At 57.1% G+C, this 225,974-nt stretch carries 218 protein-coding genes, 4 tRNA genes and 1 pseudogene (2 of these 223 only partly in view); 110 read left to right on the forward strand and 113 right to left on the reverse strand.

Annotation, left to right across the window (positions count from 1 at the left end):
* The 10 genes from opgB to MOQ06_RS14800 all read left to right on the forward strand — a co-directional run.
* On the forward strand, window positions 1-380 hold the end of the coding sequence (gene opgB / locus MOQ06_RS14755) for a phosphatidylglycerol--membrane-oligosaccharide glycerophosphotransferase (RefSeq protein WP_242173717.1). It extends 1,912 nt beyond the left edge of the window; 380 of the gene's 2,292 nt are visible here — the last part of the coding sequence; its start codon lies beyond the left edge, outside the window; the stop codon is at window positions 378-380.
* A gap of 179 nt (window positions 381-559) precedes the next feature.
* Window positions 560-1,198 (forward strand): EAL domain-containing protein, encoded by a 639-nt coding sequence (locus MOQ06_RS14760; protein WP_242173721.1) that lies wholly within the window; start codon window positions 560-562, stop codon window positions 1,196-1,198.
* Window positions 1,195-1,737 (forward strand): LuxR C-terminal-related transcriptional regulator, encoded by a 543-nt coding sequence (locus tag MOQ06_RS14765; RefSeq protein WP_242173722.1) that lies wholly within the window; start codon window positions 1,195-1,197, stop codon window positions 1,735-1,737. Before MOQ06_RS14760 ends, MOQ06_RS14765 begins: the two co-directional genes overlap by 4 nt.
* A 32-nt stretch (window positions 1,738-1,769) precedes the next feature.
* Window positions 1,770-2,267, forward strand: a complete 498-nt coding sequence (locus MOQ06_RS14770) for a spore coat protein U domain-containing protein (protein WP_148422018.1) — start codon at window positions 1,770-1,772, stop codon at window positions 2,265-2,267.
* A 2-nt stretch (window positions 2,268-2,269) separates the two neighbouring features.
* A complete protein-coding gene (locus MOQ06_RS14775) occupies window positions 2,270-3,046 on the forward strand; it encodes a molecular chaperone (protein ID WP_242173724.1) in 777 nt (258 codons plus the stop codon).
* Window positions 2,967-5,258: a fimbria/pilus outer membrane usher protein gene (locus tag MOQ06_RS14780; protein WP_242173727.1), complete on the forward strand. Its 2,292-nt coding sequence runs from the start codon at window positions 2,967-2,969 to the stop codon at window positions 5,256-5,258. Before MOQ06_RS14775 ends, MOQ06_RS14780 begins: the two co-directional genes overlap by 80 nt.
* A complete protein-coding gene (locus tag MOQ06_RS14785) occupies window positions 5,249-6,205 on the forward strand; it encodes a spore coat U domain-containing protein (protein ID WP_242173729.1) in 957 nt (318 codons plus the stop codon). Before MOQ06_RS14780 ends, MOQ06_RS14785 begins: the two co-directional genes overlap by 10 nt.
* A 130-nt stretch (window positions 6,206-6,335) precedes the next feature.
* A complete protein-coding gene (locus MOQ06_RS14790; protein WP_242173731.1) occupies window positions 6,336-7,076 on the forward strand; it encodes a winged helix-turn-helix domain-containing protein in 741 nt (246 codons plus the stop codon).
* A 1-nt stretch (window position 7,077) separates the two neighbouring features.
* Entirely contained in the window at window positions 7,078-7,551 is a 474-nt protein-coding gene (locus MOQ06_RS14795; RefSeq protein WP_148422025.1) for a hypothetical protein, read from the forward strand.
* A 29-nt stretch (window positions 7,552-7,580) separates the two neighbouring features.
* Window positions 7,581-8,087: a GNAT family N-acetyltransferase gene (locus MOQ06_RS14800; RefSeq protein WP_242173732.1), complete on the forward strand. Its 507-nt coding sequence runs from the start codon at window positions 7,581-7,583 to the stop codon at window positions 8,085-8,087.
* A 93-nt stretch (window positions 8,088-8,180) separates the two neighbouring features.
* Here MOQ06_RS14800 and tsr read toward each other — a convergent pair whose 3' ends face one another.
* Both tsr and hpaR read right to left on the reverse strand, forming a co-directional pair.
* Window positions 8,181-9,845, reverse strand: a complete 1,665-nt coding sequence (gene tsr / locus MOQ06_RS14805) for a methyl-accepting chemotaxis protein (RefSeq protein ID WP_242173734.1) — start codon at window positions 9,843-9,845, stop codon at window positions 8,181-8,183.
* A gap of 84 nt (window positions 9,846-9,929) precedes the next feature.
* Window positions 9,930-10,370, reverse strand: coding sequence for a homoprotocatechuate degradation operon regulator HpaR (gene hpaR / locus MOQ06_RS14810; protein WP_148422030.1), 441 nt, complete (start codon window positions 10,368-10,370; stop codon window positions 9,930-9,932).
* Between the two features lie 268 nt (window positions 10,371-10,638).
* On the opposite strand from hpaR, the gene hpaG reads away from it, so the two are divergent.
* The 13 genes from hpaG (at window position 10,639) to yjiA (ending at window position 24,609) form a co-directional block, all read left to right on the forward strand.
* A complete protein-coding gene (hpaG, locus tag MOQ06_RS14815) occupies window positions 10,639-11,916 on the forward strand; it encodes a 4-hydroxyphenylacetate degradation bifunctional isomerase/decarboxylase (RefSeq protein WP_242173736.1) in 1,278 nt (425 codons plus the stop codon).
* A complete protein-coding gene (hpaE, locus tag MOQ06_RS14820; protein ID WP_242173739.1) occupies window positions 11,913-13,379 on the forward strand; it encodes a 5-carboxymethyl-2-hydroxymuconate semialdehyde dehydrogenase in 1,467 nt (488 codons plus the stop codon). The genes hpaG and hpaE overlap by 4 nt, the downstream gene beginning before the upstream one ends.
* Before the next feature lie 2 nt (window positions 13,380-13,381).
* Window positions 13,382-14,233 carry a 3,4-dihydroxyphenylacetate 2,3-dioxygenase gene (hpaD, locus tag MOQ06_RS14825; protein ID WP_176608785.1) on the forward strand — a complete coding sequence of 284 codons (852 nt, stop codon included), beginning with the start codon at window positions 13,382-13,384 and terminating at the stop codon, window positions 14,231-14,233.
* 9 nt (window positions 14,234-14,242) lie between these two features.
* Complete coding sequence (locus MOQ06_RS14830; protein WP_176608786.1) at window positions 14,243-14,623, forward strand: 5-carboxymethyl-2-hydroxymuconate Delta-isomerase; 381 nt, start codon at window positions 14,243-14,245, stop codon at window positions 14,621-14,623.
* A gap of 122 nt (window positions 14,624-14,745) precedes the next feature.
* Window positions 14,746-15,549: a 2-oxo-hept-4-ene-1,7-dioate hydratase gene (gene hpaH, locus MOQ06_RS14835; RefSeq protein ID WP_148422040.1), complete on the forward strand. Its 804-nt coding sequence runs from the start codon at window positions 14,746-14,748 to the stop codon at window positions 15,547-15,549.
* Window positions 15,550-15,558: 9 nt separating this feature from the next.
* Complete coding sequence (gene hpaI / locus MOQ06_RS14840; RefSeq protein ID WP_242173741.1) at window positions 15,559-16,353, forward strand: 4-hydroxy-2-oxoheptanedioate aldolase; 795 nt, start codon at window positions 15,559-15,561, stop codon at window positions 16,351-16,353.
* Window positions 16,354-16,374: 21 nt separating this feature from the next.
* Window positions 16,375-17,718 (forward strand): 4-hydroxyphenylacetate permease, encoded by a 1,344-nt coding sequence (hpaX, locus tag MOQ06_RS14845; RefSeq protein WP_242173744.1) that lies wholly within the window; start codon window positions 16,375-16,377, stop codon window positions 17,716-17,718.
* Window positions 17,690-18,616 carry a 4-hydroxyphenylacetate catabolism regulatory protein HpaA gene (hpaA, locus tag MOQ06_RS14850; RefSeq protein ID WP_193354793.1) on the forward strand — a complete coding sequence of 309 codons (927 nt, stop codon included), beginning with the start codon at window positions 17,690-17,692 and terminating at the stop codon, window positions 18,614-18,616. The genes hpaX and hpaA overlap by 29 nt, the downstream gene beginning before the upstream one ends.
* 184 nt (window positions 18,617-18,800) lie before the next feature.
* Window positions 18,801-20,363 (forward strand): 4-hydroxyphenylacetate 3-monooxygenase, oxygenase component, encoded by a 1,563-nt coding sequence (gene hpaB / locus MOQ06_RS14855; RefSeq protein ID WP_148422045.1) that lies wholly within the window; start codon window positions 18,801-18,803, stop codon window positions 20,361-20,363.
* 17 nt (window positions 20,364-20,380) lie between these two features.
* On the forward strand, window positions 20,381-20,890 hold the full coding sequence (locus tag MOQ06_RS14860) for a 4-hydroxyphenylacetate 3-monooxygenase reductase subunit (RefSeq protein WP_148422047.1): 510 nt from the start codon (window positions 20,381-20,383) through the stop codon (window positions 20,888-20,890).
* Between the two features lie 283 nt (window positions 20,891-21,173).
* Window positions 21,174-23,327 (forward strand): carbon starvation CstA family protein, encoded by a 2,154-nt coding sequence (locus tag MOQ06_RS14865; protein WP_148422049.1) that lies wholly within the window; start codon window positions 21,174-21,176, stop codon window positions 23,325-23,327.
* Between the two features lie 114 nt (window positions 23,328-23,441).
* Window positions 23,442-23,645, forward strand: a complete 204-nt coding sequence (locus MOQ06_RS14870) for a YbdD/YjiX family protein (RefSeq protein ID WP_003856610.1) — start codon at window positions 23,442-23,444, stop codon at window positions 23,643-23,645.
* Between the two features lie 10 nt (window positions 23,646-23,655).
* Entirely contained in the window at window positions 23,656-24,609 is a 954-nt protein-coding gene (gene yjiA, locus MOQ06_RS14875) for a GTPase (RefSeq protein ID WP_242173746.1), read from the forward strand.
* Between the two features lie 78 nt (window positions 24,610-24,687).
* Here the strand turns inward: yjiA and MOQ06_RS14880 are convergent, their stop codons facing one another.
* A complete protein-coding gene (locus MOQ06_RS14880) occupies window positions 24,688-26,046 on the reverse strand; it encodes an esterase-like activity of phytase family protein (RefSeq protein ID WP_242173748.1) in 1,359 nt (452 codons plus the stop codon).
* Window positions 26,047-26,457: 411 nt separating this feature from the next.
* Between MOQ06_RS14880 and MOQ06_RS14885 the strand changes: the two genes are divergently transcribed.
* Both MOQ06_RS14885 and MOQ06_RS14890 read left to right on the forward strand, forming a co-directional pair.
* Window positions 26,458-27,003 carry a YfaZ family outer membrane protein gene (locus tag MOQ06_RS14885; RefSeq protein WP_176608792.1) on the forward strand — a complete coding sequence of 182 codons (546 nt, stop codon included), beginning with the start codon at window positions 26,458-26,460 and terminating at the stop codon, window positions 27,001-27,003.
* Window positions 27,003-27,323 carry a hypothetical protein gene (locus MOQ06_RS14890; RefSeq protein WP_148422055.1) on the forward strand — a complete coding sequence of 107 codons (321 nt, stop codon included), beginning with the start codon at window positions 27,003-27,005 and terminating at the stop codon, window positions 27,321-27,323. The genes MOQ06_RS14885 and MOQ06_RS14890 overlap by 1 nt, the downstream gene beginning before the upstream one ends.
* Before the next feature lie 47 nt (window positions 27,324-27,370).
* Here the strand turns inward: MOQ06_RS14890 and MOQ06_RS14895 are convergent, their stop codons facing one another.
* Window positions 27,371-28,741: an NAD-dependent succinate-semialdehyde dehydrogenase gene (locus tag MOQ06_RS14895; RefSeq protein WP_242173750.1), complete on the reverse strand. Its 1,371-nt coding sequence runs from the start codon at window positions 28,739-28,741 to the stop codon at window positions 27,371-27,373.
* 138 nt (window positions 28,742-28,879) lie between these two features.
* On the opposite strand from MOQ06_RS14895, the gene MOQ06_RS14900 reads away from it, so the two are divergent.
* The 3 genes from MOQ06_RS14900 to MOQ06_RS14910 are packed head-to-tail and all read left to right on the forward strand — an operon-like array spanning window position 28,880 to window position 31,599.
* Window positions 28,880-29,632: an AraC family transcriptional regulator gene (locus tag MOQ06_RS14900; protein WP_242173752.1), complete on the forward strand. Its 753-nt coding sequence runs from the start codon at window positions 28,880-28,882 to the stop codon at window positions 29,630-29,632.
* A gap of 38 nt (window positions 29,633-29,670) precedes the next feature.
* The gene (locus tag MOQ06_RS14905) at window positions 29,671-30,324 is read left to right on the forward strand and encodes a LysE family translocator (RefSeq protein ID WP_242173754.1); all 654 of its coding nucleotides are present in this window, start codon (window positions 29,671-29,673) and stop codon (window positions 30,322-30,324) included.
* Between the two features lie 3 nt (window positions 30,325-30,327).
* A complete protein-coding gene (locus MOQ06_RS14910) occupies window positions 30,328-31,599 on the forward strand; it encodes a DUF445 domain-containing protein (protein WP_148422062.1) in 1,272 nt (423 codons plus the stop codon).
* Here the strand turns inward: MOQ06_RS14910 and MOQ06_RS14915 are convergent.
* From MOQ06_RS14915 to MOQ06_RS14945, 7 genes are all read right to left on the reverse strand, one after another.
* On the reverse strand, window positions 31,596-32,672 hold the full coding sequence (locus MOQ06_RS14915) for a DUF2955 domain-containing protein (RefSeq protein ID WP_148422064.1): 1,077 nt from the start codon (window positions 32,670-32,672) through the stop codon (window positions 31,596-31,598). The two genes, MOQ06_RS14910 and MOQ06_RS14915, sit on opposite strands and share 4 nt — an antisense overlap.
* Window positions 32,662-33,729, reverse strand: a complete 1,068-nt coding sequence (locus tag MOQ06_RS14920) for an HlyD family secretion protein (RefSeq protein WP_242174438.1) — start codon at window positions 33,727-33,729, stop codon at window positions 32,662-32,664. The genes MOQ06_RS14915 and MOQ06_RS14920 overlap by 11 nt, the downstream gene beginning before the upstream one ends.
* On the reverse strand, window positions 33,726-34,196 hold the full coding sequence (locus tag MOQ06_RS14925; RefSeq protein WP_148422068.1) for a MarR family transcriptional regulator: 471 nt from the start codon (window positions 34,194-34,196) through the stop codon (window positions 33,726-33,728). The genes MOQ06_RS14920 and MOQ06_RS14925 overlap by 4 nt, the downstream gene beginning before the upstream one ends.
* A 136-nt stretch (window positions 34,197-34,332) precedes the next feature.
* Window positions 34,333-35,028 carry a winged helix-turn-helix domain-containing protein gene (locus MOQ06_RS14930; protein WP_242173756.1) on the reverse strand — a complete coding sequence of 232 codons (696 nt, stop codon included), beginning with the start codon at window positions 35,026-35,028 and terminating at the stop codon, window positions 34,333-34,335.
* The gene (locus MOQ06_RS14935) at window positions 35,003-35,398 is read right to left on the reverse strand and encodes an amino acid-binding protein (RefSeq protein WP_242173758.1); all 396 of its coding nucleotides are present in this window, start codon (window positions 35,396-35,398) and stop codon (window positions 35,003-35,005) included. Before MOQ06_RS14935 ends, MOQ06_RS14930 begins: the two co-directional genes overlap by 26 nt.
* A complete protein-coding gene (locus tag MOQ06_RS14940) occupies window positions 35,391-35,714 on the reverse strand; it encodes an antibiotic biosynthesis monooxygenase (RefSeq protein ID WP_148422074.1) in 324 nt (107 codons plus the stop codon). Before MOQ06_RS14940 ends, MOQ06_RS14935 begins: the two co-directional genes overlap by 8 nt.
* Window positions 35,715-35,846: 132 nt before the next feature.
* Window positions 35,847-36,326, reverse strand: coding sequence for a carboxymuconolactone decarboxylase family protein (locus MOQ06_RS14945; RefSeq protein ID WP_176608798.1), 480 nt, complete (start codon window positions 36,324-36,326; stop codon window positions 35,847-35,849).
* A 102-nt stretch (window positions 36,327-36,428) separates the two neighbouring features.
* Between MOQ06_RS14945 and MOQ06_RS14950 the strand changes: the two genes are divergently transcribed.
* Together MOQ06_RS14950 and MOQ06_RS14955 are read left to right on the forward strand one after the other, a co-directional pair.
* The gene (locus MOQ06_RS14950) at window positions 36,429-37,817 is read left to right on the forward strand and encodes a PLP-dependent aminotransferase family protein (protein WP_242173761.1); all 1,389 of its coding nucleotides are present in this window, start codon (window positions 36,429-36,431) and stop codon (window positions 37,815-37,817) included.
* Window positions 37,818-37,898: 81 nt separating this feature from the next.
* A complete protein-coding gene (locus MOQ06_RS14955; protein WP_242173763.1) occupies window positions 37,899-38,153 on the forward strand; it encodes a DUF4282 domain-containing protein in 255 nt (84 codons plus the stop codon).
* 95 nt (window positions 38,154-38,248) lie between these two features.
* Here MOQ06_RS14955 and MOQ06_RS14960 read toward each other — a convergent pair whose 3' ends face one another.
* Window positions 38,249-38,410 (reverse strand): DUF1127 domain-containing protein, encoded by a 162-nt coding sequence (locus tag MOQ06_RS14960; protein ID WP_047052556.1) that lies wholly within the window; start codon window positions 38,408-38,410, stop codon window positions 38,249-38,251.
* A gap of 176 nt (window positions 38,411-38,586) precedes the next feature.
* On the opposite strand from MOQ06_RS14960, the gene MOQ06_RS14965 reads away from it, so the two are divergent.
* Window positions 38,587-40,002: a PLP-dependent aminotransferase family protein gene (locus MOQ06_RS14965; protein ID WP_148422078.1), complete on the forward strand. Its 1,416-nt coding sequence runs from the start codon at window positions 38,587-38,589 to the stop codon at window positions 40,000-40,002.
* Window positions 40,003-40,065: 63 nt separating this feature from the next.
* Here the strand turns inward: MOQ06_RS14965 and foxA are convergent, their stop codons facing one another.
* The 3 genes from foxA to MOQ06_RS14980 form a co-directional block, all read right to left on the reverse strand.
* Complete coding sequence (gene foxA / locus MOQ06_RS14970; RefSeq protein ID WP_242173765.1) at window positions 40,066-42,174, reverse strand: ferrioxamine B receptor FoxA; 2,109 nt, start codon at window positions 42,172-42,174, stop codon at window positions 40,066-40,068.
* Window positions 42,175-42,295: 121 nt separating this feature from the next.
* On the reverse strand, window positions 42,296-43,246 hold the full coding sequence (locus MOQ06_RS14975; RefSeq protein WP_242173766.1) for a helix-turn-helix transcriptional regulator: 951 nt from the start codon (window positions 43,244-43,246) through the stop codon (window positions 42,296-42,298).
* Between the two features lie 151 nt (window positions 43,247-43,397).
* Window positions 43,398-43,631, reverse strand: coding sequence for a DUF2171 domain-containing protein (locus MOQ06_RS14980; RefSeq protein ID WP_242173768.1), 234 nt, complete (start codon window positions 43,629-43,631; stop codon window positions 43,398-43,400).
* A 228-nt stretch (window positions 43,632-43,859) separates the two neighbouring features.
* Here MOQ06_RS14980 and MOQ06_RS14985 point away from each other — a divergent pair, with 228 nt between their 5' ends.
* Window positions 43,860-44,045 carry a DUF2767 family protein gene (locus tag MOQ06_RS14985; protein ID WP_148422086.1) on the forward strand — a complete coding sequence of 62 codons (186 nt, stop codon included), beginning with the start codon at window positions 43,860-43,862 and terminating at the stop codon, window positions 44,043-44,045.
* A gap of 38 nt (window positions 44,046-44,083) precedes the next feature.
* Here MOQ06_RS14985 and MOQ06_RS14990 read toward each other — a convergent pair whose 3' ends face one another.
* Together MOQ06_RS14990 and MOQ06_RS14995 are read right to left on the reverse strand one after the other, a co-directional pair.
* Window positions 44,084-45,205: a cupin domain-containing protein gene (locus MOQ06_RS14990; RefSeq protein WP_193354811.1), complete on the reverse strand. Its 1,122-nt coding sequence runs from the start codon at window positions 45,203-45,205 to the stop codon at window positions 44,084-44,086.
* A gap of 132 nt (window positions 45,206-45,337) precedes the next feature.
* On the reverse strand, window positions 45,338-45,940 hold the full coding sequence (locus tag MOQ06_RS14995; RefSeq protein WP_148422090.1) for an ATP-dependent Clp protease proteolytic subunit: 603 nt from the start codon (window positions 45,938-45,940) through the stop codon (window positions 45,338-45,340).
* Window positions 45,941-46,028: 88 nt separating this feature from the next.
* On the opposite strand from MOQ06_RS14995, the gene MOQ06_RS15000 reads away from it, so the two are divergent.
* Window positions 46,029-46,415, forward strand: coding sequence for a VOC family protein (locus MOQ06_RS15000; protein WP_242173770.1), 387 nt, complete (start codon window positions 46,029-46,031; stop codon window positions 46,413-46,415).
* 181 nt (window positions 46,416-46,596) lie between these two features.
* Window positions 46,597-47,214, forward strand: coding sequence for a response regulator (locus tag MOQ06_RS15005; protein ID WP_148422094.1), 618 nt, complete (start codon window positions 46,597-46,599; stop codon window positions 47,212-47,214).
* A gap of 3 nt (window positions 47,215-47,217) precedes the next feature.
* On the opposite strand, the gene MOQ06_RS15010 is transcribed toward MOQ06_RS15005, so the two are convergent.
* Genes MOQ06_RS15010 through MOQ06_RS15030 form a run of 5 tightly spaced genes read right to left on the reverse strand, consistent with a single transcriptional unit; the run spans window position 47,218 to window position 54,429 of the window.
* The gene (locus tag MOQ06_RS15010; RefSeq protein ID WP_242173772.1) at window positions 47,218-52,800 is read right to left on the reverse strand and encodes an ATP-binding protein; all 5,583 of its coding nucleotides are present in this window, start codon (window positions 52,798-52,800) and stop codon (window positions 47,218-47,220) included.
* A gap of 9 nt (window positions 52,801-52,809) precedes the next feature.
* Window positions 52,810-53,190 (reverse strand): response regulator, encoded by a 381-nt coding sequence (locus MOQ06_RS15015; protein ID WP_242173775.1) that lies wholly within the window; start codon window positions 53,188-53,190, stop codon window positions 52,810-52,812.
* Window positions 53,191-53,212: 22 nt separating this feature from the next.
* Window positions 53,213-53,473 (reverse strand): XapX domain-containing protein, encoded by a 261-nt coding sequence (locus tag MOQ06_RS15020; RefSeq protein WP_148422096.1) that lies wholly within the window; start codon window positions 53,471-53,473, stop codon window positions 53,213-53,215.
* Window positions 53,470-53,682, reverse strand: coding sequence for a DUF1427 family protein (locus MOQ06_RS15025; protein ID WP_242173777.1), 213 nt, complete (start codon window positions 53,680-53,682; stop codon window positions 53,470-53,472). The genes MOQ06_RS15020 and MOQ06_RS15025 overlap by 4 nt, the downstream gene beginning before the upstream one ends.
* 60 nt (window positions 53,683-53,742) lie before the next feature.
* Window positions 53,743-54,429 carry a hydrolase gene (locus MOQ06_RS15030; protein ID WP_148422098.1) on the reverse strand — a complete coding sequence of 229 codons (687 nt, stop codon included), beginning with the start codon at window positions 54,427-54,429 and terminating at the stop codon, window positions 53,743-53,745.
* A gap of 217 nt (window positions 54,430-54,646) precedes the next feature.
* Between MOQ06_RS15030 and MOQ06_RS15035 the strand changes: the two genes are divergently transcribed.
* The 5 genes from MOQ06_RS15035 (at window position 54,647) to MOQ06_RS15055 (ending at window position 60,760) form a co-directional block, all read left to right on the forward strand.
* Window positions 54,647-56,518: an amidohydrolase gene (locus MOQ06_RS15035; RefSeq protein ID WP_242173779.1), complete on the forward strand. Its 1,872-nt coding sequence runs from the start codon at window positions 54,647-54,649 to the stop codon at window positions 56,516-56,518.
* Window positions 56,518-56,925: a DoxX family protein gene (locus tag MOQ06_RS15040; RefSeq protein WP_242173781.1), complete on the forward strand. Its 408-nt coding sequence runs from the start codon at window positions 56,518-56,520 to the stop codon at window positions 56,923-56,925. The genes MOQ06_RS15035 and MOQ06_RS15040 overlap by 1 nt, the downstream gene beginning before the upstream one ends.
* Complete coding sequence (locus tag MOQ06_RS15045; RefSeq protein ID WP_242173783.1) at window positions 56,922-58,541, forward strand: MFS transporter; 1,620 nt, start codon at window positions 56,922-56,924, stop codon at window positions 58,539-58,541. Before MOQ06_RS15040 ends, MOQ06_RS15045 begins: the two co-directional genes overlap by 4 nt.
* A gap of 30 nt (window positions 58,542-58,571) precedes the next feature.
* Window positions 58,572-59,393 carry an alpha/beta hydrolase gene (locus MOQ06_RS15050; protein ID WP_242173784.1) on the forward strand — a complete coding sequence of 274 codons (822 nt, stop codon included), beginning with the start codon at window positions 58,572-58,574 and terminating at the stop codon, window positions 59,391-59,393.
* 125 nt (window positions 59,394-59,518) lie between these two features.
* Complete coding sequence (locus MOQ06_RS15055) at window positions 59,519-60,760, forward strand: hypothetical protein (RefSeq protein WP_242173786.1); 1,242 nt, start codon at window positions 59,519-59,521, stop codon at window positions 60,758-60,760.
* A 37-nt stretch (window positions 60,761-60,797) separates the two neighbouring features.
* Here MOQ06_RS15055 and MOQ06_RS15060 read toward each other — a convergent pair whose 3' ends face one another.
* Window positions 60,798-62,192 (reverse strand): MFS transporter, encoded by a 1,395-nt coding sequence (locus MOQ06_RS15060; protein WP_242173788.1) that lies wholly within the window; start codon window positions 62,190-62,192, stop codon window positions 60,798-60,800.
* Window positions 62,193-62,242: 50 nt separating this feature from the next.
* On the reverse strand, window positions 62,243-63,331 hold the full coding sequence (locus tag MOQ06_RS15065; protein ID WP_242173789.1) for a cellulase family glycosylhydrolase: 1,089 nt from the start codon (window positions 63,329-63,331) through the stop codon (window positions 62,243-62,245).
* A 185-nt stretch (window positions 63,332-63,516) separates the two neighbouring features.
* Between MOQ06_RS15065 and MOQ06_RS15070 the strand changes: the two genes are divergently transcribed.
* Entirely contained in the window at window positions 63,517-64,524 is a 1,008-nt protein-coding gene (locus tag MOQ06_RS15070) for a LacI family DNA-binding transcriptional regulator (RefSeq protein WP_242173793.1), read from the forward strand.
* On the opposite strand, the gene fosA is transcribed toward MOQ06_RS15070, so the two are convergent.
* Window positions 64,510-64,935, reverse strand: coding sequence for a FosA/FosA2 family fosfomycin resistance glutathione transferase (fosA, locus tag MOQ06_RS15075; RefSeq protein ID WP_242173794.1), 426 nt, complete (start codon window positions 64,933-64,935; stop codon window positions 64,510-64,512). The genes MOQ06_RS15070 and fosA overlap by 15 nt on opposite strands.
* A gap of 199 nt (window positions 64,936-65,134) precedes the next feature.
* On the opposite strand from fosA, the gene trpS reads away from it, so the two are divergent.
* The 4 genes from trpS to MOQ06_RS15095 all read left to right on the forward strand — a co-directional run bounded on the left by trpS (window position 65,135) and on the right by MOQ06_RS15095 (window position 68,866).
* Window positions 65,135-66,100 (forward strand): tryptophan--tRNA ligase, encoded by a 966-nt coding sequence (gene trpS / locus MOQ06_RS15080; protein WP_242173797.1) that lies wholly within the window; start codon window positions 65,135-65,137, stop codon window positions 66,098-66,100.
* Between the two features lie 199 nt (window positions 66,101-66,299).
* The gene (locus tag MOQ06_RS15085; RefSeq protein ID WP_073558044.1) at window positions 66,300-66,947 is read left to right on the forward strand and encodes a GNAT family N-acetyltransferase; all 648 of its coding nucleotides are present in this window, start codon (window positions 66,300-66,302) and stop codon (window positions 66,945-66,947) included.
* Window positions 66,937-67,785: an ImmA/IrrE family metallo-endopeptidase gene (locus MOQ06_RS15090; RefSeq protein WP_242173799.1), complete on the forward strand. Its 849-nt coding sequence runs from the start codon at window positions 66,937-66,939 to the stop codon at window positions 67,783-67,785. Before MOQ06_RS15085 ends, MOQ06_RS15090 begins: the two co-directional genes overlap by 11 nt.
* Complete coding sequence (locus tag MOQ06_RS15095; protein WP_242173801.1) at window positions 67,778-68,866, forward strand: beta family protein; 1,089 nt, start codon at window positions 67,778-67,780, stop codon at window positions 68,864-68,866. Before MOQ06_RS15090 ends, MOQ06_RS15095 begins: the two co-directional genes overlap by 8 nt.
* On the opposite strand, the gene MOQ06_RS15100 is transcribed toward MOQ06_RS15095, so the two are convergent.
* Window positions 68,849-69,412: a sce7726 family protein gene (locus MOQ06_RS15100; RefSeq protein WP_032330846.1), complete on the reverse strand. Its 564-nt coding sequence runs from the start codon at window positions 69,410-69,412 to the stop codon at window positions 68,849-68,851. The genes MOQ06_RS15095 and MOQ06_RS15100 overlap by 18 nt on opposite strands.
* Before the next feature lie 236 nt (window positions 69,413-69,648).
* Here MOQ06_RS15100 and MOQ06_RS15105 point away from each other — a divergent pair, with 236 nt between their 5' ends.
* From MOQ06_RS15105 to MOQ06_RS15115, 3 genes are all read left to right on the forward strand, one after another.
* Window positions 69,649-70,086 (forward strand): hypothetical protein, encoded by a 438-nt coding sequence (locus tag MOQ06_RS15105; protein WP_032330847.1) that lies wholly within the window; start codon window positions 69,649-69,651, stop codon window positions 70,084-70,086.
* Window positions 70,055-71,323, forward strand: a complete 1,269-nt coding sequence (locus tag MOQ06_RS15110) for a relaxase/mobilization nuclease domain-containing protein (RefSeq protein ID WP_044867136.1) — start codon at window positions 70,055-70,057, stop codon at window positions 71,321-71,323. Before MOQ06_RS15105 ends, MOQ06_RS15110 begins: the two co-directional genes overlap by 32 nt.
* Before the next feature lie 285 nt (window positions 71,324-71,608).
* Window positions 71,609-72,280 carry a hypothetical protein gene (locus tag MOQ06_RS15115; protein ID WP_065810552.1) on the forward strand — a complete coding sequence of 224 codons (672 nt, stop codon included), beginning with the start codon at window positions 71,609-71,611 and terminating at the stop codon, window positions 72,278-72,280.
* Window positions 72,281-72,597: 317 nt separating this feature from the next.
* Here MOQ06_RS15115 and MOQ06_RS15120 read toward each other — a convergent pair whose 3' ends face one another.
* Window positions 72,598-73,011, reverse strand: a complete 414-nt coding sequence (locus tag MOQ06_RS15120) for a hypothetical protein (RefSeq protein WP_032330850.1) — start codon at window positions 73,009-73,011, stop codon at window positions 72,598-72,600.
* Window positions 73,012-73,558: 547 nt separating this feature from the next.
* On the opposite strand from MOQ06_RS15120, the gene MOQ06_RS15125 reads away from it, so the two are divergent.
* Window positions 73,559-74,407 carry a replication initiation protein gene (locus MOQ06_RS15125; protein ID WP_032330851.1) on the forward strand — a complete coding sequence of 283 codons (849 nt, stop codon included), beginning with the start codon at window positions 73,559-73,561 and terminating at the stop codon, window positions 74,405-74,407.
* Window positions 74,404-74,658: a plasmid replication protein gene (locus MOQ06_RS15130; protein WP_073558047.1), complete on the forward strand. Its 255-nt coding sequence runs from the start codon at window positions 74,404-74,406 to the stop codon at window positions 74,656-74,658. Before MOQ06_RS15125 ends, MOQ06_RS15130 begins: the two co-directional genes overlap by 4 nt.
* A gap of 454 nt (window positions 74,659-75,112) precedes the next feature.
* On the opposite strand, the gene MOQ06_RS15135 is transcribed toward MOQ06_RS15130, so the two are convergent.
* The 7 genes from MOQ06_RS15135 to rraB all read right to left on the reverse strand — a co-directional run bounded on the left by MOQ06_RS15135 (window position 75,113) and on the right by rraB (window position 80,029).
* Entirely contained in the window at window positions 75,113-75,316 is a 204-nt protein-coding gene (locus MOQ06_RS15135; RefSeq protein WP_032330868.1) for an AlpA family transcriptional regulator, read from the reverse strand.
* A 120-nt stretch (window positions 75,317-75,436) separates the two neighbouring features.
* Complete coding sequence (locus tag MOQ06_RS15140; RefSeq protein WP_032330852.1) at window positions 75,437-76,306, reverse strand: DUF6387 family protein; 870 nt, start codon at window positions 76,304-76,306, stop codon at window positions 75,437-75,439.
* Window positions 76,307-76,417: 111 nt separating this feature from the next.
* The gene (locus tag MOQ06_RS15145) at window positions 76,418-77,665 is read right to left on the reverse strand and encodes an integrase arm-type DNA-binding domain-containing protein (RefSeq protein WP_032330853.1); all 1,248 of its coding nucleotides are present in this window, start codon (window positions 77,663-77,665) and stop codon (window positions 76,418-76,420) included.
* A 189-nt stretch (window positions 77,666-77,854) separates the two neighbouring features.
* Window positions 77,855-77,939: transfer RNA gene (locus MOQ06_RS15150), tRNA-Leu, on the reverse strand.
* 106 nt (window positions 77,940-78,045) lie between these two features.
* Window positions 78,046-78,768: a topoisomerase II gene (locus MOQ06_RS15155; protein WP_100165596.1), complete on the reverse strand. Its 723-nt coding sequence runs from the start codon at window positions 78,766-78,768 to the stop codon at window positions 78,046-78,048.
* Between the two features lie 30 nt (window positions 78,769-78,798).
* Window positions 78,799-79,557 carry a tRNA isopentenyl-2-thiomethyl-A-37 hydroxylase MiaE gene (gene miaE, locus MOQ06_RS15160; RefSeq protein ID WP_242173803.1) on the reverse strand — a complete coding sequence of 253 codons (759 nt, stop codon included), beginning with the start codon at window positions 79,555-79,557 and terminating at the stop codon, window positions 78,799-78,801.
* Between the two features lie 46 nt (window positions 79,558-79,603).
* Window positions 79,604-80,029 (reverse strand): ribonuclease E inhibitor RraB, encoded by a 426-nt coding sequence (rraB, locus tag MOQ06_RS15165; RefSeq protein ID WP_029739283.1) that lies wholly within the window; start codon window positions 80,027-80,029, stop codon window positions 79,604-79,606.
* Window positions 80,030-80,128: 99 nt separating this feature from the next.
* Between rraB and MOQ06_RS15170 the strand changes: the two genes are divergently transcribed.
* The 3 genes from MOQ06_RS15170 to xynR all read left to right on the forward strand — a co-directional run bounded on the left by MOQ06_RS15170 (window position 80,129) and on the right by xynR (window position 82,158).
* Window positions 80,129-80,224 (forward strand): hypothetical protein, encoded by a 96-nt coding sequence (locus MOQ06_RS15170; protein ID WP_242173804.1) that lies wholly within the window; start codon window positions 80,129-80,131, stop codon window positions 80,222-80,224.
* On the forward strand, window positions 80,194-81,198 hold the full coding sequence (gene argF / locus MOQ06_RS15175) for an ornithine carbamoyltransferase (protein ID WP_242173806.1): 1,005 nt from the start codon (window positions 80,194-80,196) through the stop codon (window positions 81,196-81,198). Before MOQ06_RS15170 ends, argF (MOQ06_RS15175) begins: the two co-directional genes overlap by 31 nt.
* A 201-nt stretch (window positions 81,199-81,399) precedes the next feature.
* Entirely contained in the window at window positions 81,400-82,158 is a 759-nt protein-coding gene (gene xynR / locus MOQ06_RS15180; protein WP_045330298.1) for a DNA-binding transcriptional repressor XynR, read from the forward strand.
* Between the two features lie 4 nt (window positions 82,159-82,162).
* Here xynR and MOQ06_RS15185 read toward each other — a convergent pair whose 3' ends face one another.
* The 5 genes from MOQ06_RS15185 to MOQ06_RS15205 all read right to left on the reverse strand — a co-directional run bounded on the left by MOQ06_RS15185 (window position 82,163) and on the right by MOQ06_RS15205 (window position 88,977).
* Entirely contained in the window at window positions 82,163-83,773 is a 1,611-nt protein-coding gene (locus MOQ06_RS15185; protein ID WP_242173808.1) for a glycoside hydrolase family 43 protein, read from the reverse strand.
* A gap of 11 nt (window positions 83,774-83,784) precedes the next feature.
* Window positions 83,785-85,167 carry an MFS transporter gene (locus MOQ06_RS15190; protein ID WP_242174439.1) on the reverse strand — a complete coding sequence of 461 codons (1,383 nt, stop codon included), beginning with the start codon at window positions 85,165-85,167 and terminating at the stop codon, window positions 83,785-83,787.
* Window positions 85,168-85,391: 224 nt separating this feature from the next.
* Entirely contained in the window at window positions 85,392-87,359 is a 1,968-nt protein-coding gene (gene yagF, locus MOQ06_RS15195; RefSeq protein ID WP_242173810.1) for a xylonate dehydratase YagF, read from the reverse strand.
* Window positions 87,360-87,373: 14 nt separating this feature from the next.
* The gene (yagE, locus tag MOQ06_RS15200; protein ID WP_242173813.1) at window positions 87,374-88,282 is read right to left on the reverse strand and encodes a 2-keto-3-deoxygluconate aldolase; all 909 of its coding nucleotides are present in this window, start codon (window positions 88,280-88,282) and stop codon (window positions 87,374-87,376) included.
* 242 nt (window positions 88,283-88,524) lie between these two features.
* The gene (locus MOQ06_RS15205) at window positions 88,525-88,977 is read right to left on the reverse strand and encodes a YhcH/YjgK/YiaL family protein (protein WP_242173815.1); all 453 of its coding nucleotides are present in this window, start codon (window positions 88,975-88,977) and stop codon (window positions 88,525-88,527) included.
* Window positions 88,978-89,651: 674 nt separating this feature from the next.
* Between MOQ06_RS15205 and arcA the strand changes: the two genes are divergently transcribed.
* The 5 genes from arcA (at window position 89,652) to MOQ06_RS15230 (ending at window position 94,951) form a co-directional block, all read left to right on the forward strand.
* Window positions 89,652-90,872: an arginine deiminase gene (gene arcA, locus MOQ06_RS15210; RefSeq protein WP_008501384.1), complete on the forward strand. Its 1,221-nt coding sequence runs from the start codon at window positions 89,652-89,654 to the stop codon at window positions 90,870-90,872.
* A gap of 10 nt (window positions 90,873-90,882) precedes the next feature.
* On the forward strand, window positions 90,883-91,794 hold the full coding sequence (arcC, locus tag MOQ06_RS15215; protein ID WP_242173817.1) for a carbamate kinase: 912 nt from the start codon (window positions 90,883-90,885) through the stop codon (window positions 91,792-91,794).
* A gap of 141 nt (window positions 91,795-91,935) precedes the next feature.
* Window positions 91,936-92,940 (forward strand): ornithine carbamoyltransferase, encoded by a 1,005-nt coding sequence (gene argF, locus MOQ06_RS15220; RefSeq protein WP_242173819.1) that lies wholly within the window; start codon window positions 91,936-91,938, stop codon window positions 92,938-92,940.
* A gap of 47 nt (window positions 92,941-92,987) precedes the next feature.
* Window positions 92,988-94,391 carry a YfcC family protein gene (locus tag MOQ06_RS15225; protein ID WP_193354848.1) on the forward strand — a complete coding sequence of 468 codons (1,404 nt, stop codon included), beginning with the start codon at window positions 92,988-92,990 and terminating at the stop codon, window positions 94,389-94,391.
* A gap of 80 nt (window positions 94,392-94,471) precedes the next feature.
* Entirely contained in the window at window positions 94,472-94,951 is a 480-nt protein-coding gene (locus tag MOQ06_RS15230) for an arginine repressor (RefSeq protein ID WP_042322591.1), read from the forward strand.
* Window positions 94,952-94,954: 3 nt separating this feature from the next.
* Here the strand turns inward: MOQ06_RS15230 and MOQ06_RS15235 are convergent.
* Window positions 94,955-95,072: pseudogene (locus tag MOQ06_RS15235) on the reverse strand (hypothetical protein).
* Between MOQ06_RS15235 and MOQ06_RS15240 the strand changes: the two are divergent.
* The 5 genes from MOQ06_RS15240 (at window position 95,052) to gbpA (ending at window position 98,647) form a co-directional block, all read left to right on the forward strand.
* Complete coding sequence (locus MOQ06_RS15240; RefSeq protein ID WP_176608854.1) at window positions 95,052-95,156, forward strand: pyrBI operon leader peptide; 105 nt, start codon at window positions 95,052-95,054, stop codon at window positions 95,154-95,156. The pseudogene MOQ06_RS15235 and the gene MOQ06_RS15240 overlap by 21 nt on opposite strands.
* 34 nt (window positions 95,157-95,190) lie before the next feature.
* A complete protein-coding gene (gene pyrB, locus MOQ06_RS15245) occupies window positions 95,191-96,123 on the forward strand; it encodes an aspartate carbamoyltransferase (RefSeq protein ID WP_242173821.1) in 933 nt (310 codons plus the stop codon).
* Between the two features lie 12 nt (window positions 96,124-96,135).
* Window positions 96,136-96,597: an aspartate carbamoyltransferase regulatory subunit gene (pyrI, locus tag MOQ06_RS15250; protein WP_014830457.1), complete on the forward strand. Its 462-nt coding sequence runs from the start codon at window positions 96,136-96,138 to the stop codon at window positions 96,595-96,597.
* A gap of 73 nt (window positions 96,598-96,670) precedes the next feature.
* Complete coding sequence (gene ridA, locus MOQ06_RS15255) at window positions 96,671-97,057, forward strand: 2-iminobutanoate/2-iminopropanoate deaminase (protein WP_003863373.1); 387 nt, start codon at window positions 96,671-96,673, stop codon at window positions 97,055-97,057.
* 138 nt (window positions 97,058-97,195) lie between these two features.
* Entirely contained in the window at window positions 97,196-98,647 is a 1,452-nt protein-coding gene (gene gbpA / locus MOQ06_RS15260) for an N-acetylglucosamine-binding protein GbpA (RefSeq protein ID WP_242173823.1), read from the forward strand.
* 228 nt (window positions 98,648-98,875) lie between these two features.
* Here gbpA and MOQ06_RS15265 read toward each other — a convergent pair whose 3' ends face one another.
* Both MOQ06_RS15265 and mgtA read right to left on the reverse strand, forming a co-directional pair.
* The gene (locus MOQ06_RS15265; protein ID WP_242173825.1) at window positions 98,876-101,260 is read right to left on the reverse strand and encodes a family 20 glycosylhydrolase; all 2,385 of its coding nucleotides are present in this window, start codon (window positions 101,258-101,260) and stop codon (window positions 98,876-98,878) included.
* Window positions 101,261-101,584: 324 nt separating this feature from the next.
* Window positions 101,585-104,293, reverse strand: coding sequence for a magnesium-translocating P-type ATPase (mgtA, locus tag MOQ06_RS15270; RefSeq protein WP_242173827.1), 2,709 nt, complete (start codon window positions 104,291-104,293; stop codon window positions 101,585-101,587).
* A gap of 387 nt (window positions 104,294-104,680) precedes the next feature.
* On the opposite strand from mgtA, the gene treR reads away from it, so the two are divergent.
* The 5 genes from treR (at window position 104,681) to nrdG (ending at window position 111,964) form a co-directional block, all read left to right on the forward strand.
* A complete protein-coding gene (treR, locus tag MOQ06_RS15275) occupies window positions 104,681-105,628 on the forward strand; it encodes a trehalose operon repressor TreR (protein ID WP_242173829.1) in 948 nt (315 codons plus the stop codon).
* Window positions 105,629-105,755: 127 nt separating this feature from the next.
* Window positions 105,756-107,174, forward strand: a complete 1,419-nt coding sequence (treB, locus tag MOQ06_RS15280) for a PTS trehalose transporter subunit IIBC (RefSeq protein ID WP_176611142.1) — start codon at window positions 105,756-105,758, stop codon at window positions 107,172-107,174.
* Window positions 107,175-107,225: 51 nt separating this feature from the next.
* Window positions 107,226-108,869: an alpha,alpha-phosphotrehalase gene (gene treC / locus MOQ06_RS15285; RefSeq protein ID WP_242173831.1), complete on the forward strand. Its 1,644-nt coding sequence runs from the start codon at window positions 107,226-107,228 to the stop codon at window positions 108,867-108,869.
* 373 nt (window positions 108,870-109,242) lie between these two features.
* A complete protein-coding gene (gene nrdD, locus MOQ06_RS15290) occupies window positions 109,243-111,381 on the forward strand; it encodes an anaerobic ribonucleoside-triphosphate reductase (RefSeq protein ID WP_242173833.1) in 2,139 nt (712 codons plus the stop codon).
* Between the two features lie 118 nt (window positions 111,382-111,499).
* Window positions 111,500-111,964 carry an anaerobic ribonucleoside-triphosphate reductase-activating protein gene (gene nrdG, locus MOQ06_RS15295; RefSeq protein ID WP_176608862.1) on the forward strand — a complete coding sequence of 155 codons (465 nt, stop codon included), beginning with the start codon at window positions 111,500-111,502 and terminating at the stop codon, window positions 111,962-111,964.
* Between the two features lie 32 nt (window positions 111,965-111,996).
* Here nrdG and MOQ06_RS15300 read toward each other — a convergent pair whose 3' ends face one another.
* The 12 genes from MOQ06_RS15300 to pmbA form a co-directional block, all read right to left on the reverse strand.
* A complete protein-coding gene (locus tag MOQ06_RS15300; protein WP_242173835.1) occupies window positions 111,997-113,907 on the reverse strand; it encodes a PRD domain-containing protein in 1,911 nt (636 codons plus the stop codon).
* Window positions 113,908-113,926: 19 nt separating this feature from the next.
* On the reverse strand, window positions 113,927-115,063 hold the full coding sequence (locus MOQ06_RS15305) for a lactonase family protein (protein WP_242173837.1): 1,137 nt from the start codon (window positions 115,061-115,063) through the stop codon (window positions 113,927-113,929).
* A 125-nt stretch (window positions 115,064-115,188) separates the two neighbouring features.
* A complete protein-coding gene (locus tag MOQ06_RS15310; RefSeq protein ID WP_176608865.1) occupies window positions 115,189-115,929 on the reverse strand; it encodes a KDGP aldolase family protein in 741 nt (246 codons plus the stop codon).
* Window positions 115,926-117,044 (reverse strand): DgaE family pyridoxal phosphate-dependent ammonia lyase, encoded by a 1,119-nt coding sequence (locus MOQ06_RS15315; RefSeq protein WP_242173839.1) that lies wholly within the window; start codon window positions 117,042-117,044, stop codon window positions 115,926-115,928. The genes MOQ06_RS15310 and MOQ06_RS15315 overlap by 4 nt, the downstream gene beginning before the upstream one ends.
* Entirely contained in the window at window positions 117,028-118,161 is a 1,134-nt protein-coding gene (locus tag MOQ06_RS15320; protein WP_242173841.1) for an amidohydrolase/deacetylase family metallohydrolase, read from the reverse strand. Before MOQ06_RS15320 ends, MOQ06_RS15315 begins: the two co-directional genes overlap by 17 nt.
* Before the next feature lie 42 nt (window positions 118,162-118,203).
* The gene (locus MOQ06_RS15325; RefSeq protein WP_003856081.1) at window positions 118,204-118,845 is read right to left on the reverse strand and encodes a DUF4310 family protein; all 642 of its coding nucleotides are present in this window, start codon (window positions 118,843-118,845) and stop codon (window positions 118,204-118,206) included.
* Between the two features lie 12 nt (window positions 118,846-118,857).
* Window positions 118,858-119,634, reverse strand: coding sequence for a DUF4311 domain-containing protein (locus MOQ06_RS15330; protein ID WP_006810337.1), 777 nt, complete (start codon window positions 119,632-119,634; stop codon window positions 118,858-118,860).
* A 22-nt stretch (window positions 119,635-119,656) separates the two neighbouring features.
* Window positions 119,657-119,956, reverse strand: coding sequence for a DUF4312 family protein (locus tag MOQ06_RS15335; protein ID WP_006810338.1), 300 nt, complete (start codon window positions 119,954-119,956; stop codon window positions 119,657-119,659).
* A gap of 2 nt (window positions 119,957-119,958) precedes the next feature.
* Window positions 119,959-120,321 (reverse strand): SFCGS family glycine-rich protein, encoded by a 363-nt coding sequence (locus MOQ06_RS15340; protein WP_006810339.1) that lies wholly within the window; start codon window positions 120,319-120,321, stop codon window positions 119,959-119,961.
* Between the two features lie 10 nt (window positions 120,322-120,331).
* Entirely contained in the window at window positions 120,332-120,670 is a 339-nt protein-coding gene (locus tag MOQ06_RS15345; protein ID WP_086527803.1) for a glycine dehydrogenase, read from the reverse strand.
* Between the two features lie 390 nt (window positions 120,671-121,060).
* Window positions 121,061-121,447, reverse strand: coding sequence for a cytochrome b562 (cybC, locus tag MOQ06_RS15350; RefSeq protein WP_148421948.1), 387 nt, complete (start codon window positions 121,445-121,447; stop codon window positions 121,061-121,063).
* 38 nt (window positions 121,448-121,485) lie between these two features.
* The gene (pmbA, locus tag MOQ06_RS15355; protein ID WP_148421946.1) at window positions 121,486-122,838 is read right to left on the reverse strand and encodes a metalloprotease PmbA; all 1,353 of its coding nucleotides are present in this window, start codon (window positions 122,836-122,838) and stop codon (window positions 121,486-121,488) included.
* 95 nt (window positions 122,839-122,933) lie between these two features.
* Between pmbA and yjgA the strand changes: the two genes are divergently transcribed.
* Window positions 122,934-123,485, forward strand: a complete 552-nt coding sequence (gene yjgA / locus MOQ06_RS15360; protein WP_148421944.1) for a ribosome biogenesis factor YjgA — start codon at window positions 122,934-122,936, stop codon at window positions 123,483-123,485.
* An 88-nt stretch (window positions 123,486-123,573) separates the two neighbouring features.
* Here yjgA and mpl read toward each other — a convergent pair whose 3' ends face one another.
* On the reverse strand, window positions 123,574-124,950 hold the full coding sequence (mpl, locus tag MOQ06_RS15365; RefSeq protein ID WP_148421942.1) for a UDP-N-acetylmuramate:L-alanyl-gamma-D-glutamyl-meso-diaminopimelate ligase: 1,377 nt from the start codon (window positions 124,948-124,950) through the stop codon (window positions 123,574-123,576).
* 179 nt (window positions 124,951-125,129) lie between these two features.
* Here mpl and fbp point away from each other — a divergent pair, with 179 nt between their 5' ends.
* Window positions 125,130-126,128 (forward strand): class 1 fructose-bisphosphatase, encoded by a 999-nt coding sequence (gene fbp / locus MOQ06_RS15370; protein WP_148421940.1) that lies wholly within the window; start codon window positions 125,130-125,132, stop codon window positions 126,126-126,128.
* A 38-nt stretch (window positions 126,129-126,166) separates the two neighbouring features.
* Here fbp and MOQ06_RS15375 read toward each other — a convergent pair whose 3' ends face one another.
* The 5 genes from MOQ06_RS15375 to ytfQ all read right to left on the reverse strand — a co-directional run bounded on the left by MOQ06_RS15375 (window position 126,167) and on the right by ytfQ (window position 132,437).
* Window positions 126,167-127,735 (reverse strand): methyl-accepting chemotaxis protein, encoded by a 1,569-nt coding sequence (locus tag MOQ06_RS15375; RefSeq protein WP_242173843.1) that lies wholly within the window; start codon window positions 127,733-127,735, stop codon window positions 126,167-126,169.
* Between the two features lie 84 nt (window positions 127,736-127,819).
* Entirely contained in the window at window positions 127,820-128,821 is a 1,002-nt protein-coding gene (yjfF, locus tag MOQ06_RS15380) for a galactofuranose ABC transporter, permease protein YjfF (protein WP_242173845.1), read from the reverse strand.
* Window positions 128,808-129,833 (reverse strand): galactofuranose ABC transporter, ATP-binding protein YtfT, encoded by a 1,026-nt coding sequence (gene ytfT, locus MOQ06_RS15385; RefSeq protein ID WP_242173847.1) that lies wholly within the window; start codon window positions 129,831-129,833, stop codon window positions 128,808-128,810. The genes yjfF and ytfT overlap by 14 nt, the downstream gene beginning before the upstream one ends.
* A 10-nt stretch (window positions 129,834-129,843) precedes the next feature.
* Window positions 129,844-131,346 carry a galactofuranose ABC transporter, ATP-binding protein YtfR gene (gene ytfR / locus MOQ06_RS15390; protein WP_148421933.1) on the reverse strand — a complete coding sequence of 501 codons (1,503 nt, stop codon included), beginning with the start codon at window positions 131,344-131,346 and terminating at the stop codon, window positions 129,844-129,846.
* A gap of 134 nt (window positions 131,347-131,480) precedes the next feature.
* A complete protein-coding gene (gene ytfQ / locus MOQ06_RS15395) occupies window positions 131,481-132,437 on the reverse strand; it encodes a galactofuranose ABC transporter substrate-binding protein YtfQ (RefSeq protein ID WP_148421931.1) in 957 nt (318 codons plus the stop codon).
* A gap of 309 nt (window positions 132,438-132,746) precedes the next feature.
* Between ytfQ and ppa the strand changes: the two genes are divergently transcribed.
* On the forward strand, window positions 132,747-133,277 hold the full coding sequence (ppa, locus tag MOQ06_RS15400) for an inorganic diphosphatase (RefSeq protein ID WP_006810347.1): 531 nt from the start codon (window positions 132,747-132,749) through the stop codon (window positions 133,275-133,277).
* Window positions 133,278-133,432: 155 nt separating this feature from the next.
* Here ppa and MOQ06_RS15405 read toward each other — a convergent pair whose 3' ends face one another.
* The 3 genes from MOQ06_RS15405 to tamA are packed head-to-tail and all read right to left on the reverse strand — an operon-like array spanning window position 133,433 to window position 139,286.
* On the reverse strand, window positions 133,433-133,777 hold the full coding sequence (locus MOQ06_RS15405) for a gamma-glutamylcyclotransferase (protein WP_148421929.1): 345 nt from the start codon (window positions 133,775-133,777) through the stop codon (window positions 133,433-133,435).
* Between the two features lie 2 nt (window positions 133,778-133,779).
* Window positions 133,780-137,556, reverse strand: a complete 3,777-nt coding sequence (gene tamB / locus MOQ06_RS15410; protein ID WP_242173848.1) for an autotransporter assembly complex protein TamB — start codon at window positions 137,554-137,556, stop codon at window positions 133,780-133,782.
* On the reverse strand, window positions 137,553-139,286 hold the full coding sequence (gene tamA, locus MOQ06_RS15415; protein WP_148421926.1) for an autotransporter assembly complex protein TamA: 1,734 nt from the start codon (window positions 139,284-139,286) through the stop codon (window positions 137,553-137,555). The genes tamB and tamA overlap by 4 nt, the downstream gene beginning before the upstream one ends.
* Before the next feature lie 224 nt (window positions 139,287-139,510).
* Here tamA and msrA point away from each other — a divergent pair, with 224 nt between their 5' ends.
* Window positions 139,511-140,152: a peptide-methionine (S)-S-oxide reductase MsrA gene (gene msrA / locus MOQ06_RS15420; protein ID WP_148421924.1), complete on the forward strand. Its 642-nt coding sequence runs from the start codon at window positions 139,511-139,513 to the stop codon at window positions 140,150-140,152.
* Here msrA and MOQ06_RS15425 read toward each other — a convergent pair whose 3' ends face one another.
* Complete coding sequence (locus MOQ06_RS15425) at window positions 140,153-141,211, reverse strand: LacI family DNA-binding transcriptional regulator (protein ID WP_148421923.1); 1,059 nt, start codon at window positions 141,209-141,211, stop codon at window positions 140,153-140,155. It lies immediately after the preceding gene.
* Between the two features lie 192 nt (window positions 141,212-141,403).
* Here MOQ06_RS15425 and MOQ06_RS15430 point away from each other — a divergent pair, with 192 nt between their 5' ends.
* The 6 genes from MOQ06_RS15430 to MOQ06_RS15455 all read left to right on the forward strand — a co-directional run bounded on the left by MOQ06_RS15430 (window position 141,404) and on the right by MOQ06_RS15455 (window position 149,000).
* The gene (locus MOQ06_RS15430; protein WP_242173852.1) at window positions 141,404-142,555 is read left to right on the forward strand and encodes a Gfo/Idh/MocA family oxidoreductase; all 1,152 of its coding nucleotides are present in this window, start codon (window positions 141,404-141,406) and stop codon (window positions 142,553-142,555) included.
* Between the two features lie 15 nt (window positions 142,556-142,570).
* On the forward strand, window positions 142,571-143,749 hold the full coding sequence (locus MOQ06_RS15435; protein ID WP_242173854.1) for a Gfo/Idh/MocA family oxidoreductase: 1,179 nt from the start codon (window positions 142,571-142,573) through the stop codon (window positions 143,747-143,749).
* A 2-nt stretch (window positions 143,750-143,751) separates the two neighbouring features.
* Window positions 143,752-144,819 carry a Gfo/Idh/MocA family oxidoreductase gene (locus MOQ06_RS15440; RefSeq protein ID WP_148421917.1) on the forward strand — a complete coding sequence of 356 codons (1,068 nt, stop codon included), beginning with the start codon at window positions 143,752-143,754 and terminating at the stop codon, window positions 144,817-144,819.
* A 9-nt stretch (window positions 144,820-144,828) separates the two neighbouring features.
* The gene (locus MOQ06_RS15445; protein WP_242173857.1) at window positions 144,829-145,881 is read left to right on the forward strand and encodes a Gfo/Idh/MocA family oxidoreductase; all 1,053 of its coding nucleotides are present in this window, start codon (window positions 144,829-144,831) and stop codon (window positions 145,879-145,881) included.
* A 39-nt stretch (window positions 145,882-145,920) separates the two neighbouring features.
* The gene (locus MOQ06_RS15450) at window positions 145,921-147,468 is read left to right on the forward strand and encodes an MFS transporter (RefSeq protein WP_242173858.1); all 1,548 of its coding nucleotides are present in this window, start codon (window positions 145,921-145,923) and stop codon (window positions 147,466-147,468) included.
* Window positions 147,469-147,662: 194 nt separating this feature from the next.
* On the forward strand, window positions 147,663-149,000 hold the full coding sequence (locus MOQ06_RS15455) for a hemolysin family protein (RefSeq protein ID WP_148421912.1): 1,338 nt from the start codon (window positions 147,663-147,665) through the stop codon (window positions 148,998-149,000).
* An 83-nt stretch (window positions 149,001-149,083) separates the two neighbouring features.
* Here the strand turns inward: MOQ06_RS15455 and MOQ06_RS15460 are convergent, their stop codons facing one another.
* Together MOQ06_RS15460 and MOQ06_RS15465 are read right to left on the reverse strand one after the other, a co-directional pair.
* On the reverse strand, window positions 149,084-149,494 hold the full coding sequence (locus tag MOQ06_RS15460) for a hypothetical protein (RefSeq protein WP_242173861.1): 411 nt from the start codon (window positions 149,492-149,494) through the stop codon (window positions 149,084-149,086).
* A 329-nt stretch (window positions 149,495-149,823) separates the two neighbouring features.
* Window positions 149,824-150,030 (reverse strand): DUF1107 domain-containing protein, encoded by a 207-nt coding sequence (locus tag MOQ06_RS15465; protein WP_003856054.1) that lies wholly within the window; start codon window positions 150,028-150,030, stop codon window positions 149,824-149,826.
* A 323-nt stretch (window positions 150,031-150,353) separates the two neighbouring features.
* Between MOQ06_RS15465 and MOQ06_RS15470 the strand changes: the two genes are divergently transcribed.
* Window positions 150,354-150,911 (forward strand): YtfJ family protein, encoded by a 558-nt coding sequence (locus MOQ06_RS15470; protein ID WP_176608883.1) that lies wholly within the window; start codon window positions 150,354-150,356, stop codon window positions 150,909-150,911.
* Here MOQ06_RS15470 and cysQ read toward each other — a convergent pair.
* On the reverse strand, window positions 150,905-151,645 hold the full coding sequence (gene cysQ / locus MOQ06_RS15475; protein WP_242173863.1) for a 3'(2'),5'-bisphosphate nucleotidase CysQ: 741 nt from the start codon (window positions 151,643-151,645) through the stop codon (window positions 150,905-150,907). The genes MOQ06_RS15470 and cysQ overlap by 7 nt on opposite strands.
* Before the next feature lie 190 nt (window positions 151,646-151,835).
* Between cysQ and MOQ06_RS15480 the strand changes: the two genes are divergently transcribed.
* Window positions 151,836-153,779, forward strand: a complete 1,944-nt coding sequence (locus MOQ06_RS15480; RefSeq protein ID WP_242173865.1) for a bifunctional 2',3'-cyclic-nucleotide 2'-phosphodiesterase/3'-nucleotidase — start codon at window positions 151,836-151,838, stop codon at window positions 153,777-153,779.
* 75 nt (window positions 153,780-153,854) lie between these two features.
* Here MOQ06_RS15480 and MOQ06_RS15485 read toward each other — a convergent pair whose 3' ends face one another.
* Window positions 153,855-154,235 carry a helix-turn-helix domain-containing protein gene (locus MOQ06_RS15485; RefSeq protein ID WP_242173866.1) on the reverse strand — a complete coding sequence of 127 codons (381 nt, stop codon included), beginning with the start codon at window positions 154,233-154,235 and terminating at the stop codon, window positions 153,855-153,857.
* 90 nt (window positions 154,236-154,325) lie between these two features.
* Here MOQ06_RS15485 and MOQ06_RS15490 point away from each other — a divergent pair, with 90 nt between their 5' ends.
* The 3 genes from MOQ06_RS15490 (at window position 154,326) to MOQ06_RS15500 (ending at window position 157,121) form a co-directional block, all read left to right on the forward strand.
* Window positions 154,326-155,174 carry an SDR family oxidoreductase gene (locus MOQ06_RS15490; protein WP_242173868.1) on the forward strand — a complete coding sequence of 283 codons (849 nt, stop codon included), beginning with the start codon at window positions 154,326-154,328 and terminating at the stop codon, window positions 155,172-155,174.
* An 81-nt stretch (window positions 155,175-155,255) separates the two neighbouring features.
* Entirely contained in the window at window positions 155,256-156,080 is an 825-nt protein-coding gene (locus MOQ06_RS15495; RefSeq protein ID WP_242173871.1) for an AraC family transcriptional regulator, read from the forward strand.
* A 75-nt stretch (window positions 156,081-156,155) separates the two neighbouring features.
* Window positions 156,156-157,121: a DMT family transporter gene (locus MOQ06_RS15500; protein ID WP_242173874.1), complete on the forward strand. Its 966-nt coding sequence runs from the start codon at window positions 156,156-156,158 to the stop codon at window positions 157,119-157,121.
* 38 nt (window positions 157,122-157,159) lie between these two features.
* Here the strand turns inward: MOQ06_RS15500 and MOQ06_RS15505 are convergent, their stop codons facing one another.
* Complete coding sequence (locus tag MOQ06_RS15505; protein ID WP_242173876.1) at window positions 157,160-158,809, reverse strand: methyl-accepting chemotaxis protein; 1,650 nt, start codon at window positions 158,807-158,809, stop codon at window positions 157,160-157,162.
* Between the two features lie 244 nt (window positions 158,810-159,053).
* Between MOQ06_RS15505 and ytfE the strand changes: the two genes are divergently transcribed.
* Complete coding sequence (gene ytfE / locus MOQ06_RS15510; RefSeq protein ID WP_176608889.1) at window positions 159,054-159,716, forward strand: iron-sulfur cluster repair protein YtfE; 663 nt, start codon at window positions 159,054-159,056, stop codon at window positions 159,714-159,716.
* Window positions 159,717-159,800: 84 nt separating this feature from the next.
* On the opposite strand, the gene cycA is transcribed toward ytfE, so the two are convergent.
* Window positions 159,801-161,210 (reverse strand): D-serine/D-alanine/glycine transporter, encoded by a 1,410-nt coding sequence (gene cycA / locus MOQ06_RS15515; RefSeq protein ID WP_148421891.1) that lies wholly within the window; start codon window positions 161,208-161,210, stop codon window positions 159,801-159,803.
* A gap of 314 nt (window positions 161,211-161,524) precedes the next feature.
* Complete coding sequence (fklB, locus tag MOQ06_RS15520) at window positions 161,525-162,145, reverse strand: FKBP-type peptidyl-prolyl cis-trans isomerase (protein WP_008502892.1); 621 nt, start codon at window positions 162,143-162,145, stop codon at window positions 161,525-161,527.
* Window positions 162,146-162,376: 231 nt separating this feature from the next.
* Between fklB and MOQ06_RS15525 the strand changes: the two genes are divergently transcribed.
* Window positions 162,377-163,015, forward strand: coding sequence for an OapA family protein (locus MOQ06_RS15525; protein WP_193354878.1), 639 nt, complete (start codon window positions 162,377-162,379; stop codon window positions 163,013-163,015).
* Between the two features lie 43 nt (window positions 163,016-163,058).
* Here MOQ06_RS15525 and MOQ06_RS15530 read toward each other — a convergent pair whose 3' ends face one another.
* The 5 genes from MOQ06_RS15530 to rpsF all read right to left on the reverse strand — a co-directional run bounded on the left by MOQ06_RS15530 (window position 163,059) and on the right by rpsF (window position 165,579).
* Window positions 163,059-163,988, reverse strand: a complete 930-nt coding sequence (locus tag MOQ06_RS15530) for a DMT family transporter (RefSeq protein WP_242173879.1) — start codon at window positions 163,986-163,988, stop codon at window positions 163,059-163,061.
* A 151-nt stretch (window positions 163,989-164,139) separates the two neighbouring features.
* Window positions 164,140-164,589, reverse strand: coding sequence for a 50S ribosomal protein L9 (rplI, locus tag MOQ06_RS15535; RefSeq protein ID WP_006810372.1), 450 nt, complete (start codon window positions 164,587-164,589; stop codon window positions 164,140-164,142).
* Between the two features lie 41 nt (window positions 164,590-164,630).
* Window positions 164,631-164,858 (reverse strand): 30S ribosomal protein S18, encoded by a 228-nt coding sequence (gene rpsR / locus MOQ06_RS15540; protein WP_000135199.1) that lies wholly within the window; start codon window positions 164,856-164,858, stop codon window positions 164,631-164,633.
* Between the two features lie 4 nt (window positions 164,859-164,862).
* A complete protein-coding gene (priB, locus tag MOQ06_RS15545; protein WP_003856035.1) occupies window positions 164,863-165,177 on the reverse strand; it encodes a primosomal replication protein N in 315 nt (104 codons plus the stop codon).
* Between the two features lie 6 nt (window positions 165,178-165,183).
* A complete protein-coding gene (gene rpsF, locus MOQ06_RS15550; protein WP_003856034.1) occupies window positions 165,184-165,579 on the reverse strand; it encodes a 30S ribosomal protein S6 in 396 nt (131 codons plus the stop codon).
* A 344-nt stretch (window positions 165,580-165,923) separates the two neighbouring features.
* Here rpsF and yjfY point away from each other — a divergent pair, with 344 nt between their 5' ends.
* Window positions 165,924-166,199, forward strand: a complete 276-nt coding sequence (gene yjfY, locus MOQ06_RS15555; protein WP_148421885.1) for a DUF1471 family protein YjfY — start codon at window positions 165,924-165,926, stop codon at window positions 166,197-166,199.
* A gap of 132 nt (window positions 166,200-166,331) precedes the next feature.
* On the opposite strand, the gene MOQ06_RS15560 is transcribed toward yjfY, so the two are convergent.
* The 6 genes from MOQ06_RS15560 to ulaA are packed head-to-tail and all read right to left on the reverse strand — an operon-like array spanning window position 166,332 to window position 170,740.
* Window positions 166,332-167,018 (reverse strand): L-ribulose-5-phosphate 4-epimerase, encoded by a 687-nt coding sequence (locus tag MOQ06_RS15560; RefSeq protein WP_242173881.1) that lies wholly within the window; start codon window positions 167,016-167,018, stop codon window positions 166,332-166,334.
* A complete protein-coding gene (locus MOQ06_RS15565) occupies window positions 167,011-167,871 on the reverse strand; it encodes an L-ribulose-5-phosphate 3-epimerase (RefSeq protein ID WP_148421883.1) in 861 nt (286 codons plus the stop codon). The genes MOQ06_RS15560 and MOQ06_RS15565 overlap by 8 nt, the downstream gene beginning before the upstream one ends.
* 9 nt (window positions 167,872-167,880) lie before the next feature.
* The gene (gene ulaD, locus MOQ06_RS15570) at window positions 167,881-168,531 is read right to left on the reverse strand and encodes a 3-keto-L-gulonate-6-phosphate decarboxylase UlaD (protein ID WP_028015985.1); all 651 of its coding nucleotides are present in this window, start codon (window positions 168,529-168,531) and stop codon (window positions 167,881-167,883) included.
* Window positions 168,532-168,544: 13 nt separating this feature from the next.
* Window positions 168,545-169,012: a PTS ascorbate transporter subunit IIA gene (gene ulaC / locus MOQ06_RS15575; protein ID WP_003856024.1), complete on the reverse strand. Its 468-nt coding sequence runs from the start codon at window positions 169,010-169,012 to the stop codon at window positions 168,545-168,547.
* 9 nt (window positions 169,013-169,021) lie between these two features.
* Complete coding sequence (ulaB, locus tag MOQ06_RS15580; RefSeq protein ID WP_003856022.1) at window positions 169,022-169,327, reverse strand: PTS ascorbate transporter subunit IIB; 306 nt, start codon at window positions 169,325-169,327, stop codon at window positions 169,022-169,024.
* A gap of 12 nt (window positions 169,328-169,339) precedes the next feature.
* Window positions 169,340-170,740, reverse strand: a complete 1,401-nt coding sequence (ulaA, locus tag MOQ06_RS15585; protein WP_242173883.1) for a PTS ascorbate transporter subunit IIC — start codon at window positions 170,738-170,740, stop codon at window positions 169,340-169,342.
* 360 nt (window positions 170,741-171,100) lie between these two features.
* Between ulaA and ulaG the strand changes: the two genes are divergently transcribed.
* Together ulaG and ulaR are read left to right on the forward strand one after the other, a co-directional pair.
* Window positions 171,101-172,165, forward strand: a complete 1,065-nt coding sequence (ulaG, locus tag MOQ06_RS15590; RefSeq protein WP_023299142.1) for an L-ascorbate 6-phosphate lactonase — start codon at window positions 171,101-171,103, stop codon at window positions 172,163-172,165.
* Between the two features lie 110 nt (window positions 172,166-172,275).
* Complete coding sequence (gene ulaR / locus MOQ06_RS15595) at window positions 172,276-173,031, forward strand: HTH-type transcriptional regulator UlaR (protein ID WP_148421879.1); 756 nt, start codon at window positions 172,276-172,278, stop codon at window positions 173,029-173,031.
* Here ulaR and yjfP read toward each other — a convergent pair.
* Entirely contained in the window at window positions 173,028-173,750 is a 723-nt protein-coding gene (gene yjfP, locus MOQ06_RS15600) for an esterase (protein WP_242173885.1), read from the reverse strand. The two genes, ulaR and yjfP, sit on opposite strands and share 4 nt — an antisense overlap.
* Before the next feature lie 137 nt (window positions 173,751-173,887).
* Between yjfP and bsmA the strand changes: the two genes are divergently transcribed.
* From bsmA to MOQ06_RS15615, 3 genes are all read left to right on the forward strand, one after another.
* Complete coding sequence (bsmA, locus tag MOQ06_RS15605; RefSeq protein ID WP_148421875.1) at window positions 173,888-174,217, forward strand: biofilm peroxide resistance protein BsmA; 330 nt, start codon at window positions 173,888-173,890, stop codon at window positions 174,215-174,217.
* Between the two features lie 148 nt (window positions 174,218-174,365).
* Entirely contained in the window at window positions 174,366-174,641 is a 276-nt protein-coding gene (gene yjfN / locus MOQ06_RS15610; RefSeq protein WP_148421873.1) for a DUF1471 family protease activator YjfN, read from the forward strand.
* A 171-nt stretch (window positions 174,642-174,812) separates the two neighbouring features.
* Window positions 174,813-176,744, forward strand: coding sequence for a methyl-accepting chemotaxis protein (locus tag MOQ06_RS15615; protein WP_242173886.1), 1,932 nt, complete (start codon window positions 174,813-174,815; stop codon window positions 176,742-176,744).
* Here MOQ06_RS15615 and MOQ06_RS15620 read toward each other — a convergent pair.
* On the reverse strand, window positions 176,741-178,363 hold the full coding sequence (locus tag MOQ06_RS15620) for an isovaleryl-CoA dehydrogenase (RefSeq protein ID WP_148421870.1): 1,623 nt from the start codon (window positions 178,361-178,363) through the stop codon (window positions 176,741-176,743). The two genes, MOQ06_RS15615 and MOQ06_RS15620, sit on opposite strands and share 4 nt — an antisense overlap.
* 195 nt (window positions 178,364-178,558) lie before the next feature.
* Here MOQ06_RS15620 and MOQ06_RS15625 point away from each other — a divergent pair, with 195 nt between their 5' ends.
* A complete protein-coding gene (locus MOQ06_RS15625) occupies window positions 178,559-179,833 on the forward strand; it encodes an MFS transporter (RefSeq protein WP_242173888.1) in 1,275 nt (424 codons plus the stop codon).
* Between the two features lie 62 nt (window positions 179,834-179,895).
* Here the strand turns inward: MOQ06_RS15625 and rlmB are convergent, their stop codons facing one another.
* The 14 genes from rlmB to nnr form a co-directional block, all read right to left on the reverse strand.
* Window positions 179,896-180,630 (reverse strand): 23S rRNA (guanosine(2251)-2'-O)-methyltransferase RlmB, encoded by a 735-nt coding sequence (gene rlmB, locus MOQ06_RS15630; RefSeq protein ID WP_148421866.1) that lies wholly within the window; start codon window positions 180,628-180,630, stop codon window positions 179,896-179,898.
* 65 nt (window positions 180,631-180,695) lie between these two features.
* Entirely contained in the window at window positions 180,696-183,137 is a 2,442-nt protein-coding gene (rnr, locus tag MOQ06_RS15635) for a ribonuclease R (protein ID WP_148421865.1), read from the reverse strand.
* A gap of 38 nt (window positions 183,138-183,175) precedes the next feature.
* On the reverse strand, window positions 183,176-183,601 hold the full coding sequence (gene nsrR, locus MOQ06_RS15640) for a nitric oxide-sensing transcriptional repressor NsrR (protein WP_014882230.1): 426 nt from the start codon (window positions 183,599-183,601) through the stop codon (window positions 183,176-183,178).
* Between the two features lie 201 nt (window positions 183,602-183,802).
* The gene (locus MOQ06_RS15645; protein ID WP_032628076.1) at window positions 183,803-185,101 is read right to left on the reverse strand and encodes an adenylosuccinate synthase; all 1,299 of its coding nucleotides are present in this window, start codon (window positions 185,099-185,101) and stop codon (window positions 183,803-183,805) included.
* 104 nt (window positions 185,102-185,205) lie between these two features.
* Window positions 185,206-185,403, reverse strand: coding sequence for a DUF2065 domain-containing protein (locus MOQ06_RS15650; RefSeq protein ID WP_003855996.1), 198 nt, complete (start codon window positions 185,401-185,403; stop codon window positions 185,206-185,208).
* Window positions 185,404-185,474: 71 nt separating this feature from the next.
* On the reverse strand, window positions 185,475-186,479 hold the full coding sequence (gene hflC / locus MOQ06_RS15655; RefSeq protein WP_148421863.1) for a protease modulator HflC: 1,005 nt from the start codon (window positions 186,477-186,479) through the stop codon (window positions 185,475-185,477).
* Between the two features lie 2 nt (window positions 186,480-186,481).
* The gene (gene hflK / locus MOQ06_RS15660) at window positions 186,482-187,741 is read right to left on the reverse strand and encodes an FtsH protease activity modulator HflK (protein WP_176608899.1); all 1,260 of its coding nucleotides are present in this window, start codon (window positions 187,739-187,741) and stop codon (window positions 186,482-186,484) included.
* A gap of 56 nt (window positions 187,742-187,797) precedes the next feature.
* Entirely contained in the window at window positions 187,798-189,078 is a 1,281-nt protein-coding gene (hflX, locus tag MOQ06_RS15665) for a ribosome rescue GTPase HflX (RefSeq protein ID WP_148421859.1), read from the reverse strand.
* Window positions 189,079-189,152: 74 nt separating this feature from the next.
* Window positions 189,153-189,464, reverse strand: a complete 312-nt coding sequence (hfq, locus tag MOQ06_RS15670) for an RNA chaperone Hfq (protein WP_148421858.1) — start codon at window positions 189,462-189,464, stop codon at window positions 189,153-189,155.
* 85 nt (window positions 189,465-189,549) lie between these two features.
* A complete protein-coding gene (gene miaA / locus MOQ06_RS15675; protein WP_148421857.1) occupies window positions 189,550-190,500 on the reverse strand; it encodes a tRNA (adenosine(37)-N6)-dimethylallyltransferase MiaA in 951 nt (316 codons plus the stop codon).
* Window positions 190,493-192,337, reverse strand: coding sequence for a DNA mismatch repair endonuclease MutL (gene mutL, locus MOQ06_RS15680; protein ID WP_242173890.1), 1,845 nt, complete (start codon window positions 192,335-192,337; stop codon window positions 190,493-190,495). The genes miaA and mutL overlap by 8 nt, the downstream gene beginning before the upstream one ends.
* A gap of 9 nt (window positions 192,338-192,346) precedes the next feature.
* Complete coding sequence (amiB, locus tag MOQ06_RS15685) at window positions 192,347-193,693, reverse strand: N-acetylmuramoyl-L-alanine amidase AmiB (RefSeq protein ID WP_242173892.1); 1,347 nt, start codon at window positions 193,691-193,693, stop codon at window positions 192,347-192,349.
* 16 nt (window positions 193,694-193,709) lie between these two features.
* A complete protein-coding gene (tsaE, locus tag MOQ06_RS15690) occupies window positions 193,710-194,171 on the reverse strand; it encodes a tRNA (adenosine(37)-N6)-threonylcarbamoyltransferase complex ATPase subunit type 1 TsaE (protein ID WP_003855970.1) in 462 nt (153 codons plus the stop codon).
* Complete coding sequence (gene nnr / locus MOQ06_RS15695; RefSeq protein ID WP_176608902.1) at window positions 194,164-195,687, reverse strand: bifunctional ADP-dependent NAD(P)H-hydrate dehydratase/NAD(P)H-hydrate epimerase; 1,524 nt, start codon at window positions 195,685-195,687, stop codon at window positions 194,164-194,166. Before nnr ends, tsaE begins: the two co-directional genes overlap by 8 nt.
* Here nnr and queG point away from each other — a divergent pair.
* Window positions 195,686-196,825 carry a tRNA epoxyqueuosine(34) reductase QueG gene (gene queG, locus MOQ06_RS15700; RefSeq protein ID WP_148421849.1) on the forward strand — a complete coding sequence of 380 codons (1,140 nt, stop codon included), beginning with the start codon at window positions 195,686-195,688 and terminating at the stop codon, window positions 196,823-196,825. The two genes, nnr and queG, sit on opposite strands and share 2 nt — an antisense overlap.
* 271 nt (window positions 196,826-197,096) lie before the next feature.
* Here the strand turns inward: queG and MOQ06_RS15705 are convergent.
* The 4 genes from MOQ06_RS15705 to orn all read right to left on the reverse strand — a co-directional run bounded on the left by MOQ06_RS15705 (window position 197,097) and on the right by orn (window position 198,156).
* Window positions 197,097-197,172 (reverse strand) — tRNA-Gly (locus tag MOQ06_RS15705).
* A gap of 45 nt (window positions 197,173-197,217) precedes the next feature.
* Window positions 197,218-197,293: transfer RNA gene (locus MOQ06_RS15710), tRNA-Gly, on the reverse strand.
* A 45-nt stretch (window positions 197,294-197,338) separates the two neighbouring features.
* A tRNA-Gly gene (locus MOQ06_RS15715) sits at window positions 197,339-197,414 on the reverse strand.
* Window positions 197,415-197,610: 196 nt separating this feature from the next.
* A complete protein-coding gene (gene orn / locus MOQ06_RS15720; RefSeq protein WP_013095280.1) occupies window positions 197,611-198,156 on the reverse strand; it encodes an oligoribonuclease in 546 nt (181 codons plus the stop codon).
* 107 nt (window positions 198,157-198,263) lie between these two features.
* Between orn and rsgA the strand changes: the two genes are divergently transcribed.
* From rsgA to mscM, 3 genes are all read left to right on the forward strand, one after another.
* Window positions 198,264-199,316, forward strand: coding sequence for a small ribosomal subunit biogenesis GTPase RsgA (gene rsgA / locus MOQ06_RS15725; RefSeq protein WP_242173897.1), 1,053 nt, complete (start codon window positions 198,264-198,266; stop codon window positions 199,314-199,316).
* 97 nt (window positions 199,317-199,413) lie between these two features.
* Window positions 199,414-200,382 (forward strand): archaetidylserine decarboxylase, encoded by a 969-nt coding sequence (gene asd / locus MOQ06_RS15730; RefSeq protein WP_148421846.1) that lies wholly within the window; start codon window positions 199,414-199,416, stop codon window positions 200,380-200,382.
* A 19-nt stretch (window positions 200,383-200,401) separates the two neighbouring features.
* Window positions 200,402-203,725, forward strand: a complete 3,324-nt coding sequence (mscM, locus tag MOQ06_RS15735; protein ID WP_176608905.1) for a miniconductance mechanosensitive channel MscM — start codon at window positions 200,402-200,404, stop codon at window positions 203,723-203,725.
* Between the two features lie 35 nt (window positions 203,726-203,760).
* Here mscM and yjeM read toward each other — a convergent pair whose 3' ends face one another.
* Window positions 203,761-205,263, reverse strand: a complete 1,503-nt coding sequence (gene yjeM / locus MOQ06_RS15740) for a glutamate/gamma-aminobutyrate family transporter YjeM (protein WP_242173899.1) — start codon at window positions 205,261-205,263, stop codon at window positions 203,761-203,763.
* 195 nt (window positions 205,264-205,458) lie between these two features.
* Window positions 205,459-206,436, reverse strand: a complete 978-nt coding sequence (gene epmA, locus MOQ06_RS15745) for an elongation factor P--(R)-beta-lysine ligase (protein WP_176608906.1) — start codon at window positions 206,434-206,436, stop codon at window positions 205,459-205,461.
* A 310-nt stretch (window positions 206,437-206,746) separates the two neighbouring features.
* On the opposite strand from epmA, the gene frdA reads away from it, so the two are divergent.
* The 4 genes from frdA to frdD are packed head-to-tail and all read left to right on the forward strand — an operon-like array spanning window position 206,747 to window position 210,040.
* On the forward strand, window positions 206,747-208,537 hold the full coding sequence (gene frdA / locus MOQ06_RS15750; protein WP_148421839.1) for a fumarate reductase (quinol) flavoprotein subunit: 1,791 nt from the start codon (window positions 206,747-206,749) through the stop codon (window positions 208,535-208,537).
* Complete coding sequence (gene frdB / locus MOQ06_RS15755; protein ID WP_148421837.1) at window positions 208,530-209,264, forward strand: fumarate reductase iron-sulfur protein; 735 nt, start codon at window positions 208,530-208,532, stop codon at window positions 209,262-209,264. Before frdA ends, frdB begins: the two co-directional genes overlap by 8 nt.
* 10 nt (window positions 209,265-209,274) lie before the next feature.
* Window positions 209,275-209,670 (forward strand): fumarate reductase subunit FrdC, encoded by a 396-nt coding sequence (frdC, locus tag MOQ06_RS15760; RefSeq protein WP_242174440.1) that lies wholly within the window; start codon window positions 209,275-209,277, stop codon window positions 209,668-209,670.
* Between the two features lie 10 nt (window positions 209,671-209,680).
* Entirely contained in the window at window positions 209,681-210,040 is a 360-nt protein-coding gene (gene frdD / locus MOQ06_RS15765; protein ID WP_148421835.1) for a fumarate reductase subunit FrdD, read from the forward strand.
* Window positions 210,041-210,069: 29 nt separating this feature from the next.
* On the opposite strand, the gene ampR is transcribed toward frdD, so the two are convergent.
* Window positions 210,070-210,945, reverse strand: coding sequence for a LysR family transcriptional regulator AmpR (gene ampR, locus MOQ06_RS15770; protein ID WP_176608907.1), 876 nt, complete (start codon window positions 210,943-210,945; stop codon window positions 210,070-210,072).
* Between the two features lie 132 nt (window positions 210,946-211,077).
* On the opposite strand from ampR, the gene blaACT reads away from it, so the two are divergent.
* Both blaACT and MOQ06_RS15780 read left to right on the forward strand, forming a co-directional pair.
* A complete protein-coding gene (blaACT, locus tag MOQ06_RS15775) occupies window positions 211,078-212,223 on the forward strand; it encodes an ACT family cephalosporin-hydrolyzing class C beta-lactamase (RefSeq protein ID WP_176608908.1) in 1,146 nt (381 codons plus the stop codon).
* A gap of 92 nt (window positions 212,224-212,315) precedes the next feature.
* The gene (locus tag MOQ06_RS15780) at window positions 212,316-212,846 is read left to right on the forward strand and encodes a lipocalin family protein (RefSeq protein WP_176608909.1); all 531 of its coding nucleotides are present in this window, start codon (window positions 212,316-212,318) and stop codon (window positions 212,844-212,846) included.
* Here MOQ06_RS15780 and sugE read toward each other — a convergent pair.
* Entirely contained in the window at window positions 212,843-213,160 is a 318-nt protein-coding gene (gene sugE, locus MOQ06_RS15785) for a quaternary ammonium compound efflux SMR transporter SugE (protein WP_063450951.1), read from the reverse strand. The genes MOQ06_RS15780 and sugE overlap by 4 nt on opposite strands.
* Before the next feature lie 262 nt (window positions 213,161-213,422).
* On the opposite strand from sugE, the gene MOQ06_RS15790 reads away from it, so the two are divergent.
* Entirely contained in the window at window positions 213,423-214,022 is a 600-nt protein-coding gene (locus MOQ06_RS15790; RefSeq protein ID WP_148421829.1) for a LuxR C-terminal-related transcriptional regulator, read from the forward strand.
* 37 nt (window positions 214,023-214,059) lie between these two features.
* Here MOQ06_RS15790 and ecnB read toward each other — a convergent pair whose 3' ends face one another.
* The 3 genes from ecnB to efp form a co-directional block, all read right to left on the reverse strand.
* Window positions 214,060-214,206 (reverse strand): lipoprotein toxin entericidin B, encoded by a 147-nt coding sequence (gene ecnB, locus MOQ06_RS15795; protein ID WP_003855942.1) that lies wholly within the window; start codon window positions 214,204-214,206, stop codon window positions 214,060-214,062.
* A 108-nt stretch (window positions 214,207-214,314) separates the two neighbouring features.
* Complete coding sequence (locus MOQ06_RS15800; protein ID WP_148421825.1) at window positions 214,315-214,446, reverse strand: entericidin A/B family lipoprotein; 132 nt, start codon at window positions 214,444-214,446, stop codon at window positions 214,315-214,317.
* A 57-nt stretch (window positions 214,447-214,503) separates the two neighbouring features.
* Window positions 214,504-215,070 (reverse strand): elongation factor P, encoded by a 567-nt coding sequence (efp, locus tag MOQ06_RS15805; RefSeq protein WP_003855940.1) that lies wholly within the window; start codon window positions 215,068-215,070, stop codon window positions 214,504-214,506.
* Between the two features lie 40 nt (window positions 215,071-215,110).
* Here efp and epmB point away from each other — a divergent pair, with 40 nt between their 5' ends.
* Window positions 215,111-216,139, forward strand: a complete 1,029-nt coding sequence (gene epmB, locus MOQ06_RS15810) for an EF-P beta-lysylation protein EpmB (RefSeq protein WP_242173901.1) — start codon at window positions 215,111-215,113, stop codon at window positions 216,137-216,139.
* A 40-nt stretch (window positions 216,140-216,179) separates the two neighbouring features.
* Here epmB and MOQ06_RS15815 read toward each other — a convergent pair whose 3' ends face one another.
* On the reverse strand, window positions 216,180-216,533 hold the full coding sequence (locus MOQ06_RS15815) for a DUF4156 domain-containing protein (RefSeq protein WP_003855938.1): 354 nt from the start codon (window positions 216,531-216,533) through the stop codon (window positions 216,180-216,182).
* Between the two features lie 233 nt (window positions 216,534-216,766).
* Between MOQ06_RS15815 and MOQ06_RS15820 the strand changes: the two genes are divergently transcribed.
* Window positions 216,767-217,414, forward strand: a complete 648-nt coding sequence (locus MOQ06_RS15820; protein ID WP_242173903.1) for a nucleoside recognition domain-containing protein — start codon at window positions 216,767-216,769, stop codon at window positions 217,412-217,414.
* Window positions 217,411-217,872, forward strand: coding sequence for a YjiG family protein (locus MOQ06_RS15825; protein ID WP_176608912.1), 462 nt, complete (start codon window positions 217,411-217,413; stop codon window positions 217,870-217,872). Before MOQ06_RS15820 ends, MOQ06_RS15825 begins: the two co-directional genes overlap by 4 nt.
* Before the next feature lie 141 nt (window positions 217,873-218,013).
* Here MOQ06_RS15825 and groL read toward each other — a convergent pair whose 3' ends face one another.
* Together groL and MOQ06_RS15835 are read right to left on the reverse strand one after the other, a co-directional pair.
* Window positions 218,014-219,660 (reverse strand): chaperonin GroEL, encoded by a 1,647-nt coding sequence (groL, locus tag MOQ06_RS15830; protein WP_015572446.1) that lies wholly within the window; start codon window positions 219,658-219,660, stop codon window positions 218,014-218,016.
* 39 nt (window positions 219,661-219,699) lie between these two features.
* On the reverse strand, window positions 219,700-219,993 hold the full coding sequence (locus MOQ06_RS15835; RefSeq protein ID WP_003855929.1) for a co-chaperone GroES: 294 nt from the start codon (window positions 219,991-219,993) through the stop codon (window positions 219,700-219,702).
* A gap of 178 nt (window positions 219,994-220,171) precedes the next feature.
* On the opposite strand from MOQ06_RS15835, the gene yjeH reads away from it, so the two are divergent.
* Window positions 220,172-221,410: an L-methionine/branched-chain amino acid transporter gene (gene yjeH, locus MOQ06_RS15840; protein WP_242173905.1), complete on the forward strand. Its 1,239-nt coding sequence runs from the start codon at window positions 220,172-220,174 to the stop codon at window positions 221,408-221,410.
* Window positions 221,411-221,452: 42 nt separating this feature from the next.
* Here yjeH and MOQ06_RS15845 read toward each other — a convergent pair whose 3' ends face one another.
* Window positions 221,453-221,917 carry an FxsA family protein gene (locus MOQ06_RS15845; protein ID WP_176608913.1) on the reverse strand — a complete coding sequence of 155 codons (465 nt, stop codon included), beginning with the start codon at window positions 221,915-221,917 and terminating at the stop codon, window positions 221,453-221,455.
* 335 nt (window positions 221,918-222,252) lie between these two features.
* Between MOQ06_RS15845 and aspA the strand changes: the two genes are divergently transcribed.
* The 4 genes from aspA to MOQ06_RS15865 form a co-directional block, all read left to right on the forward strand.
* A complete protein-coding gene (gene aspA, locus MOQ06_RS15850) occupies window positions 222,253-223,689 on the forward strand; it encodes an aspartate ammonia-lyase (protein ID WP_003855923.1) in 1,437 nt (478 codons plus the stop codon).
* A gap of 116 nt (window positions 223,690-223,805) precedes the next feature.
* Window positions 223,806-225,107 (forward strand): anaerobic C4-dicarboxylate transporter, encoded by a 1,302-nt coding sequence (locus tag MOQ06_RS15855; RefSeq protein ID WP_242173907.1) that lies wholly within the window; start codon window positions 223,806-223,808, stop codon window positions 225,105-225,107.
* Between the two features lie 113 nt (window positions 225,108-225,220).
* Entirely contained in the window at window positions 225,221-225,544 is a 324-nt protein-coding gene (cutA, locus tag MOQ06_RS15860; protein WP_059354422.1) for a divalent cation tolerance protein CutA, read from the forward strand.
* Window positions 225,520-225,974, forward strand: partial view of a protein-disulfide reductase DsbD gene (locus tag MOQ06_RS15865; protein WP_242173909.1) — the beginning only. Its footprint extends 1,237 nt past the window's final position; only the first 455 of its 1,692 coding nucleotides appear in the window; its start codon is at window positions 225,520-225,522; the stop codon falls past the right edge of the window. The genes cutA and MOQ06_RS15865 overlap by 25 nt, the downstream gene beginning before the upstream one ends.

Consider the following 225,974-nt stretch of genomic DNA (forward strand, 5'->3'; position numbering starts at 1 on the left):
AGGAGGTGAAGCAGTTCAGCGGTATTTCACGTCCTGAATCGTGGGGGCGCTGGTCCAACGCGCAGTTGGGCGATGAGGTGAAAATCGAATATAACGAGCCGCTGCCGGAGAAATTCGACCTGGTGATCACCGCCCGGGCATTTGGCCCTAACGCCAATAGGCCCGTACCGGTACGCGTGGGCGATCGGGAGCAGACGCTGACGCTTGGGAACGAGGTCAGCACTCACACGCTGCACTTCGAGAACCCCTCGCGCAGCAATACGCTGGTCATTGTGCCGCCAGACCCGCAGGCCACAAACGAAGGGAATATTCTCGGCCACTCTCCGCGCAGGCTGGGCATTGGCATGGTGGAGATCAAAATCGTCAGTAAAGCCGGCTAATGATGCAGCGCCCGGCCAAAAGCCGGGCGCTTATGAAAATAAATAATCCTATAAAAACCTTATAAATTAGCTAAAAGCACCATATTTAAGCCTTTTTATTTTATAAATATCCCGCCAAAGCCGTAATTCATAAAATATGCAGCTCCTTAATACACCGCGGGGAGTGACGCACTTTTATCATGCTAACCGGCTATAAGTTCGAATCCATCCGGGCGCTGCGCAGTGAAATAGTGATTGCGTGGGAGGTATTGTCCACGGCCAAGCCTCACGTCAATCTCGAAGACTACTTTTGCGCGATGCCCGCGACGCAGCGTAAAGCGCATTTCTTTGCGCAGCTTCGTCATGCCATGTTGCGCGAAGAAGGCAAAAAATATTATCTCAACGCGACATCGGATTTGCTGCTGGAAACGGACTTCCTCGACAGGCTGAAAGAAGAAACGCCCCGCCCGGAGAGGCTTGCTATCGAAGTTACCGATCTTCATCGCATCGTACAGCTTGATGACGACAAAAGCCGGGCCCTGCGGATATGCATCGCCACGCTGCATCAGCGGGGTATCGAAGTGTGGGCTGACGACGTCTGCGAAGATCTCATTCCGGCTCTGCTTGCCAGCCAGATCCGCTTCTGCGGCGTCAAAATTGACAAGCATACTTTCTGGAGCGGCCGCGTCGAGCAGGAAAAGTTTCTGCACCTCACCCGCCAGTGCAAGCGTCTCGCCAGTAAGGTGTTGATAGAGGGTATCGAAACCGCGGGTGATTTCGCGCTGGCCCGCGCCAGCGCGGCCGATTACGGCCAGGGCTACCTGTGGGGCAACTCATGACGCCCTGCATTATCAACGCGGGCTTTCGGGTCATCATCCTGAGCGAAAACGCGTATTTATGCCTTGGGCTCAGGTCGATTATCGCTACCGCCGTCGCCCCACGTCCCGAGATTTACTGGATTAACGACGTTAATCCCGAAGGGCTTCTGCACCTGCAGGAGCACCTCCTGAATACCCGCGCCGGGTCAGACTGGCTGGTCTTTACCGATGCGGCCCGCGTGGATGAGATTAACGCTTTCCTGCGCGGCGAGCGCGCCAGAGTGGTGGCGGACAATCTGACGCTTGCTCAGCTGAGCCGCTGCTTTAGCGACACGACATACTCTTTCGAAAACCTCGCCACGCTCACGTATCAGGAGATGCGGGTTTGCATGCTGTTTCACAAAGGATTCAGCCCGGTTCGTATCGCACAGGTCTTTGGTAAGTCACCTAAAACGATTTACACCCACAAGCGTAACGCGATGAACAAATTTTGCTGCCAGAACCTGGCGGAATTCCATCGAAAACTCTGCCTGCTGGACGCTCAGCTCTCGTCTCTGTAATTGCACCGTTAACCACGTTAGGAAATAAGATCATGAGAATTATCCCCACTGTTGTATGTTGTTCGGTTCTCCTGCTTCCTGCCGCTGCGATCGCAGCAGACAGCACCGCAAGCGCGACGATGCACGTCTCGCTCGAGGTGGTTAAATCCTGCACCCTCAACGCCAACGACCTTAACTTCTCGCGCCACGGTTCGGATGAAACCAGTGAAATACAGGCCAAAACCCAGGTCGATATCGTCTGTACCAACGGTACGCCGTTCACGCTCTCCGCGACCAGCAACGATAGCAGCGAAAACGGCACCTTCTGGCTGAAGCCGGATAACGGCGAAACGGGCGCCCAGAAAATTGCCTGGAAACTGTTTGCTGACGAGGGCAAACAGACGCAAATCACCGGCACTGACGGGCTCACCGATACCGGCAACGGCATGAAACAGGAAGAGACGCTGTACGGTGTTATTGATGCAGGCGCCCTGACGGCCGCGCAGGCGGGCACCTATAGCGACGATATCACCTTAAACCTGGTGTACTGATCGTGCGACGCTATCTTCCCTGCTTCATTATCTGGCTCATGATGCTGGCGCTGCTGTCACGCTACGCGCTGGCCGCCACGCTTCAGGTCGCCCCTGTAACGCTCGATCTCCAGAGCGGGCAAAGAGCAACGGCGGTTTACCTCACTAACAGCGGGAAATCGGCCATCCATGCGCAGATACGGGTGTACGAGTGGAGCCAGAAAAACGGTAAAGACGTCCTGGCCGCCACCGAGGAGGTGGTCAGCAGCCCGGCGATGACCTCGCTGGCGCCGGGCCAGCAGCAGCTGGTGCGTATTATCGTCATGCGCCCGGGCCTGAATGAACAGGAGCAAAGCTACCGGCTGGTCATCGATGAGCTGCCGGATGCAGCGGCCCGCGCGGCCAGCCCCAACGCGGTGCATTTCCTGCTGCGCTACTCAATTCCGGTCTTCATTGCCGGAAACCAGACAGCGCCCGTCAGCCGCGATGCCCTGAGCTGCGAACAGGCGGACACCCCGGCGACTATCCGCTGCTATAACGCCGGAAACAGCCATATTCGCCTTAGCCACCTTCAGGCCCTGACGGCCAGCGGGCAGGCTGTGGCCTCGATTAAAGGCCTGGCGGGCTACGTACTGCCGGGACAGACCACGCTTCTGACATTCAGGCACGCTCCACGCCATACGCTCAGCGCGCTACGCGCCTACATCAATGACGATCACAATGCCAGCCAGATACCTCTGCGCCCGCTTGCCGCTCGCGCTCCTGCTTTGGCTACCGCTCATGCTGTCAGCCCGGGCTGAATCCACCGCTGACACCGTGCAATGGCTGGCCATCACCGTGAACCACGCCCCGCGTGGCGAGCTGTGGGCCTGCCGGGTAGCGGGTGACGCGTTGTGGATTAGCCGCAGCGACATGCAAAAACTGGGGCTTCGCGCCCCGGATAACCACAACGAGTGGATTGAACTGACGTCCCTGCCGGATCTCAGGGTCAGCCTCGATTTACTTTCTCAGCAGGTGTCAATTACCGCTGGAGCAAAGGCGCTCGCGGGGCAGCAGCACCTGGCTTTCGGGAGGCCGCCCTCGCCGTACCGCTATCCTGAGGCACAGCCCATCAGCGCGCTGACGCTCGGCTACGCGCTCTATGCCAGCGAGTCAGAGGGGAAACGACAGCTTAACGCCCAGACCATGCTGACCGCCTCCGGAATGCTGCCCGGCACCTTCAGCAGCAGCTTTTCCAGCCATGCCGGAGAGGAAAACAGCGCGGGACGGCCCGCCCACACGCGTCTTGAAACCCGCTGGCAGCGGGACAACACGGACTCGCTCACCAGCCTGGCGCTGGGGGACAGTATCACTACCGGCACCCGCTGGAGCCGACAGGTACGCTTTGGCGGACTGCACTGGGCACGTAATTTTGAGCTGAATCCCCAGCTCAACACCGAACCGCGCAGCCGCTACAGCGACACGGCCGTCCTGCCCTCAACGGTCGATCTTTACATCGATGGGCTTAAGCAGAGCAGCCAGCGCGTAACGCCGGGGGATTTTCTGCTGGATACCCTGCCCTCTTTTACCGGCAGCGGGCAGGCGCAGGTGGTCATTACCGACATCAACGGCCAGCGGCGCACCGTCCAGCTCGATCTGTACGGCGCGCCGGGAATGCTGGCGGAAGGGCTGAGCAGTGGCTCACTGGATATCGGCTGGATGCGGCAAAACTACGCCCTGCGCTCCAATGACTATGCCGCCTCGCCTATGCTCGACGCCGGCTGGCGTTATGGCGTGAATAACCAGCTGACGATGGCGCTGCATACGGAACAGCAGCGAAAGCTGCGTAACGTGGGCGCCGGCGCGGACTGGCTGATCTCCCCGGCTACGGGCATCCTCAGCCCGCACATCGCCCTAAGCGACAGCCCCTACGGTAAGGGAATGCAGTGGGGTCTTGGCTGGCAGTGGAGCGGTAACGGGACGGGCATTTCCGCCAGCACCGTTCGTACCGATGCCGCGTTCGCCGATAACGCTCGCATGAGCGGTGCCGTCCCCGTCAGACGCAGCGATAGCGTCTGGGTAAGCCACGCCGTTCCCCACGTCGGTACGCTGGGTGCGGGCTGGGTTCAACAACATTTCCAGGGCAATACCCAGCGCTACCTCAACGCCTCCTGGACCGTCTCGCTGCCGGCCCATCTCTCCAGCACGCTGAGCTACACGCGCTCGTTTACGGACTCGTCGAGTAACGTTCAGCTTATGCTCTCCGTTCCGTTTGGCCATCATGACACGCTTTCCGCTCAGGCTAGCCGGGAGTCCCCGCGTATGGATTATCGCCATCAGCCAGACAATCAGGCTGGCGGCTGGTCCTGGCAGCTGGGACAGGGCTTTGGCAAAAATCGGGAAAGGTATGCAGACGTGGGCTACCTTGGCCGCGCCGGAGAGTGGCACGCCGGGCTGGAGCAGGGCGTTAACACAGGCAGCCAGTACGCCTCGGCCGAAGGCAGCGTAACGCTGCTGGACCACAGCCTGCACGCGCTGCGCTACAACCAGCAGGGGCTGGCGCTGGTCTCCACGCGCGGTATCGGCCACGTGCCGGTGATGCTGGAAAACCGCCGGGCAGGCGAAACCGATGAGCGCGGGTACCTTCTGCTGACCGACCTGCCCCGCTACCACAACAGTAAAGTCACCATCGATCCGCTGGATCTGCCCCCCGACGCGATCGCGCCCGTCACCGACATGTATGCCAGGCCGGGCAACGGCAGCGCGGTGAAAGTCGATTTTAACGTCCATTACGCCGTGACGGTTCAGGCCCGGCTGGTGGACGCGCGCGGCCGGCCGCTGCCGCTGGGCAGCGTCGTGTCAACGCCGCACGGCGCCACCATCGTGGGACGCGACGGGTTTATCTGGCTTGAAGATCCGCCCCTGCCCGGTGAGCTGGTGGTGAAAACCGGTGAGGGTGAGTGCCGGGTCACGCTTCCGGCCCCGCGCGCCGCGTCAACCGTAATGAATATTGGAGAACAGCCGTGTCATTAAAAGCGTCGTTACTGCTGCTGCCCGTGCTTTCCATGAAGGCGATGGCGGCGGCATGCTGGATAACCTCGCCCGCCGTCATCAACTTTGGCAATGTCGTGGCGGGCAACGCTGCCTCGACCAGCACCGAGGTAAAATTTAGCTGTCAGGCCGACAACTACGGCACGTCAGAGTATATCAACGTCTGCCTGAGCAGCATTGACGCCCCGCCCTTTCAGATGCTCTCGCTGGGCGACGGGGACGGTAAACAATATACCCTGCTGTTTCGCCTGCTTAACGGCATCGCGCGTGCCCAGGAGCTGGGTCCCGCCAGCAGCGGAAATCTCATCCAGCAGACCATCATGGCGCAAAGCAATGCCAGCGTCAGCGGCAGCTTTCCGCTTATCGCCACCCTTCCGGCGGGGCAGAGCCAGCTCCCCGCGACCCACTATTACAACTACAACATGAATCTGCGCATCGCCTGGCACAGCGCCACCCGCCGGGACGCCCTGCAAAGCTGTGCAGACGGCTCCGCGGAGGGGGAACAGGTGCAGGGCGGGAGCAATGCCCAGGCCGAAATCAGCGAAGGGTGCTACATAGAGCGCGTCACCCCGCTCAACTTCGGCACCTTAACCAGCGCCGCCACGCTGCGCCCGACGCGCTCCACGGCAACCCTCACCACGCGCTGTCCGGCCGGAACCGCATTCACGCTCGCCATGGGAAAAGGCAATCATGCCAGCGGCGATCGGCGGCAGCTTTGCAACGATGAGGGCCAGTGCCTGCGCTATACGCTCTGGCAGGATGCCGCGGCCACGCAAAGCTGGGGCGATCAAAGCAGCGGCGATGCGCTGCAGGTCACCAACCCCGCCGGCGGCACGCAGAACTTCACCGTTTACGGAGAAGTACCGGCCCAGCCCCTGAGCGGTACGGGTGAGTTTATTGACGACGTGATAATTACGCTGACTTATTAAACGACACAAAAAACCGTCTGGATCAATGTTATCGGTAACAATGGCGCTAAAATAACCAGCAGTTCCGCTTAGGAAGGCGTAATGCCTTCTCTTTTTTAATTAATTATCTCTGTCTGCATTACAACAAATTATGAAATACCTGCTCGCTGATGCCCTCGTTTACAACGACGAGGACGGTACCGTTACTCCCGTTAATGCGCCGGAAGAGGATGCGCAGCTCCTCACCTGTACGGCCAATACCATCCTGAAGCTGCTGGTAAAGCATCATGGTAACGTCATCGAACGGGAAACGTTTCTCCGTGAGGTCTGGGATAAGCGCGGGCTTCAGGGATCCAACAACTCGTTAAACCAGTACATCAGCATCCTGCGCAAAATGCTGGCCAGCCTGCTTCCCGACGTGCTGTTTATCGTTACGGTGCCTAAAACGGGCTTTATGCTCTGCGCGGACGTCACGGTAACGGCGCTGGAAGAGGAGGCCCCGGCGGCCGAAACGGCGAAACCCGCCTGGCGCATTCGGCCTGAACTGCTGTTCTGCGGCGCGCTCACGCTCGCTATCGTCGCGCTGTGCGTCTGGATAACGGCCGTCAAGCCAGAAGCCCCGCAGAGCGAAATCCATTTGCTCACCCATATTGGCGCGTGTCCGGTCTACACCTTTACGCCGCTGGCAGATGTGTTTCACGGGAGGGCGGTTGCGCTGGCGCAAACCCTTCAGCGAGACGGTCATTTGCCGTGCCTGAAAAATTCAATCTTCTACATGCACATTCAGAGAACGCTGTTCTACGGTCACGAAGGGCGGCTGGTGCTATCCCAATGCTCCCTTGCCCGGGGTAAAGCCAGCGCCTGCCGGACGCTTTTCTATTACGAGTGGTGATATGAGACAGAAAAAAGTTTGGCTAATACTGGTACTCAACCTGTTGCTTCTGGGCTCCGCGCTGGCGTGGTACTTTTACACGCCTCCGCTCTCGGTGGCCTGCGATGGAAACCTGACGTTCTCCGACAAACGTGACAGCCATGCCTTCACGTTTGACGGCGAGGTTATTATGCGTTTTCAACCCGATAAAACGGGCTACATTACGCTAAACGGTAACGTTGAGAACGCCCCCCAGAGCTGGGAAGTGTCTCGTCAGGAGATGTTTAAGTGGCGCCAGGTGGAGGGAGAACTGTATGAAATCGTCATTCAAAAAGTGGAGCGCTTTAGCCATGACGCCATGCCGCCGGGAGTATTTGAAAAGTATGTCGCCGGCCTGACGCTGGGGAAAAAAAGGCTCCTGACGATAGAGCGCACGCCCCAGGGCGCGCTGGTCATTAGCAATTTTTATTCGCCCGTGCTGATCTGCTCAGTGTAGCGTCGGCCGCTCAGGCTATACTTCCAGCCATGAACATTCGCATTCGCCCCACTTTTGTCAACGACGTTGCCGCCCTGCCCGCCATCGAGCGCGCGGCGGGCCGGCGTTTTCGCGACTATCCGGCGCTGGCCTGGCTGGCCGAAGGCGACGTTATTTCCGTTGAAGTGCACCTCGGTTACATCGCGCGCGGACTAAGCTGGCTGGCGCTGGCAGACGATCGTCCCGTGGGCTTTATCCTCGCAGAAGCCCATCCAACGTCGCTGTTTATTGAGGAACTCTCGGTCGATCTGGACTGGCAGGGAAAAGGGGCTGGACGCCAGCTCATCGCCCGCGCCGCCGCGCATGCCCGCAGCCTCGGCCTGCGTTCGCTGACGCTAACAACCTTTTGCGAGGTACCGTGGAATGCGCCATTTTATGCCCGGCTGGGCTTTGAAAGGGTGACGACGCTGACGCCGGAGCTGCGCCGGAAAAGGGAAGAAGAGACCGCGCACGGGTTAGCGTCAAACGACCGCTGCGCCATGCGCCTGCCTCTCTAATATCGCCCGGTAGCGCTGCGCTTACCGGGCCTGGAGCACACTCGAACCGCTGGCCGGGTCAGGCACAGCCGTTACCCGGCGAAACGCGCGGCGTCAGAACGTTTCCCAGTTATCGCCCGCGTCCGCGGTCGCCGGTTTACGCGCCGCTACCGGTGCCGCAACGCTTTTCGCGGAAGCGAACTCGCGCGCTTTCTGCTGCTCCTGCTGAATGCGGAACACCGCCACGGCCTGCGTCAGACGGCTCGCCTGCTCTTCCAGCGCCGCTGCCGCTGCAGCAGACTCCTCTACCAGCGAGGCGTTCTGCTGGGTCACGCGATCCATCTCCGCCACCGCCAGGCCGACCTGGTCGATACCGCGGCTCTGCTCGTCAGACGCAGAGGCAATCTCGCCCATAATGTCCGTCACGCGGGTGACCGCGTTCACGATTTCACCCATGGTTTCACCGGCGCTTTCCACCAGCGTAGAACCCACTTCGACACGGCCCACGGAGTCTTCAATCAGGCTCTTGATTTCACGGGCGGCCTGGGCGCTGCGCTGCGCCAGGTTACGCACTTCACCCGCAACAACCGCAAAGCCGCGGCCCTGCTCGCCCGCACGCGCCGCTTCTACCGCCGCGTTCAGCGCCAGGATGTTGGTCTGGAAGGCAATGCCGTCGATCACGCTGATAATATCGGCGATTTTCTGCGAGCTGCCGGCGATATCGCGCATGGTTTGCACCACGTTATCCACCACCTTCCCGCCTTTCTGCGCGGTTTCGGATGCGCTCAGCGCCAGGTTGCTCGCCTGACGGGCGTTCTCGGCGTTTTGCTTCACGGTCGCGGTCAGCTGCTCCATGCTGGCTGCGGTCTCTTCCAGCGACGCCGCCTGCTGCTCGGTACGGGAAGAGAGATCGTTATTGCCCATCGAGATTTCGCTCGCGCCGCTGTAAATGGCGTTCGCGCCGTTACGCACGTCGCCCACGGTGCGGACCAGCTCGCCCTGCATGTGGCGCAGGGAGTCGGCCAGCTCACCCATCTCGTTGGTGCCTTCCACGTCGATGCGCTTCACCAGGTCGCCGCTGGCGATATGGCGAATGCTGTCGATCAGACGGGTCATCGGAGAGATGAGCGCCTGACGAATGCCGAGCCAGACGGCTACAATCACCACCAGCACCGCAATCAGTACGCTAATCAGCACCCAGATAGCCTGGTGATAAGAGCTGTTGCTGTCTTCAACCGCAGTCTGATACAGCGCGTCGTTCTGCTGCAGATAGCTGACGTACTGCTTCTCAAAGCCATCCTGATAGCTCTGGGTCGGCTGGTCGAAGAACTCGTTGATTTTGCCGGCACCCAGCAGCTGGATCAGCTCAGCCAGCGCGCCGTGGTAGATATCGTAGTTACGTTTAATTTCAAGCGCCGCAGCGTCGCTCTGGCGCGGGTCGCGCGGCAGCGCTTCGTAATCCGCCCAGTTTTTTTCCGCCTGCTTCAGAGACGCGGAGGCAATCTGCATCAGCTCGGCGACGGTTGAGCCGCTGCCGATATTGTTCTGATCCATCATGTAGCGGATACCCGCGCGGTTCAGGGTATTACGGGTTTGCAGCAGCGCCACCCAGCTGCCGTTCAGGGTGGACTGCTGCTGGCGAATGGTTTGCAGGATGGTGAAATTCTCTTTGTCGTGCTTCAGGGCATTGAAGAAAAGACCACCGGACGTGAGTTGTAAAAGGCCAAATATCGCTAAAACCAGCATTAAGCTGGTGACAATCTTGATACGGTTTAACATGTTTTCGTTTTCCTCAGACAGATAACAGAATTTTCGGCCTGGTAAGGGAAAACTTTACGAAAATCATCCTGGAATTTAGGGTTTTTACTCTTCGTCCCGCGCGGCAATATGCCGGTTTCCGAGTTCAATAAACTCCTCCAGCAGCGCCGTCAGCTGCTTCATCTTCTCCGGCGTATACTCCGCCTCAATCTGCTGGTACGCCTCTTCCACCTGTGCCTGAGCACGCTGGTACAGCGCGTTACCCTCTCTGGTGAGCGACACGTACAGCTTGCGCTGGTCGTTCACCGGCTTTAAGCGCAGCACCAGGCCGTCGCGCTCCATGCGCGTCAGAATGCCGGTCAGGCTTGGGCGCAAAATGCAGGTGCGAAAGGCCAGGTCGTGAAAATCCATGGAGGGATGCTCGGCCAGCACGCGCACAATACGCCACTGCTGCTCGGTCAGGTTATGCCGCTTCACAATCGGGCGGAAGTAGCCCATCGCCGCTTCCCGCGCCTGCAGCAGCGCGATGGTTAATGAATCATGCATAGCCTTCCTCTCATATCATTAACAAGTAAACAATCCAAAAAAGACGTTTTTATAAACAACACGTTTTAACTCAAAAAGTCTAACAGAATCAGCGCTATTTTTTTAACACGTTAATTTTAATAGCTTTTAACCCTTATATGTAAATTTATTGTTATTCATATCACAAATTATTCACTTCTGATTGCGAAACGAACAGCAAAAGCATAAAACCAGATCATTAACATATTAATGAAATCCAAACCGGTCATCCGGCCAGAGGAGTATGTCAATGAAAGGTACCGTTTTTGCCGTGGCGCTAAACCACCGAAGCCAGCGAGAAGCCTGGGCTGACGCCTTTGAAAAAGCCCCCTACAACGCGCCGCCACAAACGGCGGTATGGTTTATCAAGCCGCACAACACCGCGATCCGCGCAGGCGAACCGATCCCCTTCCCGCAGGGCGAAACGGTGCTAAGCGGCGCGACGGTCGCGCTGGTGGTGGGTAAAACCGCCAGCAGGGTACGGGTGGAGGATGCCGCAGCGTACATCGCGGGATATGCGCTGGCCAACGAGGTGAGCCTGCCGGAAGAGAGCTTCTACCGCCCGGCCATCAAGGCCAAATGTCGGGACGGGTTTTGCCCGACTGGCGAGCTGGCTGCCGTCGGCAACGTCGATAACCTGACCATCGTCACCGAAATCAACGGCCGCGAAGCGGATCGCTGGAGCACCGCCGATCTGCACCGCGGCGCCGCCGAACTGCTGAGCGCCCTGAGCGAGTTTGCCACCCTGAACCCCGGGGATGCGATATTGCTCGGCACCCCGCAAAACCGCGTTGAGATCCGCCCGGGCGATCGGGTACGCATTCTGGCAGAAGGTTTCCCGCCGCTGGAAAACCCGGTGGTTGATGAACGCGACGTCGCCCTCGCGCAAAGCGCGCCCCCGCATCCCACGCTGTTTGCCCTCGGCCTGAACTATGCCGATCACGCCAGCGAGCTGGACTTCAGGCCGCCGACCGAGCCGCTGGTGTTTATCAAAGCGCCGAACACCTTCAACGGCGACAGCCAGACCTCGGTGCGCCCGAACGGCGTTGAATACATGCATTACGAAGCGGAGCTGGTGGTGGTCATCGGCAAAACCGCGCGCAAGGTCAGCGAAGCCGAGGCGATGGACTATGTTGCGGGCTATACGGTCTGCAACGACTACGCCATCCGCGACTACCTGGAAAACTACTACCGCCCGAACCTGCGGGTAAAAAGCCGCGACGGGCTGACGCCCATTTCCCCCAACATCGTGCCGAAAGCGGCGATCCCCGACCCGCACAGCCTCACCCTGCGCACCTTCGTCAACGGCGAGCTGCGTCAGGAAGGCACCACCGCAGATCTCATTTTCAGCATCCCGTACCTGATTGCGTACCTGAGCGATTTTATGACCCTGCAGCCGGGCGACATGATTGCCACCGGCACGCCGAAGGGGCTGTCCAACGTGGTACCGGGCGATGAGGTGGTGGTGGAAGTGGAGGGCGTGGGCCGCCTGATGAACCGCATTGTCAGCGAGGAGACAACAAAATGAAAAAGATTAACCACTGGATCAACGGTAAAAACGTCGCCGGAAGCGAGTACTTCCACACCACTAACCCGGCCTCCGGCGAGGTATTAGCGGAAGTGGCCTCCGGCGGTGAAGCCGAGGTTCATCAGGCCGTCGCCGCCGCCAAAGCGGCGTTCCCGAAATGGGCCAACCTGCCGATGAAGGAGCGCGCGCGCCTGATGCGTCGCCTGGGCGATCTGATTGACCAGAACGTGCCGGATATTGCCGCGATGGAAACCGCCGATACCGGCCTGCCGATCCACCAGACCAAAAACGTGCTGATCCCCCGCGCCTCGCACAACTTCGAGTTCTTCGCCGAGGTGTGCCAGCAGATGAACGGCAAAACCTACCCGGTCGACGACAAGATGCTTAACTACACCCTCGTGCAGCCGGTGGGCGTCTGCGCGCTGGTGTCGCCGTGGAACGTGCCGTTTATGACCGCCACCTGGAAGGTCGCCCCCTGCCTCGCGCTGGGCAATACCGCGGTGCTGAAGATGTCTGAACTCTCCCCGCTGACCGCCGACCGTCTGGGCGAGCTGGCGCTGGAGGCGGGCATTCCGGCGGGGGTGCTGAACGTGGTTCAGGGCTACGGCGCGACGGCTGGCGATGCGCTGGTGCGCCATCACGACGTGCGGGCCGTCTCCTTCACCGGGGGCACCGCCACCGGGCGCAACATCATGAAAAACGCCGGGCTGAAGAAATACTCCATGGAGCTGGGCGGCAAATCCCCGGTGCTGATTTTTGAGGATGCGGACATCGAGCGCGCGCTGGACGCCGCCCTGTTCACCATCTTCTCCATCAACGGCGAGCGCTGCACCGCGGGCTCGCGCATCTTCATCCAGCAGAGCATCTACCCGGAATTCGTGAAGCGCTTCGCCGAGCGCGCCAGCCGCCTGCGCGTGGGCGATCCGACCGATCCCAACACCCAGATTGGCGCGCTGATTAGCAAGCCACACTGGGAGAAAGTCTCCGGCTATATCCGCCTCGGCATTGAGGAGGGCGCGACCCTGCTGGCGGGCGGCCCGGACAAGCCGACCGATCTGCCCGCGCACCTGAAGGGGGGTAACTTCCTGCGACCAACCGTGCTGGCGGACGTCGACAACCGCATGCGCGTGGCGCAGGAGGAGATCTTCGGGCCGGTGGCCTGCCTGCTGCCGTTTAAGGACGAAGCGGAAGGCCTGCGCCTCGCCAACGACGTGGAGTACGGCCTGGCGTCGTACATCTGGACCCAGGACGTCAGCAAGGTGCTGCGCCTGGCGCGCAGCATCGAAGCGGGCATGGTGTTCGTGAATACCCAGAACGTGCGCGACCTGCGCCAGCCGTTCGGCGGCGTGAAGGCCTCCGGCACCGGGCGCGAAGGCGGCGAGTACAGCTTTGAAGTCTTCGCGGAGATGAAGAACGTCTGCATCTCCATGGGCGACCATCCGATTCCAAAATGGGGGATCTGACAATGGGCAAGTTAGCGTTAGCGGCGAAAATTACCCACGTACCGTCGATGTATCTTTCTGAACTGCCGGGAAAAAACCACGGCTGCCGCCAGTCGGCCATCGACGGGCATAAGGAAATTAGCAAGCGCTGCCGCGAGCTGGGCGTGGACACCATCATCGTGTTCGACACCCACTGGCTGGTGAACAGCGCCTATCACATCAACTGTGCGGACCATTTTTCAGGCGTCTATACCAGCAACGAGCTGCCGCACTTTATCCGCGACATGGCCTACGACTACGACGGCAACCCGGAGCTCGGCCAGCTGATCGCCGACGAGGCGGTAAAGCTTGGCGTGCGCGCCAAAGCGCACAACATTCCGAGCCTCAAGCTGGAGTACGGCACGCTGGTGCCGATGCGCTACATGAACGCGGATAAGCACTTCAGGGTGGTCTCCATCTCGGCGTTCTGCACGGTTCACGACTTCGCCGACAGCCGCAGGCTGGGCGAGGCCATCGTCAGCGCCATCAAAAAATATGACGGCACCGTGGCGGTGCTCGCCAGCGGCTCGCTGTCGCACCGCTTTATCGACGACCAGCGGGCGGAAGAAGGAATGAACAGCTACACCCGCGAGTTCGACCGCCAGATGGACGAGCGGGTAGTGAAGCTGTGGCGCGAGGGCCAGTTTAAGGAGTTTTGCAGCATGCTGCCGGAGTACGCCGACTACTGCTACGGCGAGGGCAACATGCACGACACGGTGATGCTGCTGGGCATGCTCGGCTGGGACAACTACGACGGCAAGGTGGAGTTCCTCACCGAGCTGTTCGCCAGCTCCGGCACCGGCCAGGTCAACGCCGTTTTCCCGCTGCCCGCATAAGGAGCCGCCATGCCGCACTTTATAGCCGAATGTACCGACAACATCCGCGAGCAGGCCGACCTGCCGGGGCTGTTCGCCAAAGTGAACGAGGCGCTGGCCGCCACCGGCATTTTCCCCATCGGCGGTATCCGCAGCCGCGCCCACTGGCTGGATACCTGGCAGATGGCCGACGGCAGGCACGATTACGCCTTTGTGCATATGACGCTAAAGATTGGTTCCGGGCGCAGCCTTGAGAGCCGGCAAGCGGTGGGTGAAATGCTGTTTACGCTGATCAAAGCGCATTTTGCCGACCTCATGGCCGCCCGCTATCTGGCGCTGTCGTTTGAGCTCGACGAACTGCACCCGACGCTCAATTACAAACAAAACAACGTGCACGCGCTGTTTACGTAACACCGTCCCCTCTCCCTTTGGGAGAGGGTTAGGGTGAGGGGATACCTCTGCGGCCCGATGCCCTCACCCCGTCCCTCTCCCACGGTGAGAGGGAGAAAACAAACATAAAACAGGATATCGCCATGCTCGATAAACACACCCATACCCTGATCGCCCACCGCCTGCATCAGGCGGAGCAGTCCCGGGAGCAGATCCGCGCGATCTCGCTGGAGTACCCGGAGATCACGATTGAAGACGCCTACGCCGTTCAGCGCGAATGGGTGAGCCTGAAGATCGCCGAAGGCCGCGTGCTGAAGGGCCACAAGATCGGCCTCACCTCGAAAGCGATGCAGGCCAGCTCGCAGATTAGCGAGCCGGACTACGGCGCGCTGCTGGACGACATGTTCTTCCACGACGGCAGCGACATCCCCGTCGATCGCTTTATCGTTCCGCGCATCGAGGTGGAGCTGGCGTTCGTGCTGGCCAAGCCGCTGCGCGGCCCGAACTGCACCATCTTCGACGTCTACAACGCCACGGATTACGTCATTCCCGCGCTGGAGCTGATCGACGCCCGCTGCCACAACGTCGACCCGGAAACCCGGCGCCCGCGCAAGGTGTTCGACACCATCTCCGATAACGCCGCCAACGCGGGGGTGATCCTCGGCGGCCGCCCGATTAAGCCCGACGAGCTGGATCTGCGCTGGATCTCCGCCCTGCTCTACCGCAACGGCGTGATCGAAGAGACCGGCGTCGCCGCGGGGGTGCTCAACCATCCGGCCAACGGCGTGGCGTGGCTGGCGAACAAGCTTGCGCCGTACGACGTGCAGCTTGAGCCGGGGCAGATCATCCTCGGCGGCTCCTTTACCCGCCCGGTGCCCGCCAGCAGAGGCGACACCTTCCACGTGGACTACGGCAATATGGGCTCCATCAGCTGCCGCTTTGTTTAGGAGAGGACCATGCAAAACGCATTCAAAGCGGCGCTGCAGGCAGGCCGCCCGCAAATCGGCTTATGGCTGGGGCTGACCAGCAGCTACAGCGCCGAGCTGCTGGCCGGAGCAGGCTTCGACTGGCTGCTGATTGACGGCGAGCACGCGCCGAACAGCGTGCAGACCGTCTTAACCCAGCTGCAGGCCATTGCCCCTTATCCGAGCCAGCCGGTGGTGCGCCCGTCGTGGAACGATCCGGTGCAGATCAAACAGCTGCTGGACGTGGGGGCGCAAACCCTGCTGGTGCCGATGGTGCAAAACGCTGAGGAGGCCCGTCTGGCGGTATGTTCCACGCGCTATCCGCCCGCGGGCATTCGCGGCGTCGGCAGCGCCCTGGCGCGGGCCTCGCGCTGGAACCGCATCCCTGACTATCTGCATCAGGCCAACGACGCCATGTGCGTGCTGGTGCAAATCGAAACCCGCGAGGCGCTGAAAAACCTGCCGCAGATCCTGGACGTGGACGGCGTCGACGGGGTGTTTATCGGCCCGGCGGATCTGAGCGCCGACATGGGCTATGCCGGTAATCCGCAGCACCCGGAAGTGCAGGCGGCCATTGAACAGGCGATCGCGCAGATCCTCGGCGCAGGGAAAGCGCCCGGGATCCTGATGGCCAACGAGCTGCTGGCCAAACGCTATCTCGAACTCGGCGCGCTGTTCGTTGCGGTCGGCGTGGATACCACCCTGCTCGCCCGCGGCGCGGAAGCGCTGGCAGCCCGCTTTACCGACGTCACCACAGCTGTTGATAACAATAAATCCGTCTACTAAACGTACGATGTGGAGCGCAACATGACGACCTCAACCCTGCAAAACAAAGCTGTTGAACATCGCGTTATAAATAAGCTGTTCCGTCGTTTAATCGTGTTTCTCTTTATCCTGTTTGTTTTTTCGTTTCTCGACCGCATCAACATCGGCTTTGCCGGGCTGACGATGGGCAAGGATCTGGGCCTCACCTCGACCATGTTTGGCCTGGCCGCGACGCTCTTTTACGTCACCTACGTGCTGTGCGGGATCCCGAGCAACATCATGCTGGCGAAGATCGGCGCGCGCCGCTGGATCGCCGGGATCATGGTGGTGTGGGGCATCGCCTCCACCTGTACCATGTTCGCCACCAGCCCGGAAACGCTTTACGTGCTGCGTATGCTGGTGGGCATTGCCGAAGCCGGTTTCCTGCCGGGGATCCTGGTCTACCTCACCTGGTGGTTCCCCGCGTATCACCGCGCCCGCGCCAACGCGCTGTTTATGATCGCCATGCCGGTGACCATGATGCTCGGCTCGATCCTCTCCGGGTACATCCTGGCGATGGACGGGCTGTGGAACCTGAAGGGCTGGCAGTGGCTGTTTCTGCTGGAAGGACTGCCGTCGGTAGTGCTCGGCGTGGTGACCTGGTTCTACCTCAACGACACGCCGGATCAGGCTACCTGGCTGGATGATGACGAAAAGCAGGCGCTGAAAACGATGATCGCCCGCGAGCAGGAAATGGCGATTGCGCACGCCGCCACACCGCGCTCGACGCTTCGCGAGGTACTGACGCCCGCCGTGCTGCTCTACACCCTGGCCTACTTCTGCCTGACCAACACGTTAAGCGCCATCAACATCTGGACGCCGCAGATCCTGCAAAGCTTCAACACCGGCAGCAGCAATATCACCATCGGCCTGCTGGCGGCGATCCCGCAGTTTTGCACCATCCTCGGGATGATCTGGTGGAGCCGCCGCTCCGACAGGCTGAAAGAGCGAAAAAAGCACACCATCCTGCCGTACCTGTTTGCGGCGGCAGGCTGGATGCTGGCCTCGGCGACCGATCACAGCCTGATCCAGCTGCTTGGCATCATCATGGCCTCAACCGGATCGTTTACCGCCATGGCGATATTCTGGACCACGCCGGATCGGGTTATCAGCCTGCAGTCACGCGCGGTAGCCCTGGCGGTGATCAACGCCATCGGTAACGTGGGTTCCGCCGTCAGCCCGTTGCTGATTGGGATCCTGCGCGACGCGACCGGCAGCTTCAGTTCAGGGCTGTGGTTCGTGGCCGGGCTGCTGCTGGTGGGCGCGCTGGTGCTGACGCGCATCCCGATGACGCAGCGGGATCAACAGAGGAACAATCATGTGCCAGAGCCCCATCGCCAACATTGATATCAGCAAGGAGTACGACGAAAGTCTGGGCACCGACGATGTGCACTATCAGTCGTTCGCCCGCATGGCGGCCTTTTTTGGCCGCGACATGCAGGCGCATCGTCACGACCAGTACTTCCAGATGCACTTTCTCGATACCGGGCAGATTGAGCTCCAGCTCGACGATCACCGCTACTCGGTGCAGGCGCCGCTGTTCGTCCTCACGCCGCCGTCGGTGCCGCACGCGTTTATCACCGAATCCGACAGCGACGGCCACGTTCTGACGGTGCAGGAAGATCTGATCTGGCCGCTGCTGGAGGTGCTCTACCCCGGCACGCGGGAAGCGTTCGGCCTGCCGGGGATTTGCCTCTCGATGGCCGACAAGCCTGACGAGCTGGCGGCGCTCAGGCACTACTGGCAGCTGATCGCGCGGGAATCAACCTCCCAGCTGCCGGGGCGCGAGCACACGCTGGTCCTGCTGGCGCAGGCGGTGTTTACCCTGCTGCTGCGCAACGCGAAGCTCGACGACCACGCGTCAGGCGGAATGCGCGGCGAGCTGAAGCTGTTCCAGCGCTTTAACCAGCTCATTGATACCCACTATCACCTGCACTGGACGGTGCCGGAATACGCCAGCGAACTGCACCTGACCGAATCTCGGCTGACGGACATCTGCCGCCGCTTCGCCAACCGCTCACCAAAACGGCTGATTTTCGACCGCCAGCTGCGGGAGGCCAGGCGCCTGCTGCTGTTTTCCGACAGCGCGGTCAGCGAAATTGCCTGGCAGCTGGGGTTTAAGGATCCGGCCTATTTCGCCCGTTTTTTCAATCGCCTGACCGGGTGCTCGCCAAGCGCGTATCGGGCGCAGAAAGTACCGGTTTCCCCTCACCCCGGCCCTCTCCCCAAGGGGGAGAGGGTGTAATTGTTCCCTCTCCCCTTTGGGGAGAGGGTTAGGGTGAGGGGACAACGATCACAAATCCCCTCACCACCCGAAAAGTACCCGCCGTTGTCCCAATCGTCCCTTCACGGTCCGCCCTTCTCACGCTTCAATTAAACAACAAAAACAAAACATAAATTTAACAACCATCTTCCGATACGAGGTCCCTATGAAGCCTGAAGAGTTCCGCGCCGATGCCAAACGTCCGTTAACCGGCGAAGAGTATTTAAAAAGCCTGCAGGACGGTCGCGAGATTTATATCTACGGCGAGCGCGTCAAAGACGTAACTACCCATCCGGCATTCCGCAACGCGGCGGCGTCCATCGCGCAGATGTACGACGCCCTGCACAAGCCGGACATGCAGGATACGCTCTGCTGGGGCACCGACACCGGCAGCGGCGGCTATACCCATAAGTTCTTCCGCGTGGCGAAAAGCGCCGACGACCTGCGCCAGCAGCGCGACGCCATCGCCGAGTGGTCGCGCCTGAGCTACGGCTGGATGGGCCGCACGCCGGACTATAAAGCCGCGTTCGGCTGCGCGCTCGGCGCTAACCCGGCCTTCTACGGCCAGTTCGAGCAGAACGCCCGCAGCTGGTACACCCGCATTCAGGAAACCGGCCTGTACTTTAACCACGCCATCGTCAACCCGCCTATCGACCGCCACAAGCCGGCGGACGAGGTGAAAGACGTTTACATCAAGCTCGAGAAAGAGACCGATGCCGGGATTATCGTCAGCGGCGCAAAAGTGGTGGCCACCAACTCCGCGCTGACCCACTACAACATGATCGGCTTCGGCTCCGCGCAGGTGATGGGTGAAAACCCGGACTTCGCGCTGATGTTCGTCGCGCCAATGGACGCCGAGGGCGTGAAGCTGATCTCCCGCGCCTCTTACGAGATGGTGGCAGGCGCCACCGGCTCCCCGTACGACTACCCGCTCTCCAGCCGCTTCGACGAGAACGACGCGATCCTGGTGATGGATCACGTGCTGATCCCATGGGAAAACGTGCTGATCTACCGTGATTTCGACCGCTGCCGCCGCTGGACGATGGAAGGCGGCTTCGCCCGCATGTACCCGCTTCAGGCCTGCGTGCGTCTGGCGGTGAAGCTCGACTTTATCACCGCCCTGCTGAAAAAATCGCTGGAGTGTACCGGCACCCTCGAGTTCCGCGGCGTGCAGGCGGATCTGGGCGAAGTGGTCGCCTGGCGCAACATGTTCTGGGCGCTGAGCGACTCCATGTGCTCCGAAGCCACGCCGTGGGTTAACGGCGCGTACCTGCCCGATCACGCGGCGCTGCAGACCTACCGCGTGATGGCGCCAATGGCCTACGCGAAGATTAAGAACATCATCGAACGCAACGTCACCTCCGGGCTGATCTACCTGCCGTCCAGCGCGCGGGATCTGAACAACCCGCAGATCGACCAGTACCTGGCGAAATACGTGCGCGGCTCCAACGGCATGGATCACGTCGAGCGCATCAAGATTTTGAAGCTGATGTGGGATGCCATCGGCAGCGAGTTTGGCGGCCGTCACGAGCTGTACGAAATCAACTACTCCGGGAGCCAGGACGAAATTCGCCTTCAGTGCCTGCGCCAGGCGCAGAGCTCGGGCAACATGGACAAGATGATGGCGATGGTCGACCGCTGCATGTCCGAGTACGACCAGCACGGCTGGACCGTACCGCACCTGCACAACAACACCGATATCAACATGCTGGATAAGCTGCTGAAATAACGCAGCGGGAGGTTTCAATGCAATCAGAAGAACGCCTGCGTTTTCGCGACGCGATGGCCAGCCTGTCGGCGGCGGTCAACGTCATTACCACCGAGGGTGAGGCCGGTCGCTGCGGCATTACCGCCACCGCCGTCTGTTCCGTTACGGACACGCCGCCGTCGCTGATGGTGTGCATCAACGCCAGCAGCGCCATGAATCCGGTCTTTCAGGGCAACGGCAAGCTGTGCGTTAACGTGCTGAACCACGAGCAGGAGATCATGGCCCGCCACTTTGCCGGGATGACGGGCATGGCAATGGAGGAGCGCTTTGCCCTCTCCTGCTGGCAGAAAGGCCCGCTGGCGCAGCCGGTACTGAAAGGGGCGCTGGCAAGCCTGGAAGGGGAGATAGCCCAGGTGCAAACTATCGGCACCCATCTGGTTTACCTCGTTGAAATTAAGAACATCATCCTCAGCGGCGAGGGGCACGGCCTGATCTACTTCAGGCGCCGTTTCCATCCGGTGATGCTGGAGATGGAAGCCGCGGTGTAATGCCGTTGCGCAAAAAACGCTGAGGTTCCGCGCGGGTGTGGGCGGCCACGCCCGTCAGCGCTGGATTATTCTTAGTGATCTCAATCACATATTTCCCTCCACTGAGGGTGAGCCCTGACCACTCGCCCTCGCTTTTGACCGCTCACGCATCGCTTTCAACCACTCACCCATTTACCGTCCTTTACGCGCGCGAGGATCTGGCACGATCGCTCCAGCATTAATCAATACCTCCTCACAACGAACCCTGACCCTTTTTTCTTTACATAAAAAACCAGGTCTTACTATGGATACTAAAAAACTACTGAAGCACGTGCCCTGGGCCTTACTCGGGATCCTCGGCGCTTTCTGTCTGGCGGTTGTCGCATTACGCCGGGGCGAGCACGTAAGCGCCCTGTGGATCGTGGTCGCGTCGGTTTCCGTCTACCTTGTGGCTTATCGCTACTACAGCTTATACATCGCGCAGAAGGTCATGAAGCTCGACCCGACGCGTGCCACCCCGGCGGTCATTAACAATGACGGCCTGAACTACGTGCCAACCAACCGCTACGTGCTGTTTGGCCACCACTTTGCCGCCATTGCAGGCGCTGGTCCGCTGGTCGGCCCGGTGCTGGCCGCGCAGATGGGCTACCTGCCGGGTACGCTCTGGCTGCTGGCGGGCGTGGTGCTGGCGGGGGCGGTGCAGGACTTTATGGTGCTGTTTATCTCCTCGCGCCGTAACGGCTCGTCGCTGGGTGAGATGATCAAAGAAGAGATGGGCCGCGTGCCGGGCACTATCGCCCTGTTTGGCTGCTTCCTGATTATGATCATCATCCTGGCGGTGCTGGCGTTAATCGTGGTGAAAGCGCTGGCCGAAAGCCCGTGGGGCGTCTTTACCGTCTGCTCTACCGTACCGATTGCGCTGTTCATGGGCATCTACATGCGCTTCCTGCGCCCTGGCCGCGTGGGCGAGGTGTCGGTTATCGGTATCGTGCTGCTGGTCGCCTCTATCTACTTCGGCGGCGTGATTGCGCACGACCCGTACTGGGGCCCGGCGCTGACCTTTAAGGACACCACCATCACCTTCGCGCTGATCGGTTACGCGTTCATCTCTGCCCTTCTGCCGGTGTGGCTGATTCTGGCACCGCGCGACTACCTGGCGACCTTCCTGAAAATCGGCGTAATCGTCGGGCTGGCAATCGGTATTGTGATCATCAACCCGGAGCTGAAAATGCCGGCGGTGACCCAGTACATTGACGGCACCGGCCCGCTGTGGAAAGGCGCCCTGTTCCCGTTCCTGTTTATTACTATCGCCTGCGGCGCCGTGTCTGGCTTCCACGCGCTGATCGCCTCCGGCACCACGCCGAAGCTGATGGCCAACGAAACCGACGCGCGCTTCATCGGTTACGGCGCGATGCTGATGGAGTCCTTCGTGGCGATCATGGCGCTGGTTGCGGCATCTATTATCGAGCCAGGCCTGTACTTCGCGATGAACACGCCGCCGGCGGGTCTGGGCATCACCATGCCAAACCTGCATGAAATGGGCGGCGAAAATACCGCAATGATTATGGCCCAGCTGAAAGAGGCCAGCGTACACGCGGCGGCGACCGTCAGCTCCTGGGGCTTTGTGATCTCGCCTGAGCAGATCATGCAGACCGCGAAAGACATCGGCGAACCGTCCGTGCTGAACCGCGCAGGTGGTGCACCGACGCTGGCGGTGGGTATCGCTCACGTGTTCCATAAAGTGCTGCCGTGGGCGGACATGGGCTTCTGGTACCACTTCGGTATTCTGTTCGAAGCGCTGTTCATCCTCACCGCGCTGGATGCCGGTACCCGCGCGGGCCGCTTCATGCTGCAGGACCTGCTGGGTAACTTCGTGCCGTTCCTGAAGAAAACCGACTCTCTGGTGGCGGGCGTTCTCGGTACGGCGGGCTGCGTCGGCCTGTGGGGCTACCTGCTGTATCAGGGCGTTGTTGACCCGCTCGGCGGCGTTAAGAGCCTGTGGCCGCTGTTCGGCATCTCTAACCAGATGCTGGCGGCAGTGGCGCTGGTGCTCGGTACCGTTGTGCTGGTGAAGATGAAGCGCACCAAATACATCTGGGTCACCGTGGTGCCTGCGCTGTGGTTGCTGCTCTGCACCACCTGGGCGCTGGGTCTGAAGCTGTTCAGCAGCAACCCGCAGCTGGAAGGCTTCTTCTACATGGCTAACCAGTACAAGGAGAAGATCGCCGCAGGCGGCGCGGATCTGACCGCGCAGCAGGTTGCCAACATGAACCATATCGTGGTGAACAACTACACCAACGCGGGCCTGAGCATTCTGTTCCTGGTAGTGGTGTACAGCATCATCTTCTACGGCATCAAAACCTGGATGAAGGTGCGTAACGCTGATGGTCGTACGGATAAAGAGACCCCGTACGTGCCGGTGCCGGAAGGCGGCGTGAAGACCTCTTCCCACCATTAATCTACTAATACCCCTCACCCCAGCCCTCTCCCCATAGGGGAGAGGGTGTAAAAGTTCCCTCTCCCCTATGGGGAGAGGGTTAGGGTGAGGGGCTTTTCCTGTCTGGAATCCACAATGTTTGGTAACTTAGGCGAAGCAAAAAAATACCTCGGTCAGGCGGCGAAAATGCTGATTGGCATTCCGGACTATGACAACTACGTTGAGCATATGAAGACCAACCATCCGGATAAGCCGTACATGACCTACACCGAATTCTTCCGCGAGCGTCAGGAAGCGCGCTACGGCGGAAGTGGAGAAGGCGGCGTCCGCTGCTGCTAAAGGAGAGACCATGACCCCGATTGCCGTTACCCTGCTGACCGGTTTTCTCGGCGCCGGTAAAACCACCCTGCTGCGCCACATTCTGAACAAGCAGCACGGCTTTAAAATCGCCGTCATTGAAAACGAGTTCGGCGAAGTCTCCGTTGACGACCAGCTGATTGGCGATCGCGCCACCCAGATCAAAACCCTGACCAACGGCTGCATCTGCTGCACCCGCTCCAGCGAGCTGGAAAACGCCCTGCTGGACCTGCTCGACAGCCGCGATCGCGGTGAAATCGACTTTGACCGTCTGGTGATCGAGTGCACCGGCATGGCCGACCCTGGCCCGATCGTTCAGACCTTTTTCTCCCACGATATTCTTTGCCAGCGCTACCTGCTGGACGGCGTCATCGCCCTGGTCGATGCGGTCCACGCCGACGAGCAGATGAACCAGTTCACCATCGCCCAGTCCCAGGTGGGCTACGCCGACCGCATCCTGCTGACCAAAACCGACGTGGCGGGCGACAGCGTTAAGCTGCGCGAGCGCCTGACGCGCATTAACTCCCGCGCGCCGATTTACACCGTGACGCACGGCGATATCGACCTGTCCAGGCTGTTCAACACTAACGGCTTTATGCTGGAAGAGAATATCACCGCGAAACCGCGCTTCCACTTTATGTCTGACAAGCAAAACGACGTGGCGTCGATCGTGGTGGAGCTGGACTATCCGGTAGATATCGGCGAAGTCTCCCGCGTGATGGAGAACCTGCTGCTGTCGTTTGCGGATAAGCTGCTGCGCTATAAGGGCATGCTGTGGATCGACGGCGAACCAAACCGCCTGCTGTTCCAGGGCGTGCAGCGCCTCTACAGCGCCGACTGGGACCGCCCGTGGGGCGAGGAAACGCCGCACAGCGTGATGGTGTTTATCGGAATCCAGCTGCCGGAAGAAGAAATTCGGGCGGCGTTTGCGGGGCTGAAGAAATAACCTCTCCGTTTAACTACGCGCTCCGAACAATCCCCTCTCCCTTTGGGAGAGGGTTAGGGTGAGGGGTAAGAGATAAACTTATTTCAACGCCTGCGGCAGCGTCACAATCCACAGCTCGCTGTCTGATTCCGGTTTCTTCAGCGGCTTCACGCTGAGCGTGGTTTCCACCGGTTTATCATCCAGCGTCAGTGCACCCTGCGCGTTCACCCGATAATCCTTAAGCTTTTTGCCCTCCACCGGGTTTTGCATCGCCACCTTCACGCCAAAGTCGTTATCGTTCGCCACCGCCAGCGTTTTACCGTCAATCAGCGCCAGCCCTTCGGCCTTTTCCTGCTGCCAGCCCAGCGCGCGCAGGTCGACCACCTGCGTTTTTTTAGCAAGCGTAATGCCGCGCTGCGCCAGCGTTTTCGCGTCATCAAACTCCGGGTACTCGCCCGGCCTGTCGAACGCCGTCAGGTCGCTCGCATTGCGCAAATCGACCCTGTAGATGAGGTTGCGCATCGCGTCGTTTTTATCTTCGCCCTGTTCAATCAGCAGGACAGAGTGGTCATCCAGCGCCACGATGTCGCCAATTTTGGCGTCGCTGTTCTTACCGTAAACTTCACTGTCGACGGGGTAGCCGTACATCGCGGTTTTGCCGGTCGCCGGATCGAAGCTCACCAGACGCGTAAACAGCGCCTGCTTTTTGCTCTTACCGTCGATATCCAGCGTGCTCTGCACGGCGGCGATAATACGCCCGTCCGGCATCCGGGTTAGCCCTTCAAAGCCCCGGTTGGCCTGACGCCATTTGATAACGTTGGGCAAACCGCCCGCAATGGATTTCTCCCCTTCTGCCGCCTGCGGGCCGTGGATCGCCAGAATTTTCCCCTTGCTGTCAACGTTGATCAGGAACGGGCCGTACTCGTCGCACAGCCAGTAACCGCCCTTCCCGTCCGGCGTGATGCCTTCCGTATCCAGCCCGCGGTTGTCGCCCTTGAGCACCTTTAAAGCGTCGCTGAACGCCACTTCATTGGTCGAGCCAATCACGCCGTTTTCCAGCGGCAGGCCGTTAATCTCGCCTTTATCATCATGCAGCGGGCGCGCATCCACGGCCTCCGCTTTGCCGTTTTGCACGCGAATCGTCATCAGCATCGGGGCGAAATCCGGCGTCACGAAGATCTTGGCGTCGTTTTTCCCCACCTTTGGCGAATCCGCATTGGGACCGCGATCGGTGACGGTCGCGAAGGTCAGGGTATCGCCCTGCCTGCCGGTGAACAGCAAGCCTGAGCCAATCCCCACCGGAAGCCCGTGCGGAAACGCGCCGGCAAACGCACCGCTGTATTTTACGTGCGAGCCGTCGGGAAAGCTGACGACGTAGCGCTCAGCGGTTGGCTGTGCCGCCAGGCCAGAGAAAGAGAGCGCACAGCCGATAAGCACAGAAATGATTTTTCTTTTCATATTGTTAGCATCCATAAAGTGAAGCCAACAACGTAATGAAGAAACGTGTCAGAAAAATGACATGGCGGGCGCACGGATCCGCCCGAAAGGGTGTATATCAATCACCAGAAATGTAAACCTCTGTCTTTATCTGTGACAGTTGAAATACTTTTGGAAATTATTAGAAACCCAATTAATTCACCCTGAATGACTATTTGCGCCTCGTTCATTCACCGTTTAGCCAGAAATATAAACTGTACCTAAACGCGAATTTATTGCGCATTGACGAGAGGCCAAACAAACATTCATGCAACATTTAAGATTCAATAAACATACATAATCAGCATAAAACCGCGATATGCATCACATTTGCAGTCATAAACATCGCTTGTTAAGGTGCCCTCAGATTAATTTGATGACGAGGGCATACTCATGAAAAAACTTAACGTTCTGATCCTTTCCGCACTGACCGCCGTATCGGGCTCCGCGCTGGCCATGGGCGGCAGCATCGAGCAGGGTAAAAACTTCACCAACCTGAACGTGGAAATGGGTAAATCCACCTCCGGTCTGTACACCGAAGGCAACTGGCTGAAAAACACCGATGACGGCACCCAGACCGGCGGCGTGGGCGCAGGCTACAACGTCGAAGTCGGCCCGGTGATGCTGAACGCTGGCGCGAAGGCTATCTACATCGGCCCGAAAAAAGGCGATAACGGCGTGGCGTTCCCAGTCGGCGGCGGCGTGAACGTTGCTCTGACCGACAGCATCCGCGTGTTTGGTGAAGGTTACGTTGCGCCGGACGGTCTGAACAACAGCGTGAAGAACTACGTTGAAGCCAACGGCGGCGTTAGCTGGACTCCGATCAAACCGGTAACGCTGAAGGTGGGCTACCGCCACGTGAGCGTTGACGGTAAAGACGGCCGTCCAAACCACACGCTGATCGACGGCGCCTACGTGGGCGGTGGAGTGAGTTTCTGATGAAACCCCGCATAGCCGCGCTTTGTGTTTTAAGCATCACGGTCATGCTTGCCGGTTGTGTCCAGTACAAATGGGTTAAGCCAGGCGTCAGTGATGCTGAGATGAATAAGAAGCTCACGGAATGCGAAGCGCAGGCGCTTATCGATCTGCCCCCGGATAACGTCGTGACCGGTTCAAGCTCGGAAAAAACGGACAAGAAGCATAAGAAAAAGGATGTTTCAACGAGCTACACGGTGGAAGACGCGAATGAATATCGCCGGGATACGCTCGTTGACAGCTGCATGTTCAAAAGCGGCTGGGACAAGATTGAAGTGCAATAAATTTCCTGAAAAAAACCTGCCGGATGGCAGGTTTTTTTATTACCGCGTTACTTGCGCACCACCACCAGCTTCTGGTTCACAAACTCTTTGATCCCCAGATCCGACAGCTCGCGTCCGTAGCCGGAACGCTTCACGCCGCCGAACGGCAGCTCGGGCGCGGTGTCGGTGAGCCAGTTGATGTAGACCATCCCCGTCTCAATGCGCGACGCCATCTTCTTCGCCCGCTCGATGTCCTGGCTGAATACCGCCCCGCCCAGACCGTAGTGGGAGTCGTTCGCCAGGGCGACCGCCTCGTCGTCATTTTTCACCACATAGATCTGCGCCACCGGGCCGAAGAACTCTTCGAAATACGCCGGGTTGTCGCGCGAGATGTGGGTCAGGATCGTTGGTTCGAAGAAGCTCCCGTCGCGCTGTACCGGCCTGCCGCCGTAGTGCAGCGTCGCCCCGTTTTTCAACGCTTCGTCGACCTGTTTGGTCAGCGTTTCAAGCGCGTCTTTAGACGATAGCGGCCCCAGCGTGGTGCTTTCATCCAGCGGATCGCCAATCTTCACCTGCTTAAACGCCTCGGTGAATTTGCTCAGGAACGCGTCGGCAATGTTTTCGTGCAGGATAAAGCGCTTCGCCGCGGTACAGACCTGTCCGGCATTGTTGAGCCGCGCGCTAACGCCTGTCTTGACGGCTTTCTCCAGGTCGGCATCGTCCAGCACCACGAACACGTCGTTACCGCCCAGTTCGAGGGTCGATTTTTTAATGTGCTTCGCCGCCTGCGCTGCCACCACGCTCCCTGCTTTTTCGGAACCCGTGAGCGCCGCCCCCTGTACGCGATCGTCGGCGATAATGTTCGCTACCTGCTCAGACGAGATAAACAGGTTGGTCCACGCCCCTTCCGGCGCGCCCGCTTCACGCACCAGCTGCGCAAAGGTCTCGGCACAGTGCGGTACGATGCTGGCGTGCTTGGCCAGAACCGGGTTACCCGCCGCCAGGTTTGGCGCCAGAACGCGCATCAGCTGGTAATACGGGAAGTTCCACGGCTCGACGGCCATCACCACACCGATGGGGTGATGCTCAACCCACGCTTCCCCGAGTTCGGACTGATACTTCACCGGGGCAAGGAACTGCTTCGCATTGTCGGCGTAATAGCGGGCGATTTGCGCGCACAGCTTCACTTCGCCACGGCTTTGTTCGATGAGCTTACCCATCTCCTGGCTGGCAATCTTCGCCAGATCCTCCGCGCGCTCGTCAATCAGATCGGCCAGCTTATGCAGCACCGGCAAACGCTGGCTTATATCGCCCTTCGCCCAGTCGGAGTGATAGAGCGCATCGGCTGCCTTCAGTGCCGCCTCAACGTCTGCATCAGTGTGGGAGGGATATTCTTTGACGAGCTGGTTAGTGGCAGGATTTACTGTCTGGTAAGCCATATCGAATCTCCTTGTTTTACCGCTTAGGGTTTTAAGCGTAGTCAAAATGACTGGCGATGGAGGTAAAGTTGGGTATATACGGAGGGTTCTTAGTGGGGCACGGGCATGGTATAAAAAACATACCCGACAGGAGCGCCTATGACCCATACCCGACACGTCCGCCAGAACTTTAACCGCATCCCGGGCCTTGAGCTGCGCAGCACGTGGCACAGCACCGTGGCGTATAAACGTCATTGTCACCCCCAGCTCTCAATTGGCGCGATAGTGGAAGGCCAGACCTGCTGCGTGTGTCATGACAGAGAGTACATCCTTCATCCCGGGGACCTCATTGCGATCCCGGCCTATGCGCCGCACAGCTGCAATCCCGTCGCCGGGCAACCGCGCAGCTACCATATGCTCTATATCGACACGGACTTTCCGCTGGCAGAACAGGTCATTCGCGACCGCACGCTATTTGCGCTTTACCTGAATGTTGTTGAGAACATGTCGGCTAATTCCCTGAACGCGCTGATTTCTGCCCTTCCGCGCTGCGCCAGCCGCACGGGTGAGCTACGTTCAACCAGCCAGCACGTTCAGCAGGCTTTGCTTTCCGACCTTGCCGCACCGCCCTCGCTTGATGACCTTGCCCAACGCTTCTCGCTCCGCAAGGAGACGCTGATCCGCACCTTCAGGCAGGACACCGGCCTGACGCCGGGCAGCTTTCTCAACATTTCCCGCGTGGAGTACGCCAAAGCGCGGCTGCGCGCCGGGGACGATATCGCCGACGTTGGCTATCAGAGCGGCTTTGCCGACCAGAGCCATTTCCACAAGACCTTCGTCAGCTATACCGCCGCCACGCCGCGCCAGTACGCCACGGGCCGATCAATATCAGACAATAATCAGGATAAGTAACATCGTAAGGTGGCCTCAGTTAATGCGACGAGGTCACTATGGAAACGTTCTTCCCTTCCGCTTTTCTCGCCCTGGCGCTGGCGCATTTTGTTGCCCTGCTAAGCCCGGGTCCCGATTTTTTCCTGCTGGTGGGCTACGCGGCGCGCTACCGGCTGCGCGGCAGCGCTGGACTGTGCTTCGGCATCGCCGCGGGAAACGGGTTGTATATCCTGCTGGTGATTATCGGCTGGAGCGCGCTGCGCCAGTTTACGTGGCTGTTTACCCTTATCGAGCTTTGCGGGGCGCTGTACCTGCTGTGGATCGGCTCGCACCTGGTACGCAGCCGCCCGCAAGCGCTGGCGCTGAATGAAACCCATCAGCGCTTTCCCTCGCTGCGCAAGCAGATCCTGCTGGGGCTCGGCTCGGCGCTGTTAAATCCAAAGAACGCCCTGTTCTATCTGGCGCTGATGACGGCGCTGTTGGGGCCGAACGTCACGCTGCTTCAGCAGTCGACCTGCGGCGTCTGGATGGTGATGGTGGTGCTGGCGTGGGATCTGGCGCTGGTGTCGCTGATGGGGCTACCCGCGGTGCAGCAGAAGCTCAGCCGCTCGCTGTGGCTGATTGAGCGCACGGCAGGGGTAGTGCTGATGGCGTTTGGCGGGTGGGTGCTGTGGCGGTTTTTGCACTTTCCCCCCGTCTCCCTCTATCCTTAACCCATGGAAAAAATAGCTGAACTCAAACGCGCCAAGCTGCTGGCGCTGTCGCTGCTGCTGATTGCCGTCGCGGCGTTTATCACCACCCTCTTCCTGCCGCAAACCTTCTGGGTGCGCGGCGTGAAGGCCATTGCCGAGGCGGCGATGGTCGGCGCGCTGGCGGACTGGTTCGCGGTTGTCGCGCTGTTTCGCCGGGTGCCCATTCCGTTTATCTCCCGCCATACGGCGATTATTCCGCGCAATAAGGACCGTATCGGCGATAACCTCGGCCAGTTCGTGCAGGAGAAGTTTCTCGACACGCAGTCCCTTGTTGCCCTTATCCGTCGCTATGAGCCCGCGCAGATGATTGGCACCTGGTTCAGCCAGCCCGATAACGCCCGGCGCGTGGGGCAGCATCTGGTGCAGGTGATGAGCGGTTTTCTGGAACTGACCGACGACGGTCGCATTCAGCGCCTGCTCAAGCGCGCGGTGCATAAGGCTATCGACAAGGTCGATTTAACCGAGACCAGCGCCGTCATGCTGGAGAGCATGACCAAAAACAACCGCCATCAGGTGCTGCTGGACGCCATCATTAACCGGCTGATTACCCTGATCCAGCGGGAAAGCACGCGGGAATTTATTTCCGACCAGATCGTCCACTGGCTTAAGACCGAGCATCCGCGCAAGGCGATGGTGCTGCCCACCGAGTGGCTGGGCGACCAGAGCGCCGAGATGGTGTCAAACGCGGTAAATACCCTGCTGGACGACATCAGCCACGATCGCACGCACCAGATCCGTCAGGCGTTCGACCGCGCCACCATCAGGCTCATCGACAATCTGAAAAACGATCCGGAGATGACGGCAAAAGCCGAAAACATTAAGCACTACCTGAAAAATGACGAGGCCTTTAACCGCTATCTGGGGGAGATGTGGGCCGACCTGCGCCAGTGGCTGAAAAATGACATGCAGAGCGACGACTCCCGCGTGAAGCAGCGCATCGCCAGCGCCGGGCTATGGTTTGGCGAAACGCTGACCAACGACGCCAGCCTGCGCGCGTCCCTGAACGAACATCTGGAGCAGGCCGCGCACCGCGTGGCGCCGGATTTCGCCGCGTTCCTGACGCGACATATCAGCGACACGGTGAAAAGCTGGGACGCCAAAGACATGTCGCGTCAGATTGAGCTCAACATCGGTAAAGATCTTCAGTTCATTCGCGTTAACGGCACCCTGGTGGGCGGGACGATCGGTCTGATCCTGTTTCTGCTCTCGCAGCTGCCCGCCGTGCTGGGGCATTAATCCGCTTTTGGCGGCGCGATAACGTAGCGCGTCGCCTCAAAGCGGTTGAGGATCAGGTGCACCAGAAAGACCATCGTCAGCGTGACCACCAGCGCGAAGGTGACGGAGGTGATGCGGTACAGATCGCTGAACACCAGGTCGCTGTCCGGGTGCATATTCTGCCCGAACATAATGCCGATGGTGGTAATACTGGCGAAGCCCACACCGGCACCCACCTTCTCCATCACGTGCAGACGCGCGCCAAAGGCCAGCCCAAGGCCAATCAGCGGCATCATCAGCAGCATGTGGCTGCTGTGATCGTACAGAATAAGCTGGACGACAAGGATATAAAGACACCCCAGCACCACGCCGACCACGCGCCAGATGGAGCTGATAACCGAGCCGCGATAGTGCATCGGGAACAGGATCAGAATGCCCGCCATCAGCGCCGACAGGGAATCGCTTAAATCGCTAATCTGAAACACCACGAAAATCAGCGTCGCCACGGTGCCGGAGAGCAGCGACTCGTGGCGCACGCGGGCGTCGTTTTTCTCGATCAGCGGCGGCGGCTTGCGCGGCTCCACGTCCGGCAGCAGGTAATTCATCAGCGCGCTCAGGCACACCGCCATCACGCTCGCTTCAATGTTGGAGAATAAAAGCGTGTGCCAGCTGGTCGTGGGATAGCTCATAAAGTTGAGCATCACGCTCTGGCACACCACGCCCATCGAACCGAACAGAAACAGCGGCCCCTTGCTCATAAAGCGAAACCGCATCACGTACAGGGCAAATACCACCAGCGTCATGATGACCGGCCACTGCGACAGATAGCCGATGATAAGCACCATCTCCACGCAGTTTAGCGAAGCGCTGAACACAAACTGCTTCGCTACGTGGCGGTTAAACACCGGCACCAGCGACAGCAGCATGATCGGATAAACCACAAAAAACACGCCGTAGCTGGTGTTGTAGAAGCTCGACACGCTGAGCGCAATCATCCCGGCAAAGACGATGCGCAGGGTCTGGCGAAAGTCGTTTGCCGTATAGACGATGTTGCCGTGCGGGGTAAAGACCCGCGCCAGAGTGCTAATAGACATAGTGAAGCAGGCTCACCAGATGAATTTGCATCCCGGAGAAGAAGCGCGCAAACGGCCCTTCGCTGTTGTAGAGCTGAACGGTGGCGCGCGCGCCGGTCGGCAGCGGCTTCGGTATGGCCTCGTCCAGCGCCACGTGAATGCGCATACGCTGAGCGTCACGCACCCAGCGGTTGGAGGTTTCCGGCTGTGACAGCTGGCCGTTAACGGCCTCCTGTCCGGCGAGGATCCCCGCGTCGCTGCTGGTGACGTGGGCGCGGAACACCTGCCCCGGGAAGGCGTCAAACACCACGGCGGCATCGGTGCCCTGGTGGGTATGGCGCAGGCTCTTCTCGCGGAAATCGGCCACGATATCCGTCTGCGTGTTCACCAGCGCCAGCGCGGCCGAGCCGGACGAGGCGTAAAAGCCGGGGCTTAACTGCAGGTTACTGACCGTACCGTCCGCCCCGGCGTAGACCTTCGTCCAGCCCAGATTCAGCTCCGCCTCCTCCAGCGCGTTGCGGTATTTTTGCAGCGTCACGTTGCGGTGCTCATCCCGCTCCCCGCGCTGAATGCGCAGGTTATGGATGTTGGCCTGAATCGCGCTGACGGACTGCTCGCTGCTCTGCCAGGCGGTGCGGACTTTGTCCAGATCCGCCTGCGAAACGTTCTGCATCGTGCTCAGCTTCCGGTAGCGGTCGAAGGTCACCTTATCGTTACGCGCCGTCAGCACGGCGGTTTTCAGGCTGGCCTGCGCGGCGGCAATCTGCGCGTCCAGCTGCTCGTTAGACAGGCGGGCCTGCTCCAGCGCGATGCGCGCCGCGTCGACCCTGTTGCGAAACGGCGTGTCGTCGAGCTCAAACAGCAGATCGCCTCTCTTCACCTGGCTGTTGTTATGGACATGGACCGCCGCCACATAGCCGGAGACGCGCGCCGACACCGGCGTCACCACGCGCATCACGGTAGAGTCCGGCGTCAGCGGGATCCAGATATCCGCGACGATAAAGTAGACAAACATCAGCAGGAAAGAGGCAATACTCACCCTTACCCAGCGGGCAAACTTTTGTTCAGGAGTCATTATTTTTCGGTCTTGTTATCTTCTTCGCGGATTGTCCGCAAATTGCAGGCGATTTGATTTAACGTGGCGCTGAAAATATCGATATGTTCCGGCGCGATGTTTTGCGATACGCGCGCCTGAAGCGTCTCGATCACCCGAGTAAGCCGTTGAAGAATGGCCTTTCCTTCGGGCGTCAGCGTCAGTAGCCGGATGCGCCTGTCGTATGGCGAGACGGTGCGCAGCAGGTAGCCCTGCTTTTCCAGCTGCGTCAGCGTGCGCATCAGCGGGGGCAGTTCAATACCCTGCACCTCCGCCAGCTCGCTGACCGAGACGTTATCCCCAAGCTGATGAAGCTGCATCATTACCGTCCAGCTCGACTGGGTTAACCCGGTGTCGAGAATGGCGTCGTCGATCACCGCGCGCCACTGGCGCACGATCATCGCCATCCGCATGCCCATCGGCCTGCGGCTAAACAGATCGTCTTCACTCATGGGGAGTCCCTCTCGTATTACCCCACCACGATAATAGTTATCAGGGTAAGTATCAAGAAACGAGAATCTAAAGCGCAGGAATTGCGAAAGGCTGGCTGCCTCTCCTGTGGGTGAGGGGATCGGGCCGCAATGGCGTTTAGCGGCTAAAGTACTTCCTGACGGCCGCCTTCCCTGCGCCCGTAACCACTACCTCCCTGTATCCCGCCACCCGCTGGATCCAGCCCTTGCTTTCCAGATGCATGAGCAGTGCCGCCCCCGCCTCTCCGCCCAGATGAAACCGCCGCTCGCTCCAGTCCAGGCAGGCGCAGCAGGCTTTCCGGCGCGGATGCGCGCTTAACGGAACGCCGAGCTTCAGGAACTGCTCCCGGCCATACAGCGTCAGCGCGGAGCCGTCCGCCTCAAGCCAGCCTTCCGCCTGCATGAACTCATAGATCTGCACCGCCACCGCTCCGGCAAGATGGTCGTAGCAGGTCCTGGCTTCACGCAGGGCTTTTGGCGCGGAGGTTTCCGGCGGCGTAATGCGGCTCCAGGAGAGCCCCATCATCTGCTCGACCAGCGCCGCCACGTCGTGCCCCGCCAGACGATAATAGCGATGCCGCCCCTGCGACAGGCAGGTAATCAGCCTCCCTTCCACCAGCCGGGCGAGGTGCCCGCTGGCGGTCGACGGCGCCACGTCGGCGGCAGCGCTCAGCTCCGTGGCGGTCCAGGCCCGTCCGTCCATCAGCGCGCAGAGCATCTTCACGCGCGACGGATCGGCCATGGCTGCCGCCACCGCGGCAATGGCCCGCTCCAGCGCCGCGCTGCCGTCAGGAGATAAGCTCGTCTTTAACATTCGTTGCCCAGGGTTCGGTGATCTCTGCGGCCAGCTTATCATCATCCGTCAGCAGAATAAGGTGATTCGCATGGTCGCTGTACTGGGTAAGCACAGACACGCCCCGTGCGGCCAGCGCGGCCGCCAGCTCGCCCAGCTCGCCGGGTCGCTCCTGCTTGAGTTTTCTGATTACCGGTTTACGTACGGCCAGCACGGTAAACCCACCCTCAGCCAGCACGCGGCGGGCTTTTTCACCATCCTCCACCAGAAAATGAGCATCGGTGCCGAATACGCCGCCGCCTTCCAGCCCCACGCCGTTGCGCCCCAGAAGTTGCCCAAAACGCGCCAGCTCGCCGGGAACAGCGTTAAACACGACATGAACGTCATACATCCGCGTGCCCTCCGGTTTCGGAGGCGTACTCCCGCGTGACCTGCGCCACCCGAATACGGTAGTACGCAAAAATCGACTCCCGCCCTTCGGCCTGTGCGGCCTGATGAAAAACATTCTGCTTCCAGCTGCGGACAGCCGCTTCATCACGCCACCAGGAGAGCGAGAGGATTTTGCCGTCGGTGGTCAGGCTCTGGAAACGTTCGATATCGATAAACCCGTCGATACCCGCCAGCAGCGGCTTGAGCTCAGCGGCCAGCTGCAGGTAACGCGCCTGATGGACGGGGTTGGCTTTGGCTTCGAAAAGGACTGCGATCATGGTTGTCTCTCCGTTGTGAGGTTACGAAGAGCATGCGGGAACAGAATGGCCGATGCTTCGGCAGGGAGCGAAATGTGGTGGCACGGCGCTTATCGGTCTACGGCAGGCCCGGTAAGCGCCGCGTTATTGTGATTATTCCAGGTTAGCCTTGTTCAGCCCGTAAGCCGCATCCAGCGAGCCGGGCGCCATGCGCGACGTAATGCCCAGACGGTTCCAGGCGTTGATCGCTGCGATGGCGAAGTTCAGCTCCGAAATCTCCACGTCCGAGAAGTGCTCCGCCACGCTGCGGTACAACGCGTCGCTCACCCCATGCACGCCAATCTGGGTCAGCGCTTCGGTGAAGGCCAGCGCGGCTTTCTCGCGGGCGCTGAACAGCGGGGATTCGCGCCAGGCCGCCAGATGGTACAGGCGCAGCTCGCGCTCGCCGGCGATTTTTGCCTCTTTCGAGTGCATGTCCAGGCAGAAGGTACAGCCGTTCAGCTGCGACACGCGAATGTCAATCAGGTGCTTCAGCGCCGGGTCGATGGAGGTTTTCGCCACCTCCATGCTCAGGGCGGAGAGGGCGTTGGCGAGGGCAGGTGTGGCTTTATGGTGGTTTACGCGGGTGCTCATTGTCTTTCCTCTGTATTGTGCGGTTTATGTCGCGCGATGATGCAAATCTACGCCGTTCATGACATAGTAAAAAGATACAAAAAGCGTGAAATGAGGTAGGACATGAAGCCAGGCTATCACGACATCTATGCCCGCTATCGCGACAACATCACGCGCGGCGTGCTGAAGCCCGGCGATAAGGTGCCTGCCATCCGCGTGCTGGCTGAGGAGCTGAAGGTGGCGCGCAAAACCGTCGAAACGGCCTATGCCATCCTGACGGGCGAAGGGTACCTGGTAAGCCAGGGCGCCCGCGGCACGCGGGTAAACCCGGATCTCCTGCTTCCGGCTACACCCGCTCCGGCGGAGCAGACCACCGGCACGCTCCCGGCATCGCTTATCAGCCAGCGCGAGCGGGCCGGCTTTCTGCGCCCCGGCATTCCCGCACTCGACAGCTTCCCGTACAAAAAATGGCTGCTTCTGGCGGGCCAGGCGACGCGCGCCATGCGTCAGGATGAAATGCTCAACCCGCCGGTGTCGGGCTGGTATCCGCTGCGCGAGGCGATCGCCCGCTATCTGAATATCTCCCGCGGGCTCTCCTGCACCGCCGACCAGGTGCTGATCACCAGCGGCTACAGCAGCAGCCTGCGCCTGATCCTCGACACGCTTGCGAGCCGCAGCGACAAGGTGGTATTTGAAGATCCGGGCTATTTTATGGGCCAGCAGCTGCTCAGGCGGATCGTGCCGCGTCTGCACACCGTGCCGGTCGATCGCAGCGGGATCGACACGGAATACCTGCTCCGTCACCATCGCGACGCCCGCTTTGCCATCGTCACCCCGTCGCACCAGAGCCCGCTGGCGGTAACGCTCTCCCTGCCGCGTAAACAGCAGCTGCTCGACTGGGCTTCGCAGAACGAGGCGTGGATTATTGAAGACGATTACGACGGGGAGTTTCACTACACCCGCAAGGTGCTGCCGTCGCTGAAAAGCCTCGACCGGCATGACCGGGTGATCTTTATGGGCACCTTCAGTAAAACCATTATGCCGTCGCTGCGCATGGGCTACGTGGTCATGCCCGCGCGCACCGTTAGCGCTTTTACCGACTGCGCGGAAATCACCACCAGCGGCCAGCCGGTACTGACGCAAAAGATCCTCACCGCGTTTCTCAACGAGGGGCATTTTTTCCGGCATCTTAAGAAGATGCGTGCCCTCTACCAGACCCGGCGCGACTGGATGATTGCCGCCCTGCGTGAGGTGTATGGCGACCTGTTCTTCACCGAACAAAACGACGGCGGGATGCACATTGTGGCGTTTCTCAGCACAGGAAGCCGTGACCGGGAGGTAGCGCGCTGCTGGCAGGCACACCAGCTGCAGGTGAACGCGCTGTCCGAGTGGTATTGCGGGTCCGGGAAGCGCTACGGGCTGGTAATGGGCTATAACAACGTGCGGTCGTATCAGGAGGCGGTTGAGCTACTGGAGAGGCCGAAACGGCAGACGCTTGAAATATTACTCTGAAATCAGATATCTGCCCAATTAGCACCGATTTAAAATATCGATATAATCTGATGGCTTTTTTACATTTCTAAGGAAAAGAAAATGAAATCAATTTTGGGATTTGATTATTTATTAACACCACGCGTGCTGGTCTTATTTTACTGGATCGCCATGCTGCTTATTTTTGCAGGCGGTGTGTATACCATGTTCAGCGACCATCTCATCACCGGCTTTATCGGTATGATATGCAGCCTGGTCGGATGCCGCGTGATGTTCGAACTGATTATGGTTGCGTTCAAGAACAACGAATATTTGCGCCGCATTGCTGAAAACACGTCGATAAAATCTGCCGAATAATCCGCTTGTTATATGCCGGGTGGCGGCTGCGCCTTACCCGGCCTACGGGATCGAGTAGGCCCGGTAAGCGTAGCGCCACCGGGCGATGACGCGGCTCATACATCATGCCGCGACAACCCAACGTCCTTGAGCTGCTCGTCGCTCATCTGGCTCAGAATGCGGCGGGTACGGTTGATGCGATACCAGTTACGCAGCGTTTTCGCTATCCAGACAAACGCGATAAACGGACGTTTTGAACGATTCTCGTAGAATTCCATCATGCTCTCCTCACTGTGCCAGTGAGGCTATCATCGTGCAAATCAGCCCGTGCAATACAGATTCAAAAACACCTTTTGTTTAACATACAGATCCGCTAAAACGGTATCTGCTTGCCGTTTGTAACGGCAATCTGTACTGGTTTATTAAACTGTATGGTAATAACAAAGGATACAGCATGACGCGCTACCAACATCTGGCCAATCTTCTGGCGGAACGCATCGAGCAAGGGCTGTACCGCAGCGGCGAACGTCTGCCGTCGGTGCGCGCGCTGAGCCAGGAGCACGGCGTAAGTATCAGCACCATACAGCAGGCCTATCACATCCTTGAAAACCTCCAGCTCATCACGCCCCGGCCGCGTTCCGGCTATTTTGTTTCAACACGGAAGGCTCAGCCACCCGTACCGGCGATGACGCGCCCGGTGCAGCGCCCCGTGGACGTTACCCAGTGGGATGAGGTGATGATGCTGCTGGACGCCCGCGCCGATAAAGAGATGATCTCCTTCGGCGGCGGCTCGCCGGACGTTAACCAGCCGAGCCTGAAGCCGCTCTGGCGCGAGATGAGCCGCATTGCGCAGCACAATCCGGGCGAGATGCTGAGCTATGACGTGCTCGACGGGCGCCTGGAGCTGCGCGAGCAGATCGCCCGCCTGATGCTGGACGGCGGCTCTACCGTGGCGGCAAACGAGATTGTGATCACCAACGGCTGCCACGGCGCGCTGTCTATCGCCCTGCTGTCGATCTGCAAGCCGGGAGATATCGTAGCGGTCGAGTCCCCGTCGTTTCACGGCACCATGCAGATGCTGCGCGGCTTCGACATCAAGGCGATTGAAATTCCTACCGATCCTGAAACCGGCATCAGCATCGAAGCCCTGGAGCTGGCGCTGGAGCAGTGGCCGATCAAGGCGGCGATCCTGGTGCCCAACTGCAACAACCCGCTCGGCTTTATCATGCCTGAAGCGCGGAAAAAGCAGGTGCTGGCGCTCGCCCAGCGGCACGATATTGTGATTGTGGAGGACGATATCTACGGCGAGCTGGCCGCAGAGTACCCGCGTCCGCGCACCATTCACTCCATGGATATCGACGGCCGCGTGATCCTGTGTAGCTCGTTTACCAAGACCGTGGCGCCGGGGCTGCGCGTCGGCTGGATTGTTCCGGGCCGTTATTACGACCGGGTGATGCACATGAAGTATGCCGCCGGCGGATTCAACGTGCCGGGTACGCAGATGGCGGTGGCGGCCTTTATTCGCGACGGGCATTACCATCGCCACGTGCGGCGTATGCGCCAGATTTATCAGCAAAATATGGAAACCTATACCTGCTGGGTGCGGCAATATTTTCCGGCAGAGATATGCGTCACGCGGCCTCAGGGAAGCTTCCTGCTTTGGGTCGAGCTGCCGGAGAAGGTAGATATGGTGTGCGTGAGCAAGCAGCTGTGCCGCCTGAAGATCCAGGCGGCGGCCGGGTCGCTGTTTTCCGCCTCCGGCAAGTACCGCAACTGCCTGCGCATCAACGTGGCGTTACCGCCTTCGGAAAAGCATCGCGAGGCGTTGAGGAAAATGGGGGAAGCGATTGTGATTGCGATGGAGGAGTAGCGCGGCCTGATGCCCTCACCCCGGCCCTCTCCCACGGGGAGAGGGCGAAAAGGGGCTAACGCCTCAGAACGTCCAGGAAACGCTGCCCACAATGCTGCGTTCTGCGCCAAAGTAGCAGTACGAAAGCGAGTTACACGCCGCCACGTAGCTTTTGTCCGTGAGGTTATTGACGTTCAGCTGCGCGCTCACGCCCTTCAGCCCCACCTTCGACAGATCGTAGCCCACCACCATATCCACCAGCGTATAGGACGGCAGCGTGTGGGTGTTCTGGCGATCGCTGGTAATACCGTTTACGTAGCGCACGCCGGAGCCGACGGTCAGGCCGTCCAGCGGACCGGTTTTAACGTCGTAGCTCAGCCAGGCGGAGGCCATATTGCGCGGGGCATAGACGGCGCGCTTGCCCTCCTCTTCCGGGCTGCTCTTCTTATAGCGAATATCGGTATACGTATACGCCGCCTGCACGCGCAGGCTGTCGGTTAGCTGGCCAATCGCCTCCAGCTCAACGCCTTCGGATTCGATTTCACCGATGGAACGATACGGATCGGTCGGCTCCTCTTTGGTGGCGATGTTCTTCTGGTTGATGCGGAACACCGAGGCACTGAACTGGCTGTTCATCCCCTCCGGCTCGTACTTGACGCCCGCTTCCCACTGCCTGCCCTTCATCGGATCAAGGATCTTACCCTGCTCGTCGGCAAAGCTGGTCGGCGTAAAGGCGGTAGAGTAGCTCACGTACGGCGCAACGCCGTTATCAAACAGATACAGCAGCGCCGCGCGGCTGCTGAAGTTGTTCTTGTCCAGATCGCTGCGGGTATGGTTGAAGTTGTCGATATTCGACACGCTCACCTGGTCGTACCGTCCGCCCAGCGTCAGGCGCCAGCGGTCAATGGACATCTGATCCTGAAGGTAGTACCCGGTCTGGCGCAGCTTGTGTTTTTCCCGGCTGTACTGGGTGATGTAGTCGGGCTTCGCGCCGTACGCCGGATGGAAGGCGTCGATCGGCGGGAAGCCGCCGTAGTAGCCCGTCACGTTGTTGGTGCGATCCTGATAATCCATGCCGATCAGCACCCGATGGTTCACCGCCCCGGTGTCGAAGCTGCCGTCCACCTGGTTATCCAGGGTGATGGCGTTCATCTTCTCGTCAGAGCCGGAGTAGCCCCGGTTCAGTTCGCTGTCGTTCAGCCAGCCCGCGGCATACACCTGATTCAGCTCCACTTTGGTATGCAGGTAGCGCAGCTTCTGGCGCACTGACCAGCCGCTATCGAACATATGCTCGAAGCTGTAGCCCACCATATTCTCGCGGCGATCGTATTTGTCGTAATCGTCTTCCCCTTCATAGAAGGTGTTGGCGATCTTCCTGCCATGGTGCGGCACGACGGTGCCTTCATACGGCAGACCGGAGTGGCTACCGCCTTCCGGATCCCGGTGCAGGTAGGCCATCAGATCCAGACGGGTGCTGTCGGTGATGCGCCAGGTCAGGCTCGGCATCAGCGCGTAACGCTCCTCCTTCAGCGGGTCGAACTGGGAATCGGCGTAGCGGGTCATGCCGCTGAGGCGCGCCGCCACGCGGTCGTTATCGTCCAGCGGGCCGGTGACGTCAAACATCGCCCCGCGCTGGTCGTTATTCCCGGCAAAGAGCTTGATCTCCCCGCCCGGATCGAACGACGGCTTACGGGAGGTCAGCGCCACGATCCCGCCGGGGGATGAACGGCCATACAGCACGGAGGCCGGGCCGCGGACCACCTCAACGTTTTCCAGGAACCACGGATCGACCACCAGCGAGCTGTGGGAATTGGTGTCCCCCATCATCTTCAGGCCGTCGAGGTAGATATTATCCAGGCTGCCGTCAGAGAAGCCGCGCAGCACGATGTAGTCGAAGCGGTTTGAGGCCCCAATCTGGTTGCTGTACACGCCCGGCGTATAGCTCACCGCCTGACGCACGCTGGTGGCCCCCTGCTCTTCAAACTGCTCGCGGGTGACGACAGAGACCGACTGCGGGGTTTCAATATCCGGCGTTTCAATTTTGGTGGCGGCAGACTGCATCTGCGAGGTGACCACAACGGTTTCGGTTTTTTGGGCATCCTGTGCCAGCAAAGGAAAAGCGACGCTACCGGTAACCCATCCCACCAGCAGTGCCAGACGCGACTTAGCAAACATGATCCTCTCCAAAGGCATTTCTTATTGTTAATAAGAATTATTACCTTTTTCATTCCGCAAACGGCTATGCGCGCCGCCAGGTTTCGTATGCGCGATGGCAAACCGCACGGATCGCGTTCGCAGGAACAGGAAAAATGGGTTAGCGCGGCTGGCGCACTTCGCCGGGAGAGACGCCGTAGCGGCGACGAAACGCGGTCGAGAAATTGGTGGCATGCTGGTAGCCGGACATCCACGCCGCCTGCTGCACGCTGTAGCCTTCAAGAAGGTAGCGGCGCGCCAGCGAAAGGCGGCAGTCGCGCAGGTAATCAAATACCGTACAGCCGTAGCGCTGACGAAACTTGCTGCGCAGGCTGCTCTGGCTCATTGCCGCTAGGGCGGCCAGTTCGGCAAGGGTGTGATTCAGTTCGGGCGACTGTTCCAGCATGCTCCGCACGCGTTCCAGACGCGCATGCTCTGGTCGGCACAGGCCATGCTGCTGGCGCTGGCTCAGGCCGTGTCCCAGCAGCTGATACATCAGCCCTTCCAGAAGCAGCCTCCGGGAGAGCGCACTTACCCCCTGCCGTTGCGCATGCTCAATGCCGGAAAGCACGTGGTCCGGAACCTGCCAGACAAACCCCGGAATCTTCTGGTTTTGCCATTCCAGAAGCAGCGACTCCAGCAGCCCTTCACGTCTGGCATCGGAAGGGTAGACGCCGAACGACAGCGTCTTCAGGGTGCAGTCGGCATCGTGTCGCGCGCCCATCACCTGCTCTTCGCTGAGGCGGGCGCTGAACGCCATCCCGGATCGCACCACGTATTCATCATCCCCGAGCGTGAGCGTGACGCATCCCTCCAGCACCACCAGCATATAGAGCGGGCTGCTGTGGCGGGAGGTGGTTTCGTAGGGCTGCAGTACGTGAACGTCGGAATGGGTCAGGGAAATCCCTGAGGAGAGCGTCATCTCCTCCACATCGCCGCGGAGCACCGGGCTGGTGGCCTGCGTCTCCTTGAGCTGCGGAAAATGGTAGTCGATACCGTAGCGCTCGCCAAATACCTGAAAATCCGCCACAAGGTAAAGGCGTTTCGCTGGGGTATTTGCATTCTGGCGCATCGTGAGGAGCCTGCATCGGATAAAAGACGAAGGGAAACAGTACCATTCATTTATCGTGGCGGCAATGCGGCGTTTTTTAATGCGGGTTTAATAGCACAAAGCCCCGGCCTGAGCCGGAGCCTGATAATATATTTTCAGGAAAGAAATATATTTATGCTTCCTGCCATTTAGCAAAGACCGCGTTATGGTCTTTGGTCAGAATAACTTTATTATCATCCACTTTGTCGACCCAGCCGAGCGGAATATAGTGATGCTTGCCGCCAGATTCAGGATCGCTTTTCGCAAGCTTAATGCGCTCGCCGTCCAGATGGTCCACAACGCCGACATGCGTACCGCAGCTGGCTACAACCTGGGTATGGTCCTTAATTGCGCTTTTATCTACCATGTTGATTCTCCTGTTTCGGTTATATGGCTGTTGCACGTCATTAACTGTAGCGTATAAAAATCTGCTTGCGGCCTGTATTAGCATTTTGAAACATCATTGACATAACCACTTATTCAGTATATTTAGCGATTCCTGTTTACGCCGTTCCTGATAAGAATTAGATGAATTATTTCCGGCTCGTTATTTCTCTTTCATAATTTAATTAACGCAAACCACGAGGAGGCATTTATGGCGATTCGTAATAATCGGGCAGAAATTTCACAGGCCCTTGGTGAAGCGGTATTAGATATTGTCCAAAAAGGGCATGAAGTGTCGCGGGAAAATCTGGCGCAGGCGATGAAAATCAAAGCCGAGAAAGAACGCGATGATGAACGGCTTCTGAACTACTGGAAAGCCTGCAATATGCTGGTCTGAACAACGCGGCGTTTAGCCAGGCTAAACGCCGCCCTTCGTTACTCGTCGAAGTACCAGTAGCCCTGGTTAATCAATCCGGTCAGCTCTTCCACAAACGCCGGATTATTCAGTGCGTCACCCAGCTCGGCCTGGCCCAGCTCGGTGTAGCGGCACAGCGCATCCGCGCCCTTCGCGTCCACCGTCTCCAGCTGCTCGCTGTTGATGAAGAAGCTGCCGTTGATGTTCAGCACGCGCAGGCCGCTCAGGCGAGACAGCGTTTCGCCGCCCTGCAGCGCATCCAGCACCTCTTCCGGCGCATACGGCGGTTCAGCGGCGGCGATATCCAGCTCGTGGCGCGGCGTGGAGACGAAGCTGCCAAACCATTTCGTGAAATCTTCGGTTTTGCCGATCGTGTCGATCATCATCTGGCGAATGCGATCCAGCTCGTACTGCTCCACGCGCCCGGGATGTTCGCGACAGGTCAGATCCGGATCGCTGTAGTGTTCCCCGCCCAGATCGTTTTCCAGCACGTAGTCGGCGAAGCTGCTAATCAGATCCCGGCCGTTTGGCCCGCGGAAGCCGACGGAGTAGTTGAGCGCGGTCTCATGGGTAAAGCCGTCGTGCGGGAATCCAGGTGGGATATAGAGGATATCGCCCGGCTCAAGATCTTCGTCGATGATCGGCTCGAACGGATCCACGTGCAGCAGCGCCGGATGCGGGCAGAACTGGCGCATCGGCAGCTTGTCGCCCACGCGCCAGCGGCGGCTGCCCATTCCCTGAATGATAAACACATCGTACTGATCGATATGCGGCCCTACGCCGCCGCCCGGGACGGAGAAGGAGATCATCAGGTCGTCCAGACGCCAGTCCGGCAGCACGCGGAACGGGCGTACCAGCTCCGCCGCAGGCATATGCCAGTGGTTCACCGCCTGCGCCAGCAGTGACCAGCCGGTCTCGCCGAGATGGTCAAAATGCTCAAACGGGCCGTTGCTCGCCTGCCACTTGCCGTTAGCATGGCTCACCAGGCGGCTATCCACTTCCGGCTCCATCGCCAGCCCAGCCAGCTCGTCCGGGGTAATCGGGTCGACAAAGTTCGGGAAGGCATTTTTCAGCACAACGGGTTGTTTTTGCCAGTATTTCTCGAGAAATTCCGGCCAGTTCAGGTTCAGTTGATACGCCATGGTCAGCACCAGTGAGAGGGGAAACAGGCGCGATTATAGGCAAGAAGGCAGAGGGGGAACTTGTCGTGGGTCAAACGCGGGCGCGTAGGTCAGGTAAGGCAACGCCCCACCCGACGCACGCGCGGGCTAAACTTAGTCCAGGTTCAGCTCGTCATAATGGGTAATCAGCTTGCCGACGATGCCGTAGTCCAGCGCTTCTGCCGGAGACATCCAGAAGTTGCGGTCGGTATCTTTTTTCACTTTTTCCAGCGGCTGGCCGGTAGCGTCAGCGATCAGCTTGTTCACGCGATCCAGCATGCGGATGATCTCACGCGCTTCGATCTCAATGTCCGACGCCTGGCCGCGCACGCCGCCCAGCGGCTGGTGGATCATAAAGCGGGTATTTGGCAGAGAGTAGCGATGCTCTTTTTTCGCCGCCAGGAAGATGGTGATCCCGGCGCTCGCCACCCAGCCGGTGCCAATCACGTGCACTTCCGGACGGATGAACTTGATGAAGTCGTGGATGGTATCGCCCGCTTCCACGTGGCCGCCCTGGCTGTTGATGTACAGCTTGATCGGATCGTTGCTCACGCTTTGCAGCAGGATCATCTGGGTGATGACCTTCTGCGCCAGCTCCTGGTTGATCTCACCGGAGATAACAATCGAACGGGACTCAAGCAGCTTTTGCTGTAGCGCGCCCGCGCCGTTTGACCCTTCTGCTTTTTCCTTGTCGCTTTCTTTCAGTGTGTAGTGCATTGTTATGTCCTCAGCATTTAGCGCTCAAAACCAGAGTGTAGCCTGTTTTACCGGTGAAAGTCCTCACAGACAAATAACGAGGGATCTTATGAATATTGCACACGTCGCTCTCTGGACCCGCAGCCTCGAGGCACAGGTTCAGTTCTGGGAAACGGTGTTTGGCGGCCGCAGCAATGAACGCTACGTCAGTCAAAACCGCCCGGGGTTTGAATCCCATTTTATTACGCTGGATAACGGGCCGACCATTGAGCTGATGACGCTGCCGGACCTGCCCGGCGCGCCGGCGCACCCGGAGTTCATCGGCTGGGCGCATATCGCCATTAACGTAGGCAGCAGGGCGCAGGTGGACAGCATGGCAGAGCGGGCGCAGGCAAACGGCACGCTGCTCAGCGCCCCGCGCATGACCGGTGACGGTTTTTATGAAGCGGTGATTGCCGATCCGGACGGCAACCGCATTGAGCTGGTCGGTGCATAAAATCAGCGTTTCGTTCCTTAACCGCCCCGCCATGGCTCGCTATACTTCATATGGTTATCATATTGTTAAATGATAATGATATTTAATGTGTTAAGATGAAAGTCAGCATAAACAGTCCCTTACGCAAACGTCGGGGGCTGTTTTTATTCTCGATGATTTACTGATCGCACCGGGGCGGTGAATGGAACACATTGTTTATGTGGTTGATGACGATGACACTGTCAGGCAGTCCGTGGTCGGGCTGCTGGAGTCAGCAGATTTACGCGCCCTTGGCTTCTCATCCGCAGAAGCCTTCCTGAACCATCCCTTTGAGGAGCTGCCCTCCTGCGTGATCCTGGACATGCAGATGCCGACAATCACCGGGTTTGACGTGGCGGACGCGCTGAAGGCCAGCGGGCGGGAAATACCGATTATCTTTCTCACCGGCCACGGCACCATTCCGATGTCCGTCCGGGCGATCAAAGGCGGGGCCTACGAGTTTCTCACCAAGCCCGTTGAGTCCGGCGCGCTGATTGATTCCATCGAATCCGCGCTCAGGCTGGCGGAACACAACGCCGTGCGCAACAAAGAGCATTTCGCCCTGAAGCAGCGGCACAGCTCCCTCACCCCGCGCGAACACGAGGTGCTGACGCTTGCGATTAGCGGCATGCTTAACAAGCAGATTGCCGCCGAGCTTGGCGTCAGTGAGATCACGGTTAAGGTCCATCGCCGCCGCGTGATGGAGAAGATGCAGGTGCGATCCGTCGCGGAGCTGGTCAGGGCCGTTGAGCGCCTGACCAAGGGACAGCCGACGGAGTAGCCGCTACGCCTCCTGCGCGGCAAGCGGCAGCGTAAAGGCAAACACGGTGCCGTGCGGCTCCCGCCGACGCGCGCTCAGCTTCCCGCAGTGGCGCTCAATGATGCTGGCGCTGATGGTCAGCCCCATCCCCATACCCTGCGCTTTGGTGGAATAGAACGAGTCAAAAATCTTCTCCAGCCGCTCAGGCTCTATGCCGCTGCCGGTATCGGCTATCTCCACCAGCACTCTCCCCTCCGCATTGCCGGTAGCGATGGCGATGGTGCAAGGCCGATCTTTCACTTCGGCCATCGCTTCTACCGCATTCATCACCAGGTTAAGCAGCACCTGCTGGATCTGCACGCTGTCGCCGGTGATAAAGCTGTCCTGCGCCTGCAAAAGGTAATCAACGCTTATGTGTCGCTGCTCAAGCTCGCTGCGCGACAGCGCGATGATATGGTGGATCAGGTAGTGCAGATCGATGCGCGAGAAGGTCGGATCCTGCTTGCGCGTCAGGGACTGGATGCTGCGGATGATCTCCCCCGCCCGCGCCCCTTCCGCGGCGATCTCCTCCAGCCCTTCGCGGACCTTATCCAGCCGGGCGGGCTCCCGGTTGAGCCAGCGCAGGCTCGCCCCGGCGTTCGAGACGATCGACATCAGCGGCTGGTTGATCTCGTGGGCGATGGAAGAGGTCAATTGCCCGACGGTGGTGGCCCGGGACACCCGTGCCAGATCCGCCTGCGCCACCCGCATCGCATCCTCCGCGGCGCGCTGGCTGGTGATGTCGGTGATGATGCCGTAATACTCGTTCACCTCGCTGCCCACGCCCACCGGATCGCCAATCCCGAGAATATAGCGGGTGGAACCGTCGGTACGCTTAACGCGAAACTCCGCCCGCATGGAGAGCCCGTCACGCACGCTTCCGGTGACGAGTGCGCTGATGCGGGCGTAGTCGTCCTCGTGAACGAAGGTTAAAAACTCCGCCATGGAGATCATTTTCTGCATCTCAGGCAGGCCGAGGATGCGGGCGTACTCCTCGGAGATAAACATCAGATCCTGCTCCAGCTCCCAGCGCCAGCTGCCGGTGTGGCTGATCTGCTCGCCCAGCATCAGCGAGGTCTGGCTGGATCGCAGCTCTTTCTCCACCCGTCGGCGCTGGATGTTTTCCGCCAGCAGCTCGGCGTACAGGCGCGCCGTCTCCAGCGAGACCGCCGCCTGCGCCCCCAGCAGGCTCACCACGCGGGAGTGCTCGGCGGTAAAGACCTCCGGCATGAGGCGATTTTCCAGGTAGAGCACGCCCACCAGCCGCGCCTGTTTGAACATCGGAACGCACATGACGGCCGCCCCCGAGGTCACCAGATAGGGATCCTGGCTGAAGGGGTGAAACTCCTCCGGCTTGCCGGTGCGGATCTCCTGCCCGGTGCGGATCACCGCCGCCAGCACCGACAGCGGCATATCGGTCGCCATCGGGGCTTCCTTCAGGATCCGCACCCGTACCCCCTCGGTGCTGGTCCAGGCGCTGGCCTCGATCTCCGGGATATGGTTGTCGCTCACGCGCAGCAGCAGGCCGCGCTGAGCACCGGCCCGTTCAAGCAGCAGCGTCATCAGGTTTTCAATCAGCCGCTCAAGGTTAATTTCTTCAGACAGCGCGCGCGACGCCTTGATCACGCTTTGCAGATCGCGGATCGTCTCATTCTGCGCAAACGCCACCGTGTCGTAGGCGCTGGCCTGCGCGGAGTTCAGCAGGTGCGGGAAATCCTGCTCAAGCTGACGCACTTTTGCCTGCGCCCCGGTGCGGCCCCAGGCGGCGATCGCCCCGCGGAAGTGGGCGTCCGAGGCGGTCGGATAGCCGCAGGCAAGGGCAAAGCGCCCTGCCAGCTCGTGGGCCAGCGCGTTCAGGGGGTTAAAGCCGCCTTCCCGCGAGAGGCGCACCGCCTTCTCATACTGCTCAAGCGCAATGCTGTTCATGCCGTCCAGGCGCACGATTTCGGCATAAATCAGCGCCTCTTTGTCGGCAAAGGTGCCCGGATTAATGCGCGCCCAGAGGGCGATTTTGTCGTAGTGGGCGTGAATGCTGCGGCGGTGATTTGCCGAGAAGGTCTCCGGCGTCAGCTGTCTGGAAAGCGACAGGGCGCTGTAGAGATGGTAATCCAGCAGGTGAATGTGCCCCGGCGCAGACCACGCGAACCAGCCCGCCTGCTCCAGCTCCGCCTGCGCGGCGGCATACTCCCCGCAGGTGAAGTGCGCCATGCCGCGATACAGCCAGTACCAGAACAGCATGGTCGAGGTATGCTCCGGGGCCTGCTCCGGCGAGGCGGGGAGCAGTGCTTCAGGCAGTACCTGTGACGCGCTCCAGGTGCCGATGGTTGGCGTGCGCAGAAACTCAACGTAGCCGCGCTGGAGCATAAAAATTGTTTCCACGTCCTGGAAGTGGGTTTTGCGCACAAACGCCAGGCCGCGATCGATGCTGGTCAGCACCCCGTCCAGGTGATCGCCCCGCGAGAGGAAGTTGATCACCTGGTGGCAGGCCGCAAAGCAGGCCACCGTCATGTCACCGTGGGTCACGGCGGCGGTAAAGCACGCCTTTGCACACTCGATGGTGAAGGACAGCGGCTGGGTCCAGACGCTGAGCTGGTCGAGCGGCAGCAGGGTTTTGGCTTCAAACGCATCGTAGCCGTGGCGATTGACCAGCTCGCGGGCCAGGGTGCCGTACTGGAACCCGAGGCGGTACTCGGCGTAGCGTTGACCAATCAACACCCCAAACCAGGCCATTGCCGTGGTGGAGGCGCCGGTAATGCCGTGGTCGAGGGTCAGGTGCATCATGCGGCAGAGCAGCAAAAAGTGCAGGCGTGGGCAGATAAAGCTGGCGCAAATGCTGGCGCTGTAGAGCAGGTTCATCACCGCTTCGGTTTGCGGGTTATCCATCTGCGAGAGCTGAACAAAAAGGTTTTGCGGCGCGTCGCCCGCGCGGTTGCAGAAGCGCTCCCAGGCCTCGTCACACTCGACGTCTTCCGGATAGTGGCTGATCTGGATGCCAAAAATCCCCAGCCAGCACAGCGCCGCCTCCAGCGCCAGGCGGCTGTCCGACTGTCTTATGTACACTTCCACCAGCAGGTTAGCCGCCAGCGCTTTTTCGGTCAGCCCGCCGGGGCAGCCGAGGATGGCGTCACACAGCTCGCGGGTTCGCGCCAGATGGCCGAGCGCAAATTCGCAGCCCGCCTCTTCGATATCGAGCATAAAATCTGACACTGCCCCGGCGTTGCCCAGCGCCCTGGCGGTCTGAATGTAGCTCAGCGCCGAAGGGTAATCGCCCGTGCGCTTCGCACGCCGCGCGGCCAGCAGGCTCAGCTCGCGGAACATCTGGCGCTGCGGCGCGGGCTGAATGCTGTCCAGGGCTGCCGTCACGTGGTGTACCGCGCGGAACAGGAGTTCGTTGCCCGCCGCCTGCCGCGCGGCCTCGGCCAGCAGGCTGGCGGTGGTCAGGTGCAGGTGACTTTTCTCACCCTGATCCAGCAGGGCGAAAGCGGCCTCCTGAACCCGATCGTGGGTGAAGGCGTACTCTTTTTCCGTCAGCACAATCAGCTGCGCTATCACCGCCGGGTGCAGGGCGTAACGAATTTCCGCGACCGACATCCCGACCACGCGGCACATCATTTCCAGCTCCCCCGTGCCGCCGAGACAGGCAATGCTGCCCAGCAGGCGACGCGTTTCGTCGGGCATCTCTTCGAGCTTTTCCAGCACCAGGGTAACGACGTTCTCGGTGTAATGCCGGGCGCGGATCGCCTGCAGATCGTACTGCCATTTATCCTGATACTTGTTGTGGACCACCAGCCCGTCATCAACAATGCGGCGGAAAAACTCATGCACGAACAGCGGGTTGCCGCCGGTTTTTTCGTGGATCAGCGTGGCGAGGTCGGTCGTCGCCGCGCTGCGGGTGCGAAACACCGTCGCCAGCCAGCGCGCCACCGCTTTAACCGAGAGCGCCTGCGGGACAATTTCCGTCGCGCGTTGCGCCGCCTCCGGCAGGCTCGCCAGCTGCTGCTGTAGCGCCGGGTCGGACAACGAATCAATATCGCGGTGCGCCGCCACCACCAGCAGCGGAATAACGCCGCAGTTCATCAGCAGGTGCTTCAGCGTATGCAGGCTGGCGGCGTCGCTCCACTGGAGATCGTCGAGCACCAGCACCAGCGGACAGCCCTGGGAGGCAAAGGTTTTGACCAGCACCAGCACCATATGGCTAAAGCGCGCCCGGGCATCAATGGAAAACGTATCCGCCGAAAAGCGGGGTTTACTCTCCAGCAGCAGGCCCAGCTCGGGCACCAGGCTGACCGCCAGCGCTTCATACCCCTCAAGGGCGCGCGAGAGGCGGATTTTCCACTTCGCCACCTCTTCAGCGGGCAGCCCGAGCAGGTGCAGCGTCAGGGTGCGAAACGCCGAGCTTAATACGCCGTAGGGCAACGTCGGCGAAAACTGATCGACCTTGCCCACCGCCAGCAGCACCCTGCGCTGCTGCAGCGTTTTTAGCGCCGTGGCGATGATGGAGGATTTACCGATCCCCGACGGCCCGCCGATCGTCACCAGCTCCGGCACAATGTTTTGCCCCACCCGCTCAAACGCGGCGATAACGTCGTTTGCCTGCGGATGCGCCGCAAACAGGGAGTCCGCCAGATGGATCGCCGGCGTCCGGTCCTGCTGGCCGGGCGCAAAGGCGACGATCTCGCCTTCGGAGGTTAACGTCGCCTGACAGCGTCGAAGATCGGCAATCAGCCCGTCGACCGTCTGGTAGCGGTTATCGGGATTCTTCTCCAGCAGCTTGAGGATGATGGTCGACAGCATGCCGGGCACGTCCGGGCGCATCACGGCGGGAGAAAGTGGCTCAGAGGCAATGTGGTAATGCGCCCAGTTGGTCTGCTCCTCCGCGGCCAGCTCAAACGGCAGGCGTCCGGTCAGCAGCTCATAAAGCACGATGCCCAGGCTGTAGAGATCGCTGCGGCAATCAACGGCGCGCCGGGTACGGGTGGTGTGCTCCGGAGACATATAGGCGGGCGTACCGCCCGAGACGGCCAGCCGGGTCTGGGAAAAAGCCCCGGAGATACTGCCTGAAAGGCCGAAGCTGCCCAGACGACAGCTGGAATCGTGATGAACGAAGATGGTGCCGGGTTTGATATCGCCGTGGATCAGGTTTTGCAGGTGCATCTGGCGCAGCGGCGCGCAGATCTGGATCGCCAGCTCGATAAACCGCGCGATCCCCGAGATCGCCCTACCCGCGCGTCGCGCCAGCAGCTCGAAGGAAAACGGGGCATACACCAGCGCGAAGCGCCCCCGGTACTGGGTGGAGGCCACGGCGCGGATGGCCCAGCCGTCCTGGAGAAGGTCTCGCAGCGCAAACTCATTTTTAAGCAGCCGGGTGGCCCGCTCTTCCTCTTCGTCGCTGACCGCGGTGGCAATGATAAAGGAGCCGCCAGAGTGAGGATGCCGCGCGTGCATCCAGGAGATCCCTCCCTCCTGCGCCAGCACGGTAAAAATGACATCTTCTTTAAGGACAAAAACCCGCCCTTCATGGAAATTTCCCTGGGCGGGCCAGAATGCAGGCAGCTCGTTTTCGTTCATCCGCGATCCTTATTGTCGGCGGGCCAGCTCCCGCTGAATATGATCCAGCAGAATATCGATGTTAATGGGCTTACGCAAAAATGCAGCGGCGCCCATATCAAGAGCGTACCGCTGCATATTTTCATCAGCATGACCGGAGATAAAGAGCACGGGGGGAGGCGGGGCGGCCAGCAGCCGCAGCTTTTCAAACAGCTCCAGGCCGCTCATGCCCCGCAGCTTGATATCGGCGATCACCAGCGACGCGCCGGACAGGGCGAACGGGTGGCTCAGAAACACCTCTGCCGAATCAAACGTATCGGTCGCATACCCTTCCGACTCCAGGAGGTTACTCAGCCCGCTGCGGACAGAACGTTCGTCATCGATGATGGCAATGCGCCACGGCAGCGTCATGCTGTTATTCCTCAGAAAATCATTAAACGTCGCGGTTTTCCTTCACGGGCGCGGAAGGCGCCGTGCCGCTGATTTTTGGCACACACTCGTGGCGAAACCAGGCGAGGGTCAGCGGTTCGCGACTCAGTACCCGACGCCCTACCGGGATCAGCTGTTCGCCGACCAGCATGCCAAACAGGCCAAGCAGGGCGACAACCGGCGGTGCCGGAGAATGGACGTTGAGCAGAGCGTAAAGTACCCCAGCCACCACACCGCACACCAGCGAAATTATCCAGGCCTTCATGACGACTCTCCTGCCGGATGGTGAACCACCGCCGGAACGCTCGCCATGCTGTCGCGGGCCAGCAGATGGCGCGTCGCCTGTTCACCCGCCAGCATCCCCAGCAGGCCAATCAGCGCCAGCGCGGGCGGCGCGGGGGAGCGTACCTTCAGCGCGGCATACATCAGGCCGATCAGCACGCCTGCCGCAAGGGATATCAACCCTGTACTCATAGAGAACTCCAGAAAGCAGTCAGTGGCAGGCCGGATGAGGGACCAGCCTGCCGCCGGGGCTTAGCGGGCCGGGACCGGCGCTAAGGTACGGTGCTCGCTCTTCTGGCGAGACGGAGATTTGTGCACCATGGTGTAAGCGTAATCAACGCCCATACCGTACGCGCCGGAGTGCTCGCGAACGATATCCATCACCGCGGTGTAGGTCTCTTTACGCGCCCAGTCGCGCTGCCACTCCAGCATCACCTGCTGCCAGGTCACCGGGATCACGCCCGCCTGGATCATGCGCTGCATCGCAAAGTCGTGAGCTTCTTTGGAGGTGCCGCCGGACGCGTCCGCCACCATATAAATTTCGTAGTCGCCTTCCAGCATCGCGCACAGGGCGAAGCTGTTGTTGCACACTTCGGTCCACAGGCCGGCAACCACCACCTTCTTCTTGCCGCTGGCCTTCAGCGCGTCGCGCACCTTCTGGTCGTCCCAGGAGTTCATGGAGGTACGCTCCAGGATATCCTGGCCCGGGAACACGTCCAGCAGCTCCGGGTAGGTGTTACCGGAGAAGCTTTCGGTCTCAACGGTGGTGATGATGGTCGGGATGTTGAACACTTTTGCCGCTTTCGCCAGCGCCACGGTATTGTTTTTCAGCACCTGACGGTCAATAGACTGCACGCCAAACGCCATCTGCGGCTGGTGGTCGATGAAAATAATCTGACAGTTCGCAGGGGTTAAAACTTCGAGCTTTGAAGTGGTCATAGCATTTTCCAGTGGTTAAGGGTGAAATCGCCGCGAGTGCCGCGCCGATAAAATCACCCCCATCCTGCGGTTTTCCGCCTCCGGGCGTAATTATCTCTTCGTATAGTTAACCTTAGGTATAGTTATACTTTGGTATACCTATCCTATTGTATAACTGGATCTTTGCCGAAACCGGTTCCCATAATCCTGACCATTCCCCTCTCAGTCAGGAGCAGTTATGGTTACCCTCGGTAAAGCCGATCTCATTCTGGTTAACGGCCAGTTTCACACCGTCGATCGCGAGAACCCTCTCGCCGAAGCCGTTGCCGTGCGCGACGGGAAATTTCTGGAAGTGGGTACCGTCGCCGAGGTGATGCAACACCACTGCGACGGCACCAAGGTGGTTGATTTGAAAGGCCACACCGCGATCCCCGGCCTGAACGACTCGCACCTGCACCTGATCCGCGGCGGGCTGAACTACAACCTCGAGCTGCGCTGGGAAGGCGTGCCGTCGCTGGCTGATGCCCTGCGCATGCTGAAAGAGCAGGCCCTGCGCACGCCGTCGCCCCAGTGGGTGCGCGTGGTGGGCGGCTGGAACGAGTTCCAGTTTGCCGAGCGCCGCATGCCGACTCTGGACGAGATCAACAACGCCGCGCCGGACACCCCGGTATTTATCCTGCACCTGTACGACCGCGCCCTGCTCAACCGCGCCGCGCTGAAGGTGGTCGGCTACACCAGGGACACGCCAAACCCGCCGGGCGGTGAGATCCAGCGCGACGCCAACGGCAACCCGACCGGGATGCTGATTGCCCGTCCGAACGCCATGATCCTCTACGCCACGCTGGCGAAAGGGCCGAAGCTGCCGCTGGAGCAGCAGGTCAACTCCACCCGCCAGTTCATGCGCGAGCTGAACCGACTGGGGCTGACCAGCGCCATCGACGCGGGCGGCGGCTTCCAGAACTACCCGGAAGATTACGAGGTGATTGCCGAGCTGCACGAGAAAAAGCAGATGACCATCCGCATCGCCTACAACCTGTTTACCCAGCGTCCGGGCCACGAGCTGGAAGACTTTGAAAAATGGACCGACATGCTCACGCCGGGCCAGGGAAGCGACTTCTTCCGCCACAACGGCGCGGGCGAGATGCTGGTCTTCTCCGCCGCTGATTTTGAAGACTTCCTCGAGCCGCGCCCGGATCTCGCGCCGGGCATGGAGGACGAGCTGGAGCGCGTGGTGCGCCATCTGGTGGAGCACCGCTGGCCGTTCCGCCTGCACGCCACCTATAACGAATCCATCAGCCGCATGCTGGACGTGTTCGAGAAGGTAAACCGCGACATTCCGTTCAACGGCCTGCACTGGTTCTTCGACCATGCGGAGACCGTCACCCAGGCCAACATCGACCGCATCAAAGAACTGGGCGGCGGCATTGCCGTCCAGCACCGCATGGCCTTCCAGGGCGAATACTTCGCCGAGCGCTACGGCATCGAAGCCACCCGCCACACGCCGCCGGTGGCGAAAATGCTCGAGACCGGCGTGCCGGTGGGCTTAGGGACGGACGCCACCCGCGTGGCGAGCTACAACCCGTGGACCGCGCTCTACTGGCTGGTCTCCGGCCGCACCGTCGGCGGGATGCAGATGTACGACCACAGCGCCCGTCTGGACCGCGATACCGCCCTGATGCTCTGGACCCAGGGCAGCGCGTGGTTCTCCAGCGAGCAGAACCAGAAGGGGCAGATCAAGGTCGGCCAGCTTGCCGATCTGGCGGTGCTGAGCAAAGACTACTTCCGCGTGCCGGAAGAGGAGATCAAGGGCATCGAGTCCGTCCTGACGGTGGTGAACGGCGATATCGTCTACGCCGCAGGAACCTTTGGCCCGCTGGCCCCGCCGGCCATTCCGGTCCTGCCCGAGTGGTCGCCGGTAGTGAAGGTACCGGGCCACTACCGCAGCGCGCCGCCGCAGGCCGCACGCGTCGGCTTGAGTGTGGTTCACCACTGCAGCGGCCCGTGCGGCGTGCACAGCCACCAGCACGATTTTGCCCGCACATCAGCAATGCCGGTGTCCGACGATAACGCTTTCTGGGGGGCGCTGGGCTGCAGCTGCTTTGCATTCTGATGAAAAACACCTTTACCCCGCCCCGGGTCGACCTGGGGCTGTTCTTCCTGCGCCTCGCCGGCAGCCTGCTGCTGCTGTACGTTCACGGCCTGCCGAAGGTGCTGCACTTCAGCGAAGAGCTGACGCGCATTGAGGATCCGTTCGGCTTCGGGCCGTATGCGAGCCTGATCCCGGCGATTGTCGCCGAGGTGATTTGCCCGCTGTTTATCATTGCGGGCGTCTACACCCGCCTGGCGTGCCTGCCGATTATCGCCGTGCTGCTGGTGGCGATGCTGGTGGTACACCCGAACTGGTCGATTGCCGAAGGGCAATTTGGCTGGCTGCTGCTGATTATCTTCACCACCCTCGCCCTCACCGGGCCGGGCCAGTGGCGCGTGCAGCGTAAGGCTGCGGAGAGGTTCGCATGACCCAGGTTAACGACGTTCGCGACGCCCACGTTGAGCCAGCGCCCGCACCGACGGTTTCCCCCTGGCAGCCGCTGAGCCAGCCGGTGTTCCGCATGCTGTGGATCGCCACGGTGGTCTCTAACGTCGGCTCATGGATGAGCGACGTCGGCGTCAACTGGAGCATGCTGACCCTGAGCGCCGATCCGCTGAATATCGCGCTGGTGCAGGCGGCCAGCAGCCTGCCGATGTTCCTCTTCGCCCTGCCCTCCGGGGTGATGGCGGACATCGTCGACCGGCGAAAATACCTGCTCTTCTCCCAGCTGTGGGTGTTCATCGCCGCCGCCGGGCTGACGGTGCTCTCCTTCACCGGACACGTTACCCCCACCGTTCTGCTGGTGGCGACGTTTCTGCTGAGCGTGGGCGCGGCGATGAGCTCGCCGCCGTTCCAGGCCGTGGTGCCCGACCTGGTGAGCAAGCCGGAGCTGGGCGCCGCCGTGGCGCTCAACTCGCTCGGGGTGAACATCAGCCGGGCGATTGGCCCCGCGCTGGGCGGTTTTCTGCTCTCGCTCGCCGGGCCGTGGATGGTGTTTGCCCTGAACGCGCTCTCCGTGGTTGGCGTAGCGTGGGTGCTGTGGCGCTGGCGTCCGGCGCCGTCCGTGCAGCGTCTGCCGCCGGAGCACTTCTTCTCGGCGGTGCGCTCCGGCATTCGCTACGTGCACGCCGCGCCGGTGCTGCGCAATGTGCTGGTGCGTACCGTGGCCTTCTTCGTTTTCGGCAGCGCGGGCTGGGCACTGCTGCCGCTGGTGGCGCGCCGCGAGCTGGGCTTAGGCCCCGCGGGCTACGGCGTGATGCTGGCCTGCATTGGCCTGGGGGCGATTGCCGGGGCGATCCTGCTGCCGCGCCTGCGCCAGCGGCTGAACGCCGACCGGCTGATGGTGGCCGCCAGCCTGACGTTTGCCCTCACCATGCTGGCGCTGGCGTTCGTGCGCCACTTCTGGCTGCTCAACCTGTTTGAGTTTTTCACCGGCTTCGCGTGGATTGCGGTGCTCTCCACCCTCAACCTCGGCGCGCAGCGCAGCGCCGCCCGCTGGGTGAAGGCCCGCGCGCTGGCGGTGTATCTGACGGTGTTCTTCGGCTCGATGACCGCAGGCAGCGCCATCTGGGGACAGATCGCTTCGCAGTTCGGCACCCCGACCTCGCTGGTGGTCGCCACGCTGGGGATGGCGCTGGCAAGCGCGACGGCGTTCCGCTGGAAGCTGGAGAAAGATCCTGATTTAAATCTCGACCTCAGCGGCCAGCCCCTGGACGGCGTGGAGATCGACCTGCCGAACGAGCGCGGCCCGGTGCTGGTGTCGCACGAGTACATCATCGACCCGCACAACGCGAAAGCGTTTTTGCAGGCGGTGCACGAGCTGCGCCGGGTGCGCCGCCGCGCCGGGGCGATGAGCTGGGCGGTGTACGAAGATATTGAGCGCCCAGGACTGTTTATCGAGACCTTCCTGATGGGCTCGTGGATTGAGCATCTGCGCCAGCAGGAACGCCACACCATGAATGACCTCCTGCTGCAGAGCCGCGTTCTGGCTTTTCATCAGGGCACAACATCACCGGCCATTCGCTACCTGGTTGCGCCGGTATAACCATAACCATCACCTGTACAGGAACACACTATGGCAACGTTTAAGGCACAAGACGGCACGCAGATTTACTACAAAGACTGTGGCGCGGGCAAACCGGTTCTCTTCAGCCACGGCTGGCCGCTGGACGGCGACATGTGGGACAGCCAGCTGAACTACCTGGCCGAGCGCGGCTTCCGCGCCATCGCCTTTGACCGTCGCGGCTTTGGCCGCTCGGATCAGCCGTGGAACGGCTACGACTACGACACCTTTGCGTCCGACATTAACGACCTGATTACCACTCTGGATCTGCAGGACGTGACGCTGGTGGGCTTCTCCATGGGCGGCGGCGACGTGACCCGCTACATCAACAACTACGGCAGCGCGCGCGTGGCCGGTCTGGCGCTGCTGGGCGCGGTGACGCCAATCTTCGGCAAATCCGACTCCTTCCCGCAGGGTGTGGATCAGAGCGTGTTCGACGGCATTCGCGACGGGCTGCGTAAAGATCGCGCCCAGTTCATCAGCGACTTCGCCACCCCGTTCTACGGCACCAACGCCGGGCAGACCGTCTCTGCCGGCGCGCTGACCCAGACGCTGAACATCGCCCTGCTGGCGTCCCTGAAGGGCACCATCGACTGCGTGACCGCCTTCGCCGAAACCGACTTCCGCCCGGATATGGCGAAAATCGACGTGCCAACGCTGGTTATTCACGGCAGCAACGACCAGATCGTGCCGTTTGAAAGCACCGGCAAGCTGGCGGCAGAGATGATCAAAAACGCCACGCTGAAGGTGTACGACAACGCGCCGCACGGCTTCGCGCTGACCCACCAGGATCAGCTCAACGAAGATCTGCTGGCGTTTGTGAAGTCGCTGTAATGTCCCGGGGCTGACGCCAGCAGGCGTCAGCCTGAATATGCGCTTCCCGGCATACTAAATTTGAGCGTAGAACTCCCTCTCCCTTGTGACTAGTATTCCTTCATTTCAAAGGGAGACTACATAAGATGAATATCCAGTTTCATAAGCGGCTAACCCGAAAGTTTATCTTCGCTATTTTAACATCCTCTTCATTTGTCACAGCCTGTACATTTAGCGTTATATGGTTCTATCTTGCGAATATTGACCGGCTTGATATTTTATACGATGCGTTGAGCGTGAGTAGCGCAGTAGGAATAATATTTGGATTTACCCTTGTATCACTAATTGGCTTCAGCCTTGTCATTTTTATCTCATCTTTCCTTGCTTACTTAATTTACACCGCACATGAGAAAGAGTTTGTTAAATACGAAGGTTTGACACATAGTTTTACCTCAGTCTGTTTTGGTAATAGCTTTGTGATGTGCGTTGTGCTTATCGGAGCGTTTTGCTTACAATTTTTTCTGGATATAAATGGTTTTATCGTTCTTGCCTTAGCGGTAGCCATAATACTGGCCGCATCGTATGGCTTATGCTACAAGCTTATGTTCAACGTTCAGTCATATAAGGATGTTGATAATACGCGTGATGTAAAATATTTGCAGAAAAACGCCGTCAGGAACTGGCTGCCTCTGTTATTGATTGCCCCTGCTTTTACACAAATCTTCCCACTCATTTTTATCGCGGGCCAGCTAGATTTTAACGAAGAAAGTAATACATTATTACAGGTTATCATTTTTCTTGCGCTCTCGGTCGCGATGATTATTGTGGGCATTTTCCCCGGGATGATCCTGATAAATGAGAAGAAAAACAAAAGTATATTGCAAATAATCATTTATACACTAATCATTATTCCTGTCAGCATGCTTGTCCTGACAATGATTTTCCGCCCCACCCCCAATATGATCATTAACATGACCATGAACCTTTCCGGCATAAGCGACTGGCGCACGCATCAATATTACATAGATACTCATACTCACCCGCCAGCGATGTTTGATGGTTTAACATGGAACACACGTTACTATAAAGATATCCCTTCGAGATTCTTTATCACCGGCGTAAACATTTTCTCGCTTGGAAATATTCAGCTTATTTGCCCTACACAAATCAATCATGCCAGATCGCTGAGCCTGAAAACTACGCCAGAGAATTTTGACGAATATGACCTTCGCATAAAACGATTAAAAAACACCGCTATGAAATGTATCCCGTTTAAGAAAGATGAGATACACCAATGGGATTCGCCTATAGCTGAGCCTGTTTATTTTCAGAAAATAAAATCTACCGGTGATAGCCTTTTATTAAAGTTGCTTCATGATATCAAGTAGCTTGTTAAGAAACGCCCGCAGCGCGGGCGCTACTTAATCAATTCACCGTAAGCGTAGGCTCATGCTTCTGCCCAGGCTGACCGCGTTGCACAACGCCTTGCTCGCGCTCCGCCAGCAGCCGACAAATCTCCGCGTGCTTCTCCTCGGTAAAGGTAAAGCGCGACATAAAGCCCATGCGGATCAGCGAGCCAATCGCCGGCAGCAGGCAGATCCCGAAGAACAGCCCCGACAGCACGCCTTCGCTCTGGATCTGAGCCTGCGGCACGTAGCCGATCATCGTCAGGAACACGCCGATGAGCCCGCCGCCCACCGCCACCGACATCTTGCCGGTAAAGGTCTGCCCGGAGAAGGTGATCGCCGCGCAGCGCTTGTGGGTGTGGTACTCCGCGTACTCGATGGTGTCGGCAATCATCGACGAGGTGAGGATGTTGGTCATCATCACGAACAGCGTGCTCAGGCCGAGCAGAATAAACAGCATCGTCACCTGCTGATACCCGATGAACCACATCACCACGCGCACCGCCACGTCCAGCCCGCAGAGGATCATAAACAGCTTCCGCTTCTGCATCCGGCGCGTCAGCATCGGGGCCACCAGGCACAGCACCGCCGCCACAATCCCCATCACGCCAATCGCCATCTGCAGGCTGCCGTCGCCGAGGTTGTTGATAAAGAAGTAGATATACAGCCCGCCCGCCACGTTGTGGAACACGCAGAAGAAGAACGACAGCAGGACAATAAACAGCGGCTTGTTCTGGCGCAGGTTGTGGAAGGTGTCGCGGATGGACACCTTTTCCGGGCTCGGCGGCACGCGCTCTTTGATCTGCATAAAGCCGTTGAGCATCAGCGGCAGGCCCACCAGCATCATCACCAGCGCCGCCATAAAGTAGCCTTTATCATTGCTGTACTGGGCGAAAAACGCCGCCAGCTTCGGGAAGAAGATGTTGGCGCAGGCGATCCCGGCGTTCACCCCGAGCATCGCCGCCGTCACCGCGCGGGTGCGCTGGCCGGAGTCGTTGGTCATCACCGACGACATCGACCAGAACGGGATATCGGAGATCGCGTACAGCGTCCCCCACAGGATATACGTCACCCCGGCATAGAGGATTTTGGTGGTCATGTCCGCTTCGATTTTATAGAACGACAGCAGCGTGACGCCGGTGATCAGCAGCGGCGCGATCAGCAAAAAGTGGCGAAACTTGCCGAACCGGCTGTTAATGGTGTCCATGATGCTGGCAAACAGCGGATCGTGAACCGCGTCCCACGCGCGGGCAATCAGGAAGATGGTGCTCGCCGCCAGCGCCGAAATCCCCAGCACGTCGGTGTAAAAATAGTTAATAAACGAACCCACTAAACCAAAGCTAAAACACTGACCTAATCCATAGCCAAAATAAGACCACAGCTCGCGAGACGGTATTTTCATTGTCGTTGCCATTGATATATGCCTGCCTGGTTGCCCGGCGGTTGGCCGCCGGGTCGATATTATTAGCCTTGCGCCTTCGGGGCGATCTTGCGCAGCTGCTGCATCAGGGCGATTTCACGGCGCGAGAACGGAATGCCGTTCTCCTCAAACACGTCGTGGAACCAGAGGCGGCAGTAGTCCGTGGACTCCTTCATCACCACCGGCCACGGCAGCCACGTCTGGGTTTTGCCGCGCACCAGCCCCCACTGGTACGGCGCGACCTTCGCCGCGTACATCAGCGGAAGCTGCTCCTCGATAGTGCTGCCCACGTGGCGCGCCAGCCATTCAGTGCAGAACAGCGGACGACCGAGCTGTTGCAGCTGCTGGATAATCGCCGTCATGCGCCCGGTGTGGGTGTAAGCGTGGAAGCTCACCACGTCCGAGAGCGCCAGTGCGGTCTGGTCCAGCGGATGCTGGAAGAACGTCTCGCCCCCCTCTTCCGGCGGCAGGCGCCACGCGCAGACGGTGAGCGGCTGGGTCGGGTCCTCTTCACGCACCCACTGGAACGCCAGCTTCATCAGTTCGTGAGCGCAGGTCTCCAGCTTCGCGTCGTACTGCACCTCCTGCGTGCCGGTCGCGAAAATGCCGCGGTTGCCCGGCTCGTTATAGAGATCCCACAGCAGCACGCGCTTATCGTCGCGGAACTGGCGGACAACGTCGCGGATGTAGCGTTCAATGTCTGCCCAGCAGTCGGGATCGCACACTTTATCGCGCCCCGGGCTCGCCGCCGCCTGGCTGTTGTGCTTGCCCGGAACCGGCGGCTTTTGCGGGCCGAGGTACGGCTCGTCGCCGGAGAAGCCGCAGTCGTCCATCAGGGTGAGCATGGTGCTGAACCCGTGACCGTAGGCAATGGTCAAAAACCGGTCGATGCGCGCCATCAGCCCGTCGCGGTCATGCTCCCAGACGATAAACGGCAGGTTGATGCGCAGGGTGTTGTAGCCCGCCTCCGCCGCCCAGCCCAGCTCGCGCTCGATGGTGACGGCGTCGAAGGTCTCTGCCTGCCAGATATCGGTCCAGTTCACCGCCGTCGACGGCAGATAGTTAAACCCGCACAGCCAGCCTTTTTGCTGATACCACGCCTGTGCCTGCTCCCTGCTCCACTGCTCTTTCATTACGCGTCCTCTCACTGATAATGTTTAGCTAATAAATATTAGTCGCGGGATAAATGCGCAAATCACGGCGCTCAGAAAAGCGACGGCCCTCACAAAGTTCACGCTTCGATGAATGAGAAACGTGATCGACGGCGCTAAAGCGTGCGGTTAGGGTATGATGCGAAATCGCGAAAGGGAGAGGACGGATGAAGCGAAAAACGAAAGTGACGATGAACGATATTGCGCGGGCGGCGGGCGTGTCGCAGGCGACGGTATCGCTGGTGCTTAACCAGTCCCGCAACATCAAGCTCAGCGACGACACCCGCCAGCGGGTGATTGGCGTCGCTACCGAGCTCGGCTACGACCGCCTCCCCGCCGTTCACGCCCCGCGCAACCAGGAAGAGATCGCCATGCTGGTCAGCTCCATGCAGAGCTTCGACCCGTTTATCGACGCCATCAGCCAGGCGCGGGAAGCGGCGTGGCGCAACGAGACGCTGCTCACCGTCTACGACTACGGCGACGATATCGAGCTGGCGCTGAACATCATCCGCCAGCTGGAGAAGCGCAACTGCATCGGGATTATTCTCGCGTCTCCGGTCACCACGCTGGTGGACATGACGGACTTCCAGGACTGCACCCGCATTCCGCTGGTGCTGCTTAACCAGCGCGACCCCGGCTCGCCGCTGCTGCCATCGTTTATCCCGGACGACTACGCCAACGCCTTCCAGGTGACTAAACACCTCATCGCCTGCGGGGCCACGCGCATCGCCCACATCACCGGCGAGAGCTGGATGGAGGCCTCGCGCCAGCGTCTGGCGGGCTACCAGGCGGCGCTGCAGCAGGCCGGACTCGCGTGCGAAGACGACCTGGTACGCCAGACCAACTGGCAGTTCAGCGAATCCTTTACCGCCACCACCTCCCTGCTGGAACTGGCCGAGCGCCCGGACGCCATCTTCTGCGCCAGCGACTGGCTGGCGATTGGCTGCTATCAGGCGCTGGCGGTAAACGGCGTGCGCATCCCCCAGGATATGCTGCTGGCGGGCTACGACGACCAGAAGATCTCCGAGCAGCTCACCCCGCCGCTGACCAGTATCCAGCTGCCCTACAGCGAGCTGGGACGGCTGGCGGTGGAATACCTGTGCAATCAGGAAGATGCCGCCACGCACGTGACGCTGGCGGGCAGGCTGAAGGTGCGCGCCTCAAGCCTCGTCTGAGGTAAACACCATGCCCGCATAGGGCTTCTCGCGACACGCCGCCAGCCGCGCGGCGAGGCTGCCCACGTGCAGCTCCAGCTTGTGACCGTCCGGATCGAGAAAATAGAACGACGCCCCCTCGCTTTTGTTCTGCTTCCAGACGGTGACGCCCGCCTGCTCAAGCCTGTGCGAGTACGGTTCAAAATCCGCTTCCGCGACGGTAAACGCGTAGTGGGTGTAGTCGCTCTCCTGCGGCGGCACGTACTTGCGCGCCTCGTCGTACGACAGGCAGACCCACAGATCGCCGCAGGTGAGATAGGCCCCGGTATTCCAGCGGGCGTGCAGCGCAAGCCCCAGCAGCTCGTGCCAGAAGGTGACGCTTTTTTGCAGGTCGCTGACCGCGAGGGTCAGGTGGTTGAGTGATTGCAGCATGACGTGCCCTTTTGTTTTTCGCGCCGGACGTGGTACGGTAAAGAGATGAACATAAACCACGCCGTGCTCACCGTAAACCGCTGGTGGCTGCCTTCTTAAAGGCGGCACGGAGTAGTTTTTCCCATTTTCAGATAGCCGCCGAAAGGCGGCTTTCTCACATCTAAGACCCCTTTCGGCATTACCACGTTAAGGAGTCTTTATGAACCCGCAAACTATCCTCACCGGCGATCGCCCAACCGGCCCGCTGCACCTCGGCCACTTCGTCGGATCGCTGCGCCAGCGCGTGGCGCTGCAGCAGACGCACAACCAGTTTGTGCTGATTGCCGACCTGCAGGGGCTGACCGACAACGGCAGCAACCCGCAAAAAATCCGCGACAACATCCCCGAAGTCCTGGCCGACTACCTCGCCGCGGGCATCGACCCACACCTGACCACGATCTGCCTGCAGTCCGCCCTGCCCGCCCTCGCCGAGCTGACGATGCTGTATATGAACATCGTCACCGTCGCCCGCGTGGAGCGTAACCCGACGGTGAAAAGCGAGATTGTGCAGAAAGGCTTTGCCCGCTCGCTGCCGGTCGGGTTTATGGCCTATCCCATCAGCCAGGCGGCGGACATCACCGCGTTTAAGGCCGAGTGCGTGCCCGTCGGCGACGACCAGCTGCCGATGATTGAGCAGACCAACGAGATTGTGCACAAGATGAACAGCCTGCTGCCCGCTCCGGTGCTGCGCCACTGTAAGGCGATGCTGAGCGACACCAGCCGCCTGCCCGGCATCGACGGCAGCGCCAAGATGTCGAAATCGCTGGGCAACACGCTGCACCTCTCGGCCAGCGAAGAGGCTATTCACCGTGCGGTCAGCGCCATGTACACCGACCCGAACCACCTGAAGGTGAGCGACCCGGGGCAGATTGAGGGGAACGTGGTGTTTACATATCTCGACGCGTTTCATCCGGACAAGGACAAAGTGGCGGCGATGAAGGCGCATTACCAGGCGGGCGGGCTGGGTGACCGCGCGTGCAAGAACGAGCTGGAGGGATGTTTGCAGGAACTGATTGCGCCGATGCGGGAGCGGAGAGCGATGTATATGCGTGACAAGGGCGAGCTGATGGCGATGCGAAGGCCGGACTCGAACATCGCAACTATCCTTATGATTTTTAGTGAATAAAGCATATTACATTAGCGAAGATACCATCATTCATACCAACAAAATTGGTTTGACTTACCAATTCTAATATGACCACATCATAACCAGATTAACAACCAGCTTCAAAACATAGCCTTCTATAGATCAAATAAGAAATTTGACCAGCAGAGCATTCTTAAAGACTATAAAGTTGTATTATTAGTCAAAATGAGCCGACACAATGGAAAGGGAGCTTATGGTCGTTGAAAATTTTTCAGGAAAATCAGTTGATTACCAAATTAACGTAGGGATTGACTATGCTAAAGTGGTTGACTTGCAGAGCAAATGGGGTGCCTATCGTGCTGATTTATTGTCAGCTCTAATTACTGCTAACCCCGGTATGGCCACTGATAACGAGTTAGCAAGGAAAATTCTGGCAGATAACAGCCTTTCTGATTGGCATTGGGACTGGTGCCGCAAGCTTTTGCAATGTAATGGTGATGATTATCAGTGGTTTTTTCTGCAAATAAACGACGCAGTTCAAGGTGTTTGTGTTCTTTACCATCCAAAAGAAAGTCGATTTGATAATAATAAAATTTTCTACGTGGATTATATTGCAACAGCATACTGGAATCGTCCTCGTCCTAACTTTACCCCTAAATATAGTGGAGTAGGCAAAGAGCTTATCCAACATACAATTAATTATGCCTGTTCAAACTGGGGGTATAGACCTGGTTTTTGCCTACATGCACTCCCAAGTGCAGAGGGTTTCTATAACCATCTTGGCATGACTGATTTTGGCGTCGACCATGAAAAAGAAAATCTCCGATTTTATGAGGCATCACAGGTTGTCGCATCAACTCTCGGAGGAATTTCAAATGCCGCATGAGAAAGATTTCTTTGTATCAAATCAGTTTAGTGAGTCTGATTTGGAAATTTTACTAAATTTCCAAAAGATAAAAAACAGCAAAAAAATAAAAGATATTATTTCCCGTAAACCAGAAATGGAAAACGAAAATCAATTCCTACTTGATGTAGCAAAAAATTTAACATTTAACAAAAATAAACTATTTAGAAAAAGAGATGATGCTAATTCTGAACTCATAAATTTATGGTTATCATTAATAGAAAAAAAGTCATTAAACACCTATTTAAAAGGAAATACAAAGGTCTTCACAGATCTGGATTTTGAAAATCTCGGAATAATTGCAAGTTTGAGCAGGGATGTACAATCTATTCATTATATTTCAAGAATCCTTAAAGAAGAATATGGTATTATTCTAATAATTGAAAAATCATTCAAAGGTATGAAGTTAGATGGCTGTACCTTTTGTTTACCAAATAAAACACCAGTCATAGGTCTAAGTTTAAGATATTCGAGATATGATTACTTTTGGTTTACATTAATGCATGAATTATCCCACATTGCTCTGCACTATGATAAATTAGATACGCCAATCCTCGATGATTTAGACATTGACACAGAAACAGACGTAGAGATTGAGGCTAACAGAGCCGCAGCTGATAGTCTGATACCCAGAGAAGCAAATAGAGCTGTCTTTCGGACATTTAATGAACCTGATAGTCTAATATCTGTCTGCGAAAGATTTAATATACACCCAATAATCGCTGCTGGTGCGGTAAGAAATAAACACAAAAATTATGTTATCTTCTCAAGTTTAGTCAATTCAATTGATGTCAGAAGGGAGCTTGGTTTGAATGAGTAAATATATCCCATTTTTAAAAGCAAAAAGCAACGAAACTCAAGCCCTCGAAGAGCTTTACAAAAAAGATGCTACAATCTTCACACAAATCACTCCATTCTTCGATATACCAAGAGAATCAAATAATCAAACAATGGAAAATGTCTTGAATAAAGCTCATTCTTTCAAAAAGAGATTGGATAATAAAGCTTTATTTAAAAACATGGAATTTTACATAGATAATTATGACCTGGATGATGAAATATTAATTGATGGAGTGGAGCAATACGAATATATACTGTCTCTTTTTCGTGATTACTTATATATTCCTGTGATCGGTATCAACCGATTAGAGAAACACAATAAAAGTGTTTACGATAGCCTATCAATTAACGGAGGAAAATTAGCCATAAGGTTAGTTGCTGAAGATATTGAGAGCTATAAAATAACAAAAATGCATCTCTTGAAGATGATGGCAATCATTAGAAATCTGAAAGTAGAACAATTGCACTTAATTATAGATCTACGATACATTCAGCCAACTGACATAAAGCGACTAACTGACATGGCTGAATACTTTATTGTAAATGTAAATAAAGACTTTCACTTTGATAAGTGTATTATATCAGCCTCTTCGATACCGGCTAATATTTCCTCATTACTTGAAACCTATCAAAGAAAATCGTTCACGAGAGCGGAGTGGAAAATTTGGGACACATTAGTTAACGAAAAGAAAATTGGTAATATTATATACGGGGATTATGGAATTGTTAGCCCTGATTATTCTGATATAGATTTAGATCCGAAGCTATTTAGAAAAGTTTCCGCACCAAAAGTATTTTATACGTATAAGAATAATATGTTTTGTGTTAGAGGTGGATCTTTCCAGAATGATGAGAGAGGAAATGGTCAATATTATGATATTGCCACAATAATCCATGACCAAAAATTCTTCAGGGCAACTACATTCTCATATGGGGAACAATATGTTTATGATAGAAGTAGTTATTCGCCTAAAAAACCAGATAAAGCAGGTAATCCCTCATCCTGGATTAAAGCCATGCTGACTTCACACATTAAGTTTGTTTTACACTGCATCCCTTAATTTTAGTCGATTAGATATGATGCTTTGTATAGTTTGCAAAGCATCACTTTTCTTAAGCGAACTACTAAGCATTTCGGCTATTTCCATCCTCGTGTGTGATCTTTTAACTGGTACAGAGGCTTCATTTGCTACCTTCAACATTTCGTCCTTCCATAACATCATGAAAGCATTTTCTTTTCTGAAGAAAATATTATCTTTAGCCCCCCTTATATATTTGAAAGTAATGTTATTATCTTTTAATTCTACTAATATGATTCCCCAGAAGGATGGGGAACGCTTTAATGCCCATGTTAAATGATTTTTTGTAGTTACAAGTGTAATTTTGTTGAAAGAAGTATTATAATAATTAGCTTGAGTAAGGATTCTTCCAATTGAATCAGTCTCTCCTTTAATCTCGTAGCAATGTAAATAACTATATGCTGCTACGACATCAGCTATTGCTCTTCCGTTCTCGATATGCAATTCTTCAATAATCCTTTCTGGCGCTGGTTTTTTAGCCAGTAAAAAATTTATTAATGCAGTGCGAATTTTATTATCATTGAGCATGTATACCTCCATCCCTCTTAGGATTCATTTTATATTAAAAAGAGATTTTGGTCAATATTGTTAAAGCAAGGGCTAACTCAACGAAGCGCTACGCTGCTTCATTGAGTTTCCCCTTGTTTTTTCGCCTTTCAGTTGAAAAAAGTTAAAATCAATATAATACATGTATATTGACATCTGACCATTTTATTATATAAATAAAATAATATTTTTATTTATATATTTAAAAAGGGGTTAATATGGTCAGTAATAATAATTTCAATAAGACCATTATAAATACGCGAGCTTCCTGTAGAAGCTCTTGCGAAACGAAGCTTTCACGCAAGCAAATTCGTAATCATTGCGTCAGTGTCAGGCTTAATGATAAAGAGCTGACGCTTCTAAATGAAAAACGTGGCCAGCATCGCAAAGGGGAATGGCTTCGTTTATCTTTTCTTAATGCGCTTCCTGGTGTTGTTCCAGCTATTAATATAAAAGCATGGAGATCTTTAGCTGACCTTTCACAGAAACTAAATAAAATTGTTGCCCACCTTGATAACAAAAGTACCGGAAGCCACCTGACAAAAACGGAACTATTTGCAGTGAAGCGACAAATTGCCGATCTTCGCTTACATCTCATCACCGCCGACTTGTGGGGAGACTCCGATGAAGGGAATGCAAAAGATCCGCAGAGGTAAGAATTTTATCGGGATCGTCCTCTATACGTTAAAACCAGATTCTCATCATAGGGTAGCTCCTGTCGTGATCGGGGGAAATATGGATGGGTGTGCAGCGAAAGATCTGATCACTGAATTCAATCTAACAAAAACGCTTCGCCCTGATGTGGATAAACCTGTTTGGCACAATTCGCTTCGTTTACCAAAGGACGAAGTGCTAACCGATGCTCAGTGGTCCGCTATAGCTGATGACTATATGAAGCGCATCGGCTTCTCGGAAACGCATCTCAGATGCTACGTGTTGCATGACGATGCGGTCGGTCAACACATCCACATTATCGCCAGCCGCATAGACCGTATTACAGGCAAACTCTATCTCGGAAAAAATGAAAACCTGATTAGTACACGCATTATCCAACAGCTTGAACACGACTATTCGCTACTAAGAACCAAAGGCCCTAAAACAAAAACCTCTTTAGCATTGCCCTGCCCTAAACTAAAACGAAAAAAAACACGAAATGAAGCGATGCAAGAGAAAAGGACAGGTGAACAATGCCCAAAAACCATCATCCAGAACGCTTTAGAGACGTTAGTTTCTAAAAGAGTATCGACCACTGAGTTTGTCCAACAGCTTTTTGAACAAAATATTAATGCATTACCCAATATCACATCTACAGGTAAAATGAATGGTTTCTCATTCGAATACGCCGGGATTGCTTTCAAAGCTTCGCAATTAGCTAAGTGTTATTCATGGTCGACCTTGCAGGGTAAACTCGATTATAGACCGGAACGCGATAACGGCTTTCTGTTTGACCTTAAAGCAACTATCACTAAAGCGAATGCAAACGAAATATTAAAGGAAAACGTTAAAAACTCCTTCGAAGCATTTATTATTGATAGGCATGCAGGTAGAGACGAAAGTGCTGTCGCTTATGTAGAAGAGAAGTGTTCCTCGGAAGCTTTAGCAGGGAGTAAGAAAGCGATAGCAACTATAGCCGTAAAAGAGATGCCTAATCAAAGCTACGAGGTCTCAGCATTCAGATGGATGGAAACCATCCCTTACCTTGATACGATTTATCGTCTGCTGAGACAACTTAAAATCCCAATTCTTAGACGCCCCGCAAAGCACCAAGTCATCACTGAAGCGATGAAGATAGAAATCCATCCCATCAATCCCAAAAACACTTTTGTGGAGCCTTTACTTGACGGCAATTTAGTGCCGCCAAGGCAACATTACCACCTTACATGTAGATTTTAGTAAGCAACATACCCCTAAAATTGATCGTTTATACCGATCGATAAAGATGGGTTGATAGCTATAATCTATCATTATTTGTTAATCGATCGGTACAAGTGATTTGAGTTTCCTGTAAACCTAGTCAAAATGTTAGTTCACACTGTAATGCTAACATTATGATTTTACTAGTCTATATCCTTTTCATTAATGCACCGGTACTGGAAATGGCAGACATTATTCCATCTTTGGAAGTGAACGATTTCATACATCATCGAATCTGATTTCATCTTAAACATAGGAATTTGTATGAGCAGCTCCATCACGAAACACTGCAATGAAGAAGTTAACATTGACCCGTTAAGTCGCCGGGAAACGAAAGCTGAGATGACAACACCTAAATTCGAGTTGTTCGGCGAAACCTACATGTTCGTTGAGACCTTTTCTGCTACTGTCATCAGTCCCCTCCCAATTACTGACCAAGTTTGGGTTAAAACCGATACGGGGGATGAGACACAGATTCCAGCCTTTGGTATCACATTTATAAAATCTCACAAAGTTTGTAAATACGAGCTTCGCCAGTATAGAGTTAATGGTTCATTTAGTGTCTTCAAAGATGCTCTCATTGTTAATGCAACCACTGGTGAATACGAAGTCAACTTAAATAGAAAGACAATTATTCTCCCTGCGTTTCTCACCGTACTTTTCCCTAACGCTTCGATGGCATTTTATTATAGGGCGATGCCTGTTCCTAAGTTTTTTTCCACCATATTTATCTTGCTTTGTTGCATTGCAGTTATTTCATTTTTTGTATTGCCATGGGGGTTTAAATCTGGATATGTTTTTGACGAACACAAATATATGTGGTTAACCTATTTTTCCTCACGACTTGGAAGCTTTACCTGCATTAAATGGATAAAGAGAAGAAGCCAAAGATTTGATAACGCACTCAGAAGCGTTATTAAGTCAATACAATTTTAAAATTAAAATCTTGAACGAGAAAATCACGAATAGAATATGTTAACATCCTTGTCGAATCTTACAGCCTGAGCCCTTCTGGCAGCAAAGATAAATGTTTATACTATAAGCATAACGGTCAGTCCCAGACAACGATATACATCCCTGTCATCGGTACTCCGTGGAAACAACGAAACAATCACGATTATGCTTAAAGGAGATAAAGTTGATTTCTAAATTGCTTGTGCTGAAGCAAGCTATGTAAGTTTTGGCATTTTTCATGTAGGCATCTGATAATAAGTTGAAAGCATTAAATTCAAATCACGGAAGTTTTCATATTGTTATAGACCATATTTTTTCCTTTTATTCTTTACTGATAAATCCCTTTTCATTGTAAAAGATTTGTACTTCTTTTTTTCCTGCACATAAATTTTTTCTGTCTGACTACCATTATCGACAATGAAATTAATAAGTAATGAACACGTTCTTCTCATTCTTACTTTATCAATTAAATTATTATCTAATTCATTAATATAATTGTAGTATGAAAATAATAGAAATGTTAAAACAACATCTTTATTTGAGAATGTCAGCCTTTCAATTTCTTGCTGGTACTTAATATAATACCCAGCACAAAACAGATACGACCTCTCGATCAATTGTTGTTCAGAAACTCCTGATTCGATAATTTTATCGACAAACTTATCGAGCAGTATCAAATATCTCTCCATAATATTAAATTTTGTATTCTGCATAATGCCACCATTAAATTTAACTATATCAATTTAAATACTTATATATGCTTTATTTAAATTGTCAACTAATAAACCATATCAACAAAATAAAATTTGCCACAGATATTAATTAGAAAAAACTTAACTTATACATTCTATATCTCCTATAGTTAAAAATATTGTTGTTATAAATTTAAAATATCTTCTTTGTATACAAAGGAAGTTGAAGTTTACAATACAAAATTTGACAAGGTCAGATTATTGAATTAATAATTAAATTAAAAGACCTGCGATCAATATTTAGTTTTTATCAGATAAAAAGCAATCATATTACAGTATGCAACTATGATTTATGATCCGCACTTAAAAAAGCGCTATCATCATTTATATTGTTATTGAAGCACTTCCCTTTTGTTATTATAACCCTACAAGAAACACCTAATATCTGATATGGCTTTTAGACACTTGACAAACTTTTAAAATCACTTATTAAATAATTATAAAAATAACACGCATCTCCTTTTTAGAAAAATACAATGAAATGGAGAACACAATAAGGAGATCAGAAATGTTAAATAACGAAAATATATATAATGTAGAAAAATACAAACTGCAAATTCAAAAATATGCTTTATGCTGTGATGATTTTAGAGATGGAGTATACAGAGCCCCTAAAGACAAAGCCCTTCTAAAGAAATATATTTGTTTTAATAACAAATCTTTTATTAACGGTTTGGTTTTTGATGTAGATCACAAATATGGAGCGGTCGCATGGGACTTAGTTGGTTTACCAATACCAAATACGATCATACAAAACATAAAAAATGGCCATGCTCATTTACTTTATGCTTTAAAAAGTCCGGTATTAAAAACAGACATGGCAAGAGATAAGCCTTTAAAGTTGGCCGCTATTGTTCAGAGTGGATTTACAGAAAGGTTAGATGCAGACAGAGCTTATGCTGATGTTTTAATGAAAAACCCTCTCAACATGCATGAATGGAGAACGACATGGACAAATACTTCAGCATATGATTTACAATACCTCTTAGATTTTATCCCAGACAAGATAAGAATTTCGAGTAAAAAGAAAAGTGTTATACATGGGCTGGGCCGCAACGTTAACTTGTTCGAAGATTTGAGAATTATTGCTTATAAAGAAGTATTAAGTTTTAAAAAGAGTAAAAACTATCGTTGTTTTTTTTATGATATGCTATCAAAAGCGACTTTACTTAATAATCATAGCAACCCTCATAATCCATTATCTCATGAAGAGACAAAACAAATTTGTAGCAGTATTTGTAAATGGACATGGCGTAATTTTTCAATTCAGAAATTTTCTACAATACAATCAATAAGAGCAAAGAAAACAAGAAAAACGCAAAAAAAATTAGAAATAGCATTGGAGACATTATCATGATAATTAATGGGAAATTAATTAAAGCAAAAGACTTAGCTAAGGCTGCAGGTGTATCTCGTTCAACAGTGATTAAATATTACGGCATTAGCCGTGAGAATTACGAAAGGGTAGCAACTGAAAGAAGGAAGCTTGCTTTTGAACTAAGAGCATCAGGTTTAAAATGGAAAGAAGTTGCTGAAGAAATGAACACGACAAAATATAGCGCAATTGCATATTATAGACGATATTTAGCATTAGAGAAAAACAAATAAAGCATATCATTTCTAATGTACAGCATACCAATATAATCTTTTATATCAAATATATAAGGAATAGACCATTTTGTTTTGAATCAAAAATCAGCATATATTCATCAACAATTTAATACCTGAATGCAAACGACTAAATATTCATAAGTAAAATCTAATGAAAACGGATTGCTCACTCTTATACATTACGGTGATCACCAAATTTAATATGTTAAGGAAATTGACATTTAAAGAAAGAACCACAATAACCATTTTTAAAATAAGAAAGGTATTTTCTTATTAATTAGTTAATATTTCGAATAACTATGCGTAATTGCTTCTAAATCGACCCTCTTTTATTAACCCATTGACTAAAATGGCTTCAATCTCATAAATTATATTAATAACCATAATCGTCTCTTAATTAACATCAATCCTCAGCTCTAACAATTTGTGTTCATATTTTTTTATTTATTTCCTAAGAAACTTTATTTCTCGAAGAATTAATCGTTTCATGAATCCAGTTATCTACTTCGCTTTCTACAAAGGCTACTGCACGAAGACCAATTTTTACTGGTTGAGGAAAACATCCCTTGCTGATAAGCCTATAGATCCACGCTTTACCAAATCCAGTTTTCTTCATGACTTCTGGTAAACGGATGAGACGAGCTTGATTTTCCATATGTATGTCCTCTGTTGTTTCTACAGGGATAGAATACAAATGAATTTCAAATGGATGAAGCGAGATTACGAACACCAGAGCCATCCTTGGCTCGAAACTATGAGTCTATGGAGATTCATATCACTCAGAGTCTGAGAGTTTCATAACATCCGAAACCCTCATTTCTTTAACGTGCTGATTTTTATTGATAAAAAAATTAAACTGCCTAAGAAAATCAGTTTCTACAGTTTTCATTGCAAAAGGGCGATCCGCATCCCTAATATGATATCCTTGGCGAATTGCCTTATCATCGTCTTCATCCGTGTAAAGCAATCGGGATAGTCTATCGTCTGACAGAAGTACTTTTTTTCTTTCTGACCATGCAAGCAAATCAAGCATGGGGATTATTCGATAGCTAATTAATTTTTTTATTGCCCCATAACCAAACCTGACTGCATCAAGTGGTGCAGGTTTAACGCCCTTTACTTTTCGCCATTGCGGTAATGATACTCGCAGGGCTTCGGCTATCTCATCATCGCTTCCACCCGCAAGATCGATTTCTAACATAATGGTAGTAGGAAATTGTTCAGGAATTACTTCGGATATGTATTCATTCTCAATAGTGGAATCAATTTTATATTGTTCTGTATTTGCTCTTATGAATAAAGCCTTTCTCATGCAAGCAAAACTGATATTTGCTATTCGATCAACAGTAGTAATAAAAAAGTATGGGGGTTGATATGATTTATTTTCGGAATCCATATAATTTAAGTGCTTCTCTTTGATAAGAAAAGGATCACCATCCAATATCTGCATATAGTTTTTCAATACCGTTTTCTGCATTCCTTCTTCTATTACTGGTTTGAAGAAATATGTTCTCGCCCATATTTCATGGTAAAGCATATTAATAGAAATGTTTTCAAACTCGCGATATTTGTCTAAATCAAACCACGTTTTCACTGCTTTAGTGTCTTCTGATGTCCAACTATTCATTTTTACCCAAGATTTCATTAATGCCACTCCGTTGTAAAAAGTCTTACTTCGTAATAGCACATAAATCGCAAATAAAAAAATGGCGTTTCAATTGGTTATTGAATACGCCATTATATTTATAAAAATCAGTTAGTTATCAAAATCAAATGGTGCAATTCTTCTCTTAGTTGTTTCATCAAGATAATCAGCCCACCACTGCAACATAAGCTTTCTCTCATCGAGGTGTTCTGCTTTATGAATGTAGGCAGCACGAACGGAGTTTCGCTCTTGGTGGCTCATCTGCCGTTCAACAGCATCCCTTGACCATTTTCCTGATTCGATTAAGGCACTACAAGCCATCGCCCTGAATCCATGCCCACATACCTCAACGGTTGTGTCATAACCCATCGACCTTAGTGCCTTGTTCACTGTGTTCTCGCTCATAGGTTTTCTGAAATCATGATCGCCAATGAATACAAGGTCGCATTCACCACTGATTTCTCTGATCGTTTTTAGAAGTTCTAAAGCCTGACGACTTAACGGCACGAGGTGTGGGGTCTTCATTTTTGAGCCTCGATGGGAATGTTTGACCCCTGGTAATGGCTCGCGTTCTCCAGGGATAGTCCACATCGCATTTTCAAAGTCGATCTCCGACCACCTTGCGAATCGGAGTTCACTGGAACGGATAAAAATGAGCAATGTCAGCTTCACAGCTAATTTAGTAAGTTTCCTACCTTTAAAGCTCTCGATGCGCTCTAAAAGCTCTGAGAACCTATCAAATGGTAATGCTGGCCTGTGGGTTCGTTTCGCAACAGCAATTGCTCCAGACATCTCTTGTGCTGGATTATAGTCAATTAAGCCATTCTGGACGGCATATCGCATTATTGCTGTGGTTCTTTGTTGCAGACGAGCAGCTACTTCTAGTCGTCCAGAAGCCGCAACAGTTTTGACTGGAACGAGAAGATCCTTAGTTTTAAGCTCGGCTATTTTTCTCTGTCCTATGGAAGAGAAAAGGTTGTCTTCAAGGCTCTTTAAAACCCTTTCACTATGAGAATCTGACCATTTTCTTTTACAGGCAGTATGCCAGTCCCTCGCAACAGCTTCGAATGTCAGGGCTTCGCTTTGCTCAATCTTATCTGCTTTTTTCTTCTCAGAAGGGTCGATACCATCAGATACCAACTTTTTGGCTTCATCTCGCTTCCTGCGGGCTTCACCAAGAGAGACCATTGGATAAACACCCAATGCTAAAACTTTCTGTTTACCCCCGAAACGGTACTGTAATCGCCAGTACTTCGAGCCGTTAGGATTGATCAGCAGGTGCATACCCTGCCCATCTGTGAGTTTGAAGGGTTTGTCGGAGGGCTTGGTAGTCCTAACTTTGATATCGGTGAGAGCCATCAGTTGATACCTCCAGTGTTGGTACCAAAATCAATCGAACCGGGAATACCATCAGTTATACCATCATCAGTTGGTATATGTTCAAGGAATTGAGTAGACGTGGACAGACTAAGAAAAGCCAGAAACCTGCTTAACTCACTGTTTTTATGGACTAAAGTAGACGTTAGTAGACTTGAAAAAAGCTTTGTATGGTGCCGAAGGCCGGACTCGAACCGGCACGTATTTCTACGGTTGATTTTGAATCAACTGCGTCTACCGATTTCGCCACTTCGGCACTGAAGGGGATGCGGAAACGTTGTGGATTATACCTGTCGCGCGCCGCCATGCAAGCGACGACGCGCTAAACCCGCGCTAAGTGCCCAAAAAACCAGCGCCCTTCGTCAGTCCAGCTCAGACACCGCCAGCCGAATCACCCTCGCCGCCTTCTGCTCCGGCAGCGCCAGCACCTTCGCCCACATCTCCTGCACCATATCGCAGGAGAGCTTCTCTTTGCCCGCCGCCTTCTCCGGCATCTGCAGCAGCTGGATGTCCTCACCGTACTTATCGGCAAGTGCCTTCATAATAGGCCGCACATCCTCGACAGCCGCCTCGCGTTCGGCCGGGGTCACGGTGTGGCGGTTTTTGCCGTAGGCCGCGCGCATCATGTCGGCGTCGGCCTGCATGCGCCGCGCCATCAGGTCTTTATCCAGCATGCGCATCGGGTTGATGCCGCCCTTCACCATCGGGTAGAGGAAGCGGAAGCAGGCGTCGTCGCTCACCTTCTGGATGGCGGCGGTCTGCTCCATGTTGATGGTCATGTAGTTCACCACGTTGGCGTCCGGGGCGTTCTGCAGGCGCGACATCTGCAGATGCAGGATCTGCGGCTGGATGGTGTCGATAATCTGCTGCTCCGGCTCGCCCGCCTTTTGCAGGGCGGCCATCTGGTCGAGGATACGCTGATGCAGCGCGGGCTCCTGCTCCTTAATCACCTGCCAGGCGGGCATCGCGTTGAGGGCATTATCCATCTGCCGTTCCGGGGCGCGCTGCCTGTCGAAAAACACCCAGAACGCCACGGCGGCAGCCGCAAAGACGACAATCACAATACGGGTCCACTTTTTATTCATCTCGCATCCTTATCCTTGAATTATGCCGGTTTACACCGGCACGCCGCTGTGGAAGCGAAACTCGTTGTCCGGTGTCGAGATAAGTGTGGCTTCAATTTCGCCAAAAAGCTTTATGCGCGGTGAGATATCGTCGTCGCTCACCTGCCGGGCCAGCGTCAGGTAGTCCTGATAGTGGCGCGCTTCCGAGCGCAGCAGCGAGAGATAGAACTTCTGCAGGTCGTTGTCGAGGAACGGGGCCAGCGCGGCGAAGCGTTCGCAGGAGCGGGCTTCGATGTAGGCGCCGCAGATGAGCTTGTCGATCAGCGTCAGCGGTTCGTGGGTGCGCACGTCCTTCAGCATCCCTTTGGCGTAGCGGCTGGCGGTGATTTTGACGTACGGAATGTCACGGGCCTGCATCGCCTCGCGTACCTGCCAGAAGTGGTGCAGCTCCTCTTTAATCAGCAGCACCATGCTGTCGATGAGCGCCTGGCCCCACGGGTCGTCGGTTTTGGGCATCACGCTTTTGCCAATCTGCCTGTGCAGGGCGATGAAGTCCGGCTCCGGGCCGTCGCGGAAGGTGAACAGTTCGTAGGGCTTGAGCCAGTCGAGCAGCGCGTCGGCACCGCTTTCGTCGGCGACGTATTTACGCACCAGCAGCAGCGCGGTCTGGGCGGCCTTGAGCTCGCACACCATGTGGTCGGTGAGCAGCAGCGGCAGGTTCGCCGGGTCGCGGGCTTCATCAATCCATGCTTGCGGGGTCGGGCACTGGAGGAAGTTGAGTACGGGGGCGAGTATCTGCGGGTAATCCATGGTTCTGCCTTGAAAAAGCGGTGGCGCGCGCCACCGCCTGAAACGCTTAGTGACGCACGCCGTCGTCGTCTTCGTCGACGTAATCTTCGTCGTCGCCTTCTTCGCCGTCTTCACCGTTCGGATCTTCGAAGTAGGTTCCCCAGCCGTCGTACTCCACCTCAAACTTCTCGGCCAGGTTCATCAGCTGTTCTACCTGCGCGTCGATCAGCTCCGCCTTCAGCGCGCCTTCGCTCAGGATGTCGCAGCAGATGACGGTGTCGCCCTCTTCCACTTCCAGCTCTTCCGGCTCGGTCACTTCGTAACCCAGCTTGAAGGCTTCTACCGCCAGTTTTTCCAGCGCGTCGAAATCATCCGCAGAGAAATGGTGCTCGATGGTGTACAGCGCGTCCGGATCGCTACCGTCTTCCAGCAGTTCTTCAATAATCAGACGCGTCTCTTCGCGTTGCTCTTCCAGGTGTTCCGGGTTTGCCATGGCTCAATCCTCTTTAAAGTGCGGCATATACTTCTATTTTCACACACGGACGGGTTTGCCTCCACCTTTGTTGGAAAGATTTGTGAAACGGGGTTGCAAATGAATAATTACACATATAAAGTGAATTTTAATTCAATAAGTGGCGTTCGCCATGTGAGGATAAAATGTCCGATTTGTACAAGAAACACTTTCTGAAATTGCTCGACTTTACCCCTGCACAGTTCACTTCTCTGCTGACCCTTGCCGCACAGCTCAAAGCCGATAAAAAAAATGGCAAGGAAGTACAAAAGCTTACCGGTAAAAACATCGCGCTCATCTTCGAAAAAGACTCAACCCGTACACGATGCTCTTTCGAAGTTGCCGCATTTGACCAGGGCGCACGCGTCACGTATTTAGGGCCGAGCGGCAGCCAGATTGGGCATAAAGAGTCAATTAAGGACACCGCGCGCGTGCTCGGGCGGATGTACGATGGCATTCAGTACCGCGGCCACGGTCAGGAAGTGGTGGAAACGCTGGCGCAGTACGCGGGCGTGCCGGTGTGGAACGGGCTGACCAACGAGTTCCACCCGACGCAGCTGCTGGCGGATCTGCTGACCATGCAGGAGTACCTGCCGGGCAAGGCGTTTAACGAGATGACGCTGGTCTACGCGGGCGACGCGCGCAACAACATGGGCAACTCGATGCTGGAAGCGGCGGCGCTGACCGGGCTGGATCTGCGCCTGGTGGCTCCGAAGGCCTGCTGGCCGGAAGAGAGCCTTGTGGCGGAGTGCGCTGCGCTGGCGGAAAAGCACGGCGGCAAAATTACCCTGACGGAAGACGTGGCGGCGGGCGTGAAGGGCGCGGACTTTATCTATACCGACGTCTGGGTGTCGATGGGCGAAGCCAAAGAGAAGTGGGCGGAGCGGATTGCGCTGCTGCGCGGGTATCAGGTGAACGCGCAGATGATGGCGCTTACCGGCAACCCGGACGTGAAGTTCCTGCACTGTCTGCCCGCGTTCCATGACGACCAGACTACCCTCGGCAAGCAGATGGCGAAAGAGTTCGATCTGCACGGCGGGATGGAAGTGACGGACGAGGTGTTTGAGTCAGCGGCGAGCATCGTGTTTGACCAGGCGGAAAACCGGATGCATACGATTAAGGCGGTGATGGTGGCGACGCTTGGGGAGTGATTGGGTCCTCTGCGGTCTGGTGCCCTCACCCCGGCCCTCTCCCGCGGGGAGAGGGGGAAAACACTAAAAAACGACAACAGGGTTGTCGTTTTTGCTTTTACCTCGCACGGGGAGAGGGAGCAAACCGGCTCTGCTTCATTGATTTTTCACCCTGAAAAAGGTACGTTTTCGCCTTAATTCCAGCGTGGACATGCCAGCATTATGCCGATTATTCAGTCTGTTGAACGTGCGTTGCAAATCCTCGACCTGTTCAACGAGCAGGCCACCGAGCTTAAGATCACCGACATCAGCAAACTGATGGGGCTGAGCAAGAGTACCCTCCACTCGCTGCTGAAAACCCTGCAGCTTCACGGCTATATCGATCAGAACCCGGAGAACGGCAAGTATCGCCTCGGCATGAAGTTGGTCGAGCGCGGTCATTTCGTCGTGGGCTCCATCGACATTCGCCAGAAGGCGAAAGGCTGGCTGACGGAGCTGTCCCGGCGGACCGGGCAGACCACCCATCTTGGGATCCTGGACGGGCGTGAAGGGGTTTATATCGAGAAGATCGAAGGCAAGCTGGCCGCCATCGCCTATTCGCGCATCGGCCGCCGCCTGCCGGTTCACGCCACCGCCATCGGCAAGGTGTTGATTGCCTGGCTGGGCGAGGCCGAGCTGAACGCCCTGCTTGAGGGCTATCAGTACACCACCTATACCCCTTCCACCCTCGCCTCTCGCGAAGCCTTAATGAGCGCCCTGGCGCAGACCCGCGAGCAGGGTTACGCTCTGGACAGCGAAGAGAACGAGCAGGGCGTGCGCTGCGTGGCGGTGCCGGTGTGGAACCATGAATCCCGCGTGATTGCCGCCCTGAGCCTGTCGACGCTGACCTCCCGCGTGGACGATGCAGAGCTGGCTAATTTCCGCGAGCAGCTTCAGCAGGCCGGGCTCCAGCTCTCACGCGCGCTGGGCTACCCGGCCTGAGCCGTCAGGCCGGCTCGTAGGTGAAGTAGTCGAAGTCCGCGTGGCAGCCGTCGCCGCTGATGTCCTCGCAGTGCAGCCCCACAAACGCGCCGGTGAAGAAGCCGCGCCCGCCGATGTAGTCGTCCGACAGCTTCCACGCCTCATACGTTACCGGCACGGCGTGCCACGTCTCGCCGTCGAACGAGTAGCTGTAGCGGTAGGCCAGCGTATCCACGTCCACCCGCAGCCAGATGCTCTCCGCACTCTCCGGCACCGGAATCGGCTGCTCGTGCAGCGGCCACGACGGCACGTTGTGGTCGAGCTGAATCACCTTGATGGTTCTCCCCTTCCCCTCCTCGTAGTCCACAAAGCAGTAGCTCCAGTTTTTACTGTTGTAGTAGCAGGTCAGCCCCGCGCTCTGCTGGAAGTGGACCGGTGAGAACTGCATCCGCGTTTCTGAGCGGAAGGCGAAGTGCTGCCAGCGGCGCGCCACGGTCGACTGGGTAAAGGTCGAGTTGAGCGAGTCGTTGCCGTAGAGCCGTAAATAGCCCGGCCGCGCGGTGAGCGAGCCGAGAGCGTCGTCGAACGGGATGCGCAGGGTCTGCAGTTCCGGGTCGAGCGAACTGGCGTCGAAATCGTCCCGCCAGATGCCCGGAACGGCTGCAGGCTGCTCCGCCACCTGCGGGCCTTTCACGGTCAGCTGCGCGTGCCTGCCGCCTTCCACGTACGGCCAGCCGTCGCGCCACTCAATGCGGGCGATGCCGGTCTCGCGCCCCAGCGGACAGTAGCCGCGCCCGCCGGAGGCCAGCAGCGGCACGCCGGGCAGGCGCAGCGGGCGGCTGGTGAGGTAGGCCATGTACCACTCTCCCGTATGAGTCTGCAGCAGCGAGCCGTGGCCGCTCTTCTGCAGCGGGTTCTCCGGCAGGTGCCAGCTGGTCATCATCGTCACCTCCGGGTGCAGCTCGTACGGCCCGTCGATGTTTTTTGAACGCAGCACCACGACGGCGTGCTCGTAGCTGGTGCCGCCCTCGGCGACCATCAGGTAGTACCATCCCGCGTGGCGGTACAGGTGCGCGCCTTCGGTGTAGCAGAGCGGCGTGCCGGTAAACAGGGTTTTGCGCTCGGGCGAGATGGTGCCGGTCTGCGGATCGAATTCCTGCATTACAATGGTGTTGTGCGGGTTGCTGTGGTGGCGCGGCCCCCACGGGCGGTAGAGGTAATACTTGCGGCCATCGTCGTCGTGGAACAGGGACGGGTCAAACCCGCCGTTGCCCATCGGGATCGGCTCGCTCCATGGCCCCTCGATGGACGGCGCGGTGACGAGGAAGTTGCGGCCGTTTTTCCACGGCGAGTCGACAATCTTCACGTCGGTGTAGAGCAGCCAGAATTTGCCGTCGGCGTAGCTCAGGCACGGCGCCCAGATGCCGCCGGAGTCCGGGTTGCCCTTCATGTCCAGCATCGACACGCGGTCCAGCGGGGTGCTGACCAGCGACCAGTTTTTCAGGTCGCGGGAGTGGTAGATGCGCACGCCGGGGAACCACTCGAAGGTCGAGGTGGCGATGTAGTAGTCCTCGCCCTGACGGCATAAAGACGGGTCCGGGTTGAAGCCGGTGAGTATTGGGTTGGTGATTTCCATATTGCCTCCGGTTAATGGGATGCGGCTGTCGCAGCGTCGGGAACGGCCTCGCCCTGCGCCGCGCGGTGCTTGATCAGCTGCTGGCTGATGGCCTCCACGCGGGCATCGGTGAGCTTATAGAACGACAGCATGATGAACATGCCCACGTAGAGCACCACCGGCACCACGCAGAACAGAATTTTGATGGTGGTCAGCACCTCAACCGGCTGCACGCTGCTGCTGGCGGAGTAGTTGACGTACGCCAGGATCCAGCCCACCACCGCCCCGCCAATCGCCAGGCCAATCTTCAGGCTGAACAGATAGGTGGAGAACACCAGCCCGTCGAGGCGTCGCCCGCTGCGGCTCTCCTCGTAATCCACCACGTCAGAGGCCATCAGCCACTGCAGCGGCGTGGTGGTGTTGAAGACGAACAGGAACAGGATGTTGAGGGCGAAAATCAGGGCGATATGCTCCGCCGGGGTGACGAAAATCAGCAGGCTGATCAGCGAGTAGGCGACGATGATCCACTTGAAGGCTTTTACCCGGTCAAAGCGGCCCAGCAAACGGGAGGAGCAGAGCGAGCCGAACATGGTGGCGAGGCTGCCGTAGAGTAAAAACTGGGTCGCCATCTCCGGGTGATCCATCACGTATTTGACGAAGTAGAGCGTCGCCCCGCCGCGTACCACGTTAGAGCAGGTCGCCATCATCTTGAACGCGCACATGATCCGCCATTGTCCGTTGCCCAGCAGCAGCTTAAGGTCTTTCGCCACCGACGAGCCCGGCTGCACCTCAAAGGTGTAGCGCTCTTTGGTGGTAAAGAAGCAGACGTAGAGCAGCACCACGCCGCTCAGGCCCAGCACGCACATGGCGCCGAAATAGCCCACCTGCTCGTTCCCTTTACCGATGATGCTGACCAGCGGCAGCGCGATGCCGCTAATGGCGAGCGAGCCCGCCGCCGCCAGGAAGAAACGCCACGACTGCAGGGCGTGACGCTCTTTCGGGTCGGCGGTAATGACGCCCGGCATGGCGCAGTACGGCACGTTAACGAAGGTGTAGACCAGGGTCAGCAGAATGTAGGTTACGCAGGCGTAGATGATTTTGCCCTGCGCAGAGAAATCCGGCGTGTAGAAGGTCAGCATGCAGACGATGCCAAACGGGATTGCCCCCCACAGCAGGAACGGGCGGAACTGGCCGTGCCGCGTGCGGGTGCGGTCCACCAGCAGCCCCATCAGCGGGTCGGTCACGGCGTCGAGCACGCGGGAGACCAAAAACAGCGTGCCCATAATGCCCGCCGACAGGCCAAACACGTCGGTATAAAAGTAGGCCAGCAGGAACATCGTGGCCTGCCAGACAAAGCCGCAGGCGGTGTCACCCAGCCCGTAGCCAATTTTATCTTTCATGGTTAATTGCATCATCATCGCACCTTTATTTTCGTATGCTGATTTCACAACATCGTGTTAATGGAGTGTAATGAGCTGTTCAATTAACCAGCAATGGTCATATCTTATTTCCGAATTACGATATTTTGCTTTTGTGACGCCACCGATATATCGCAACGCATTGTTTAAATTGATAAACTTAAGATACGCGAAAACCGTCCACGGGATATTTCCCGTAGACGGTATCGCTCAGAAAATAATTAAAGTCCGAGCGCTTTTTTACCGGCGTTAATTACCTCAATGATTTTATCGGTGTCATAAATACAGCCTTTCCAGGTGCCGCCGCTCACCGACTGCAGCGCCGCCCACAGCCGGGTATCGTCCGGCAAAAAGTCGTGGGCGTGCAGGTCCGGGTGCGTCTGCCTTACTGCCAGCTCGCGCGCGCCCTCTTCCGGCGTCAGCGGGTTGTCCGCGGTGCCAATAAAGTTGACGCTGCCCGTCAGGGTCAGGCGATCCACGGCAATCTCAATGATGTCGTTGTCGCGCAGCTTGCCAATCGGCCCGCCCGCCAGCGCTTCCGGGGAGACGTGGCCGAAGCAGGCGCCCGTCGACACGCCCGAGAAGCGCGCATCGGTGATTAACGACACCGTCTTGCCCCACGAGATATGCTTCAGCGCGGAGGTGAGCTGATAGGTCTCTTCCATGCCGGTGCCGGACGGTCCGCCGCCGATCACCACCATGATGTCGCCCTGCTTAATCTCTTCCCGCTTGATGGCCTTGATCGCCTGCGCTTCCGAGACAAACACCCGCACCCGACCGGTGTGGCGGTAAACGCCATCGTCACCCACCACCGACGGGTCGATGGCCGTGGCCTTGATCACCGATCCTTCCGGCGCGATGTTGCCCGTCGGGAAGCAGACCGTCGAGGTCAGCCCTCTCGCTTTTGCTTTCTCGGGCGGGAGGATCACGTCGTCCGGATCCACGCCGTCCTGCTCGCGCAGGCACTGGCGGAAGCGCGCCCGGCGCTCGGACGCCTGCCACCAGTCGAGGTTCTCGCCCACCGTCTGACCGGTGACGGTCATGGCATCCAGATGCAGCAGGCCGAGATCGCGCAGGTGGAGCATCACCTCCGGCACGCCGCCCGCGAGGAACGCGCGCACGGTCGGATGATAGTCCGGGCCGTTGGGCAGCACGCTCACCAGGCGCGGCACCCTGCGGTTGACGCGCGTCCAGTGCTCAACGTCCGGGATCGTGCAGCCCGCCGCGTGGGCGATGGCCGGGATGTGCAGCAGTAGATTGGTGGAGCCGCCGAACGCCGCGTGGATCGCCATCGCGTTTTCGATGGCTTTATCGGTGAGGATATCGCGCGTGGCGATGCCGCGGTTATCCAGCTCGCTCACCGCCCGCGCCGACTGGCGGGCGATCTCCAGCCACACCGCCTGCCCGGACGGCGCCAGCGCGGAGTGCGGCAGCGCCAGGCCCAGCGCCTCCGCCACCACCTGCGAGGTGCCCGCCGTGCCGAGGAACTGACACCCGCCGCCCGGCGACGCGCAGGCGCGACAGCCCAGCTCGGCGGCCTCCTGCAGGGAGAGTTCGTGGTTGGCGAAGCGCGCGCCGATGGTCTGCACCTTGCCCGCGTCTTCCCCCACGGTCGGCGGCAGCGTCGCCCCGCCCGGCACCAGAATGGTCGGCAGATCGTGCATCGCGGCCAGGGCAATCATGGTGGCGGGCAGCCCTTTATCGCAGGTCGCCACGCCGATCACCGCCCGGCGCGTCGGCAGGGAGCGGATCAGGCGGCGAAACACGATCGCCGCGTCGTTGCGGTACGGCAGGGAGTCGAACATGCCGTGCGTGCCCTGCGATCGCCCGTCGCACGGATCGCTGACGAAGGCCGCAAACGGGATCCCGCCGTTGCGGGTGATCTCCTTCGCCGCCGCCTGCATCTGCATGCCGATCTCCCAGTGCCCGGTGTGGTAGCCCAGCGCGACCGGGCGCCCGTCCCCGGCGCGGATGCCGCCCTGGGTGCCGATAATCAGCACCTCTTTGCCGGTCAGCCTGTTGGCGTCCCAGCCCATCCCGGCGTTCTGGGTCATGCCGAACAGGTTGCCGCTGGGGGATTCCATCAGCATCTGCGGGGTCAGCGGCAGCGCGCCCTGCGGCCCCGCCGCGTGGGTGATCACCGCATAAAACGCGTCGTCCTGCGGGGTGTAAATGTTCTCGATGGTCATGGTTATCGTCCGGCTCAGCAGAGCTTGAGCTGTTGCAGCAGGGTTTTCAGCTGCGCCTTACGCGGCTCGTCCAGCGCAGAGGCGGGCGGCAGCACGTGGGTAGAAACCGGGCGGCCGCAAAGCACTATCGCCTCTTTAATGACGTTCACAAACGGCGTATCCAGCTGATACATCTGCGGGATTTGCAGTAAGGTCTGATGATACTCAGCCGCTTTCGCCACGTCTTTATCCCGCCAGGCTTTCAGAAGATTCACCGACACCTGCGGGGCAAAGTTGCCGCTGGCCGAGATCGCCCCGTCGCCGCCGAGCAGCAGGGTATTAAACAGATGATCGTCGTAGCCGCACAGCACGGTGAAGTGCGGATGAGCGGCTTTGACGGTGTGGATCATGCTGCGCAGGTGGGCCACGGAGTCGATGGTGTCTTTAATGCCCACGATGTTGCTGCGCGAGTCGGCCAGGGTTTTGACCAGTGCCGGCGTCAGATCCTGCCCGGTCAGCGCCGGGAAGTTATAGAGCATCACCGGCAGCGTGACGCTGTCGGCCACCTGCTCGAAATAGCGGATCAGGTTCGCTTCAGACACCTTCCAGTAGTAGGGGTTAATCACCACGATGCCGTCGGCGCCCGCCTGCTGGGCGTGCTGGCTCAGCGCAATGGTTTCCCGGGCGTTGGTGCCGCCGGTGCCGATCAGCACCGGCACCCGACGATCGACATGATCGATAGCAAAGCGGGCAATGATTTTACGCTCTTCGGCGCTGAGCTGGGAGAACTCGCCGCCGCTGCCCAGGAAGAACAGGCCGTCAACGCCTGCCGCGATCAGATCGTCGATCAGCGCGGCGGTGCCCTGCTTATCGAGCTGGCCGTCGGCGGTAAAGATGGTGGAGACAGGGGGAATGATTCCCGTGAACAACGCGGACTGCGGCATGAGATCTCCTTGCTGAATCATTTTGTTCTACATTATAGAACAGCGTTCATTAATTTAACGATCATACTATGACGCAGAAAAAGCGCAGGTAAATGAGAGATGAGGAGGGAGTGCGGGAAGTTTAAGCTGGATCACATATTGCCCCTCACCCCGGCCCTCTCCCCAAAGGGGCGAGGGGGAAAAGATGGCTCGGTGCAGTCCCCTCTCCCCTTTGGGGAGAGGGTTAGGGTGAGGGGTAAGGGTTACTCCACCAGCATCTTAACAACCACTTTCCTGACCTTAGCAGGCGCCCCCACCGCGCACAGCGGCTTATGCACCTCGCCCGGCCAGAACACCACGAAATCCCCTTCGCTCAGCACCACGGTTTTCTCCTGCTCGCCTTCCGGCAGGAACGCAATGTCTTTGTCCGCCAGCCAGTCGGTGTCTGGGGTGCCGTGCGGCAACGTGCTGAACGTCATCCCTTCCTGACCTTTGAGCACAATCTGAATGTCCAGATAGCGCGCGTGGTACTCCGCGCGGCGCTCGGCAAACGGCTGGGTCATGTCTTCCGATACCAGATAAAACAGGCTGTTGCCGCTGATGTCGTGCTTGCCGATCGGCGTGGCGTCGGTGACGTGTGCCTTAACGTGCTCAATGGCCTGACGCAGCTCGTCCGGCAGCCAGGACTGAAGATGATGAATGTTGCCAATAATCATGGTTAAACCCTCAAAGTAAAACATCGTTTCATTTTTATCTTTTATACGAGGATTGTCTCGTTCACACCAGCCCTTTTTAGGTAAGTTTTGCGCGAGCGCATGTTTATCGGTAAATGTGTTAATCCTATGTTAATTACGCACCGGCATTTATGCAGCGGTTATGCATAACCTCATTCGGCGCGTTTTACATGCCCGGCATAATCAGCTGAAATACAACGTTAATTCACAAAACCTGCTGCTGCATCACACTTTATCACTTCGATTATTTCCTTTATAACTCCATATTTATTTATTGATTTTTCTTAAGTCAAAAATAGTTAACCGGCATTACTGCATAGCCATTCTTTAGACATGATTTTATCTTTTAAAATCAAACACATGACTAATCATTTCAAACTATTTAATTCTACAAAATAATAACAACCTCAAATAATGCCAGCGGATCCTGCTTAGCTATTCATCTGCCCGCAATATGAAATTAATCATTATCTGATGCGAATCATGCAAATGAAAACAAACCTCTTAATATCCGATTTCACGTGAGCAATATCACATTACGGATTATTTAACTGCCTAGTATAAATCACGAAATCAATTGAGCTTAGCCGCCATGCAATTAAATACATCACATGGCGCATGCCCTTTTTATTCTGAAAAAAGAAAAAGGAATAATTATGGAAAAGCATTACGTCGGTTCTGAAATAGGTCAATTGCGTAGCGTTATGCTACACCGCCCAAATTTAAGCCTGAAGCGCTTAACGCCATCAAACTGTCAGGAGCTGTTATTTGATGACGTGCTCTCGGTTGAGCGGGCGGGTGAGGAGCATGACATTTTCGCAAACACGCTGCGCGAGCAGGGTGTGGAAGTCCTGCTGTTGACCGACCTTCTGACACAAACCCTTGATATTGCTGAGGCGAAGGCCTGGCTGCTGGAGACGCAAATCTCCGACTACCGCCTCGGGCCAACCTTTGCCGGCGACGTCCGCGGCTGGCTGGCGGATATGCCGCACCGGGAACTGGCGCGCAGATTAAGCGGCGGATTAACCTACGGCGAAATTCCGGCAGCGATTAAAAATATGGTGGTGGATACCCACACGGCGAATGATTTTATTATGAAGCCGCTGCCGAACCATTTATTTACCCGCGATACCTCGTGCTGGATTTATAACGGCGTCTCCATTAACCCGATGGCCAAACCGGCCCGCCAGCGTGAAACGAATAACCTGCGGGCAATATATCGCTGGCACCCGGCGTTTGCCGACGGCGATTTTATTAAGTACTTCGGCGACGAGAATATTAATTACGACCACGCCACCCTGGAAGGCGGCGACGTATTAGTGATTGGCCGCGGCGCGGTATTAATTGGCATGTCTGAACGCACCACCCCGCAGGGCGTGGAGTTTCTCGCCAACAGCCTGTTCAAACACCGCCAGGCCGAGCGCGTGATTGCCGTTGAGCTACCGAAGCACCGCTCCTGCATGCACCTCGACACCGTGATGACCCACATCGACGTGGATACCTTCTCCGTCTATCCGGAAGTGGTGCGCAAGGACGCCCAGTGCTGGACGCTCACCCCGGACGGACGCGGCGGCCTGCTCCGCACCCAGGAAACCGACCTGCTGCACGCCATCGAGAAGGCGCTCGGCATTAATCAGGTGCGCCTGATCACCACCGGCGGCGACGCCTTTGAGGCCGAGCGCGAGCAGTGGAACGACGCCAACAACGTGCTGACCATCCGCCCGGGCGTAGTGATCGGCTACGAGCGCAACGTCTGGACCAACGAGAAGTACGACAAGGCGGGTATCACCGTGCTGCCCATCCCGGGCGACGAGCTGGGACGCGGGCGCGGCGGCGCGCGCTGCATGAGCTGCCCACTGGAACGAGACGGAATTTAAAGGAGCCATCATGGAACGAAAACCCACTCTGGTTGTGGCCCTGGGCGGCAACGCGCTGCTCAGGCGCGGCGAACCGCTGGAAGCCGACATCCAGCGTCAGAACATCGAGCTGGCCGCCCGCACCATCGCCGGGCTGACTGAGCAGTGGCGCGTGGTGCTGGTGCACGGCAACGGGCCGCAGGTCGGGCTGCTGGCGCTGCAGAACAGCGCCTACGACAGGGTCGCGCCATACCCGCTGGACGTTCTCGGCGCGGAAAGCCAGGGAATGATCGGCTACATGCTCCAGCAGGCACTGAAAAACAGCCTGCCCCAGCGCGAGGTGAGCGTGCTGCTCACCCAGGTGGAGGTGGACGCCGCCGACCCGGCCTTCAGCAACCCGACCAAATACATCGGCCCGGTGTACAGCGAAGCGCAGGCGAAAGCGCTGGCCGCGGAGAAAGGCTGGGTGTTTAAGGCCGACGGCGGCTACTTCCGCCGCGTGGTGCCCTCTCCGCAGCCGAAGCGCATCGTTGAGCGCGACGCCATCGCGGCGCTTATTCAGCGCGACCACCTGGTGATCTGCAACGGCGGCGGCGGCGTGCCGGTGGTGGAAAACGCCAACGGCTACCGCGGCATTGAGGCGGTAATCGACAAAGACCTCTCCGCCGCCCTGCTGGCGCGCCAGATTGAGGCGGATGCCCTGCTGATTTTGACCGATGCCGACGCGGTGTATCTCGACTGGGGTAAACCGACCCAGCGCCCGCTGGCGCAGGTCACGCCGGAGCTGCTCAGGGGCATGCAGTTCGACGCTGGCTCGATGGGGCCGAAGGTCGCCGCCTGCCGCGAGTTTGTTGAAGCCTGCAATGGGATAGCCGGGATCGGCGCGCTGGCCGACGGCGCGGAGATCCTCGCGGGCGAGAAAGGCACGTTGATTCGTAACTGAATAACTTCACACCTCGCCCCTCACCCCTGCCCTCTCCCCATAGGGGAGAGGGAGCAAACCATCCCCTCGCCCCTATGGGGAGAGGGTTAGGGTGAGGGGTAAGGAAAGGTCTTAGACATTAATTTTAAAAAGGATTCCCCCATGACCATTAACCTGAAAAACCGCAATTTCCTCAAGCTGCTGGACTACACCCCGGCAGAGATCCAGTACCTGATCGACCTCGCCATCGAGCTGAAGGCGGCCAAAAAAGCCGGGCGCGAGAAGCAAACCCTGGTCGGGAAAAACATCGCCCTGATCTTTGAAAAAACCTCTACCCGCACCCGCTGCGCCTTTGAAGTGGGCGCGTTTGACCAGGGCGCGCAGGTCACCTACCTCGGCCCAAGCGGATCGCAGATTGGCCATAAAGAGTCGATGAAAGACACCGCCCGCGTGCTGGGCAGGATGTACGACGGCATCGAATACCGCGGCTACGGGCAGGCCATCGTCGAAGAGCTGGGCGAATACGCGGGCGTGCCGGTGTGGAACGGCCTGACCGACGAGTTCCACCCCACCCAAATACTCGCCGACCTGATGACCATGCTGGAGCACGCGCCGGGCAAAGCCCTGCCGGAACTGAGCTTTGCCTATCTCGGCGACGCGCGAAACAACATGGGCAACTCGCTGATGGTCGGCGCGGCCAAAATGGGCATGGATATCCGCCTGGTGGCGCCGAAATCCTTCTGGCCGGAAGCGGGGCTGGTCGAGCAGTGCCGCGCCATCGCCAAAGAAACCGGCGCGCGTATCACCCTCACCGACGACGTGGAGGAAGGCGTTAAGGGAGCCGATTTCCTCTACACCGACGTGTGGGTCTCCATGGGCGAGCCGAAGGAAGCCTGGGCCGAGCGCGTCAGCCTGATGAAGCCGTATCAAATCAACGCGGACGTCATGAAGGCCACCGGCAACCCGAACGTCAAGTTCATGCACTGCCTGCCGGCGTTCCACAACGAGCACACCAAAGTGGGCCGTGAAATTGAGATGGCCTACGGCCTGAAGGGGCTGGAGGTGACGGAAGAGGTGTTCGAATCACCGAACTCCATCGTCTTCGACGAAGCGGAGAACCGCATGCATACCATTAAGGCGGTCATGGTGGCGACACTCGGCGACTAATCACCGCCCGGCGCGCCGCGGGGTGCGCCGGGTTTCAGGAGAACATCATGGGCAAGTTCAAGTTTCCCTCCGCTTACACCATCCTCTTTGTGCTGATTGCCGTGGTTGCCGCGCTGACGTGGATTGTTCCGGCGGGGCAATACCATATGGCAATGAACGAGGCGCTCGGCAAGGACGTGCCGGTTGCCGGCACCTACGCGCACGTGGCGGCGCACCCGCAGGGTCTGGTTTCGGTGCTGATGGCCCCGATTGCCGGGCTGTACGATCCGGAGTCCGGCCAGGCCGGGGCCATCGACGTGGCGCTGTTTATCCTGATCATCGGGGGATTTCTCGGGATCGTCACCAGAACCGGAGCGATTGACGCCGGGATCGAGCGCGTCACCACCCGGCTGCGCGGGCGCGAGGAGTGGATGATCCCGATCCTGATGGCGCTGTTTGCCGCAGGCGGCACGATCTACGGCATGGCCGAGGAGTCGCTGCCGTTCTACACCCTGCTGGTGCCGGTAATGCTGGCCGCCCGTTTTGATCCGGTTGTCGCCGCCTCCACCGTGCTGCTCGGCGCGGGGATCGGCACGCTCGGCTCCACCATCAACCCGTTCGCCACGGTGATCGCCGCCAACGCCGCCGGGATCCCCTTCACCAACGGGATCGCCCTGCGCGTGGCGCTGCTGGTCATCGGCTGGGTCATCTGCGTGGCGTGGGTGATGCGTTACGCCCGCAAGGTGCGCCAGGATCCGTCGCTGTCGATCGTTGCGGATAAGCAGGAGGAGAACCGCGCCCACTTCCTCGGCAACAGGGGCGAGCAGACGCTGGAATTTACCCCGGTTCGCAAAATCATCCTCGTGATTTTCGCCCTCGCCTTCGCGGTGATGATTTACGGCGTGGCGGTGCTGGGCTGGTGGATGGCGGAGATCTCCGCGGTGTTTCTCGCCAGCGCCATCATCGTGGGGCTTATCGCCCGCATGAGCGAAGAGGAGCTGACCTCAACCTTTATCAACGGCGCGCGAGATTTGCTGGGCGTCGCGCTGATTATCGGCATCGCGCGCGGTATCGTAGTGATCATGGATAAGGGCATGATTACCCACACCATTTTGCACAGCGCCGAGGGGCTGGTGACCGGGTTGTCGACGGTGGCGTTCATCAACGTGATGTACTGGCTGGAGGTGGTGCTGTCGTTTCTTGTGCCTTCTTCGTCCGGCCTGGCCGTTCTGACGATGCCGATCATGGCGCCCCTTGCCGATTTCGCTAACGTCAACCGCGACCTGGTGGTTACGGCTTACCAGTCGGCGTCCGGCATCGTTAACCTTGTCACTCCTACCTCTGCCGTTGTGATGGGCGGGCTGGCTATCGCCCGCGTGCCCTACGTGCGTTATCTGAAGTGGGTCGCGCCGCTGCTGGGGATATTAACGGTGGTGATTATGGTGGCGTTGAGCCTGGGTGCCTTGTTGTGATTTGCCGGATGGCGCTGCGCGTATCCGGCCTGCGGATCGGTGCGGTGCCACCGGTTATTTCGGGAACTGATATGGGAACTATGATGGATTACGAAGAGTACTCTCCCAAAGAGCAACTACAGCTAACGGTCTGCCAGCGTCTGATCGCGGAAAAGAGCTATCTCTCTCAGGAGGAGATCCGCCGCGACCTGCAGGAGCATGGTTTTGAGACCATCAGCCAGTCCACCGTTTCACGTCTGCTCAAGCTGCTTGGCGTCATAAAAATTCGCAATGCTAAAGGGCTAAAGATTTATTCGCTGAATCCACAGCTGCGCCCTGCCCCCGACGCGGCGCGCACCGTCTCGGAAATGGTGGTAAGCGTGGAGCACAATAGCGAATTTATTCTTATCCATACCGTGGCCGGATATGGCCGCGCGGTGGCGCGTATTCTGGATTATCACCAGTTACCGGAAATATTAGGCGTGGTGGCAGGAAGCAGTATTGTCTGGGTCGCCCCCCGGGTAGTGAAGCGCACCGCGCTGGTGCATAAGCAAATTAATTATTTACTCAGAACGCATTAATATTCAAAAAGAACCGTTTGCTTTGAGTAAAGCGTGCATTAAATCGCTTGATCCGAAAAGCGAGCTGCGTATAATGCCCGACAATTTGCCGGGAGGAAGCATGGTCAAGCGTGTACGACATAACGTCTTACCGCGTCTGAAATCAGACGCTGGCCTGCCGTTTTTCTTCCCGTTGCGTAATCTATTCCCAGAGCCCCTCATTTGAGGGGCTTTTTTTTGCCCGGCGTCAGGAGATAAACATGAATCCGCTTTATCAAAAACACATCATTTCCATAAACGACCTCAGCCGCGAAGAGCTGGAACTGGTTCTGGAAACCGCGGCAAAACTGAAGGCCAATCCGCAACCGGAGCTGCTGAAGCACAAGGTGATTGCGAGCTGCTTCTTCGAAGCCTCGACCCGCACCCGCCTCTCCTTTGAAACCTCCATGCACCGCCTGGGCGCGAGCGTGGTGGGCTTCTCGGACAGCAGCAACACGTCGCTGGGCAAAAAAGGCGAGACCCTGGCGGATACCATTTCAGTGATCGGCACCTACGTTGACGCGATTGTGATGCGCCACCCGCAGGAGGGCGCGGCGCGCCTGGCAACCGAATTTTCCGGCGGCATTCCGGTGCTGAACGCCGGTGACGGTGCCAACCAGCACCCGACCCAGACCCTGCTGGATCTGTTCACCATTCAGGAAACCCAGGGCTCGCTGGAGAACCTGAACATCGCCATGGTCGGCGACCTGAAGTATGGCCGCACCGTCCACTCCCTGACCCAGGCGCTGGCGAAATTTAACGGCAACCGCTTCTTCTTCATCGCCCCGGACGCGCTGGCGATGCCGCAGTACATTCTCGACATGCTGGACGAGAAAGGCATTCAGTGGAGCCTGCACGCCAGCATCGAAGAGGTGGTGGGTAACGTGGATATTCTCTACATGACCCGCGTGCAGAAAGAGCGTCTGGATCCGTCCGAATACGCCAACGTGAAGGCGCAGTTCGTGCTGCGCGCCAGCGACCTCGACGGCGCGCGCGACAACATGAAGGTGCTGCACCCGCTGCCGCGCATCGATGAGATCGCCACCGACGTGGACAAAACGCCGCACGCCTGGTACTTCCAGCAGGCCGGGAACGGCATCTTCGCCCGCCAGGCGTTACTGGCACTGGTTCTGAATCGCGAATTAGCTCTGTAAGGGGAAACGACCATGACACACGATAACAAACTCCAGGTTGAAGCCATCAAGCGCGGCACCGTGATTGACCACATCCCTGCGCAGGTGGGCTTTAAGCTGCTGACGCTGTTCAAGCTGACCGAAACCGACCAGCGCATCACCATCGGCCTGAACCTGCCGTCCGGTGAAATGGGCCGTAAGGACCTGATCAAAATCGAGAATACCTTCCTGACCGACGAGCAGGTCAATCAGCTGTCGCTGTACGCGCCGGACGCGACGGTTAACCGCATCGACGATTACGACGTGGTGGGCAAATCCCGTCCGAGCCTGCCGGAGCGCATTGAGAGCGTGCTGGTCTGCCCGAACAGCAACTGCATCAGCCACGCCGAGCCGGTTTCCTCCAGTTTTGCAGTGAAAAAACGCGCCGATGACATCGCGCTCAAATGCAAATACTGCGAAAAAGAGTTTTCTCATTATGTGGTGCTGGCCAACTAATTGAGGTTGGTAATGAAATCCCGGCTGTTATAATGGCCGGGAACATTCTTAACGCTGTAATTCTGGAGAAAAAATGAGCAAAGTACTCGCGACGGAAAATGCACCAGCGGCCATCGGCCCTTACGTTCAGGGCGTTGATCTGGGCAGCATGATCATCACTTCTGGCCAGATCCCGGTGAATCCAAAAACCGGTGAAGTGCCGGCAGACGTGGCGGCGCAGGCGCGTCAGTCGCTTGAAAACGTGCAGGCGATCGTTGAATCCGCCGGCCTGAAGGTGGGCGATATCGTCAAAACCACCGTTTTCGTAAAAGATCTGAACGATTTCGCCACCGTTAACGCTACCTACGAAGCGTTCTTCACCGAACATAACGCCACCTTCCCGGCGCGCTCCTGCGTGGAAGTCGCCCGTCTGCCAAAAGACGTGAAAATTGAAATTGAAGCGATCGCCGTACGTCGTTAATTCATTTCAATAAATAAAGGGTAGCTCAGGCTGCCCTTTATTATTTTGACTATTTTTACTCTCGACTTTCAATGACGCCATACGCGGTCCATTAATAAACTGCAGTTGCTTTGTTATCTTCTTTTAAATGGACTAAGAATGAAAATTTCAAAAATTGCGTTGGCGATCGCAACATTAACCGTCGCCTCTTCCGCACTCGCGCATGGATATATTGAATCACCCGCCAGCCGCGCTTATATGTGTAAGCTCGGTCAAAATATTGACTGCGGTTCCGTACAGTACGAACCGCAGAGCGTGGAGAAAGCCTCCGGTTTCCCGACAGGGGCGATGCCGCCTGACGGCCAGCTTGCCAGCGCGGGGATTGCCAATTACTCCCAGCTGGATAAGCAGAGCCTGAACGCATGGACGAAAAACCCTATAACCGCGGGCCCGCATGAGTTTGTCTGGTATCACACCGCGCCGCACAAAACCACCAACTGGCGTTATTACATTACCAAACAAAACTGGGATCCAAATAAGCCCCTGACCCGCGCTCAGTTTGAATTAACGCCGTTCTGTACCATTAATGGAAATGGCCAGGCGCCAACAATGCGTCAGGCGATGAAATGTAATGTGCCGTCACGTACCGGCTATCAGGTTATTTATGGCGTCTGGGAAATTGCGGATACGTCTAATAGTTTCTACCAGGCCATTGACGTTGATTTCGGTAACGGAGGCAACGTAACGCCGGATGAAAATACAGGTATCGAATCTGAGTGGAGCAAAACGCTCAGCGGCCAGATTGCGGGTAATAACCTGAACGTCGGCGATAAGATCATTGCCCGCTTCTTCGACGCGCACGGTGAAGTGACTTCCCTGCGCACCGAACTGACGATTGCCACTGCCGCTCAGGGTGATGCCAACCAGTGGTCTTACGATCTGGCGCAGAAAATTAACACCGCGCACGACGATATCCGCGTCGGGGTGAAGGATGAAGCGGGCGAAATTAGCCCGGTTCACGGCGCGAACAGCGTATTCGTCAAAGATGGCAGCACCCTGCAATCCGTTGCGATTTCATACGAAGAGCAGAAGGCGGACGTCAATGAAACCATCGCCGTTACCGACTTGCACTACAGCAAAATCGAGAACGGCAGCGCGACCGTGACCTTCCACGTGAATACCCACGGCAACGTCGATTTCGAAGCCCACGTCATGAACCATCACGGCGCGGAAAAAGGGTATCTGAAGCAGGAGATGAACAACGCCAATCAGGACGTCACCATGACGCTGACCGGCGTTGAAGCGGGTCACCACATGCTGAAGTACTATGCCACCAATAAAGACGGCACCCTGTTTGCGCAGGACGTACTGAACCTGATGCTGGAAAGCGATGCCGCGGCGGACACCGGCGGCCAGCACGACTTTATCTTCCCGGATAATATCGCGTCCTACAAAGCGGGTACCGTGGTGCTGCAGCCTAAAGACGGTAAGACCTACGAATGTAAGCCATTCCCGTACAGCGGCTACTGCGTGCAGTGGAGCAAGTATGCGACCCAGTTTGAGCCGGGCACAGGTTCACACTGGAAAGAGGCGTGGGTTCTTAAGCACTGAGTCGTCTGATCCCCTCACCCTAACCCTCTCCCCAAAGGGGAGAGGGAACCGATCGAGCCTTCTCTTCACGGTGAGAGGGGAACGATAGAGCCCTTACCCTCCCCCTCTCTCCACAGGTGAGAAGGGAACGATAGAGCCCTTACCCTCCCCCTCTCTCCACAGGTGAGAAGGGAACGATAGAGCCCCTCTCCCCTTTGGGGAGAGGGGTTGGGGTGAGGGGGTTCTTTATTACTGATTCCGCGTCGCTCTGAGCAGCGTCTCCAGCGGATACACCGCCGCAATCACTACCTCATCCTGAATCTTCGCCGCGTTATCCAGCTCGCTCTGAATCGACGCGATCTCCTTATCGTCCAGCGTCCCCTGACGCGCCACCAGATCGGTGAGCCTCAGGCCAATCGACGCCAGCCTGTCCACCTCCTGAATCACCGGCTTGATCGCCTTCAGCTGATAGCTGTTTTCGCTTAACGCCAGCGCGTCGCTGGTGTTGTTCTGCCAGCGGTTAAACACGTGGCGCAGGGCGTCGGCGCTTTCCGTGTCTTCGGCGTCGCTCACCAGACGGTCCGCCCATTTGCTCATCTGACGCACGGTGGCGCTTTCGGCGTTCAGCGCATCGGCGAGCCTGTTTAGCGGTTCAAACTGATGGTAGTTTCCGGCCTGGAACTTGAGGTGCTGGCGGGTGTAATACTGGGCCGGCTCAAGCGCCTGGGCGAGGATTTGCAGCGGCAGCGTATCGGCGTTATTGGCCAGGCGCGTGAACTGCACCTGCTGCTGGGTATGCTGTTGCAGCCCGACCGATACCGTCGACCAGCTGTCCATCGCCTGCAGGCGGGTATACATGTTGTCGACGTCGTTTACGTCCTTCGCCGACCATAGCCGCTCCGCCACCGCAAAGGCGCGCGGCCACAGGCGGATATCCAGCACCGGTGCGATCACGTTTTCCGCCCACAGCGCGGCTTCACCGCCGAGCAGGTTGGCCTCATTCGCCACGTCCGGCACCACCGGCGGGATGCCTTTTGGCACCTCGTTCAGACGCGTGCCGCTAATCGGGTAGCGGGCATTGCCCACCAGGAAATAGCCGCTCAGCTTATCGTTCTCAACGGAGACGACCGGGCGCGTTTCGCCCATCCAGGTGTCGACGGTAAACGTCACCTGGTTGTCATCGCGCCATTCGATATCCTGCACCGCGCGACGCGACTTCCCGGCAAAATCGATAAACCCGCGCCACCCCGACTCCCCTTTCACCAGCGTGAAGCTGCCCTCTACCGGCTTGCCCTTCAGCCGCGGCATGGAGAAGGCCCAGCTCTGAACGCTGTCGGTGTCGGCTATCACATCCACGCCGTTCAGCCCCTGCGGGACAATTTCATTGCGATAGTGATAGGCGGTGGACTGAGGCTGGTCGAGGTAGAAGCCCGTTGAGAGAATGCCCCTGTAGCCGTTCTGCGCCACCTGCCCCAGCGCGTCCTGCCCTTGCCAGGACTGGATCAGAATGCTTTTCGGCAGGTCAGGATGGTAGATCTCATCCCAGCCGACCATCTGCCGGTGATGCTTCTCGAGGATCGTCTCCAGCCTGCGGTTAAAGTGAGCCTGCAGCGCGTGGCTGTCCGCCAGCCTGTTATCGCGCATGAACTGCTGAATGGCCGGATTCGCTTTCCACTGGCTGTCGTCGACCTCATCGCCGCCGATGTGCAGATACGGATCCGGGAAGATCGCCGCCAGTTCGCTGACCATCGCGTCGGCAAAGGCGTAGGTTGCCGCTTTGGTGGGATCCAGCACCGGCTTCAGCACGCCCCAGTGGCGCTCCATTTCGTACGGTCCCGGCGCGCTCATCAGCTCCGGGTATGCCACGGCAATGGCCGAGGCGTGGCCCGGCATGTCGATCTCCGGCACCACGCGGATGCCGCGCACGGTAGCGTAACGCACCACCTCGCGCATCTGTTCCGGCGTGTAGAACAGCCCGTCGCTGGCAAGCTGGGTCAGCTTTGGATAGCGCGCTGAGCTGAAGCGCCAGCCCTGATCGTCGGTCAGATGCCAGTGCAGAACGTTAAGCTTGGCCGCGGCCATGCCGTCAATCTGGCGTTTGATATCCGGGAGCGGGATGAAGTGGCGCGCCGAATCAAGCAGCAGCCCGCGCCACGGGAAGCGCGGCGAATCCTCAATCGTGACCCACGGAATAGAGGTGTTTTCCGCGCCGTTCTGAATGAGCTGGAGCAGCGTTTCCATGGCGCGCAGCGCGCCGAAGCGGGTGTTGGCGGAGATAGTTACGCCACTGGCATCCACCGTCAGCCTGTAGCTTTCATCGCTGTCCGGCAGCGGCTGCGGCTTGACCTTTTTGACGATAGCGATGCGGATGGTTGGCTTTTCCGGCTTGTCGGCCTGCGGCTGCAGGGTCCAGCCGGTTTGCAGGGCGATGCGCTGGCGCAGGCGGTCCACCGCCTCACCCAGATCGTCGCCGCTGACGCTGACGGAAACGTTGTTGCTCAGCGCCAGCGCGCCCTGGGTTGTCGGGCGTTCGACCTTCGCAGGCCAGGGCATCAGGGGAAGATCGCCTGCCGGGGCGGCAAACGCGGAGGCGCCGAGCATTAGCCCGGCGGTTAAGAGACTGTACCGTAACATGAATGTTCCTTATCTGACGGGCCAAATATACCCGTCATACTTCAAGTTGCCTGTGCGTTGGCTGCACTCGTTCACCCCGGTCACTTACTTATGTAAGCTCCCGGGGATTCACTCCCTTGCCGCCTTCATGCAACTCGAATTATTTAGGGTATAAAGGCAAAACATTCTGTTAACATGCGCTCAATTTGTCGTCAAGCGAATGCGCCGACGGAGATCACAGGTTGTTGAATTTGGGAGAAAAGCCAGTCCCCTCACCCCGGCCCTCTCCCCAAAGGGGGGAGGGTGTAATCATCCCCCTCTCCCTTCTAGGGAGAGGGTAAGTTTTTACTGCCACCCGTACCGGCGCGCATAGAATCCTTTCACCAGCTGCGTCAGCACCATATAGCCCGCGAGGATCGCCACCAGCCACGGGAAGTAGCTCAGCGGCAGCGCCTGGAGCTGCAGATAGCTCGCAAGCGGTGAGAACGGCAGCGCGATCCCAAGCGCCATCACAACCCCGGTCATGATAATCAGCGGCCAGGCGGCACGGCTCTGGATGAACGGAATGCGGCGGGTGCGGATCATATGCACAATCAGCGTCTGCGACAGCAGCCCCACCACGAACCAGCCGGACTGGAACAGGGTCTGGTGTTCCGGAGTGTTGGCGTGGAACACAAACCACATCAGGCAGAAGGTCAGGATGTCGAAGATCGAGCTGATCGGGCCAAAGAACAGCATAAAGCGCCCCAGATCGGCGGGGTTCCAGCGCTGCGGCTTCTGGATCTGCTCGTCATCGACGTTATCAAACGGGATCGCCACCTGGGACACGTCGTACATCAGGTTCTGGATCAGCAGGTGCAGCGGCAGCATCGGCAGGAACGGCAGAAACGCGCTCGCCACCAGCACGCTGAAGACGTTACCGAAGTTGGAGCTGGCGGTCATCTTGATGTACTTGAGCATGTTGGCGAAGGTCCGACGCCCTTCGATCACGCCCTCCTCCAGCACCATCAGGCTCTTTTCCAGCAGGATGATGTCTGCCGCTTCACGGGCGATGTCCACCGCCCCGTCCACGGAAATACCGATATCCGCCGCACGCAGGGCGGGCGCGTCGTTGATGCCGTCGCCCATAAAGCCCACCACGTGCCCTTCCCGACGCAGCAGGGTGACGATGCGCTCTTTGTGCATCGGCGTCAGGCGGGCAAACAGCGTGGTGCGCAGGGCAAGCTGCGCCAGCTGGTCGTCTGAGAGCGATTCGATATCGCTTCCCACCACCACGTCGCCCGCGTCCAGCCCCACCTCGTGACACACTTTGGCGGCCACCAGCTCGCTGTCGCCGGTGAGGATTTTCACGGTGATACCGCTCGCCTTCAGCGCCTTCAGCGCGGGGGCGGTGGTCTCTTTCGGCGGATCGAGGAATGCGATGTAACCTTCGAGGATCAAATCGGATTCGTCGATACGCTGATAGTCACCTTCCCGCGCGGGCAGAAACTTGCTCGCCACCGCCACCACGCGCAGCCCCTGACGGTTCAGGTTATCGGTAACGCGTTTGATGCGGCGCAGCATGGTCTCGTCCAGCGGCACGATCTCCCCGTTATGGCGCACCTGCGTTGAAACGTTCAGGATCTCCTGCAACGCCCCTTTGCAGATCAGCTGATGCACGTCCGGCTGTTCGCTTACCACCACCGACATGCGGCGGCGCTCAAAGTCGAACGGGATCTCGTCGACTTTCTGCCAGCGGCCGGAGAGCATGCGGGCCGACTCTTCATCTACGCCTTCCAGCACCGCCACGTCGAGCAGGTTTTTCAGCCCGGTCTGGTAGTGGCTGTTCAGCCACGCGCTGTACAGCACGCGCTCGCTGGTCTTTCCGGCGATGTCGGTATGGTTCTCCAACACGATTTTGTCCTGGGTCAGCGTGCCGGTTTTATCGGTGCAGAGAATGTCCATCGCGCCAAAGTTCTGAATGGCGTCGAGGTGTTTGACGATCACCTTCTGTTTAGAGAGTTTAACCGCCCCGCGCGCCAGCGTAGAGGTGACAATCATCGGCAGCATTTCCGGCGTCAGGCCGACGGCCACGGAGAGCGCAAACAGCGCCGCTTCCCACCAGTCGCCTTTGGTGTAGCCGTTGATCAGCAGCACGATCGGCGTCATGACCATCATAAAGCGGATCAGCAGCATGCTGACGCGGCCAATGCCCTTCTGAAACGCGTTCGGCTCGCTCTCCTGCTCGCTGACGCGTCCGGCAAGCTGTCCAAACCAGGTATTGCCGCCGGTGGCGGTAACAATCGCCTGCGCGGTGCCGCTGACCACCGTGGTGCCCATAAAGCACAGGGTGTCGCACTCGAGCGGGTTCATCTGCTGCGGATCGCGGGAGCGCGCCACCTTCTCAACGGGCAGAGATTCCCCGGTGAGCGAAGCCTGCGCCACGAACAGATCGCGCGCCTGGATGATGCGCAAATCCGCCGGGATCATGTCCCCGGCCGCCAGCTTCACCAGATCGCCCGGCACCAGCTGGTCAATGGGCAGTTCAACCCAGGCGTTTTCGCCGAGTTCGTTAATCACGCGCGAGACCGTCGCGGTGTTGCTGACCATCGCCTTCAGGGCGTCCGCCGCTTTGGTGGAGCGCGCTTCCTGAATAAAGTTCAGCAGCGTGGAGATACCCACCATCAGGGCAATAACGCCGGCGGCGAACAGATCTTCGGTAGCGTAAGAGATGATGCCCAGCACCGTCAGCAGCAGGTTGAACGGGTTGCGGTAGCAGAGCCACAGGTGCACCCACCACGGAGAGGGCTTTTGCGCCGGGATCTGGTTGTCGCCGTGCACGGCGCGAATTTTTTCAACTTCGGACGCGTTCAGCCCTTCCGGGTGACCGCCAAAGGCGCGCCAGACTTCGTTTTCATCCATCGCCGCCACGTTAAGGCAGCGCTCGGTCAGGGAGGCGGGAATTGTCGCCCCCGCGATATTTTTGCCGTTTGGCAGCGGATCGCGCGCAATCAGGCGATGTGGCAGATGGCGGCTCAGCTGTGCAAACAGCTGCCGGGTGATATTTTTCAGCATAGTCATTCCCCCGCATCCGCAATGGCGGACGCAGTCTTTCCCGCAGGCATGGCAAAGCCGCACCTGTCAGGCACTTAAATTTTCAAGCAGGAACGTATGAACGTTGCTGCCTCACGCCGGTGAGACAGCAAAAGGCTGGCTTACCGGAAAGAAGGTTTTCTCCTGGTCAGGAGAGGTGTGGGATCGGGATCCATGTCGCCTCCGGTAAGTAAAAAGTAGGGTGTCGGCACGCAGTATAGCGATTTAACCATACCGTTTGTGTTTAATCGGGCGGTATTATAACGCCCTGCAAATAAACCAAACGTAAACCAGACTTTGCCCATGGCGAATTCGCAGGATAGCATTAGGCTCAACTGACTATTTTATCGTTGTTACAGGGAATACAGCATGCAGAACCGCCTTACGATTAAAGACATCGCGCGTTTAAGCGGCGTGGGGAAATCGACCGTCTCACGCGTGCTGAACAACGAAAGCGGCGTCAGCGAGCGTACGCGCGAGCGCGTTGAGGCGGTCATGAATCAGCACGGTTTCTCCCCTTCCCGCTCCGCGCGCGCCATGCGCGGGCAGAGCGATAAAGTGGTCGCCATTATCGTCTCGCGTCTGGATTCTCTCTCCGAAAACCTTGCCGTGCAGACCATGCTGCCCGCCTTTTACGAGCAGGGTTATGATCCGATCATGATGGAGAGCAAATTCTCGCCGCAGATGGTGGAGGAGCATCTCGGTATGCTTCAGCGACGCAACATTGATGGCGTGGTGCTGTTCGGCTTTACCGGCCTTAAAGAAGATGTCCTCAAGCCCTGGCAGCCTTCACTGGTGCTGCTGGCGCGCGACGCCAGCGGGTTTGCTTCTGTCTGTTACGATGACGAAGGGGCGATTGTGATCCTGATGCAGCGCCTGTATGAGCAGGGCCATCGCTATATCAGCTATCTCGGCGTGCCGCATGCCGACATCACGACCGGCAAGCGTCGTCATGAGGCGTACCTGGCGTTCTGTAAAAAACATAACCTGCCCGCCGTGGCCGCGCTGCCCGGGCTGGGCATGAAGCAGGGATATGAGCAGGTCGCCAGCGTGCTGACTCCGCAGACCACGGCCCTGGTGTGCGCCACGGATACCCTCGCCCTGGGTGCGAGCAAATATTTGCAGGAGCAGCGCATCGGGGAACTGCAGTTAGCGAGCGTGGGAAACACGCCGCTGATGAAGTTCTTACACCCCGAGATTATCAGCGTCGATCCGGGCTACGCTGAGTCAGGCAGGCAGGCGGCCGCGCAGCTGATAGAGCAGATCAACGGGCGGAGCGAACCGCGCCAGATCGTTATTCCTGCCCGTCTCTCATAACCTTCTTGAATAGTTTATTGTGATCTTCGCCCGATTTCGGGAACGTTCCCATTTTCGCCGTCGCGCTCAGGGAGTAGGCTTGCGTTCAGGTCATTCATCCCTTCACCATCTGTCATGAGGTTTCATGATGAGTAAAGTCAAACAAGCCGATATCGATCGGTTGATCGTCCTGGTAGGCGGCCGTGAAAACATTGCCACCGTCAGCCACTGCATTACCCGCCTGCGCTTCGTGCTGAACGATCCGGCTAAAGCTAACCCAAAAGCCATTGAAGAGCTTTCAATGGTCAAAGGCTGCTTCACCAACGCCGGGCAGTTCCAGGTGGTGATTGGTACCGAAGTGGGCGATTACTATCAGGCTCTGCTGGCGACGACCGGGCACGCTTCCGCCGACAAAGAGCAGGCGAAGAAGGCCGCGCGCCAGAATATGAAGTGGCACGAGCAGCTTATCTCCCACTTCGCGGAGATCTTCTTCCCGCTGCTGCCGGCGCTGATCAGCGGGGGCTTAATTTTAGGCTTCCGCAACGTCATCGGCGATGTGCCGATGAGCGACGGTAAAACCCTGGCGCAGATGTACCCGGCGCTGCAAAGCATCTATGACTTCCTGTGGCTGATTGGCGAAGCGATCTTCTTCTACCTGCCCGTCGGGATCTGCTGGTCAGCGGTGCGCAAGATGGGCGGAACGCCGATTCTTGGCATCGTGCTCGGCGTCACGCTGGTCTCTCCGCAGTTAATGAACGCTTACTTACTTGGGCAGCAGGTGCCTGAAGTGTGGAACTTCGGCCTGTTTACCATCGCCAAAGTGGGCTATCAGGCGCAGGTGATCCCCGCGCTGCTGGCCGGGCTGGCGCTGGGCTTTATTGAGACGCGCCTCAAGCGCATCGTGCCCGATTACCTCTATCTGGTGGTGGTGCCGGTCTGCTCGCTGATCCTGGCGGTATTTCTGGCGCACGCCTTTATCGGTCCGTTTGGCCGCATGATTGGCGACGGCGTGGCCTTCGCGGTGCGTCACCTGATGACCGGCAGCTTCGCGCCGGTTGGGGCCGCGCTGTTTGGCTTCCTATATGCCCCGCTGGTGATCACCGGCGTGCACCAGACGACGCTGGCGATCGATATGCAGATGATCCAGAGCCTGGGCGGCACGCCGGTCTGGCCGATTATCGCCCTGTCTAATATCGCGCAGGCCTCCGCGGTTACCGGCATCATCATCGTCAGCCGTAAGCACAACGAGCGTGAGATCTCCGTTCCGGCAGCTATCTCCGCTTACCTCGGCGTTACCGAACCGGCGATGTACGGTATCAACCTGAAATATCGCTTCCCGATGCTCTGCGCGATGATCGGCTCTGGCCTGGCGGGTTTGCTGTGCGGCCTGAACAGCGTGATGGCGAACGGGATTGGCGTGGGCGGCCTGCCGGGAATCCTCTCCATTCAGCCCGCGTTCTGGCAGGTGTTTGCGCTGGCAATGGCGGTGGCGATTATCGTCCCAATGGCGCTGACTACCGTGGTCTACCAGCGTAAGTTCCGTCAGGGCACGCTGCAGATTGTTTAATTCCCTCTTTCGGGGCGCAGTTGCGCCCCTTCGCATTTGCAGGAACGCACTATGAATACCCTTCCTCACTGGTGGCAAAACGGCGTCATCTATCAGATTTACCCAAAGAGTTTCCAGGACACCACCGGCAGCGGCACGGGCGATCTGCGCGGCGTGACGCAGCGCCTGGACTATCTGAAAACCCTCGGCATTGACGCCATCTGGCTGACGCCGTTTTATATCTCGCCGCAGGTGGATAACGGCTACGACGTGGCGAACTACATCGCCATCGACCCGACCTACGGCACGCTGGACGACTTTGACGAGCTGGTCGCCCAGGCGCACGCGCGAGGCATCCGCATCGTGCTGGATATGGTGTTTAACCATACGTCGACGCAGCACGCCTGGTTCCGCGAATCGCTGAACAAATCGAGCCCGTACCGCCAGTTCTATATCTGGCGCGACGGCACGCCGGACGAGCTTCCCAATAACTGGCGCTCCAAGTTTGGCGGCAACGCCTGGCGCTGGCACGCCGAAAGCGAGCAGTATTACCTGCACCTGTTCGCGCCGGAGCAGGCGGACCTCAACTGGGAAAACCCGGAGGTGCGCGCCGAACTGAAGAAGGTGTGCGAGTTCTGGGCCGATCGCGGCGTGGACGGTTTACGTCTCGACGTGATTAACCTGATTTCGAAAGATTGGTCCTTCCCGGACGATCCCTTCGGCGATGGTCGTCGCTTCTACACCGACGGGCCGCGCATCCATGAATTTCTTCAGGAGATGAGCCGCGACGTCTTTACCCCGCGTAACCTGATGACGGTAGGCGAGATGTCCTCCACCTCGCTGGAAAACTGCCAGCAGTACGCGTCTCTGGACGGGCGCGAGCTGTCGATGACCTTCAACTTCCACCACCTGAAGGTGGACTACCCCGGCGGCGAAAAATGGACAAAGGCGAAGCCGGACTTCGTGGCGCTAAAAACCCTCTTTAACCACTGGCAGCAGGGGATGCACAACAAGGCGTGGAACGCGCTGTTCTGGTGTAACCACGATCAGCCGCGCATCGTGTCGCGCTTTGGCGACGAAGGGGAACACCGCGTGGCGGCGGCGAAAATGCTCGGCATGGTGCTGCACGGCATGCAGGGCACGCCGTATATTTATCAGGGCGAAGAGCTGGGCATGACCAACCCGCACTTCAGCCGCATCACCGACTACCGCGACGTGGAAAGCCTGAACATGTTTGCCGAACTGCGCGCAAACGGCCGCGATGCGGAGGAATTGCTGGCGATTCTGGCGTGCAAATCCCGCGATAATGGCCGCACGCCGATGCAGTGGGACGCCTCGCACAACGCGGGCTTTACCGGGGGCGAGCCGTGGATTGGCGTTTGCGATAATTACGAGACGGTGAACGCCCGGGCCGCGCTGGACGACCCGGACTCGGTGTTTTACACCTATCAGTCGCTCATCAGGCTGCGCAAAACCCTGCCGGTGCTGACGTGGGGAGACTATGAAGATTTGCTCCCGACACACCCTTCCCTGTGGTGCTACCGCCGCCGGTGGCAGGGACAAACGCTGATAGTGGTGGCAAACCTGAGCGGCGCATCTCAGGAATGGCACGCAGACGCTCCGGGCGGCGAGGCGCGGATCGTGATGAGTAACTACCCTGCCCCCCATACGTCTTCGCTCCGTCCGTTTGAAGCCGTGTGGTGGTTACAGCAGTAATTTCCCCGTCGGGCGCCCGTCGCGCCCGGCTTATTTTGCTGTTTTTGTTGAATAATTAAGCAATATTTTGCCTCTGCGCATTTACAATCGCTCCAGCGCCCGCCGTTTGTACTCTCGTCTTTTTACTTTGTTCTGAATCAAAAAAATCGCAAACATGTTTGATGCAAATCACTATATGTAGCACTTAAAATGCATCCCGACCCAACATATTGTATCTATCGTCTACAATTCCAACAACAAGACGGCGCTTACGCTGGCCGGAATTGTGGATAACACGAACCGGGAACGCGGGAAGTCTTTGGCCTGCCGAGCAATAAGCCCGGTGAATACTTCCCCACCTCTGTGGATAACCTGTTTTTAAAATGGAGTGATCATGACACCGCATGTGATGAAACGTGATGGCTGTAAAGTGCCGTTTAAATCAGAGCGCATCAAAGAAGCCATTCTGCGTGCAGCTAAAGCAGCGGGAGTCGATGACGCAGATTACTGCGCCACCGTCGCAGAAGTCGTTAGCAGCCAGATGCATGAACGCAGCCAGGTGGATATCAACGAGATCCAGACTGCGGTAGAAAACCAGCTGATGTCTGGCCCCTACAAGCAGCTGGCGCGCGCCTACATTGAGTACCGTCACGACCGTGACGTCCAGCGCGAGAAGCGCGGTCGCCTGAACCAGGAGATCCGCGGCCTGGTGGAGCAGACCAACTCCTCGCTGCTTAATGAAAACGCCAACAAAGACAGCAAAGTAATCCCGACCCAGCGCGACCTGCTGGCCGGTATCGTCGCCAAGCACTATGCGCGCCAGCATCTGCTGCCGCGCGACGTGGTATCGGCGCACGAGCGCGGTGAAATCCACTACCACGATCTCGACTACTCGCCGTTCTTCCCGATGTTCAACTGCATGCTGATCGACCTGAAGGGCATGCTGACCCACGGTTTTAAAATGGGTAACGCCGAGATTGAACCGCCAAAATCCATCTCCACCGCGACGGCGGTCACGGCGCAGATCATCGCCCAGGTCGCGAGCCACATTTACGGCGGCACCACCATCAACCGCATCGATGAAGTGCTGGCCCCGTTCGTAACCGAGAGCTTCAACAAGCACCGTAAAACGGCGGAAGAGTGGCAGATCCCGGATGCCGACGGTTACGCCCGTTCCCGCACGGAGAAAGAGTGCTACGACGCCTTCCAGTCGCTGGAATACGAAGTGAACACGCTGCACACCGCCAACGGCCAGACGCCGTTTGTGACCTTTGGCTTTGGTCTCGGCACCAGCTGGGAGTCGCGCCTCATTCAGCAGTCCATCCTGCGCAACCGTATTTCAGGCCTGGGTAAAAACCGCAAAACTGCGGTGTTCCCGAAACTGGTCTTCGCCATCCGCGACGGGCTGAACCACAAGTTTGGCGATCCGAACTACGACATTAAACAGCTGGCGCTGGAGTGCGCGAGCAAGCGCATGTACCCGGACATTCTGAACTACGACCAGGTGGTGAAGGTCACCGGCTCGTTCAAAACGCCAATGGGCTGCCGCAGCTTCCTCGGCGTGTACGAAGATGAGAACGGCGAGCAGATCCACGACGGGCGCAACAACCTGGGCGTAATCAGCCTTAACCTGCCGCGCATCGCGCTGGAGGCGAAAGGTAATGAAGAGGCCTTCTGGACGCTGCTGGACGAGCGTTTACAGCTGGCGCGTAAGGCGCTGATGACCCGCATTGCGCGTCTCGAAGGGGTGAAAGCCCGCGTCGCGCCAATCCTTTATATGGAAGGGGCCTGCGGCGTGCGCCTGAAGGCGGACGATGACGTTGCTGAGATCTTCAAAAACGGCCGCGCGTCGATCTCGCTGGGCTATATCGGTATTCACGAAACCATTAACGCGCTGTTTGGCGTCAGGCACATTTACGACAGCGATACCCTGCGCGAGAAAGGCATCGCGATTGTGCAGCGCCTGCGTGATGCGGTGGACCAGTGGAAAGACGAAACCGGCTACGGTTTTAGCCTGTACAGTACGCCGAGCGAAAACCTGTGCGATCGCTTCTGCCGCCTGGACACCGCCGAGTTCGGGATTGTGGAAGGGGTGACCGACAAAGGGTACTACACCAACAGCTTCCACCTCGACGTAGAGAAGAAGGTGAACCCGTACGACAAGATCGACTTCGAAGCGGCCTACCCGCCGATCGCCAGCGGCGGCTTCATCTGCTACGGCGAGTACCCGAACATTCAGCACAACCTGAAGGCGCTGGAAGACGTGTGGGACTACAGCTACCAGCACGTGCCGTATTACGGGACCAACACGCCAATCGACGAATGCTACGAGTGCGGCTTTACCGGCGAGTTTGAGTGCACCAGCAAAGGCTTCACCTGCCCGAAATGCGGTAACCACGATGCGGCCCGCGTTTCCGTGACCCGCCGCGTGTGCGGCTATCTCGGCAGCCCGGACGCGCGTCCGTTTAACGCCGGCAAGCAGGAAGAGGTGAAGCGCCGCGTGAAGCATTTAGGGAATGGGCAGATCGGGTAAGTTTTTTGCCGGGTTCTCCCCCTCACCCCAACCCTCTCCCCAAAGGGGAGAGGGTGTAATCGTCCCCTTTGGGGAGAGGGTTAGGGTGAGGGTTAAGGCATCACATCAGGCCAACGCTATGAACTATCACCAGTACTACCCCGTCGACATCGTCAACGGCCCCGGCACCCGCTGCACGCTCTTTGTATCGGGCTGCATTCACGAGTGCCCCGGCTGCTACAACAAAAGCACCTGGCGCTTAAATTCCGGTATGCCGTTCACCGCTGAAATGGAAGACCGCATCATCAGCGACCTGAACGACACGCGCATCAAACGTCAGGGGATTTCGCTCTCCGGCGGCGACCCGCTGCATCCGCAAAACGTGCCGGATATTCTGAAGCTGGTGAAACGCATTCGCCGCGAATGCGCGGGAAAAGATATCTGGGTCTGGACGGGCTATAAGCTGGATGAACTGAATGCTGCTCAGAGGGAAGTGGTGGATCTGATTAACGTGCTGGTCGACGGCAAGTTCGTGCAGGATTTAAAAGATCCCATGCTTATCTGGCGAGGCAGCAGTAACCAGGTTGTGCATCATCTGCGTTAATTAATAGCGGATAGCCTCTATCCGCTTTTTTCTCAAAACCGGCTCAAACTCTCCACGGCCTCAGCCTTAAACGTCGCAAAATCCTCGCACTGGCACAGGCGCGCCATCGCGCGTTCACGCAGGAAGGTGACGAAGATGTCGTAAATGGCCATCGCCTCTTCATATTCACTCCTGCTAATCGCAAGCAGGAAAATCACATGGGCTGTTTCATCTCCCCACTGAATGCCCTGCGGCGCCAGCACCGTGTAGACCACCGTTTTTTGCGCCAGCAGGCCGAGGGAGTGCGGCAGCGCGATGCCGTCGCCAAGCATGGTGCTGACGATGGCCTCACGCTCGATGACCGAATCCAGAAATTCCGCCCCGACAAAGCCCTCGCGTTCGAGCTGCTCGCACAGTTCGCGGAACAGGGTTTGCTGGTCGACGGGCTTGTCGATAATGCGGAAATGGGCCGCGTCGAAGTATTTCTCCAGCATCCACGGGCGGGTTCTGTCCACCAGCACCAGCTTGCCGATCTGCTCCAGCTGATAGTCGGTCGGGAACGGAGCTATCGTCACCACCGGTTTGGATTTTTCGCTCACGCGGGCGGTGGAAATAACAAAGTCCTCGACGACGGTATCCGCCTGCTCGTACTCGCGCAGGGTGAGCGTCCGCGCGATCTCAATCTGCGGGTATTTACGCTGGAGCACCGCCTCGATCATCCGCACCATCGCGTTTCCGGCGTCGCACACCAGCAGCACCCGCGGCTGGCGCTGGTAGCCAATGTTGTAGTGACGCTCCAGCCCGACGCCGATGTGCAGCACCAGGAAGCCAATCTCGTTTTCGCTGATCGCGTACGGGGTATATTTCCCCCAGCTCGACACGGCCGCGAGGGTCATGTCCCACGCCATCGGATAGTGCTGCTTGATGTTATCCAGCAGCGGATTGGGGATCATGATTTGATACCGCACGCGGGTGATCATGGTTTTGATGTGCGTGAGCAGATCCGCGTGCAGCTGTTCGTCGCTGAGCAGGTTGTAGTTATAGTGGGTATTGATGTAGCGCAGGATGTAGTTGACCAGCGCCTCATCGTCGTCGGCGTTAATCGCGCTGGGGGCGATCTCCTGGATCTGCCGCGCCGCAATGTGCACGCACAGCCAGCTCTCTTCCGAAGGTGAAAGCGCTTTGTCCGCCAGCTGCTGGATGGACGCCGCGATAGCTTTCGCCGCCTCGCGCACGTTGTCCTCCACGTCTTCCGCATGAAATTCCGGCAGCGGGTAACCTTCGCTGATGCGCCGCACCGACACCGCGCAGTACAGGCGCAGGAACAGCTCGCCCTCGTCGGTCAGGCGAATGTGATGGCGGGTCAGCGCGTCGTGCAGTATGGGCACCATCTTTTCCGCCACGCCCGCGTTGAGCGCCACCTCGGTAACCAGCGGGTTCAGGCTGTCCTGCTGCGCCAGCTCCCACAGGAGGTCGGTCAGGCAGGCGCGGATCGCCATCTCGCGGCCAAACAGCTTCATGCCGTGGCGCGGGCGGGTTTCCAGCGTCAGGTTGTACCGGTGGAACCACTCGCGTACCTCCACCATGTCGCTCTGCAACGTGGCGCGGCTGACAAACCACTCGTCCGCCAGGTCCTCCAGCTTAAGGGAAAACGCCGAGGTCAGAAAACGCACCACCAGATAGTGCACGCGCTCCGGCCCGGTTCGCGGAATGCGCAGCGCGCGCGGGTGCGATGCCTGTAGCTGCTGGTAACGTTCAGCATCATCAATTTTAAGCTGATAGCCGTTACCGCGGCTCAGAACGAACTGCGCGCCGTGGCTCACCAGCAGCGCGTTCAGGGCGGTGATATCCGCCCGGACGGTTCGCGTGGAGACCGACAGCCGCTGCGCCAGCTCGTCCTGCGGCAGCGTCTCGTTTTGCAACAGATCGAAAAGTTGCGCTAAACGTTGGTTCGGAAATCGCACGTCGTCGTCCTCTTACTGCTCAGGGTGAAATAACCATCTGGGATGGGCTGCCGACCGGGGTGTAGTCTGGCTCAACGCTCAGCCTGCCGTCCTGCGCCACGCGGAAGCGGGTAATGTTGTCGCTGCGCTGGTTCATGACGTACAGCCAGCGCCCCTGCTTATCGAGCGTCAGGGTTCGCGGATAGTCACCGCGCGTCCAGACATCGTCCCGGTGCGTCAGCGTCCCCTCCGCCGTTACGGTAAAGTGCCCGATGCTGTTATGCAAACGGTTAGCGACATACAGCTGTTTACCATCGGCGCTTAACGCCAGCCCGGCGGCAAAGCTGGTACCCCTGTAACCGTCCGGCAGGGCTGAAACCGTTTTACCTTCTTTGAGCCTGCCGTTGCTGTCCAGCGCATAATGGGTGAGCGTAGAGGCTTCTTCGTTAATCAGCCACAGAGCGTCTCCCTTCGGCGTAAAGACAAAGTGGCGCGGCCCGGCACCTTTTGATGAGGCGCTGATAAACGGCGGATCGTTCGGCGTCAGCTTGCCGCTTCGATCGTCAAAGCGGTACTGGTAGATGCGATCCAGCCCCAGATCGGTAGAAAACACATACTTCCCGCTCGGATCGGCGGCGATCATGTGCGCATGTGGGCCGTTATGATCGCTGATGGCAAAGCTGCCCTCAACGGCAGCTTCCGGCTTCGCCGCCCCCGGTTCGCCCCGATCCTGATGCGTGTCCGTGGCCTCACCCAGGCTGCCGTCTGCGTTGACGGGCAGCACCGCGATCGATCCGCTGACGTAGTTCGCCACCAGCAGGTGCTGGCCGTTCGGCGTTAACGACAGGTACACCGGCCCCGCACCGCCGGAGGAGACCTGATTCAGCTCGCTCAGCTCGCCGTTATCGCCCACGCGCAGCGCCTGCACCACGCCCTGCTCCACCTCGCTTGCCAGATACAGCGTTTTGCCGTCGTGAGAGACGGTCAGCTGCGCCGCGTTCGGGAGCCTGCTCACCAGCGTTTTATCGCCGAGCGCGCCGGTGTTCGGGTCGACGGTAAAGCGGTACAGCCCCTCACCGTTGGGGTTATAGGTGCCGACCCAGGCGTACTGCGGCTGGGCGATAGCGGCAGTGGCAAGCAACGAGAGTGAAGCGACAAGCAGGTTTTGGGTGTGCATGGTGGCTCCTTTGGGGTTGTGCGGCGTGTTTCCCCTCACCCTAACCCTCTCCCCAAAGGGGAGTAGGGACGATTACACCCTCTCCCCTTTGGGGAGAGGGCTGGGGTGAGGGGTAAGGTTTTGTTTTACTTTACCAGCTTCTTCGTCATCGCAAGCAGCGTACGCACGTCTTCCGGACGCGTATCGCCGCTGTCTTTGTCGATAATCGAGCTGTAGATATGCGGAATGATTTTGCTCACGCCCGCGTCCAGCGCGATCTGCAGGATCGCCTCGAAGTTATCCAGATCGATTCCCCCGGTCGGCTCCAGCCAGAAGTCATGACGGGCGCAGGCTTCCGCCACCGCTTTGTACTCGTCGCGACACTTGAGGCCGCCCATCGGGAAGTATTTGATCGAGCTGCCGCCGAAATCCTTCAGCAGGGCAATCGCCGTTTCAACCGGCACAATGCCGTCCGGTGCCGCGCTGCTCAGCGGGCCGGTGGAGATTTTTACCATCCCGACGGTGCCGGTCGGTGAGACCAGACCGTTGACCACGGACTCATTCTGCCCCAGCAGCGCGCGGCTGGTGGCCACGCCGGTGAAAACCTGGTTAACGTGCTGCGGCTGAACCTGGCGGGAGATTTCGCTCACCATCGCCGACTGGTTCGGATCGCCCGCGCCCAGCCCTACGGAGAGCGCATTATCAATCAGCGCCGCGTACTCACGCATATCAGCGACCGCGCTCGCCACGTCCGGATAGTTTTTGGAGAGCACGCCCACCAGCACATGGCCTTCCGCCGCCTCGTAAATGGCGCTGGCGTTGGCTTTCGAGCCTGCCAGCACGTTCAGGCAGACGCGGTCACGGTAAAAATTGGGGGTCAGTTTCATGCTTTTTTCTCCTGTCCTAATACTTCGCTAATGCGGCGGTATACGATGTTCAGCTGGTCAGCGCTCACGCTGCGCACGTCCGCTTCGATGATCCCTTCGTTGGCCTTGTAGCCACGGAAGTAAATGGCGTATTCACCCTGCTTCAGCTGCGCGACAAGCTCGCCGGTGCCGACGCCGGTGGTCGCTTCGTCAAACTTAATCTCGGTGCGCGCAATGTCGCGACCGGCGCTGTCCCAGACCACGCGCGCCGTGACGCCGTTCAGGGTGTTGAGCGCGTCGATAAACGGCGTCATTTTTGCCACCATCTCTGCACCGCTCTCTTTGGTGGCCGTCAGGTAGTGTTCGATGGCGCAGGTCAGGCCGAGAATGCCCTCTTTGCCCACCTTCATGGCGCGGCCAATGCCCGCCGTCTGACGCTTCACCCATTCAACATATTGAGTTTTGCCGATCACCAGCCCGCTGGTTGGCCCTTCAATCGCCTTCGCGCCGCTGTAGATAACAAGAGAAGCGCCGGAGCAGTAGTACGCGTGCAGATCTTCTTCCGCTGCGGCATCGACGATCAGGGGGAGATCGTGCTTACGCGCCACGACCGCCGCCTGCTCAACGCTGAGCATGCTTTTCTGCACGCAGTGGTGCGATTTGATATAGAGGATCGCCGCGGTGCGCGGGGTGATCGCCGCCGCCAGCTGATCGGCAGAGCATTCGTTGGCGTAGCCTGCCTCCACCAGCCTGCCGCCGCCCAGCGCCACCATGGTGCCCACCGGCGCGCCGAAGTTCACGTTGTGGCCTTTCGGCAGCACGATCTCGTTGTTTTCAATCGGGGTGACGTGCAGGTTTTCCAACAGCCAGTCGCTGTCCTTCACCAGCACTGCCGCCACGGACTGGGCAATGCCCGCCGACGCGCAGGAGACCACCGTCGCGCCCTCCACGTCCAGCAGCTTCGCGATGTATTCGCCGGTTTTGTTAACCAGATCCTTCATCTCGAAGTAGTGATTCATGCCGTCCATCGCCGCCTGCACCACTTCCGGGCGCGGCGTGGAGACGCCCAGCGCCGTCATGCGGCCAGAGGTGTTAATAACCTGCTTTAAGTGGTACTTCTCATAAATCGAAGGCATGTTCCGTGCTCCCTTGTTCGGTCATGTAGCCCTTGCCCGCGCGGATCGCGGCAAGCGGCACCAGAATGTGTTCAGCCTGCAGGCTGTCGTTTTCAGCATCCGTCAGCACCGTCGGCTGGCGCTTAACGGTGAACAGCGTCAGGTCGGCGTCGAGGCCGGGCTCGATACGCCCTTTGCGCGTCAGGCGCAGGCCGTCGGCGGCGTTCGCGGTGACGCAGTCAATCACCTGCGGCAACGACATGCCGACGGCGAGGAATTTTGACATCACGCTCGAAAGCGAGCCGACCGGGCCGTTGATGCGGTTGCGGCAGTAGATATCCGAGCTGATGGTGTGCGGCAGAATGCCCATCGCGATGGCGCGTTTCGCCACTTCAAAGCTGAAGCTCGCCGTACCGTGGCCTACGTCCAGCCGCACACCGCGTTTCAGGGCGGAGGTAATGGAGGCGCGCAGCTCGCCGGAGGGCGTCAGAATGCGGTTTGGCTTGCCGTTGTAGCAGTGGGTAATGATGTCGCCGGAGCTTAACAGCTCGGCAATTTCGTCGAGGTTCGGCGGATTGTTGCCGATGTGCACCATTAGCGGCAGGTCGCCGTTCTCTTTCTGAATGGCCTTTGCGCGCTCCAGCGGGGTAATACCGTTTTCCCCCACCACGCTGCTGCTCATGCGCGCCTTCAGGCCGACGATAAAATCAGGGTGGCGCTTCACCGCCTGCTTCACGGCATCGGCATCAATATTCGCCATATTGGCCAGCTCGTTCTGGGCAATCAGCCCCACGCGGGAGATATTCAGCAGGGCAAACACCTCGGTTGAGGCTTTGCGGGTGATGTCATAGAAATCGTCCACGTCGTCGGCACCGGTACTGCCCGCGTCCACCACGGTGGTGACGCCGGTGGCAATGCCGACGCTGTCCGGCTCGTCGTGGTAAATGGGGGAGTTCGGGTAGCAGTGAACGTGGGAGTCAATCCAGCCCGCGCTGACGAACACGTTACCGTTAAGCTCAACCGTTTTGCGGGTGGGAGCGTCAATTTCGCCTGTCGCGGCGATCTTCCCGTCCTGAATGGCGATATCGGTCAGGGTATCGTCGGCAAGGCGCGCACGGCGCAGGAGTAAATCAAACATAAGGTTCTCCTGATAAATCGGGCGCCGGAGCGCCCGCGGGTATTAAAGGGCGACCGGGAACAGCCAGCCCAAAATCATTGCGCCGAGGATGGCGCCACCGGTGATCGGCTTCTGCCAGATGTAGAACAGCAGCGCCCCCACCAGGGAGCCGACGCCGATAGGAATGGAGGCCGTCATGGCGCTGAGGATAATCAGCGGACCGAGGAAGCGGCCGGAAGCGTTGCCCGCGCCCATCATCACGTCTGCACCGTAGGTAGAGTTACTCTGGTTGATGGTGAACTTACGCGCCAGGATGATGACGTAGCCAATCGCCAGGCCAATCACCAGGCCGGTAATCAGCGAGGCAATGAAGTTGGTCACCGGGAACATGATCCCCGCGCCCAGCAGCAGCGCCGGCACGCCGAGCCCCACGCCGGTCTGGATCGCCCCGCCGATGTCGAGGATCCCCACCAGCGAGCCTTCGATAATACGGGCGAACAGGAAGCTCGCGCCGAACGCGGCCACCGCGCCGTACACGCCGGTATCAATCCCCGCCTTCAGCATCGCCACGAAGGCCACTTCGTTAAACGCGCCGATGCCGTAGAGGTAGTACATGTGCGTCCCGGCAAACACGCCGGAGGAGAGCAGGCCAACGAAGATCGGGAACGACCAGTCGGCATACCAAAAACCTTTATTCTGTTCCATTGGAGGCTCCTGTTATTTACCGCTGAGCGAGTTGTGGATCATGTCGAGCCAGTTCGGCACCGTCAGATGGAAGGATTCGATCATCTTCATGTCGAAGCCGCGGAAGAAGCCGCTCAGCACGAAGAGCAGAACGATGGCCGCCATCATCACCTTAGTGACGTGGTTCCAGCCGCTCTCTTCCACGCCTTTACCGATCAGGATCCCCAGCACCAGGCCCGGTACGGCGTTACCCATAATCAGCTGCGCCGCGCCGCCGAAGATGGTGGCCCAGAAGCCCGATTTTTTACCCGCGTCGATGGCCGCCAGCCAGAAGATCACCGGCATTACGGTGTTCACCAGCAGGTTCGCCGCCGGCACCAGCACCTTCACGGCGGTGACCTGAAGCGCGGCCGGAACGGAGGAGGCGGTAAGGTTCAGGAAGGTCACGACAATCATGCCGATGATGCCGCAGGCAATCGCCATTTTGCGGGGATCGTGCAGCGTTTCGCCGACGTTACGGTTTTTGATCATCAGTGCGGCAGCACCCCAGTTTGGGATGATGCGGTGGTCAACGTCCTGTGTGAAGGCGCCAGCGGCCACGGAAGAGGCCCAGGCGTTAAAGAAGAAGCCTAACCCAAAGGAGAAGTGGGACGCCGGATCCCCTTCGCAGGAGTTCAGCTCCCCCAACGTACGAAACGCGCCCATACCCTGAGTGGTAGGCGCATGAAACATGCGTGCAGCCCCGGCTCCAACACCGACGCCAACCAGGCCGCCAATGATGAGCGATTTTATTAATATAATTAAGAACATCAGTCTGCCCTTTTATGAATAATCAGCGTTGCGTGACGAAGTCCACCTGGTCGAGATTGATGGCGGTCACGTTGACGGTCACATCCAGCTCCACGCTGTAGGTGCGTCTTTCCCGGCGCAAAAAGAAGAACAGAAAGGCTTCTTTTCGCACCGCTTCTTGCGCCTGAACGACCTGCACATCCTGTGGCTCAATACGCAGTAAGATATGCGGTGAGGCTTTCATCACCGCGGCCTGAACGTGGTTGAGCGCGTCGGCAAAGGCGCGCGCTTTGGCGTCGCCCTTCCCCTTCACCCTCACCGTGGTTGTGAACTGTTCTTTCATGCTTATGCGCCGTATTTCTTCTGCCACGCCTGCACCAGACGTTCGCCCAGCTCTTCTTTATCCATAAAGCCAAAGCCCAGCACGTTGCAGCCTTCGTTGATGGCGGTCACGCCCTCATCCACGGAACGCATGCCGTACTTGGCCTTGTAGCCGTATTTGGTCTGGGCGGTGATGGCGCCCGCGCCGCCGCTGCCGCAGAACGAGATACCGAAGGTGGCGTTTTCCGCCTTCATTACGTCACCCAGCTTCATGTCCGCGGCCATGCCCGGTACGACAACCGCGCGCCCACCGGCTTTCTCCACACCGGCAGCCACTTTCTGACCTTTGCCCAGGCGATCGCCAATCACGACTGTAATCTGTTCCATGTGTTGCTCCTTAAAGGTTGTCTTTCGCGACTTCGAAGTGAACGGAGAGCAGCCAGGCCTCTTCATCAGGAAGGTTGCCAAACTGCGCCACCACTTCACGGGCGAGCCGCATTGAATCGGGTGAAATTTCGTCGAACAGCTCTGCTTCAACCTCCGGCAGCGGCTCGCCGGTCACGGACCGGTGCGCCATTGCGCGAACGTGGGAGGTCAGCATCTGCTCCTGTACTGCATTGGGGATGATGTTGTGCCGGGCCAGCAGGGCATAAACCTGCTGTAGCATGGTGTTCGCGAGCTGTTCAGTCTGCACCGCCTGTTCCCCAACGTCGTTCATTACCGCTCCGTTAATCACTCGTCTTACCCCGTTAATGGCTCTGGAATAAAACTAACGTTGGGAGGGAAGGGTTTGTAGCGAGTTGTTTTCCACTTCAAAGTGGAAAGGCGAGCAGCGGCAGTGATCTGTGCCACATAAATGCGGTGAATCTGGATAAAACGCTGTATTTGCGTGATGAATATCACGCTATTACGCGGCAATGGACAGGTCAGCGAAGTGGAAAAGATTACGAGCCGACTCGTAGAAATGTGACGTGGATAAGGTTTTCTTATGGGGATCCGCTTTCGAAACGGCTCGCCTGAAGTGACCGCGCGGATGGAGTGTCGCTCCGGCAAGTAGGGAGCAAAGATGCGGGGGCGCTAACTGCGCCCCCGCATACGGGAAAGGACGTACAGCTCAGGCACCCAATTAACGATATTTTTTGTGATAGGTGTTGCGCGTGGTGGCAAACTGTTCCGCTGCCGCCTGGGCTTCCTTCACCTTGCCTTCGTTAGCCAGCTTCAGCGCACCGTCGATCTGGCCGACCAGCACGTCAAAACCGTGACGGTAGTCTTTCATCTCGGCGCTGTCCGCCGCTTTGCTTTCCAGCTTCGGCGGCGTCGCCTTTTGCGCGTCCAGCGCCGCTTCGCGCATTTTGGTCAGGGCGTCTTTCATGTCCGCCGCATTGTCCGTTTTCTGCACAACCTTCAGGTTTTCGCTGAGAATATCCATATTGTCTTCGAGATCGGCAGCAAACGCGGACGAGCCAAGAACCAGCGTTGAAGCCGCGACGATCGCTAACAGGTGTTTACGCATTGCTCACTTCCTTTTTTATTATTAACAAAACGCTATCTTTATTGACCCGCAATTTTCATTTCGGGCAGAAGAACTGAACCACACTGTATATTGCTGCGTGTTTCAATATCGTTACCGACCGTAACGATGTTGCGCCACATGTCCTTCAGGTTACCCGCGATGGTGATTTCGCTCACCGGATACTGAATTTCGCCGTTTTCCACCCAGAAGCCCGCCGCGCCGCGCGAGTAGTCGCCGGTGATGCCGCTTACGCCCTGCCCCATCAGCTCGGTCACCACCAGGCCGGTGCCCATCTCTTTCAGCATCTGCTCAAAGCTCAGGCCCTGACCGGCAATGCGCCAGTTGTGGATGCCGCCCGCGTGACCGGTGCTTTTCAGCCCCAGCTTGCGCGCGGAGTAGTTGGTCAGCAGCCACTGGGTCAGAATACCGTCTTTGATAATATCGCGACGTTCGGTGCGAACGCCTTCGCTGTCGAACGGCGTGGAGGCCAGCCCTTTCAGCAGGTGCGGATGCTCTTCGATGGTCAGCCATTCCGGCAGGATCTGCTTGCCCAGCGAGTCGAGCAGGAAGGTCGATTTACGGTAAACGGAGCCGCCCGCGATAGCGCCCACCAGATGGCCAAACAGGCCGGTCGCCACTTCGTTGGCAAAAATCACCGGGGCCTTCATGGTGGAAAGCTTACGCGGCGACAGGCGTGACAGCGTGCGTTCGGCACACTCTTTACCCACCCACTCCGGAGACTGCAAATCCCCCAGCGCGCGGCCGATGGTATAGGCGTAATCACGCTCCATGTCGCCGTTCTCTTCGGCGATCACGCAACTGGAAAGCGAGTGACGGGTAGAGCAGTAGCCCTGCAGCATGCCGTGGCTGTTGCCGAAGACTTTGATGCCGTAGTGGCTGTTGAAGCTGCCGCCTTCGGTATTGGTGATGCGTTTATCCGCCTGCAAAGACGCCTGTTCGGCGCGCGCGGCCAGCTCGATGGCTTCATCCGGGGTCACTTCCGCCGGGTGGAACAGATCGAGATCCGGCGCATCAAACGCCAGCAGCTCTTTATCGGCCACGCCAGCGTAAGGATCCGGGGAGGTGTAACGGGCGATATCCAGCGCCGCCTGCACCGTACGGGCGATGGCATCCGGGCTGAGATCGGTAGACGAGGCGCTGCCTTTGCGATTCTGGTGATAAACGGTGATCCCCAGCGCGCCATCGCTGTTAAATTCTACATTCTCCACTTCGCCATAGCGGGTGCTCACGCTAATGCCGGTGGTTTTGCTGACCGCCACTTCGGCGCCATCTGATTTACCTGAAGCGAGCGTCAGCGCGGTGGAGACGGCTTCTTCCAGGATCTTACGCTGCGCTTCAACTTGTGAGGTTACTTTCATCGCAAATGCCATACTGTAAGAGAGAGTTAAGTGAAGTCTAACAGAGAACCGTTTTTCAGTGCGCGTCTTAACTGGTAACATTAGCCTCTTTTTTTAAGGAGCCTGACATGACTAAGCAGCCCGAAGACTGGCTCGACGACGTTCCCGGTGATGACATCGAAGACGAAGATGATGAGATCATCTGGGTCAGTAAAAGTGAAATTAAACGTGACGCCGAAGAGTTAAAACAGCTTGGCGCAGAGATGGTCGATCTGGGTAAAAACGCGCTGGATAAGATCCCGCTCGACCAGGATCTGCGTGATGCCATTGAACTGGCACAGAAAATCAAGAAGGAAGGGCGTCGCCGCCAGCTTCAGCTTATCGGTAAACTGCTGCGTCAGCGCGACGTAGAGCCGATCCGTCAGGCGCTGGACAAGCTGAAAAACCGCCACAACCAGCAGGTTGCGCTGTTCCATAAGCTGGAGCAGATCCGCGATCGTCTGATTGAACAGGGCGATGACGCCGTACCTGAAGTGCTGAACCTGTGGCCGGATGCCGACCGCCAGCAGCTGCGTTCGCTTATCCGTAACGCGAAGAAAGAGAAAGAAGGGAATAAGCCGCCGAAGTCTGCGCGCCTGATTTTCCAGTATCTGCGCGAGCTGTCCGAGAACGGCGAATAATCTGTCCCCTCACCCAGCCCCTCTCCCCAAAGGGGAGAGGGGAATTGAACACCCTCTCACCAAAGGAGAGAGGGCTGGGGTGAGGGGCTTACTCTGCTACCGCTTCCGCTTTCTTCGCCAGACCGTCCAGCAGTTTCTGATGAATACCACCAAACCCGCCGTTGCTCATCACCAGAATGTGATCGCCAGGCTGTGCCGCTTTCACCACCATATCCGCTAATACATCCACGTCCGCACTCCAGTGTGCAGGCTGAATGCAGGCGTCGGCCACTTCAGCCACCTGCCACGGAATATGCTGCGGCTGCAGCAGGAAGACTTCGTCGGCACGCCCCAGGGACGGCGCGAGATCGTCCTTGCAGATACCCATTTTCATGGTGTTTGAACGCGGTTCCAGCACCGCCAGAATGCGCGCGGTGCCGCCAACCTTGCCGCGTAACGCCGCAAGCGTCGCCAGAATAGCGGTTGGGTGGTGCGCGAAATCGTCATACACCGTCACGCCGTGGGCTTCGCCGCGCAGCTCCAGACGGCGGCGGGCGTTGATAAACGTCCCCAGCGCATTGGCGGCATCCGCAGGCAGTACGCCCACATGACGCGCCGCAGCGATCGCCATCAGGCCGTTGTGCATGTTGTGCTCGCCCACCAGGCTCCACTTCACCTCACCCACTTTCTCACCGTCGAGCAGCACTTCCCACTCGGATGCATCCGCGTTGAGCTTTTTCGCCTGCCAGTGGCCTTGCTCGCCCACCAGCTCCTGCTCGCTCCAGCATCCCATTGCCATGGTCTGCTTCAGGTTGATGTCGTTCTCCGGCAGGATGATGCGCCCCTGACCCGGAACAATGCGCACCAGATGGTGGAACTGTTTCTGAATCGCCTTCAGGTCGTCAAAGATGTCAGCGTGATCGAACTCAAGGTTGTTGAGGATCAGCGTGCGCGGGCAGTAATGCACAAATTTGGAACGCTTGTCGAAGAATGCGCAGTCGTATTCGTCCGCTTCAATTACAAAGAACGGGCTGTCACCCAGACGCGCGGAGACGTCGAAATTCCCCGGCACGCCGCCGATCACAAAGCCCGGCTTGTAGCCGCAGGCTTCGAGGATCCAGGTTGCCATTCCGGCGGTAGTGGTTTTGCCGTGCGTACCGGCAACGGCGATAACCCAGCGGTCGCGCAGGACGAAATCATGCAGCCACTGCGGGCCAGACATGTACGGAATATTGCGTTCCAGCACCGCCTCAACGCATGGATTTCCACGGGTCATGGCGTTACCCACGATCACCAGATCCGGCTGCGGCTCCAGCTGGCTGGCGTCATATCCCTGAATCAGAGAGATACCCTGCTTCTCCAGCAGCGTGCTCATCGGCGGATACACATTGGCGTCCGAACCCGTCACTTCATGGCCCAGCGAGCGCGCCAGCATTGCCAGTCCGCCCATGAAAGTGCCACAAATCCCCAATATATGAATGCGCATACGTCACTATCCTTCTTCAATGTGGCGCACATTTTACCCGCATGTCAGCGGCTGTGAAACGCATTTCAGGTAAATCCGTATTTTGCTGGCGCGATTCACCTCTGCGCTAATATTTGAATGTTTGTTAAGATTGTTGGACATCAACCGCTTTACTCAACATAAGATGCAGGGAAAGTGTTATGAAAACGTTAGGTGAATTTATTGTCGAAAAGCAGCACGAGTTCTCTCATGCTACGGGTGAGCTCACTGCTTTGCTGTCGGCAATAAAGCTGGGCGCTAAGATCATCCACCGTGATATCAACAAGGCCGGTCTGGTCGATATCCTGGGTGCCAGCGGTGCCGAGAACGTTCAGGGTGAGGTTCAGCAGAAACTCGACCTGTTCGCCAATGAAAAACTAAAAGCAGCACTGCGCGCGCGCGACATCGTTGCGGGTATCGCCTCTGAAGAAGAAGATGAAATCGTCGTTTTCGAAGGGTGTGAACACGCAAAATACGTTGTTCTGATGGATCCCCTGGACGGCTCCTCCAACATCGACGTTAACGTTTCTGTCGGTACCATTTTCTCTATCTACCGCCGCGTCACGCCTGTTGGCACGCCGGTGACGGAAGAAGACTTCCTGCAACCGGGCAGCAATCAGGTCGCGGCCGGTTACGTGGTATATGGCTCGTCCACCATGCTGGTGTACACCACCGGCTGCGGCGTTCACGCCTTTACCTACGATCCGTCGCTGGGCGTCTTCTGTCTGAGCCAGGAGCGTATGCGCTTCCCGGAGAAGGGCAACACCTATTCCATCAACGAAGGCAACTACATCCGATTCCCGAACGGCGTGAAGAAATACATCAAATTCTGCCAGGAAGAAGATAAGGCTACCCAGCGCCCGTACACCTCCCGCTATATCGGCTCGCTGGTGGCGGATTTTCACCGTAACCTGCTGAAGGGCGGCATTTACCTTTACCCAAGCACCGCAAGCCACCCGGACGGGAAGCTGCGTCTGCTGTATGAATGCAACCCGATGGCGTTCCTGGCCGAACAGGCGGGCGGCAAGGCGAGCGACGGTAAAGAGCGTATTCTGGATATCGTGCCGGAAAGCCTGCACCAGCGCCGTTCGTTCTTCGTCGGCAATGACCATATGGTTGATGACGTAGAACGCATGATCCGCGAATACCCGGACGCGTAATACGCCAAAAGGGGAGCCGGGAAGGCTCCCCTTTTTCGTTATGCCGTTTGCGTCGTGAGTCTGAAGGAGGCCATGGCTTCCATCAGCTCGCGCGACTGCGCTTCCAGCGAGCGCGTGGCGGCGGTAGATTGCTGCACCAGCGCCGCGTTCTGCTGGGCGGTTTCATCCATCTGATTGACGGCAATATTCACCTGCTCAATACCCCGGCTCTGCTCCTGAGACGCGGTCGCAATTTCACGCATCAGCTTTGTCATTCGCAGCACTTCGGTGGCGATCTCGTCCATCGTCTCGCCGGCCTGCTGCGCCAGCTCGCTGCCTTCGTTCACGTGGTTCTGCGAATCGCTGATAAGCGAGCGGATCTCTTTTGCGGCGTCGGCGCTGCGGCTGGCGAGGTTACGCACTTCGCCCGCCACAACCGCGAAACCGCGCCCCTGCTCGCCCGCGCGCGCCGCTTCAACGGAGGCGTTCAGCGCCAGAATGTTGGTCTGGAACGCGATGCCGTCAATCACGCTCAGGATGTCGGCGATGCGCGCCGAGCTGCCGGAAATATCGCGCATCTTCTCAATCACGTAGCACACCATTTCACTGCCGCGATCGGCGGTATCGGATACCGACTTCGCCAGCTGGTGCGCCTGCCCGGCGTTGTCGGCGTTGAGTTTCACCGTGGCGGTGATCTCTTCCATGCTGGCGGCGGTCTGCTCCAGCGAGGTGGCGGTGGATTCCGTGCGTACGGCAAGATCCCGGTTTCCCGCCGTCAGCTCGCGGCTGCCGGTATCAATCTGCGAGCTGGCGTCGCGCACCCGCAGCACCGAGTCCATCAGCGACCGGCGCATCGCTTCGATCGCCGCGTTAAGGCGATTAAACTCCTGGCTCGCCGGGGCGTTCAGCGCGTGGGTTAAATCTCCGGCCGCTACGTGCTCCAGCTGGGCAATCGAGGCGGAAAGCGGCCTGAGCAGCATGTGGCGCAGCGCCAGCCAGGCCAGCACGATAATGCCCGCCGTCAGCAGCGCGGCGACAACGATCAGGATAAGCACCCGCGTTTTGCTCGCCTGAACGGCGTTCACTTCCGCTTTGCCGCGCGCCTCGCTCCACGCCTGGAACGCCTGCATGTCGTTATCAAACCGCTTCGCCACCGGGATCAGCTTATTTTCCAGCAGATCGTAATAGCTGTCCGCGCTTTGCTCGTTCAGGGCTTTCAGCATCGGGTCAATACCCTGCTGGTTATAGGCCGCCAGGCTCGCGGCCACGTTATCCAGCAGCGTTTGCCCCCGTTCATCCGCTACGCCACCGTCGATCGTACCCTTCAGCGTTTTCCGCGCCTGCGCCACTTCCTGATTAATGGTTTTGACCGCTTTTGCAGCATCGTCCAGCATGCCGATCTCCATCATGCGGACGGCCTGCCCCGCTTCGTTGCGCGCGCGCAGGATCAGGGTGTAGCCAGCGTTCAGCTGCACCATCTGTTCCCCCTGAAGGTGGTTGATGCGCTGGAGCGATGAGGAGCTTTGCGTGAGGGCATAAATGCCGATGCCGCTGACGGCCAGCAGCAGAAGGGTCATAACGGCCAGTAAAGAGAGCAAGCCGGTACGAATCGATAGCGTTTTAAGCATGATGTTATTTCCGGTAGCGAGATATTTCTGGGCATAAAGAAAGAGTATCGGCCGCTACCGGAATTTGTTTAGACTTTCAGCATGTTATCGCTCTGTTAGTGATGTGTTCACACGGGTAACAGGCGAGCTCTGGCGGTTCTCCCAGAGCACCGTCAGGCCGCGCTGGAGCGCGATAAAAATAAACAGCAGGATGCCGATGGCGATTTTAGTCCACCAGGAGCTGAGCGTGCCGTCGAAGTTAATGTAGGTCTGGATCAGCCCCTGGATCGCCACGCCAAACAGCGTGCCGAGCACCGTTCCCACCCCGCCGCTGAGCAGCGTGCCGCCAATAACCACCGAGGCAATCGCGTCCAGCTCGACGCCCACCCCCGCCAGCGCATAGCCCGCCTGGGTGTAGATCGAGAACACGATACCCGCCAGCGTCGCCAGCCCGGTCGAGAGCATGTAGATGCGGATGGTGGTGCTGCGCGTCGACACCCCCATCAGGTTCGCTGACGTAGCGCTGCCGCCGATGGCGTAAACCTGATTACCAAACCGGGTACGGCGGGCAAGCAAGATGCCGATTGCCACGACGCCCAGCATCAGCAGCCCCATCGCGCTCAGTCGACCGCCGCCGGGGATTTTCCACGCCAGGCTGGAGAGCGTGTCGTAGATAGGATGGTTAATCGGAATCGACTCCTCCGACACCAGATAACTTACGCCGCGCAGGAAGAACATCCCGGCGAGGGTGATGATAAACGCCGGGATTTTCAGCGCGTCGATTAAAAGCCCCATAAAGGCGCCGAACGCGCAGCCCATAGCCAGCACCAGCGGGAAGGCCAGCAGCGGCGAGATCCCCCAGTAGCCAATCGCTTTGGCAAGAAACACGCCGGTAAAGGCGATCACCGACCCGACGGAGAGATCGATCCCACCGGAGAGGATCACAAACGTCATGCCGACGGCGATAATCCCAAGAAACGCGTTATCGGTCAGAATGTTGCAAATCACCCGCGTTGAGGCAAAGCCCGGAAACTGGGTCAGGCAGTAAAGGTAGCCCAGCACGAACACGCCCAGCGTGATCGTTAACGGTAAATTACGTTTTATCATGACCGCGGAACCCCTTAATGAGAGTGATAAAGCGCGGCGACTGCACGATAAGTACAATAAGCACCACGACCGCCTTGACGACCTGATTAAGCTCCGGCTGGAACCCGGAGAGCAAAATCCCGGTGTTCATGCCCTGAATAATCAGCGCCCCCACCACCGAGAGCAGGAGGTTGAAACGACCGCCCATCAGCGACCCGCCGCCGATAACCACCGCGAGGATCGCGTCCAGCTCCAGCCAGAGTCCGGCGTTGTTGGCATCCGCCCCGCGAATATCTGCCGCCACGATCACCCCGGCAATTGCGGCACAGACGCCGCTCAGCACGTAGGTCAGCATCACCATCAGCCGTGTATTTACCCCGGCGTTTTTCGCGGCCCGGATGTTAATCCCGACCGCTTCGATGAACATGCCAAGCGCCGTTTTGCGGGTGAAAAGCCAGAACACCACCAGCGTCACGAGGGCGACGATCACCGGCGTCGGGAAGAACAGAAAATTACCGCTGCCGATCCACGCCAGGCCCGGAGAGTTAAAGGTGACGATCTGCCCGGAGGTGATAAGCTGCGCCACGCCGCGTCCGGCCACCATCAAAATCAACGTCGCGACAAACGGCTGGATCTTGAGAACCGCGACCAGAATGCCGTTCCACAGCCCGGCCAGTACTCCAGAGCCCAGCGCGGCGAGCAGGACTACCGGCAGGCTGTGCCCGGCGACGGTCATCGAGGCGGCGGTAGCGCCCGCTATCGCCATTACGGCGCCAACGGAAAGGTCAATGCCGCCGGTGGCAATTACCAGCGTCATCCCAATCGCCAGCAGCGCCACGGGCGCGGCACGGTTTAAGATGTCGACAGGGCTGCCAAACAGGCGGCCATCCTGCACGACGATCTGAAAGAAGTGCGGAGCCACCAGGCTATCCACCAGCAGCACCAGCAGCAGCGCCGCGATTTGCGGCGTGCCGGTCGGCCAGCTGAAGCGGCGCTTCGCTTCGCCGGTTTGCGAAAGAGAACGGGACATCACATGTGACTCCTTACGCCGCGATGGCATTCATGATCGCCGGAACGGACAGTTCATCCAGCGGGATCTCCGCCACCTGCCTGCGATCGCGCATGATGATGACGCGATCGGCATAGCCAACCAGCTCCTCCAGCTCCGACGAGATGACCAGCAGCGCCAGGCCGTCGGCGCACAGCGTTTCGATAAGCCGGATGATTTCGGCGTGCGCGCCCACGTCGATGCCGCGCGTTGGCTCGTCGAGGATCAGGAACTGCGGTTTGGTCAGCAGCCAGCGAGAAAGCAGCACCTTCTGCTGGTTGCCGCCCGACAAAAACTCGATGGGCTGCTCAGCGCTCGGGGTACGAATGCCGAGCTGTCGGATAAAGCGCTCGGCAATGGCGTTCTGCTCCTTACGCGGGATCGGCCGCAGCCAGCCGCGCTGGGCCTGCAGGGCCAGAATAATATTTTCGCGCACCGAGGCGGCCGCAATAATGCCGTCCGTTTTCCTGTCTTCCGGGCAGAAGCCCACTCCCAGACACGACGCCTTATGCGGCGAACGCAGCGTTTGCGGTTTGCCTTTGATCAGCGCCGTTCCGCTGTCGGCGGGTTTGATCCCGAAGATCACCTCGGCAGTTTCGGTGCGACCAGAGCCTAACAGCCCCGCCAGCCCCACAATTTCACCGGGGCGCACCTCCAGGTTAAACGGTGCGATAGTGCCTTTTTTGCCGTAGTCGTGAAACGCGGCGACCGGCTTTTCGCTCAGCAGCGTCCGGCCCGCACGCTGGAGCGCGTTGGCCTCCAGCTCCCGGCCCAGCATCATTTTAACCAGCTCAATCTGCGGCAGCTCGCGGGTTTCGCGGCAGCCAACAAAGCTGCCGTTGCGCAGCACCGTAATGCGATCGCTTACCTCGTAGACCTGATCGAGAAAATGGGTAACGAAAATCAGGCTCACGCCCTGATTGCGCAGCTGGCGCATCAGGGTAAAAAGCATTTCCACTTCCTGGGTATCGAGGCTGGCGGTGGGTTCATCAAGGATCAGCACTTTCGCCGAGAGATCGATGGCGCGGCAGATCGCGACGATCTGCTGCATCGCCACGGAAAAGCGGTTCAGCGGCTCGCGCACGTCGAGGGAGAAGCCGTAAGATTCCATCAGCTTCGCCGCGCGGGCTTCCATCTCCTTGCGGCGCAGCAGCCCAAAGCGCCTGGGCTCGCGGCCAATAAACAGGTTATCCGCCACCGACATGTTCGGCAGCAGGTTCACTTCCTGGTAGACCGTTCCGATCCCCAGCTGCTGCGCGTGGGCAGTATTTTTTGGCGAAATGGCGTTGCCTTCCAGCCAGATGGTGCCGCGATCGGCGTGATACACCCCGGTCAGGGCTTTGATCAGCGTCGATTTCCCCGCGCCGTTTTCGCCGAGCAACGCCATGATCTCCCCGCGCCGCAGGCTGAAATCAACGTTATCCAGCGCCTTAACGCCCGGGAAGAATTTACTCAGGCCCTCTGTGCGGAGGATTTCCTGGTGTTGTTCAGTGGTCATGGTTTCCCCCTCACCCTGACCCTCTCCCCGGAGGGGAGAGGGGATTGATCGTGCCAACTGTTAATATCCAGCTCCGCCCTGCCTTTCCCCCTCTCCCCTCCGGGGAGAGGGCTGGGGTGAGGGGGGGTCAGAGCTTAGTAGCCCATATTTTTCTTCTTCTCTAACTCTTCTTTCGCCGTATCCGGCAGGTAGAGCGTGGATTTGGTGACCGTCACTTTTTCAGGCATCGTGCCGTCTTTCTTGAATTTCTCCAGCGCATCGAATGCCGGGCCCGCCATGTTTGGCGTCAGCTCGACGCTGGCGTTCGCTTCACCGTCAATCATCGCTTTATAGATGTCCGGCACGCCGTCGATAGAGCCGGTGAGAATATCTTTGCCCGGCTTCAGGCCCGCTTCTTTGATGGCCTGGATAGCGCCGATGGCCATGTCGTCGTTGTGGGCGTAAACCATGCAGATGTTTTTGCCGTTATTTTCAGCTTTGATGAAGCTCTCCATAACCTCTTTGCCCTTGCTGCGGGTGAAGTCGCCGGACTGAGAGCGGACGATCTTAATATTTGGCGCGCTGGCGATAGCCTCCGCAAAGCCTTTCTTACGGTCGATAGCCACGCTCGCACCGACGGTACCCTGCAGCTCAACCACGTTACACGGCTTGCCATCCACCTGCTTCACCAGCCATTCACCAATCAGCTTGCCTTCGAGAACGTTATCGGCGGTGACGGTGGTCATATAGAGAGATTTGTCTTTTACGTCGATGGAACGGTCAAGCAGGAAGACTGGAATTTCAGCATCTTTGGCTTCCTTCAGAACCGGCTCCCAGCCCGTGGCGACAACCGGGGCGATAAAGATCGCATCCACGCCCTGGGCGATAAAGGAGCGTACCGCTTTAATCTGGTTCTCTTGCTTTTGCTGACCATCGGCGATTTTGAGCGTAATACCGCGTTTTTCAGCTTCACTTTTCGCCACGTTAGTTTCAGCGGCGCGCCAGCCGGATTCAGATCCGACCTGCGAAAATCCAACGGTTAACGGTGCGGCCATCGCCATAGACGACATGGCTGCCGAAACTGCTGTAACAAGAAGTAAGCGCTTCCACATATGAACGTCCTCGTAGGGTAGGTTATTGTTGGTTAAAAGATGTTCCGCGGTTGAACTATAGCCAATCGAATATGTTACGGATTGCGTTACATCACACTTCAGAAAAGTGAATAAAACGTTAATCACAAGTTTGTAATCGCTTTCATTTCAACATTTAAAATGCGGCTGAGTTTATGGATTATCCTGTCATGGAAACGGTCCGAAAAGTGACGGGAGGAGGGAGAGAAGACGAAAACAGGCGGAGACTTTCAGCGCCAGTTGGCTATAATACTTGCCACTTGTTTACCATCCATTTTAAAGGACACCGACATGAGCTTACTCAACGTCCCAGCGGGTAAAGAACTGCCAGAAGACATCTACGTGGTTATCGAAATCCCGGCCAACGCAGATCCAATCAAATACGAAATCGACAAAGACACCGGTGCGCTGTTCGTTGACCGTTTCATGTCTACCGCCATGTTCTATCCGTGCAACTACGGCTACATCAACCACACCCTGTCTCTGGACGGTGACCCGGTTGACGTACTGGTCCCAACGCCGTACCCACTGCAGCCAGGTTCCGTCATTCGCTGCCGCCCGGTTGGCGTGCTGAAAATGACCGACGAAGCGGGTGAAGATGCGAAGCTGGTTGCCGTACCGCACACCAAGCTGAGCAAAGAGTACGATCACATTAAAGATGTGAACGACCTGCCAGAGCTGCTGAAAGCGCAGATCGCCCACTTCTTCGAGCACTACAAAGACCTCGAAAAAGGCAAATGGGTTAAAGTTGAAGGTTGGGATAACGCAGAAGCTGCGAAAGCAGAAATCATCGCGTCTTTCGAACGCGCTGCTAAGAAGTAATTCGTACCGCTGATGCTAAGCCCCGCGCGTCGGGGCTTTTTTATGGCTGGCGCCTTAACTTCCTCTTCTTCACATGATAGCGGAAGAACATTACGCAACAGGCTGCGGGCCAGCGCACAAAAAACAACGCCACCTTACGGTGGCGTTGTCGTTTTTCAGTACTGGTCTCTGTCTAACCAGTTACCGCTTTCAATCAGCCTTAACCCGTCAACCGAACGCTGGTACACGTACATCCATGCACTGCCGTAAGGCGTCTGGATCAGCTGGCGAGCGTATTCACCGCCCCTGGTGCGCAAGGCATCAAGTTCGGCCAGCGTAGCATTATCAATACGATAAACTTCACCCTGTACCGTTCCGTTCCCCGGAACCGCGCCTGGATAGTGGCCCAGACTGTACAACTGGTAGTTTTCGATTGTGTAATTTCCCAGCAACTGGGCGTTGGTCATCCAGTGGCTGTTGCCTTGCTTGGTTCGTAAACTGCCGTAAACAAATATTCGCATTGCTAAAACTCAAACTGATAGAGCAGATCAAGTGCCTGGTCTACGCCGGACACTGCTTCCAGATATAGCTTAGGCATCAGGCGATAACGTAACGTGAGTGTAGCCAGCGAGTCAAAGATCCCCACGCCATATTTTACCTGCAGGCCCGGCAGAACATAGCCGCTGACCACTACCTGCGAAGAGTCACCCACGCCCTGAGTGTCCAGCGCCAGATTGCTTACGCCAAACGTCTCGCCGATTTTACCCACAACCTGACCACTTTGTGCAACCCCCAGACCCACTAACATTGACGTCATTGCCGCGCCATCGCCCTGCTGGCTATCCAGACCCTGACCGCGCAGCAGGTACGAGAGCGCTTCCTGTTGCGACATGGCCGGGTCTGAGAAGATTTCAGCCTTAGGTTCGTCGGCGGAGCCGGTAACGCGCACGCCCGCAATCACGTCATCTTCGGTGGCGTCCGGGTTACGAATCGCCTCGATGTTAAGGACCGGCTGATCCGGCGGACCGGAGAACAGCAGCTCGCCTTTACGCACAATCAAATCCTGGCCGTAGGCATGGAAGCGCCCTTCAGGAATATTGATTTGCCCGTTCAGGCCAAGCCCCTGCTGATCCTGCGCCACTTTCAGATCGCCCGTGAGCCTCGCCTTCAGCCCAAACGCGTCCAGACGCACGTTATTCCCCACGTGCACGATAAGATTACTATTGATCGGTATGCCGGCACTCTTCTGTTCAAGAGGTTTCAGATTTTCATCGAGCATCACTTCATCACTGGAGACGCCGACCGCGCTTTCCGGCACCTCGTGCACGACGATGCGCGCCCACGGCACGTCAACGCGGCCATCCAGCGTGAAGAGACTTGGCGTCGCCTCAAAGACCACGTCTGGCGACACGTCCAGCCGCACCATCGGCGGTACCGTGATGCGAACCCTGCTGCCCTTGGCCGCAATACGGGCGCGCCAGTTGTCGAGCTGGCTCCAGTCTGCGTCACCGCTCAGGTTAATTTGCCCCTGCTGCGTCAGCACTGAACCGCTGAGGGTTGAGCTCTGGCCGTTAAAGTTCATCGCAAGCTGGCTTGGCTGCATATCGAACGGCATAAAGTTACCGTCGATATCCACACCGTTTAACCGCATCTGGCCGAACAGCTGCGGGCTTTGCGCATCCCCCGCCAGGCGCAGGTTGGCGCTGAGCATGCCCGCCGCCTTTTCCCCGCGCGAGAAAATCGGGTTCACCATCGCCAGGTTGAAGTTGCGAATATTGACGTTGCCGCCAAGATTGCGTCGGCCCTGCGGATCGGTGATTTGCACCTGTCCGTCAAGCTGGCCGTTGTTGGTCAGGCGGATAAGCCATCCCAGCTCGGCGCGGTTGTTACGCAGGTCGGCATTCAGGTTCAGGGTGTCAAACGCCACGGGCAGCGGCGCGTCGTTGACCTCCTGCGTCACCTTCACGTTACGCCCGGAGAGCGTAACGCTACCCTGCGGCAGCCCCTCTTTGGTGGTGTCCCACGCCACGTCCGCTTTACCGCTAAAGACGCCGCTGGCCTGAGTGGTTTCCGGCATAAACGGTTTCAGCATCGCCAGGTCGAAACGGTTGAGGTTGATCTGCGCGCGCCCTTCCGCCCCCGCATCAATGGTCTGCGGCACGCACAGCTCGGCATTCGGGTTGGTCCAGCAGTGTGGCCCAATGCTGATCTTTTGCTCCGCATTGCGATAGTCCAGCGCGACAGAGCGTGACAGCACCAGCGGCCCTACCGGCGTGCTGAAGCGGGTGTTATCCAGCACGCCTTTCCAGCGCGTCGCTTCACGGTCAAAACTGCCTGCCAGGTGGAGCTGACCGGAGACCGGCTCGCCCTGCACGCGCAGCTGGAGATCGTGCTGCTTTTCGTTACCTTTGGCCGCCAGCGTCACCAGGCTGATGTTCACGTCAGGCTGGGAGATACGCTCCACGCGCAGGTCCAGGTTTCCGCCAATCTGATCGGTGGACTTCACGTCGCCGTCGACCCGCACGCGGGCGATGGAGAGCTCCTGCCAGCGCAGGTTATTGGCGGTGATGTCTGCCAGCAGCTGCGGCGCTTCAACCGTACCGCGAACCTTCACTAACCCCTTCGCCGTGCCGCCCAGCCCGGGCAGGGCGTTATCAAGATTCGGCGCGTCGATGGTGGCATCCAGATTCAGGTCTTTCACCCCCAGCTCGCCCTTAATGTCCGCCGTGTTGCGGCCGAGCGCCACGTGCAGGCCCGGGATCACCCACTGGAGATAGCTGTTGCCCTTAACCGAACCTTCGACCTTAACCTTGTTCTGCTTCACGTTGCCGGTGAGCCTGATCTCCGGCACGTCCATCTGCCAGGTGCCGCCGTACAGGCTGCCGCGGGTTTTGATCAGACCATCCAGTTTTGACGGCCAGTCCGGCACCTCTTTGGCGGTGTTGATGCCGGTCAGCTTCAGCTCGCCGCGCCAGCTGATCGCCTGCTGCCAGTCGAGCAGCGCGGTCAGCTCGGTTTTCCCTTCCAGCGCCGCTACGGTCAGCTTGTCGAGGTTAACCTGCAGCTCGTTGCCCTTCGCATCGAGGGTGATATTGGCGGGAGGTACCCCCTGCCCCTTCACTGCCGTACGGAACGACAGCGTGTAGTCGGTCATTTTGCCGCTTAGCTTCAGCTTCAGATCGTCGGCCTGGAACTGTTTTTCGCCGGTAAACGGCCAGTAAAGCTGCTTGCTGACGAGCTCAAGATTGAGCGGTAAACCGGCCTCCGCCAGCCGGGTTTGCCCCCGCAGCACCATATCCACCGGGCCGGAGAGGTTTACGCCGAACTCCAGCTTGTCGCGCAGCGCACCGCCAACCTTCACCTTCACCTTCTCGCCCTTCAGCGGATCGACGTTCAGGGCGCTGTTAAGCGTGATATCCACCGGCCAGCTGTCGCGCAGCAGCGCGTTGCCGGAGGCGTTCACCGAGCCCTGGTTAGTGTCGATATCCAGCGCGTCGAGCTTCATGTTGCCGTCGATGCTGCTGACCTTAAGCAGCATGTTATAGACCGTCAGATCGGTATCCCCGGTAAGACGCAGCTGCTCGCCCCTGAACGATTCGATATTGAGATTCAGCGGCAGATGCACGTCGGTCATCTCCGGCAGAACCGGTTTCGAGAAGAGCGCTTTCAGGGTTTCACCCAGCGGTTTTTCTTCCGGCTGCGGGTTCTGGATCTTCGGCTCAACGATCTCTTCCTGCGCAACGTCAGCGACCTTCGGCAGCGCAATCAGCAGCCCCTGCAGGGAGGTTGGCGTCAGGGTGAGGTTTTTCTCCTGCCAGCGCAGGCCGGAGGTAAAGTCCATCACGGACACCGTCGTATCGTCGATTTTGACATTGACGTTGTCCAGCGCCACCCGACTGAGCGCGATCGGGTACGGCGTGGAGAGATTAAGCGGGCCGCTATCCTCTTCCTCGACCGGCGCAGACTTTGGCATTTTCTCGGAATCTATCGCCACGTTAACGTCTTTTAACGACAGATCGTTTACGCACAATTGACTATCCCGCAGGCAGCCCAGCTTCACCGCCAGATGAAACTCACCGGCGTTTACCGCCACGCCGGGCTGTTCGTAACGGATATTTTTCAGCCGCAGATCGCGCCAGCCGCCCGTCACCTGACCGATTTCAAGCCCCGGCACCCAGCGGTTCGCGGCGTTAAACAGCAGGTGCAGGCCGGTGGTGGTGCCCACCAGAAACGCCACCGCACCAAGCAGCAATACGATAAAAATCAGCACTCCGAGGCTTATTTTCTTCCATAAACTCATAATTCAGGCCCCAGACCGATGTAAAACTGTAAACCGTGTTCGTCTTTGTCACCCACCGGAACGGCGAAATCGAGCTTGATCGGCCCGACCGGTGACTGCCAGCGCACGCCCACGCCCGCGCCGGTTTTGAAATCGCTGCGGCGGATGTCGTTCACCGCTTCACCACCGTCGACAAACATGGCGCCCCACCATTTGCCGCTGACGTTGTACTGGTACTCCAGCGAGCCGGTCGCCAGCTTAGATGCCCCGGTCAGCTGCCCTTTTTCGTTTTCAGGCGAGATCGATTTGTACTTATACCCGCGAATGCTGCGGTCGCCCCCGGCGAAGAAGCGCAGATCCGGCGGAACGCGCTCAAAGTCGCCGGTTTCAATCCAGCCGAGGTTGCCGCGAACCACGAAGCGGTGTTTGTCGTACAGGGTGCGGATCCAGACGTTCTGCGCCTGTACCACCGAGAAGTCCACGTCCGATCCCCAGGCCGTATTGGAATAATCAATGGAGTAGCGCTGCGAATCGCCCCAGGTTGGCATCAGGCCGCCGCGCGAGCGGGTACGGCTGATCATCACCCCCGGATAAAGCAGCATGGTGGTGTTGGTGACGTTTGCCTGGGTAAAGTGGTCGAGGCTCCAGCGCAGGTTGATGGCGCGCTGCCAGCCGCTGGAGAGATCCCAGAAGCGGGATACCGCAAGCGTCGTCGAGTCCTGCTCGGTATCGTTCAAATCGGTGCGCTTAAAGCCGCCCTGAAGCAGGTAATACTGCTCAAGCGGGTTTTTCAGCAGCGGCATTTTATAGCTGAAGTCCAGCTGCTGCTCGGGTGCCGAGAGGCTGACGCTGGTGGTCAGGCTGTGGCCGTAGGAGTTCATCCACGGCTTTCTCCACTGGGCTTTCACCCGTGGGCCGACATCCGTGGAGTAGCCGACACCCGTCTCAATGGTGTTCTCGGTGCGCGGAGAGACCACGCCATGCAGCGGTAAGACCTTCGTTTTACGGGACTTCTCAAACTCTGGCGCCACCACCACCGAGTTAAACCAGCCGGTGGCGGACAAACGGCGGTTAAGCTCGCCCAGATCGCTGGACTGGTAGTAGTCGCCCTTTTTGAACGGCACCAGGTTTTGCAGGTACTCTTCGCGGATCTGCGAGCCTTCGAAGGTTACGTCGCCAAACCGATAGCGCTCGCCGCTGTCGTAATCGATATCCCAGAACGCCTGACGCCGCTCCAGCGCGACGCCCAGCTGGCTTTTATTGAACTGGCTGTCGAAGTAGCCTTTGCGCAGCGAGACGCTGGTGAGCGACTTTTTAAAGCGGTCGTAATCACCGTGATTCAGGACGGTGCCCACTTTCGGGCGGGTGCTGAGCAGGTCGAGATAATCCCGATCCGTACGCGCACCGCCGCGCAGCACCACGTTTGTGCCGCCAATTAAAACGGGTTCGCCCGGCGAAACGCGGGCAATCAGCACCTGCCGCCCTTTGGCCGGCGGCGGGCGTAAATCGAAATCGATGGTGGGCTCGTAATACCCCAGCGCCTTTAGGCCCTCACGGATGGCGTCATCCACGCGCGCGCGAAAACGCCGGTCCGGCGTCACTTCGTCGCTCTGGATGGTGGAAAGCTGCGCACGCACGTTTTTTTCCAGCGCCCCGGATAGCCCCTCAACCTGCAAACGGACATTCGCCGCGCTGGCAATCCCGCTTGTCAGCATTAAACTGACCAAACATAACTGGCGGATCTTTGTCACGTTTTCTCCTGAATATCCCTGTTTCCACCCTGGAAGCAAATGCAGTGCCGCTCCGCGGCAAAATACGGCCTGGTGGCCAAAAACCCAAATAACGGGTTGAAAAAGGGTGTAACACCCAAATATTTCTTATGATTAAATCTAGACTCATTCATCGCATTTATTGTGTTCAATTAAACGCGTCGTGACAACCTTAACCGAAACAACGCCACCCGGGAGGCCCCACCGTGAGTTTATTCGATAAAAAGCATCTGGTATCACAGGCCGATGCGTTACCGGGACGCAACACCCCTATGCCCGTGGCAACATTACACGCCGTAAACAACCATTCAATGACAAACGTTCCTGATGGAATGGAGATCGCCCTGTTCGCCATGGGCTGCTTCTGGGGCGTGGAACGCCTCTTCTGGCAGCTGCCGGGCGTGTACAGCACCGCGGCGGGCTATACCGGAGGGTATACGCCTAACCCAACCTATCGCGAAGTCTGTTCCGGTGAGACCGGCCATGCCGAAGCGGTCCGCGTGGTGTATGACCCGGGCGTCATCAGCTATGAACAGCTGCTCCAGGTGTTCTGGGAAAACCATGACCCGGCGCAGGGCATGCGTCAGGGTAACGATCACGGCACCCAGTACCGCTCGGCCATCTATCCGCTCACCCCCGAGCAGGAGGCCGCCGCCCGTGCCAGCCTGACGCGCTTCCAGGAAGCGATGCAGGCAGCGGGTGATAAACGCCAGGTGACGACCGAAATCGCCACCGCGAAACCGTTCTACTATGCCGAGGACGACCACCAGCAGTATCTGCATAAAAATCCGTACGGCTACTGCGGCATCGGCGGCATCGGCGTTTGCCTGCCGCCGCAGCAGGCCTGACTACCGATCCAGCGCCACGCGAGCCGCGTGGCGCGTGGCGTTGCTCACCGAACCGTAATCCAGCACTTTCCCCTGCAACAGCAGGTTAAAGACCGGCGCCTGCGGCCGGTTGAGCCGCGTCTGCACCAAATGCACCGCCTCTATACCCAGCTCCCGGCAGGGCACCGCAATCCCCGTAATCGGCTTTTCCAGCCGGTTGGCTAAGTTCCATGCAAAATCGGTAGTGATAATGGAGATATCTTCCGGCACGCGCAGCCCGTGGCGCCGGAGTGCCCTGAGCACGCCCTCCGTCATGCTGGTGCTGTTGGGAAAAATCACCTCGGGCCACTGCGCTCTGTCGTGGCCTGACAGCCATGCGTCAAGCTCGCGTTCAGCCTCCTCCGCCGTAAACCACTCCGTGACCAGCAGGTCCCGCTGCGGCTCAAACGCCACGTGAAAATGCCGGTACGCCTCTTTTATGCCGTCCAGCCGCGCATAGAGCGTGTCCCGGCGCAAGCAGGTGATGGTCAGCACCCGCCGGTGCCCCTGCTCGAAGAGATACTGCATGGTGGTAAAGCCAATCGCGCGGTGATCGGGAGAAACGGAATCCAGCACCCGATCCCGGTCGACGGAATTAATTAATACGCAGGGTTTATTTAGCGTACTGGCCAGCTTAAATATGGTGGAATCATCCGTACCAATGATAATGATCGCGTTAATATTTTTATGGCTGGCTTTTTCCATAAATAATTTCACATCCGCATGCTGTTCCTCTAATCCGCAATAGCTGATCCAGACATTGTGCGGCGCGCTGGCCTCGGCAATACCTTTGGTCACTTCCAGATAAAAAATATCCCCGCGCCCCTGAAAGGTTCTTTCGGGAGCAAATACCGCGATGCCGTTAATTAAGAGCCGCCCGCTCGCCATCGATTCCAGCACGCCAAGCTCCCGCGCGGTGCGGACAATCGCCTCCCGGGCCCTGTCGCTGGTGTAAGACTTGCCGCTTAACACTCTGGAAACCGTGCTCACGGAATACCCCGTCAGGGAGGCGATCTCCTCCATTTTTAACCTGCCCGGCATAGTGTGACCTCGCTCTCAATCAGTTTTTGCAAATATTTGCAGAAACAGCGCATTGATTTTAAAACTAAATTTCAAAACGGTTAGAGTTTACTTATTGACCTTGCGAGTATTCTCACAAAAACACATTGTCGCTGCGGCTCGCCTTTCCTATTTTTCGGTCATCACGCTTTTTGGCTGAAATTAAGGTGAGACATGGAGAAGGTACGTTTTGGCATTATTGGTATAGGTAATATCGGTACGGTTCACGCGCGCTATTTACTGGCCGGTACCGTCAGCGACGCCTGCCTGACCGCGGTGTGCGATAACGCGGTGGATAAGCATCCCGCCATTCGTCAGCTGGTTGGCACCCTTCCGCTGTTCAGTGACGCGCAGGAGATGCTCCAGAGCGGGCTTATCGATGCGGTCATTGTCGCTACGCCGCATTACGACCATCCGCGCCTGTCGATGCTGGCGATGCGTCACGGCGTTCATACCCTGTGCGAGAAGCCGGCAGGCGTTTATACCGCGCAGGTGCAGGAGATGAACGCCTGCGCCCGCGAGTGCGACGTGGTGTTCGGCATCATGTATAACCAGCGGCCCAACCCGCTGTATCAGAAAGTGAAAGATCTGATCGACAGCGGCGAGCTGGGCGAGATCCGCCGCTCCAACTGGATCATCACCAACTGGTATCGCTCGCAAAGTTATTACAACTCCGGCGGCTGGCGCGCCACCTGGAAAGGCGAAGGCGGCGGCGTGCTGCTCAATCAGGATCCGCATCAGCTCGATCTGTGGCAGTGGCTGGTGGGCATGCCGGTTCGTCTGCGCGCGTTTTGCCAGTTCGGCAAACATCGCGATATCGAAGTGGAAGACGAGGTCACCGCCTATGCGGAGTACGCCAACGGCGCGACCGGCGTGTTCATTACCACCGTCGCGGAAACGCCGGGTACCAACCGCCTGGAGATCGTGGGCGATCGCGGCAAAGTCGTCGTTGAGGAAGGGAAACTGCGCTACTGGCGGCTGCGCGAATCGGAAACCGCGTTTAACGCCCGCTGGCAGAATGGCTTTGGCGAGCCGGAATGCTGGGAAGTCACCCTCCCCGTAGCCCCTGAATACAGCGAGCATCACGTTATCACCGCCAACTTCTGCGCCGCCGTGCTGCGCGGCGAACCGCTAATTGCGCCGGGTCTGGACGGCATTCGCGGCTTAACGCTCTCAAACGCTATGCACCTCTCGACCTGGACCGACGACTGGGTTGAACTGCCGCTGAATGAAAAACAGTATCTGCGCCTGCTTCAGCAGCGCATCAGCACCTCTGTAGATAAAGGGGCCGCCAGCATCACGCTGGACGCCTCGGGCAACTGGTAACGCCGGAGAAAATCGATGCTAAATGTCGCCATTGTGGGAACGGGCAACATTGCCCATAACCATATTCAGGGTTATTTGCAGTTTGGACAGCGCTGCCGGATTGTCGCGCTGGTTGATATCTACCCGGAGAAAGCGGAGGAGAAAAAAGCGCGCTACGGCCTGACGGAGGCACGCGTGTTCGCCAGCCATCAGCAGATGCTGGAAGAAACGGTCGCGCTGGACATCGTTGACGTCTGCACCCCGCCCTATGTTCATGCGCAAATCAGCATTGATGCGCTGCGTGCGGGCCGCCATGTGCTGTGTGAAAAACCGATGGCCGCCTCGCTGGAGGAGTGCGACGCGATGATCGCCGCACAGCAGGCCAGCGGAAAAATGCTCTCGGTTATTGCCCAGAACCGCTTCACCGATGCCTTCTGGCGCTTAAAAGCGGCGGTGGATTCCGGCCTCGCCGGGAAGATCTGCCATGCGCAGGTAGATTCGTTCTGGTGGCGCGGGCACTGCTACTACGACCTGTGGTGGCGCGGCACGTGGGAAAAAGAGGGGGGCGGCTGCACGCTTAACCACGCGGTGCACCACATTGACGCCATTCAGTGGATGCTCGGTTTTCCGTCTGAGGTGGTGGCGATGATGAGCAACGTGGCCCACGATAACGCCGAGGTGGAAGATCTTAGCGCCGCGATATTTAAATACCCCAGCGGCGCGCTCACGCAGCTTACGGCTTCGGTGGTGCACCACGGCGAAGATCAGAAAATCATTATTCAGGGCGATAAGGCGCGCATCTCCGCGCCGTGGCAGGCTTTTGCCAGCGTAAGCGCCGACAACGGGTTCCCGCAGGAGACCAGTGACGCTGAACGCGAAGCGCGGCTAAACGCCGTGTTTCAGGAGACACCCAGGCTCGCATGGACGCTCCACGCCGGGCAGATTAACGACCTGCTCCAGAGCATTGAGCGCGGCACGGCCCCGCTGGTGGACGGCGTGCAGGGTAAGCGCTCGCTGGAGCTGATAACCGCAATTTACAAGTCGGCCATCACCCGCAGTATCGTCGCCTTACCCATCCGCAGCGATGACCCGTTCTACCTGACCGGCGGCATTAATGCCCTCGCCCCCCGTTTTTATGAAAAATCCGCAAGCGTCACCAGCTTCAGCGAAGTGGGCGCTATCCCTCTGGGTAAAGATCTGGATCGAGGACTGTAACCATGAACAAGAATGACGGAATGAACTACGCGCCGGTCGGCAAACCGCAGCCGGTGGTACAGGCGGGTGAATTTGTGTTTGCCGCCGCCGCGCTCGACCACGGGCATATCTACGGCATGTGTAACGGCCTGATTGAAGCAGGCGCCACGCTGAAGTGGGTGTACGATCCCGACCCGGCCAACGTGGATAAATTCATCCAGCAGTACCCGCAGGCGAAAGTCGCGGAGTCGCTGGAGGTGATACTCAACGACGACGAGGTGCGTCTGGTCGCGGGTGCCGCCATCCCCTCCGAACGTTGCGCGCTGGGGCTGAAGGCAATGGCGGCGGGCAAAGACTACTTCACGGACAAAGCGCCGCTCACCACGCTGGAACAGCTGGCCGATGCCAAAGCGATGGTGGAGAAAACCGGGAGAAAATACGCGGTCTACTACAGCGAGCGCCTGCACGTGGAAAGCGCGGTCTTTGCCGGGCAGCTGGTGCAGCAGGGGGCGATTGGTCGCGTGGTGCAAACCCTTGGCACGGGGCCGCACCGGGAAGGCACGGGCCGACCGGCGTGGTTTTACGATCGTCGCTACTTTGGCGGCATCCTGTGCGATATCGGCAGCCACCAGATCGAGCAGTTCCTGTTTTTTACCGGCAACAGCGATGCCCGCGTGGTGGCCAGCCAGGTGCGCAACGTTAACCACCCGCAGCATCCGGCCTTCGAAGATTTTGGCGACGCCATGATTAAAGGGGCAAACGGCGCCAGCGGCTATTTCCGCTGCGACTGGTTCACCCCTGACGGGCTCTCCACCTGGGGCGATGGTCGCCTGACGCTGCTCGGTACCGACGGCTATATCGAGATCCGCAAGTATGTCGATCTTACCCGTGGCGAGCAGGATGTGGTCTACCTCGTCAATAAGGAGGGCGAGTTCCGCTATCCGGTCGCCGGGCAGGTCGGGTTCCCGTACTTTGGCGCCCTGATCCTCGACTGCCTGCACCGCACCGAAAATGCCATGACCCAGGCTCACGCGTTCAAGGCGGCCGAGCTGTGCGTGAAGGCGCAAATGCTCGCCAATGCGGCCGGGTAAGGGGGCGAGATGACACACCTCAACGCGGCGATTATCGGCGCCGGGGCCATTCACGGCTGCCACGTGAATGCCCTGAGGCAACTCCCCAACGTGGCCCTGCGCGCGCTGGCAGACACTGACAGCGTCAAAGGACTGACGCTGGCGATGAACTATCGGTGCCGCTTTTATCAGGATTACCGGGAAATGCTGCTGGATGAAAGTATCGATGTGGTGCATATCTGCACGCCCCACTTCGAACATAAAAATATGATTCTGGCGGCGCTGGCCGCCGGGAAGCATGTTTTTTGTGAAAAACCGGTGGGCATGAACAGCAGCGAGCTTGCGGACATTGCCGCCGCCGCCGCGCAGGCGCCCGGCAGGCTCGGCGTCTGCTACCAGAACCGGCTCAACCCTACCAGCCTGCGCATTCGCAAGGAGCTGGCGGAGGGCGGGCTGGGCAGGATGTTAAGTATCAAGGCCGTACTCACCTGGTCCCGCTCTGGCGCGTACTACACGGAAAGCCCGTGGCGTGGAAAGCTGGCAACGGAAGGCGGAAGCCTGCTGATCAACCAGGCGATCCATACTCTCGACCTGATGCAGTGGTTCGGCGGTGGCGTGACGCGGCTGAAGGGGGTGGTCGACTGCGGTGAGCTGGCCGACGTCACGGAAGGGGAAGACAGCGCGATGGCCACGCTGCACTTCGCCAACGGGGCCCGCGGCCTGTTTTATGCCAGCAACTGTCACACCGCGGACTCCCCCCTCTGGCTGGAGATCCGCTGCGAACGCGGCTCGCTGTTGCTAAACGACAACACCCTGTGGCGCATAACGCCCGACGAGCGGTTTCGTCTTGAAAGCGATGCTTCTCCCGACGGCACGGCGAAAAGTTACTGGGGATTAGGACACCAGCAGGCCATTCGCCGTTTTTATCACGCCATTCGTCACCCGGAGAATACGGATTTTATCGATATCCGTACCGCCGGAATATCACTCAGGCTCGTGGAGGCTTTTTATCGATCGTCTCAGCTAAGGCAATGGATTGATATTAATAATCAGAACGTCACGTGTAGTCCAGCAGTGAAATAAAAAAACAACCTCTACATCTACCCTACACTGGATATTATTATGGTTAAACCAACTGAACGCAGAGTGGGTTATGGCGTGGCGCTTGGCTACGGCATAACCGACCTCTTTGGCGGAGGCGCTTTCGCCATTATCGGCACCTGGCTGCTATTTTTTTATACCACCTACTGCGGATTATCCGTCGTAGAAGCGGGCTCAATATTTGCCATAGCCCGCGTCATTGATGCGTTATTAAGCCCGATAATGGGGTATATCACCGATAATTTCGGCGATACCTGGCTTGGGCGTAAATTTGGCCGTCGCCGCTTCTTCTTATTACTCAGCTCCCCGCTCATGTTCCTGTATGCCCTGCTGTGGCTGACGGATATGGGCTACTGGTATTACCTGGGCACCTACCTTTCTATCGAGCTGCTGTCGGCGATGGTGCTGGTGCCATGGGAGACCCTCGCCGCTGAAATGACCAACCGCTATGAAGAGCGCAGCCGCCTGTCCGGCGTACGTATGATCTGCTCCCAGCTGGGCGGTTTTCTTGCGGTGTCGGTCCCCGGCGTAATTATGCATTTTACCGGCAAGGATAATTCATTTACCTATACGCTGACCGGCCTGATATTTTCCTGCGTCTTTTGTATTGCGGTATTTATTACCTGGTACACCACCTGGGAAGCAAAAGACGTGCATCAGGAGTCGGACTTTAAGGTGGATACCCGGCGCAGCAGCGGAATAGGTAATCACCTGAAATATCTGGTTCTGGATCTCTTTTCGTCATTCCGTATTCGCGCGTTCCGCCTGCATATTCTGATATATATTTTTTCCTTCACCGCGATGGACGTATTTGGTTCAGTATTTACCTATTACGTAGTCTATTGCCTGAGCCAGGACGCGGCAGCGGTGTCCGGCTGGCTGAGTATTGCGGCGTTTGCCTCCGTGCCGGGCACGTACGGATTTATGCTGCTATTGAACAGGCTCAACATAACCCCTTCCGCCGCGCTGCGCCTCTCGTATGGCTGCATCTTTCTGGTGCTGGCGTTCCTGTTTACGGTCTATCTCACTGAAACACAGGTGCCGACGCTGCTGTTCTCCGCCGTCTTTATCCTGCTGGGAGCCGCCCGATCCGGCCTTTATTACATCCCGTGGAATATTTACAGCTTTATTCCGGATATCGACGAAATCGTCACGCAGCAGCGCCGGGAAGGCATTTTTGCCGGCGTGATGGTGCTGACGCGCAAAAGCACCGTCGCGATTGCCATCATGATTATCGGCCTGGTGTTGCAGGAGTCCGGCTTTGTGAAAGGCAGCGGCGCGCAGCCTGAAAGCGCCCTCGGGGCGATAATCGGCCTGATGATTTTTGCCACCGCCGCGCTGCTGGCCGTGAGCTTTTTCACTACCTACAAATTCAAGCTGACCCGTGAAACGCACAAGGTGCTGCTCAAGGAGATCGCCCGTCGGAAGCTGGGTGGCGATTACCGCGACTGTGACGCCAACACCCGCGTGGTCATAAAGCAGCTTACGGGCTACGAGTACGATCAGGTCTGGGGCGGCGAAGCTACCCGCCAGGCGGTGGGAGATGTTAGCTTAACCCCCGTAAAATAACGCCCTTGCGCCGGATCGGCCCTGTGCCGGTCCGGCTTTTTTTGTCGAAAACGTGACCTCTGGCAGATTTACATCTCTTTACGCTATACTACCGCTGAAATAATCGGCTCAACGCTACGAGCTGAGTTCAATGTGTCTTCACACGAATGGTATCAACTCCCCTTCTGAGGATCTGGCGTTACGCCGGATAAACTATGTTAAACAGTATTTTAGTAATACTTTGTCTCATTGCCGTCAGCGCATTTTTCTCGATATCTGAGATCTCGCTGGCCGCCTCCCGTAAAATCAAACTGAAGCTGCTTGCCGACGAGGGCAACATCAACGCATCACGCATTCTGAAAATGCAGGAAAATCCCGGCATGTTCTTTACCGTGGTGCAGATTGGCCTGAACGCGGTCGCCATTCTTGGCGGTATCGTGGGCGATGCAGCATTCTCCCCGGCGTTTTATAGCCTCTTCGTTAACTACATGTCAGCAGAGCTGGCCGAGCAGCTGAGCTTCATCCTCTCCTTCTCGCTGGTCACCGGTTTGTTCATTTTGTTCGCGGACCTGACCCCGAAACGCATCGGTATGATTGCGCCAGAAGCCGTGGCTTTGCGTATCATCAACCCGATGCGCTTCTGTCTGTACGTCTTCCGCCCGCTGGTGTGGTTCTTTAACGGCCTGGCAAACGTCATTTTCCGCATCTTCAAGCTGCCGATGGTGCGTAAGGACGACATCACCTCCGACGATATTTATGCGGTGGTGGAAGCCGGCGCGCTGGCCGGCGTGCTGCGCAAGCAGGAACACGAACTCATTGAGAACGTTTTCGAACTGGAATCCCGTACCGTTCCCTCTTCCATGACCGGCCGTGAAAACATCATCTGGTTCGATCTGCATGAAGATGAGCAGAGCCTGAAGACCAAGGTGGCGCAGCATCCGCACTCCAAGTTCCTGGTCTGTAACGAAGATATTGACCATATCATCGGCTATGTTGACTCCAAAGATCTGCTGAACCGCGTGCTGGCGAACCAGAGCCTGGCGCTGAACAGCGGCGTGCAGATCCGCAACACCCTGATTGTGCCGGATACCCTGACGCTCTCCGAAGCGCTGGAAAGTTTCAAAACCGCCGGGGAAGACTTTGCGGTGATCATGAATGAGTACGCGCTGGTGGTAGGTATTATTACCCTCAACGACGTCATGACGACGCTGATGGGCGACCTGGTCGGCCAGGGGCTGGAAGAGCAAATTGTGCAGCGTGACGAGAACTCATGGCTGATCGACGGCGGTACGCCGATTGAAGACGTGATGCGCGTGCTGGATATCGACGAGTTCCCGCAGTCCGGAAACTACGAGACCATCGGCGGCTTTATGATGTTTATGCTGCGTAAAATCCCAAAACGCACCGACTCGGTGAAGTTCTCAGGCTACAAGTTTGAAGTGGTGGATATCGATAACTACCGCATCGACCAGCTGCTGGTGACGCGTATTGACAGCAAACCGACCGTGCTGGTGCCGAAACTGCCGGACGCGGAAGAGAAGGTGTCGGCGTAATCTTTGAAGGGCAGCGATGAGCTGCCCTTTCTATTTAAAAACGTAAGCTGTCGTTTATTTAACCAACATGATTTTTTAAGTCATTAGAAGGGGGATGAGTTGAGATAAATAAAGACGGAGCCTGCCAGATTTTTAAATTTAAAAATATCCCCACTTACTTTAAGGAAGATAGATCTGTCTTCAATGCTAATCTTTACGCCGGGATCGGTGGTAACAAGAAAAGGTTCATAACCGTTTTTAATGTCTTCTAAAAAAACCTCATCGGTCTTCCGTGCTGAATAAACATAATATTTGTAAACGAAAGCAGTCGTCGCACCCGCGCTGCTTTCCGTAACGTAGAGCATAGACGTATCCGCTACGGTATGCCGATAAACTATTGTCTGTTCCAGGTAAAAATAGTCTCCAGACATGCGCCAAAGTCCATATCCTATAATAGCTAACATAGATAATACGAATATGTTCTTATTTTTAAAAACCTGATCACGATGCATCATATTTCCAGTCCTTTTCCATGCGCAACGGCTTCTCTTCTCAGCCAACAGTAAAAGATCGGCTATTTACTACACGCTTATAAAAGTAGAGGGATATTCTTTATGCCATGGATAATAAGACCAATAACGATCCAGGATTTTAATGTTTTATATCAATTTTTAAGTACTGAAAAAGATTTTAAGATTAACTTCATCAATTCACGGTTATACCCGTTGAGACCAATAACACCAGGTCAAAACTCCCGGCTTTAGGGTATGCCTCTCAACTGGCCCCACAAACATCAACGGCTCCCATCGGGAGCCGTCTTTTTAACTACTGCATAGCACGTTGGTTAAGCCATCTCAGTCTGCAGACGCATAACCTGGCGGTTGACTTCGGACATCACAGACAGGTGCTGTTTGTCCTTCACTTTCGGGATAAGGATTTTCCCCTTATCGAACTCAAAAGCGCCAACATCCTTGATGTACAACCGTCCACGGAACAGGATCTTCACGTACTTCGCCACCTGAAGCGGGTTGTAGCGTTGGAAAATTTTCATTCTTGTATCTCCTGCGAATCATACGCTCTTGCGGTGCCACAATCGGCCCGACTGTCCTGAGCGCAAATTTTGATGCCCAATGACTATAGACCAGAACCTCGTACTTACCCAGTGTGCATAAGTTTATTTACCGTTTGATTACAATTATTCAGAATAATCTTTGCAAACCGTGATGCAGAGCAGTATATGCCGTCGTTTTTGCATGGATATGTGCGTTCGCCCGCAAACTGGCATCGGGATTGCGGGAAAAGCCCATTGATCGCACTTATGATTAAAGCGCATGACCAAGTGGTCGGATCACCTGCTCACAATAAGGAAACACCATGACCCTACGTAACATCCTGGCAGCAGCTTGCCTGTTGCTGCCTCTGATGGCATCCGCACATAACATTGAAAAAGGACAACGCGTTCCGCCCGTCGGCATTGCTGACCGGGGAGAATTGATTCTCGACAATGATAAGTTTAGCTATAAAGCCTGGAATAGCGCGCAGCTCGCGGGCAAAGTGAGAGTTGTACAACATATTGCCGGTCGTACATCCGCAAAAGAGAAAAACGCGACACTCGTGGAGGCGATCAAGTCAGCAAAATTCCCTCACGACCGCTATCAGACCACCACCATCGTGAACACCGACGATGCCATTCCCGGCTCCGGGATGTTTGTGCGTTCAAGCCTGGAGAGCAATAAGAAGCTCTATCCGTGGTCGCAGTTTATTGTCGACAGCAACGGCGTGACGCGTAAGGCCTGGCAGCTGGAAGAAGAGAGTTCAGCGGTTATCGTGCTGGATAAAGAGGGCCGCGTAGCGTGGGTCAAAGACGGCGCGCTGACCCAGGATGAGGTGCAGCAGGTGGTTGCCCTGCTGCACAAGCTGCTGGCTCAGTAAAGTGATACCCGGAAGCCCGGGTTCAGGAATGACTCGCGCGGGGTGTAATCCAGCGGCTTGCCCTGCCAGTCATGCACATGCGCACCGGCCGCAGCGGCAACGGCATGGCCCGCTGCGGTATCCCAGACGTTCGTTGGCCCAAAACGGGGGTACAGCTGCGCCTGCCCTTCCGCCACCAGGCAGAACTTCAGCGACGAGCCAATCGACGTGGTCTGATGTTCACCCAGCTGCTGCAGGTACTCCTCCAGCTCGCTGTCGCTGTGCGAGCGGCTGATCACCACCAGCGGTGGACGCGCGTCGCGCACCTGAATCTGCTTACGTACCCCGCACTCTTCCTTCCAGGCCCTGCCTTCCGCCGCGCTGTACATCACCTTCATCACCGGTGCGTAAACCACGCCGAGCACCGCTTTCCCGTTTTCAATCAGGGCGATATTCACGGTAAATTCACCGTTACGCTTGATGAACTCTTTGGTGCCGTCGAGCGGATCCACCAGCCAGTAACGCTGCCAGTGCTGACGTTCGTCCCAGCTCTGGGGCGCTTCTTCGGAAAGGACCGGGATGTCCGGCGTCAGCGCCTGTAAGCCTTTCAGGATCACCGCATGCGCTGCGATATCCGCCGCCGTAACCGGAGAGTCGTCCGCCTTGCTGACAACGTCCATCGGCTGCGCACCGTCGTACACCTGCATGATGGCATCACCCGCATCCCGTGCGAGCTGACAAATCTTATCTAACATTCTCCACCTCTTCGTTAACGCAGTGGGCATAACTTATTGTTTTAGTTATATCGTAATGTGAACAATTCCGCTATCTGTGAAGCAATTCTGGTTTCAGGGGCCTTTTTTCTGGCAGCATTCACACTTCTGTAAGCAATAAAATATACATACATATTCTTTTGTGGCTTGGATCGAAAAAAGGACTCCTCAGATGATTAAGTTTAGCGCAACGCTCCTGGCAACGCTGATTGCGGCAGGCGTTCAGGCAGCGACGGTGGATCTCCGCATTCTGGAAACCACCGATCTGCACGGCAACATGATGGACTTCGATTACTACAAAGATACGCCAACCGAAAAATTCGGCCTGGTGCGCACGGCAAGCCTGATTAACGCCGCTCGCGGTGAGGTAAAAAACAGCGTGCTGGTGGACAACGGCGATTTGATTCAGGGCAGCCCGCTCGGCGATTACATGGCGGCGAAGGGGCTGAAGAAAGGTGAGATCCACCCGGTCTATAAGGCGATGAATACGCTGGACTATGCCGTCGGCAACCTGGGCAATCACGAATTTAATTACGGGCTAAAATACCTGCACGACGCGCTGGCAGGGGCTAAATTCCCGTACGTTAACGCCAATATCATCGACGTTAAAACCCAGAAGCCGCTGTTTACCCCTTATCTGATTAAAGAGACCGACGCCGTCGATCGGGACGGTAAAAAACAGACGCTGAAAATCGGCTATATCGGCTTTGTACCACCGCAGATCATGACGTGGGATAAAGCCAACCTCGACGGTAAAGTGACCGTAAACGATATTACCGAAACCGCGCGTAAGTACGTGCCGGAGATGCGCGCGAAAGGCGCAGACCTGGTGGTGGTTGTCGCCCACTCGGGCCTCTCCGCCGATCCGTATCAGGCGATGGCCGAAAACTCCGTTTACTACCTCAGCCAGGTGCCGGGCGTCGATGCGATCCTGTTCGGCCACGCCCACGCGGTCTTCCCGGGCAAAGATTTCTCCGGAATCAAAGGCGCAGACATCGAAAAAGGCACGCTCAACGGCGTACCGTCCGTGATGCCGGGCATGTGGGGCGATCATCTTGGCGTGGTGGATCTGGTGCTGAATAACGACGGCGGAAGCTGGAAAGTCACGCAGTCGAAAGCGCAAGCGCGTCCGATTTATGACGTCGCCGCGAAAAAATCCCTGGCCGCAGAAGATAAACCGCTGGTTGACGTGCTGAAGCACGATCACGACGCCACGCGTGAATTTGTCAGCAAGCCTATCGGTAAATCAGCCGACAACATGTACAGCTTCCTGGCGCTGGTGCAGGATGACCCGACCGTGCAGGTGGTAAACATGGCGCAGAAAGCCTACGCCGAACACTTTATTCAGGGCGACCCGGACCTGGCAAAACTGCCGGTGCTGTCTGCCGCCGCGCCGTTCAAGGTGGGCGGCCGCAAGAACGATCCGGCCAGCTACGTTGAGGTGGAAAAAGGCCAGCTGACCTTCCGCAACGCCGCCGACCTCTATCTTTATCCCAACACCCTCGTCGTGGTGAAGGCCACGGGGAAAGAGGTGAAGGAGTGGCTGGAGTGCTCCGCCGGGCAGTTTAACCAGATCGACCCGCACAGCAGCAAGCCGCAGTCGCTGATTAACTGGGACGGCTTCCGCACCTACAACTTCGACGTGATCGACGGCGTGGAGTATCAGATTGATGTAGCCCAGCCCGCCAGATATGACGGCGAGTGCCAGACGATAAACCCGCAGGCGGAGCGCATCAAAAACCTGACCTTCAACGGTAAGGCCATTGACCCGAATGCGACCTTCCTGGTGGTGACCAATAACTATCGCGCCTATGGCGGTAAGTTCGCCGGAACGGGCGACAGCCATATCGCCTTTGCGTCCCCGGATGAGAACCGCTCGGTGCTGGCGGCGTGGATCGGCGCAGAGTCTAAAAAAGCGGGTGAAATTCATCCGGCGGTGGATAACAACTGGCGTCTGGCGCCCATCCACAGCGACACAACGCTGGATATTCGCTTTGAGACCTCACCGTCCGATAAGGCAGCCGCGTTTATTCAGGATAAAGCCCAGTATCCGATGAAAAAGGTCGCGACGGATGACGTTGGCTTTGCGATTTATCAGGTCGATTTGAGCAGGTAAAAGCAAAACGGCAACGCACGTTGCCGTTTTTAACGTTTGTTCCCTCTCCCGCGGGAGAGGGTCAGGCTGAGGGCATCAGGCCGCGCGCTCGTCCCGGTTCGCCAGCACCTGCGGCGTATTCACCTCAATCCAGTCCGCCAGCGCGGCCACTTTCTCGCTTACCTCAACGCCCAGCGGCGTCAGGCTATACTCCACATGCGGCGGCACGACCGGATACGAGACGCGATCGACAAATCCGTCCTGCTCCAGCGCCTGAAGCGACTGGGCCAGCATCTTCTCGCTGACGCCGCCCATCTTGCGGCGCAAGTCGCTGAAGCGGTGCGTGCCCTCGCGTAATGCCACCAGGATCAGCACGCCCCAGCGGCTGGTTACGTGTTTGAGCACCTCCCGGGAGGGGCACTGTTCGGCAAAAAGATTCCCGTCACGCATTTGCTCGGTGAGCGTTGGTATCGTCATTTTAATACTTACCTTTTTGTGCGTACTTACTAAAAGTTAGTTATGGTGCTAGTGTGCCACAACACCAGACAAACACGAAGGAGATTCATCATGATCGCAATTACCGGCGCTACCGGCCAGCTTGGCAAACTCGTTATTGAACAGCTTCTGAAAACCGTTCCGGCCAGCCAGATTGTGGCTATCGTGCGTAACCCGGCGAAAGCCGACGCGTTGAGTCAGCAGGGGCTCGACGTGCGTCAGGCGGACTACACCGATGAAGCCGCCTTCACCACCGCGCTGAACGGCGTGGATAAACTGCTGCTCATCTCCTCCAGCGAAGTGGGCCAGCGCGCCGTACAGCATCAGAACGTGATTAACGCTGCCAAAGCGGCAGGCGTGAAGTTCATCGCCTACACCAGCCTGCTGCACGCGGATAACTCCCCGCTGGGCCTGCACGCAGAGCACGTTGAAACCGAAAATGCGCTGGCGGCCTCCGGCGTGCCTTATGCCCTGCTGCGCAACGGCTGGTATACCGAAAACTATCTGGCGAGCGCGCCGCCAGCCCTCGAGCACGGCGTGTTTATTGGCGCGGCGGGTGACGGCAAAATAGCCTCCGCGACCCGTGCGGATTACGCGGCGGCAGCGGCGAAAGTCATTTCTGAAGAGGGCCATGCAGGCAAGGTCTACGAGCTGGGGGGCGACCACGGCTGGACGCTGAGCGAGCTGGCGGCGGAACTGAGCAAGCAGAGCGGCAAGCCGGTGGCTTATCAGAACCTGAGCGAAGCGGATTTCGCCGCCGCGCTGAAGGGCGCAGGGCTGCCTGCCGGGCTGGCGGATATGCTGGCGGACTCCGACACGGGCGCGTCCAGAGGCGGCCTGTTTGACGACAGCCGTACCCTGAGCAGGCTGATTGGCCGTCCGACGACGCCGCTGGCGGAAAGCATCAAAGCCATTCTGTAATTGTTAAGAATCGGTTATTTTTTGTGGCATCCCCCTGGGTCATCTCTGATAATAAAGCGATGACCCACAAGGAGGCTCACCGTGCAAGGCGTACCGGAACAGTTTACTGATGAGAGAGACAGCGCGCGCTTTCGCCATCTGGCGCAGCTGCCCGGTCTTGAGCTTTATCATGCCCATATCTCTGACTACGCCTTCGAGCCTCATACCCATGAAGCCTTCGGCATCGGCACCATCGAAACCGGTGCCGAGCGCTTTCGCTATCGCGGGACCCAGCATCTCGCCGCTGAAAAATCCGTTGTCACCATGAACCCGGACGAGATCCACACCGGAGAGTCAGCAACCGAGGGCGGCTGGCGCTATCGGATGGTTTATCTCGAACCCGATCTGCTGGAGGAGGTCACCGGCCTGCGCCACTGGTGGTTTAGCGACGTAACCCGCCATGACCCGCTGCGCTCGCAGCAAATCGGCCAGCTGATTTACGGCCTGTGGCATACGGACGATCCGCTGGCACAGAAGGGGTTATTGCTGGATTTGATTCAGACTTTTCAGCCGCTGGCCCACCATGCGCCGGTCGTTAACGAAGGCGCGCACCGCTTCGAACGCGTTCGCGACTATCTGCACGATAACTATATGCGCTCGCTTACCCTGGACGAGCTGGCTAACGTCGTCTCGCTCAGCCCGTACCATTTTCAGCGTCAGTTCAAAGCCCATTTTCACGTTACCCCGCATCAGATGCTGATGGCCATTCGCCTGTGGCGCGCCAAAGCGTTCCTTACGCACGGCATGCCTGCCGCCGAAGTGGCCGCCGCAACGGGGCTGACCGATCAGTCGCACCTGACCCGCGCCTTTACCCGCCGCTACGGCATTACGCCCGTGCGCTACCAGAAGCAGGTTGCCAGGCGCTGATGCGCAATCTCATACAATACGCGCGCGCGTCCGCCTCCTACACTGGTTACAAAATAAATCACTGTGGATGAGAAGATGATTAGCGGCGTGTTGTATGCCCTGCTTGCGGGTTTAATGTGGGGGCTGATTTTCGTTGGCCCGCTGATTGTGCCGGAGTACCCGGCGATATTGCAGTCTACCGGACGCTATCTGGCGCTGGGGCTGATTGCAGTGCCGCTGGCGTGGCTGGGACGGGCGCGTTTGCGTCAGCTTGGTCGTCAGGACTGGATCACCGCGCTGGCGCTGACCATGACGGGTAATCTTATCTACTACGTCTTTCTGGCGAGCGCCATTCAGCGCACCGGCGCGCCGGTTTCCACCATGATTATCGGTACGCTGCCGGTCGTGATCCCGGTTTTCGCGAACCTGCTTTACAGCCAGCGTGACGGCAGGCTGGCGTGGTCAAAAATGGCGCCGGCGCTGGCCTGCACCGCTGTGGGGCTGGTGTGCGTTAATATCGCCGAGCTGCGCCACGGTCTGGAGGATTTCAGCTTGTGGCGCTACGGTTCGGGTATCCTGTTAGCGTTCATCTCGGTGGCGTGCTGGGCCTGGTATGCCCTGCGCAACGCGCGCTGGCTGCGGGAGAACCCGGACAAACACCCGATGATGTGGGCCACGGCGCAGGCGCTGGTGACGCTCCCCGTCTCGTTAGTGGGCTATGTCGGCGCGTGTATCTGGCTGGGCAGCCAGCAGCCGGCGTTTACCCTGCCCTTTGGGCCGCGCCCGTGGGTGTTCGTCGGGCTGATGGTCGCCATTGCCGTGCTGTGTTCATGGGTGGGCGCGCTGTGCTGGAACGTGGCCAGCCAGAAGCTGCCGACGGTGATCTTGGGGCCGCTGATTGTCTTCGAAACCCTGGCCGGGCTGCTCTATACCTTCCTGATGCGCCAGAGCGTGCCGCCGCTGTTAACGGCCTGCGGGATCGCGCTGCTGGTCCTTGGAGTGGTGATTGCGGTGAGAGCGAAGCCGGAAAAACCGAGGATCGTTCCGGCTTCGGAGACGTGATTCTTGCCGGGTGGCGCGAACGCCTACCCGGCACTGGGTTAAAACGTTTCCCAGTTCGCTTCAGACGCTGACGCTACGGGCTGTGCCCTGGCTGCAACGCTTTTCACCGGGGCTGCCTTCACCGCCTGGCTGCGGGTAATTTTAAATACCGCCACCGCTTCGTTAAGACGCGCCGCCTGGTCTTCCAGCGCTGCCGCCGCTGCCGCAGATTCCTCCACCAGCGAGGCGTTCTGCTGGGTGACGCGATCCATCTCCGCCACGGCCTGACCTACCTGGTCGATACCGCGGCTCTGCTCGTCGGACGCAGAAGCAATCTCGCCCATAATGTCCGTTACGCGCGTAACCGCACTGACGATTTCCGCCATCGTCGCGCCCGCCTCATTCACCAGCTGAGAGCCTGCGTTCACGCGCTCGCCAGAATCGTCGATCAGCGCTTTGATCTCTTTCGCCGCCTGAGCGCTGCGCTGGGCCAGGGTACGCACTTCGCCCGCAACCACCGCAAAGCCGCGGCCCTGTTCGCCCGCGCGCGCGGCTTCTACCGCCGCGTTCAGCGCCAGGATGTTGGTCTGGAAGGCAATACCGTCGATCACGTTGGTGATCTGCGCTATTTTGCTGGAGCTGGTGGCGATTTCATCCATTGTGCGCACCACGCCTTCCACCACGTTCCCACCCTTCTTCGCGGTGGAGGAGGCATCCAGCGCCAGGCGGGAAGCCTGACGCGCGTTATCGGCGTTTTGCTTCACGGTAGCGGTCAGCTGCTCCATGCTGGCGGCGGTTTCTTCCAGCGACGCGGCCTGCTGCTCGGTACGGGAAGAGAGATCGTTACTGCCGGCAGAAATTTCACCCGCGCCGGTGTAGATGGTGTCTGCGCCTTCACGCACCACGCCCACCGTGTTGGCCAGCGCGGTTTGCATCTCCTGGACGTTACGCGCCAGGATCGCCATTTCGTTTTTCCCCTCAGCCTGAACCGGCTGGGTTAAATCCCCTGCTGCAATGGCGCGGATGTGATTAATCACCTCTTCCAGCGGCAGCAGCAGCACGCGGCGCATCGCAACCCAGCTGGAAATAATCACCGCGATCACCAGCAGCATCACCGCAGAAAGGATCCACAGAATGCGCTTGTAGTCGCTTTCATTGTCCTTGATGCCTTTCGCGGTAAGCGCGGCCTGCGCCTCACGCCACTCGTGATAGACCTTCTGCATCGCTGTCTGTTTCTGCTCCGCATTTTGCTTGAACATATCTTCCAGATTACCCTGGCCCAGCAGGACGTTCATTTGCGTCAGCGTGGCGGAGTAAATGCGGTACTGTTCTTCCAGCCTGTCGGCCAGGCGCTCATCCAGCCCCGGGGTTTCCGGCAGCGCGTAGTACGTATCGTAGTGGGCCTGCGCGTCGGCCAGCAGGTTTTTCGTGGTATTCACCAGCTCGTTCAGCTGGCCGCCGTTAATTTGGGAAGCCATGCTGCTTTGCAGGCGCAGCATGCCGCGGTTCAGGGTGACGCGCGCCTGGTTCAGGCTAATCCATGCATCGGTAAACTCCGCCACGTTCTGGCTGGAAATCTGAGAAACGGTGAAGTTCTCTTTATCGTTATTGAGCGCGTTAATGAAAATGCCGGCGGAGATCAGTTGCATAATGCCGAGCACAAGCAGCACCGAAATCAGAAGAGTAATCACTTTTATACGTTTAAACATGCGTTGCCTTTTTATATGCAGGTTTGTCTGACGTGTATCTATCGGCACGCGCGGCGGGTTGTTTACTGTTTCTCCACCTTTAAAAACTTTCTAAAGCCCTTTTCTGCATTCAATCAGCAGCTTAAAAGCGCTCTTTTTTTTGTGAGCACCCTCTCATTTTTACCCTTGCCACTAAAGGGTTATAGTATCGGCTTAAAGATGCATTTAAAATGCATCTTATATTACTGATGATGAGGTAACGACTATGGCCTTCCGCGATCAACCCCTGGGCGAGCTGGCGCTCTCCATCCCTCGCGCTTCTGCGCTGTTCCGCAAATACGACATGGATTACTGCTGCGGCGGTAAGCAAACGCTGGCGCGCGCGGCGTCGCGTAAAGAGCTGGACGTGGAGGCTATCGAAGCGGAGCTGGCGCTGCTGGCCGAACAGCCTGTCGATAAAGACTGGCGCACCGCGCCGCTTGCTGAGATCATCGACCATATCATCGTGCGTTACCACGATCGTCACCGCGAACAGCTGCCGGAGCTAATTTTGCAGGCGACCAAAGTCGAGCGCGTTCACGCCGACAAACCCTCCGTACCGCGCGGTCTGGCAAAATACCTGACCATGCTGCACGAAGAACTTTCCAGCCACATGATGAAAGAAGAGCAGATCCTCTTCCCGATGATTAAACAGGGAATGGGTAGCCAGGCGATGGGGCCTATAAGCGTGATGGAAAGCGAGCATGATGACGCCGGCGAACTGCTGGAAGTGATCAAACACACCACCAATAACGTCACCCCGCCGCCAGAAGCGTGCACTACCTGGAAAGCGCTGTACAACGGCATTAACGAGACGATCGACGATCTGATGGAACACATCAGTCTTGAGAATAACGTTCTGTTCCCGCGTGCACTGGCCGGGGAATAAAAAAGGCCGCTGCGGCCTGATGCCCCCTCCCACGGGGAGAGGGAGCAAAAACTAAAAACGGCAACCGACGTTGCCGTTTTGCTTTTACCTTACGCCCGCCATACGTTTCTTACCGATAAACAGCCAGCCCAGCCCCAGCGCGATAAACCACAGCGGGGTGACGATCAGCGCCTGACGGGTATCTTCTTCCAGCGTCAGCAGCACCAGCACGAAGACGAAGAACGCCATGCATACCCAGCACATCAGCTTGCCCAGCGGCATCTTGTAGATCGACTTCTCATGCAGGTGTGGACGCTGTTTGCGGTACACCAGGTACGAGCACAGGATGATGGTCCAGACGAACATGAACAGGATCGCAGAGACCGTGGTAATCATGGTGAATGCGCCAATCACGCTCGGGTTGACGTAGAGCATCACCACGCCGCCCAGCAGGCAAATGCAGGAGAAGGTCAGCCCTTTCGCCGGCACCGCGCGTTTAGAGAGTTTGGCAAACGCGCTCGGGGCAACGCCTTCCTGCGCCAGGCCGAACAGCATGCGGCTGGTGGAGAACACGCCGCTGTTCGCCGATGAAGCCGCGGAGGTTAGCACCACAAAGTTAATCAGGCTCGCCGCCGCCGGCAGGCCGACCAGTACGAACAGCTCGACGAACGGGCTCTTGGTTGGCACTACCGAACTCCACGGCGTCACGGACATGATGATAATCAGCGCGAACACGTAGAACATGATGATACGCAGCGGAATGGAGTTGATCGCGCGCGGCAGGGATTTCTCCGGATCTTTGGTTTCCGCCGCCGTGGTACCGACCAGCTCAATGCCGACAAACGCGAATACCGCAATCTGGAAACCGGCAAAGAAGCCGCTAATGCCTTTCGGGAACCAGCCGCCGTCATTCCACAGATGGGCAAACGACGCCTGAACGCCGGTTGGCGACTGGAAGTGCGTCAGCACCATCACCAGCCCGACGACAATCAGCGCGATGATGGCGACAATTTTGATCATCGCGAACCAGAACTCCATTTCACCGAACATTTTAACGGTGGCGAGGTTGAGGCTCAGCAGCAGGACAATCACCGCCAGCGAGGCCACCCAGTCCGACAGGCCGGGGAACCAGAACTGTGCGTAAGCCGTAATGGCAACGACGTCCGCCATACCGGTAACGACCCAGCAGAACCAGTAGGTCCAGCCGGTAAAATAGCCCGCCCACGGGCCGAGCAGATCCGACGCGAAGTCGCTGAAGGATTTGTATTCGAGATTCGAGAGCAGCAGTTCGCCCATTGCGCGCATCACGAAAAAGAGCATAAAGCCGATGATCATATAAACGAAGATGATCGACGGCCCGGCAAGACTGATGGTTTTGCCCGAGCCCATAAACAGCCCGGTGCCGATGGCGCCCCCAATGGCAATAAGCTGAATGTGACGGTTTGTGAGATTACGCCGTAGCGACTGTTCAGATGTCGCCTCTTCTGCGGCGGCGACTTTGACCTGATCTACCATGTTATATTTTCCTGTTTATGCCTGTCTGTGTTGTTAAGGCTCTGTTGGCCTTTAAATACGCCAAATAAATGACGGTCCCTTTGTAAGGGCTTATCGATAGTAGGTAAGAATCGGCGGGATGAATACTATGAATTGAATATTATGTTAATAATATGTTGAAAGTGAGTGTCATATCACTCATACAGCGCGAAACAGCTCACAAAAATACACGCAACAGTTTCGTTTGCAACATAAAATGTTGATTCCGTCGTAACTATAGGTTTTATCGCTATTTTCCTCTCCCCGTGCGGAGAGAGGAAAATAAGAAAAGCCGATTACAGGATTTCCAGCAGCTCGACTTCAAACACCAGGGTGCTGAACGGCGGAATGGACGCGCCAGCGCCGCGCTCGCCGTAAGCCAGGTTATGAGGGATGGTCAGTTCCCATTTGGAGCCTACTGGCATCAGGGTTAATGCTTCGATCCAGCCAGCGATAACGCCGTTAACCGGGAACTCAGCCGGTTCGCCGCGCGCTACGGAGCTGTCGAACACGGTACCGTCAATCAGCTTACCGGTGTAGTGGACGCGAACGTGGTCGGTACGAGCCGGGATTGCGCCGTCACCCTGGTTGATCACGCGGAACTGCAGGCCAGACTCGGTGCTGTTCACGCCTTCACGCTCGCGGTTCTCTTCCAGATATTTCACGCCTTCTGCCGCCATCTCTTCGAAACGCGCGCGACGTACGGCGTCAGCACGTTCGTGGATTTCACGCAGCGCACGGTGCACAACGTCTACCGGCACGGCTGGCTGCTTGCCTTCCAGCGCATCAGCGATACCCGCCACCAGCGCTTCCGGTAACAGACCTTCCAGGCCGGATTCGCTCAGCTGCTGTCCTACCTGCAAGCCGATGCCGTAGCTTGCCTGCGCTTCGATAGTGTCAAAAGTCGGGGTGGTCATGGGTTTTCCTTCCATCACATTTAAAGTAGCGGGCAGCATATCAGCCATGCCCTTATGGGTAAAACTTTGTCTTAAGTAAAGGTGACAAACTGCGGCGAAACGGAAACAATAGTAGCCGTCAGGATTTTCCCGAATATATGTCACGAAAGCTGGCTTTGTTACGCCCATCAGGCAGTTAGCAAACTACACTTCTCAGGACAGGATAAAAAGACGCGGAGCAGGAGGAGAGCCATGCCCGGGCGATTTGAACTGAAACCTACCCTGGCGAAAATCTGGCATGCGCCGGATAACTTTCGCATCATGGACCCGCTGCCGCCTTTGCACCGCAGGGGCATTATCATTGGCGCGCTGCTGATCGTCATCGGCTTCCTGCTTCCTTCCGGCGGTGACAGCGGTGATACCGCGCCGGTTAGCCGGAATGCCGAGCTGGATATTCAGTCGCAAAGCCGGCCGCAGCCCGATTCACAGCCGATGCAGACGCAGCTGGTTACGCCATCTAACGATCCGGGCCAGGTTGCGCCAGTTGAGCCTGAGCCCGTTCAGGACGATCAGGAGCAGGCCGCCGCCCCTTCTGAACCGCAGGCTCAACAGCCTACCGGCATCGAGCAGCAGTGGCGCTCGTATCGCGTCGAGTCGGGGAAAACCCTTGCCCAACTGTTCCGCGACCATAATCTGCCCGCGACGGACGTGTATGCCATGGCGCAAGTCGAAGGGGCAGGCAAGCCGCTCAGCAACCTGCAAAATGGTCAGATGGTGCAGATCCGCCAGAATGCCAGCGGCGTGGTGACCGGGCTGACGATTGATACCGGGAACGGTCAGCAGGTGCTGTTTACCCGCCAGCCGGACGGCAGCTTTATCAGAGCACGGTAGTTTGCAGGCCGGGTAAGGCAAAGCCGTTACCCGGCGAAAATTCTCAGGCGTTCCGCTTATTTACCCACCATATCCCCGAACAGACCAGCACCAGCGCAATCGCGTATTTGATGTCCAGAATGTTTTCGCCGAGAAAAATGGCGGAGAGCACCGTCCCTGCCACAGGGATGACAAAGTTGAACGGGGCAATCATGCTTACGCGGTTCACCTTCAGCAGCGCGCTCCACAGGGCGAACGCCACCGATGAAAGCAGCGTCAGATAGCCCAGCACGGCGGCGGCCTTCATGCTGTGCACCTCCAGCGTCCCGCCCGTAGCATAGCCACCCGCAACCAGTGCCGCCCCGCCTATCCCCAGCTGCCAGCCGGTCATTACCGTCGGGTCAACGGTCTGGGAGATCCGCTTTCCGTAAAGCGTGGCGGCAGAGAGAATAAAGGCCGCCAGCACCACGAAACCGTCACCTTGCCAGACAAACTGGAAATCACTTAACCCGCTGTGGAAGTTTACCAGCATCACCCCGGCAAACCCGAGAATGCAGCCCAGCGTTTTGTTATAGCTGAGCTTGTCGTTGTGATAGATAAAGTGCGCCAGCAGCACGCTGAAGAAGGTGCCGGTGGCGTTCATGATGGAGCCATTCACGCCCGTCGTGTAGGCCAGGCCAATATAAAAGAAGGTGTACTGAACGGTGGTCTGGGTCAGCCCGAGGATCGTTAGCTGGCCAAACTGCGTGGGGGTGAGCCTGCCAATCGGTTTTCGCTGGGCCAGGGCAAACAGCAGCAGTAGCGCACCGGCAAACAGAAAACGGTATCCGGCAAACACCACCTTGGACGGGATATCATCGGTCGCGATCTGAAAGAGTTCGTAGCCACTTTTTATGGCCGGGTACGAGCTACCCCAAAGCAGACAGCAGAGCGTGGCGCAGGCATAGGCCACATTTCGACGGGCAAAGACGGGCGTGGGTAGAGCGGTGTCCATGACTAATCTCATAAATAAAATTGCGTTTCAATTTATTATCAGAGAATGCGTCAGGAATAGCGACCTTACAAGAGCAAAAGATGATGCAGGGTCACGCTAAAAAGCAAAACGCCGGCACAGGGCCGGCGCTTCGACGTGAGCAGAGTAAAAATTACTCAGCTACAACGTTAACAACCAGTTTAGCGAACACTTCGCTGTGAACCTGGAAGTCAACTTCGTGCTCACCAGTGGTACGCAGAACGCCGTTCGGCATGCGAACTTCGCTCTTAGCCACTTTAACGCCTGCTGCAGTTACTGCATCAGCGATATCGCGGGTACCGATGGAACCGAACAGTTTACCTTCGTCGCCAGCTTTAGACGCGATAGTAACGGTGCCCAGTGCGTTGATTGCTTCAGCGCGAGCGTTAGCAGCCGCCAGAACGTCAGCCAGTTTGGCTTCCAGTTCAGCACGACGTGCTTCGAAAAACTCTACGTTTTTCTTAGTAGCTGGAACAGCTTTACCCTGTGGTACCAGGAAGTTACGAGCGTAACCCGCTTTAACGTTTACCTGATCACCCAGGCTGCCCAGGTTTGCTACTTTATCAAGCAGAATAACTTGCATTACCTTATCCTCTTAAAGTCGTATTAATGGACCGTGCCCGATTACTGATGACGATCAGTGTACGGCAGCAGAGACAGGTAGCGAGCGCGTTTGATAGCGCGAGCCAGCTGACGCTGATATTTTGCACGAGTACCGGTGATACGGCTTGGGACAATCTTACCGCTTTCGGTGATGTAGTTTTTCAGCGTTGCGATATCTTTATAGTCGATCTCTTGAACGCCTTCCGCGGTGAAACGGCAGAACTTGCGACGACGGAAATAACGTGCCATATGGCTAGTCTCCAGAATCTATCAAATCAATCTGCTCGGCATGCAGAACCATTTTGCTCAGACCGTTCTTTGCCTTGTGGCAAGAAATGAACCCCTGAACGATTACTGCGCTACCGACCGTTAAACTGTGAGTAATGGCCTGGTTTTCGTGTCCGCTAATAATTACGGGCATTTGGCACCACGCCTGCCGGTGAAACCCGGCTTCCTCTTGCACAGAACGATGCTCAAGCACGAACTGGCAATGCGGAATTCCTGATGGACTGACCTTTCGAAGGGGGGTCCTGCACACGGTACCGGACAACACCAGACGGTTGGTCATCAGAAATTACTCTTCAGAATCCCCAGCATCAGAATCATCTGCGGTTTCGTTTGCGAAATCATCGCGACGTTCACGACGCTCGTCTTTCGCTTTAACCATCGGAGATGCTTCGGTAACTGCGTGCTTAGTACGCATAACCATGCTGCGGATAACGGCATCGTTGAAGCGGAAGGTAGTTTCCAGCTCATCGATCACTTCCTGCGGAGCTTCAACGTTCATCAGAACGTAGTGAGCTTTGTGCAGTTTGTTGATCGGGTAAGCCAGCTGACGGCGGCCCCAGTCTTCCAGACGGTGGATCGTGCCTTCTGCACCAGTGATGGCAGCAGAGTAACGCTCGATCATGCCCGGAACCTGTTCGCTCTGGTCAGGGTGGACCATAAAAACGATTTCGTAATGACGCATCGAATTGCTCCTTACGGATTATTCAGCCTCCTGTCTGGGTCAGCCGAGGCCCGGGGAGGCAAGGAACGTGTTAAAGGTCGGCTGAAAAATTGACGCGTCATAATACTTGCGCCCCCCGGGAAACTCAAGCTGATTGCACAAATAATTCGCACAAAGCGCGAAGCGGGTCTAAGTGGGTGATTTAAAATCGCTCATATCTGAAGTGCTGTTTTTTTGAACAACACCATCAGAAATGGTCACTCATCGCTGACAGAGAAGCGATTACACTTTAAGCAAAGACCATATAAACCGGGAAGGAGAGCAGCAACCGTATTACCGCAGCATGCAGTCGTGGAGCGCAAATCATGAAAAACATCGCAATCGCCATTATGGCTGCGCTTTTGCTCAGTGCAAACGCGATGGCAGCCATCAGGATAGACAGCCAGCAGGCCAGAAACATGGATGATGTGCAGAGCTTAGGCGTAATTTACATCAATCATAACTTCGCCACCGAAAGTGAAGCAGATCGGGCGCTTAATGAAGAAACCGACGCCCGGGGCGCAAAATACTATCACGTCATGCTGACGCGTGAGCCCGGCAGCAACGGTAATATGCACGCCAGTGCAGATATTTACCAATAACGCTTTATCGCCAGCACCAGGAAAGCCAACGAGACAGAGCAACAACCAACCAGCACCCTGCACGGGGGCTTTTTTATGAATGGCTCCGGAATACCACCGGTTACAGCTGTTTCGGTATTCCAGAGCGCATATTTACTTCTGCCCGTAATAGGCATTCGGGCCGTGCTTACGCATGAAATGCTTGTTCATCAGATAATCATCAATGCCCTGAAGCTGTGGGTTAATGCCGCGGGCAATCCACGCCATTCTTGCCACCTCTTCCATCACCACCGCGTTATGCACGGCGTCGTGCGCATCCTTACCCCAGGAGAACGGACCGTGCTGGTACACCACAATACCCGGCGTATGCAGCGGTTCCGTCTCCCCCAGCGTTTCGATAATCACCCTGCCGGTGTTGAGCTCGTACTCGCCTTCTACCTCAGCCTGCGTTAGTGCTCGCGTGCACGGAATGTCTCCGAAGAAGTAGTCCGCGTGCGTCGTGCCCAGCGCCGGGATGGCCAGGCCAGCCTGCGCCCAGGCCGTGGCGTGCGTAGAATGCGTGTGCACGATACCGCCCAGCGACGGATAACGCTGGTAGAGCGCCAGATGGGTAGCCGTATCCGAAGAAGGACGCCATTTACCCTCAACCACGTTTCCTTCGAGGTCAACCACCACCATATCGTCTGCTTTCATGGCGTCATATGCCACGCCGCTCGGCTTAATCACCACCAGCCCCTGCTCGCGATCGATGGCGCTCACGTTGCCCCAGGTGAACGTCACCAGACCATAGCGAGGAAGATCCATATTGGCCTCAAAGACCTGCTGCTTCAGCTTACGCATGTTCCGCCTCCAGTAAGCCCGCCCGCGCCATGCGCTCGCGCACCCAGTCCCGGGCTTTCGCCACTTCCGCCGCCGGATCGTCCGAGGTTTCGCTCCACATCTCAATCAGATAGGGCCCGCAATAACCTGTCTGTTTGAGCGTCTCAAAGCAACGTTCGAAATCCACTACCCCGGTGCCGAACGGCACATTTTTAAACACGCCGGGACGGGTATCTTTGACGTGCACCGCCACGATATGCCCGACGCCCGCCTGTAGCTCCATCTGCACGTCGTTATCCCATGCCGACAGGTTGCCGATATCCGGATAGAGCTGGAACCACGGGTTATTCAGATAGTGCGCGTAGCCCAGCGCCTTGCTGATGGAGTTCATCAACGGGTAGTCCATGATCTCCATTGCCAGCGTCACCTGCGCGCGGCTTGCCATGTCGACGCTCTCTTTCAGGCCGTCACGAAAACGACGCCGCGTTTCGTCGTTGGCCTCCTGATAGTAAACATCGTAACCCGCCAGCTGGATCACGCGGATGCCGACATCCTGCGCAAAGCGGATAGCTTTCCGCATGATCTCCAGCCCCTGCGCGCGCACGGCATCATCTTCGCTGCCGAGAGGAAAGCGGCGGTGAGCGCTCAGGCACATGGACGGCACGCGCACGCCGGTCTCGGCAATGGCGCTCACCAGCGCCAGACGCTGTTCGCGGCTCCAGTCCAGGCGCGAAAGGCGCTCGTCCGTCTCATCCACGGACATTTCGACAAAATCAAAGCCCAGCCGCTTCGCCAGCTGTAGCCGCTCCAGCCAGCACTCCCCCGCCGGGAGTGCCTTTTCATAGATGCCAAGCGGGACCTGTTTTGACAACATACCCGCTCCTTAGCCCCAAAGCTGAGCGATCGAGCGTTTGAACTGGCGCGCCGCTTCCACCGGAGACGCCGCGTCGCGAATGCTACGACCGGCAATAAAGACGTGAATTGGAATACCCTTGAACAGCGGCAGATCTTCCAGCGCCAGGCCACCGGTTACGGTCACCTTGAAGCCCATATCGGCCAGGCGTTTGATCGCGCTGATATCGGCTTCGCCCCACGCCACGCCGGCGGCCTGCGCATCACGGCTGCGGTGATAAACCACCTGCTGGATGCCCGCTTCGCGCCACTCCTGCGCCTGCTCCCAGGTCCAGAAACCGGTCAGTTCAATCTGCACGTCGCCGTTGAACTCTTTGGCCACGTCCAGCGCGCCTTTGGCCGTGTTGATATCCGCGCAGCAGATGACGGTGACCCAGTCGGCGTTGGCTTCAAAACACATGCGTGAGAGAATTTTGCCCGCATCGGCGATTTTGGCATCCGCCAGCACGATTTTGTGCGGATAGAGCGCTTTCAGGTCGCGAACCGCGCGAACGCCCTCGCCCACGCACAGAATGGTGCCCACTTCGATAATATCCACCTCTTCCGCAATCAGGCGGGTGGTTTCGTAGGCGTGAGACAGAGTCTGGTTATCCAGCGCGACCTGCAACATTGGTAATGACATTTTCAATTCCCTCTTAAACTGCCGCCGCAGTGGCGTTATCAATTAAATCCAGCACGTCCTGCGCGGTACGGCAGGCGCGTAAACGGTCAAAATTAGCTTCATCATCAAACAGGTTAACGATCTGCATGATGCCCACCTCCTGGTGGGTATTGGCATCAACGGCCGCCATGGTGATCAGGATGTCGACCGGGTCGTTATCTTCGTGGTTGAACACCAGCGGGGTTTTCAGCGTCACCAGCGCAAAGCCGGTTTTCTTGACGCCCTCTTCCGGACGGCCATGCGGCATTGCGAGGCCCGGGGCAATCACAAAGTACGGGCCGTGCTGCGCCACGCCATCCAGAATGGCCTGGTAATAACGCGGCTCGACAACGTCCGCCTTGACCAGCAGATCCACGCTCAGCTTCACCGCTTCCTGCCAGGTGCTGGCTTCGGCCTGTAGAAGAATGGAGTTATTCTCTGCCAGCGAATCACGCAGCTTCATGTGTCGCCCTCACTTCACGTCTTGTGGGAAGTGTTCTTTGATCACTTCCAGCAGTTTTGGCCCGAAATCCGCAGGCGACAGCATATTGCGCACGCCTACCACATATTTGTTGCCCGACACGCTGATCTCACCGGCAATGTGAGTTGAAGCGATAATGATGTCCGCGCCGTTCAGTTCACTTTTGTATTCACCCACTGCGCAGCTGTTCACCGTGTGGTCAATGTTTGACTGGGTTAAAAACTGATCCACTTTCATTTTCATGATCATGGAGCTTCCTTGCCCATTGCCACACACAGCCAGGATACGTACGGTCATAATCGAAACTCCTTAATGAGCAGAAACTTCTGCTGTTTGTTTTTCCGAATCTTCTTCAGCCCGCAGCGAACGGCCAGCGAAGAACATATAAGTCAGTGCAATCAGGATGATGACGGTCATAAAGGCCAGCCCGACGGAGGCAAAGCCCTGCATCATTGGCGGTGCCAGAATTGACCAGTCCGCCATGCCCATCCAGGCGCTCATACCGGTGAGCTTGACCGCCCACACGCAACCAAAGATTTCAACCATGCCCATGACCAGGCAGATCTTGAGCGCAGCGCGCCAGCCGCCGAAGTGGTTAGCAAACACGCCGATAGTGGCGTTGGAGAAGAACATCGGGATAAAGCCTGGAATAATCAGGATGGAGGAGCCGCAGCCCACCAGGATGCCAACTGCAATCAGCTGGCCAATGGTGCCCCACATGAACCCCCACACGACGGCGTTTGGCGCAAAGCTATAGATAGCCGCACAGTCAATCGCCAGCACCGCGCCAGGGATCAGGCGCTGAGAGATACCGTTGAACGCTTCAGACAGCTCGGCGACGAACATACGCACGCCCTGAGTGATGATGAAAATAGCCACGGCAAAGGAGAAACCGGTTTGCAGGATATAGACCGTCCAGTGGGTTTTACCCGCCATCGCCTGCACCACGTCAATGCCGAAGGAGAGGAGAATGGCCCCGAAGAAGATAGTCATTACAATCGCCGTTGAGACGATGTTGTCGTGGAAGATGTTCAGCCAGCCCGGCAGCTTGAGGTCTTCAACGCTCTCCTCTTTTTTGCCCAGATACGGCGCTACTTTATAAGCTATCCAGGAGGCGAACTGCTGCTGGTGACCGATGGAGAAGCCGCAGCCGTCAGTGACCTCCTGCGTTGGCTTGTACATCATGTTGGAGGTAATGCCCCAGTAAAGTGAGACCAGCACAGCGGTGCAGATAACCGTGGTCCACATTGGGTAGCCAAAGATATAGAGCGAAACCGCAATCAGCCCCGCCTGCTGGAACATGATGTGCCCGGTGAGCATGATGGTGCGAATACCGGTGATGCGCCGCAGGAGCACATAAATAATGTTCAGCGCCAGCGCCAGCAGTACCGCATATCCAACCCAGCTGTACGCATCCCCCATGCGATCGATAGTGGCCATCATGGACGCGTAGGTATCAGAGATGGCGCCGTTAATGCCGTACACCTCCGACATTTTGGCAACCACCGGCTTAAAGGTGCTGGTCAGAATGCCAGACCCCGCCTGCAGCAGCATAAAACCAATGATGGTTTTGATGGTGCCTTTGATAATCACGCTGACGCTTTTGCGCAGCAGGATGTACCCCAGGCACGTCACGATACCCAGCAACAGCGGGGCGTTGGTCATTACCTGATTAAAGAAAACGGTAAAGACGTTGTAGAGGATCTCCATAACTCTCTCCAGAAAATGAGAACACGCGAGGCAATCCCTGCGTGGTTGGTGCCTTCACTCTATTAATCACAAATAATCACCACAAGATTGCATTTGATTATTTGTGACGTATCACGCAATTTATTTCCCTGGTATCAGTAATGATTTTCACTACCGATTGAAAAATATTAATTAATTCTTAAAATTCAGCATATTAATGATACTTAGAGGTTATCTTAACAATGCTAAGACGTTTTTTCCGTGATGCAGCGAGGGGAGTTTTCCGCAAGATAGTCATTGCAAACCGATTAAAACAGTGTCAGCATTAATCATAACACGTCATTATATGATTACTTTTGATTAAAAGCAGGAGCTAAACCGATGAGTAAAGTGAAAACCATCACCCGTGAGTCATGGATTCTGAGCACCTTTCCGGAGTGGGGTAGCTGGCTGAACGAAGAGATTGAGCAGGAACAGGTTGCTCCCGGCACGTTTGCAATGTGGTGGCTGGGCTGCACCGGTATCTGGCTGAAATCTGAAGGCGGCGCCAATATTTGCGTCGATTTCTGGTGCGGCACCGGTAAACAGAGCCACGGCAATCCGCTGATGAAAAAAGGCCACCAGATGCAGCGCATGGCCGGCGTGGAAAAACTTCAGCCGAACCTGCGTACCACGCCGTTTGTTCTTGATCCCTTTGCCATTCGCCAGATCGATGCCGTTCTTTCTACCCACGATCATAACGATCACATTGATGTGAACGTGGCGGCAGCGGTAATGCAAAACTGCGCTGACGACGTGCCGTTTATCGGGCCGCAGACGTGCGTGGATTTATGGATTGGCTGGGGAGTGCCAAAAGAGCGCTGCATCGTGATGAAACCGGGCGACGTGGTCAAAATCAAAGACGTTGAAATTCATGCGCTGGATGCCTTCGACCGCACCGCGCTGATTACCCTGCCCGCCGACCAGAAAGCCGCAGGCGTACTGCCAGACGGCATGGACGAGCGTGCGGTGAACTACCTGTTCAAAACCCCTGGCGGTTCCCTGTATCACAGCGGCGACTCTCATTACTCCAACTATTACGCGAAGCACGGTAACGAGCATCAGATTGACGTGGCGCTCGGCTCTTACGGTGAAAACCCGCGCGGTATTACCGACAAAATGACCAGCGCGGATATGCTGCGCATGGCGGAAGCGCTGAATACCAAGGTGGTGATCCCGTTCCACCACGATATCTGGTCGAATTTCCAGGCCGATCCGCAAGAGATCCGCGTTCTGTGGGAGATGAAAAAAGATCGCCTCAAGTATGGCTTCAAGCCGTTTATCTGGCAGGTTGGCGGCAAGTTCACCTGGCCGCTGGACAAAGATAATCTTGAGTACCACTACCCGCGTGGCTTCGATGATTGCTTTACTATTGAGCCAGATCTGCCGTTCAAGTCCTTCCTCTGATTGTGAAGCCAAATCGCCAGACCCTGTGTCTGGCGATGTCGTATTTCTTTTAGTAATTTCACGCTATTTCAAATATCATCTTTTCAAATCAATTCTTATCGGAATAGCTCATGACGGAAGCGCAACGGCATCAAATTTTACTGGAACTCCTGGCGCAAACCGGGTTTATCACCGTCGAGAAAGTGATCGAACGTTTAGGGATCTCCCCCGCCACCGCGCGGCGGGACATCAACAAGCTGGATGAAAGCGGCAAGCTGAAAAAAGTCCGCAACGGCGCAGAGGCCATTAGCCAGCAGCGTCCACGCTGGACGCCGATGAACATCCACCAGGCGCAGAATCACGATGAAAAGGTGCGGATTGCCCGGGCAGCGTCACAGCTGGTGAACCCCGGTGAAAGCGTCGTGATCAACTGTGGCTCAACGGCATTTCTGCTGGGTCGGGAGATGTGCGGCAAGCCGGTGCAAATCATTACCAACTATCTGCCGCTGGCCAATTATCTCATTGACCAGGAACATGAAAGCGTGGTGATCATGGGTGGCCAGTACAACAAGAGCCAGTCCATTACCCTCAGCCCGCAGGACAGTGAAAACAGCCTCTACGCCGGGCACTGGATGTTTACCAGCGGCAAGGGGCTGACCGCAGAAGGTCTCTATAAGACGGATATGCTCACCGCCATGGCGGAACAAAATATGCTTAACGTGGTGGGCAAGCTGGTGGTGCTGGTGGACAGCAGCAAGGTCGGTGAGCGCGCCGGGATGCTTTTCAGCCGCGCCGAGCAAATCAGCATGGTGATCACCGGCAAAAACGCCAACCCTGATATCCTCAGCAAGCTTGAGGATCAGGGCGTTAAGGTGCTTCGCGTCTAAAGATGCTGGCGGAAAAATGCGACGGTCGCATCCAGCGCCGCGGGCGTAATGCGGTGCCGGACGCCGGCTCCCCACAGGCAGGTCAGATTGCCATCCAGCCCTTCGCGCTGTAGCGCCTGCTGCAGACGGAACGTCTCGCCGGGCGGGACCACGTCGTCGGCATCGCCATGCCACAGCAGCAGCGGGCGATCGGCCAGCTGCGGGAGCGCATGGCTGACGTCCCACTCGGATAGCAAAGCCTCAATCTCCTGAGGCCCCTGCGGCGGGAACAGCGTCTTTACCAGTGAGGTAAAATAGCCCGACCCCATCAGGCACGCCACGGACGTCACTTCAGGATGTCGGGCCATGATCCCCAGCGCCGTCATTCCGCCCATCGATGCGCCCGCTACCGCCAGCCGTTTCCCCTCCACCAGCCCGCCCGACAGGAGCGCGTCGCGCAGCCCGGCAAACTCGGTCAAGCTGCCGTGCAGCGTTTGCCAGAACAGCCCCTGCCGCGCCTGTTCATCACCCGTAAAGCGGGCGCCATGATTTGGCGCATCGGGCATGACCACACGAAAACCGGCCTGCGCCAGCGCTACGGCAAAATAGCTGTAGACCAGCTTAGAGGAGAGAAAGCCGTGATAAAAAACCACCGTCGGCAACGGTTGTTCAGCTTTACCTGTCGGAAATGCATGAATGATTTCATGGTCACCAAGGCGCCGGGTTTCAATTTCAATCATTGTCGATCCTGAACTGATGAATGATTCATAATGTTGAGAGCTGGATTACGGTTTCGCGATATTTTCATTCGAAATCTACGCCCCAGATAACACTTCGGGAACATTCCCCCAAAACTAAATTCGCAGACAACTACACTATGGCTATCAGGAAAAGAGACAGGTTTATGCGCAGGCTTACCGCTTTATTGCTGGTCTCACTGCTTAGCGGATGTTCCGTACTGCAGGGTACGCCAGAACCGGCTCCACCGGTTACCGATCGTCCTCAGGAAATTCGTCGTAACCAGACGGAAGGATTACAACGTCTGGGTTCCGTCTCCGCGATGGTTCGCGGTTCCCCGGATGATGCAGAAGACGCAATCGAAGCACAGGCCGTCGCCGCAAAAGCAGATTATTACGTCATCACGATGATTGATGAAACCATTATTACGGGACAGTGGTACGCACAGGGGATTTTGTACCGCAGGTAAGCATCATCATTTAAACGACTTTTACACTGCTTTGCGTCCGTAGACATTTTCCTGTCCACAATAAACTCCATGCCAGCAACAATGGAAATGAGTTTATTCGCGAAGGATTGCCCGGCGGATACCGGAGACACGTGAAAAGGAGCTGACGATGAAACGAACCCTTGCCTTAACGACGTTATTACTTTCAGCAGGCCTGCTGAGCACCACGGCGCAGTCAGCCGAATTTGCCAGCGCTGATTGTGTCACTGGCCTGAACGAAATTGGTCAGATCTCCGTGACGAATATTACGGGGAGCCCGCAGGACGTTGAACGTGTCGTGGCCCTGAAGGCGGACGAACAGGGCGCCTCCTGGTATCGCATCGTCCAGATGCAGGAAGACCGCCATATTAACCACTGGCGGGTCCAGGCCATTCTTTATGCATAACTTCCTCCCGATAAAAGCCACTTAATTTTAGTGGCTTTTCGTATTTGCAAATTTTTTATCCTCTCTGAAACCAAATAAAAACAACAATGTAACATCCAGTTACATTAAAGTGATAAACGTTCGCTTCGCTCTGCCGTTGAACAGCCATACCTTTTCAATGATGAGCAATTTATGATCACTTTCTTCCACCGGGCGGGCCTGGGCACGAAGCTATCGCTGCTGACAGGCGCGGGTGTCGCCACGCTTTTTTTGCTGTTCACCTTTCTTCTCAGCCACAAAGCCAGCCAGCAGCTCGAAGATTTAGCGGTTGAAGACCTGCACAATCAGTCTACCGGCATGGTGGATATGGTGCAGATGTTCAACACCAGCCTGAGCGAAGAGGTCGAAAGCTATACTCGCCTGTTCACCACCTTTTTGCCGCAGCCGCTGAATAGCGACGGCAGCCAGAGCCGGACCATCAACGGGCTTACCGTTCCCCTGCTCAAAGGTGGGGAAACGGAACTACACGAGAACAATACGCTTTCTGATGACTTCCTGAGCCGTACGGGGGCCATTTCGACGCTGTTTGTCCGCAGCGGTAATGACTTTATCCGCGTGGCGACGTCGCTGCGCAAAGAGAATGGGGAACGCGCGATCGGAACCGTGCTCGACGCCACCGGCCCGGCGTTCGCGGCGGTAACCAAAGGGGAAGTCTATCGTGGGCTGGCGCTGCTGTTCGGTAAGCGCTACATCACGCAGTACCAGCCCGTTAAGGATCCGCAAGGCCAGGTTATCGGGATTATCTTTGTCGGCGTGGACATCACCCATTCGTGGAACGTCATGCGCGAGAAAATCCTGAACCGTCGTCTGGGCGAGAGCGGTCGCTTCTTTGTACTGGACCGCAGCAATGGCAAAACGCGCGGACAGTACCTGTTCCACGCCACCGAAGAGGGTAAGCTGCCGAACTGGGACGCCGCCACACAGCAGCAGCTTCTGGGTGATAAACCCGGCACGCTGGAACGCGTGAGCGCGGATGGCCGTACGCTAAAAGTCGCCTATACGCCGCTGCCGGGCTGGAACTGGACCATCGTGGGTGAAGTGGATAAAGCCGTGCTGCTTTCAAGCGTGGCGACCCTGCGCGATCGCTTCCTGCTGGCGGGCGTGGCGCTGTCTGCACTCTTCGCGGGCCTGTTCGTTCTCATCATTCGCCGGATGCTGACCCGCCCGCTGCGCGGGGTAATCGATCTTGCGCGCCAGTATGCCGCAGGCGATCTTCGCGCCAGCCTGCCGGTAACGCGTCAGGATGAGGTCGGCCAGCTGGTTGACGCCATTAACGGCATCGGGGATGGCCTGCAAAAAATTGTGCTGCAGGTTCGCGAGGCCGCCGGCGAGATCCATCAGGGCACTAACGCGCTGGCCTCAGACACTGGCGAGATTTCTGAGCAAATCAACAAGCAGGCCAGCAGCGTTGAGGAAACGTCTGCCAGCATGGAGCAATTAGCCGCGACCGTGCAGCAAAACGCCGCCAACATGGAGCAAACGCAGCAGCTGGTGGGAGAAACTTCGCGGGCTGTACACCACGGCGGAGAGACGGTAACGCACGCCGTATCAACCATGGATGATATTCGCGACGCATCGAAACGTATCGAAGACATCACCCGCGTGATTGAGTCCATCGCTTTCCAGACCAATATTCTGGCACTCAATGCGGCGGTTGAGGCGGCGCGGGCAGGCGAACACGGCAAGGGCTTTGCCGTGGTGGCGCAGGAGGTGCGTGCCCTGGCGGCGCGCAGCGCCAATGCGGTGAAGGAGATTGAGCAGCTGATTGGCGACACGCTGAACAAGGTGAGCGAAGGCCATGCGCTGTCTGAACAGACGCGCCTGGCGATGGACTCGATCATTGTCCATATCGATAACATCAGCCAGCTCGTTACCGAGATCAACCACGCGTCCCGCGAGCAGTCTGCGGGGATTGGCCAGGTGAATCTGGCGATGACGCACATCGGGGAGGCCTCGCACATTAACGCCGATCGCATCTCACGCAGCGAGCAGACGGCGCAAACGCTGCGCGAGAAGGGCTCCCACCTGACCAGGCTGGTAAGCCTGTTCCAGCTGAAGGGTTAACCGACTCTGCCCGTGGCGCGCAGCAGCAGGTCATTTTGCACCTGCTCGCTCAACAGCGTTCCGCCCCGGGCATCCAGCATCATGCGGCACCACGCCTGCGCCACGGGCGGCGATGCGTGCCGCAGCATCTGACTTCCGGCGCCGAGTAAAAAGAGCTGCTGGACGATCTCCCTGCCCTGCGCCTCCTGCGGTTTACGCAGCTTCTGCTGCAGCTGCCGCCAGCTGCGATCGAAGTGTCTGTCCTGGCCTTTCACCTGCGCAAAATCGTCGGTGAGCAGCTCGAGAATGCCCGGCTGCTTCGCCAGCACGCGCAGGACGTCCAGACACATAATATTGCCTGAACCTTCCCAGATGCTGTTAACCGGCATTTCACGGTACAGCCGCGGCAGCTCGCTCTCTTCGCAATAGCCTGCGCCGCCCAGCACCTCCATCGCTTCCGCCACAAAGGGGATACCCGCTTTGCAGACGCTGTATTTAGCCGCCGGAGTAAAAAGCCGTGCCCATGCGGCTTCCTGCGCGTTTTCACGTTTGTCCCACGCGCGGGCCAGGCGGAACAGCAGCGCCGTGTGTCCCTCCAGCACCAGCGCCATACGGCCTAGCACCTCGCGCATCAGCGGCTGATCGACAAGGTTTTTACCGAAGGTCTGGCGCTGATGGGCATGATAAAGCGCCACCGAGAGCGCCCGGCGCATCAGTCCGTGGCTGCCCAGCGCGCAGTCAAAGCGCGTCAGCCCGCCCATCTTCAGGATTTGCCGGACGCCTTCGCCCTCTTCGCCCAGCAGCCAGCCGGAAGCATCAAGGAACTCCGCTTCACTGCTGGCGTTCGAGCGGTTGCCGAGCTTATCCTTCAGACGCTCCAGGCGAACGGCATTACGCTGGCCGTCAGGCAGGAAACGCGGGACAAAAAAGCAGGATAAACCGCCTTTCGCCTGCGCCAGCACCAGGTGCGCATCGCTCTGCGGCACGGAGAAAAACCATTTGTGGCCCACCAGCCGGTAACTGCCATCGCTGCATTTTTCTGCTTTGGTGGTATTGCTGAGAACGTCCGATCCGCCCTGCTTTTCCGTCATCCCCATACCTATCAGCAGGCCGCGCTTTTGGGCGCCCGGCGCAAGATGGGGATCGTAGCGATCGCTCATCAGCGGCGTAAGCCAGTCATGAAAGGGCGCGGGCAGCGACTGCTGCAACAGCGGCGTGGCGGCAAAGGTCATGGTCACCGGGCATAACGTCCCGGCCTCCACCTGAGCATGAAGCACGAAGCGCGCGGCCCTGGCGACGAAAGATCCTTTTCGCGCCGCCTCCTCCCACGCCAGGTTGTGGACCCGGTTAGCGCAAAGCCCCTGCATCAGAAGATGCCATGCCGGATGAAAGCGAACGTCATCCAGCCGCTCTCCCGTAGCGTCATAACGCAGCAGCTCCGGCGGGTTAACGTTCGCCAGCCTGCCCAGCTCCAGCGACTCCGCCGTGCCCAGCTGCTGTCCGATGCTGGCAAGAAGTTCCATATCCCATTCAGCCCCTTCGCGCGCAACCGCATCGCGCAGGGCGCAGTCAGAGAGAAAAAGGTTACTGTTCGAAAGCGGCGCGGGTTGATTAAAAACGGTATGCGTCTGCCAGTGCATGCTGTCTCCCTCCTTTCATTGGCAATTAGCGTAAGTATGGACAGGGCGCGTGAACGCTGCATGGGAGGGGGGTCACACGATGGCGATCGCACTGATATCATTCGTGAATTAGCTCACAGAACATAAGAATAAACTATTTCATTACTCCGCTTATGTTGAATAATTTATTCTTAACCCGTCGTTGTGAGGATCGTTATGCAACAGGATGCGCACAAGCGTGCATTAATTGCAGGCTCCATTGGTAACTTCATCGAGTGGTATGAATTTGCGGTGTACGGTTTTCTGGCAACCGTTATTGCGAAAAATTTCTTCCAGCTTGAAGGGGAAGCGGGACTGACGAGCCTGATCCTCACCTGGGCCTCGTTCGCCATCGCCTTCTTCTTCCGCCCACTGGGGGCGGTGGTGTTTGGCCGCACTGGCGACCGGATCGGCCGTAAACCGACGCTGATTATCGTGCTGGTGCTGATGACGCTCGCCACCGCCGCCATCGGTATTGTGCCGGTCTACGCCAGCATCGGGATTGCCGCGCCGCTGATCGTTACGCTGCTGCGTATTCTGCAAGGTCTGTTCGCGGGCGGTGAGTATGGCGGTGCGGTTTCGTTGATGACGGAATTCGCTCCGCGCGGCAAGCGCGGCCTTTACGGCGCATGGCAATCCTTCACCGTAGCGCTCGGGCTGTTAGCGGGCGCAGGCATTGTCGCTTTGCTTTCCGCCCTCCTCACACCCGAAGCCCTGCACGACTGGGGCTGGCGGATCCCGTTCTTCCTGGCGCTGCCGATGGGTGCGGTCGCGCTATGGCTGCGGGTGAGCATGGAAGAGACGCCAAGCTTCGTGCAGCAGCAGGAAAAACCGGTTATTGCACGGGCCAGCACCGCCGCCACCTTCCAAACCATCCTGATGGGTATTGGTCGCGTTATGGTCTGGTCTGCGGCGGGGTATACCTATCTGGTGATTATGCCGACCTATCTGCAATCGGCGCTGCACACCGGGTTTAACCAGGCGCTGCTGATTGCGGTGATTTCTAATGTTGGCTTTGCGCTCACCATCATTCCGTCGGGAATGCTCAGCGACAAAATCGGGCGGCGTACGGTAATGGTTATCGCCACGGTGCTGCTGCTGATCCTCGCCCTGCCGCTGCTGAAAATACTGCAGGCGGAGTCCAGCACGCTGGCGGTCAAAGCGATTGTGGTGTTGATTGCGGGAGGTCTGGTGGGAATGCTGGCAGGCCCGGGGCCGGCAATGCTGTCTGAAATGTTCCCGACGCGCGTGCGCTATACCGGGCTGGGGCTGGCCTATTCCCTGTCGAACGCGATCTTCTCGGGCTGTGCGGGGCTAATTATTACCGGGCTGATTAAAGAGACGGGGAATCTGGATATTCCGGCGTATTACGTAATGGCAACGGCGGTGGTGAGCATTTTCGCGCTGATGACGTTGAGGAAGGATGACCATTTGCGGTCGCTGGAGGAGTGAGGTTATCACCGTCTGGTGCCCTCACTCCGGCCCTCTCCCACAGGGAGAGGGAGAAGGGCTGTTTATGCTCCGCGCTGGCGCACCGCTTCAAACAGGCAGATGCCCGTCGCAACGGAAACGTTCAGGGACGACACGCTGCCCGCCATCGGGATGCTGATTAGCTCGTCGCAGTGCTCGCGCGTCAGACGGCGCATACCTTCGCCTTCAGCACCCATCACCAGCGCCAGACGGCCGGTCATTTTGCTCTGATACAGGGTGTGATCCGCTTCACCGGCGGTGCCGACGATCCAGATGTTCTCTTCCTGCAACAGACGCATGGTGCGCGCCAGGTTGGTGACGCGGATCAGCGGCACGTTTTCCGCCGCGCCGCAGGCTACTTTTTTAGCGGTCGCATTCAGCTGTGCGGAGCGATCTTTCGGCACAATCACCGCATGCACCCCTGCCGCATCCGCGCTACGCAGGCACGCGCCAAGGTTATGGGGATCGGTTACGCCATCGAGGATCAGGAAGAACGGGTTCTCCAGCCCGGCGATCAGATCCGGCAGATCGTTTTCCTGATACTGACGACCCGGCTTCACGCGCGCGATGATGCCCTGGTGCACCGCGCCTTCGCTTTTCTCATCCAGATACTGGCGGTTCGCCAGCTGGATCACCACGCCCTGCGCTTCCAGCGCGTGGATCAGCGGCATCAGACGCTTATCTTCACGCCCTTTCAGAATAAATACTTCCTGAAAACGCTCTGGTGCGCGCTCCAGCAGGGCCTGCACCGCGTGGATGCCGTAAATCATTTCACTCATTGATGGTTCTCGTAATAAATATTTCCCCTCTCCCCTGGGGGAGAGGGTCAGGTTGAGGGGAGGATTTACTCCGCCTGCTGTTTCTTCGCCGCGCGCTTCGCTTTGGTCGCGGCCGCTATTTTTTGGGTCTTAGTCGACGGTTTTTTCGCTTTACGGGCATCTTTCTTCGCCGCCTTTGGCTTCTGCTTCTTCTCGCCACGGAAGGCGCTGTCCGGCTCAAAGTTCACGCGCTTACCCGCCTGACGGCGCTTGCCGCCCGCTTTGCCGTTGCCGCCTTTCTTCGCCTTTTCGCGCTCGGTTTTGCCGACGTTACGCGGCGCACGCTCGCTGGAGATGAGGCTGAAGTCGATTTTACGGTCGTCCATATTGACGGCTTCGACCTTCACTTCCACACGATCGCCCAGACGGTAGGTCTGGCCGCCAGATTCGCCGATCAGGCGCTGGCCAACCTGGTCAAAGCGGTAGTAATCATTATCAAGGCTGGAAACGTGCACCAGGCCGTCGATAAACAGCTCATCCAGACGCACGAAGAAACCAAAGCCGGTGACGCTGGCAATCACGCCCTTAAAGACGTTACCTACCTGATCCAGCATAAAGTCACACTTCAGCCAGTCCGCCACGTCGCGCGTGGCTTCATCGGCACGGCGCTCGGTCATGGAACAGTGCTGGCCCAGCTGCAGCATCTCTTCCACGGAGTAGTGATACCCCCCGGTTTCGGTCGTGTTGCCTTTGTGGCCCTGCTCATGCGCCAGCAGATACTTGATCGCACGGTGCAGCGACAGATCCGGATAACGGCGGATCGGCGAGGTAAAGTGCGCGTAAGACTGTAGCGCCAGACCAAAGTGACCGCGGTTTTCCGGATCGTAAATCGCCTGCTTCATGGAGCGCAACAGCATGGTTTGCAGCATTTCCGCGTCAGGACGATCGCTGATGGACTCCAGCAGCTCGGCGTAATCGCGTGGCTCAGGCTTATTACCGCCCGGCAGTTCCAGACCGAGCTCGGCCAGTACGGAGCGGAACGAGGTAACGGCTTCCGTGGTCGGCTTATCGTGAATACGGAACAGCGCAGGCTCTTTGGCTTTCTCAACGAAACGTGCCGCCGAGATGTTCGCCAGGATCATACACTCTTCAATCAGCTTGTGGGCATCGTTACGCTGGGTCTGTTCGATACGCTCGATGCGACGCTCGGCATTGAAGATAAACTTCGCCTCTTCGCTCTCAAACGAGATCCCACCGCGCTCTTCGCGCGCCTGATCCAGCGTTTTGTAGAGGTTATGCAGCTCTTCAATATGTTTGACCAGCGGCGCGTACTGTTCGCGCAGGTCACGGTCGCCCTGCAGCATATGCCAGACCTTGGTGTAGGTCAGGCGCGCATGGGAACTCATGACCGCTTCGTAGAACTTGTATCCGGTCAGGCGTCCCTTGCTGGAGATGGTCATTTCACAAACCATACACAGGCGATCAACCTGCGGGTTCAGGGAACACAGACCGTTGGAAAGCACTTCCGGCAGCATCGGCACAACCTGAGACGGGAAGTAAACCGACGTGCCGCGGCTGCGCGCTTCGTTATCCAGCGGCGTATGCGGGCGAACGTAGTAGCTCACGTCAGCGATGGCCACCCACAGGCGCCAGCCGCCACCGCGTTTTTTCTCGCAGTACACGGCGTCATCAAAGTCGCGGGCGTCTTCACCATCAATGGTGACCAGCGGCAGATCGCGTAAATCCACGCGGCCTGCTTTGGACTCTTCCGGCACTTCTTCACGCAGGTTTTCGATCTGGTCTTCCACCGCTTTCGGCCAGACGTACGGAATTTCATGGGTGCGCAGCGCCATATCAACGGCCATGCCGGTGCCCATGTTATCGCCCAGCACTTCGACGATTTTACCTACCGCTTTGGTACGCCGTGTCGGGCGCTGGGTAAGTTCAACCACCACCACAAAGCCCATACGCGCGCCCATCACCTCTTCAGGCGGGATCAGGATGTCGAAGCTCAGACGGCTGTCGTCCGGCACCACAAAGCCTACGCCCGCATCGGTAAAGTAGCGGCCCACAATCTGGCTGGTTTTCGGCACCAGCACGCGGACCACGCGCGCTTCACGGCGGCCCTTACGGTCTGCACCCAGCGGCTGCGCCAGGATCTGGTCGCCGTGGATACACATTTTCATCTGTTCGGATGAGAGGTACAGATCGTCCTTACGGCCTTCCACACGCAGGAAGCCAAAGCCATCGCGGTGACCAATAACGGTGCCTTTCAGCAGGTCGAGGCGTTCCGGCAGCGCGTAGCACTGGCGACGGGTAAAGACCAGCTGCCCGTCGCGCTCCATGGCGCGCAGGCGGCGGCGAAGGGCTTCAATTTGCTCTTCACCTTCAATGTTTAATTCAGCGGCAAGTTCTTCACGATTGGCGGGTTTTTCGCGTTTTGTTAAGTGTTCAATGATGAACTCGCGGCTGGGGATAGGATTCGCGTATTTTTCTGCTTCGCGTTCCTGGAAAGGATCTTGTGACATGTCGGTTCCTCCGTTGTCAGCTCCGGTGGAAATTTTCTTCATTCCACCAGCAATAATTTATAAAGCGGTTGATTCTCTTCAACCAAATCGGCCAGCGTGTAGTTATCCAGTTCCTTGAGAAAACTTTGCACGGCCTTTGAAAGCGCCTGTTTCAGGCGACAGGCGGGCGTAATATGGCAGAACTCGCTGCTACAGTTCACCAGAGATAGCGGCTCCAGCTCACGTACCACATCGCCGATACGAATACTCTGTGCCGGTTTACCGAGACGGATCCCTCCATTCTTCCCGCGGACGGCAGCAACGTATCCGGCACGACTAAGTTGATTGATTATTTTGACCATATGATTACGGGATACACCGTACACCTCTGTGACTTCAGAGATACTGGTCATCTTCCCATCGGGTAACGACGCCATGTAAATCAGCGCGCGTAAGCCGTAATCGGTGAAACTTGTTAACTGCACATCAACCTCAGGAAAAAGGGAAAACGCGGTTAAACCGCAGAGATATTCATTAATGATGATAAACCAGCCAGATAGGTAGCGGCTAATTTATTTGAACTGAAAGGGGGAAGGAGAACGAAAAAGCCGGATGCGCGTTGCATATCCGGCCTGAGACAGTTTTTTCAGGCCCGGCAAGCGCAGCGCCGCCGGGCGAAACCATCATTATGCGTCAAACGGGTCGCGCAGGATCATCGTTTCAGTACGATCCGGGCCGGTGGAAATAATATCGATCGGCACTTCGGTCAGTTCTTCAATACGCTTAATGTAATCCAGCGCGGCTTTTGGCAGGCCACTACGCTCTTTCACGCCGAAGGTGGTCTCAGACCAACCCGGCATGGTTTCGTAGATTGGCTCGATGCCTTCCCAGTCGTCAGCAGCCAGCGGAGTGGTGGTCACTTCACGGCCATCCGGCATACGGTAGCCTACGCAGATTTTCACTTCTTTCAGGCCGTCCAGCACGTCCAGCTTGGTCAGGCAGAAGCCAGACAGAGAGTTGATCTGCACTGCGCGACGCACGGCAACGGCGTCCAGCCAGCCGGTACGACGACGACGACCGGTGGTCGCGCCAAATTCGTTACCCTGCTTGCACAGGAACTCGCCGGTTTCATCAAACAGCTCGGTCGGGAATGGACCTGCACCCACGCGAGTGGAGTAAGCTTTGATGATACCCAGAACGTAATCCACATAACGTGGGCCCAGGCCAGAGCCGGTTGCCACGCCACCGGCGGTGGTGTTAGAGGAGGTTACGTACGGATAGGTACCGTGGTCGATGTCCAGCAGCGTACCCTGCGCACCTTCAAACATGACGAAATCGCCACGCTTGCGCGCCTGGTCCAGCAGATCGGACACATCAACAACCATACCGGTCAGAATGTCTGCGATCGCCATGACGTCATCCAGCACTTTCTGGTAGTCAACAGCGTCAGCTTTGTAGAAGTTCACCAGCTGGAAGTTGTGATATTCCATCACTTCTTTCAGTTTTTCAGCGAAGGTGGCTTTGTCGAACAGATCGCCCACGCGCAGACCGCGGCGTGCAACTTTATCTTCGTAAGCCGGACCGATACCGCGACCGGTGGTGCCGATAGCTTTCGCGCCACGCGCCTTTTCACGCGCAACGTCCAGCGCCACGTGATAATCCAGGATCAGCGGGCAGGCTTCGGAGAGCAGCAGACGCTCACGAACAGGGATACCACGGTCTTCCAGACCTTTCATCTCTTTCATCAGCGCAGCTGGAGACAGCACAACGCCGTTACCGATGATGCTGGTGACGTTTTCGCGAAGAATGCCTGATGGAATAAGATGGAGGACGGTTTTTTCACCGTTGATTACGAGAGTATGGCCTGCGTTGTGACCGCCCTGGTAGCGTACAACATATTTAGCCCGTTCAGTCAGAAGATCGACAATCTTCCCTTTACCTTCGTCACCCCATTGGGTGCCCAGTACGACGACGTTGTTACCCATTTTTTTCAAAATCACCGTTTGCTTAAAAATGGATTCTACCATCGCTTTTTCAGATATACAGCACTTTTTGACCCTAAAATATGCCAGTTACGGTTAGTTTTTGATCAGCCAATCGTTTTCCTCAACATGTAGTAGATAACGATACCGGCAACCACAAGACCGCCGCCGAAACGACGCAAAATATTGTCCGGCAGCTGGCTCATTGTTGCGATCATTCGACGCCACGCGCGGGGATAAAGCATCGGGCCGAGACCTTCCAGCACCAGAACCAAGGCCAGAGCGAGCCAGATCGTTGAATTCATTTTTCATCCTTATAAAAGAAAACCACCGCTCCTGACGAAGCGGTGGTTTGAATACTCAAACGAGACTGAGTTTATCGCGTTGCGTTGGATGGCGTCTTCATATAACGGAAGAAATCGCTGTCCGGGCTGAGCACCATCACATCCTGGTTGCTCTTGAAGCTATTCTCATAAGCTCGCAGGCTACGGATAAAGGCGTAGAAGTCAGGATCCTGGCTGAAAGCATCAGCAAACAGTTTCGCCGCTTCGGCATCACCTTCACCGCGCAGGATACGGCCCTGACGCTCAGATTCCGCCAGCGTCTTGGTCACTTCATAGTCCGCTGCCGCGCGCAGTTTTTCCGCTTCTTCCTGACCCTGTGAACGGTGACGACGGGCTACTGCCTCACGCTCAGCGCGCATACGGTTGTAGATAGCCTCAGACACTTCCGCCGGCAGGTTGATCTGCTTGATACGCACGTCGACCACTTCAATACCCAGCGCCGCCATACTGTTCGGGTTGATCACCGGCACTTTACCGTTGGTTTCAGCCTGAACGCGTTCAGCCGCTTTAGCAATCGCATCATCCGCTGCTGGCGTTTCCACTTCGTCTTCCGTGCCCGCGGTACCGGAGTTCAGCGCATCGCGCACTTCCAGCGTCAGTCGGCCACGGGAGTCGGTCACAATGTCTTTCACATCCAGACGACCAATCTCGGAACGCAGACGGTCAGAGAACTTACGTTTCAGCAGAACTTCCGCCTGAGAAACGTCGCCGCCGCCTGTTGCCAGGAAGTAGCGGCTGAAATCGCTGATACGCCATTTAATATAGGAATCAACGATCAGGTCTTTCTTCTCTTTAGTCACAAAACGGTCGGCCTGGTTATCCATGGTCTGGATACGCGCGTCGAGCGTTTTAACAGACTGAATGAAAGGCACCTTGAAGTGCAGGCCCGGCTCGTAAATCACCGGACGCTTGTCGCCGTCACGCACGACGCTGCTGAACTGGAACTTGATCCCACGCTCGCCCTCTTTCACCACAAAGATCGAGGTATAAAGCACGACAAGTACGATGACGACGATCGCAATAACTGACTTACGCATCCTTATTCCCCCTGACGCTGGTAGTCGTTACGCTGCGCGTTAGCACGGCGTTGGTCCATAATGTCACCATCGTTCGAAGAAGGCGTTGTGTTCGCGCTGGCGCTGCCAGACGAGGCTGGCGGCAGACGCAGCAGGTTGTTCGCACCGCTGTTATCTTTCGCGGCTGGCGCAGAACCGCCTTTCAGCATCTGATCCAGCGGCAGAACCATCAGGTTTCCGCCCTTGCTGTCGTTAACCAGCACTTTGCGGGTATGGCTCAGCACTTTTTCCATGGTCTCGATATAGAGACGCTCGCGAGTGATTTCCGGAGCCGCTTTATATTCCGGCAGGATACGCGCGAAGCGAGCCACTTCACCCTGCGCTTCCAGGATGGTCTGGGTCTTATACGCACGCGCCTCTTCCAGAATACGCTGCGCCTGACCGTTAGCACGCGGCTGAACTTCGTTGGTGTACGCTTCCGCTTCACGGATGTACTGCTGTTCGTTTTCACGCGCAGCAATCGCATCGTCAAACGCGGCCTTCACCTCTTCCGGCGGACGAGCAGCCTGGAAGTTGACGTCCAGCAGGGTGATACCCATGTTGTACGGACGGATGGTCTCTTCCAGCTCGCGCTGGGTATCGCTACGAATAACGGTACGACCTTCGGTCAGGATACGGTCCATGGTGTATTTACCGATCACGCCACGCAGGGCACTGTCGGTCGCCTGACGCAGGCTGTCATCCGCACTGGTCACGCTAAACAGATAACGCTCAGGATCCGTCACGCGGTACTGCACGTTCATCTCAACGCGCACCACGTTTTCGTCAGACGTCAGCATCACGCCGGAGGCCGCCAGTTCGCGAACGGACTCCACGTTCACCGCGGTCACGTTGTCAATGAAGGTCGGCTTCCAGTTCAGGCCCGGCTCAACCAGATGGCTGAACTTACCAAAACGGGTTACCACGCCGCGCTCTGCTTCTTTAATGGTGTAGAACCCGCTGGCTGCCCAGATGATTACCACCGCAGCGGCCACAATGCCGACTACGCGGCCACCCATAGGCGGGCGCGAACTCTGAGTGGAATTGCCACCCGAGCCAGAACCTTTTCCTCCGCCGAGGCCACCAAGCTTTTTGCTTAGCTTGCGGAAGATATCATCCAGATCCGGTGGCCCCTGCTCGCGACCACCTTTGTTGCCATTTCCCCCAGAGTTGCCGCCTTGATTATTGCTGCTTCCCCACGGGTCGCGGTCTTGTCCGTTATTACCGGGCTGATTCCACGCCATGTATATGCTCCATATTTGTTATGCAAGGGCGAATTATTCAGGCTTCCCCTTTCTGATCAGACGATATAGTCCGCCAGCGCAGGTTCTTGTTTACAGAGGCGACGCCAGTCAACGATCGGCATACGCACCTGCATCCCCACGCTGCCGTCATCCTCCATCCACTCTTTTTCTATCGCCTGAAGCTGATAAAACCGGCTGCGCAGCCTGCCTTCCTGTGGCGGCAGTCGCAGCGTGTGCTGAGCTACCTCACCGGAAAGACGTTCTGTCAAAGCCTGGAAAAGCAGTGGCACACCAATCCCGGACTGCGCAGACAGCCAGACCCGAATTGGTTTGTTCTCTTCATCTCGGTCGATACGCGGTTCGAAATCGTCCAGCATATCGATCTTGTTCATTACCAACAGCGTGGGAATGTCGTGGGCGTCGATCTCTTCGAGCACCACATTCACCGCGTCGATGTTTTCCTGCACGCGTACGTCTGCTGCATCAATCACGTGCAGCAGCAGGGTTGCCTGACGCGTCTCCTGCAACGTCGCTTTAAACGCCGCGACGAGATCGTGCGGCAGATGGCGGATAAACCCTACGGTATCCGCCAGCACCGTTTCACCGACGTCAGCTACGTCAATCCGGCGCAGCGTGGGGTCCAGGGTCGCAAACAGCTGGTCTGCGGCATAAACCCGGGCCTCGGTTATCTGGTTAAACAGGGTAGATTTACCGGCGTTGGTATAGCCCACCAGCGACACCGTCGGGATGTCCGCTTTGGTTCGCGCACGACGCCCCTGCTCGCGCTGTTTCTCTACACGTTCCAGACGTGAAAGGATCTGGGTAATACGGCCACGCAGCAAACGGCGGTCGGTTTCGAGCTGGGTTTCACCCGGGCCGCGCAAACCAATCCCGCCTTTTTGTCTTTCAAGGTGTGTCCAGCCACGCACCAGACGCGTCGCCAGATGGCGCAGCTGCGCCAGCTCAACCTGCAGTTTACCCTCGTGGGTACGCGCACGCTGAGCAAAAATATCTAAGATCAATCCCGTGCGATCGATAACACGGCATTCGCAGAGAGCTTCCAGGTTACGTTCCTGAGCCGGAGACAGCGCATGATCAAACAGCACAACGGATGCGCCGGTTGCTTTTACGGCATCCGCAATTTCTACTGCTTTACCTTCACCAACAAAATACTTCGGGTGCGGCGCTTTACGGCTACCGGTAATCACCTGCATTGCTTCGACACCGGCGGAAGAGACCAGAGATTCAAACTCCTGGAGGTCTTCCATATCTTTGTCTTGCGAAAAATAGATGTGTACCAGCACCGCCTGCTCACCGGCGTCATAACGGTCAAACAAGCGTAAACCTCTCTAAAAAGATCAGCGGGGAACGCAGGATCCCTGGCTCCCCGTGTGGATAACAGTACGAAACCTTATTCGGTCTCGTCGCTGTCCTGCGCAGGAGAAGAAGAACCCTGCGCGTTGCTGCCATGATGGTAGTTACTACCAGTGCCGCCGCCAGCGTTATTGCTGTGATGAGATACCGGACGGGACGGAACAACAGTAGAAATAGCGTGCTTATAGACCATCTGACTGACCGTGTTTTTCAACAGGATCACGAACTGATCGAAAGACTCAATCTGACCTTGCAGCTTAATACCATTCACCAAATAAATAGAAACTGGAACACGTTCCCGACGCAATGCGTTCAGGAACGGATCTTGTAAAGATTGCCCCTTAGCCATTCTATCTTTTCCTTATATGCTTGTTTTGTACTTAGAACCTTGCGATTCTGAAAAATTGCGCACGATACGCCTCAATTGTACACATTCAGTGAGCGATATCACCAATAACCTCAATCACTTCGTTTAACGCCTGTTGCGGTTTTTCGCTGTCTAACCAGTGAACTCCCTCCCAACCGCGCAACCAGGTGATCTGGCGCTTCGCTAACTGTCTCGTGGCGCAAACACCTCTATAAACCATTTCATCGTATGAAATCTCGCCTTCAAGATACGACCACATCTGGCGGTATCCCACACAACGAACGGAAGGCATGTCCGTATGCAAATCTCCACGGGCAAAAAGCGCCCGCACTTCTGCTTCAAAATCTGAAGCCAACATCTGATGAAAACGCTGCTCAATTCGTTGATGGAGCAGTTCACGGCTCGCCGGGGCGATGGCGAACTGATGCACCTGATACGGCAGAGCGTCTCCTGACGTTTGCGTCAGTTCCGTTAAAGTTTTACCCGAAATGAAAAAAACTTCCAGTGCCCGGGAAAGCCTTTGCGGATCGTTTGGATGGATCCGCGCTGCGGCAACCGGGTCAATCTCTTCCAGTTGCTTGTGCAAAACGTCCCAACCCTGCTCTGCCGCCTGCTGCTCAATCTTTGCCCTCACTTCAGGATCTGCCGATGGCAGAGGCGATAACCCCTCCAGCAGCGCCTTAAAGTAGAGCATGGTTCCGCCAACCAACAGCGGTATACGTCCCGCGGCGGTAATCTCGGCCATCTCGGCTAACGCATCGCGGCGAAAATCTGCCGCGGAATAAGCCTGCGCCGGGTCGAGAATATCCAGCAAACGGTGCGGTGCCGCACGCAGTTCCTCTGCGCCGGGCTTCGCCGTGCCGATGTCCATCCCTCGGTAAATGAGGGCAGAATCGACGCTAATCAACTCTACTGGCAAAACTTTACGTAGCTCAATGGCTAACGCCGTTTTGCCGGAGGCCGTTGGGCCCATTAAAAAAATTGCCTTTGGCAGGCTCGCCTTACTTACGTCATTCATGTTTCAGGGCGGTCATCGCCTTTTGTAAATCAACAGGTTGTAACAAACCCCCTGGCGGCGCTTTCACCAGCTGCGGGCAGAGACGTTCCACCTCCGCCAGCACGGTAATCGCCTGCGCCATACTCCACGGCGAATGTTCGCTGGCCAGACGGCGGGCGATCCACTGCGCGGTATCGGCGGCATCAAACGTCGTTTGCTGCGCCAGGTAGCCTATCAGTTCAGGAATCAAGTTTTGTAAATTTTGTTGGCGTAAGGGTAAAGGCACTGCGCGAATTGTCACATGCTGCGCGTCCAGTACGATTTCGATGCCCATTTCGGCCAGCTGCGCCTGTACCTGCTGCAAAACCCTTGTTTCTTCCGGGGATATTTTCAGGCGAACGGGGATCAGCAGCGGCTGCGCGCAGGCAGCATTCACGCCGGGCGTTAGCTGCGCCTGCTTGAGCCAGCGCTCCGCTACGGTAAGGGCCAGCAACATCAGCTTACCCTCGCGTTCAAGCAGGGCCACGTCAGGCGCGACGATGGTCAGCACCCGGCCAAAGCTCTGGCTATGCCCATCCAGAGAGGGTGTTGAAACCGTGATGTGCTCTTTATGCTCTACCGACGGCGTATCCAGCAGTTTGCGGTACAGCGCTCCCTGCTGCTTTTGATAGCCCGGCTGGGCGTTGGGATAGTTCGCCCCGGTCGGTCGTGGAGCGTTGCCCGTCGGGGCTAAGCGCGGCGCAGACGGCTCGCGCACCGCCGCCGGTTCGGCAAAGTGATTCCGTCCGGCCGCCACGCGGTTTTCCGGAAGCGGACGCGGCTCGGGTTGTTCCTTTGCCAGCGGCAGCTCTTGCGTGGCCTGCTGCTGCAATACAGCGGCCACGCCCTGATAGATAAAATCATGCACCAGACGCGACTGGTGGAAACGCACCTCATGCTTGGCTGGATGCACGTTAACGTCAACCTGATGCGGGTCAATTTCCAGATAGAGCACAAAGGCGGGCTGCTGATCGGCGCCGAGCTTATCCTCGCAGGCCTGCCGAATAGCGTGGTTTATCAGGCGGTCACGCATCATGCGGCCGTTAACGTAGCAATACTGGATCTCAGCAAATGCGGCGCTGCTCGCGTTCGGATCGGCAACCCAGCCGCGCAGGGCCAGATCGCCATGCTGCCACTCAATAGCCAGCGCTTTTTCCAGAAACGGCGTGCCGCAGATGGCCCCCAGCCGACGCTCCTTTTGCCCGCCTTCCGCCACCGCGCGATACTGGCGCATCACCTTGCCGTTATGGCTGAGGTTAATGGTGACGTCAAAACGCGCCAGCGCGATGCGGCGGATGATCTCGTCGATATGTCCGAATTCAGTCTTTTCGGTTCGCATAAACTTGCGGCGAGCGGGCGTGTTGTAGAAGAGATCCAGCACCTCCAGCGTGGTGCCTACCGGATGCGCCGCAGGCTTGACCGTGACGTCCATATCGCGCCCTTCGGCGTAGGCCTGCCAGGCTTCCTGCTGTTCCGCCGTGCGGGAAGTAAGGGTCAGGCGGGAAACGGAGCTGATACTGGCCAGCGCTTCGCCGCGAAACCCCAGGCTGATAATCGCTTCCAGATCGTCCAGCGAGGCAATTTTGCTGGTGGCATGACGCGCCAGCGCCAGCGCCAGCTCGTCTTTTTTAATGCCGCAGCCGTTGTCGCGAATGCGGATGAGCTTTGCGCCCCCGCGTTCAATATCGATATCAATGCGGGTTGCCCCCGCATCGAGGCTGTTTTCCACCAGCTCTTTCACTACCGACGCAGGGCGTTCCACCACCTCACCGGCGGCGATTTGGTTCGCGAGCTGCGGCGGTAGAACCTGAATCGGCATGAATTCTCCTTAATTAGTCGCGGTCATCTCACCCGGCAGCGCTGCACTGGCCGTCTGGGCTGCACCGCCCTGTGGTGCAGACTGAAGCGGATGCGCCTCAAAGTATTTACGCAGGCCGTTATAAATCGCTTCGGCAATTTGCTGCTGATAGCTGTCGCTTCCCAGTAGACGCTCTTCACCGTGATTGCTGATAAAGCCGGTCTCTACCAGAATCGACGGAATATCCGGCGAGCGCAGCACGCCGAGGCTCGCATGCTCCGGACGACGCTTGTGCAGCGATCCAACGCTTTGCAGCTGATTGAGTACGTTAGTGGCGACATCATACCCGACGCGCTGAGAATGACCGAACTGTAAATCCAGCACTGCCTGGCTGAGATACGGATCGGCCTGGCTGTTTGCCAGCACATCGCCTGCCCCGCCTAACAGTTCCGACTGCTTCTCATGCTCTTCAAGCCAGTTGGCCATTTCGCTGTTGGCGCGACGGTTGGACAGCACCCACACGGACGCACCGGTGGCGCTACGGTTCGGCGCAGCGTCCGCATGAATCGAGACCAGGAAGTTAGCGTTCTGTTTGCGCGCCACGTCCGAGCGTCCCATCACGGAGATAAAGTAGTCCCCGTCGCGGGTTAACACGCCTTTAAACATCGGATCGTCATTCAGAAGCGCCCGCAGCTTGCGGGCAATGGCAATGGTGACATTTTTCTCACGCGTGCCGCCCGGGCCAATCGCGCCGGGATCTTGCCCGCCGTGTCCGGCGTCAATGGCGATAATCACCTTATCGCCGCTAGCTGGCGTACGTCGCGCGCTGGCCGCCGGACGCGTCACCGTGTTGCTGCTGGTCACGGCGGTAAGACGGTCATTTTGTGATTTAAACGGATTACGGGCAGGCTCAGACGGTCGTGAGGTATACACCGGTGCCTCTACGCGCTTTGCCACAACGGGTGCAGGCGGTGGCGGTGGCGGTGGCGGCACGTCGGCATTGATGGTGAAGACCACCGTATAATTCGCGCCGTTTTGCTGCTTAACCGCCTTCGTTTTGCCTTTTTCGGTGAGGTCAACCACCAGGCGCAGAGACTGGGCATCCTTCGGAGTACCCGAACGGATGCTTTTCACCAGATTATTACCGCTGAACTGTAGCGGCAGCCCCTGGATCACCCCGGACTGTTTAATATCGAGCGCCACGCTGCGGCTGTCGATTTGTGAAAAAGCATATTCAGGATCGCCCATAAAGCTGAACGTAATGCGGGCCTGGCTATCGCCATTCGACACCTGAATATCCGAGAGGCTTGCCGCCCCGGCCTGCGCGCACAGCAGTACCGTGGCAGCCAACACCCAACTTTTAACGCGATTAATCATCCCGTTATCCCTACGCTCAACCGGCTAAACGCGCCAGTAAGGAACAGCCTGATGAGGAAACCGCACTGATGCGCGCCTCACGCCCTTGTGCCTGGTAATCTAAGTGAATTTCGACATCCGGGTCAGGCAGCACACCCGCACCTTGTTGCGGCCACTCCACCAGGCAGATGGCGTCGTTGGCAAAGTAATCGCGGATCCCCATAAATTCCAGCTCCTCCGGATCCGCAAGACGATATAAATCAAAGTGGTACACCATGATATTTTCAAGCGTGTACGGTTCTACCAGCGTGTAGGTCGGGCTTTTTACGTTCCCGTTATGGCCTAACGCCTGCAAAAAACCGCGGCTGAAGGTTGTTTTACCCGCGCCTAAATCGCCATACAGATAAATGACGGTCGCCCCCTGACAGGCCTGCGCCACGCGCTTGCCGAGATCTAAAGTGGCTTGTTCATCAGGTAAAGGAATCGCTCGATTAGTCATTTTCTACGTCAATCACATCCGGGTTAACAACACGCCGCAGCGTGCAAAAAAGATCGGTGGCCAGCATACCGCGCGTGCCATAACGGGCAGCCAGCCCGTCAGCCGCCGCACCGTGGGCCACGCAGCCAGCACAGGCTGCATCATAAAGGGGAAGTTTCTGTCCGAGCAATGCGCCAATGATGCCGGAGAGCACATCGCCCATGCCGCCGCTCGCCATGCCTGCATTACCGGCATCAATAATGCCCACGGCGTCATCGCTGGCGATGACGGTTCCCGCCCCTTTCAAAACGGCAACACCTCCGTAACGTTTTACCAGACGTTGGGCAGAAAGTAAGCGATCGCTTTCAATTTCTGCCACGCTACAGTTAAGCAGCCGCGCGGCTTCGCCGGGGTGTGGCGTCAGAATGCGATTGTGACGCTTATCCGGATTTATTGCCAGAAGGTTAAGCGCGTCGGCGTCCCACAGCATCGGTTTACGAAAGTTCTCGACTTTTTGCAGGGCCTGTTTACCCCAGCTTTGTTGCCCGAGCCCGGGGCCAATTACCACCACATCCGCCCATTCGAGGCTCTCCTCCAGCGACTGCGGGGTAAGCTCGTGGACCATCAGTTCCGGACGCGCGGTAACGATCGGCGCAATGTTTTCGCTGCGGGTGAGCACGCGCACTAAACCGGCACCGCTGCGCAGGGCCGCTTCTCCGGCCATGCGAATCGCGCCTGCGGTACCGCTATCGCCACCAATTATCACCAGCCGGCCATGGTCGCCCTTATGGGACGTGGGCCGGCGCGGCGGCAGCCACCGTGCAAGCTGAGAGGCATCAAAGCGGGAAAGCTGGGTTTCCTGCCCCGCCAGCCAGTTTTCCAGCCCCAGCGCGTTGTGGTGCAGGATACCCACCACGTCCCGCGCCTTGCCGGTAAGCAGGCCCGGCTTCAGGGCGATAAAGGTCACGGTATGCGCGGCCTCGATCGCCGCTCCCGGCGTCGCGCCGGTTTGCGCCATCAGGCCGGAGGGAATATCCAGCGCAATCGCCGGAGCGGGATGCGCGTTGGCGCGCGCAATCAGGGCGGCGACGTTATCGCGAGGGGCGCGCATCAGTCCCGTTCCCAGCAGCCCGTCAACAATCACGTCCACGTCATCGGGCCAGGCGATATCAGGCGCGTGAATAACGCCCCCGGCGTTCAGCCAGGCTTCTCTCGCCGTACCGGCTTCTTCCGGCAGCGGTTTATCACTCTCCAGCGCCAGCAGGGTGACGCGCAGCCCCGCCGCCACCGCCAGACGAGCCACGACATAGCCGTCGCCACCGTTATTGCCGTGCCCGCACAATATCAGGTAATGCGAAGCATCCGGGTAGGCCATGCGCGCAACGTTGAACGCCGCCTCGCCCGCGCGCTGCATCAGTTCATAAAGGGTGATGCCCAGGCTGTCTGCGGCCTCTTTTTCGGCGCGTCGGAGGTCATCCGCATGCCAGATGGAATGTGGTATACTTGCGGGGTTTTTCTTCACAGTATGGTCCGTCATGTCACAGCCCCTCGATCTCAATGAATTAGCGCAAAAAATAAAACAGTGGGGTGCTGAACTGGGCTTCCAGAAGGTCGGTATCACCGACACCGATCTCTCTGCCAGCGAGCCTAAGCTACAGGCATGGCTGGATAAACAATATCACGGCGAAATGGAGTGGATGGCGCGTCACGGCATGATGCGTGCCCGCCCTCACGAGCTTTTGCCGGGTACGTTACGCGTCATTAGCGTACGCATGAACTATCTTCCCGCCAGTGCGGCCTTTGCGCGTACGCTAAAAAATCCCTCTCTGGGCTACGTCAGCCGTTACGCTCTGGGGCGTGATTACCATAAGCTTCTGCGCAACCGCCTAAAAAAGCTCGGGGAAACCATTCAGCAGCACTGTGTTTCGCTGAATTTTAGACCCTTTGTTGATTCTGCGCCTATTCTGGAACGTCCAATTGCTGAAAAAGCCGGGCTTGGCTGGACAGGTAAGCACTCACTTATCTTAAGCCGCGACGCGGGCTCGTTCTTTTTCCTGGGCGAGCTGCTGATTGATTTACCGCTGCCGGTAGACGGCCCGGTGGAAGAAGGCTGTGGGCGCTGCGTGGCCTGTATGACCATCTGCCCAACGGGCGCTATCGTTGAGCCGTATACCGTTGATGCGCGTCGCTGTATCTCCTACCTCACGATCGAACTGGAAGGGGCTATTCCGGAGGAATTCCGCCCGCTTATCGGCAACCGCATCTACGGCTGTGATGACTGCCAGCTGATCTGTCCGTGGAACCGCTATTCACAGCTGACGGACGAAGAAGATTTTAGCCCGCGCAAGGCGTTACATGCTCCGCCGTTAATCGAGCTGTTTGCCTGGACCGAAGCCTGGTTCCTGAAAGTGACGGAAGGTTCCGCCATTCGTCGTATCGGCCATCTGCGCTGGCTGCGAAATGTGGCCGTCGCGCTGGGCAATGCCCCGTGGGATGAAGCGAATATTCAGGCGCTCGAAAGCCGAAGAGGTGAGCACCCACTTCTCGATGAACACATAGAATGGGCGATTGCGCAGCAAATCGAGAAGCGAAATGCCTGCGTGGTCGAGGTGCAGTTACCGAAAAAACAGCGTCTGGTCAGGGTCATTGAAAAAGGGCTTCCGCGGGATGCGTGATATATTCACAGCCTGTGAATAAAAATAAGAACGCAGGCGCCATCAGGCTTAGCAAACAGGTCAAGTGATCTCAATAACATTTTGACATGAAATTTTATTAATATAATTCATGCGGTTAGGAGAATTTCATTCACCCTGCTAACTTTTTGAACGGTTCTGGTTAAGCGACTTTTCTGTGGATAACTCTGTTTACAAGAGTATTTCAGATACAACGAAAGATGTCCCCAACGACGAAACTCGCTGTGGATGATTTTGATAAGAAGTAAAAATTTGGAGCGGGAAACGAGACTCGAACTCGCGACCCCGACCTTGGCAAGGTCGTGCTCTACCAACTGAGCTATTCCCGCTTGGGTGTTCTGAAGCTGTGCGTATCTTGCGATACTTTCAAATTTTGGAGCGGGAAACGAGACTCGAACTCGCGACCCCGACCTTGGCAAGGTCGTGCTCTACCAACTGAGCTATTCCCGCTTGGGTGTTCTGGTGCTGGCGTATCTTGCGATACTTTTCAAATTTTGGAGCGGGAAACGAGACTCGAACTCGCGACCCCGACCTTGGCAAGGTCGTGCTCTACCAACTGAGCTATTCCCGCAAATCTGTACTGCTTTTGTTGCTGTCGTAACGTGTAATTCTCTGTCGTTACGGGAGGCGCATTATACGAGAAATCCGTTTAGCTGCAACCCCCCTCAAAGCGATTTTTTCGAAATTAAGTTCAAGTGCTTATTTAATCGGCAAGCTGAACAATTTAACGACAAAAACCCGGCCGCGCAAGGCGCCGGATCGCAAAATCACAGCTTAATAAAGTTTTCGCGGTAGTACGCCAGCTCCGCCACAGACTCGCGGATGTCGTCCATTGCCTGGTGCGTCCCCTGCTTTTTGAAGCCGTCGAGAATTTCCGGTTTCCAGCGGCGGGCCAGCTCTTTCAGGGTGCTCACGTCCAGATAGCGGTAGTGGAAGTAGGACTCCAGCTCCGGCATGTACTTAAACAGGAAACGACGATCCTGGCCAATGCTGTTGCCGCAGATAGGCGATTTTCCTGCGGGCACCCACTGCTTAAGAAATTCAAGCGTCGCCAGCTCCGCTTCGCGGTCGCCCATGGTGCTGGCCTTCACGCGCTCCACCAGCCCGCTGCCGGTATGGGTACGCACGTTCCACTCATCCATCAGCGCAAGCTGGTCATCAGACTGATGCACCGCAATCGTTGGGCCTTCCGCCAGAATATTGAGGTTAGCATCGGTGACCAGCGTGGCGATCTCAATAATGCGATCGCGCTCGGGATCCAGCCCGGTCATCTCCAGATCGATCCAAATCAGGTTATTTTCGTCCGCGCTCATGTTATTTTCCACCCTTCTCGCATAACCGGCAGTAGCAGGTTAACTAGTATTAATTAGAGTGTATCATAGAGGTTTTGCCCGCTACGGGCGACCAGGAGCCAGCGCGATTGAGTAAAAATAAACTCTCCAAAGGGCAGCAGCGCCGCGTGAACGCCAATCACCAGCGCCGTCTTAAAACCACTACGGAGAAGCCCGATTACGACGACAACCTGTTTGGCGAAGCGACAGAAGGCGTTGTGATTAGCCGCTTCGGTATGCACGCCGATGTCGAATCCGCCGACGGGAACATCCACCGCTGCAATATCCGTCGCACCATCCGTTCACTGGTTACCGGTGACCGCGTGGTCTGGCGTCCAGGCAAAGCGGCAGCGGAAGGGGTAACGGTTAAAGGCATTGTTGAGGCCGTACATGAACGCACGTCGGTCCTTACCCGCCCCGATTTCTATGACGGCGTGAAGCCTATTGCCGCCAATATCAACCAGATTGTGATCGTTTCGGCGATTTTGCCCGAGCTTTCGTTCAATATTATCGACCGTTACCTGGTGGCCTGCGAAACCTTGCAGGTTGAGCCGCTTATCGTCCTGAATAAAATCGATCTGCTGGATGACGAGGCCATGGCCTTTGTGAATGAGCAGATGGATATCTACCGCCATATCGGTTATCGCGTACTGATGGTTTCCAGCCGCACCAAAGATGGCCTGAAGCCGCTGGAAGATGCGCTGACGGACCGCATCAGCATCTTTGCAGGGCAATCCGGCGTAGGTAAATCGAGCCTGCTTAACAACCTGCTTGGCCTGCAGCAGGAGATCCTCACTAACGATGTGTCGGACGTCTCCGGCCTAGGCCAGCACACGACCACCGCCTCACGCCTCTACCACTTCCCGCACGGCGGCGACGTGATTGACTCTCCGGGCGTGCGTGAGTTTGGTCTCTGGCATCTTGAGCCGGAACAAATCTTCAACGGATTTGTCGAATTCCATGACTATTTAGGCGCTTGCAAATATCGCGACTGTAAACATGACAACGATCCGGGCTGCGCAATTCGCGAAGCGGTAGAGAACGGTGAAATTGCGGAAACCCGTTTCGAAAATTACCACCGTATTCTCGAAAGCATGGACCAGGTAAAAACGCGTAAAAACTTTTCTGATTCTGATAACTGACAACTAAGCTAAGCGTCGCTAAAATCGTCCCCTTTTTTCAGGTTCCGGCGGCGTGCTGCCGGATCAGGAACGACAAAACAATGGCCTGGAGGCTACCTTGTTAAACTCATTTAAACTTTCGCTTCAATACATTCTGCCGAAACTGTGGCTCACTCGCCTGGCGGGCTGGGGCGCGAGCAAACGAGCGGGCTGGCTGACCAAACTGGTCATCGATCTGTTTGTGAAATACTACAAGGTCGACATGAAGGAAGCGCAGAAGCCGGATACGGCCAGCTACCGCACGTTTAACGAATTTTTCGTGCGCCCACTGCGCGACGAAGTGCGCCCGCTGAATACCGACCCTAACGTGCTGGTCATGCCTGCGGATGGGGTGATCAGCCAGCTTGGTAAAATTGAAGACGACAAAATTTTGCAGGCGAAAGGCCATAACTACAGCCTCGAAGCGCTGCTGGCCGGGAACTACCTGATGGCGGACCTGTTCCGCAACGGTACGTTCGCCACCACCTATCTCTCCCCGCGCGACTACCACCGCGTTCATATGCCGTGTAACGGTATCCTGCGCGAAATGATCTACGTGCCGGGCGATCTGTTCTCCGTAAACCACCTGACGGCGCAAAACGTCCCTAACCTGTTTGCCCGTAACGAGCGCGTCATCTGCCTGTTCGATACTGAATTTGGCCCAATGGCGCAGATTCTGGTGGGTGCGACCATTGTAGGCAGCATCGAAACCGTCTGGGCTGGCACCATCACCCCGCCGCGCGAAGGCGTGATCAAGCGCTGGACGTGGCCTGCCGGTGAAGAAGAAGGCTCCGTTGCCCTGCTGAAAGGCCAGGAGATGGGCCGCTTCAAGCTGGGCTCAACGGTGATTAACCTGTTCGCACCGGGCAAAGTTAACCTGGTTGATGAGCTTAAGAGCCTGTCAGTGACCAAACTCGGCCAGCCTCTGGCAATCTCTACCGAAACCTTCGTGACGCCGGATGCAGAGCCTGCGCCACTGTCTGAAGAAGAGATCAAAGCCGAACACGACGCCAGCCCGCTGGTTGACGACAAAAAAGACGAAGGCTAACAACAGAAGGATCGCTGACGTGCGCCCGATTATCGTATTACTGATGGCCTGGTGCCTCAGCATGGGGGCGTACGCAGCGACGGCCCCCGACGCCAAACAGATAGCCCAGGAGCTGGAGCAGGCAAAGGCGGCGAAACCCGCTCAGCCGGAGGCCGTTGAGTCGCTCCAGTCTGCACTGAACGCGCTTGAGGAGCGGAAAGGCTCCCTCGAGCGCGCGCAGCAGTATCAGCAGGTTATCGACAATTTCCCTAAACTCTCACAGACCCTGCGTTCGCAGTTAACTAACCTGCGCGATGAGCCACGCGAAGTCCCGGCAGGCATGACCTCCGAGGCGCTGAACCAGGAGATCCTCCAGGTCAGCAGCCAGCTTCTGGAAAAAAGCCGCCAGGCGCAGCAGGAGCAGGAGCGGGCGCGTGAAATTGCCGACTCGCTCAGCCAGCTTCCGCAGCAGCAGACCGATGCCCGCCGTCAGCTGAACGAGGTGGAACGCCGTCTCGGAGCGCAGACAGGCAGCACGCCGCAAAACCAGGCGCAAAATCTTGGCCTACAGGCGGAATCCGCCAGACTCAAAGCGCTGGTCGATGAGCTTGAGCTGGCGCAGCTTTCCGCTAATAACCGCCAGGAGCTGTCGCGTATGCGCTCCGAGCTGGCGCAAAAGCAGAGCGAGCAGCTTGACGCGTATCTCCAGGCCCTGAGAAATCACCTCAACAGCCAGCGTCAGCGTGAAGCTGAACGTGCGCTGGAGAGCACCGAGCTGCTGGCCGAAAACAGCGCAAACCTGCCCGCCGGCATTGTCGATCAGTTTAAGGTTAACCGCGAGCTTTCCGCCGCGCTGAATCAGCAGGCGCAGCGTATGGATTTGGTCGCCTCGCAGCAGCGTCAGGCCACTAATCAGACGCTCCAGGTTCGTCAGGCACTCAACACGCTGCGCGAGCAGTCCCAGTGGCTTGGCGCGTCGAACCTGCTGGGCGAGGCGTTACGCGCCCAGGTTGCTCGCCTGCCGGAGATGCCGAAACCGCAGCAGCTTGATACCGAAATGGCGCAGCTGCGCGTTCAGCGCCTGCACTATGAAGATCTTCTCAACAAGCAGCCGCAAATCCGCCAGATCCGTCAGGCCGACGGAAAGCCGCTCACCGGCGAGCAGAGCCGTATTCTGGAAGCGCAGCTGCGCACCCAGCGTGAGCTGCTGAACTCTCTGCTACAGGGTGGCGATACGCTGATCCTGGAGCTGACAAAGCTGAAAGTTTCCAATAGCCAGCTGGAGGACGCGCTGAAAGAGGTGAACGAGGCGACGCACCGTTATCTCTTCTGGACGTCTGACGTGCGGCCGATGACCTTCGCCTGGCCGATTGAAATCGTGCAGGATCTGCGCCGCCTCATTTCGCTCGACACCTTTAGCCAGCTGGGCCTCGCCAGCGTGATGATGATTACCAGCAAGGAGACCATCTTCCCGCTGCTGGGGGCATTGATTCTGGTGGGCTTCAGCATATATTCCCGTCGCCATTTTACCCGTTTCCTTGAGCGCTCCAGCGCCCGGGTGGGGAAAGTGACCCAGGACCACTTCTGGCTGACGCTGCGCACGGTGTTCTGGTCGATTCTTGTCGCGTCTCCGCTGCCGGTGCTATGGATGACGCTCGGATACGGCCTGCGTGAAGCCTGGCCTTACCCGCTCGCCGTCGCGATTGGTGATGGCGTGACCGCCACCGTGCCGCTGCTGTGGGTCGTGATGATTTGCGCCACGTTCGCGCGGCCAAACGGTCTGTTTATCGCCCACTTTGGCTGGCCGCGAAACCGCGTTGCGCGGGCGATGCGCTACTACCTGATGAGTATCGGGCTGATTGTGCCGCTGATTATGGCGCTGATCATGTTCGATAACCTTAATGACCGGGAGTTCTCCGGATCGCTGGGGCGCCTGTGCTTCATGCTGATCTGCGGGGCGCTAGCGGTGGTGACGCTCAGCCTGAAGCGCGCCGGGATCCCGCTCTATCTCGATAAGTCCGGCACTGGCGATAACATGTTTAACCGTCTGCTGTGGAACCTGCTGCTCGGCGCGCCGCTGGCGGCGATGCTGGCGGCGGCCGTCGGTTACCTTGCCACGGCGCAGGCGCTGCTCGCCCGTCTGGAAACGTCGGTTGCGATCTGGTTCCTGCTGCTGGTGGTGTACCACGTTATCCGCCGCGGCATGCTGATCCAGCGGCGTCGGCTGGCCTTTGACCGTGCCAAACACCGTCGTGCGGAAATCCTGGCCCAGCGCGCGCGCGGCGAAGAAGAGCCGAACCACGTTAACAGTACCGAGGGGGCGACGGACGCAGATGAAGTCGAACTGGATCTGGATGCCATCAGCACCCAGTCCCTGCGGCTGGTGCGCTCCATTCTCATGCTGGTCGCCCTGCTGTCGGTTATCTTCCTGTGGTCGGAAATCCACTCCGCGTTTGGCTTCCTGGAGAACATCTCTTTATGGGATGTAACCTCTACGGTGCAGGGAGTGGAAAGCCTTGAGCCAATCACCTTAGGCGCCGTGTTGATTGCGATTCTGGTGCTGATCATCACCACGCAGCTGATACGTAACTTCCCGGCCCTGCTGGAGCTGGCGCTGTTGCAACATCTGGATTTAACCCCCGGCACGGGCTATGCGATCACCACCATCACCAAATACTTAATCATGCTGTTTGGTGGGCTGGTTGGCTTCTCGATGATTGGGATCGAATGGTCAAAGCTGCAATGGCTGGTCGCCGCCCTGACCGTAGGCCTCGGCTTCGGTTTGCAGGAGATCTTTGCCAACTTCGTCTCCGGCCTGATCATTCTGTTTGAAAAGCCGATTCGCATTGGCGATACGGTGACTATTCGCGATTTAACCGGCAGCGTCACCAAGATCAACACCCGCGCCACCACCATCAGCGACTGGGACCGGAAAGAGATCATCGTGCCGAACAAGGCGTTCATCACCGAGCAGTTTATCAACTGGTCGCTGTCTGACTCCGTTACGCGCGTGGTGCTGACCGTACCGGCACCATCGGATGCCAACAGCGAAGAGGTAACCCAGATCCTCTATACCGCTGCGGAACGCTGTTCTCTGGTGATCGACAACCCGCCACCGGAAGTCTTCCTGGTGGATTTGCAGCAGGGGATCCAGATTTTCGAGCTGCGTATCTACGCCGCGGAGATGGGGCACCGTATGCCGCTGCGCCATGAGATCCACCAGCTGATCCTGGCAGGCTTCCGCGAGCACGGTATTGATATGCCGTTCCCGCCGTTCCAGATGCGTCTGGAAACGCTGGATGGACGCAAAACGGGACGAACGTTAACGTCTGCGGCGCGTTCGCGCCCGGCCGGCAGTCTGTAATCTTTTCCCCCTCCCCGTCGGGAGGGGGTTTTAGCCTACTGCGCGACGTCTGCTACGCAGGCCGTCGGGCGACGGCGGTAATTCTCATAAATCCCCATTGCCAGCAGCGAGAAGAAGATCGGACCGCCGACCATCCACAGCGCGCTGCTCCAGTCACCGGCCTCTGCCACTGGCTGAATAACGGTAAAGATGTTGGCAAACGCCACGACAAGCACCACAACGGTAGTCGCCAGCAGCGTTGCCGTGCGGGTTTTGAAGATCACAAACGGTCGCTCCAGCCCCTGCTTCGCCTTGAAGAAGGGAAACGCCAGCGTCAGGAACAGGTACGGAAGCGTCATCGACACGTTCGCCATCAGGGTTAGCTTGTTGTAGAACGCCGACGCGGTATCCCCGCCAAACGACACCAGCAAAATAAACACGCACACCAGCAGGCACTGCATCCACATGGCGTTTGCGGGCATACCGGCAGTATTTAGCTGCGTTATACGATCAGGCCACAGCGCCTTTGGCGTACCCTGGACGATCGCCTTCAGCGGGGAGTAGATCAGCGTAAAGAACGCGCCGGTATAGGCAAGGAACATCGACAAGCCGGTGATACGCGCAAACCAGATCCCCAGGGTGTCCGAGACTTCCGGCGTCAGGTTCATGGCGTTACCCAGCGTCATCCCCAGGCTTTTCATCAGCACGTAGGTGATGTTGCCGAGGTTGGTGGTGTTGTTGCTCAACACCTGCTGCCAGCTGGTGCTGACGCCCCAGAGGAAAATCGCCAGCGAGTAGCCAATGGAAATGACGATGGCGGCAAAGATAATGCCTCTGGCGAAGTTCTTTTCCGGGTTCTCTGTTTTGTCGACCAGCCCGCCTACGGCTTCAATCCCCCCGTAAGCGAAGATGGCAAATACCACGAAGGAGAGCATGGCCAGCCCGGACTGATAGCCCGGATTAGGTGATGAAACGAAATTCACCTCCTGCGCGAAATGCCCCCCGTTCAGGCACAGGATGGCGATGCTGGCCAGCAGCAGCACCAGGTTCAGACACATCACTGAAATCCCGCCCACCGCGGTGATACGGGCAATTTTGTTGATGCCTTTCGAGGCGACCAGCGTAACTACCACCATCCAGCACACCGCCAGAATACCGACCACCTGCGTGGAGCTCAGCCCCGCCAGAGACCAGACCTGGGTTTTATCCGCACCGAAGAGAAATGTGGAGAACGGCACCCAGACCTTAGCCGCCGTGCTGACCATCCAGACGACGTAGGATGAAAACCACATGAACGTACCGATAAACGCGTAACGGGGGCCGACGCTGTTGTTCATCCACGAATAAATGCCGCCCTCCTCTTTTCGGTAAGCCGAGCCCATCTCCGCCATCATCAGCGCAAACGGGATAAAGAAGAACAGGGCAGAAACGATATAAAACGGCGTCGCGCTGTAGCCCATCAGATAGAAAGCCGACGGGCTGTTGGCAAAGCCAAACACTGAGGTAAAAATCATCAGGATGAGCCCGGTAAGGGTCATCTTTTTAAGCGAGTGGGACATATAGCCATCCGGTAAGGAAGTAAACTGCGCGGATGGTAGCAGATGACCAGACAAATACTGTGGCTATACGAGTCAAATTAAGAAAAAGACCCGTGTACAGAGAATGTGGCAGTTTTTAATGTTGTTTGCGGAGATGGAAAGGGAAATTGCCGTTTGAAACAGGCCGGGTAAGCGACAGCGCCACCCGGCTAATCTTTAAGCGCGATCGACCGTAAACGCGATCACGTCGCCCAGCTGTTCCGCGCCAAGCGCCAGCATGACCAGACGATCCACGCCCAGCGCCACGCCGGAGCAGTCCGGCAGACCGGCCTTAAGCGCTTCCAGCAGGTTGGTATCAATCGGCTGCTGCGGCAGGCCGCGCGCGTTGCGCTTGCGGTTATCCTGCTCAAAACGCTGCTGCTGTTCACGCGCGTCGGTCAGCTCGTGGAAACCGTTCGCCAGCTCGATGCCTTTGTAATACACCTCAAAGCGCTCCGCCACGCGGTGATCTTCGGTGCTGATCTGCGCCAGCGAGGCCTGGCTGGCCGGGAAGTGATAAACAAACGTCGGACGATCTTTGCCAATCTGGGGTTCAACGCCAAAGGTGAACAGCAGCTGCAGCAGCGTGTCGCGGTCCTCTTCGGTATCCGCCACGTTGCTCAGATCCAGCTTTGCAGCCGCCTCACGCAGCTGGGTTTTATCGGCCGAGAGCGGATCGATTTCCAGATGGCGCTGGAAGGCCTGCTGATAGGAGAGCGTCTCGGCTTCCGCGCAATCCAGCACCTGCTGCAGCAGATCGTCGACTTCGTTCATCAGGCGATACATGTCGTAGTGCGGGCGATACCACTCCAGCATGGTAAATTCAGGATTGTGGTGGCGGCCCATCTCTTCATTACGGAAGCTACGGCACAGCTGATACACCGGGCCACACCCGGCCGCCAGCAGACGCTTCATATGGTATTCCGGGCTGGTCATCAGATACAGATTCATGCCCTGAGAGTGGCCAGGGCCAACAAAACGGGTTTCAAACGGGACCAGATGAATATCCGTGACCGTTGCCTGACTCATGCACGGCGTTTCCACCTCCAGGACTCCGCGGTCGGCAAAGAAGCGGCGGATCTCCGCCATAATTGCCGCGCGCTTTAACAGGTTTGGAATGGATGCGCTCGGCTGCCAGGTGGCCGTTTCGCTCATGAGTATTTTCTCCGATTTCATACAAGGGCACGAAGTCTACTCGCAAGCCGGAGCAGAGACAAATTTTGCGCAGTAAAAGTCCCTTTTCATTACGCAGAAAAATACTGTGACGAAATTCATTAATCACGATGATAAATCACCGCACAGAACAGCAAAAAAATCGAACACGTCAAATTTCCCTTCCATCTACGCGGTTATACTGTTTTACCCATAAAGGAGCAGTGGAATCGCTTCCGCAACCGCCCGTTCGGGCAGGTGAACGACCTTTAGCTCATCGCGTTGCGGGAAAACAAAAATCTGGAGGAATGTCGTGCAAACTTTTCAAGCCGATCTTGCCGTAATAGGCGCTGGCGGGGCTGGATTACGCGCTGCAATCGCAGCAGCACAAGCCAATCCGAACGCTAAAATCGCACTGATTTCAAAAGTCTACCCGATGCGCAGCCATACGGTGGCCGCAGAAGGAGGGTCCGCCGCCGTCGCGCAGGATCATGACAGCTTCGAATACCATTTCCACGACACGGTTGCAGGGGGCGACTGGCTTTGCGAACAGGATGTCGTTGATTACTTCGTACACCATTGCCCAACGGAAATGACCCAGCTTGAACAGTGGGGATGCCCGTGGAGCCGACGTCCGGACGGCAGCGTCAACGTCCGCCGCTTCGGTGGAATGAAGATCGAACGTACCTGGTTTGCCGCCGATAAAACCGGCTTCCACATGCTGCACACCCTGTTCCAGACGTCACTCCAGTTCCCACAAATTCAGCGCTTCGACGAACACTTCGTTCTCGACATTCTGGTGGACGACGGCCAGGCGCGCGGCCTGGTGGCGATGAACATGATGGAAGGCACGCTGGTCCAGATCCGCGCCAGCGCGGTAGTCATGGCGACCGGCGGCGCGGGCCGCGTTTATCGCTACAACACCAACGGCGGCATCGTGACCGGAGACGGTATGGGCATGGCGCTCAGCCATGGCGTGCCGCTGCGCGATATGGAGTTCGTGCAGTATCACCCAACCGGCCTGCCCGGCTCCGGCATTCTGATGACGGAAGGCTGCCGCGGCGAAGGCGGCATTCTGGTCAACAAAAACGGCTATCGCTATTTGCAGGATTACGGCATGGGTCCGGAAACCCCGCTCGGCGAGCCGAAAAACAAATACATGGAGCTCGGCCCGCGCGATAAAGTCTCTCAGGCCTTCTGGCACGAGTGGCGCAAAGGCAACACCATCTCCACGCCGCGCGGCGACGTGGTTCATCTCGACCTGCGTCACCTGGGCGAGAAGAAGCTGCTGGAGCGTCTGCCGTTCATCTGCGAGCTGGCGAAGGCCTACGTGGGCGTCGACCCGGTGAAAGAGCCGATTCCGGTTCGTCCAACCGCGCACTACACCATGGGCGGTATTGAAACCGATCAGCAGTGCGAAACCCGCATCAAAGGGCTGTTTGCGGTGGGCGAATGCTCCTCCGTCGGCCTGCACGGCGCAAACCGTCTTGGGTCTAACTCGCTGGCTGAGCTGGTGGTCTTTGGCCGCATGGCGGGCGAGCGCGCGATGGAGCGTGCCGCAACCGCAGGCGAAGCAAACGGCGCGGCGCTGGATGCGCAGGCCGCAGACGTCGAGAAGCGTCTGAAAGGCCTGGTAAACCAGGAAGGCAACGAAAACTGGTCGAAGATCCGCGACGAAATGGGTCTCTCAATGGAAGAGGGCTGCGGGATCTACCGTACGCCAGAGCTGATGCAGAAAACCGTCGACAAGCTGGCGGAACTGCAGGAGCGCTTCAAGCGCGTGCGCATCACCGACACCTCCAGCGTCTTCAACACCGACCTGCTCTACACCATTGAGCTGGGCCACGGCCTGAACGTCGCGGAGTGTATGGCCCATTCAGCCCTGGCTCGTAAAGAGTCGCGCGGTGCGCACCAGCGCCTGGATGAAGGCTGCACAGAACGTGACGACGTTAATTTCCTTAAACACACTCTCGCCTGGCGCGATGCGGATGGCACCACCCGTCTGGGCTACAGCGACGTGAAAATCACCACGCTGCCACCAGCGAAACGCGTGTACGGTGCAGAAGCAGAAGCCGCCGATAAGAAGGAGAAGGCGAATGGCTGAGATGCAAAAACTGAAAGTTGAAGTGGTGCGCTACAATCCGGAAGTGGACACCGCGCCGCACAGCGCTTTTTATGAAGTCCCTTACGACGAGCAAACCTCCCTGCTGGATGCGCTCGGCTATATCAAAGATAACCTGGCGCCAGACCTGAGCTACCGCTGGTCCTGCCGCATGGCAATCTGCGGCTCCTGCGGCATGATGGTCAACAAGGTGCCGAAGCTGGCGTGCAAAACCTTCCTGCGTGATTACACCAAAGGCATCAAGGTTGAAGCGCTGGGCAACTTCCCGATCGAGCGCGATCTGGTGGTTGATATGACCCACTTTATCGAAAGCCTGGAAGCGATTAAGCCGTACATTATCGGCAACCCGCGCACGCCGGATCAGGGGCCCAACACCCAAACGCCGGCCCAGATGGCGAAATACCATCAGTTCTCCGGCTGCATTAACTGCGGCCTGTGCTACGCCGCCTGTCCGCAGTTTGGCCTGAACCCTGAGTTCATCGGCCCGGCGGCGATCACGCTGGCTCACCGCTACAACGAGGATAGCCGCGACAACGGTAAAAAAGAACGTATGGCGCAGCTTAACAGCCAGAACGGCGTCTGGAGCTGTACTTTTGTGGGCTACTGCTCCGAAGTGTGTCCGAAGCACGTCGACCCGGCCGCCGCCATTCAGCAGGGTAAGGTGGAAAGCTCGAAAGACTTTCTTATCGCCACCCTGAAACCACGCTAAGGAGTGCATGATGACGACTAAACGCAAAGCCTACGTGCGGCCGATGCCGTCCACCTGGTGGAAAAAACTGCCGTTTTATCGCTTCTATATGCTGCGTGAAGGCACGGCAGTTCCTGCGGTCTGGTTCAGCCTCGAACTGCTGTACGGCGTTTTTGCCCTCAAGCACGGCCCGGAAGCCTGGGCGAGCTTTGTGGGCTTCCTGCAAAACCCAATCATCGTTGTTCTGAACCTGATTGTGCTCGCAGCCGCGCTGCTTCATACCAAAACCTGGTTTGAACTGGCGCCAAAAGCCGCGAACATTATTGTAAAAGGCGAGAAAATGGGACCAGAGCCGGTCATTAAAGGGCTCTGGGGAGTGACGGCAGTGGTCTCTGTAGTCATTCTGTTTGTCGCACTGTTCTGGTAAGGAGACTATTGTGATCAATCCAAATCCAAAACGTTCAGACGAGCCGGTCTTCTGGGGCCTGTTTGGCGCAGGCGGCATGTGGAGCGCCATTATTGCCCCGGTCATCATCCTGCTGGTCGGGATTATGCTGCCGCTGGGGCTGTTCCCGGGCGACGCGCTGAGCTACGAGCGCGTGATGGCCTTTGCGAGCAGCTTTATTGGCCGCGCGTTCATCTTCCTGACGATCGTTCTGCCGCTGTGGTGCGGCCTGCACCGTATCCACCATGCGATGCACGATCTGAAAATCCATGTACCGAGCGGTAAATGGGTCTTCTACGGTCTGGCGACCATTCTGACGGTGGTCACGCTGATTGCCGTGGTCACTATCTGAGTGAACAGGCCCGCCATCCGGCGGGCCTTTTATTTTTTCATCTTCTCCACCAGCCACCCGGCAAATTCACGCATGGCAGGGGTTTCCGCCCGCGACTGCAGTCTGGTCAGCCAGTAACTGCCGAGATCGATCTGCGTCGCAAACGGCTGCACAATGCGCTCGCTGGCTAACTGATGGGTAAACATATCGACGGGCGCGATGGCTATGCCCACGCCCGCCTGCGCCGCTTCCAGCATCGTGACTGACGAATCGAACACCATCACACGATGCGTTGGTGAAGGCGGGAGTTCGCCAGCTGCCTGCATCCACGCGCTCCACTCGTCGCGTCGGTAGGAGCGCAGCAGCGTAAACCTGAGGATGTCGGACGGACTGTGCAGTTCGGCGGCGATATCCGGCGTGCACAGCGGCGCGAGCGGCGCATGGCAAAGAAACTCGGCCTCGGTGCCGTGCCACGCCCCTCCACCGTAGCGGATGGTGTAATCAAGACCTTCGGCAGCCGGATCGACGCGGTTGTTATGGGTAGAAAGCTGAAGATCGATGTGCGGATAGCTGCGGCGAAAATCATCCAGACGGGAGAATAAAACGCCGGTCGCGAACGTGCCCACCACGCCGATTTTCAGCTTCTCCTGCGCGCGATGGTTAGCAAAGCGATCCAGCATTCCGGCTATACGGTCAAACGAATCATTCAGCACCGGCAGCAGGTTCTCGCCCTCGGTGGTCAGCATCAGCCCGCGCGAAACGCGGACAAACAGCTGACAGTTCAGATGCTGCTCCAGCGCTTTCACATGCTGGCTAATGGCCGAGTGCGTCACGTTCAGCTCAATGGCCGCATGCGTAAAGCTGAGATGCCTTGCGGCCGCTTCAAAGGCTCGAAGCGAATTAAGGGGGAGATAGCTTCGCGTCATGGCCTCATCCGTTAGAAAAATTAACAGCTAATGCTAAATTTAACCGTTTGTCAGATACAGTCAAATCCAACAGACTAGGCCTGTCTGACGGGCCCGGACATCCCCTTGACTCGCTATTACGGAAGATTACTGATGATGAAAAAATCCCTTTGCTGCGCCCTGCTGCTCGGCGTTTCTTGCTCTGCTCTGGCCGCGCCGGTGTCGGATAAACAGCTGGCGCAGGTGGTCGCGGATACGATTACGCCGCTGATGAAGGCCCAGTCCATTCCCGGCATGGCGGTGGCCGTTATTTATCAGGGTAAACCGCACTACTACACCTTCGGCAAAGCCGACGTCGCGGCCAACAAACCGGTCACCCCAGATACCCTGTTCGAGCTGGGCTCTATAAGTAAAACCTTCACCGGGGTATTGGGTGGGGATGCTGTCGCTCGCGGTGAAATTTCTCTGGGCGATCCGGTGACCAAATACTGGCCTGAGCTGACAGGCAAGCAGTGGCAGGGCATTCGGATGCTGGATCTGGCGACCTACACCGCCGGCGGTTTGCCGCTACAGGTACCGGATGCGGTGACGGATAACGCCTCACTGCTGCGCTTCTATCAACGGTGGCAGCCGCAGTGGAAGCCGGGCACAACACGTCTTTATGCAAACGCCAGCATCGGCCTGTTCGGGGCGCTGGCGGTTAAACCTTCCGGCATGCGTTACGAGCAGGCAATGACCGAGCGGGTATTTAAACCGCTGGCGCTGCATCACACCTGGATTAACGTTCCAGAAGCGGAAGAGAAAAATTACGCCTGGGGCTACCGTGATGGTAAAGCCGTTCACGTTTCGCCGGGAATGCTGGACGCGGAAGCCTATGGCGTCAAAACCAACGTGCAGGATATGGCAGACTGGGTGATGGCAAACATGGCACCGGAGAAGGTCGCTGACGCCTCACTTAAGCAGGGCATCGCGCTGGCGCAGTCGCGCTACTGGCGGATAGGTTCAATGTACCAGGGTCTGGGCTGGGAGATGCTCAACTGGCCGGTGGAGGCCAAAACGGTGGTCGAGGGGAGTGACGGCAAGGTGGCGCTGGCCGCCTTGCCGGCGGTCGAGGTAGTTCCTCCGGCACCGCCTGTAAAAGCCTCCTGGGTGCACAAAACCGGATCGACTGGCGGGTTCGGCAGCTACGTGGCCTTTATTCCGGAAAAACAGATCGGGATCGTGATGCTGGCGAATAAAAGTTACCCCAACCCGGCGCGCGTTGACGCGGGTTATCGTATTTTGAGCGCGCTGAAGTAAAACACTGCCGGGTAGCGGCTTCACCCTACCCGGCCACATCCACATTTTCCTGCCGTCATCTACACTTAACAAAAAACGGTAAGGAAATTCTTATGCGCATTCTGTCCGTTATTGCCGTCGTGACGGCCGCATTTTTAGCTGTGGCCTGCAGTTCCCCCACTCCCCCGCCCGGCGTTACGGTGGTTAGCAACTTCGACGCACAGCGCTTCCTCGGTACGTGGTATGAAATCGCCCGTATGGATCATCAATTTGAACGCGGTTTAGAGAAAGTCACGGCCACCTACAGCGCGATGGATGACGGCGGGATCCAGGTCGTTAATCGCGGCTATAACCCGGATCGGCAGATGTGGCAGCAGTCGGTTGGTCAGGCCTATTTCACCGGCGCGTCGAACCGCGCCGCGCTGAAGGTCTCCTTCTTCGGCCCGTTCTACGGCGGGTATAACGTCATTGCGCTGGACAGAGAGTACCGCCACGCGCTGATCTGTGGGCCGGATCGCAACTACCTGTGGATCCTCTCCCGCACGCCAGCGATCTCTGCGGAAATGAAGCAGCAGATGCTTAACGTTGCGACCCGGCAAGGGTTTGATGTGACGAAATTAATCTGGGTGAAACAGCCGCATTAGTGCGTGCTGAGTTTTAACCCAATGATACCCGCGACAATCAATGCGAGGCTGGCAATACGCGCCAGGCTCGCGGATTCCCCCAGCAGGAGAATGCCGGTAATGGCAGCGCCTACCGCGCCAATTCCCGTCCAGACAGCGTAAGCCGTCCCTACGGGCAGGGTGCGCATCGACCATGAAAGCATGACGATACTGACAATCATCGCGGCAATGGTAATAACGCTGGGCGTCAGGCGGGTAAAACCGTGGGTGTATTTCAGGCCAATAGCCCATACCACTTCGAGTAAACCGGCAATAACAAGAACGATCCAGGACATAACAGGCTCCTTAACTTAACGACAAGTTGGGGCCGTCCCCGATGAGTGATGCGCTTGCGGGTCGTCCCGCAAGGCAGAGATTGAGCCTCTTATTTTGGTTAGCGAGAAATTTTTTTTCAATCCTTTTCTGCTGAACGCGTTAAGGCAAGAAATAGCCTCTGTAAGGCACGTAGTTCCGGCATTTATAACTCATCCGACTTCTCTATGATGTTAGGCTTTCTGATGGCAGGAAGCCAAACCACTAGCCGACTGCGAATATTTTATGTTCAAAATTCTTTTGGTTGACCGTTGTCACTTCACCCGCACGGGATTTGAAGCATGGCTCAATCATTCCGGCCTGTTTCCGGGTCAATTCGTCGTAACCGGGTTAAATAATCTCTTTCTTGCCAGAGAGCATATTTTGCAATGGAAGCCTTCGCTGGTGATCGCCGATTTATATAGCTTTCGGCAGGATATGCACCACTTCCAGCAGCTCTCTTCCCTGCTGATTGCCAGCGAAACGCTGCCTTTTATACTGCTGCAGTCGGGGCAGGAGCAGGAGATGACGGATTATCTTGCGCATTACCCGGTATGGTCTTCGCTGTCGAAGCATACCGATCTGGAAGGATTAGCGACGGTTATCAATGACGCCCTGACGTCATGCGCCACTGCGGAAATACCAAAAGTTGCGGCACCGCTGCTGACGCGTCAGGAAGAGAGAGTGCTGACTTTGTGGATGGATGGCGCAAGCAACCAGAAGATTGCCAGCAATTTACGTATTAACGGTAAGACGGTATATACGTACAAACGCAACATCCGCATGAAGCTGCATATGGATACGCGCTATTCCCCGTTTTTATCGCTACAGGAAGCGGAGAATTGACGGTACGGTGAAACCAGGCGCCGTACCGTCGCTTTCATTAGTTCTGAGCTTTAGTTGCTGCACCAGAAATAGCGTTACCACCGTCGGAGATATCTTCCCCTACGCCACGGGTGGTGTTACATGCAGTCAGTACCGAAGAAAGCACCAGAACAGAAAAGATCGCTGCAATTGTTTTCTTAACCATAATATCTTCCTTTTATAGCCAAAGTTATTTTGTGTATAGCAACTTAAGAATAGACAAGATCTTGTCGTTTGACGGAAAAGGAAGAATTTTTAGGAAAATTAGACGGAATTAGCTGGCAGCATGGGAAATGATATGGCCGAGATCCTGGATATCTTCACCCACGCCACGCGCGGTGTTGCAACCGGAGAGAATGGCGCCGGAGAGCGCTAACAGAAGCAGAATTTTAACGGTGCGTTTCATCTTCCCTGCCTGCAAAATCAGGCGCAGCGGGCGCTGCGCCTTATATCATCACGTAAATTACTTCACGCGGGATACGTATTCGCCGGAGCGGGTATCCACTTTGATCACTTCACCAATCTGAACGAACAGCGGCACTTTTACCACAGCGCCGGTGGACAGCGTTGCTGGCTTGCCGCCGGTACCTGCGGTATCACCTTTCAGGCCTGGATCGGTTTCAACGATTTCCAGCTCAACGAAGTTCGGAGGCGTAACGGCGATAGGCTGACCATTCCACAGGGTCACGATGCACTCAGCCTGATCCAGCAGCCATTTGGCGTTGTCGCCAATCGCTTTCGCGTCAGCAGACAGCTGCTCGAAGGTTTCGTTGTTCATGAAGTGCCAGAACTCACCGTCGTTGTACAGGTAAGTCAGGTTCATATCGACAACATCAGCGCCTTCAGCGGAGTCAGTAGATTTGAAGGTTTTCTCAACACGGGTACCGGTCAGGAGGCGGCGCAGCTTAACGCGCGCAAATGCCTGGCCTTTACCTGGTTTAACGAATTCGCTGGCTTCAACCGCGTACGGTTCGCCGTCCATCATGATTTTAAGACCAGCACGAAAATCGTTGCTATAGTACGTTGCCATAAGGCCCTCTAAATTTGTTAACTGGTAGCTAAGCCACAAAATGGCGCATATTGTAACCCTAAACACCCCGTCCAGAGAAGATTGGTTATCGCAACTTGCCGATGTAATCACCAGTCCTGATGAATTGCTGCGTCTTTTAGACCTCGAACAGCATGAAACGTTGCGTGCAGGCCGTGAGGCGAAGCGCCTTTTCGCCCTGCGCGTTCCCCGCGCGTTTGTTGCCCGCATGGAAAAAGGGAATCCCGACGATCCATTGCTTAAACAAACGCTTACCTCTCAGGACGAGTTTATTACGGCACCAGGATACAGCACCGATCCTCTGGAAGAGCAGAACAGTGTGGTACCGGGGTTGCTGCATAAATATCGCAACCGTGCCCTGCTGCTGGTAAAGGGCGGCTGCGCGGTAAATTGCCGCTATTGCTTCCGTCGTCACTTCCCTTATGCCGAAAATCAGGGCAACAAGCGCAACTGGCAGGTGGCGCTGGACTACATCGCGGCGCACCCGGAGCTGGATGAGATCATCTTCTCCGGCGGCGATCCGCTGATGGCTAAAGATCATGAGCTGGACTGGCTGCTGACTCAGCTTGAGTCCGTTCCGCACGTTAAGCGTCTGCGCATTCACAGCCGTCTGCCGATCGTGATCCCGGCGCGTATTACCGACGCGCTGGTCACGCGCCTCGAACAGTCCCGTTTGCAGGTGCTGCTGGTGAACCATATCAACCATGCGAATGAAATTGACGCAGACTTTCGTGCATCGATGGCGCGTTTGCGTATGGCGGGCGTCACGCTGCTCAACCAGAGCGTACTGCTGCGCGGCGTAAACGACAGCGCCCGCGTGCTGGCCGATCTCAGCAATGCCTTATTTGATGCGGGCGTGATGCCGTATTACCTGCACGTTCTGGATCGCGTACAGGGTGCGGCACACTTCATGGTGACGGATGACGAGGCCCGACAGATTATGCGCGAACTGTTAACGCTGGTTTCAGGTTATATGGTGCCGAAGCTGGCACGCGAGATTGGCGGAGAGCCGAGCAAGACGCCGCTGGATTTGCAGCTTCGGCAACGCTAGCTTCCCTAACCCTCTCCCTGCGGGGAGAGGGAAAAGGCTATCAGTTCGGGCACTTATAGACCTGGCCGTTCATCTGGCTGGCGGTCGGCACAAAGCTGGACAGCATCCCCTGCGTCGGGCTGCTTACGCCGTAAATCACGTTACCGCCCATTGCCGCAGCCTGATTACGCAGGGCGTTGGCCGCACCGCGCATAGAGCCGCCCTCTTCGCCGTGCTGTCCCGACATCCAGTTGCTTTGCTCGCCGGTGGCGGTGCCTAACAGCTGGCATTCGCTGCCCGGCTTATCTTCCACAAAGCGAACGCTCTGGCCCGCTGCCGTCAGCTCATTGCTGGTGCTACAACCCGCCAGCAGCAATGCTGCACCTACAATCCCTGCACAGACTTTTATGCGCATGTTATTCCTCGTTTTCAATAAGCTGGACAGTAGTTGTCCGCGTGTAAACCTTATACTAAAAAGATGACCAAAAGAAAAATGCTGAGCATTTCTGCGAGCCAGATTCCGCCCGGCACTCCTCCGACATCTTAAATGAATTCTGATAATAACCTTTGGGATATCGTGTTTTAGCCCCCGATCGTTTTTAGTGGTGCGACGTACAACTTTTGTACGCGACTAGAACAGGGGGTTTCATGAGTGCATCATCCTCAGGAGAGGAAAAAGTGACATGGGTGGGCTATCTGGCGTTCGTGCTCACCATCGTATTTTTCTCAGGCTTTTTCGCCAAAAGCACCGAATGGTGGCGGGTGCTGGATTTTACCGTCTTAAACGGCAGCTTTGGGCCGGTGAACGGCGCGCTAACGTTTCGCGGCGAGGGCGGCTCGGGGGCGAAAGACGGTTTCTTGTTTGCCCTTGAGCTGGCGCCGTCGGTCATTTTATCGCTCGGGATCATTGCCGTCACCGAAGGGCTGGGCGGGCTGCGTGCCGCCCAAAAGCTTATGACGCCCGTTTTGCGCCCGCTGCTTGGCGTGCCGGGCATTTGCTCTCTGGCGCTTATCGCCAACCTGCAAAACACCGATGCAGCCGCAGGGATGACCAAAGAGTTGACCGACGAAGGGGCGATAACGGACCATGAGCGCGCCATTTTCGCCACCTTCCAGACCAGCGGTAGCGCCATTATTACTAACTACTTTTCTTCCGGAGCAGCCCTCTTTGCCTTCATTACCGTCCCGGCGATCGCGCCGCTGGCGGTCATTCTGGTGTTCAAATTTGTTGGCGCCAACTTCCTGCGGCTGTGGATCGCCCACTTGGAACATCGTCGTATTCAGGAGGAAAAATGATCGCCCAGCCGCGTAAAAATATGATGGACATGTTTATCGATGGCGCCCGCCGCGGCTTCACCATCGCCACCACCAGCCTGCTGCCGAACGTGGTTATGGCGTTTGTCCTCATTCAGGCGCTCAAGGTCACTGGCCTGCTGGATGTTGTCGGCAGGATATGCGAGCCGATTATGGCGCTGTGGGGACTTCCGGGCGCGGCGGCTACGGTCCTTCTTGCCTCGGTGATGAGTATGGGCGGCGGCGTGGGGGTTTGCGCCAGCCTGGTCGTTGCCGGCACGCTCAGCGGCCATGATGCCACCATCCTGCTGCCCGCCATCTACCTGATGGGCAATCCGGTGCAAAACACGGGCCGCTGCCTCGGCACCGCGGGCGTGAACCCGAAATATTACCCGCACATAATTACTCTCTGCGTCATTAATGCCCTGCTCTCAATGTGGGTGATGCAGCTACTCTTCTGAGGAGATAAAAATGGATTTTTCAGTGCCGGAATCCCCGCGTTTCCGAAATGCACATCTTGTTTGAGTAACGGCTCGACGGGCAATAAAAAACCCCGGGCATCGCTGCCCGGGGTTCGTTCTGAAAGGTTCAGAACAACATGATTACATCATGCCGCCCATTCCACCCATGCCGCCCATACCGCCAGCAGCACCTAAGTCAGGCGCGTCGCCTTTAGGCAGGTCGGTTACCATGCACTCGGTAGTGATCATCAGGCCAGCTACAGATGCCGCGTACTGCAGAGCAGAACGGGTAACTTTAGTTGGATCCAGGATACCGAAGTCGATCATGTTGCCGTATTCTTCCGTTGCAGCGTTGTAACCGTAGTTACCTTCACCCGCCTTCACGTTGTTCGCTACCACAGACGGCTCTTCACCGGCGTTGGATACGATCTGACGCAGAGGAGCTTCCATTGCGCGCAGCGCAACTTTGATACCCACGTTCTGGTCTTCGTTCTGAGCGGTCAGGCCAGCCAGTTTAGCGGCTACACGCACCAGCGCGACACCACCACCAGCAACCACGCCTTCTTCTACCGCAGCACGGGTCGCGTGCAGGGCATCGTCAACGCGAGCTTTCTTCTCTTTCATTTCAACTTCGGTTGCAGCACCCACTTTGATTACCGCAACGCCGCCTGCCAGTTTCGCCACGCGCTCCTGCAGTTTTTCACGGTCGTAATCGGAAGTTGCTTCTTCGATCTGCTTGCGGATCTGACCAACGCGGCCCTGAATAGCGGCTTCTTCACCCACACCGTCGATGATGGTGGTGGTGTCTTTGTTGATCACAACGCGTTTCGCCTGGCCCAGGTCTTCCAGGGTCGCTTTTTCCAGCTCCATACCGATCTCTTCAGAGATCACGGTACCACCGGTCAGGGTAGCGATATCCTGCAGCATCGCTTTACGGCGATCGCCGAAGCCAGGTGCTTTAACCGCAGCCACTTTCACGATGCCGCGCATGGTGTTGACCACCAGCGTTGCCAGCGCTTCGCCTTCAACATCTTCAGCGATGATAACCAGCGGCTTGCCTGCTTTCGCAACGGCTTCCAGTACTGGCAGCATTTCGCGGATGTTGGAGATTTTCTTGTCAGCCAGCAGGATGAACGGGCTTTCCAGCTCAACGGCGCCAGTTTCTGGCTTGTTGATGAAGTATGGGGACAGGTAACCGCGATCGAACTGCATACCTTCAACCACGTCCAGTTCGTCTTCCAGACCGGTACCGTCTTCAACGGTGATAACGCCTTCTTTACCGACTTTATCCATCGCTTCAGCGATCAGTTTACCTACGGTTTCGTCGGAGTTAGCGGAGATGGTACCAACCTGAGCAATAGCTTTAGAGTCAGAGCACGGTACGGACAGCGCTTTCAGTTCTTCAACAGCGGACGCGACAGCTTTGTCGATACCACGTTTCAGATCCATTGGGTTCATGCCCGCAGCAACAGCTTTCAGGCCTTCGGTGATGATCGCCTGCGCCAGTACGGTCGCGGTGGTGGTACCGTCACCTGCTGCATCGTTCGCTTTAGAGGCAACTTCTTTCACCATCTGCGCACCCATGTTTTCGAACTTGTCTTCCAGCTCGATTTCACGTGCAACAGAAACACCATCTTTGGTGATGGTTGGTGCGCCGAAGGATTTATCCAGCACTACGTTACGGCCTTTCGGGCCCAGGGTGACTTTCACTGCGTCTGCCAGTACGTTTACGCCGCGGAGCATTTTTACACGAGCGTCGTTACCGAATTTTACGTCTTTAGCTGCCATGTTCTTATTTCCTCAAATTCGTACAGTTTCGTGCGTTAATTACGCTTCAACAATTGCCAGAATATCGCTCTCGGACATGATCAACACTTCTTCATTGTCGATCTTCTCGGATTTCACGCCGTAGCCATCGTTGAAAATGACGATGTCACCAACTTTAACGTCCAGCGGCTGCACAGTTCCGTTTTCCAGGATGCGGCCCTTACCGACAGCGATGATTTCGCCACGCGTTGATTTTGCTGCTGCAGAACCGGTCAGAACGATACCGCCAGCAGACTTGGTTTCAACTTCTTTACGTTTGACGATCACACGATCATGTAACGGACGAATACTCATTGATAGCTCTCCTTTGAGAAAGTCATTATCAGTTATGGATGACGCCGGTCCGCATGCGGTTTTCCGGCTAGTGCCCTGAGAGATGGGGATAGCTTTTTACCCCTTCAAGGGGTAGCCGAAAAAAAATTTGCGAAAGTGTTACCATCGACTCTCTTTTGACGGTGGCAGGACGAGGTAAATGAGTGGACTCAGGCAGGAGTTGGGGCTGGCGCAGGGCATTGGCCTACTCTCAACGTCATTGTTAGGTACGGGCGTATTTGCGGTTCCCGCCCTGGCGGCGCTGGTAGCAGGAAATAACAGCCTGTGGGCGTGGCCGGTGCTTATCGTGCTGGTATTCCCGGTAGCAATCGTGTTTGCCATCCTCGGCCGGCACTTCCCTAGCGCGGGCGGCGTAGCGCATTTTGTCGGTATGGCGTTTGGTCCGCGGCTGGAGCGCGTGACCGGCTGGCTGTTTCTGTCGGTGATCCCCGTCGGCCTTCCGGCGGCCCTGCATATCGCGACCGGGTTTGGACAGGCGCTGTTTGGCTGGCACGACCACCAGCTGCTGCTGGCTGAACTGGGTACGCTGGCGATTATCTGGTGGGTCGGCTCACGCGGGGCCAGCTCCAGCGCCAATCTGCAAACGCTGGTCGCGGTGTTAATCGTCGCGCTGATCGTCGCCATCTGGCTTGCGGGCGACATTACCCTGGCGGATATTCCTTTCCCCGCGGTGAACGATATCGATCGTCCGCAGCTATTTGCTGCGTTATCCGTCATGTTCTGGTGTTTCGTCGGCCTTGAGGCGTTCGCTCACCTGGCATCCGAATTTAAACAGCCCGAGCGTGATTTTCCGCGCGCCCTGATGATTGGCCTGCTGCTGGCGGGCACCGTGTATTGGGCCTGTACGGTACTGGTGCTGCACTTCAACGCGTTCGGCGACGATAAAGCCGCCGCCGCGTCGCTGCCGGGCATCGTGGTGCAACTGTTTGGCGTAAAAGCGTTGTCGGTGGCCTGCGTAATTGGGTATCTCGCCTGCTTTGCCAGCCTCAATATTTATATTCAGAGCTTCGCCCGGCTGGTGTGGTCTCAGGCACTTTATAAACCGGAAAGCCGCCTGGCTCGCCTTTCTGCACGGCAGCTTCCGATAAATGCGCTGAATACCGTACTGGGCTGCTGTGCGGTGAGTTCCCTGGGCATTTATCTACTCGACATCAACCTTGACGCGCTGATTGTTTACGCCAACGGTATTTTCATCATGATCTACCTGCTGTGCATGCTGGCGGGCTGTCGGCTGCTGAAGGGACGCTATAAGGCGCTGGCGGCCGTCGGGTGTGTGCTGTGTCTGGTGCTACTGGCGATGGTGGGCTGGAAGAGCGTGTACGCTATCGTCGTGCTGGCGGGGCTGTGGGCGTTCTTACCGAAGCGGAGCAGTCTGTGAAATAAAGCCCGGTGGCGCAACGCTTACCGGGCTTAACATTCCTTATCGATCGTCCTTGTGATCTAAGCGGTCACGCTGGTCGTCCTTGCGCTGGTATTCCCCTTCAAAGGTATCTCCCGGCCCGGTACTGAACCCACCGCCCGGCATACGGCTGAATCGCAGATGCGGCAGCAGCTTCAGAGTCAGGTGCTTCTGCACCGGCGGCAGCAGCAACAGCAGGCCGAGGAAGTCGGTGAAGAACCCCGGCAGGATCAGCAGCAGGCCAGCAATAATCAGCGACACGCTTTTGATCATTTCGGCTGCCGGGCTTTCGCCTGCCGCCATCTTCTGCTGCATTAACAGGAAATTTTTGAAACCCTGATTACGCACCAGCGACATGCCGATGACGGAGGTGAAGATCACCAGAATCAGCGTCAGCAGGACGCCCAGCACGTGGGCAACCTGGATGAAAATCGAAATCTCAATGTAAACATAGAGAAAGAAAGCAATAAATGGTATCCAGCGCACTGGCATCTCCTGTGTGGCAGGTGCCTTCGGGCCCCTGTCTGAATGTGTTCGCGAAGCGCGTAGGTTAGAGATGGAGACGGTTAGCCAAAATTCAATCGGTTTGCACGGATATTTTTTTTGGAAATATTAAAGCGGTGACCCATTTCACAGATTAATAATTATCATGGAATCGGGTCGATAATAAGTGATCCAGCTTACGGCAATTCGCTATCATCAGCATATGATCTCGAACATCGGGCCGATTGAGGGAATAATCGTCGGTCAGAAAATATTCAAAACCACATATATACTGTGTGTTTAGTACAATCCATCGGCAGCTTGAAAAGAAGGTTCACATGTTAAACAACATTCGTATCGAAGAAGACTTGTTGGGTACCAGGGAAGTTCCAGCGGATGCCTATTATGGTGTTCATACTCTGAGAGCGATTGAAAACTTCTACATCAGCAACAGCAAAATCAGCGACATCCCTGAATTTGTGCGTGGCATGGTGATGGTAAAAAAAGCCGCGGCTCTGGCGAACAAAGAGCTGCAAACCATTCCTAAAAGCGCTGCAAATGCGATTATCGCCGCGTGCGATGAAGTGCTGAACAACGGCAAGTGCATGGATCAGTTCCCGGTTGACGTCTATCAGGGCGGCGCGGGTACCTCCGTCAACATGAACACCAACGAAGTACTGGCAAACATCGGCCTGGAACTGATGGGCCATCAGAAAGGTGAATACCAGTACCTGAACCCGAACGACCACGTTAACAAATGTCAGTCCACCAACGACGCCTACCCAACCGGCTTCCGCATCGCGGTGTATGCCTCTGTGGTGAAACTGGTGGACGCGATTAACCAGCTGGGCGATGGCTTCCAGCGTAAAGCCGTTGAGTTCCAGGACATTCTGAAAATGGGTCGTACCCAGCTTCAGGACGCGGTGCCAATGACCCTCGGCCAGGAGTTCCACGCGTTTAACGTGCTGCTGAACGAAGAGACCAAAAACCTGCTGCGCACCTCCGAACTGCTGCTGGAAGTGAACCTGGGCGCAACCGCCATCGGTACACGCCTGAACACGCCGGATGGCTATCAGCAACTGGCGGTACAGAAGCTGGCAGAAGTGTCTAACCTGCCGGTGGTGCCTGCCGAAGATCTGATTGAAGCTACCTCCGACTGCGGCGCCTACGTGATGGTGCACAGCGCGCTGAAGCGTCTGGCGGTGAAGCTGTCCAAAATCTGTAACGACCTGCGCCTGCTCTCCTCCGGCCCGCGCGCTGGCCTGAACGAAATCAACCTGCCAGAGCTGCAGGCGGGTTCTTCCATTATGCCAGCCAAGGTGAACCCGGTGGTGCCAGAAGTGGTGAACCAGGTTTGCTTCAAGGTTATTGGTAACGACACCACCGTCACCATGGCTTCTGAAGCCGGTCAGCTGCAGCTGAACGTTATGGAGCCGGTGATTGGCCAGGCGATGTTTGAATCCATTCATATCCTGACTAACGCCTGCTACAACCTGCTGGAAAAATGCATCAACGGCATCACCGCCAATAAAGAGGTGTGCGAAGGCTACGTGTACAACTCAATCGGGATCGTCACTTACCTCAACCCGTTCATCGGCCACCACAACGGCGACATCGTCGGGAAGATTTGTGCCGAAACCGGTAAGAGCGTGCGTGAGGTCGTTCTCGAGCGAGGATTGTTGACCGAAGCCGAACTGGACGATATCTTCTCCGCCCAGAACCTGATGCACCCGGCGTATAAAGCGAAACGATATACCGATGAAAGCGAACAGTAACCGTTCAGGCTAAGCTTCCGAAAGGCACGTCACTTGTGACGTGCCTTTTTTCTTTATGGGCGTTACCAAAACACAACAATTCAATATCAACTTGTTAATGAGCAAGGCAGGTCTTTATGTTTGGAGCAGAACTCGTCATCGTCCTGTTGGCGATTTATTTGGGAGCAAGACTCGGGGGTATCGGCATCGGTTTTGCCGGCGGTCTCGGTGTGCTCGTACTTACCCTTATCTTTCAGATTAAACCCGGCGCCATCCCGTTTGACGTTATCGAAATCATCATGGCGGTTATTGCCGCTATCGCGGCCATGCAGGTCGCTGGCGGTATGGACTACCTGGTGAGCCTGGCGGAGCGTATGCTGCGTCGCCATCCTAAATACATTACCTTCCTTGCCCCGCTGGTGACCTGGTTTATGACCATTCTCGCCGGTACTGGCCACACCGCCTTCTCCACGCTGCCGGTGATCACCGAAGTGGCGAAAGAGCAGGGTATTCGCCCGTCCCGCCCGCTTTCTATTGCCGTGGTGGCATCCCAGATTGCAATCACCGCGTCGCCTATTTCCGCGGCCGTGGTCTTCTTCGCGGGTATTCTTGAGCCGATGGGCGTGAGCTACCTGACGCTGCTGGCAATTTGCATTCCGGTGACGCTGATTGCGGTAATGATCACCGCCGTGCTGTGCAACTTCCTCGGTGCCGAGCTGAAAGACGATCCCGTTTACCAGGAGCGTCTGGCAAAAGGCGAAGTGAGCCTGCGCGGTAGCCAGGTCTTCAGGCTGAAGCCGCACGCAAAACGCTCCGTGCTGCTGTTCCTGATTGGTATCGTTGCCGTCATGTTCTACGCGACCGCCATCAGCGACACGGTAGGCCTCATTCAGAACCCGGTTCTGCCGCGTAACGAAGCGATTGTGGTGTTCATGCTGACCATCGCAACGCTGATTAGCATCACCTGCAAAATCGACACCAGCGAAGTGCTGAACGCCAGCACCTTCAAATCCGGCATGAGCGCCTGCGTGTGCGTACTGGGCGTGGCGTGGCTTGGTGACACCTTCGTAAAAGCGTACATCAGCGATATCCAGACCGTCGCAGGCGACCTGCTGCACAACTATCCGTGGCTGCTGGCGGTGGTGCTGTTCTTTGCCGCGACGCTGCTGTACTCCCAGGCGGCGACCACCAAAGCGCTGATGCCTGCGGCACTGATGCTGGGCGTTACGCCGCTGACGGCGATTGCCTCTTTCGCGGCCGTTTCCGCCCTGTTCGTTCTGCCAACCTATCCAACCCTGCTCGCCGCGGTTGAGATGGATGACACCGGCTCAACCCGTATCGGTAAATACGTGTTTAACCACGCGTTCCTGATCCCGGGCGTGGTGGCGATTACGCTTTGCGTGGTCCTCGGCTTTATCATCGGCGGCATTGTGCTGTAAACGATTAGCCGTTGTAAAAATAGTTAAAATCGGGCCGCTCTGCGGCCCGTTTCATTAATGACCAGACGCCTTGCGTGATATAGTGAAGACTTTCGTGATGAGGAGGTCAGCTTGTGAACACGCCTGATGCTGTTGTTGTACTGTGTACCGCCCCTGATGAAGCTTCTGCCCAGGATCTCGCCGCCAAAGCGTTGGCCGAAAAACTGGCTGCCTGCGTCACGCTGCTTCCCGGCGCTACCTCCCTTTATTACTGGGAAGGCAAGCTGGAGCAGGAGTATGAAGTCCAGATGTTGCTTAAAACCAATCTGACAAATCAGCAGGCGCTCCTCGACTGCCTCAAGTCTCATCATCCATACCAAACCCCGGAACTGCTGGTGCTGCCAGTGGTCCACGGCGATAACGACTATCTCTCATGGCTCAACGCTTCCTTACGCTGATCCTGCTGCTGTGCAGCACGTCAGTTTTTGCCGGGTTGTTTGACGCGCCCGGCCGTTCGAACTTTATTCCTGCCGACCAGGCGTTCGTTTTTGACTTCCAGCAGAACCAGCACGAGCTCAGCCTCACCTGGCAGGTAAAAGAGGGGTATTACCTCTACCGCAAGCAGGTCAGCATCACGCCGGCAAAGGCTAACGTCGGTGCATTGCAGATGCCCGCGGGCGAGTGGCACGAGGACGAGTTCTACGGTAAAAGTGAAATTTATCGTCAGCGCTTAAGCGTGCCCGTCACGGTGAACCAGGCGGATAAAGGCGCTACGCTGACGGTGACCTATCAGGGCTGCGCCGACGCCGGATTCTGCTATCCGCCGGAAACGAAGGTCGTACCGCTCAGCGAAGTGAAAGCGGCTGTCGCCCTTTCTCCGCCCCCCTC

The sequence above is a fragment of the Enterobacter sp. I4 genome (assembly GCF_022669095.1).
In the GTDB taxonomy this organism is placed as follows: Bacteria; Pseudomonadota; Gammaproteobacteria; order Enterobacterales; family Enterobacteriaceae; genus Enterobacter; species Enterobacter pasteurii.

Excerpts from the sequence above, each read along its gene's own strand:
- MOQ06_RS14760 (WP_242173721.1), top strand. The coding sequence starts at position 560 with ATGCTAACCGGCTATAAGTTCGAATCCATCCGGGCGCTGCGCAGTGAA.
- MOQ06_RS14765 (WP_242173722.1), top strand. The coding sequence starts at position 1,195 with ATGACGCCCTGCATTATCAACGCGGGCTTTCGGGTCATCATCCTGAGC.
- MOQ06_RS14770 (WP_148422018.1), top strand. The coding sequence starts at position 1,770 with ATGAGAATTATCCCCACTGTTGTATGTTGTTCGGTTCTCCTGCTTCCT.
- MOQ06_RS14780 (WP_242173727.1), top strand. The coding sequence starts at position 2,967 with ATGCCAGCCAGATACCTCTGCGCCCGCTTGCCGCTCGCGCTCCTGCTT.
- MOQ06_RS14790 (WP_242173731.1), top strand. The coding sequence starts at position 6,336 with ATGAAATACCTGCTCGCTGATGCCCTCGTTTACAACGACGAGGACGGT.
- MOQ06_RS14795 (WP_148422025.1), top strand. The coding sequence starts at position 7,078 with ATGAGACAGAAAAAAGTTTGGCTAATACTGGTACTCAACCTGTTGCTT.
- MOQ06_RS14800 (WP_242173732.1), top strand. The coding sequence starts at position 7,581 with ATGAACATTCGCATTCGCCCCACTTTTGTCAACGACGTTGCCGCCCTG.
- tsr (WP_242173734.1), bottom strand. The coding sequence starts at position 9,845 with ATGTTAAACCGTATCAAGATTGTCACCAGCTTAATGCTGGTTTTAGCG.
- hpaR (WP_148422030.1), bottom strand. The coding sequence starts at position 10,370 with ATGCATGATTCATTAACCATCGCGCTGCTGCAGGCGCGGGAAGCGGCG.
- hpaG (WP_242173736.1), top strand. The coding sequence starts at position 10,639 with ATGAAAGGTACCGTTTTTGCCGTGGCGCTAAACCACCGAAGCCAGCGA.
- hpaE (WP_242173739.1), top strand. The coding sequence starts at position 11,913 with ATGAAAAAGATTAACCACTGGATCAACGGTAAAAACGTCGCCGGAAGC.
- hpaD (WP_176608785.1), top strand. The coding sequence starts at position 13,382 with ATGGGCAAGTTAGCGTTAGCGGCGAAAATTACCCACGTACCGTCGATG.
- MOQ06_RS14830 (WP_176608786.1), top strand. The coding sequence starts at position 14,243 with ATGCCGCACTTTATAGCCGAATGTACCGACAACATCCGCGAGCAGGCC.
- hpaH (WP_148422040.1), top strand. The coding sequence starts at position 14,746 with ATGCTCGATAAACACACCCATACCCTGATCGCCCACCGCCTGCATCAG.
- hpaI (WP_242173741.1), top strand. The coding sequence starts at position 15,559 with ATGCAAAACGCATTCAAAGCGGCGCTGCAGGCAGGCCGCCCGCAAATC.
- hpaX (WP_242173744.1), top strand. The coding sequence starts at position 16,375 with ATGACGACCTCAACCCTGCAAAACAAAGCTGTTGAACATCGCGTTATA.
- hpaA (WP_193354793.1), top strand. The coding sequence starts at position 17,690 with ATGTGCCAGAGCCCCATCGCCAACATTGATATCAGCAAGGAGTACGAC.
- hpaB (WP_148422045.1), top strand. The coding sequence starts at position 18,801 with ATGAAGCCTGAAGAGTTCCGCGCCGATGCCAAACGTCCGTTAACCGGC.
- MOQ06_RS14860 (WP_148422047.1), top strand. The coding sequence starts at position 20,381 with ATGCAATCAGAAGAACGCCTGCGTTTTCGCGACGCGATGGCCAGCCTG.
- MOQ06_RS14865 (WP_148422049.1), top strand. The coding sequence starts at position 21,174 with ATGGATACTAAAAAACTACTGAAGCACGTGCCCTGGGCCTTACTCGGG.
- MOQ06_RS14870 (WP_003856610.1), top strand. The coding sequence starts at position 23,442 with ATGTTTGGTAACTTAGGCGAAGCAAAAAAATACCTCGGTCAGGCGGCG.
- yjiA (WP_242173746.1), top strand. The coding sequence starts at position 23,656 with ATGACCCCGATTGCCGTTACCCTGCTGACCGGTTTTCTCGGCGCCGGT.
- MOQ06_RS14880 (WP_242173748.1), bottom strand. The coding sequence starts at position 26,046 with ATGAAAAGAAAAATCATTTCTGTGCTTATCGGCTGTGCGCTCTCTTTC.
- MOQ06_RS14885 (WP_176608792.1), top strand. The coding sequence starts at position 26,458 with ATGAAAAAACTTAACGTTCTGATCCTTTCCGCACTGACCGCCGTATCG.
- MOQ06_RS14890 (WP_148422055.1), top strand. The coding sequence starts at position 27,003 with ATGAAACCCCGCATAGCCGCGCTTTGTGTTTTAAGCATCACGGTCATG.
- MOQ06_RS14895 (WP_242173750.1), bottom strand. The coding sequence starts at position 28,741 with ATGGCTTACCAGACAGTAAATCCTGCCACTAACCAGCTCGTCAAAGAA.
- MOQ06_RS14900 (WP_242173752.1), top strand. The coding sequence starts at position 28,880 with ATGACCCATACCCGACACGTCCGCCAGAACTTTAACCGCATCCCGGGC.
- MOQ06_RS14905 (WP_242173754.1), top strand. The coding sequence starts at position 29,671 with ATGGAAACGTTCTTCCCTTCCGCTTTTCTCGCCCTGGCGCTGGCGCAT.
- MOQ06_RS14910 (WP_148422062.1), top strand. The coding sequence starts at position 30,328 with ATGGAAAAAATAGCTGAACTCAAACGCGCCAAGCTGCTGGCGCTGTCG.
- MOQ06_RS14915 (WP_148422064.1), bottom strand. The coding sequence starts at position 32,672 with ATGTCTATTAGCACTCTGGCGCGGGTCTTTACCCCGCACGGCAACATC.
- MOQ06_RS14925 (WP_148422068.1), bottom strand. The coding sequence starts at position 34,196 with ATGAGTGAAGACGATCTGTTTAGCCGCAGGCCGATGGGCATGCGGATG.
- MOQ06_RS14930 (WP_242173756.1), bottom strand. The coding sequence starts at position 35,028 with ATGTTAAAGACGAGCTTATCTCCTGACGGCAGCGCGGCGCTGGAGCGG.
- MOQ06_RS14935 (WP_242173758.1), bottom strand. The coding sequence starts at position 35,398 with ATGTATGACGTTCATGTCGTGTTTAACGCTGTTCCCGGCGAGCTGGCG.
- MOQ06_RS14940 (WP_148422074.1), bottom strand. The coding sequence starts at position 35,714 with ATGATCGCAGTCCTTTTCGAAGCCAAAGCCAACCCCGTCCATCAGGCG.
- MOQ06_RS14945 (WP_176608798.1), bottom strand. The coding sequence starts at position 36,326 with ATGAGCACCCGCGTAAACCACCATAAAGCCACACCTGCCCTCGCCAAC.
- MOQ06_RS14950 (WP_242173761.1), top strand. The coding sequence starts at position 36,429 with ATGAAGCCAGGCTATCACGACATCTATGCCCGCTATCGCGACAACATC.
- MOQ06_RS14955 (WP_242173763.1), top strand. The coding sequence starts at position 37,899 with ATGAAATCAATTTTGGGATTTGATTATTTATTAACACCACGCGTGCTG.
- MOQ06_RS14960 (WP_047052556.1), bottom strand. The coding sequence starts at position 38,410 with ATGGAATTCTACGAGAATCGTTCAAAACGTCCGTTTATCGCGTTTGTC.
- MOQ06_RS14965 (WP_148422078.1), top strand. The coding sequence starts at position 38,587 with ATGACGCGCTACCAACATCTGGCCAATCTTCTGGCGGAACGCATCGAG.
- foxA (WP_242173765.1), bottom strand. The coding sequence starts at position 42,174 with ATGCCTTTGGAGAGGATCATGTTTGCTAAGTCGCGTCTGGCACTGCTG.
- MOQ06_RS14975 (WP_242173766.1), bottom strand. The coding sequence starts at position 43,246 with ATGCGCCAGAATGCAAATACCCCAGCGAAACGCCTTTACCTTGTGGCG.
- MOQ06_RS14980 (WP_242173768.1), bottom strand. The coding sequence starts at position 43,631 with ATGGTAGATAAAAGCGCAATTAAGGACCATACCCAGGTTGTAGCCAGC.
- MOQ06_RS14985 (WP_148422086.1), top strand. The coding sequence starts at position 43,860 with ATGGCGATTCGTAATAATCGGGCAGAAATTTCACAGGCCCTTGGTGAA.
- MOQ06_RS14990 (WP_193354811.1), bottom strand. The coding sequence starts at position 45,205 with ATGGCGTATCAACTGAACCTGAACTGGCCGGAATTTCTCGAGAAATAC.
- MOQ06_RS14995 (WP_148422090.1), bottom strand. The coding sequence starts at position 45,940 with ATGCACTACACACTGAAAGAAAGCGACAAGGAAAAAGCAGAAGGGTCA.
- MOQ06_RS15000 (WP_242173770.1), top strand. The coding sequence starts at position 46,029 with ATGAATATTGCACACGTCGCTCTCTGGACCCGCAGCCTCGAGGCACAG.
- MOQ06_RS15005 (WP_148422094.1), top strand. The coding sequence starts at position 46,597 with ATGGAACACATTGTTTATGTGGTTGATGACGATGACACTGTCAGGCAG.
- MOQ06_RS15010 (WP_242173772.1), bottom strand. The coding sequence starts at position 52,800 with ATGAACGAAAACGAGCTGCCTGCATTCTGGCCCGCCCAGGGAAATTTC.
- MOQ06_RS15015 (WP_242173775.1), bottom strand. The coding sequence starts at position 53,190 with ATGACGCTGCCGTGGCGCATTGCCATCATCGATGACGAACGTTCTGTC.
- MOQ06_RS15020 (WP_148422096.1), bottom strand. The coding sequence starts at position 53,473 with ATGAAGGCCTGGATAATTTCGCTGGTGTGCGGTGTGGTGGCTGGGGTA.
- MOQ06_RS15025 (WP_242173777.1), bottom strand. The coding sequence starts at position 53,682 with ATGAGTACAGGGTTGATATCCCTTGCGGCAGGCGTGCTGATCGGCCTG.
- MOQ06_RS15030 (WP_148422098.1), bottom strand. The coding sequence starts at position 54,429 with ATGACCACTTCAAAGCTCGAAGTTTTAACCCCTGCGAACTGTCAGATT.
- MOQ06_RS15035 (WP_242173779.1), top strand. The coding sequence starts at position 54,647 with ATGGTTACCCTCGGTAAAGCCGATCTCATTCTGGTTAACGGCCAGTTT.
- MOQ06_RS15040 (WP_242173781.1), top strand. The coding sequence starts at position 56,518 with ATGAAAAACACCTTTACCCCGCCCCGGGTCGACCTGGGGCTGTTCTTC.
- MOQ06_RS15045 (WP_242173783.1), top strand. The coding sequence starts at position 56,922 with ATGACCCAGGTTAACGACGTTCGCGACGCCCACGTTGAGCCAGCGCCC.
- MOQ06_RS15050 (WP_242173784.1), top strand. The coding sequence starts at position 58,572 with ATGGCAACGTTTAAGGCACAAGACGGCACGCAGATTTACTACAAAGAC.
- MOQ06_RS15055 (WP_242173786.1), top strand. The coding sequence starts at position 59,519 with ATGAATATCCAGTTTCATAAGCGGCTAACCCGAAAGTTTATCTTCGCT.
- MOQ06_RS15060 (WP_242173788.1), bottom strand. The coding sequence starts at position 62,192 with ATGGCAACGACAATGAAAATACCGTCTCGCGAGCTGTGGTCTTATTTT.
- MOQ06_RS15065 (WP_242173789.1), bottom strand. The coding sequence starts at position 63,331 with ATGAAAGAGCAGTGGAGCAGGGAGCAGGCACAGGCGTGGTATCAGCAA.
- MOQ06_RS15070 (WP_242173793.1), top strand. The coding sequence starts at position 63,517 with ATGAAGCGAAAAACGAAAGTGACGATGAACGATATTGCGCGGGCGGCG.
- fosA (WP_242173794.1), bottom strand. The coding sequence starts at position 64,935 with ATGCTGCAATCACTCAACCACCTGACCCTCGCGGTCAGCGACCTGCAA.
- trpS (WP_242173797.1), top strand. The coding sequence starts at position 65,135 with ATGAACCCGCAAACTATCCTCACCGGCGATCGCCCAACCGGCCCGCTG.
- MOQ06_RS15085 (WP_073558044.1), top strand. The coding sequence starts at position 66,300 with ATGGAAAGGGAGCTTATGGTCGTTGAAAATTTTTCAGGAAAATCAGTT.
- MOQ06_RS15090 (WP_242173799.1), top strand. The coding sequence starts at position 66,937 with ATGCCGCATGAGAAAGATTTCTTTGTATCAAATCAGTTTAGTGAGTCT.
- MOQ06_RS15095 (WP_242173801.1), top strand. The coding sequence starts at position 67,778 with ATGAGTAAATATATCCCATTTTTAAAAGCAAAAAGCAACGAAACTCAA.
- MOQ06_RS15100 (WP_032330846.1), bottom strand. The coding sequence starts at position 69,412 with ATGCTCAATGATAATAAAATTCGCACTGCATTAATAAATTTTTTACTG.
- MOQ06_RS15105 (WP_032330847.1), top strand. The coding sequence starts at position 69,649 with ATGGTCAGTAATAATAATTTCAATAAGACCATTATAAATACGCGAGCT.
- MOQ06_RS15110 (WP_044867136.1), top strand. The coding sequence starts at position 70,055 with ATGAAGGGAATGCAAAAGATCCGCAGAGGTAAGAATTTTATCGGGATC.
- MOQ06_RS15115 (WP_065810552.1), top strand. The coding sequence starts at position 71,609 with ATGAGCAGCTCCATCACGAAACACTGCAATGAAGAAGTTAACATTGAC.
- MOQ06_RS15120 (WP_032330850.1), bottom strand. The coding sequence starts at position 73,011 with ATGCAGAATACAAAATTTAATATTATGGAGAGATATTTGATACTGCTC.
- MOQ06_RS15125 (WP_032330851.1), top strand. The coding sequence starts at position 73,559 with ATGTTAAATAACGAAAATATATATAATGTAGAAAAATACAAACTGCAA.
- MOQ06_RS15130 (WP_073558047.1), top strand. The coding sequence starts at position 74,404 with ATGATAATTAATGGGAAATTAATTAAAGCAAAAGACTTAGCTAAGGCT.
- MOQ06_RS15135 (WP_032330868.1), bottom strand. The coding sequence starts at position 75,316 with ATGGAAAATCAAGCTCGTCTCATCCGTTTACCAGAAGTCATGAAGAAA.
- MOQ06_RS15140 (WP_032330852.1), bottom strand. The coding sequence starts at position 76,306 with ATGAAATCTTGGGTAAAAATGAATAGTTGGACATCAGAAGACACTAAA.
- MOQ06_RS15145 (WP_032330853.1), bottom strand. The coding sequence starts at position 77,665 with ATGGCTCTCACCGATATCAAAGTTAGGACTACCAAGCCCTCCGACAAA.
- MOQ06_RS15155 (WP_100165596.1), bottom strand. The coding sequence starts at position 78,768 with ATGAATAAAAAGTGGACCCGTATTGTGATTGTCGTCTTTGCGGCTGCC.
- miaE (WP_242173803.1), bottom strand. The coding sequence starts at position 79,557 with ATGGATTACCCGCAGATACTCGCCCCCGTACTCAACTTCCTCCAGTGC.
- rraB (WP_029739283.1), bottom strand. The coding sequence starts at position 80,029 with ATGGCAAACCCGGAACACCTGGAAGAGCAACGCGAAGAGACGCGTCTG.
- MOQ06_RS15170 (WP_242173804.1), top strand. The coding sequence starts at position 80,129 with ATGAATAATTACACATATAAAGTGAATTTTAATTCAATAAGTGGCGTT.
- argF (WP_242173806.1), top strand. The coding sequence starts at position 80,194 with ATGTCCGATTTGTACAAGAAACACTTTCTGAAATTGCTCGACTTTACC.
- xynR (WP_045330298.1), top strand. The coding sequence starts at position 81,400 with ATGCCGATTATTCAGTCTGTTGAACGTGCGTTGCAAATCCTCGACCTG.
- MOQ06_RS15185 (WP_242173808.1), bottom strand. The coding sequence starts at position 83,773 with ATGGAAATCACCAACCCAATACTCACCGGCTTCAACCCGGACCCGTCT.
- MOQ06_RS15190 (WP_242174439.1), bottom strand. The coding sequence starts at position 85,167 with ATGATGCAATTAACCATGAAAGATAAAATTGGCTACGGGCTGGGTGAC.
- yagF (WP_242173810.1), bottom strand. The coding sequence starts at position 87,359 with ATGACCATCGAGAACATTTACACCCCGCAGGACGACGCGTTTTATGCG.
- yagE (WP_242173813.1), bottom strand. The coding sequence starts at position 88,282 with ATGCCGCAGTCCGCGTTGTTCACGGGAATCATTCCCCCTGTCTCCACC.
- MOQ06_RS15205 (WP_242173815.1), bottom strand. The coding sequence starts at position 88,977 with ATGATTATTGGCAACATTCATCATCTTCAGTCCTGGCTGCCGGACGAG.
- arcA (WP_008501384.1), top strand. The coding sequence starts at position 89,652 with ATGGAAAAGCATTACGTCGGTTCTGAAATAGGTCAATTGCGTAGCGTT.
- arcC (WP_242173817.1), top strand. The coding sequence starts at position 90,883 with ATGGAACGAAAACCCACTCTGGTTGTGGCCCTGGGCGGCAACGCGCTG.
- argF (WP_242173819.1), top strand. The coding sequence starts at position 91,936 with ATGACCATTAACCTGAAAAACCGCAATTTCCTCAAGCTGCTGGACTAC.
- MOQ06_RS15225 (WP_193354848.1), top strand. The coding sequence starts at position 92,988 with ATGGGCAAGTTCAAGTTTCCCTCCGCTTACACCATCCTCTTTGTGCTG.
- MOQ06_RS15230 (WP_042322591.1), top strand. The coding sequence starts at position 94,472 with ATGATGGATTACGAAGAGTACTCTCCCAAAGAGCAACTACAGCTAACG.
- MOQ06_RS15240 (WP_176608854.1), top strand. The coding sequence starts at position 95,052 with ATGGTCAAGCGTGTACGACATAACGTCTTACCGCGTCTGAAATCAGAC.
- pyrB (WP_242173821.1), top strand. The coding sequence starts at position 95,191 with ATGAATCCGCTTTATCAAAAACACATCATTTCCATAAACGACCTCAGC.
- pyrI (WP_014830457.1), top strand. The coding sequence starts at position 96,136 with ATGACACACGATAACAAACTCCAGGTTGAAGCCATCAAGCGCGGCACC.
- ridA (WP_003863373.1), top strand. The coding sequence starts at position 96,671 with ATGAGCAAAGTACTCGCGACGGAAAATGCACCAGCGGCCATCGGCCCT.
- gbpA (WP_242173823.1), top strand. The coding sequence starts at position 97,196 with ATGAAAATTTCAAAAATTGCGTTGGCGATCGCAACATTAACCGTCGCC.
- MOQ06_RS15265 (WP_242173825.1), bottom strand. The coding sequence starts at position 101,260 with ATGTTACGGTACAGTCTCTTAACCGCCGGGCTAATGCTCGGCGCCTCC.
- mgtA (WP_242173827.1), bottom strand. The coding sequence starts at position 104,293 with ATGCTGAAAAATATCACCCGGCAGCTGTTTGCACAGCTGAGCCGCCAT.
- treR (WP_242173829.1), top strand. The coding sequence starts at position 104,681 with ATGCAGAACCGCCTTACGATTAAAGACATCGCGCGTTTAAGCGGCGTG.
- treB (WP_176611142.1), top strand. The coding sequence starts at position 105,756 with ATGAGTAAAGTCAAACAAGCCGATATCGATCGGTTGATCGTCCTGGTA.
- treC (WP_242173831.1), top strand. The coding sequence starts at position 107,226 with ATGAATACCCTTCCTCACTGGTGGCAAAACGGCGTCATCTATCAGATT.
- nrdD (WP_242173833.1), top strand. The coding sequence starts at position 109,243 with ATGACACCGCATGTGATGAAACGTGATGGCTGTAAAGTGCCGTTTAAA.
- nrdG (WP_176608862.1), top strand. The coding sequence starts at position 111,500 with ATGAACTATCACCAGTACTACCCCGTCGACATCGTCAACGGCCCCGGC.
- MOQ06_RS15305 (WP_242173837.1), bottom strand. The coding sequence starts at position 115,063 with ATGCACACCCAAAACCTGCTTGTCGCTTCACTCTCGTTGCTTGCCACT.
- MOQ06_RS15310 (WP_176608865.1), bottom strand. The coding sequence starts at position 115,929 with ATGAAACTGACCCCCAATTTTTACCGTGACCGCGTCTGCCTGAACGTG.
- MOQ06_RS15315 (WP_242173839.1), bottom strand. The coding sequence starts at position 117,044 with ATGCCTTCGATTTATGAGAAGTACCACTTAAAGCAGGTTATTAACACC.
- MOQ06_RS15320 (WP_242173841.1), bottom strand. The coding sequence starts at position 118,161 with ATGTTTGATTTACTCCTGCGCCGTGCGCGCCTTGCCGACGATACCCTG.
- MOQ06_RS15325 (WP_003856081.1), bottom strand. The coding sequence starts at position 118,845 with ATGGAACAGAATAAAGGTTTTTGGTATGCCGACTGGTCGTTCCCGATC.
- MOQ06_RS15330 (WP_006810337.1), bottom strand. The coding sequence starts at position 119,634 with ATGTTCTTAATTATATTAATAAAATCGCTCATCATTGGCGGCCTGGTT.
- MOQ06_RS15335 (WP_006810338.1), bottom strand. The coding sequence starts at position 119,956 with ATGAAAGAACAGTTCACAACCACGGTGAGGGTGAAGGGGAAGGGCGAC.
- MOQ06_RS15340 (WP_006810339.1), bottom strand. The coding sequence starts at position 120,321 with ATGGAACAGATTACAGTCGTGATTGGCGATCGCCTGGGCAAAGGTCAG.
- cybC (WP_148421948.1), bottom strand. The coding sequence starts at position 121,447 with ATGCGTAAACACCTGTTAGCGATCGTCGCGGCTTCAACGCTGGTTCTT.
- pmbA (WP_148421946.1), bottom strand. The coding sequence starts at position 122,838 with ATGGCATTTGCGATGAAAGTAACCTCACAAGTTGAAGCGCAGCGTAAG.
- yjgA (WP_148421944.1), top strand. The coding sequence starts at position 122,934 with ATGACTAAGCAGCCCGAAGACTGGCTCGACGACGTTCCCGGTGATGAC.
- mpl (WP_148421942.1), bottom strand. The coding sequence starts at position 124,950 with ATGCGCATTCATATATTGGGGATTTGTGGCACTTTCATGGGCGGACTG.
- fbp (WP_148421940.1), top strand. The coding sequence starts at position 125,130 with ATGAAAACGTTAGGTGAATTTATTGTCGAAAAGCAGCACGAGTTCTCT.
- MOQ06_RS15375 (WP_242173843.1), bottom strand. The coding sequence starts at position 127,735 with ATGCTTAAAACGCTATCGATTCGTACCGGCTTGCTCTCTTTACTGGCC.
- yjfF (WP_242173845.1), bottom strand. The coding sequence starts at position 128,821 with ATGATAAAACGTAATTTACCGTTAACGATCACGCTGGGCGTGTTCGTG.
- ytfR (WP_148421933.1), bottom strand. The coding sequence starts at position 131,346 with ATGACCACTGAACAACACCAGGAAATCCTCCGCACAGAGGGCCTGAGT.
- ytfQ (WP_148421931.1), bottom strand. The coding sequence starts at position 132,437 with ATGTGGAAGCGCTTACTTCTTGTTACAGCAGTTTCGGCAGCCATGTCG.
- ppa (WP_006810347.1), top strand. The coding sequence starts at position 132,747 with ATGAGCTTACTCAACGTCCCAGCGGGTAAAGAACTGCCAGAAGACATC.
- MOQ06_RS15405 (WP_148421929.1), bottom strand. The coding sequence starts at position 133,777 with ATGCGAATATTTGTTTACGGCAGTTTACGAACCAAGCAAGGCAACAGC.
- tamB (WP_242173848.1), bottom strand. The coding sequence starts at position 137,556 with ATGAGTTTATGGAAGAAAATAAGCCTCGGAGTGCTGATTTTTATCGTA.
- MOQ06_RS15425 (WP_148421923.1), bottom strand. The coding sequence starts at position 141,211 with ATGCCGGGCAGGTTAAAAATGGAGGAGATCGCCTCCCTGACGGGGTAT.
- MOQ06_RS15430 (WP_242173852.1), top strand. The coding sequence starts at position 141,404 with ATGGAGAAGGTACGTTTTGGCATTATTGGTATAGGTAATATCGGTACG.
- MOQ06_RS15435 (WP_242173854.1), top strand. The coding sequence starts at position 142,571 with ATGCTAAATGTCGCCATTGTGGGAACGGGCAACATTGCCCATAACCAT.
- MOQ06_RS15440 (WP_148421917.1), top strand. The coding sequence starts at position 143,752 with ATGAACAAGAATGACGGAATGAACTACGCGCCGGTCGGCAAACCGCAG.
- MOQ06_RS15445 (WP_242173857.1), top strand. The coding sequence starts at position 144,829 with ATGACACACCTCAACGCGGCGATTATCGGCGCCGGGGCCATTCACGGC.
- MOQ06_RS15450 (WP_242173858.1), top strand. The coding sequence starts at position 145,921 with ATGGTTAAACCAACTGAACGCAGAGTGGGTTATGGCGTGGCGCTTGGC.
- MOQ06_RS15455 (WP_148421912.1), top strand. The coding sequence starts at position 147,663 with ATGTTAAACAGTATTTTAGTAATACTTTGTCTCATTGCCGTCAGCGCA.
- MOQ06_RS15460 (WP_242173861.1), bottom strand. The coding sequence starts at position 149,494 with ATGATGCATCGTGATCAGGTTTTTAAAAATAAGAACATATTCGTATTA.
- MOQ06_RS15465 (WP_003856054.1), bottom strand. The coding sequence starts at position 150,030 with ATGAAAATTTTCCAACGCTACAACCCGCTTCAGGTGGCGAAGTACGTG.
- MOQ06_RS15470 (WP_176608883.1), top strand. The coding sequence starts at position 150,354 with ATGACCCTACGTAACATCCTGGCAGCAGCTTGCCTGTTGCTGCCTCTG.
- cysQ (WP_242173863.1), bottom strand. The coding sequence starts at position 151,645 with ATGTTAGATAAGATTTGTCAGCTCGCACGGGATGCGGGTGATGCCATC.
- MOQ06_RS15480 (WP_242173865.1), top strand. The coding sequence starts at position 151,836 with ATGATTAAGTTTAGCGCAACGCTCCTGGCAACGCTGATTGCGGCAGGC.
- MOQ06_RS15485 (WP_242173866.1), bottom strand. The coding sequence starts at position 154,235 with ATGACGATACCAACGCTCACCGAGCAAATGCGTGACGGGAATCTTTTT.
- MOQ06_RS15490 (WP_242173868.1), top strand. The coding sequence starts at position 154,326 with ATGATCGCAATTACCGGCGCTACCGGCCAGCTTGGCAAACTCGTTATT.
- MOQ06_RS15500 (WP_242173874.1), top strand. The coding sequence starts at position 156,156 with ATGATTAGCGGCGTGTTGTATGCCCTGCTTGCGGGTTTAATGTGGGGG.
- MOQ06_RS15505 (WP_242173876.1), bottom strand. The coding sequence starts at position 158,809 with ATGTTTAAACGTATAAAAGTGATTACTCTTCTGATTTCGGTGCTGCTT.
- ytfE (WP_176608889.1), top strand. The coding sequence starts at position 159,054 with ATGGCCTTCCGCGATCAACCCCTGGGCGAGCTGGCGCTCTCCATCCCT.
- cycA (WP_148421891.1), bottom strand. The coding sequence starts at position 161,210 with ATGGTAGATCAGGTCAAAGTCGCCGCCGCAGAAGAGGCGACATCTGAA.
- fklB (WP_008502892.1), bottom strand. The coding sequence starts at position 162,145 with ATGACCACCCCGACTTTTGACACTATCGAAGCGCAGGCAAGCTACGGC.
- MOQ06_RS15525 (WP_193354878.1), top strand. The coding sequence starts at position 162,377 with ATGCCCGGGCGATTTGAACTGAAACCTACCCTGGCGAAAATCTGGCAT.
- MOQ06_RS15530 (WP_242173879.1), bottom strand. The coding sequence starts at position 163,988 with ATGGACACCGCTCTACCCACGCCCGTCTTTGCCCGTCGAAATGTGGCC.
- rplI (WP_006810372.1), bottom strand. The coding sequence starts at position 164,589 with ATGCAAGTTATTCTGCTTGATAAAGTAGCAAACCTGGGCAGCCTGGGT.
- rpsR (WP_000135199.1), bottom strand. The coding sequence starts at position 164,858 with ATGGCACGTTATTTCCGTCGTCGCAAGTTCTGCCGTTTCACCGCGGAA.
- priB (WP_003856035.1), bottom strand. The coding sequence starts at position 165,177 with ATGACCAACCGTCTGGTGTTGTCCGGTACCGTGTGCAGGACCCCCCTT.
- rpsF (WP_003856034.1), bottom strand. The coding sequence starts at position 165,579 with ATGCGTCATTACGAAATCGTTTTTATGGTCCACCCTGACCAGAGCGAA.
- yjfY (WP_148421885.1), top strand. The coding sequence starts at position 165,924 with ATGAAAAACATCGCAATCGCCATTATGGCTGCGCTTTTGCTCAGTGCA.
- MOQ06_RS15560 (WP_242173881.1), bottom strand. The coding sequence starts at position 167,018 with ATGCGTAAGCTGAAGCAGCAGGTCTTTGAGGCCAATATGGATCTTCCT.
- MOQ06_RS15565 (WP_148421883.1), bottom strand. The coding sequence starts at position 167,871 with ATGTTGTCAAAACAGGTCCCGCTTGGCATCTATGAAAAGGCACTCCCG.
- ulaD (WP_028015985.1), bottom strand. The coding sequence starts at position 168,531 with ATGTCATTACCAATGTTGCAGGTCGCGCTGGATAACCAGACTCTGTCT.
- ulaC (WP_003856024.1), bottom strand. The coding sequence starts at position 169,012 with ATGAAGCTGCGTGATTCGCTGGCAGAGAATAACTCCATTCTTCTACAG.
- ulaB (WP_003856022.1), bottom strand. The coding sequence starts at position 169,327 with ATGACCGTACGTATCCTGGCTGTGTGTGGCAATGGGCAAGGAAGCTCC.
- ulaA (WP_242173883.1), bottom strand. The coding sequence starts at position 170,740 with ATGGAGATCCTCTACAACGTCTTTACCGTTTTCTTTAATCAGGTAATG.
- ulaG (WP_023299142.1), top strand. The coding sequence starts at position 171,101 with ATGAGTAAAGTGAAAACCATCACCCGTGAGTCATGGATTCTGAGCACC.
- ulaR (WP_148421879.1), top strand. The coding sequence starts at position 172,276 with ATGACGGAAGCGCAACGGCATCAAATTTTACTGGAACTCCTGGCGCAA.
- yjfP (WP_242173885.1), bottom strand. The coding sequence starts at position 173,750 with ATGATTGAAATTGAAACCCGGCGCCTTGGTGACCATGAAATCATTCAT.
- bsmA (WP_148421875.1), top strand. The coding sequence starts at position 173,888 with ATGGCTATCAGGAAAAGAGACAGGTTTATGCGCAGGCTTACCGCTTTA.
- yjfN (WP_148421873.1), top strand. The coding sequence starts at position 174,366 with ATGAAACGAACCCTTGCCTTAACGACGTTATTACTTTCAGCAGGCCTG.
- MOQ06_RS15615 (WP_242173886.1), top strand. The coding sequence starts at position 174,813 with ATGATCACTTTCTTCCACCGGGCGGGCCTGGGCACGAAGCTATCGCTG.
- MOQ06_RS15620 (WP_148421870.1), bottom strand. The coding sequence starts at position 178,363 with ATGCACTGGCAGACGCATACCGTTTTTAATCAACCCGCGCCGCTTTCG.
- MOQ06_RS15625 (WP_242173888.1), top strand. The coding sequence starts at position 178,559 with ATGCAACAGGATGCGCACAAGCGTGCATTAATTGCAGGCTCCATTGGT.
- rlmB (WP_148421866.1), bottom strand. The coding sequence starts at position 180,630 with ATGAGTGAAATGATTTACGGCATCCACGCGGTGCAGGCCCTGCTGGAG.
- rnr (WP_148421865.1), bottom strand. The coding sequence starts at position 183,137 with ATGTCACAAGATCCTTTCCAGGAACGCGAAGCAGAAAAATACGCGAAT.
- MOQ06_RS15645 (WP_032628076.1), bottom strand. The coding sequence starts at position 185,101 with ATGGGTAACAACGTCGTCGTACTGGGCACCCAATGGGGTGACGAAGGT.
- MOQ06_RS15650 (WP_003855996.1), bottom strand. The coding sequence starts at position 185,403 with ATGAATTCAACGATCTGGCTCGCTCTGGCCTTGGTTCTGGTGCTGGAA.
- hflC (WP_148421863.1), bottom strand. The coding sequence starts at position 186,479 with ATGCGTAAGTCAGTTATTGCGATCGTCGTCATCGTACTTGTCGTGCTT.
- hflK (WP_176608899.1), bottom strand. The coding sequence starts at position 187,741 with ATGGCGTGGAATCAGCCCGGTAATAACGGACAAGACCGCGACCCGTGG.
- hfq (WP_148421858.1), bottom strand. The coding sequence starts at position 189,464 with ATGGCTAAGGGGCAATCTTTACAAGATCCGTTCCTGAACGCATTGCGT.
- miaA (WP_148421857.1), bottom strand. The coding sequence starts at position 190,500 with ATGAATGACGTAAGTAAGGCGAGCCTGCCAAAGGCAATTTTTTTAATG.
- mutL (WP_242173890.1), bottom strand. The coding sequence starts at position 192,337 with ATGCCGATTCAGGTTCTACCGCCGCAGCTCGCGAACCAAATCGCCGCC.
- amiB (WP_242173892.1), bottom strand. The coding sequence starts at position 193,693 with ATGATTAATCGCGTTAAAAGTTGGGTGTTGGCTGCCACGGTACTGCTG.
- tsaE (WP_003855970.1), bottom strand. The coding sequence starts at position 194,171 with ATGACTAATCGAGCGATTCCTTTACCTGATGAACAAGCCACTTTAGAT.
- queG (WP_148421849.1), top strand. The coding sequence starts at position 195,686 with ATGTCACAGCCCCTCGATCTCAATGAATTAGCGCAAAAAATAAAACAG.
- nnr (WP_176608902.1), bottom strand. The coding sequence starts at position 195,687 with ATGACGGACCATACTGTGAAGAAAAACCCCGCAAGTATACCACATTCC.
- orn (WP_013095280.1), bottom strand. The coding sequence starts at position 198,156 with ATGAGCGCGGACGAAAATAACCTGATTTGGATCGATCTGGAGATGACC.
- yjeM (WP_242173899.1), bottom strand. The coding sequence starts at position 205,263 with ATGTCCCACTCGCTTAAAAAGATGACCCTTACCGGGCTCATCCTGATG.
- epmA (WP_176608906.1), bottom strand. The coding sequence starts at position 206,436 with ATGAGCGAAACGGCCACCTGGCAGCCGAGCGCATCCATTCCAAACCTG.
- frdB (WP_148421837.1), top strand. The coding sequence starts at position 208,530 with ATGGCTGAGATGCAAAAACTGAAAGTTGAAGTGGTGCGCTACAATCCG.
- frdC (WP_242174440.1), top strand. The coding sequence starts at position 209,275 with ATGACGACTAAACGCAAAGCCTACGTGCGGCCGATGCCGTCCACCTGG.
- ampR (WP_176608907.1), bottom strand. The coding sequence starts at position 210,945 with ATGACGCGAAGCTATCTCCCCCTTAATTCGCTTCGAGCCTTTGAAGCG.
- blaACT (WP_176608908.1), top strand. The coding sequence starts at position 211,078 with ATGATGAAAAAATCCCTTTGCTGCGCCCTGCTGCTCGGCGTTTCTTGC.
- MOQ06_RS15780 (WP_176608909.1), top strand. The coding sequence starts at position 212,316 with ATGCGCATTCTGTCCGTTATTGCCGTCGTGACGGCCGCATTTTTAGCT.
- sugE (WP_063450951.1), bottom strand. The coding sequence starts at position 213,160 with ATGTCCTGGATCGTTCTTGTTATTGCCGGTTTACTCGAAGTGGTATGG.
- MOQ06_RS15790 (WP_148421829.1), top strand. The coding sequence starts at position 213,423 with ATGTTCAAAATTCTTTTGGTTGACCGTTGTCACTTCACCCGCACGGGA.
- ecnB (WP_003855942.1), bottom strand. The coding sequence starts at position 214,206 with ATGGTTAAGAAAACAATTGCAGCGATCTTTTCTGTTCTGGTGCTTTCT.
- MOQ06_RS15800 (WP_148421825.1), bottom strand. The coding sequence starts at position 214,446 with ATGAAACGCACCGTTAAAATTCTGCTTCTGTTAGCGCTCTCCGGCGCC.
- efp (WP_003855940.1), bottom strand. The coding sequence starts at position 215,070 with ATGGCAACGTACTATAGCAACGATTTTCGTGCTGGTCTTAAAATCATG.
- epmB (WP_242173901.1), top strand. The coding sequence starts at position 215,111 with ATGGCGCATATTGTAACCCTAAACACCCCGTCCAGAGAAGATTGGTTA.
- MOQ06_RS15815 (WP_003855938.1), bottom strand. The coding sequence starts at position 216,533 with ATGCGCATAAAAGTCTGTGCAGGGATTGTAGGTGCAGCATTGCTGCTG.
- MOQ06_RS15820 (WP_242173903.1), top strand. The coding sequence starts at position 216,767 with ATGAGTGCATCATCCTCAGGAGAGGAAAAAGTGACATGGGTGGGCTAT.
- MOQ06_RS15825 (WP_176608912.1), top strand. The coding sequence starts at position 217,411 with ATGATCGCCCAGCCGCGTAAAAATATGATGGACATGTTTATCGATGGC.
- groL (WP_015572446.1), bottom strand. The coding sequence starts at position 219,660 with ATGGCAGCTAAAGACGTAAAATTCGGTAACGACGCTCGTGTAAAAATG.
- MOQ06_RS15835 (WP_003855929.1), bottom strand. The coding sequence starts at position 219,993 with ATGAGTATTCGTCCGTTACATGATCGTGTGATCGTCAAACGTAAAGAA.
- yjeH (WP_242173905.1), top strand. The coding sequence starts at position 220,172 with ATGAGTGGACTCAGGCAGGAGTTGGGGCTGGCGCAGGGCATTGGCCTA.
- aspA (WP_003855923.1), top strand. The coding sequence starts at position 222,253 with ATGTTAAACAACATTCGTATCGAAGAAGACTTGTTGGGTACCAGGGAA.
- MOQ06_RS15855 (WP_242173907.1), top strand. The coding sequence starts at position 223,806 with ATGTTTGGAGCAGAACTCGTCATCGTCCTGTTGGCGATTTATTTGGGA.